Raw genomic sequence first — 230686 nt, forward strand, 5'->3', positions numbered from 1 at the left:
GTGGAAGCAAGCGAAGTTAAAGCCATTTTAGAGGCAGCTTTGTCAGTGGACGAGCTGCACGTGAAAGGCGATGGCAGCCACTTTGAAGTGATTGCCGTGGCAGAGATGTTTGACGGGATGTCACGTGTGAAAAAGCAACAAAAGATTTATGCACCGCTGATGGCGCATATTGCACGCAATGATATCCATGCTGTCAGTATTAAAGCGATGACCCCAGCTGAATGGGCGCGCGATAAAAAGCTGATGCAGTTGTAAGAGGGTCTGATGCAAAAGTTTCGAGTGACGGGCAATGGCCCGCTAAAAGGTGATGTGGCCATTTCCGGCGCGAAAAATGCCGCCCTCCCGATTTTATTTGCTTCACTACTGGCCGAAGAGCCGGTCGAAGTGGCGAATGTCCCTAAGCTGCGTGACATTGATACCACTATGGCACTGTTATCTCGCTTAGGTGCCAAGGTTAATCGCAACGGCTCTGTGCATGTCGATGCCAGTGACATTACTGAGCTGTGTGCCCCTTATGATTTGGTCAAAACCATGCGCGCGTCTATTTGGGCGTTAGGGCCCTTAGTGGCGCGTTTTGGTAAAGGCGAAGTGTCATTGCCTGGTGGCTGTGCCATCGGTGCCCGCCCGGTCGACTTGCACATCAATGGTCTAGAGCAACTCGGTGCCACCATCACCTTGGATGAGGGCTATGTGCGCGCGACCGTGGATGGCCGCTTGCAAGGGGCGCATATTGTGATGGACAAAGTCAGCGTTGGCGCGACGGTTACCATCATGAGCGCAGCCACCTTGGCTGACGGTACCACAGTGATCGAAAATGCCGCCCGTGAGCCAGAAATTGTTGATACCGCCAAGTTCCTCAATATGCTGGGTGCCAAGGTGTCAGGTGCAGGCACGGATCGGATTGAAATTGAAGGGGTAGAGCGCCTCGGCGGCGGTAAGCACTCGGTGGTGGCTGATCGGATTGAAACCGGCACCTTCTTGGTGGCTGCGGCCGTGTCTGGTGGGCATATTATTTGTCGCCATACCTCGCCCGAGTTACTCGAAGCGGTATTGCACAAGCTCGAAGAGGCGGGGGCTAAAGTGGTCACCGGTGATGACTTTATTGAGCTCGATATGACTGACCGTGAGCTAAAAGCGGTGAATGTACGCACAGCGCCACACCCAGGCTTTCCGACCGACATGCAAGCGCAATTTAGCTTGCTTAACTTGGTGGCCAAGGGCACGGGCATTATTACCGAAACCATCTTTGAAAACCGCTTTATGCACGTCCCTGAACTGCAGCGCATGGGTGCCCATGCAGAAATTGAGGGCAACACCGTGATCTGTGGTGACACCGATAGCTTAAGCGGTGCGCAAGTGATGGCTACGGATTTGCGCGCCTCGGCGAGTTTAGTGATTGCTGGTTGTATCGCTAAGGGCGAGACCATTGTCGATCGCATTTATCATATCGATAGAGGCTACGAGCGCATCGAAGATAAACTTCAAGCGTTAGGTGCGAAAATTGAGCGGATTGACGCGGAGTAACCTCGCCTCACACTCGAGACAAAAACGCCAGCATTGAGCTGGCGTTTTTGATGGCGTGAGCCGATAAGTGCAGAGAGCGGCGGATAGCCCTAGCGGCGCTGCCTTTCATCGCCCACTTTGACCGGCAGTGTCAGGGTCTCACCATCACGAATCAAGGTCACATCTAGCGTTGAGCCTGGGCGAGTATCGGTGACCATATCCATGGCACTGCGTGCGCCACGTACCGCTTGCCCATCAATCTTAATAATTAAATCTTGCGGTTGGATCCCCGCTTTATCCGCCGGTCCCCCTTGGTCGACCCCAGACACCATTACCCCTCGTTGTTGTTCGGCATCGAGCAGGCGTGCCATCACCGGATTCACATCGCGACCATCAATCCCGATATAGCCTCGGATCACTCGGCCATCGGCAATCAATTTGTTCATGATTTTTTCGGTCAACCCGTAGGGGATCGCAAACGAGATGCCGTAGGTTTCCAAATCGGTGGCTTGCTGGAACGAGGCGGTGTTAATGCCTACTAACTCGCCCCGACTGTTGACCAAGGCTCCCCCAGAGTTCCCTCGGTTAATCGCGGCATCGGTTTGTAAAAAGTCTTGGCGGCCATAAAAGCTCATCCCGGTACGCCCAGTGGCGGAAATAATGCCATAAGTGGTGGTTTGTCCGAGATTATAGGGGTTGCCAATCGCGAGCACCGTATCCCCCACCGCAGGTTGGTAGCGATCGTTGACCGGGATCACGGGCAAGTTATCGGCTTGCACCTTAAGCACCGCTAAGTCGGTGCGCTGGTCTTTGCCGACCATTTGCGCGGTGAAAATACGACCATCCTGCAGGGCTACAATCACTTGGTCGGCTTCCGCCACCACATGATAGTTGGTGACAATATAGCCTTTGGCACTCATGATCACCCCTGAGCCTAATCCCTGGGTGTTAAGCGCTAGCCTGTCGTTGCCGGTGTAATTGCGAGTGTAGATGTTGACCACCGCGGGTGATGCGCGTTTAACCGCATAATTAAATGACACCAATTCAACTGGCTTTTCGTCGTCATTGTCGGCAAAAGAAAAGTCGGATAACAGGCCAGAACGTAAGTCTGGCACCGCCACTAATAACAGGGCAGCTGTCACCAAGCCAATAATCACAGAGCGAATCAATAACGCCAGCATAAATAATGCCATCCTCAAGCAACTTAACGCGGAGCTAGAGAATAGCATTGTCAGTGAGGGTTGGGGAAATCATCACCGCTGTCTGGGCAAAAAAATGCCTGCCGAGGAGGCAGGCATCAATCGGTGTGCGCCAGGCGCGCGTGCGCGGACTAGCGGATCACCAGATACAAGGAACTGTTGTCGCGGATGATATTGAGCGCTAACACGCTGGGCTTGTCTTCAAGCAACTTGCGCAAATCGCCGAGGTTCTCAATCTTGTGGCGGTTGAGGCCGACAATTACATCCCCCTCACGCAGCCCGTAGCGCGCGGCGAGTGAACCTTCTTCAATGGCCGTCACTTCTACCCCAGCCGGCTCGGTGTCGTGATTTTTCAGCTCGGCACCGGTGAGGGCTTTGTGTAAGTTGTCGGCCTTGGTTTGCGTCTGGCTCGCTTCTTTGAGGGTGGTGTCCATTTCTAGGTTTTCACCGTCACGGATAACCCCCAAGGTGACAGGCTTGCCCGCGCCCAAGGTGGCAATTTTGGCGCGTAATTCACCAAAGCTGCGAATGCTTTTGCCGTTGACCGAGACGATGATGTCACCGGCCTCTAAGCCTGCTTCTTCTGCCGCAGACTCTGGCATCACTTGGCTAACAAAGGCGCCGTGCTGAGTGGCAAGACCAAAGGCATCGGCGAGCTCCGATGTTAGCTCGCGCCCGGTGACACCCAGCATGCCACGGCGCACCGAGCCATACTCGATAATTTGATCAACAAGGCTTTTCGCCATATTCACCGGAATCGCAAAGCCAATCCCGACGTTACCGCCATTGGGGCCTAAAATGGCGGTGTTGATCCCCATCAACTCACCATTAAGGTTCACCAGGGCGCCCCCCGAGTTACCACTGTTGATCGCCGCATCGGTTTGAATAAAGTTCTCAAAGTTTTCCAAATTCAAACCACTGCGTCCCAGTGCTGAGATGATCCCCGACGTGACGGTTTGCCCCAGCCCGAATGGGTTACCAATCGCCACCGCAAAATCGCCCACGCGCAGTTCGTCAGAGTTCGCGAGCGGAATTTGGGTAAGGTTATCGGCATCTTCATCCAACTGGAGGAGGGCAATGTCAGACATCTCGTCACTGCCAATCAAGGTTGCATCGTACTCGCGACCATCTTTTAGTTGTACTCGGATTTGGTCTGCATCATCAATCACATGGTGGTTGGTGACAATATAGCCTTTGTCCGCATCAACAATGACCCCTGAGCCGAGCCCACGAAATGGACGCTCTTGGGCTTGCTCGGGCGGTATGTTCGGGCCAAAGAAAAAACGAAAAGCTTCTGGAATACGCTGCTTGGCGACTTTATTGCCTTCAACGGCAATACTGACGACGGCCGGAGAGACCTTCTCCAACATCGGCGCCAAACTCGGCATGGCTTCGCCGTTAACGGTTTGCGGTAGGGCAGCGTGGCTTGGGAGAGGGGAAAAGGCCGCGCCAAGAGTCAGCGCGGCGATACTCATCGCTAGTAAAGACTTCTTCATCATAGACTCACACTCCGATTGTCAGGTATGAAGTGAGAGTGGGGGCTATCTGAAAAAGTTCAATCCTCCATCAACTCGTCGCGCGTGACCCTTCACCGCTTTTGAGTAGTCCAGAGGCACTGCCGGAGTAGTCTCTCGGCGGCTCACTGGTTGTATCGACTTTCACTTCGGTGATTTTACCCAATCGCTTGGCAAACGGGTTGTCCTGATCGGGCAAGTTTGGCATCAAATCGGTCGAGGTCTTTGCCATGTGTTGATAGAGCTTGTTGTAATCTTTGGAAAGCGTATCGAGCAGCTCCGCGCTTTGGGCAAAATGATCAACCAGCTCTTGGCGATATTGCTCCAGCTCGTAACGTGACTTTTCTAGCTCCCTTTTCATGTTTTTTTGTTGTTTGAGATCGCGTGTCGTCATGCGGGCAATGAAGAAGCCTACCGCGATACCGATGACGAGAAAGATCAGGCTGTTAATCCAGGCCATAACTGCTCCTTGTAGTCACAAGTTGACCGCCCACAGATACCACTGACAGGTCAGTCACGACAAGTAAAATCACTTGCCTACCTAATAATATCGTACATTCCCCATTTACTCAGCAAGGGAAGATTTAGCTCACTATACACGTCGATGCTTATTGGCGGTACTGGCAGCGGGCGGATTGTGTGTTGGAGTGCGACCGCCCCGCGTTTTTGTCGATATGTTACGTTTTTTATAGGGCGTGTTACTATGCGTGGAGGCGATAATCAATGAGGCTTTCACGGAATGACGCCACTCGAACATTATAATAACGATCTGACCCACAACGATTTTATTGAAGACCCCGCGCAGCGTATGGCAGTGGAGAAACTCGATGAGCTCTACCATCGCTTGGTCGCCAATCCCATTGTCCCCACTATGCCCGAAAAGCGCAGCTGGCTGCCTTGGCGTAAGCGCGAACCCGCGCCAGTGACCCCAGTAAAAGGCTTATATTTCTGGGGTGGGGTGGGGCGCGGCAAAACCTACCTAATGGATACGTTTTTCCACGCTTTGCCGTTTGAAAACAAGATGCGGATGCACTTTCACCGCTTTATGCATCGCGTTCACCAAGAGCTCAAAACCTTGGATGGCGAGGTTGACCCTCTGCCACAAATCGCTGATAAGTTTGCTCAAGAAACCCGAGTATTGTGCTTTGATGAGTTCTTTGTCTCTGACATCACCGATGCGATGATTTTGGGGACGTTAATGGAAGCCCTATTTGCGCGTGGTATTACTCTGGTGGCCACCTCCAACATCGTGCCGGATGAGCTTTATTGGAATGGATTGCAACGTGCGCGTTTTTTACCTGCGATCGCCTTGATTAATCAGCATTGTGAGGTGGTCAATGTCGACTCAGGGGTCGATTACCGCTTACGCACGCTAGAGCAAGCGGAGATCTTTCACCACCCTTTAGATGACGCCGCGACGGCGCAAATGCACGCTTATTTTAAAAAGCTCAATGGCGAGGGTGGGGTGAAACAGGATGTGATTGAGGTCAATCATCGGCCGCTGCAAACCATCGAAAACGGCGATGGGGTGGTGCATTTTAGCTTTGCTGAGCTTTGCCAATCCGCACGTAGCCAGAGCGATTATATGGAGCTAGCACGCTTTTACCACACGGTGTTGCTGGCTGATATGCCTCAGCTGACCGGTGCGCAAGACGATGCCGCGCGGCGCTTTATTGCCTTGGTGGATGAGTTTTACGAGCGCAGCGTGAAGCTAATCATCTCGGCGGCGGTGCCCATGGATAGCCTCTATCAAGGCGAGCGGCTGGCGTTTGAATTTAAGCGCTGCCAATCACGCTTGATTGAAATGCAAAGCCATGACTACCTTGCCTTGCCACACTTGCCCTAAAATAGGATGGCATTCGGGGCGCAAGCGTTCTGATGGCGCGCGCCCTGCGAGGTAAGGGTAGGCGGTAGCCAAACAATAACCAACTGATGAAAATCCACCGAATTTTTTTACCAAAAGGAGGTGATTTTTTCTCCACTCTTCCCTATAATCTCGCGACCCACCGTTACTGTTGAAAGGCTTAGGCCGAGTGTACCACCACTCGAAGGGGTGATGTATGGGCGCTTAACAGTGGGAGCTTAGGCTCCTGAAGTGAAACTTATTAATCGGGTAATCATTAGCATGAAAACTTTCGTTGCTAAACCAGAAACTGTAAAACGCGACTGGTTCGTTGTAGACGCTGAAGGCAAAACGTTGGGCCGTCTGGCCACTGAAATTGCAACGCGTCTGCGTGGCAAGCACAAGCCAGAATACACTCCTCACGTTGACACCGGTGACTACATCGTTGTTATCAACGCTGAGAAAGTGGCTGTTACTGGCCGCAAAAAGTCTGACAAGATGTACTACAGCCACACTGGCTACATTGGTGGCATCAAGTCAATCAGCTTTGAAAAACTGATCGCGGAAAAACCTGAACTGGTTATTGAAAAAGCCGTTAAAGGTATGTTGCCACGCGGTCCTCTAGGTCGTGCTATGTACCGTAAACTGAAAGTTTACGCAGGTTCTGAGCACAAGCACGCGGCACAACAACCGCAAGTACTAGACATCTAAGAGGAATAAAGCAATGGCAGAACAATACTACGGCACCGGCCGTCGCAAAAGCTCCGCAGCGCGTGTCTTCATCAAGCCGGGCAGCGGTAACATCGAGATCAACAAGCGTTCTCTCGAAACTTACTTCGGTCGCGAAACCGCTCGCATGGTCGTTCGTCAGCCGCTTGAGCTGGTAGAAATGACCGAGAAGCTAGACCTGTACATCACCGTTTCTGGTGGTGGTATCTCTGGTCAAGCTGGCGCAATCCGTCACGGCATCACTCGTGCTCTGATGGAGTATGACGAGTCACTACGTCCTGCGCTACGTGCAGCTGGCTTTGTTACGCGTGACGCTCGTCGCGTTGAGCGTAAAAAAGTGGGTCTACGCAAAGCACGTCGCAGCCCGCAGTTCTCGAAGCGTTAATCGACGTTCCAGTCAGATTTGCTGCAAAAAGCCTGGTGGCAACGCCAGGCTTTTTTTATCCATCAATTCAGCCAGCATTCTTGCGTGCAATACTCATTTATTTCCTTTCAAAACAGTGTATAAGCACTCAGTTTCCAACATTTTTATTACCCTTTCCTCAATTCTGTGCACACCGCTCACATTTGTTACAAAAAGGTAGCTTTATCTTGTCAAAAAGTAGGGTTTTCTCTATCATCTAGCCGACGTAATAGCAGCTAAGATTTAATCGAACTGATCCCAGTCAGCCGTTATTACATATTCGTTTTTAAGTAAGCCGTACGCTCCATGGACGCAAAGGACACAATAAAAATCCAAGCGGGAGCACATGGGAGAATGTTGGATGAGCAATGCGCCAGTGAATACCGGCCGACGCCGTTTCCTGACTGCGACGACGTCAGTTGTTGGCGGTTTAGGGGCCGTAGCAGTTGCCGTACCTTTTATTAAGTCTTGGAACCCAAGCGCGAAAGCCAAAGCGGCGGGCGCGCCTGTCGAAGTCGATATCAGCAAGCTACAAGACGGACAAATGATCCGTGTTGAGTGGCGAGGAAAACCTGTATGGATCGTGCGTCGTAGTGACGCGGTCGTCGAAGAGCTGTCTAGCTTCGAGGACCAGCTTCGTGATCCCGGTTCGGCACAGCCGCAACAGCCAGAATACGCAGCCAACCAGACCCGCTCTATTAAACCTGAAATTTTTGTCGCGGTTGGTATCTGTACCCACCTAGGTTGCTCGCCAACCTATTTGCCTGACAGCTTCAGTGAGCAAGTGAGTGGGGTGAAAGCCGGGTTCTTCTGCCCGTGTCATGGTTCCAAATTTGACATGGCAGGACGCGTATTCCAAGGCGTACCTGCACCACTGAACCTGGTCGTTCCACCTTATATGTACTTGGACGACAAACGGGTACTCGTGGGACAAGATGAGGGGACTGCGTAATGGAAAACTTGCTGAACTGGGTTGAGAAACGCATTCCAGCGATGAATGCGTATCGCAAACACATGACTGAGTACCCCATGCCGAAGAACTTCAACTTCTGGTATATGTTTGGTGTGCTCGCAATGCTGGTTCTGGTTAACCAAATTCTTACTGGGATTTGGCTAACCATGAACTACGTACCTTCAGCGGAAGGCGCATTTGCGTCTGTTGAATACATCATGCGTGATGTGGAGTACGGCTGGCTCTTGAGGTATATGCACTCCACCGGGGCCTCGGCCTTCTTCGTGGTGGTCTACCTGCATATGTTCCGCGGCCTGATTTACGGCTCCTACCAAAAGCCACGTGAGCTGTTATGGCTATTTGGTATGCTGATCTTCCTGGTACTGATGGCTGAGGCCTTCATGGGCTATCTGCTACCATGGGGACAAATGTCGTACTGGGGCGCACAGGTTATCATCTCCTTGTTCGGGGCCATCCCGGTTATTGGTGATGATCTGACACTGTGGATTCGTGGTGACTACGTTGTCTCTGGCGCAACCTTGAACCGTTTCTTTGCCCTCCACGTAATTGCACTACCGATTGTGCTCTTGCTGTTGGTGGCATTGCACGTGCTTGCACTGCACGAAGTGGGCTCAAACAACCCAGATGGTATCGACACTAAATTACCGAAAGGTGAGGCAGATGACGATGGCCAGCAGTCACAGTTCAAGTTCCACCCGGATTACACCAAGAAATATAAGATCATTGATTCGATTCCTTTCCACCCTTACGGGACAGTGAAAGACTTGATTGGTGTGGGTGTGTTCGGCATCTTGTTCGCCTACGTGATTTTCTTTAATCCCGAAATGGGCGGTTATTTCCTTGAGCCACCCAACTTTGAAGCGGCTAACCCGCTGAAGACCCCTGAGCACATTGCCCCTGTTTGGTACTTCACGCCGTTCTACGCGATTTTGCGTGCGATCCCAGACAAGCTAATTGGTGTTATTGCCATGGGCGCGTCGATTGTGATGCTGTTCATCCTGCCGTGGCTTGACCGCTGCCGTGTGCGCTCATACCGCTACCGCAGCAAGCTGCACTTGGCGAACATCGTCCAATTTGTGATTGCCTTTATTGCTCTGGGTATTCTGGGCGCGTTGCCAGCAACCCCAACGTACACCTTGCTGGCGCAGATCTTCAGCTTCTGTTACTTCATGTTCTTCGTGCTGTTGTTCTTCTACAGCAAAAATGAGGCAACAAAACCGCTACCAGAGAGGGTGACATTCAAATGAGAAAATGGATTGTAATCTTGTGCGCGCTGTTGCCCTCTTTGGCGATGGCCGCCGGTGGCAATGTCCACTTGGACGAAGCCAACAATGATTTGACGGACAAAGCCTCATTGCAACGTGGCGCCAAACTGTTCATGAACTACTGTTTTGGTTGCCATGCTACGCAGTATCAGCGTTATCAGCGTGTGGCCGAAGATCTCAATATTCCTAAAGACTTGATGGAAGACAACCTGATTGTCGATAAGAATGCCGATTACGGCGAGTTGATGAAAAACGCCATGACACAAGAGGCGGGCGCGCAGTACTTCGGTGCACCCGCTCCCGATCTCACCTTGGTGGCACGTGTGCGTGGCGTGGACTGGCTCTATACCTATTTACGTTCGTTCTACGTCGACCCATCTCGCCCATTTGGCGTGAACAATACCGTGTTCCCGAACGTGGGTATGCCACACGTGCTTGAAGAGCTGCAAGGGACACCCCGTAAAGTGTACGAAACACGTATGGTGGACGGTGAGCCGGTAGAAGAGTTTGTGGGTCTCAAGTCTGACGGCAACGGCGAACTCAGTGCTAGCGAGTACGATAATGCGGTGCGCGATCTGGTTAACTTCCTTGAATATTCAGGGGAACCTGTGAAGCTAGAGCGCCAGCAACTGGGCTGGTGGGTGATTGGTTTCTTCGTGGTATTCTTGATTTTGGCGTACTTCCTCAAGAAAGAATATTGGCGCGATGTGCACTGATCGGTTAATCTAGAGTGTTGCTAATCCGCAATGGGGACTTTAGGTCCCCATTGCTTTCTATTGTTATTGAACATCCTGGAGGGGTTGATGGCTGTTGCTGCCAATAAACGCTCGGTGATGACGTTATTCTCTGACGCATCTGATCTCTATAGTCATCAGGTACGCATCGTCCTCGCAGAGAAAGGTGTCAGTGTAGAAATCGAGCTGGTGGATCCGAATAATCTGCCAGAAGATCTGGTTGACTTAAATCCTTATAACTCTGTTCCAACCTTGGTAGACCGTGAGTTAGCGTTGTACAACGCGGATATCATCATGGAATACTTGGATGAGCGTTTCCCTCACCCGCCATTGATGCCGGTATACCCTGTTGCCCGTGCACAAAGTCGTTTGATGATGTATCGCATCAAGCGCAACTGGTATACCTTGGTTGACCAAATTATGGAAGGCAGTGCTGACGACGCCGACAAAGCGCGTAAGCAGCTGCGTGAAGAGCTTCTGGCGCTGGCACCGGTATTTGCCGAAGATCCCTACTTCCTAAGCGAAGAGTTTAGCCTGGTAGATTGCTATTTAGCCCCGCTGCTGTGGCGTTTGCCGGCACTGGGTATTGAGCTAACTGGCCCAGGCGCGAAGCAAGTAAAAGACTACATGACGCGTCTGTTTGAGCGTGATTCGTTTCTCGCCTCACTGACAGAAGCTGAACGTGAAATGCGACTAACAGGTCAATAATGTCTACATCAGAATTTGCGATGACACCACGCCGCCCCTATTTGGTTCGCGCGTTCTATGATTGGTTACTGGATAACGATCTCACCCCACATATGGTGGTGGACGCGACGTTACCTGGGGTACAAGTCCCGTTTGACTACGTCAAAGACGGACAAATTGTTCTCAACATTGCCCCGCGTGCGGTGGGAAACTTAGAGCTTAGCAACGACCATGTGTGCTTTAATGCCCGCTTTGGTGGCAAGCCTCAACAAGTGCTGGTGCCTATGGCCGCAGTGCTCGCCATCTATGCGCGTGAAAATGGTGCCGGAACCATGTTTGATATGGAGCCAGCGTACGCCCACGCTGATGATGAGGAAATGTTTGAACAATCTCCCTCATCCAGCGAGGTAGAAGACGACGAAGAGCCGCCTTTGGTGTCGGTTGACAGCGTTGACGATCCAGACGCGTTGCCGCAAGCTGATGACGAAGACGACACGCCGGCTACGCCAAGCAAAAAAGGCAAGCCGACGCTGACCGTGGTGAAATAACCGCGTCGCAAGTTCTCCTTGAAAGTGAGACACAAAAAACCAGCACCCAAGTGCTGGTTTTTTTATGCCTAGGCTTTACGCCTAGACCTTGTGCTCGCCGCACAGGTGCGAAACTAAGGCGCCTCCCGGCGCCTGTATCCGCTGCGGGGTATCAGTGACGCTCCGTCATGATCTCGCGTGAGAATACCTTCTCACAGTATTTGCAGCGTAGCTTCACATCATCTGCTTCACTCAGCACGCGGAACGAGCTATCCACCGCCGGCTCACCGTGGGTAATACAATTCGAATTAGGGCAGCGGAATATGCCTTGAATCACTACCGGCAAGGTCAATGGCAGCTTGGCCACCACTTGATAGTCTTCGATTTGATTGACGGTTGCCTGTGGCGCATACAGCGCGAGTTGACTGGCCTGATCTTCGCTGATCACCACGTTCTCGATTTTGATCAGATCTTTGCTGCCCAACGCCGATGAGGGCAGATTCAGGCCAATGGTGATCCGCTGATCGCTGCCGTGCATTTGAAACAGGTTTAAGATCTTAAAGCCAATATGCGCCGGGATATGATCGATCACCGTGCCGTGACAGATGGCTTCAACTTGTAGTTTGTTATCCGTGCTCATTTTGCAACTCCTTCAACCTGTTCGTTTAACACCAGTGCCAGCAGGGCCTCTCGGGCATAGACGCCGTTCTCGGCTTGCTCAAAGTAATAGGCGTGCGGGGTTTTATCGACATCCACAGTAATTTCATCCACACGGGGCAGGGGATGCATCACCTTCATGTTGGGTTTGGCATCACGCAACATGGCCGCATTTAAAATGAACGCCGCTTTAATGTGCGCGTATTCTGATTCATCAAAGCGCTCTTTTTGCACCCGCGTCATATACAACACATCCAATTCAGGCACCACATCGGTGATGCTGCTGTGCAGGCTATACGGGTGGCCCGCGGCAGTCAGTTCATCGAGCAAGTACTCTGGCATCGCCAGCGCATCTGGGGCGATATAGAAAAAGCGGTTCCCCTCGAACTTTGACAAGGCTTGCGTCAGCGAATGCACGGTACGGCCATACTTCAGATCGCCTACCATGGCAATATTGAGGTTATCGAGCCGACCTTGGGTTTCGTAAATCGAGAACAGGTCGAGCAGGGTTTGGGTTGGGTGCTGGTTAGCGCCATCACCGCCGTTCACCACCGGCACACCTTCAGAGAACTCCGAGGCTAACCGCGCGGCACCTTCTTTTGGGTGGCGCATCACAAAGCCATCGACATACGAGGAAATCACCCGTACCGAGTCGGCCAACGTTTCGCCTTTTTTGCCTGACGAGGTATTGCCACCGTCGGGAAAGCCGATCACCGAGCCGCCAAGACGTTGAATCGCGGTTTCAAACGACAAGCGCGTACGTGTCGACGCCTCAAAAAAGCAGCTGGCAATCACTTTATTCTTCAACAGCGTCGGGTTAGGGCGCGCTTTAAGCTCGCCCGCCGTGGCGACGATTAACTCCAGCTCGTCGCGGCTGAGCTCGGGAATGGAAATAATATGTTTGTTATAAAGCGTATTGGCCATAACGCGAGTCCCTTTCTTTGCAGTGTGCTACAGGCAAAAAAAAACCTCCGAAACGGAGGTTTTTACGATCACGACCAATGCGGATACCGTCCCGCAATGGGGCGGATAAATCGCTGTTTGTGGGTGGAATAACCAACATAACTTCTGGCCGTGTAGTGAAATCTGGCCGAATTATACGCCCCTATTTATGTCGTGCAAGCAAAAGTGCAATCGTTTACGTGCTTGCGTTGACGAGTGTGGCAACCATCACAGCCTTGATGGTATGCAGTCGGTTCTCTGCCTGATCAAAGACGATCGACTGCTCAGATTCGAACACCGCGTCGGTCACCTCCAGCCCATTGAGCCCGTATTGATCGGCAATTTGTTTACCCACACCGGTCTCATCGTTATGAAAGGCAGGCAAACAGTGCATAAACTTAGCGTGTGGATTCGCGGTGGCGGCCATCAAGCTTGGATTCACCTGATAAGGGGTGAGATCAGCCACACGCTGCGCCCAGGCCGATTCGGGTTCACCCATCGACACCCAGATATCGGTATACACAAAATCACAACCGTTCACCGCTGCGGTGTCTTCGGTTAAGGTGAGCGTCGCGCCCGTATTGGCGGCGATATCTTGGCATGCGGCAATCAAATCGGCCTCAGGCCAGTAGGCTTTGGGGCCAATCAGGCGCAGATCCATCCCCATTTTCGCCGCGCCGACCAATAGCGAATTACCCATGTTGTTGCGCGCATCCCCCACATACGCAAACGCGATTTGATTAAGCGGCTTGTCGCTGTGCTCTTGCATGGTGAGCAGATCGGCCAACACTTGGGTGGGATGAAAATCATCCGTTAAGCCATTCCACACCGGCACCCCGGCATGTGCGGCGAGCGTCTCGACCACCTCTTGGCCAAAGCCACGGTATTGAATGCCATCGTACATTCTCCCTAACACCCGCGCGGTGTCTTTCATGGTTTCTTTATGGCCAATCTGGCTGCCGCTAGGGCCGAGGTAGCTGACCTGTGCGCCTTGGTCAAACGCTGCCACCTCAAAGGCACAGCGGGTACGGGTCGACGTTTTCTCAAAAATCAGCGCAATGTTTTTGCCCGTGAGCTGTGGGGTTTCCTCACCACAGGCTTTTGCCGCTTTTAGTGCAGCGGCATCATCAACCAGATCGTGGATTTGCTGAGGTGACAAGTCGAGTAAGGTGAGCAGTGATTGCTGGTAGAGGTCGCTTTTCATATCTATCCCTAAATAACGCGCTAAATTGAATATTAAATCGATATTTGTGTTTAATTATTCTTTGATGGTAAAGCGCGTGCCAGCAAGATGCAAGCGACAAAACCGAGCGTAAAGGCCATGAATTGACCAATAACACACCGTTTTGATGGTTTTCTGACCGCGAAGGAGGGATTTAATCAAGCGCTGACAATGCTGATAAGTTGGCGACAAACTAGACAATCCTTTTACCGCCTTATAGCGAGAGAATGACAGGGCCGCGCGATGAGTACGAGATAGTGTTTATGTCCTCAAGGGCAAACGACAATACTAGGAAGGAGAACATGATGAAAACACAAAACAAAGCACTGACTCTTAGCGCACTCATGATGATGGTTGGCCTCGCCGGCCCCGCGATGGCCAACGAAGCCAGCCAACCACAAGGCGACCAACCCGTGGTAACCTGCCCAGACGGCGGCACGGATTGCGACACGCAGCCAATGCCAGAAGATGACAACAGCACCTGGCCGGCAGAAGACAGCCAAGACCCCGCCATGCAATAAGGCGGTAACCTCCTAAGCAAGCAAAGCGTGAGTGCCGCCACATTGGCGGCGCTTGTTTATCCCGCAACACGCTAAGTGCTCAAAAAGCATACTGAATTCGCCCCCCTTACAGCTAGACACCCTGTGAGCCTTCCCCTATAATCCCATTCCATTCGGCCCCTTAGCTCAGTGGTTAGAGCAGTCGACTCATAATCGATTGGTCCCCAGTTCAAGTCTGGGAGGGGCCACCAGTCATAGAAAGGCCTGAGAGGTTAGTAACTACTCAGGCCTTTTGCTTTTTATTTTGCTGTGTAGCATATATGTAGCAAATTAATCACTCGTAAACGTCCTTTTGATTCGCACTCCCTACCCGCAATACTCATCTCACGTTCGATATTAGTGACAGCTTGCTTAAGCACAGCTTTCGAATAAACCGCCTTTTGTACCCATATCACAAAACATGCTCAATCTAACATTTTGGATAACAGCGCACGAAAACCCACACACGGCTTGATACACTCATCTACAAATTTGCCAATACGATGGCGTGTTAGGTGCCGACAACTGATCGGCGGTAGCATTGCTAAACACTGGGTACCTAACCAGCTTATCGGCTAGAGACAGCCAAAAGCGTGCACGCTTATCCGTGACCGATTCACACTATCCCAGAACGGTTGACAAAAAGATCCTATAAGTCATGCGGTTACAGCTTGACGCTTGGGGATAGTGTGAATTCCTGAGTAGAGATAGGCGGCATGCACACTTTCGCGGAAAAGCAGTATCTATTAGAGGTGAGAAACTCAATTAATAACAGATAGTTAGGTAGAAAATAGTGCGTATAACGGTTTTGGGGAAATCGCGCATACGCGCTAATACAATGTTAGCCTACACAGTTCCAGCTTTATCCTGTGCCTTGAGAAGGTAAATTTTAGGAGAAAATGTATGAAATTAGTCCTTAAAGCTTCATCGGTTGAAGAACTGAAAGAGCTTGGTGAAATTAGCGAGATAATTCAAAAAGTTAATAAAGAAATATCGCCACTTCAGATAGTGGCTGATTCTTATCAAGATCTTTTTCTTTCTTTACAGAAATTACGTGAAAACTGGGTTCCATTCAAATCCGGTTACTTTTTGACAGAAAGAAAACAATATATTTACTTTCTGTTGGAGTGTGATGGTGAAAAAAGAGAGCATCTGCTAGGTATAAATGATGAAACGTACAGTGATGAAAAAGTAGCTAAACGGTGGTATAAGAAAATTTCGCACATAATTCGAGCGGACCTCAACGACAGTGAAGAAGCAAAGTTAGCATTTCAAAAGTTACAAGAAATCTATTCTGATCTAATTGATGATGATGCGTTTGGTGATGATCATGGCTGATAATAACAAGAAGAACCAAGATATAGTTGTACATTCATTAGAATCGACACCTTTAAATTTCCCTGAGCCATCTGAGTATGTTGAAGAAGAGTATGCAAAGAAAACTAGAGAAGTAATTCAAAAAAATGGTGTTAGAGAAGATAATGGTAAAACAGCTTTAAATACCAAAGGTCTGCAACATACTTTATGTACTGACTCTGTGGGTGCTAAAAAATTCTATAATCGACTCCCAGAAAAGGATAAATTTAAAGTAGGTAAGGAGCGGTATGTTCGGACTCCTGCTTTAAAGCGAGAACTCGATGAGCGAATTGAAAAACCCTATGATGCTCAAAAAGTTGAGCAGATGAAAGAGAATGAGCGTTGCCTTACTGCACTTAGAGATAATTCAGAGTCTAGAACCCGCAGAGCGTTACAAGAGAGCAAAATAAGAAAAGAACAGCGCCATTTAAAAAAGCAGAAAATTGAACGTGATGGCATAGATGCATGCCAAAAGTCAGGAAAACCGTTGGAGCCTGATGCTAATGCACATCATATAGAGCGTAGAGCTGATGATCCAGATTTAGCGTTAGACTTGGACAACATCGAAGTAGTTAATGATGAACCTCATAAGCAGCACCATAAAGCTGAGCGTGAAATTGATTACGAGTAGGCTAACAAAGCATTTAAGAGTGATTCGCAACGCTTGGCAGTTTCGCTTCGCTCAAGTATAGCCAAGCGTCGCTCACACCTTAATGCGGCGTTAAAAGTCAGGAGGACTCTTGGAACAAAGTGCAAAGTGTTTGGCTGAACATATGGTTAAGTCAAACAAAGCTATGGAAGTTTTATTCCGAAACCAGCATCACGAATCAGCTCTAATTTTATTGTTTTCATGGGTTGATAGATTGGCATGGTTGTCTATCGAAAATGAACACTCTACTGGTCAAGATTTTAAACGTTGGCTGAATACTTATCTTTTTGTTGAAGGTCAAACATTACCATGTAATGCAAATGATCTTTGGGCATCACGCTGTGCTTTATTACATACAGGAACAGCAGAAGCAAGAGACGTAAAAAGTGGTAAAGCTCGTTATGTTTTCTATTATGGTGGCCAAATTGACGTGACCGCAAGAAATTCTAATGAACAAGTCTATGTTAATGTTGGGGATTTGCATGTTGGATTAATTGAGGCATCTAGACAGTTTCTAATACATTTAGAGAACAAAACTGATGAACTAGCTATCGCCAATAAAAAGCTCGCTAAAATACTGAATCGAACGACTGACTTTTAAAAAGTGCCTAAACCAAAGGACGCAAAACAGCAGGCTTGCGCTCCTTCGTCGCTAATTTTAGCCTGCTATTTCTCGCCGGTTAGGCAAGCGTTAAATTACAGGAGACAAAATTGACAAACGAAAAAGTAGAAGATGGTTCGATTGAAACAGACCACGACGATAAAAAAGATATGTTGCGTGCTATAGAAATTCAGAATGACACTGAGGCATTAAAGAGTTTATTTCGTATAGCTTTATCGACAAGAGATTTTGAAATTACACAACTGGTACAGAGAAACAACTTTTTCATGATATTTCAGGGTGTCATCTTTGCCGGTGTGATGCAGTCATCACATACAAAGCCACTGGTTAGTTTTATGGTTTGTTTAGTTGGTTTTTTCGTCTCGTTATATCAAGTTGGTATGGCTAGTGGTGCCAAATTTTGGCAAGAATATTGGGAGGAGGTCCTTAAAGCAGTAGAAAATAGACTTCTGTTTTTATTGTGTGGACCTAAAGCTCAACGAAGTTTTCTAATCGAGCTATTTCATGACGATACCGAAGTATATGAGAAAATCGTTCAATCTCGACTCAATCGAGGGAAAGGCAGCTTTATGTCACCATCCTCATGGTTAGTAATGAAACGGTTTTCTGTAAGTAGAATACCAATTTACGTTGGACTTACCTTGGCTGCAGTCTGGTTGACGTTGTTATTCTCAATGATTGATCTAAAAGTCGAGGGTTTTAGCTTGGCTATTCAGGCGCTGTAAAATGTAATTTAACAAACTATTTAAGAGTAATTCATAACGCTTGGCATTATTGGTTTGGGTTAAGTTCAGTGATTACAGTGGTCAAGTTAAGTGTCGTGGTCGCGTGCTTAACACCTTAATTGGGCGTCAGCTCTATCGGGGGATAGATTTGAACCGAGAAGTTTTTCAAAAACAATACGATTTTGAGCTCGAGCAGAGAAACGGTATAGCTTCGGCGACAAATACACCTATTGTTGCATTGACAATACTCGGTGGAGCGCTTGCTGCTGTAATTACTGGGTTCAAATACTCTAACGAACCGGCTACATATTTATTTTTGTTGTTTTCTCTTCTTGCTATCGGCAGCATGTTAATTTCTGTTTATAAGCTAGTTCGGACATTTTTAGGCTATTCATATCAAAAAATACCGCCAGCGAAACAGTTAAGGGAATATCTAGAAAATCTGAAATGTTGGCACAATACAAATGGCTCAAGCGACGATAAGGCAGCTATTGATTTTGATGAGTACTTTGACGAAAGATTATCGGAAGCCGCAGAGCATAACAGCGAAAATAATATAAAAAGAGGTAACTACTTACACGATGCAACTTTATTCGTAGTTGTTGCCTTTGTCTTTCTATTCTGTGCATCGCCTTTCTATATTTATGAGCGAGTAACTTCAGAAGATAAGGTTTACCAAGTAAATATAATTGACAATATGTCCAAAAAAGAGGAGAAAAATATGGCCGATAATGATTCAGGTGGCAGTAATCAAGGACAGCAAACAACTCCGAGTGCAGAACCTTCGCAGACGCCTTCAGCAGCCCCTAAGCCAACAGGTCCACAAAATGTGATCTTTAAGGGCAATACTGATGGCGGTAAGACAAGTGCTGACAGCGGGTCAAAAGGCGAGAAATAGCTAACAAATCAAGCCAAGGGACGCAGCAAAGCTGCGCCCCTGCTTGAAGCATTATGTGCTCTAGGAGTAAATTCAGACAATTATGAATGGATTGGAAAAAATTAAATTCTTAGACGATATCGGTTCAGAGCTACAGTCTAGAATGACATTCTCGGATATAGATGCCTACTTTCGTGGGCATGGCGTTCCAACGCAGGATAACTACCCCCATAATAGTAAAAGATCGTACTCAAAGGACATGCTTGCCAAAGTCGATGAAGAGTTGCTTTTCAAAATCGCAGGCGAGCTGGGGCTTGTTGACGTTCCAAATGGTGCTGAGGTGGTGAGAGAGGTTGGTTTCTGGAAGGCAGGGCATTTTAGGTTGTTTTTGAGTCATTTAGCTTCCTTCAAAGTTCAAACTTCACACCTGCAAACTGCGCTTAGAAAATATGCTATATCCAGTTTTGTCGCTCATGAAGATATTGAGCCAACACAAGAGTGGCAAAGTGAGATAGAAGCAGGCTTAAAAACTATGGATGCGCTGGCAGCGATTCTTATGCCCGGATTTCAAGAAAGTAAGTGGTGCGATCAAGAAGTTGGAGTGGCTGTTGGCCGTGACGTTTTAATCATCCCAATCCGCAAAGGGCTAGACCCTTACGGATTTATTGGTAAGTATCAAGGAATCCAAGCTCAAGGAAAAACGATAGGTGATGTTGCCGAGAAGATCTTTGAAACCTTGGTCAAATCCCCAAAAACCAGAAATAAAATATTGATTTCACTTTCTGGCGCTCTTTCAAATGCAACCACAATTGAGGAGGCTATAGAAAAAGTTGCTATTTTCAAGTCTCTAGAGGGGGTGCCTTCGGATATTTTGGAAAATCTTAAGCAACAAGTCTCCGATAATTCTCGACTTGTTGAGTCTCAAGAGTTCCTAGATAGCCTTAATTCGATGCTTACCAAGTTTAATGTTCAGAAGATAGTAATCGGGAAAGTAGAACAGGAGAAGGAGTGGGATGACATCCCATTTTAAACCAGCACATAACAAACGCAGCTACTGCCACAGTGATATCTTTTTCGTTGCGGCATCGCCTTCACTGCAAAGCCATGCGTGCTGCGGGCGTTATGTGTAATTTTGAGTATTAGAAATTGAATGACTTATATGCGATGGAATTTGAAACAAGAAAGCGGTCTCCATTATGGTGGCACAACAAAGCTTCCGATCTGTTTGCCTCAGCAGGCGCATTACACTCGACTATCTTTGCTGAGCAAAATGTAGCTACAGATCTAGGTTTTCCTTCAGGATTTTGCATGTCGGTGGCATGTAATCCCGTCTATGAAATGCTTTTTGGTATGTCATTTGAAGCTTTGCTGAAAGCAATATGCGTTGCTAAGAAAAAGCCTGCACCAGCAAGTCACAACCTAAACAACCTTGCAAATACAGCTGAAGTTAAATTGTCTGAAAGTGAAATCGAGATCTTTAAGTATTTAACAGAGTGCGTGGTATGGAGCGGAAGATATCCTGTGCCGAAGCAAAAAGAGTATTTGGAGCAACACTGGAAGCAGGGTAGTGACTTGTTGTTTGATAAAGTGTCTAGTTCAAGTGTGATTCAGTTTCAGGTCTCAAACGACGTGATGGGCTGGGACAACTTATCGAATATATGGCGAAAGTTGTCTAAAGAGTTTGAAAAACAATATACTTAACGAAAGACGTGTCCGTTAAAGTTGATCAACATCATTCGCAACGCGCGAATTTTTGTTGTGCGTTGATTTTCGTGAACAAGGTGGTGTGCGGAGGCATTTGTATTGCGCTGCTCACACCTTAACAGGGCTATTAGGCAGCGAAAGTAGCTCCGAGGTATTTTCGCCTGTACGAGGCCTTAGGGTTTGTTCGGCGTTGGTCATATCAAATTTCCGCTAAAATACAGTTATTCACAGAACTCCAAGTAAAAGCGCATCTGTCTTCATGACAGATGCCATTCGTTGGTGCGGGTGATGATGGCCTTTCCGCCTGCTGAGATACCTTTAAGCACCTTTAAAAGCTCGTCTTCGCTATACATGGACGTTTTCACCACGCCTGTATCACTATCAAAAGCCAGCTCATAATGAGGGGCTATAGCCTGCTCTGTGCGCTTGCAGAATACGCCACCCATTAAATCTGTAAAGCTTTTCCAGTTTCCTTTGTCGGCTGCATCGTGAATGTCCTGCACTAGCTGACTTTCTGCCATCATTGCCTTTAAGCGGCGTAATTCACGCCAAACCGTCACCGAACACCCTCCCAGTTGTTGAAATTGGCGAATGCTCCAGCATGCCGCCCATGCATCGACGCGCGCTGCTGCACATTTCGGGTCTTCACCGTAGATACCAGCATCGAGATGATCACCGTCGATGTTTTTTGAGATGTATTTCACGATATTAGACGGGCAAGTAATGGTGAGGAAGGCCGTGTAGTAGCCAACTAACATTGGCTACAATGTTAGAGCGTATGAGCACAGAGGATCCGTTCAGCAGAATCAGAGCAACCAAATTCAACAAGTACGGATCGATAGTTTTGTAACGATTTCAGTTCATGGTTCAAATCCCGTATCCATTCCCACGCCAGAGCGTGGGAACGAGTAAAATAAAAAAACAGAGACAAGCAACGCAGCCCTATGGCTGCGTTTTGGCTTTCTATCTCCAGTCCATCATTATTCTGTCGGTTCGATGGTCAGTGGTTGCCAGGTGGCGATGGTGTTGCCGCCGGCGCTGGGGTGGTCGCGGTATTCGCGGTCTTTGAGTAGGGTGTAGTACACGTCCACAAAGTCATCATCGTTGGTGAGCCAGCCGTCGGGGATGGCTTCAATGATTTTGCCGGTGATCTTGGTGATCACGCCATAGGCTTGCACCTCTAAATCTGGAATGGCGGCAATGATGTCGCTCGCCACCTCGTTTAACTTCAAGGCCAATTCTTTGTAGTTGGTGCCGTCGTCTTGCTCCATCAAGATCACGTCCGCCGCGCCCCAGCGATAACGCTCCCAGTGGATCATCACCTGATTAGGGTGATAGTTGGTTTGGTCGTAATCCAAATAGGGCATATCGACAATATCGAGCGTGGGCTCGTCACGGCTGGGGTTCACGCCGGTGACAATCGCGTATACCTCGGCTGCGCCGGAGATCCAAGGCTCTTGGTCGTCTTCAAGGCGGATTGATTTGAGCACTGTGGTGTCAATGGGCTCGGCCGGCCCTTGTGCCATCATTGGCGCGTGACGACGCATACGGGGCGCTGGGGCTTGCTCGGCCAGGGTGCGGCGCATCACTTCTAGGCCAGCTTTAAGTGAGGCTTCACCATTGGCATCCACTACCAAAATAGGGCGGTCAGGCAACTGATGAACGTCTAGCCAGTGCACCTTGCCGTTGGTGTCGTAGGCTTCAATTTGGGTCCAGGTTTTATCATCGCCTGCTGGCTCAAAGGCAAACAGTGGCGCTTGGCCAGCTTGCCAGCGTGCGAGCATGCTGGGGTCTGCCAGACGCACTTCAAGCAACTGTTCGGCGACCTCTTCGACCCCTTGTGCCTCTCGCAAGGCGCGGTCGGCCGCGCGCAGTTGATCATTAAGCTGATGTGCGCGCGTTTGGGTGAGACTTTGTAGTGACGCATTCAGGCCATAGGCATTAATGCTACGGTGGAGCACAGGCGCTAATAGCGCATAATCTTGACTCAGTTGTTTGGCGGTGTCGCGTTTAATATCAACCACTGAATTATCGGCATTGGTCGCAAAAGCGGGAGTCAAAGCTTGGGTGATGCCAGCCAATAATAGGGCAATGAGCGTATTTTTCTTCATCGCGTTTCCTTTTTGTTGTGTTTCCAACTGACGCCAGCGGATGCTGACTAAGGCCATCATGCGACGTAAATGAGAAATAATGCTATTTAGAAAATAATGTGATGTGAGCCGAGTTCATAAAAAAGGCGCAACTGCGGCATGAAATTAGTCACTTTTGGTACCAAAGTGTGCGAGTGGCAAAAAAACGCCCGGCCAAGTGGCCGGGCGTTAAAGCGAAAAGGCGTGAGGTTAAATGCCGTCGCGTTCAAGCGGGCAGCTCATACAACGCGCGCCACCGCGGCCACGACCTAGTTGGTCACCCGGGATCGAGAGCACCTTGATTCCGGCTTTGTCGTATTTCTCGTTGGTGTAGGTGTTGCCTTCATAACCAATCACCACCCCAGGTTTGACCGTGAGCACGTTGTTGGCATCGTTCCATTGTTCGCGCTCAGCAGCATAGCTGTCACCGCCGGTGGTAATGATGTTCAGCGGGCCGACGTCGAGTGCTTTTTCAATTGCGGTGAGGTAGCAAGACTGCGCTTCCACGTTAAGGCTGTCTTCGCCTTTGCGAGTTAGGCGCCAGCATGGCAAGTCGGGGCGCATCACAGTGGGGTAAACCGAGAAGGTGTGCACGTCCATGTGGGTCATCACCGTATCTAGATGCATGCACGAGCGGTTTTTCGGCAGTTGCACGGCAATCACTTCTTTGGCTTGGCCACTAAACAGCAGGCTGCGTGCCAGCTGCTCAACCCCTTGTGGGGTGGTGCGCTCGGACATACCAATTAACACCGCGCCGCGGCCAATAACTAGCACATCGCCGCCTTCAATCATGGCGTTGTCGTAGTCACGTACTTCATCGCCGAGGTAATTAATAAACGGGCTATCGGCAAATTCAGGGTGCCAGCGGTAAATGGCACGTAGGTGGTTGGTTTCACGTTGGCGCGCCGACTTGGCCATAGGGTTGAGTGATACGCCGCCATATACCCAGCACGAGGTGTCGCGGGTAAATAGGTGGTTAGGCAGCGGCTCAATCACAAAGTCGGTCTTATCATGCATGGCCTGCATCATCGAGGATGATTGCACGGGCAAGTCGATATAGCTTAAACCGCCAAGTAGAATGTCAGCTAGGGTGTTGTGGTCAATGTCCGCCATATAAGCGCGTACATCACTGGCGAACTGATAACCGAGACGATATTGATTGAGTTGGGTGTCGAGCAGCCATTGCTTGGCTTCTGGCACCGCGAGGGTTTCGACCAGTAAATCGTGGAGCAGATACACGTCGACGCCTTGGTCGGTCAGGGTGCGGGCAAACATGTCATGCTCTTCCCCCGCGCGCTCAACAGCCAGCACATCATCAAACAACAGTTCATGGCAGTTAGATGGCGTCAGGTGGTTCAACGCTCGTTCAGGGCGGTGAAGCAGTACACGCTTCAGTTGCCCAACTTCAGATCCAACGTAAAACTCACTCATGGTAGGTCCTCTTTTTCCTTAATACGGGCCAGGTAATGAGACAAACAGCGTGTTGCACACACGGGCGGTGTGCTCACCGGTTAGGTGGGAATGCAGGCCGTTTGCACAGGGTGGGCGTGTCTCATCTCCTCCTTGGATGCTCGAATAATGACAACCTTCTCGGGGGAGGTCAATGTTACAAATCACTAACAATCTCGCCGGACTAGCAAGGTCACAGAAATTTCATTAACTTGGCGGTTTTCTCATCAGTGACACTATGATGGAACGTGGCATTTTTTGCTAAACCGTGCCATATTGCGCCCGTATTCATTTTCTGGAGTCGCGTCTATGTCACAGGCTGAACTTATCGAACAACAACACCAAGAAACGCGGATGATCATCGAGGAGCTTCTCGCCGATGGCAGTGATCCTGATGCGCTGTATACCATTGAGCACCACCTGTGTGCCGATACTTTTGAAGCGCTAGAAGATGCGGCGGTAGAAGCCTTTAAAATGGGCTTTGAAGTGGCCGAGGCTGAAGAGCTTGAGCTGGAAGAGGGCGGCACTATCGTTTGCTTTGATGCTGTGATGGAAACGGCTTTGAATGCTGAACGCATTGATGAGCAAGTCGAAAAGCTGGTGGCGTTAGCCGATAAGCACAACATTGATTACGACGGCTGGGGCACTTACTTCGAGTCGGATGAAGAAGAAGGCCCAGAGGGCGAGTAACGCGGGATCCGGTTGAACGACTGAGTATAAAGCCACGAAAACGTGGCTTTTTTGTGCCTAGCGGGGTTAGAGCGTCTTTATCATGGTGACTTCACAGCTATCGTGACCGGTGTTGCCCATGCGCGCACACGGGGTAAAGCCGAGTGACTGATACAAGGCAATGGCGGCGGTGAGGTTGGCGGTGGTTTCAAGATAACAGTGCTGATAACCCCAGGCGCGGGCTGTTTCCATCGCCTGAATCGCTAACTGTTTCGCCATCCCTTTGCCTCGCAGTGCGGGCAGAAAATACATTTTTTGCAGCTCGCACACGCTATCGTGGCCCGGCAAAGGGGCAACACCGCCACCGCCGAGGAGCTGTCCATCGGCTTCAATCACCCAATACGCGGCATGCGGGTGGGTATATTGTTCGCTGAGGCAGTCAAGAGTGGGATCAGCGACGCTAAACCCGGCATCGGCACTGAGGCCGTGCTCGGCAGAAACGCGACGAATCACATCGGCAATCGCAGGGTTATCGTTTGGCGTTATTAAGCGCACGCGTAAAGGTGCGTGTGAGCTTGGCTCGCGTAAATATTGGGGACTATCCTTGGCCATCAAGACACTCCAAATAATACATGTATCAGTAATCTATCTCACCAGGTTGGCTTTCACAACGCAGCACGAATGTTGAAGGAAAAACTGACAGGGGGGATACAATATTGACAGCGTCGTCGTAAATGTCTTTTTGGTGAAACAAGGAGATACTGCCTTTTAACCACTGACAGTGCTCCCCTTGGTGTTAGTTATACCGTGATTAAACCGATGGTTTTTTTAATGATGATGCCCCAAGTGAAGCGGTGCGGGTTTTACCGCATGGCGACGTTGCCACACCTTTTCATGGAAGAAGTACGCCAAGGTGTTGATGCTTGGCTCAACCAGCGCCAGTGCGCCACCGACTAGCCAATCGCCACTGATTAAATAGCCCACCAAAAAGGCGACGTTAAAGTGCACGACCGCAAAGCTGGCCGTTTTGACCGCGGGGCGCGCTTGGCGGCTAAGCTGCCAGAGTTTTTCATGAAGATAAAACGCGCCAGTATTGACAGTGGGCTCGGTCATCGCAATCAGGCTGCCAATGATGATATCGCCGGTTAGCACATAGGCCACGGTAAAGGCGATAGAAAAGTGGATAGCAGCAAAACTGAGTGTCTTCTTCATGGTGTAGCTCCTTATTAGCAACACGCGTTTAATCAACACTGACAGTATGCACAGAGACTGTCGATAAATAAAAACGGTTCTCACTATCTTTTACATAGAGGCGAGCTATCAACGGCGATCAGTGCTCGGGATAACAAGCGTTTAGAAACTGACCCAGCCAATTTTTCGCGGAGGTGGGGGAATAAAAAAAGCCACACCGAGCGGTGTGGCTTGATAAGCTGAGTGAGCCGAGGATTATAGCGCGGCGATGGTCGCTTTTTGCTCACCAAGCTTGGTGAGGCTCTCACGGTAGCCATCGAGCTTTTCACGCTCTTTCGCCACCACGGCTTCAGGTGCTTTGGCGACAAAGCTTTCGTTGCCAAGCTTGCCTTCAACACGCTTGATTTCACCTTCGACTCTGGCGATTTCTTTATCCAGACGTGCTAACTCGGCGTCTTTATCAATCAAGCCCGCCATCGGGATCAAGATCTCCGAGCTGCCGACCAACGCAGAGGCACACGCAGGCAAGGTTTCGCTACCGTCAAGCACGGTGAAGTTGCCGAGTTTTGCCAAGGCATTCAAGGTGGTGCGGTTGCGGGTGGCACGCTCAGCATCACGGCTATCCGCGGCTTTTAGCATCACTTCAAGCGGCTGGCTTGGCGCAATGTCGTACTCTGCGCGCAGGTTACGAATGCTGACGATAAACTGCTTCACCCACTCAATGTCTTCTGAGGCTTGCGCGTTAACACGGCTGGCATCAAATTGCGGCAACGGCTGGTTCATAATGGTGTCGCCGTCGACACCGTCAACCAGTGGTTTGACGCTCTGCCAAATCGCTTCCGTGATGTATGGGATCACAGGGTGCGCTAGACGCAAGGTTTTTTCCAAGACGGTGATCAGGGTGTAACGGGTCGCACGTTGCTGTGCGTCGTCACCTTTCCACAGTACGGGCTTGGTGAGCTCTAAGTACCAGTCACAGAACTGGTGCCAGATAAACTCATACAAGACACCGGCCGCCATATCGAGACGATAGTTGTCGAGGTGAGTATTGAAGTCTTTCGCCGCTTGCTGGAACTGAGACTCGATCCACTGATCGGCCAATGAGAATTGCATCTCGCCGCCGCTCATGCCGCAATCTTGCTCTTCGGTGTTCATCAGCACGTAACGGCTGGCGTTCCACAGCTTGTTACAGAAGTTGCGATACCCTTCAAGGCGCTTCATATCCCAGTTGATGTCACGGCCGGTTGAGGCCAATGCCGCGAGGGTAAAGCGCAGTGCGTCGGTGCCGTGGGCCTCGATGCCATTCTCGAAGGTTTTACGGGTCGCCTTTTCAATCTTTTCTGCCAGCTTCGGCTGCATCATGTTGCCGGTGCGCTTGGCAACCAAGTCATCAACACTGATGCCGTCAATCATATCGAGCGGGTCGAGTACGTTACCCTTGGATTTTGACATCTTGGCGCCACTTTCATCGCGGATAAGACCGGTCATGTAAATGGTCTTAAACGGCACTTGTGGCTTGCCGTTTTCATCTTTGATGAAGTGCATGGTCATCATGATCATGCGCGCCACCCAGAAGAAAATGATATCAAAGCCTGATACCAACACATCGGTGGGGTGGAAGGTTTTCAGTGCATCGGTGTTTTCTGGCCAGCCTAGCGTACCGAACGTCCAAAGCGCGGAGGAGAACCAAGTATCCAACACGTCTTCGTCTTGGCGCAGCGCGACGTCGTCGCCAATCTGGTTATCGCGACGCACTTCGTCTTCGTCACGGCCCACATAGACATTGCCTTGTTCGTCGTACCACGCAGGAATGCGGTGACCCCACCAAAGCTGACGTGAAATACACCAATCTTGCACATCACGCATCCACGCGAAGTACATGTTCTCGTACTGCTTAGGCACAAATTGGATATCGCCGTCTTCAACAGCTTTTACCGCCGGCTCTGCTAATGGCGCGGTGCGCACATACCACTGGTCGGTCAGCATTGGCTCAATCACTACGCCGCCGCGATCGCCATACGGCACGGTCAGATCGTGATCTTTAATTTCATCCAATAAGCCCAGCGCATCAAATTCGGCCACGATCGCTTTACGTGCGGCAAAACGCTCCAGGCCTTGGTAGTTTTCTGGCAGGGCACTATCGAAAGCATCACTTGGCTGGCCTTTATGGTCAAACACTTCAGCCTGATCGCGAATGTCGGCGTTCAAGGTCAGGATGTTGATCATCGGTAGCTGGTGGCGCTGGCCGACTTCGTAGTCGTTAAAGTCGTGCGCAGGGGTGATCTTCACACAGCCGGTGCCTTTTTCCATGTCGGCGTGCTCATCGCCCACAATTGGGATGCGACGATTGACCACAGGCAGCAATACGTGCTTGCCAATCAGGTCTTTATAGCGCGGATCTTCTGGGTTGACCGCAACACCGGTATCGCCCAGCATGGTTTCTGGACGGGTGGTGGCCACCACGATGTAATCTTTGCCTTCTGCGGTTTGGGCGCCATCAGCAAGTGGATAACGGAAATGCCACATGTGGCCTTTCTTATCTTTGTTTTCCACTTCCAAGTCAGAAATGGCCGTGTGCAGCTTAGGATCCCAATTCACCAGGCGTTTACCGCGGTAAATCAAGTCTTCCTGGTGCAGGCGAACAAACACCTCTTTGACGGCATTGGAAAAGCCTTCATCCATGGTGAAGCGTTCGCGATCCCAGTCGACAGAGGCTCCTAAGCGGCGCAATTGTTGAGTAATGGTGCCACCAGATTCGCCTTTCCATTGCCAAATTTTGTCAACAAAGGCCTCACGACCGTAATCGTGTTTGGTTTTGCCTTCTTCGGCGGCGATCTTGCGCTCCACGACCATCTGCGTCGCGATACCGGCGTGGTCCGTTCCCACTTGCCATAGGGTATTTTTGCCCTTCATCCGTGCGGCACGGGTCAGGGTATCCATAATGGTATCCTGGAACGCGTGGCCCATATGCAGGCTACCGGTCACGTTTGGAGGCGGGATCATGATGCTGAATGCATCTTTGCTGGTATCACCATGAGGTCGGAAATAGCCTTCCTCTTCCCAGCGCTGATACAGCGCTTTTTCGATTGATTGTGGATTATATGTCTTTTCCATAGCGCTCTTGAAAGATCGTCAAGGTTTGGGCGATTGGTCGATGGCCAGGGTATGAAGTTGCAGGCCTGCCAGTCGGTATGCTTTATATCGGTGACGCGCGTGCTGTTTGAGCGTCTCATCGCAAGGGACGAAGTCTACCACTTGTGCAAACGAAGGCGCAAAATTTGATGGCTCTGTCGCCAAATTGATAAGCACGCTGCGATGACCCGTATGACGTACGCCAGGCCAGCCGATTTCCACCGGTGCGCCGCCTCGCGGCCCTTCACCGACCAAGTTATGGGGCAAAAATACATCCGGGTCACGTTGCCACAGTAGATCATCGAGTTGATGCGCTTGGGCTTGGTCGTGCGCGGCCAGGTAAATGCGTTGCCCTTGTTGATAGTAGTAAAAAGCCAGTTCGATAGCGGTTGCTACTATGATTTGTATGTCACGTTGTTGCGTGTCACTGTCTTTGCTTTCACGCGCTTGCTGTTCGGGTGTTAGCCCCGGGCGTTCGGTATCGTCGGCTGAATCAGTCGGCGATAGCAAATAAAAGGTGGCGGTGGGCATATACGCTCCTAAATATGAGAAACGGCCTCCGTCCCAAAAGCAGGGTGTCCGGGTAGCGCGAGCCCAACAACATAGCCGATTGTGCGCACTGACACCAGTATTGAATAAAGCGTGAACAAAAAAAGGAGGCCGGTTGGCCTCCTTGTGTTCGTTACTCTTCCACTTCTAGGCCAGAGCGGTTAAGTAGGAATTGCACCAACAATGGCACGGGGCGGCCGGTTGAGCCTTTTTCTTTACCGCCGCTTTTCCATGCGGTACCCGCGATATCCAGGTGCGCCCAGTTGTATTTCTTGGCAAAGCGTGACAAGAAGCACCCGGCGGTGATGGTGCCGCCACCTTTACCGCCAATATTGGCCATATCGGCAAACGGGCTGTCGAGCTGCTCTTGGAACTCGTCAGTCATTGGCAGACGCCACGCTCGGTCACCGGCTTGCTCTGAGGCGTTAATAATATCGTGCGCCAATGGGTTTTGGTTGGCAATCAAGGCGCTGATGTGGTGGCTCAAGGCCATGATGCACGCCCCGGTTAAGGTCGCGACATCAATCACACATTCTGGCTCATAACGTTCAACATAGGTCAGGGCGTCACACAGTACCAAGCGGCCTTCAGCGTCGGTGTTGAGCACTTCCACGGTTTGGTCTGACATAGTAGTGAGGATATCACCTGGACGATACGCTTGACCGTCTGGCATGTTTTCGCAGCCTGCCAGCACCCCAACAACGTTAATCGGTAGGTTGAGCTCGGCCAGCGCGCGCATTACCCCAAACACGGAGGCAGCGCCACCCATGTCGTACTTCATTTCGTCCATGTTGGCGCCAGGCTTGATGGAAATGCCGCCCGAGTCAAAGGTTAGGCCTTTACCCACCAATACAATCGGTTTGGCGTCTGGGTCAGGGTTATTTTTGTACTCCATGATCGACATCATCGACTCATTTTTTGAGCCTCGGCCAACCGCCAAGTACGAATGCATGCCCAGTTTTTCCATTTCTTGCTCGCCGATGATACGGGTTGTGACCGTTTCATAATCGTCGGCAAGGCGACGCGCTTGCGAGGCAAGGTATGCCGGGTTGGCCACGTTCGGTGGCATGTTACCCAAGTCTTTACAGGCGTTAACACCAGAGGCAACCGCCAAACCGTGCGCGATGGCGCGCTCACCCAGGTTCAGCTCACGACGCGTTGGCACATTGAACACCATTTTGCGCAGTGGGCGGCGAATTTCTGGCTTAACGCTTTTGAATTGGTTAAAGGTGTACAGGCTGTCTCTGGTGCTTTCAACCGCTTGGCGCACCTTCCAATAAGTGTCACGGCCTTTAACATGCAGCTCGGTTAAGAAGCAGACCGCTTCCATTGAACCGGTTTCATTGAGGGTGCTGATGGTTTTCTTGATGATTTCTTTATACTGACGTTCACCGAGCTCACGCTCTTTGCCGCAGCCGACCAACAATACGCGCTCTGATAGGACATTCGGGACATGGTGCAGCAGGAGCACCTGGCCGGGTTTACCTTCCAGATCACCGCGGCGCAGCAGGGCACTGATGTAGCCGTCGCTGATTTTATCAAGCTGCTCGGCCACTGGGGAGAGGCGGCGAGGCTCAAACACACCGACGACAATACAGGCACTGCGTTGCTTTTCGGGGCTACCGCTCTTTACACTGAACTCCATTTGTACTCCTAGATCCTAAAGACAATTGAGACCAAATGTTGGATAATGCCGCCTCTATGTTGTTGAACGCTCTAGATGCGCCCGGATTAGCCGGCGGTCAACAAATGGCCGAAAGATTAGAAAACAACTAATTAAACCAGAAACTATAGTTATTCGAGTAAAAAAACAAGTTTTCCATAGGTGCCTTCGCTTTGATAATTGTTCGATATTTGATCCGGGAGACGGTTAAGACGCAAGTTGCAGTCTTATTTGTGTTATTTCTGGTCTTTTTCAGCCAAAAGTTCATCCGTGTGCTGGCCAATGCCACAGAAGGATCGATCCCCAGTGATCAAATTATTACCTTAGTGGGTTTGTACATGCCGTCCATGGCAATGTTGATGTTGCCGCTTAGTTTGTATATCGGGATCTTGATCACTTTTGGTCGTCTGTATGCTGAGAGTGAGATCACCGTGATGAATGCCACCGGGATCGGCAATGAGTTTCTGATCCGCGCGGCGCTTTACTTGGCCATCATTACCGGCTCGGTGGCCGCTTTTAACGCACTCTGGCTAACACCGTGGGCCAATAACCAAGAGTTAGAAGTCATGGAGCAGCTGGAAGCTAAATCAGGGCTTGAGTTGCTGGTGCAAGGACAGTTTCAAAGCGCCCCCTCGGGCGAGGCGGTGATTTTTGTTGATAATATTGAAGATGATGGCCAAACCCTGAATCAGGTATTTGTTGCCCAGCCCGTGCCGCGTGACTCCTTGTTGCCCAACGTGGTGGTGGCGGATAAAGGCTATGTTTCTGAGCTCGACGATGGCCGCCAAGTACTGGACTTGGTCGATGGCACCCGTACTGAGGGGCTGCCGACCCAGCTTAACTATGGCGTGACCACCTACGAGAACTATCAGGTCTTAATTGGTCAACGCGAGGTGCGCGAGAAAAGCCGCGATTGGGACGCGGTGCCTACCTTGCAGCTGTTTGGTGAGTCGAGCTTGAAAGCACGCGCTGAGCTACAGTGGCGTATTTCCTTGGTACTGTGTATTCCATTGATGACCATGATTGTGGTGCCATTGTCGGCGGTGAATCCGCGTCAGGGACGATTTGCCAAGCTCTTCCCCGCTATTTTGATTTACTTGGCGTACTTTTTGTCGATCAGTGCGGCTAAATCAGCGGTCGAAGACGGCGATCTCCCGGCACAAATTGGGCTTTGGAGTGTTAATGTCGCCGCCTTGTTATTGGCCGTCGTGCTTGCCGGTTGGGACTCGCTACCGGTGCGAAAACTCAAAGCTAGCGTAAAAGGATCTGCCTGATGTTTCGCATTCTTGATTGGTATATTGGTCGCACCCTGATTGGCACCTCCTCCTTGTGCTTGGCGACACTGGTGGGATTATCAGCCATCATTAAATTTGTTGAGCAGCTGCGCTCGGTGGGAGATGGTACTTACACCATGGGCAAGGCGATTTTATACGTGGCATTGAGCATGCCGCGTGATATTGAAATGTTCTTCCCGATGGCCGTATTGCTGGGCGCCTTGATTGGCTTGGGGATGCTGGCATCCAGCTCCGAGCTGGTGGTGATGCAGGCAGCGGGGATCTCTAAACTGCAGATTGGCATGTCGGTGCTCAAAACGGCGATTCCCTTGATGCTAATCGTGATGGTGCTGGGCCAATGGGGCGCGCCCGATGCGCAAAAAGCCGCGCGTGAGTTACGTGCCATCGCTAAATCAGGCGGCAATGTGATGTCGGTACGGCGCGGCGTATGGGCGAAAGACGGCAATGACTTTATTTATATCGCTCGTGCCGATGAGCAAGATAATCTCACGGGTGTGAGCATCTGGAAGTTTGACGATCAGCAAAACATGACCAATGTGGTGTTTGCTGAAAGTGCCGATTATCTCAACCAAGATAGCTGGATGCTCAAAGACGTCACCATTACTCGGATGCAAAAGCGCGAAGCGATTTCTAACGTGCAGCAAGATCAACTGGTGTGGAAAACCACCCTCACGCCAGACAAGCTGGCGGTCGTGACGGTAAAACCCGAGGAGTTATCCTTATCAGGCTTGTACAGTTATGTGACTTACTTACGAGCTTCTCAGCAAGATGCCTCGCGCTATGAGCTCGCCTTATGGCGAAAAGCCGTCCAACCCTTGTCGATTGCGGTCATGATGTTGCTGGCGCTCAGCTTTGTGTTTGGCCCACTGCGGAGCGTTACCATGGGGGCACGTGTGCTCTCTGGGGTGATCTTTGGCTTTGGCTTTTATATTGCCAATGAGGTCTTTGGGCCAATGAGCTTGGTATACAAATTACCGCCAGCGATTGGTGCCATTACCCCAAGTGTGATTTTCTTAGTGATCACCTTACTGCTGCTCCGGCGTAAACTGTAACTGGTCAGGTGCAAATTGTCGCTTGGCAGTGAGCCATCGAAAAGGATCTAAAAAGGGCCGACATGCTGTCGGCCCTTTGTGTATCACGGATAGGAGAGTCAATGCTTAGAAGCTGTAGCTCATGCCTAAACGTAGGTCTCGTCCTGGCTCAGGCATGCTACTGCCACTGCTTAAGGTGAACGAGCTGTGCTCGCTGTATTCCTTGTCGAGCAGGTTGTTGACCGCCAATGAAACCGTGAGCCCTTGGTAGGCCGCCGGTTGCCACTGCGCGCGCACGTCATGTACTACATAGCCGGGCTTCTCGTGATCGCCGTCTTGCACATCGGTCAAGCGCTCAACGCCAGTCAGGGTATAACCTAAGCTGACATCCGTATCGACCAATTGATATTGCGTATCCCACACCCAAGTATTACCGACTGATGCGCCGACTGCCATTTCGTCGCCTAGAGGATCGCCGTTTTCATCTTCCATGTTGACATGGCTATAACTGAGCTGTGTATCGAACTGATTGAGTGCCCAGCCCACGCGCGCCTCGATACCTTGGCTCGTGACCTCATCCTCGAGGTTGTAAAGGTAATTCGGGTCGCTGCGGCGATCATACGCCTGGAAGTTTTCTATGCGGGTATTAAAGCCGGTGACCGCCAGATTCAGGGTGTCTTGCTTGGTCAACATGCCATAGCCTTGCCACTCAACACCGATTTCAGCTTGTTTAGCGTGCTCGGGCTGTAAATCTTTATCTACTTCAACGGCACCGCCAATCAGCAACACTTCCCGCGTTTTGGCACCGCGCACCGCTTCACCGTAGCCAGCATGGAGGCGTAGGTTGTCCGTCGCTTGATAGCTCAGTTGCACGTTGGGTGAAACCTCACTGCCATCGACTTCACCCGCTTGGCCATAATCGGTGTGGTAGTCGTCAAAGCGTGCGCCCCATGCAATGCCAAGATCGCCGACTGTCATTCTATCTTGTAAAAACAGGCCGATATTGCGCGCTTTATCTTGGTTATTAGCGCCGCTGGCTTCATCGTAATCGAGGTTTTCGGTTTTTTGCTCGAACATATCGATACCCGCGGTGAGCGCATGTTGTACCGCGCCGGTATCAAAGCGCATTTGGTTACGAATATCGCCGCCGATTTGACGGGCCCGGCTAAAGGTTTCGCTTTCAATCCGATCCAGATCTAAGGTGTTTTGATACAACTTGGTGGTCAATTCGATCCAGTCAGAATCCGGTGCCCAGCGATGTTGAAAAGAGAGGGTTTCGCGCTCGGTCTCTTGATAGCTGCGAGACTGGCGGCTGAAGTAGGGCATATGAGCACGGACAAAGTAATCGCCCTGATCGGTGCGACGCTCGGCACTGACACGGACATCGTGATCGCCGTGATTTAACAGTGATAACTTAACTAGGTAGCTACGTTGTTGGCTCGCCGTTGCCGGCTGCAGATCGCCGCCGCCGTGGCGATAGTCATCACTATTACGGCCTTTTATGTAGGCAAGAATACCGAGCGACTCTCCCAAGCGACCATAGACGGCAGAGCTGCCAGAGGTGGCATTAGCTGCACTTTCAAGACCACCTGAAAGTCGGGCACCGATAGTTTGGCCGGCGCGCAGCATATCTTGTGCGTCTTTGGTTTCAAAACGTACACTGCCGCCCAGCGCGCCGGGGCCACTGTCGGCACTCGCTGGACCTGACTCGACCCCGACTCGCTTGAGAAGCTCGGGCTCAATACTTAAACGTCCTTGGTGGTGGAATAAGTAACCCCCTTGTGCGGCACCATCGACGGTGATGTTGAGGTTAGTGTCTTCAACACCCCGTAGATAGACCTTCTGTCCGGCACCTACGCCACCACCGACGTTGATGCTGGCGTTGTCGCGAAACATGTCTTCCAGATCTTGTGCCTGACGGGCTTCTAGCTCTTCAGCACTGACCGCCATCTTGCCCTGTAGGCTATCGGCGGTGACCGTCACCGTTTCCACGGGCTGTGCGTCTTGGGCGTGTGTGGGGAGGCTTAGCGTGCCTGCCGTGATGAGAGCAAGGGTAAGCGGGTTTAAACGTAAATGCATGTCATACTCCTATGCAAATAGTTCTCATTTGTTTGTGGCGGGACTATATCAGGCGCAAATAGGATTCACTATCAAAAATTCTAATAACAACCATTATCATTAGTTTTTGTAACTTTTTTGTATGTGATTAGGGAAGAGATGTAGCGCTGATGTTTTTTCTTGAAGATAAAAAAGAAAGAAAAGAGTAAAGAGTAAAGAGAAAGCAACGCGGTTGACGACAAACAAGATAACGAGTGGGGGAGTGCGAGTGACGCAGCAGTAGAAAACGTCCCGGCGTAAAAAAGCCGGCAACAAGAGGCCGGCTGATAGATAGACCGTTTATCGTGAGTGTGAGGCACGCCTTATGGCGAGTTGTCGTCACCCACATATTGGAAAGCTTTGATCACGCGCTCAACGCCACGCACATTGCGGGCGATATCCACCGCTTTGTCCGCTTGCGCTTGGGTCACTGCCCCCATTAAAAACACTTCTCTGGCTTCAGTGATCACCTTGATGTTGACCGAACGCAACTGATCATCAGCCACGAATGCTGCTTTGACGCGGGTTGTGAGCCAGCCATCGGTGCTGATATCGGCAAGGCCAATCATCGGTGCGTCGCGCACTTCGTTATAGACCACGTCGACATTATCTAACGCGCGAATGCGCTCAACCAGTTGCTCGGTGAGTGCCGGATCGGTGCTTTGCCCCACTAACAGCGCTTGCCCTTGAAAAGCGGCCGCTTTTGCTCGGATTTTGTTCCTAAACGGTGGCTTGTTGACAATCCCAGCGGTGTTTAGGCCAATTTGCGTGTCCTGCCACTCCTCGCCAGTGGTGCGTGGATCGGAAGAATACACGGTGGAACACGCTTGCAAGGCAAGCGCAAACATCAAGGTGACTATCAGGCGCATGATTTATTCTCCGTGAGAGGGGAAGAGCACCTGATCGATGAGATCGCACAAGCAATGCACAGTGAGTAAGTGCCCTTCCTGGATCCGTGCCGTGCGTTGTGATGGGATACGGATTTCTACATCGCGTTGTCCGAGCAAACCGGCCATCTCTCCCCCGTCTTTGCCGGTCATTGCAATAATCGTCATATCACGGGTAACGGCCGCTTCCATGGCTTTGATGATGTCTTTACTGTTACCACTGGTAGAAATCGCCAGCAAGATATCGCCAGCTTGTCCCAACGCACGAACTTGCTTAGAAAACACTTCATCATGACTGTAATCGTTGGCCACCGCCGTTAAGGTGGTGGTGTCTGTGGTCAGTGCTAACGCTGGCAAACTCGGACGCTCGGTTTCAAAGCGATTAAGCAGGCAAGAGGCAAAATGTTGCGCGTTGGCCGCGGATCCGCCATTGCCACAGCAAAGAATTTTGTTGCCGTTAAGCAGGCTTTGTACCATCACCTGTGCCGATTGTGACAGATACTCAGGGATCGCTTCGGCAGCAGCAATCTGGGTTTGAATACTTTCGGTAAAGCTCTCTTTGATGCTCTCTAGCATGACTTACCCTTGAACAATGTTTTTAATCCAGTTAACCGCCTCAACACTGCCATCAAAGGTGACGGCGTCAAAGCGAAATTCTGTTTGTGTACTTTTCACCCCGTGGCACTGCATCCAGCGCTCTGCCGCGAGAATTAAACGCTTTTGCTTAGCTGCGGTAATACTGGCCGCTGCGCCACCAAAACCACGTCCGCGGCGAAAACGAACCTCAACAAACACCAAGCAGGTGCCGTCTTGCATCACCAGATCGATTTCCCCGCGGCGACTGTGCGCGTTTTTATCTAAAACACGGAGCCCATGACGAGCGAGGTATTGGCAAGCTTGTGCTTCGTAAGCCTGCCCTGTTGCCCTAGTCGGCGAACCTGTCACTGCCCGTCCTGTCTCGTTTGGTGGTTAACCGGCTCGATGTCTGTTTTACCAAAGCGCGCCCAGTCTAGTTGTCGATGAATAACACAGTGCTCAGCGAGTGAGAGCTGACCGGTCTGGCCGCTAAACTGATAACCGGGCTGTGCCTGCATCTGTGGCAACCCTTTTAGTAAGCCGTATGCGTCCATCCCAAGCGCGTGTAAACGTGTGGTGTTATTGCTCGGCGATGGGTGGCGCTGTTGGTAACGCTGGTACGCTGCGCTTTGCGGGCTAATAAGCAGCGGAATATCACTAAACTCTATGCCTTGTAGTTCGGCTAGTTGTCCCATGCCGTCTGCACGGTTGTTGCTGCGCGAGCTCGCGTACAGCTTGGGTGGCTGGACATCTGGGTTGATTGCGACTTCGATAAATGGCTTGAGCAAGGTGAGCTCAGCGGCGCCGGCGACCATATAAACCGCATCAATGTCACGCCGACTGCGCGCTTGCGATTGCAAAGGCAAGTCGGTGAGCTGTTTCATTTGGGCGATTCGGCGCTGGCTCGCGTCTAAGCCGAAAATATCACGGATGCGTGCTTGCATCTTATCACGATCACCCAGCGGTGCGCGCTCTACGTCTGTATCCGTCAATGATTGCCAGCGCGCGGAGAACGCATCACGCATCCGCTGACCAAAGGCAGAATCAGGATAGAGCACCAGTGGGAATTGATACCCTTGCTGGTTCAAGCGATCAGCCGCTTGCGCCGCTTCTTGTTCGGGCGACAAGGTAAAATAGCATACCCCTTGCTGATAGTTGTCATCCGTGGGTTCATTCAATGCTAACAAAGGCACTTGCCCAGCAATGGCGTTGCTGACGGCGGCGACTTTATGTTTTTGCAGCGGCCCAACCACAAAATCAACGCCGTCATGGGTAATGCGTTGGGTGAGCGTTTTAACGTCTAGGGCGTTGGTGTCGTAAAAACGGACTTCAGGGCGTTGCTCGCTATCAGCATCTAGCATGGCTTCGACAAAACCATCGCGAATCGCATCCCCTTGCTCGGAGAATTTGTCGGTCAATGGCAGCATCACACCAACATGGGTGGGTTGGGTGATGGTCAACGCTTGGATATCGGCCAAGTTATCAGGGAGATATTGGTTTGCTGGATGCGCAGGATGCGATGCTAAATACGCATCCAGTTGGTTTTGCATCTCAGCCACATCGCCGGTGTAACGGCGAGCGATATCAAGTAAATCAACCCAGCCGGCGAGAATGTCATCGTCGCTGCTTTGCAACTGTTTGATTTCACTTTGACTCAGTAGCTGTAAATCTTGCCACAAGGTATTCCATGCCTGCTGCGCGTCATCGGCGTTGGCATAATTCGCTAATTGGTACTGGTTTTTTACCGCGTCGAGCGTCTGATCTTGCTGGCGGGCAATCTTGGCCTTTTGCTGGTAAAAGCGGACATACTGATTGTCGTTAAGTTGCCAGTCAGGTGAAAGCGCCAGCACCTGATTGGCGTCGGCAAGTTGGCCGGTTTGTGCGTAAAAGCGCGCCCGAGCCAGTGTCCACTCAATACGCTGCTCGGTATTGAGTTGGCGTTCTGACAAGCGCTGCAATAGCACGTCCGCTTGGTTAAACTGCTGCTCGTTAATCAGCGCTTTGATCGCCAGTAGATACCAGTCGTTTTGCTTCTCGCCTTGGCTGGTTTCCGCTTGCAACAGGTAAAATGTCGAGTTCTCTGTTGCTGGCTGACTGATGACATCACGCGCGGTTGGCGTGGTGGACGGCGCACTACATGCAGCCAGCGCTAACGCTAGGGCTACAGGGGTGATAAGTCGTGTTACACTTTGACGCTTCTGGGTAAGTTTAACCATGAACATGTTTCAACCGTGACAACGTTGCCCCTATCTTAATCGCCGAAGGGTTGTTAAACAAATGACTGATGCAAATCTATCCGACCATGCTCACCCCACGCTGTATATTGTGCCGACACCGATAGGCAACTTGGCGGATATTACCCAGCGTGCTCTCGATGTATTAGCCAGCGTGGATCTGGTTGCCGCCGAAGATACACGGCATACCGCACGATTGCTTTCGCATTTTTCTATTAATGCCAAAACGTTTGCCTTACATGAGCATAATGAACAGCAAAAAGCGGCAGCGTTATTAGCGCGTTTACAACAAGGTCAGTCGGTCGCATTAGTCTCGGACGCGGGGACACCACTGATTAGCGACCCAGGCTACCACCTTGTCACGCAGTGCCGTGAAGCTGGCGTGAGAGTGGTGCCTTTACCTGGCGCTTGCGCGGTGGTCACCGCATTAAGTGCCTCTGGTTTGCCTTCAGACCGCTTTAGTTTTGAAGGGTTCCTGCCCCCGAAAACAAAAGCACGTCAAGATACGTTCCGCGCGTTGGCCGATGACCCTCGGACCTTGATTTTCTATGAATCGCCGCACCGGATTCGCGATAGTTTGGCGGATATGCGTGAAGTGCTGGGTGAGGCGCGCCGCGTGGTATTGGCACGTGAGTTGACCAAAACCTTTGAGACCATTCATGGGGCGCCATTGGGCGAACTGATTGAGTGGTTAAACGAAGATGCCAATCGGCTTCGCGGTGAAATGGTGTTACTGGTCGCGGGCCACCGCGCCGATAAAAACGCCTTGCCGTCAGCAGCTTGTCACGCGCTGAGTTTGTTAGCAGCTGAGTTACCACTCAAAAAAGCCGCGGCATTGGTGGCGGAATTGTATTCGGTTAAAAAGAACGCACTCTATAAATGGGGCCTAGAGAATTTGTAGCTGAGCGTGATTTACCCTGGCTTGCGTGGGTATTCTTCTATATACTCCCCCGCTCGAGTTGGCCGGGTAACCGCTGCTTTATTGATGTCCCACGGGAGACTGATGAAGGGGAGGAAAGTCCGGGCTCCGCAGGGCAGGGTGCCAGGTAACGCCTGGGAGGCGCGAGCCTACGACCAGTGCAGCAGAGAGTAGACCGCCGATGGCTTTTCGGAGCACAGGTAAGGGTGAAAGGGTGCGGTAAGAGCGCACCGCGCGACTGGCAACAGTTCGTGGCACGGTAAACTCCACCCGGAGCAAGACCAAATAGGTCCCTATTGGCGCGGCCCGCGTTTGGGGACGGGTAGGTTGCTGGAGCCTGTGAGCAATTGCAGGCCTAGACGAATGGTTACCACCGTTTTTACGGTACAGAACCCGGCTTACAGGCCAACTCACCTCATTATCGGGCGAGCCTTTTGGGCTCGCCCTCTCTTTTTCAGCGTTTGAGTCAGACGATTTGGTTATAACCTCATGTAGCAGATTGGCTAACTCAAGGATTAACCCGCTGAAATATCTCTTTAATCTCCCTAAGTGTGATCCTTGTCACTGTCATGGCTTGCTTGACTTTCTTTTTACCTGCTACGTACACTTCTGGGTGGGAAAATGTGGTGTAAAGTGGATAATCTTGGTGAAAAAGGGAAAATAGCGCCATGCTACGCGGCGTCAGTGCCATATCGGTCGACAAGAAAGGGCGGCTTGCCCTACCCACTCGCTATCGCGATGGCTTAATTAACCATTGTGACGGCCAGTTTGTGTGCACGATCGATCACCAGCTCCCTTGTTTGGCCTTGTATCCCGTCCCGGAGTGGGAAGTGATAGAAGATAAGCTTGCACAGCTATCGAGCTTTCAGCCAGCAGAACGGCGTTTACAGCGGTTGCTACTCGGTCATGCGTTTGATTGTGAGATGGATAGCCAAGGGCGACTCTTGCTGTCCGCGGCGTTGCGTCAATATGCGGGGCTTGAGGGCAAAGCGATGCTGGTGGGCCAACTCAACAAGTTTGAGATTTGGGATGAGCAAACATGGCAGGCACAAATTCGCCAGGATATGGACACACAGGCGGAATCAACCCCGATGATCAGTGAGCGGTTAGCAGACCTCTCTCTGTAAATAATGAAGTGAACTTATGTCAGAACAATATACCCATGTTTCCGTCCTATTGAACGAATCGGTAGACGGCCTTGCGATAAAGCCAGACGGCATTTATGTCGATGGTACCTTTGGTCGCGGCGGTCACTCCCGTCATATTTTGTCTCAACTGGGTGAGAACGGGCGCTTATACGCCATTGATCGCGACCCTCGTGCGATTGAAGAAGCCAACACCATCGACGATCCCCGCTTTCATATTATCCATGGGCCGTTTTCTGACATTGAAACTTACTTAAGTGAACGTGGCTTGAGTGAAAAAGTCGATGGGATCTTGCTCGATCTTGGCGTGTCGTCTCCGCAGTTGGATGATCCTAGCCGCGGATTCAGCTTTATGCATGACGGCCCTTTGGATATGCGCATGGATCCGAGTTCTGGTCAGTCAGCGGCGCAGTGGTTAGAAACTGCCAGCCCAGATGACATTGCTTGGGTGTTAAAAGTGTTTGGCGAAGAGCGCTTTGCTCGCCGGATTGCCAATGCGATTGTCCGCCATCGCGAGGACGAGGAGGCGCCAGCGCTGTCTACGACCAACCAACTGGCCAAGTTGATTGATAATGCGGTGCCGTTTCGAGAAAAGAAAAAACACCCGGCGACGCGCAGTTTCCAAGCGATCCGCATTTATATCAACAGCGAGCTCGATGAGATTGAGCAAGCGCTGCAAGGCGCGTTGGCAAGCCTCGCCCCCGGTGGCCGTTTGTCTGTGATCAGCTTTCACTCGTTAGAAGATCGGATGGTGAAGCGCTTTATTCGCAAACAAAGCAAAGGTCCAGACGTGCCTAAAGGGGTGCCTTTAACCGAAGCACAAATTGCCGAGATGGGCTCAGCCGCGATGAAACCGATTGGTAAGGCGGTTAAGCCCTCTGCGAAAGAGGTTGAACACAATGCGCGTGCGCGTAGCTCGGTGTTACGCGTGGCGGAGAAATTAGGGTAAATCATGGAGCCGCGCCCCAGCCTCGCCAAACAAATTCGTCAGGACGTGCTGGCCATCGGTAAGTTGCCGTTGGGTTTGTTGGTCGCGGTGCTGATATCAGCGATCGCTGTGGTGTCAATGACGCAATCGACGCGCAGTTTGATTGCCAAACAAGATGCACTGCTTGAGCAGCGCGAAACGCTTGAAGTGGAGTGGCGAAATCAGTTGCTGGAAGAAAATGCGTTGTCTGAGCACAGCCATGTTGAGTCGGTCGCGCGTGAGGATTTTGGCATGATTCGACCAACCAGTGATAACGAAGTGATCGTAAAACGGTCTTTGAGTAATAGCCGGTGAAAAAACGTTCTAGTAAGCCAGCCAATCGCCGTACGCCAAAAGCGCCACCTGTGCTCATCCAGTGGCGCTTTGGCCTTATTTGCGTGTTTATTGCGTTTGCCTTAGTGGCGTTGGTGGCGCGTGCGGCGTATATCCAAGTGATTGAGCCAGACAGGCTGCGTCATGAAGGGGATTTACGCTCAGTGCGCGTGGAGCAGGTGCATTCCGCGCGTGGGATGATTGAAGACCGCCAAGGTGAGCCGTTGGCGGTCAGTGTCCCCGTGCAAGCGGTGTGGGCCGATCCGGTGACTGTGTTTAAACACCAAGGGCTGAACAACGTTGAGCGCTGGTATGCGCTGGCCGACGTGCTGGGTCTAGACCGCCAGGCGTTGATTGACAAGATTCAAGCGAACCGCAAGCGGCGTTTTATTTATTTACAGCGTCAAGTGCGTCCAGCAATGGCCGCGTATGTAAACAAGCTCGACTTGCCCGGAGTGGGACTGAAAGCCGAGTCTCGCCGTTTTTATCCTAGTGCGGAGGTGAGTGCCCACTTAGTGGGAATGACGGGGATTGATGGCCATGGCCTGGAAGGCATTGAACGCCGGTTTGACGACTGGTTGGCCGGTGAGCATGGCAAACGTACCGTGCGTAAAGACAGATTTGGTCGTGTGGTTGAACATATTGCCACTGAAGACAAAAAAGAAGGCCAATCACTCACGCTCAGTATCGACCAGCGTTTGCAAGCCATTGCCTACCGGGCGATTAAGCAAGCGGTGGCCGACTATCGCGCCACGTCTGGCTCGTTGGTGATGGTGGATGTGAAAACCGGCGAAGTGATGGCGATGGTTAACGCCCCCTCTTATAACCCTAATAATCGTAGCTCGCTGAAAAGTTTTAATATGCGCAACCGCGCGATCACTGACGTGTTTGAGCCTGGATCAACCATGAAGCCCTTTGTGGTGCTTACCGCGTTGGAAAACGGTGTCGCGGATATGGACACCGTAATTGATACCGGCAATGGCATCATGCAAATCGGCGGAAGCCGCGTGCGGGATGTGTCCAAAGTGGGTAAAGCCAATCTCGCGCGGATCCTCAAAAAGTCGAGCAACATTGGTGTGAGTAAGCTGTCCTTAGCGATGCCAGTGGAGACCCTGTTGGGCGAGTACGGCAGCTTTGGCTTGGGAGCCAGTACCGGTGTCGAGCTTGTGGGTGAGTCGGTGGGCCATTTTCCTTCTCGTCGTCGTTGGTCCGATTTTGAACGAGCCACCTTGGCCTTTGGTTATGGCCTGTCGGTGACCCCGACGCAGCTTGCACGCGCTTACGCTACCCTCGGCGCCTTGGGTATCAATCGACCGCTGAGTATTTTAAAGCGTGAAGGGGTGACCGAAGGCAAGCAGGTTGCGTCGCGTGAGAACGTTTATAAAGTGCTGCAAATGTTAGAAGGCGTGACGCAAGAGGGCGGAAGTGCGCGCCGTGCTGCGGTGGACGGTTACCGAGTCGGGGCGAAAACCGGTACGGCCAAAGTGGCAGTAGCGGGCGGTTATGGCGATGAGTATATCGGCTATACCGCGGGCCTTGCGCCGATCAGCAACCCAAGGCTGGCGATGGTGGTGGTGATCAACGAGCCACAAGGTGACAAGTATTACGGTGGCCAAGTGGCGGCGCCGGTGTTTTCGGATGTGATGAAAAGTGCGCTCCAGATCTTAAACATTGCGCCGGACGCGGGCACAGGCCCCGGGCTGCAAGTGGCAAAATATGCAAGTGAAGTGAACCGGAATGAATGATTTAAACCAATGGCTGAGCCCGTGGCTGGCGGATGTGCCCAGCCTCTCGGTCCAGCAAATGACATTAGACAGTCGCCAAGTCGGTGCCGGTGATGTATTTGTGGCGGTTCAAGGTCACCAGGTTGACGGTCGCCAGTTTATTCAAGCAGCGATTGAGGCAGGCGCGGCGGCCGTGGTGCAACAAGGTGAAAACGACCAGATAGCCTGGCGCGATCAGGTGCCAGTGATCAGCTTGCGCGCGTTACCTCATGCCCTCTCGGCGATGGCGGCGCGCTTTTATCAGGATCCTCAGCAACACCTCGGGTTGATTGGTGTCACCGGAACCAACGGCAAAACCACGGTGTCGCAACTGATTGCCCAATGGCTAGACGCTTTAGATCAACGCACAGCCGTGATGGGCACCACGGGAAACGGCTTTATTGGCGCGCTTAAAGCCGCTGACAACACCACAGGGGACGCGATTAGCATTCAAGCCCAATTAGCCGATTTCGTTGAGCAAGGTGCCCGGCATGTGGCGATGGAAGTGTCATCGCACGGCTTGGTGCAAGGGCGCGTGGCCAGCCTTGCCTTTGATGCCGCGGTGTTTACAAATTTAAGTCATGATCACCTTGATTATCACGGCACCCTCGACGCCTACGCCGAGGCGAAAAAGCAACTGTTTGAGTTAGGCTCGCCACTTAAAGTCATCAATGCGGATGATACGGTGGGTCGCACTTGGCTCAAGCAATGGCCAGACGCTATCGCTGTCGCCATGACCTCCTCCTCATTAGATGGACATGCAGGCCCGTTTGTACGCGCAACCTCGGTCGCCTATGCCAGTGACGGTGTGCGGGTACAGGTCGACTCATCGTGGGGGCAAGGCGAAATCCAAGCGGCATTAGTGGGAGATTTTAATGTCAGCAATTTGCTGGTGAGCTTGGCCACCTTATTGGGGCTGGGCTATCCGTTAGCGCCGTTATTGGCCGTGAGCCCGCAGCTGCAAGCTGTCACAGGGCGGATGGAGGTTTTTCTCGCCGCTGACAAACCGACAGTCGTGGTTGATTATGCTCACACGCCCGATGCGCTGGAGAAAGCGCTGCTTGCGTTGCGACGTCATTGTAAAGGCGCGCTGTGGTGCATATTTGGCTGTGGCGGAGACCGTGATACACGCAAGCGGCCGTTAATGGCCCGCCTCGCCGAACAGCATGCCGATCATACGGTGTTAACCAATGATAACCCTCGCAGCGAAGCGCCTGAAGCCATTACTCAAGACATGCTTGCGGGCATGGAGGCGCCAGAGCGCGCATGGGTAAAACATGATCGCGCCGACGCGGTGAGCCAGGTTATTCGCCAAGCGAAAGCCGAGGACATTGTTTTGGTCGCAGGCAAGGGCCATGAAGATTATCAAGTGTTGGCGCACGGCAAGGTGCACTATTCCGACCGAGAGACGGTGGCGGCGCAACTCAAGGAGTTATCATGATTCGGACCTCACTCGATACCCTCGCGCACGCGGTGAACGCGACGATTTTACAACGTGAGTTGATACCGGCGAGCCCGCAAGTTGATGCCATTACCACGGATACCCGCGAGCTTGGCGAAGGGGCGATGTTTGTTGCCCTGAAAGGGGAGCGCTTTGATGGCCATGACTTTGCGGCTCAAGCCAAAGAGGCCGGTGCGGCGGCGATAGTGGTCGATCGTCCGCTGGATGTAGCGATCCCTCAATTGCTGGTGGAGGACACGCGTATTGCCCTTGGCCAACTCGGGGCGTGGGTGAAAAGCCAGTGTCAGGTGTCCACCATTGCCATTACCGGCAGCTGCGGTAAAACCACCGTGAAGCAGATGTTGGCGGCGATCCTCGCGCAAAAAGGACCCACGTTAGCCACTGCGGGTAATTTCAATAATGATATCGGTGTGCCGCTGACCCTGTTTCGACTGACGCCAGAGCACCAGTATGCGGTGATTGAGCTGGGCGCGAATCATATTGGCGAAATCGCTTATACCACCGCGTTGGTTAAACCCGATATTGCCATGGTGACTAACTTGGCCGCAGCACATCTTGAGGGATTTGGCTCATTGGAAGGGGTGGCGATTGCCAAAGGAGAGATCTACCAAGGCTTACCAGAAGGTGGCATTGCTCTGGTCAATCAGCACAGCCACGGCGACGAAAAGTGGCAAGCGGTCTTGGCTGACAAGCAGGTGATCCCCGTCACTGACACTGAGGCGGCACCACTGAGGTTGCTAGATAGCACGCTCACTGATTCGGGCTGTTATCACATGACCTTGAGTGACGGCCAGATACAAAGAACCGTGACCTTGCCTCTGCCCGGATTGCACAATATTACCAATGCGCTGATGGCAGGCTGTGCGGCCATGCAATTACCAGGCGTGGCGTTGGACGATGTGGTGAGTGGCTTAGCGGCGATGGAAAATGCTGCGGGACGTACCCAGGTCACTGAGCCTCGACCAGGCTTGAGGTTGATTGATGACACCTACAACGCCAGTGTGCCGGCAATGAAATCCGCGATTGATGTGCTGGCCAGCTACCCAGGCGAAAAGTGGCTCATTGTGGGCGATATGGCTGAGCTTGGGCAATACAGTGAACAAATGCATCGTGAAGTGGGAGAGCATGCCGCGCAAGCGCAGTTACACCAAGTTTTCACGACTGGAAACGATAGCCGTGTGATCAGCGAATGCTGTGGCGGTAACCATTTTGATAGTAAAGAGGCGCTCATTGCGCATGTCGTAGCCATGATAAATACACAGACACCTAACACCATTCTTATTAAAGGCGCTCGCGGGATGGCGATGGAAGCCGTTGTTGCCGCCATCAAGGAGGCTTGCTAATGCTTTTATGGTTAGCGGAAGCGCTACAAAACCTTTTACCCTCGATGCGGTTGTTTGAATACCTGACGTTCCGAGCGATTGTGAGTGCATTAACCGCACTATTGTTCTCGCTATGGGCCGGGCCGCGTTTGATTAAACGCCTGCAATCGATGCAAATTGGCCAAGTGGTCCGTGAAGAAGGCCCTGAATCTCATTTTAGCAAGCGCGGTACACCGACCATGGGCGGGGTACTGATCGTCGCGGCCATCAGTCTGACGGTCTTTTTGTGGGCGGACTTGGCCAACCCATATGTATGGGCGGTGATGGTTGTCCTGCTTGGCTATGGCGCGGTGGGATTTGTTGATGATTACCGCAAAGTGGTACGCAAGAATACGGATGGGCTGGTCGCGCGCTGGAAGTATTTCTGGCAATCCGCCATTGCGTTAGGCGTGGCGTTTGCCCTCTATGCGCACGGCAAGGACACCGCAGCCACTCAGTTGGTGGTACCGTTTTTCAAAGATGTGATGCCGCAACTTGGCCTGTTCTATGTGGTCTTTACCTACTTTGTGATTGTGGGGACCAGCAATGCGGTGAACCTGACGGATGGCCTCGATGGGTTAGCGATTTTGCCCACCGTGATGGTCGCCGGTGGGTTTGCCTTTATTGCTTGGGCGACAGGGAATGTGAACTTTGCCAGCTACCTGCATATTCCGTATATCCAATACAGCAGTGAGCTGGTGGTTGTTTGCGCCGCGATTGTTGGGGCTGGCCTTGGCTTTTTGTGGTTCAACACTTACCCAGCTCAAGTGTTTATGGGGGATGTGGGCTCGCTGGCATTAGGCGGTGCGCTAGGCACGATTGCGGTACTGGTGCGTCAAGAGCTGTTGCTGATCATCATGGGCGGGGTGTTCGTGATGGAGACGGTGTCGGTGATCTTGCAGGTTGGCTCCTATAAATTGCGCGGCCAACGTATTTTCCGTATGGCACCGATTCATCATCATTATGAGCTAAAAGGCTGGCCGGAGCCGCGGGTAATCGTGCGCTTTTGGATCATTTCGTTGATGCTAGTGCTCATTGCACTGGCCACACTTAAGGTACGCTAATCATGCCAGCCGCGAGCCAGCGTTCATTAACCGAGTTTCATCATATCGTGGTGATGGGCTTGGGCGTGACCGGATTGTCAGTGGTGCGCTTTATTGCCCGCCATCATCCCAAGGCATGCATTCGCGTGATGGACTCTCGCACGCAGCCTCCGGGGCAAGACCAACTGCCGGATAACGTCGAGTTGCACACAGGCAGCTGGCAACCCACGTGGTTAGCGGACGCCGACTTGGTCGTCACTAACCCTGGGATATCGCTGCAGACACCCGCCTTGCTGCCAGTCCATGCAGCGGGCACCCCTGTTGTAGGGGATATTGAGTTGTTTGCTTGGTATTGCGACCAGCCCGTGGTGGCGATCACCGGCTCCAACGGCAAAAGTACTGTCACGGCACTAGTGGGCGAAATGGCTCGAGCGGCAGGTATGAATGTTGGCGTCGGCGGCAATATTGGTGTGGCGGCGTTAGACTTGCTCGACCGCGGTCACGCGCTGTATGTGTTGGAGTTGTCGAGCTTTCAACTCGAAACCACCGAGTCGCTGGTTCTAGATGGCGCGGCCTTTTTGAATTTCTCAGAAGATCACATGGATAGATACGACAGCTTGGCCGATTATCGTGCCGCCAAGTGCCGTATTTTCACCCATGCGACTACCCTGATTGCCAATGCCGATGATCCGCAAACACACGATGATCTGCAAACGCGCCATGCGCTGCAAACGAACAGCGCCTCCTCCATGCGTCTGTTTGGTTTCCACCAAGGCGATTATTGCCTTATCAGCCACCAAGGTGAAGCTTGGTTAGCGGCACACGGCCAGCCACTGCTTCCCGTCTCTTCACTGGGACTGGTGGGCCGTCATAACGTGGCGAATGGGCTGGCGGCCATGGCGCTGGCTGACAGTGTCGGCATTAGTCAGCAAGGGCAAAAAGCAGCACTCAGTACGTACGCTGGCCTCCCGCACCGTTGTCAAAAAGTCGCCGAGCATCAGGGCGTGCTATGGGTCAATGATTCAAAAGCCACCAATGTGGCCAGTACCCTGGCGGCGCTCGATGGTTTGGATCTCGACGGGCGGTTACACCTTTTGGTGGGTGGCGATGGTAAAGGCGCCGACTTTCGCGCTTTACAACCGGCGTTGGCGAAACTCTCGGTATCGCTTTATTGCTTTGGCAAGGATAAAGCCCAGTTAGCACAGCTCGATAAGCAGGCGCACTGTGTCGATACTCTGCAACAAGCGATGACGGCCGCTGCTAATCAAGTGACAGCCGGTGATATGGTGTTGTTATCGCCCGCCTGCTCGAGTCTGGATCAATTTGCTAATTTTGCTGCCCGTGGTGACGCTTTTATCGCGGGCGTAGAATCGATGATTGCGAGGCAGACATGACCGTGCGCAGACTTCCTCAATACTGCTGGCAGTGGCTTCGGACACCGTCTCCTGGCGTGTTATACGACCGCCAGTTAGTGTGGACGTCGTTGCTGTTGATGGTCATCGGGTTAGTCATGGTGACGTCGGCGTCTTTGCCTGTGGGGCTTAGGCTGGCGGATGCGCCTTTTTTGTTTGCCAAGCGTCATGCTTTTTATCTGACCGTCGCCATCGTCGCCGCAGTGGTAGTGATGTACATTCCCGTGCATTGGTGGCAGCGCTATAGCGGCTACATGTTATTGCTCTCGTCGCTATTGTTACTGGCGGTGCTTGCTGTGGGTCGGTCTGTCAATGGTGCCGCGCGCTGGATCTCTGTGGCTGGGATCAATATTCAGCCTGCGGAGATCGCCAAGTTATCCTTGTTTGTCTTTTTAGCCGGTTATCTGGTGCGTCGTCATGGTGAGGTGCGTGAGCATTTCCGCGGCTTTGCCAAACCGTTGGCTGTCTTGTTGCTGTTTGCGAGCTTGCTGTTGGCACAACCTGATTTAGGCTCGGTGGTGGTGATGTTTGTCACCACTGTGGGCATGTTGTTTATTGCAGGGGCCAAGCTGTGGCAGTTTATTGCGCTGCTGATCACCGGGTTGACCTTGGTAGGCGGCTTGATTGTCGCTGAGCCTTACCGAGTGCGCCGTGTCACTGCCTTTTTAGACCCATGGCAAGACCCGTTTGGCAGTGGTTATCAGCTAACCCAGTCTTTGATGGCATTTGGTCGCGGAGATTGGTTTGGACAAGGACTCGGTAACTCCATCCAAAAACTGGAATATCTGCCAGAAGCCCATACTGATTTCGTGTTTGCGGTGATTGCCGAAGAGCTTGGGTTGGTGGGCGTCAGCGTCATTTTGTGTTTGATTTTTTACTTGGTGTTTAAAGCCTTGTTTATTGGTAAGCGTTGCCTCGAGCAAAACCAACTATTTGGTGGCTTTCTTGCCTTCGGGATTGGGATCTGGTTTGCGTTCCAAACCATGGTCAATGTGGGGGCTGCTGCTGGTATGCTTCCGACTAAAGGCTTGACCTTGCCGTTGATCAGTTACGGGGGCTCCAGCTTGGTGATCATGGCGGTGGCCGTGGCGCTGTTATTGCGCATTGATCATGAATATCGCTTAGCCACATCGCAAGCACATCAAAGAAACCCTTATCAAGATAAAGACCCTAACAATGCGTAAAAAACGATTATTAGTGATGGCAGGTGGCACCGGTGGGCATGTTTTTCCGGGGCTCGCCGTCGCCAAGTATTTAGAGAAACAAGGCTGGGACGTTTGTTGGTTGGGCACTGCGGATCGTATGGAGGCCGATTTGGTGCCTAAATATGGCATCGAGATCGCATTTATTCGCGTTAAAGGCTTGATTGGTTCAGGGCTGATGCGCAAGCTACGAGCCCCTTGGATGATTGTCAGTGCGATTTGGCAAGCGCGACAAGTCATTAAACGGGTTAAACCGGATGCTGTGTTAGGCATGGGCGGTTATGTGAGTGGTCCAGGTGGCATTGCGGCGTGGTTAAGCGGTGTGCCCGTTATCTTACATGAACAAAATGCGGTCGCGGGGTTAACTAACCGCTGGTTGGCGAAGGTCGCCAAACAGGTGTTACAAGCGTTTCCTGGCGCATTCGATGGCAAGACAGTGGTGGGTAATCCGGTGCGCCGAGACGTGTGTGATATTCCGGCGCCTGAACACCGTTTGCATGAACGAGCAGGGCCGTTGCGGATTTTGGTGATGGGAGGCAGCCAAGGGGCGCGTATCCTTAACCAAACGGTCCCCGAGGCGGTCGCGCTCACCGAGCAAGCGGTGACGGTTCGCCACCAAGCAGGCAAGCATAACGCCGACCTGACACGGGATGCTTATCAGCAAACCGGTGTTAGCGATGTGGTTGTCAGCGAATTTATTGACGATGTTGCCGAGGCCTATGCGTGGGCCGATGTAGTGATTTGCCGCAGCGGGGCATTGACGGTGTCTGAGCTGGCGGCGGCTGGCGTTGGGGCGATTTTCGTCCCCTTTATGCATGCCGATAGGCAACAAGCACTCAACGGTGATTATTTAGTCGCCCGCGGTGCGGCTTTAATGATTGAACAGCCATCACTGACAGCAAGCACATTGGCTGAGACAATCAATCAGCTTGACCGTCCGCGCTTGTTAGCGATGGCGACGGCAGCGCGAGAGGCGGCCATTATTGATGCAGATGCCCGTGTCGCGGACGTCATCGTCACGCACGCCAACAAATAGAGAATAGAGAATGGGTAAATTGGATAACCAGCAGCTGGAAAAAATTCGCACCATGATCCCGGAAATGCGCCGGGTTAAGCGGATCCACTTTGTGGGGATCGGCGGTGCAGGCATGTGTGGTATTGCTGAAGTGCTGATTAATGAAGGTTACCAAATAACCGGCTCGGATCTTGCACAGAATATCGTCACAGAGCGATTGGCATCCATGGGGGCGCAGATTTTTATCGGTCATCAAGCCAGCCATATTGAACAAGCCAGTGTCGTGGTGGTATCGACGGCCATCAAGCCGGATAACCCAGAGGTGGAAGCGGCAAAGGCGGCGCGTATTCCTGTGGTGCGTCGGGCGGAAATGCTTGCCGAGTTAATGCGCTACCGGCACGGAATTGCCGTTGCCGGTACACACGGCAAAACCACCACCACCGCGATGGTCACACAAATTTTCTCTGAGGCAGGGTTAGATCCCACTTTCGTCAATGGAGGGTTGGTAAAAAGTGCAGGCACCAATGCGCGGTTAGGTAGCAGTCGCTATTTGATTGCCGAAGCAGATGAAAGTGATGCTTCCTTTTTACACTTGCAGCCAATGGTCGCCATTGTCACCAACATAGAAGCGGACCACATGGACACTTATGGTGGTAGCTTCGCGAAGTTGCAGCAGACGTTTATCGACTTTCTCCATAATCTGCCTTTTTACGGATTGGCGGTGGTGTGCATTGATGATCCGGTCGTTCGTGAGCTGATCCCGTCGATTGGACGGCAAGTGATCACTTACGGGTTCTCGCAAGATGCCGATGTATGTTTACATGATTACCAACAGCATGGGCAGTGTGGCGTGTTTAAAGTCACACGCCCTCACCGCGAGACACTGACGATTCGTTTAAATACGCCAGGCCAGCACAATGCGCTCAACGCGGCAGCGGCGATTGCTGTCGCCACAGAAGATGGTGTCGACGATGAGGCTATTTTACGTGCTTTAGCCAATTTTGCGGGTACAGGGCGGCGTTTTGACCAACTCGGTGAGTTTGCCGTGGAGGATGGCACCGCCTTGCTGGTCGATGATTATGGTCATCACCCCAGTGAAGTGGACGTGACCATCAAAGCGGCACGCGCTGGCTGGCAAGACCATCGTTTAGTGATGATTTTTCAGCCACACCGTTACAGCCGTACGCGCGATCTTTATGATGACTTTGCCAATGTGTTGGAAAAAGTGGATGTTTTGCTGATGCTGGATGTGTACTCAGCGGGTGAAACGCCGATTGCGGGGGCTGACGGTAGAAGCTTGTGTCGTAGCATTCGCGCGCGCGGGAAGCTGGATCCTATTTTTGTGCCTAATGCTGAGGCATTACCCCCGGCGTTAGCCAACGTGCTGCAACCTAATGACTTGGTTTTAACACAAGGCGCAGGTGATATTGGTAAAGTAGCAAAAAATTTAGCGGCAAAGCAGCTAGACAAGGCTAAAATGGCGCAATAAAAAGTAGCTGGCGAGATAAAAATAGCGGTCAACATCGGTTGTTGCGAGAATAAACATCGGTTTTTATCGTCTTTGTGGGAAAATGACGCGCAATCGATCCCAGCTTATTGATGAAAGTGCATCTCTAGGTTGGAGAGCGTCACGCGGGATCGCTATAATCAGTCGGTTTTTTCGCTGTGAGTGTCAAGTCGCATCGACACAAGGCGATAAGATAGGTATGAGCATGGTCAATGCCCTGACACGCGTACAAGCAGTGATAAAACTGGATCGGCAAACAGGCGCCTCACTCGCGTTCCTGGTTGGGGTGATCACCCTGATGTTGCTAGGGATCGTCCGTGTGATTGATTGGATGAGTGATGAGCAGCAGCTCCCCTTGTCACAACTGGTGATGGAAGGTGACCAAACACATGTCAGTGTTGATCAAGTTCGCCAAGCCGTGTTGTCAGGCGGCGAGCTAAAAAGCTTTATGCTGCAGGATGTAAATCGCATCCAAGCGAACATTGAGGCGCTCCCATGGGTGAAACAGGTTGCGGTAAGAAAGCAGTGGCCCGACACCTTAAAGGTACATATTACTGAATACCGGGCGAGCGCGATTTGGAATAGGCAAAAGTTGCTGACGCCAGACGGGACGGTATTCAATGGCGCCCCGCAAGATGTCGCCGATAAAAAGCTGGTGTCGCTACACGGCAATACCGGCACGTCGGAAGAAGTATTGCATACGAGTCGAGAGCTCGAACGTAAATTACAGCGAATTGGCTTATCGATTCAGGCGTTATCACTCAATAAACGGCGCTCATGGCGTATCGTGACACGAGATGGCGTACGGATTGAGTTAGGGCGAAAGGCGCGACAAGAAAGGCTAGCGCGATTGGTCCGTTTATATCCGCGGATAAAGGCACAAGACAAAGCCATTGCGTATGTCGATTTACGTTATGACACCGGGGCTGCGGTAGGCTGGAAAACAGAGGCAGACGACGCGAATCGCCAAAATTAAGAGATGGTTGAATGAATAAAACGACAGACAAGTCACTGATAGTTGGGCTCGATATAGGGACGTCCAAAGTGTCTACCCTGGTCAGTGAAGTGCTGCCAGATGGCACGATCAACGTGCTGGGTGTGGGAAGTAGTCCCTCTCGCGGCATGGATAAAGGTGGCGTTAACGACTTAGAGTCTGTGGTTAAATCTGTTCAGCGTGCGGTGAATGAAGCCGAGATGATGGCAGATTGCCAAATCAGCTCTGTCTATCTTTCTTTGTCAGGGAAGCATATTCACTGCCAAACTGAGAGAGGGATGGGGACAATATCGGATGAAGATGTTACCCAAGACGACATAGACAATGTGATTCATACCGCGAAGTCGGTCAAAATCAGTGATGAGCAGCGCGTGCTGCATGTGATCCCACAAGAATACAAAATTGATTATCAAGAAGGGATCAAAAATCCGCTCGGGTTATCCGGGGTGAGGATGGAAGCGAGTGTGCACCTCATCACATGTCACAATGACACCGCAAAAAATATTGAGAAAGCAGTCGAACGTTGTGGTCTTAGCGTTGATCAACTGATTTTCTCCGGGCTTTCAGCAAGTCATGCCGTGATCACACCGGATGAGCGAGAGCTAGGTGTCTGTGTCGTCGATATCGGCGGCGGCACCATGGATCTTGCCGTGTGGACAGGAGGTGCCCTCCGCCATGCCGAAGTGATCCCCTATGCGGGCAATGTGATTACCAGTGATATTGCCTATGCCTTTGGCACACCACTGGCCGATGCAGAAGACATTAAAGTGAAATATGGCTGTGCATTGAGTGAGTTGGTGAACAAGGATGCCAAAGTGAATGTCCCAAGTGTGGGAGGACGCCCATCAAGGACATTGCAGCGACAAACCTTGTCAGAGGTGATTGAGCCGCGTTGCTCAGAGCTTTTGGGACTGGTAAACCAAAAGCTGGTCGCTATCCAAGAAAAGCTGCGTAGCGATGGTGTTAAACATCAAATGGCAGCGGGAATTGTGCTCACTGGGGGCGCATCACAAATGCATGGCTTGGTGGAATGTGCAGAACGCGTATTCCAAAACCAAGTAAGAGTGGGGCAACCTGTGAATGTCACCGGATTGACCGACTATGTGCAAGCGCCTTGTTATGCAACCGCGGTTGGGCTTTTACACTACGGCAAAGAAAGCTTGCTGACAGAAACGAGTGAACCAGAACAAAAGCGGGCTGTGGCTAGCTGGATAAACAAGCTGAGTAGCTGGTTTAAGAAAGAATTTTAACCCTGATGCGAACAGGAAGGACGGAGAGAACTCATGTTTGAACCGATGATGGAAATGTCTGACGATGCGGTGATTAAGGTCGTCGGCATTGGCGGTGGCGGTGGTAACGCCGTTGAGCATATGGTGCGTGAGTCAATCGAAGGGGTTGACTTTATTAGCATTAACACGGATGCCCAAGCACTACGTAAAAGCAGCGTAGGCACGGTCATTCAAATTGGTGGTGATATCACTAAAGGCCTAGGTGCGGGGGCTAACCCACAAGTAGGTCGAGATTCTGCCCTTGAAGATCGCGATGCGATTAAAGCTGAGCTCGAAGGTGCCGATATGGTATTTATCGCAGCCGGAATGGGCGGTGGTACAGGAACCGGCGGAGCCCCCATTATTGCGGAAATCGCGAAAGAAATGGGAATCCTGACCGTTGCTGTGGTCACTAAACCATTCAGCTTTGAGGGTAAAAAGCGACTCGCTTTTGCAGAGCAAGGTATCGAAGAGCTGTCAAAACATGTTGACTCGCTGATTACGATCCCGAACGAAAAACTGCTTAAAGTGCTAGGTCGCGGGATTACATTACTCGATGCCTTTGCCAAAGCAAACGACGTGCTACGCAACGCCGTGCAAGGGATCGCCGAGTTAATCACGCGCCCAGGTCACATCAACGTCGACTTTGCGGATGTCCGCACTGTGATGTCAGAGATGGGACACGCGATGATGGGCAGCGGCGTGGCAACCGGCGAAGATCGCGCGGAAGAGGCAGCAGAAATGGCCATTTCTAGCCCGCTTCTTGAGGACATCGATTTAGCCGGTGCGCGCGGTGTGCTGGTGAATATTACCGCGGGCTTTGATATGCGTCTTGATGAATTTGAGACCGTGGGTAACACCGTCAAAGCGTTTGCATCAGACAATGCGACTGTGGTGATTGGGACATCGATGGACCCAGAGATGAGCGACGAGCTGCGTGTGACTGTCGTGGCCACCGGAATTGGTAATGAGCGTAAGCCAGATATCACCTTGGTGACCAACTCACAGTCTGGGCAAGCACAGGCAGAGCCGAAAAAGGCACAGCCTTTGCAAGAGAAACCTCAGGCGGCAAGTGCAAACCCTGCGGCGAAAGAGCAGCCTGCTGCATCGTCTTCGAATGCAGCACCAAAATCGCAGACCGAGCATGATTATCTCGATATTCCTGCGTTTTTGCGTAAACAAGCTGACTAATCGCAATTGCTTGGTTTGTAGCCAGTGATGTGCTATCATCACGCTCCCCTTGTCTAAGGTGACAGGGTAATGAGTGACGCAGAGCACACTTTTTTGAGAAAAAGTTGAGATAAGCCGATGATTAGACAGCGAACATTGAAAAGTATGGTCCAAACGACTGGTGTGGGTCTCCACTCTGGGCGTAAGGTTACGCTTACTCTGCGTCCGGCTCCTGCCAATACCGGTGTGATTTACCGTCGCACAGACATGGAGCCACCGGTCGATTTTCCGGCTAACCCTGAGGATGTGCGCGACACCATGTTGTGCACCGCCTTAGTCAATGACGCGGGTGTTCGCATCTCAACCGTTGAGCATCTCAGTGCAGCAATTGCAGGCATGGGGATCGATAACATTATTATCGAAGTGGACGCGCCAGAAATTCCAATTATGGATGGCAGTTCAAGCCCGTTCATCTTTTTGCTGCAGTCTGCGGGTATCGACGTCCAAAACGCGCCAAAACGGTTCATTCGCATTAAAAAGCCTGTTCGCATTGAAGACGATGACAAATGGGCGGAGTTGCTGCCGTATAACGGCTTCCGTCTTGATTTTGCTATCGAATTCGACCACCCCGCGATTGAATCTGAGCAACAAAACCTGGTACTAGACTTTTCAAGCCAGTCTTTTATTAAAGACTTGAGCCGGGCTCGTACCTTCGGTTTTATGCGTGACATCGAGTACCTGCAGTCACAAAATTTGTGTCTGGGCGGCAGCTTTGACTGTGCCATCGTGCTGGACGATTATCGTATCTTGAATGAAGAAGGCTTGCGCTTTGACAACGAACTCGTCAAGCATAAGGTGTTGGACGCTATCGGTGACCTTTACATGTGTGGCCACAGTATCCTCGGTGAGATGCGCGCGTACAAATCGGGCCATGCACTGAACAACAAACTGTTGCGCGCGGTCTTGGCCGATCAAGAAGCTTGGGAGTGGGTCACGTTTGAAGAAACCGACACCTCACCGGTCGCATTTGCTGAACCGGGGATGGTCTTGGCCTAAGCCCTGTCTGATACGGTAGGCGGTTGCACGGTAACAGCGCAATGCACCATACTGAGGCAGAATAAACCGCTAATACCTAGAGATTGATAGATAAAAAGCCAGAGCTCACTCTGGCTTTTTTTGATCCTCGGCGAGTTTGGCCAACGCCTCGAACCGTGCTTTTAGTTTGGGAGAGGCATTGTCACCTAGTGCACGCAGTAACTCACCCGAGGCTTGACTAAGGTGGCGGGACGGCGCGGTTTCTTTGTCTTCTCGATCGGCGGCGGCGAGTGCCGGGTTAATTTTCACTTCAATGGTTGTTAGGCTTGCCAGCCCTTTTTGACGTAATACCGACAATAAATGTTGTCGTTCGTAGTTCAGTCGCATCGCCCAGGCGGCGCTACCGGCTTCTACCACCAATACGCCATCACGATAATTGGCGACGCGGCAAGCTTTTGATGTCTCACCGGGTAACAAGGCTAAGATCAGCTTGTTTAGCTTGGCGAGCTCAACCGCTCGCTGAGCAATATTATTGGGGTCGCTCTCCAACAGATGGAGGGTAGAGCGGGGACGGTGGTCTCTCATCGCGCAATAACTGCCTTTTTTGTCATCAATTCGGCGCCTGAACGGGCGCACAGCGTCTAATTTTCGCTAATTGATCCCTTGAGTATTGGATTTGTCATAGGATGTGAAAGTAATTTACCTTATCATACATGCTCCACCTCGGCATGTAGCCTACCGGGTTGATATATCGGTATGTCCTGAGGTGATCACCGTAGAGTGAAAAAACCATTCACAGGTAAGTGTCGCATGGGTAAGGCGATGGCGGCGTATTTTTTCCGTGCCATCTACCACATTTACATTCAGTCACGTGGAAATCGTTGTGAAGTGGCGTCATCGCCCTTGAATTCTGTCCGATTTGGCTCCACTTAAGGTAGATGCGTTTTGGCATCTTGTGTTGAATCGATGAGCTTAAGCCAACCCGCGTTTGAACTGAAACACGCCAGCATAGAGGCAGTGTAGCGGCCGCCCATGTGGGAAAACCATTAAAAAGAGTACCGGCAACGCCATGTTATCGAAAGTCCTGACTAAAGTTATCGGAAGCCGTAATGACCGCACCTTGCGTCGGCTGAGAAAAGTTGTTGATGAAATCAACAAACTCGAACCCCAATTTGAAGCATTGAATGATGATGCGCTGAAAGCGAAAACCGTTGAATTCCGCGAGCGCCTTGATCAAGGTGCCGAGCTTGATGACCTCCTTCCTGAAGCCTTTGCCACTGTACGAGAAGCCTCTAAGCGTGTATTTGGCCTGCGCCACTTTGACGTGCAAATGGTCGGCGGTATCGTACTCCACAATGGTCAGATTGCGGAAATGCGCACCGGTGAAGGTAAAACCCTGACCGCGACGCTACCTTCTTATTTGAACGCCCTGACCGGAAAAGCGGTTCACATTGTGACGGTGAATGATTATTTGGCGGAACGTGATGCCGAAACCAACCGTCCGTTGTTTGAGTTTTTAGGAATGACGGTGGGCGTCAATGTCCCCAACATGCCGCCGGAGGCGAAAAAAGCCGCTTATGCGTGTGATGTACTTTACGGTACCAATAACGAGTTCGGCTTTGACTATTTGCGTGACAACATGGCGTTTCGAGCAGAAGACCGTGTGCAACGCGATCGCTATTTCTCGATTGTCGATGAGGTTGACTCGATCCTCATTGATGAGGCGCGTACGCCTCTGATTATTTCTGGGCCAGCAGAAGACAGCTCGGAGATGTATCAGCGTATCAATGCCTTGATCCCAAGCCTGAAACAGCAAGAGCAAGAAGACACCGAAGACTATCAAGGTGATGGCCACTTCACGGTCGATGAAAAAGCCAAGCAAGTGTACATGACCGAAAATGGTCAAGAGTTTGTCGAAGACTTGCTCAAGAAAAACGGCTTGATGGAAGACGGCGATACGCTGTACTCACCGGCAAATATCAGCCTGATTCATCATATTAATGCCGCATTACGCGCGCACGTCTTGTTTGAGCGCGACGTTGATTACATCGTTAAAGACGATGAAGTCATCATCGTGGATGAGCACACTGGGCGTACCATGCCGGGACGTCGTTGGTCAGAAGGCTTACACCAGGCGGTGGAAGCCAAAGAAGGGGTGAAAATTCAAAACGAGAACCAAACGCTGGCCTCGATCACCTTCCAAAACTTCTTCCGTTTGTATGACAAACTCTCAGGCATGACAGGGACCGCGGACACCGAGGCGTTCGAATTCCAGTCTATCTATGGCCTAGACACCGTGGTTATCCCGACTAACCGCCCAATGGTGCGTAAAGATCACGCCGATCAGGTCTACATGACCGAAAAAGAAAAGTTTGCCGCTATTGCGGAAGACATCAAAACACGTGCCAAAGCCGGTCAACCGGTATTGGTCGGAACGGTATCGATTGAAAAATCTGAATTGTTATCGAATGCCTTGAAAAAAGATGGCATCAAGCACCAAGTGCTCAACGCCAAATTCCACGCCCATGAAGCCGATATTGTTGAGCAAGCCGGTTACCCAGGCACGGTAACGATCGCCACTAACATGGCCGGTCGTGGTACCGATATCGTGTTGGGTGGTAGCTGGAAACAAGTGCTGGGTGATGTTGAAAACCCGACCGATGCGCAAGTAGAAGCGGCGAAAGAAAAATGGCAGCAGCTTCATGACCAGGTCGTTGAAGCGGGTGGCCTGCATATCATTGGTACTGAGCGTCATGAATCACGTCGTATCGATAACCAGCTGCGTGGTCGTGCTGGTCGTCAAGGTGACCCAGGCTCAACCCGTTTCTATTTGTCGATGGAAGATTCTTTGATGCGGATCTTCGCCTCAGAAAAAGTCTCTAACATGATGAAACGATTAGGGATGGCCGAAGGCGAAGCCATTGAGCACCCATGGGTCAATAAAGCCATTGAAAACGCACAACGAAAAGTAGAAGGGCGTAACTTTGACATCCGTAAGCAACTGCTCGAATTTGATGATGTCGCCAACGATCAGCGCAAAGTGGTGTACGAGCTGCGTGACGCGTTACTGGTGTCAGAAGATATCAGCGAAATGATCGAGCACAACCGCGAGGATGTGGTTAATAACATTGTGAACCAGTACATTCCGCCACAATCGCTAGAAGAAATGTGGGATATTGCTGGCCTTGAAAAGCGCCTTAAAGCGGATTTTGATCTCGAATTGCCGATTCAGCAATGGCTAGATGAAGACGACAAGCTGTATGAAGAGTTGTTGCGCGAGCGCATTCTGATGGCCTTGATCGAGGTTTATAAAGGCAAAGAAGAGGCGGTAGGGGCAGAAACCCTGCGTAACTTTGAAAAAGCAGTGATGCTGCAAACCTTGGATACGCTTTGGAAAGAGCATCTCGCGGCGATGGATCACCTCCGTCAAGGTATTCACTTACGTGGCTATGCGCAGAAGAACCCGAAACAAGAGTACAAGCGCGAATCGTTTGAGCTGTTTGAGGGCATGCTAGAAGCGCTGAAAACCGATGTGGTGACAACGCTTAGCCGAGTGCGTGTTCAGCAGCCGGATGACGTTGAGCGTATGGAAGCCGAGCGCAAAGCGCGCGCAGAGCAGGCCGCGCAAAAGCAGCAAGTTAACCATGCGCAAGCTGATAACCAGTTTGATGATAGCGACAGCGCCGAACAGAGTGGCAGCGGCAACGAAACCGTGGTGCGTGATGGACGTAAAGTTGGTCGTAATGAGCCTTGTCCTTGTGGATCAGGGAAGAAATTTAAGCAATGTCACGGTAGAATCTAAGCCCTGACCATGCATTATCAAAAAGGCCGTTTATCGGCCTTTTTTTATTATCAGGAGAGACCATGAAACGGATAAGTATTGCCGCTGGCATTATTGTTAATCCGACACAAGATAAAGTCTTTATCACTCGCCGCCATGCTCACGCGCATCAAGGGGGAAAGTGGGAATTTCCTGGCGGAAAAATTGAGGGGAGTGAAACCCCGCAACGGGCACTGCTGCGTGAATTAAACGAAGAAGTCGGGATTACAGCAAAAGCGGTCAGCCCCTTTATATCGTTGGACTTTGACTTTCCCGACAAAGCATTAAGTTTGGATTTTTTCTTGGTCTGTGACTTTGAGGGTGAGCCCCAAGGCTGTGAGGGGCAAGAGGGTATTTGGGCACCGATTGCCGAATTGGATAACTATCCGTTTCCCGAGGCCAACGATGCGGTATTAGAAAAAATTCGCGCTCGGTTCTGAGCGCGAGAGAGGCGTTGTAGAAAAGTGAACAGGGGCAGAGCGTTTAATCGTGCTGCCCTTCTGACCAGAGATCATCATCAGAAAGGTCAGGGGCCCCGGGGATGGCTTTTTCTTCACTGGCCCATTCTCCCAAATCAATCAACTGACAGCGTTTACTGCAAAATGGACGATGTGGGCTGACCTCTCCCCAAACCACAGGCTGTTGGCATGTTGGGCATTTGACAACGGTAGGGGCATCACTCACGTGGATCTCCTTAACAAACACTGATATGAACAGACATATTGTCGGCGACCTCGTGATCGTCGTCAAATGGCATAAAGCGGATCGCGAAGCGGTTTTTGTGCCCAGACACTAACGGGTAAACCCCGAGATCAGGGGATATCTTAAGCCGAATTAAGCAGGCGCCATCCGCCTCTTGCTGGTAAAAGCCTTGTTGGACGGTGGCGGTTCCCCCGTGTGCGCTTTCACGTGTGAGCTGCAGCCAGAACGCCAAAGCGTGGCGTAATGGTGCCAGGGTTTCCATCCAGGCCTGAATCGCACTTTGCCGTGCGGCAAGCGGTTGATGGAGCCAGTAATGGAAATTGGGGAGATCAAAGCTACAGCTCCCCCCTGGAATCGAAAAGCGCTGCTTGATGCTGGTTAAAAAGCGATCTTCTTTTAACGCTTGGCCGAAGCGTTTGGCTTGCAATACCGCGCGTTGGTGTGCGGCGAGTTGATCGAGTAGCTGGTTGAGCTGTGTCTGATCGACCTGGGGGACATCAGCCCAGGCTTTGAGTTTTTTCTTGAGTTTGTCCAAATCCTTGGCGAGATCCGCTTTCACTTGCACCTGCTCTAAAATCTCCTGTAGGTCAAACAGGCTGCGGAAAAATTGAATATGGTGGCAGGGCGCAGAAAGCCCGCTCACTTCGTCCAGTTGAGAGAGCAGGTACTCCAGGCGCAAGTAAATTCGCACCTGTTCATTGAGTGGGTGTTCATACAAAGTGAGGCTGGTCATAAGCGTTTAGCTGTCCTGTCCGACTATGGGTCGACGTTTGCCTGGGTTGCCAAGGTTAAATACGTGTGATGTAAGGCATCAACTTGCCGATCAAGTTCCGCTTCGGTTTGCGTATTATCGATCACATCATCGGCGACGGCGAGGCGTTGTGAGCGACTGGCTTGTGCGGCCAAAATCGCGTGAACTTGTTGTTCGCTCACGTGATCACGCGCGAGCGTGCGCGCGATTTGTGTTTGCTCGTCAACATCGACGACCAACACCCGTTGCGCCAATGACGTCAGGTTATTCTCTACTAACAAGGGCACCACAAGCAAACAATACGCTGAACTGGCCTGCGCACAGGCTTGGATCATGCGTTGGCGGATCATGGGATGAAGCAGGTTATCGAGCCATTGCTTGTCGTCTGGATGACTAAACACTCGCTCACGAAGCCAGGCACGATCTAGGCTGCCATCTGGGGTTAATGCCGGCGCGCCAAAACGCGCGACAATCGCGGCCAGACCATCACTACCGGGAGCAACCACCTCACGGGCGATCACATCGGCATCAATAATATCAATGCCCTTGGCGGCAAAACGGTTGGCAACCGTGCTTTTACCACTGCCAATCCCTCCGGTTAACCCGACCACAACGGCCATTAGCGCACTCCTAGAATTTGTGAAAGGTACCAGTGTAACAGGCTATCGCCCCAAAGCAGACTTAGCCAGCCTGCGACGGCAATAAAAGGGCCAAAGGCAAACGCGTGTTGCAGACTTTTTTGTTGTTGGCGAAGTAATAGTGCCCCGACAATGGCGCCACTCAGTGAGGCGAGTAAAATCAGTAGCGGTAAAGCTTGCCAACCGACCCAAGCGCCCAGTGCAGCAAACAGTTTAAAATCACCATAGCCCATGCCTTCTTTGCCAGTGGTGAGCTTGAATGCCCAAAAGAGGCTCCATAGGCTGAGGTAGCCTGTCATGGCGCCGATGACACTGTCTGTGAGTGAGACAGGGCTGATCCCCAAGAGTGCGAGAGCGATCCCAGCCCAAAGGAGTGGCAGGGTAAGCTGATCGGGCAGCAACAGGGTTTCCCAATCAATGAGGGTCAGCGCCAGCAAAGTGAGGCTGGCCGCCATCACCGCGACGGCCCACGCCGGTGAGGAAATAAGCCATGCCGGTAACACACAGACAATAGCACTGGTGACCTCGACCAGTGGGTAGCGCGGACTAATCATCGTGCCACACTGACGGCAGCGGCCTTTTAACATCAGCCAACTGAGCAAAGGAATATTATCGTACCACGCAATCGGCTGCTGACAATCTGGGCAGTGTGAGGCGGGAAGACACAAATCAAAGCGCTGCGCGTTAGGGGCGTCAATATTAGCATCGGGAAACGTGGCCAAGCATTCTTGCCGCCAACGCCGCGCCATCATGATTGGCACGCGCGCGATGACCACATTTAAAAAGCTACCGACAATCAGACCAAATAAGCCAGCAAAAAAAATGAATAACGGTGATGAGAATATCAACATGGTACCTTCTGGGCATGAACCTTGTGCGCATCATAGCGCCTTGTGGCGAGAGACTCTATCTTGGCTAGCCAAGAACAGACATCAGATTAAAAATGGGTAGATACATGGCCACCACTAAGCCGCCAATTAATAGCCCTAGCACTAAAATTAACAGGGGCTCGATGATTTTACCGAGATTGTCCACGGTGTTGTCGACCTCGGCTTCATAGATTTGTGCGATGCGATTGAGCATATCATCGAGCGATCCCGACTCTTCGCCAATCATTACCATTTGCGTCACCATCACAGGGAAGCTATTACTGTCGCGCAAGGCTTGGTAAAGCGGAATACCAGTGGCCGTGTGCTGATGCACGGCGTTAAGCGCGTGAACATAATACGCGTTGGTCATGGATTTCGTCGCGGCTTGCAAGCCAGAGAGTAACGGAATACCGGCACTAAAGGTGGTGGCTAAGGTGCGAGAAAATTTGGCAATGCAGGCTTTGCCAATCACTTCACCAATGACGGGGAATTTGAGCAGCCAGCGGTCATAGTGATATCGGTAGGTCGCGTTTTTACGCTGCAGTAATTGATGCGCAGCGGCAAGGCCCGCTACGACAACAGTCATGGTTAAGGCGTGCTGACTGACGATATCAGACAAGGCGAGCACTTGTTGGGTGAGCCAAGGCAGTTCTGCCCCGAAGGAGTCAAAAATATGTTTAAACTTCGGGATCACGAATACCAGCAGGTAGGCACTGACGCCTAATGCCACGCTGACCACGATGCTGGGATAGATCATGGCTTTGATGACTTTACTGCGAAGCAACGCCTGCTTTTCACGGTATAGAGTCAGGCGAGCAAAGATCTCCGGCAGTTGCCCGGTTTGCTCGCCCGTTGCGACTAAATCGCAATAAAAGCGATCAAACAAGGGACTTGCGTGCGCCAACGCATCACTCAAATTGGTACCCGCCTCCAGTTGCTGGCGGATATGACGCACCAGTAAGCGCATTTCGGCTTTGACCTGATTGAGCGCGATGAGGTTGAGGGCTTGCACGATAGGGATGCCAGACTCAAGCAAGGTGGTGAGATCGCGGGAAAATTGGGTGATATCTGCTGCTTTGGCTTTATGACGACGCTGCTGAAAGCTCGATAGTCGGCGGCGAATAAGGCGGCTGGGGACGATAGATTGGTTGGCTAGCTCTTGGCGTGCATCTCTCTCGGTATAGGCGAACACTTGCCCTTGTTTTTCACCGCTTGCGGCGGCTTGGCGCCAATGAAAGATAAACAGGGTAGGTTTGGCCATGACGACTCCTTAGGCAAGTTGAATAACGCGGGTAAGTTCTTGAATACTGGTGCTCCCTTGGTTGAGTTTGGCAACGCCAGAGTCGGGCAACCGCCACATGCCTTCTTCGGCAGCCAGTTGGGTTAGTTCAATGGCACTGGCATTGCGGTAAATGGCGCCAGCAATGGCTTCGGTCACGGGAAGCACCTCGTATACCCCTGTGCGGCCTTGATAGCCCTGATAGCACTGATAACAGCCGTGGGGGTTAGCCTGGTACAGAGTACTTGGGGTTAGAGACGGATAGAGGTTAGCCAAGAACTGAAGGCGAGGATCACCAGACGGATGCGGTTGTTTGCAAATAGGGCATAAACGGCGTACTAAACGCTGGGCCACTACCAAGCTCAGAGAGCTAGCAAGATTGTAGGGCGCAATGCCCATATGGGCTAAACGGGTGATGCTCTCGGCCGCTGAATTGGTATGCAGGGTTGATAACACCAGATGACCGGTTTGCGCCGCTTTGATCCCGATTTCAGCGGTGTCGAGATCGCGTATTTCTCCTACCATCACCACATCGGGATCTTGGCGTAAAAAGGCGCGGAGTGCGGTGGCAAAGTCTAAACCAATGGCCGTGTTGACGTTGACTTGGTTGACGCCTTCTAGCTGGATCTCAACCGGATCTTCGACGGTGGCAATATTACGCTCGGGCTGATTGAGATACTTTAACCCACTGTACAAAGAGACGGTTTTGCCGCTTCCGGTTGGGCCGGTAAACAAAATCATCCCTTGCGGTCTATCCAGTGCCTCTTGATAGTGCCGGCGCTGCCACTCGGTTAAGCCTAAATCATGCAGCGTCAGTTGCTGCTGGCCATTATTTAACAAGCGCACCACCACCTTCTCGCCCCAAACGGTCGGTAAGGTGGAGACGCGCATATCGACGGTGTGATCACTGGTGAGAGTCAGCTTGATGCGCCCGTCTTGTGGTAAGCGTCGCTCGGCAATATTGAGTTGGGCTAAGATTTTGAGTCGAGTCGACAGCCGCCGCGAGACGCCCGAGGGAGGATGAGCATAGGTGTGCAATAAACCGTCTTGGCGAAAGCGAATTTGGTAGTGCTGCTCAAAGGGCTCGAAGTGCACGTCGGAGGCGTTTTTACGCACTGCATCCACCAAGATCTGTTGAATGTAGCGACTGATCGGCGCCTGATCGCTTTGTAGCTCGGTGCTGTCTTCTTGAGGGCTATCGGTGACGGTCAGGGCGACTAAGTCCTGATCGCTGATAGTCATGCCATCGTGGGTGCCATCGATATCTTCGCCGTACAAGTGACGCAGCGCGGCATCCAAATCCGGCTGACTGAGCACTACCAAACGAACATTGAGCCCAGTAGAAAAGCGAAAGTCGGCGACCGCCTCTTGGTTATCCGGGTCACTGACGCCGAGCAGTAGCTGTTGGCCTTGCTGGGCAAGCGGCAGCACTTGATGACGCTGAATCAAATCGCGCCTATCTAGGGCATAACAGGTGTCTTTAAACGGGTACTGATGGCTCTCCACGAACGGAAGGTGGTGCTGACTCGCGAGGGTGTGGGCGAGCGCGGTGGGGTCAACGCCTGCATCGAGTAAATGCGCGAGGCTGAGCGACACATTGTCGCCAATGCCCAACGCATGGCGCTGGGCATCACTCAACAAACCAGATTGATACAACGGAGCGGTTGGGATCATTGGCTGCTTATGCTTTTTTACATCCTTTAATATCACCATCTTCGAAAGTTTCTTTCGTTGTGTATTTACATACCCAAGCAAGCTCGTTTTTCTCAAAGGTAATTATTGTCCCGTCAATAGAGCTTTTTCCATTAAACGTGACTGTAAGCTCAGTCCCTTTATCATCTTCGCCTTCTCCACTAGCGCCCGAGACGTTGACTGTTGCCAACTCTCCGAGATTCGCTGCGTCACCTAAGGCTTTTTTAAAGTCACTCGTTGAAGAGTCACTATTTCCATCCAAATAAAGATCTAACCGTGTAAGAAGAGCACGGCCTGATGCTAACCCTGAGTTAAATTCAGCAATTTTCTGTTTATTAACATAAGCGGGGACAGCGATAGCAGACAGGGCTGCGATAATGCCGACGACGATCAGTAACTCAATCAAGCTAAACCCTTGTTGCTTTTGCATCCTATATCTCTCCTCTTAATGATGGTCGGCCGCCAACGCGGTGGCCGCGAGTGCAGCGACTTTACGCTGGTGAATGTGACGCAAAAAAGAGGGCGAATATGAGTTTGAGAGTGAAGGGTAAAAGCCGGATGTAATGGTGTTTTTTTCTACTGTAGTATTCGACGGACAACAAATTTTTTGTCATAAACTGGGTATAAAAAAGGCCGCTCAATCCGAGCGGCCTCATTACTAAGGTGAGTCAGTGGTCACTGAAAGCGCATCGACAAATCGAGTGCGGTCACGTGCTTGGTGAGTGCGCCGACAGAAATATAATCCACCCCGGTGGCGGCGTATGTTGCCAGCGTCTCTAGGGTGACATTGCCCGAGACTTCCAGCGCAACGCGATTTTGGTTTAACGCCACCGCTTCACGCATCATCGGCACACTAAAGTTATCCAGCATGACAATATCGGCGCCTGCGTTAATCGCTTGTTGCAGCTCATCCAGGGTTTCGGTTTCTACTTCGACCGGTTTATCAGGATTAAGTCGGCGCGCCGCTTTGACGGCGTTCTCTATCCCGCCACAGGCGAGAATATGATTCTCTTTGATCAAATAAGCATCAAACACACCAATACGATGGTTATGGCCACCACCGCAGGCAACAGCGTATTTGAGGGCACTGCGCAGTCCCGGAATGGTCTTACGCGTGTCGAGCAATTTGGTGTGGGTGCCGTTGAGCGCTGCCACATAGGTGGCGACCTTACTCGCACACCCAGAGAGGGTTTGAATAAAGTTCATCGCATTGCGTTCACCGGTCAACAAGACACGCGAGGGGCCCTGTAAGGTACACAGCGATTGGTTGGCGGTGATGGCGTCGCCGTCCTCGACATGCCACGTCAAGGTGACTTCGCCACCGAGCTGATGAAACACTTCATCCGCAAAGGCACGGCCACAGAAAACGCCATCTTCTCGGGTGATCAATGTGGCTGTGGATACTGAGTCTGCCGGAATGAGGCTGGCGGTTATGTCTTTACTGGCGTCGATCTCGCCACCCAAATCTTCTCGCAGTGCGTCGGTCACCGCGCGGGTCACGTCGGCGCTGAGGTGAGAGGTGAGATAGGCCAGGCGGCGCTCGCTGTCATGGACAGCATGAAAAGGGGTCGATGTCATCATGGCTTACCGCGGTCATCAAAAAGTGGTCGAATGATAACGCTGGTGATAACGAAATGCAGCTTTTCTCTCTCGTTTCCCCGTATTCGTCTATCTTTTTAATCATATTCTGTCTTTTAACTTGTCTACACTTTAGGCAGGAACAGTCAAAGAGGTGATGCCATGAAGCGAGGGTTAGCGCTGGTGGCCATGATAGCGATCGCGTTCATTGGGTTTCGTGCTTGGCAGCAACTCAGACCTCCGGTGTCCGAGCCATTATCGTCACTGACCATCGCCGTCTCGCTTACCCCCTTATCGGCACCGATTATTGTGGCTAAGGAGCAAGGTTTGTTTAAAAAGCAGGGCATCGACATGACGCTAAAGCCGGTTCATGGTGGCGTAAAAAGCTTTCAATCCTTGATGTCAGGGGAGGTGGACTTAGCCACTACCTCAGAGACGGTGGTGATGTTTAACAGTTTTGAGCGCGATGATTTTAATGTGCTAACCAGCTTTGTCGAGTCAGATAACGACGTAAAACTCTGGTCTATTCGCCGTGAGATTAGCGGCTCGCTGGTGGACGCGCTCGACAAGGCACGCGTGGGCATTGTTGCGTCGAGTGCCAGTGAATATTTCTTTGATTCCTTGCTGCAATTGCACGACATTCCTAGAGATCAGGTGGAAAAAGTTGATTATCCCCCCGAAGCACTGCCCAACGCGCTCCTCGATGAGAAAGTGGATGCGATAGCCATATGGGAGCCCTATGGCTATCAGCTACTCAAGCAGTCTAACCAGCCGGTACAGTCGCTTGACAGTAAAGGCTTGCACAGCCTCTCTTTTCTGTTAGTCAGTGATCGCTTGCTCGTCAATAAGCAACACCAGGACATGCAACGGGTTGTCAGTGCCTTAGACGACGCGGTGAGCTTTATTCATCAGCACCCAGAGCGAGCGAAGGCACAGGTCTCCGCGTATCTTGAAATGTCAGACGATAAACTCAGCTGGCTATGGCAAGATTACTTATTTCGCCTTTCATTGAATGACTCATTGTTACTGCGGTTAAAAAACCAAGCGCGATGGGCGCAAGAGGCGGGTTTAGTTGAAGGGAACACGCCGTCATTCCGCCACATACTCAACCCAGGCCCCTTGGTTGAGGCCACGCAAAAAGTGAGTTTATTAGAATGAGGATTGGTCAGCAGCTCAGTATCGTTGTGTATGCTTGTACGGCGCTCACCTTCGTTACGCTGTTAATTACGGTGGAGCTTTTTTATAAGCAAAATCAAATCCAAGCACGGTTAGACAGCATTGTGGCGGTGCATTCGCAGATTGATAGTCTGCGAGGCCGTCTATGGTTGTATCGCCAATACCCCAGCACGCAAACACGTCAAGATGTCCATCAGTCAACCAACGCATTGCGGGCGCAGTTAAGCAGTGATGAAGAGGCGTTACCGCCGCAGTCCGCGCAGTCGATCCGACTCGCGGCAAACAGCATTGTTCGCCTATTGGGCATTACCGCCGAGCAATTAGATGATGATCCCTCTGTGGATGACAGGCGTTTGATGTTGTTTTCACGTTTTAATGTGTTACTGCAGGCGATGAGTGAAACCGCTTTTTCGGTGCGTCAGCAAGTCATGCACCAGTCGGGGCAGCAACAGAAAACCCTGTTAGTCGTACATGGTGGTGTACTGGTGGTGTTAGCCTTGTTGGTGACCATGTTTGTGACCAGCTTGCGGCGACGGTTAACACACCGCCTAAAAGCATTGCATTCGACGATTACACAAATAAAGCAAGGTGACTTAACCACTGAATTAACCTTGACTGACAAAGATGAGCTGACTGAGTTGGCTGATCATGTCAATGAGATGAAGCGTGCGCTGAGCCATACCATGGTGGACAAAAAACAGTTGAGCGAAGAAGTCGCACGCCAAACCCAACAGCTTCGTGAACAGCAACACCAACTTAAATTCCTTGCCGAACACGACGAGTTGACGGGCTTATTCAATCGGCGTGCGTTTGAATCGCATGTTGAAGTGGCGTTGATGCGCGCTAATCGCGCCCAAACGAACGCTGCCTTACTGTTTATTGATTTGAATAACTTTAAGCAAGTGAACGACACCTATGGACATGGTGTGGGAGATGAGCTTCTCAAGGTGGTCAGTCAGCGCTTGAAACAATCCGTGCGCCGCTCTGATTTGGTTGGCCGCTTGGGCGGTGATGAGTTCATTGTCTGGCTGGATTTGTTAGCGGACAAATCGGCGTTGAATGAAGTGATCACACGTATCCAAGACGAAATGCACGCGCCAATACAGGTTGCCGATACCTCATTGTCTCTGGCCATTAGTATCGGCGTGAGTTGCTTCCCAACGGATGGACTCGAGCTACAGCAGATGATGAATCAAGCCGATGCCGCCATGTATTACGCCAAAACCCATCCGACAGCGCGTTGTTGCTTGTATTCCAATCTACCGACTGACCAGATAAAGTAGCGATTTTGCTCAAGCGGATCGGGTATGTCTTTTTCACAGATTGACAATCATTGGTTGGTAGGCGCGCGCGCTTGCCTGTCTCCTCATCATAACCAACGCCCGGATAGTAACGATATCTCCTTGCTGGTGATCCACAATATCAGCCTGCCGCCCGGTCAGTTTGACGGTCCCTATATTGAACAGTTTTTTCAGGGGCACCTCGATCCGGCTGAACACCCTTACTTTGCCGAGATCGCATCGCTTCGCGTCTCTGCCCACCTACTGATCCGACGAGATGGAAGTGTGATCCAGTTTGTACCATTCAGTGCTCGTGCATGGCATGCTGGCGCTTCGTGTTTTGACGGTCGGCAGCAATGTAACGATTTTTCTATCGGTATTGAGCTAGAGGGCACAGACACACATCCATACACCGATCAGCAGTACCAATCGTTAGCGGCGATCACGCAGACGCTGATGCAGTACTACCCAGCCATTACCCGTGATCGAATCACAGGACACCAACATATTGCCCCAGGACGAAAAACGGATCCTGGAGCGGCGTTTGACTGGAAAAAGTTACACGCGCTGATTTAAATGCCTATTGCGTTGATTGATCTAAATGGTCTGACCAATTTTGAAGGGTGGAGTATTCGTGGCTGTCAGGCTAAAAATACACAGGTTTCCATGATGTCAATCAAAGTTCAGGTGGACAGAATACCCGCTGTCTGGTAACTTTAGGGATCAATAAAGTAATTGGTCTTACCAATTTACAATCAGTCAGTTTCTGCAACTAAGCGCCGAGCTTAGGGTGCGGATGGTCAATAAATACAATGGCATATCAGCGAATTCGTCAACCTAAACTCTCAGATGTAATTGAAAAAGAGCTCGAAGGCTTAATTCTGGAAGGGACCTTGTCTCCAGGCCAGAAGTTACCGCCTGAACGAGAGTTAGCGACGCAATTTGATGTGTCTCGCCCGTCAGTGCGCGAAGCGATTCAACGGCTTGAAGTCAAAAAGCTACTGACGCGCAAGCAAGGTGGCGGCACCTTTGTCAGTGAACGTCTTTGGCAACGCTTCTCTGAGCCACTGCTAGAGTTATTGGCGGACCATCCAGAAACCCAGCTTGACTTATTGGAGTCACGGCATGCTTTAGAGGGGATTTCTTCTTATTTTGCCGCACTACGCGGCACAGAAGAGGATTTCTCTCGCATTGAAGACTGTCATGACGCCATTCGCCAAGCGCAGCAAAATGGGGACTTAGAGGCAGAAGCATCGGCTGTGATGCAGTATCTCGTTGCCGTAACGGAAGCGGCGCATAATGTGGTGTTACTTCACATCATGCGCAGTCTCGCGCCGTTACTGGAACAGAATATTTTGCAAAATTTTGAGCTACTTTATCGCCGTCAAGAGACGGTGGAAAACGTCAGCCGACACCGAGCTGAGATAGTGGATGCGATTACCGCTGGCGAGCCAGAAAAAGCCCGACAAGCGTCGCATGCACACTTGGCTTACATTGAGGAAACTCTGTTGGATCTTGGTCGAGAAGAAAGCCGTCGCGAACGGTCTCTACGTCGAATTCAACAACGCAAGGACGAGTTGGAGTAGCCTTATTCGCACCGATAAAAACGCGAAGGGCACTGCAGCTGCGACAACGTTTGTTTTGTACGAGTCAATCAACGAAAGGATAGATCGCCATGTCTGAAGTCATGAAACATGACGTGGACGCACTTGAAACACAAGAGTGGTTGCAAGCTCTTGAGTCAGTCGTTCGTGAAGAAGGTGTAGAACGTGCCCAGTTCCTTCTGGAGCAAGTATTAGGGCAAGCACGTTTAGACGGTGTTGACATGCCAACGGGCGTGACCACCAACTATGTAAATACCATTCCTGCTGATCAAGAACCTGCTTACCCAGGTGATGTGAATCTGGAACGCCGTATCCGTTCTATCATTCGTTGGAACGCAATCATGATCGTGTTGCGTGCGTCCAAGAAAGATTTAGAGCTGGGTGGCCACATGGCATCATTCCAGTCTTCGGCGGCATTTTATGAAACCTGCTTTAACCACTTCTTCCGTGCGCCTAACGAGAAAGACGGTGGCGACCTGGTGTACTATCAAGGTCATATTTCTCCAGGTATCTATGCGCGTGCCTTTGTTGAAGGCCGCTTGAGCGAAGAGCAGCTCGACAACTTCCGTCAGGAAGTCGATGGCAAAGGGGTGTCTTCATATCCGCACCCGAAACTGATGCCTGAGTTCTGGCAGTTCCCAACCGTATCTATGGGTCTGGGTCCCATTGCGTCTATCTATCAAGCGCGTTTCCTCAAATACCTCAACGGTCGTGGCCTGAAAGACACCTCTGAGCAGCGTGTTTATGCGTTCCTCGGTGACGGTGAGATGGATGAGCCAGAATCACGCGGTGCGCTGTCATTTGCGGCGCGTGAAAAACTGGATAACCTCTGCTTCTTGATTAACTGTAACCTGCAGCGCCTTGATGGCCCTGTGATGGGTAACGGTAAAATCGTTCAAGAGCTGGAAGGCCTCTTTAAAGGCGCCGGCTGGAACGTGATCAAAGTGGTTTGGGGCTCTGGCTGGGACAAACTGCTGGCCAAAGACACCTCAGGTAAATTACTGCAGTTGATGAATGAAACCATCGACGGTGATTACCAGACGTTCAAATCGAAAGATGGCGCTTACGTACGCGAACACTTCTTCGGCAAGTACCCAGAAACGGCAGCCCTGGTTGCAGACATGACTGACGAAGAGATCTTTGCGCTTAAGCGTGGTGGCCACGAGCCATCTAAATTGTTTGCTGCGTTCAAAGCAGCACAAGAGTGCAATGACCGTCCAACCGTGATCTTGGCGAAAACCGTTAAAGGTTACGGCATGGGTGAAGCGGCTGAAGGGAAAAACATCGCGCACCAAGTGAAGAAAATGGACATGACTCATGTTCACGCGATGCGTGATCGTCTTGGCCTGCAAGACTTGTTGTCTGACGACGATGTACAAAACCTGACGTACCTGAAGTTGGAAGAAGGCTCTGCTGAGCACGAATACCTCCACGCACGTCGTAAAGCGCTACACGGTTATACCCCACAGCGTCTGCCTAAATTCACGCAAGAACTGACACTGCCAAAACTGGACGATTTCTCAGCCCTGCTGTCTGAGCAGAAGCGTGATATCTCCACCACCATGGCCTTTGTACGCTCTTTGAATGTATTGCTGAAAGACAAAAGCATTGGCAAAAACATTGTGCCAATCATTGCCGACGAAGCGCGTACCTTTGGTATGGAAGGCTTGTTCCGTCAAGTAGGTATCTACAACCCACACGGTCAGACTTACACTCCAGAAGACCGCGGTGTGGTGTCTTATTACAAAGAAGACCAAGGCGGTCAGGTACTGCAAGAAGGGATCAACGAGCTCGGTGCGATGTCATCATGGGTTGCCGCGGCGACCTCTTACAGCACTAATGATCTGCCCATGATCCCATTCTACATCTACTACTCAATGTTCGGCTTCCAACGTGTTGGCGACATGGCGTGGATGGCAGGTGACCAACAAGCACGTGGTTTCCTATTGGGCGCGACCGCAGGGCGTACAACGCTTAACGGTGAAGGTCTACAGCACGAAGACGGTCACAGCCATATTCTGGCAAGCACGGTACCTAACTGTGTCTCTTATGACCCAACCTTCGCGTACGAAGTGGCGGTGATCATGCAAGACGGTATCCGTCGCATGTACGGCCCTGACCAAGAAAACATCTACTACTACCTGACGCTGATGAACGAAAACTATCATCAGCCAGCCATGCCTGAGGGCGCGGAAGAAGGTATCCGTAAAGGTATCTACAAGCTAGAAACCTACACGGGCGACAAAGCGAAAGTCCAGCTAATGGGCTCTGGCACCATCATGACGGAAGTGCGTAAAGCGGCGAAGCTGCTTAGCGATGAGTACGGTGTGGCGTCTGACGTTTACAGCGTGACCTCGTTCAACGAGCTTGCACGTGACGGCCAAGATGCAGATCGTTTCAACATGTTGAACCCAGATGCAGAGGCACAAGTTCCTTACATTCAAACTGTAATGGGATCTGAGCCTGCAATTGCTGCGACTGACTACATGAAAAACTACGCTGACCAAGTTCGTGCGTTTATCCCAGCTGAATCTTACAAAGTACTGGGCACTGACGGCTTTGGTCGTTCTGACAGCCGCGAAAACCTCCGTCGTCACTTCGAAGTGAACGCAGGCTATGTGGTTGTGGCGGCACTTAATGAGCTAGCTAAGCGTGGCGATGTTGACAAAAAAGTGGTCGCAGAAGCGATCAAAAAATTCGACATCGATACCAACAAAGTAAACCCGCTGTTCGCGTAAGAGGCTGAAATAATGTCAATCGAGATTAATGTACCTGACATCGGTGCGGATGAAGTAGAAGTGACTGAGATCCTTGTCAGCGTGGGTGACAAGGTTGAAGAAGAGCAGTCGTTAATCACCGTTGAAGGTGATAAAGCATCCATGGAAGTCCCTGCGTCACAAGCGGGTGTGGTCAAGGAAATTAAAATTGCCGAAGGTGACAAAGTGACCACCGGCTCTTTGATGATGATCTTTGAAGCAGAAGGCGCCGCGCCAAGTGCGCCCGCGCAAGAGGCGGCGCCAGCTGCCCCTGCTGCTCCAGCGGCTGCGTCAGAAATCAAAGAAGTGCACGTGCCTGATATCGGCGGCGATGAAGTCGAAGTCACCGAGATCATGGTGGCGGTAGGCGATAGCGTCGAAGAAGAGCAATCACTGATCACCGTTGAAGGCGATAAAGCCTCAATGGAAGTGCCGGCACCGTTTGCAGGGACTGTCAAAGAGATCAAGATTGCTTCGGGTGACAAAGTGTCAACCGGCTCTCTTATCATGATGTTTGAAGTCGGCAGCAGTGCCCCTGCTGAGGCGCCAGCACAGGCTGCCCCTGCTGCCGCCGCTGCGTCAGAAGCAAAAGATGTCAACGTTCCTGACATTGGCGGTGATGAAGTTGAAGTGACTGACATCATGGTCGCTGTAGGTGATACGGTTGAAGAAGAACAGTCTCTGATCACCGTTGAAGGCGACAAAGCGTCGATGGAAGTGCCGGCACCGTTTGCGGGTACGGTTAAAGAAATCAAAATCGCCGCGGGCGATAAAGTGTCTACCGGCTCGCATATTATGGTGTTCGAGGTAGCCGGTAGCGCACCGGCAGCGCCTGCCGCGGCACCTGCTGCAGAGGAAAAATCCGCGCCAGCACCAAAAGCGGAAGCACCTGCAGCGGCTAAAGCTGATGCCGGTAAAGACGAGTTTGTCGAAAACAAAGAGTACGCCCATGCGTCACCTGTTGTGCGTCGTCTTGCGCGTGAATTCGGTGTTAACTTGGCAAAAGTCAAAGGCACTGGCCGTAAAGGACGTGTACTGAAAGAAGACGTGCAAGGCTACGTGAAAGAGGCGCTTAAGCGTCTTGAATCTGGCGCAGCATCTGGCTCAGGCGACGGTAGTGCACTGGGTCTGCTACCTTGGCCGAAAGTCGACTTCAGCAAATTCGGTGAAACGGAAGAAAAACCACTGTCTCGCATCAAGAAGATCTCGGGTGCGAACCTGGCACGTAACTGGGTAATGATCCCGCACGTGACCCAGTGGGATAACGCCGATATCACTGAAGTTGAAGCGTTCCGTAAAGAGCAAAACGCGATCGAGAAGAAGAAAGAGTCAGGCATGAAGATCACCCCATTGGTGTTCATCATGAAAGCGGCTGCTAAAGCGCTGGAAGCTTTCCCTTCATTCAACGCGTCACTGTCTGAAGATGGTGAAAGCCTGATCATGAAGAAGTATGTCAACATCGGTATCGCGGTTGACACACCAAACGGTCTGGTCGTGCCTGTCTTTAAAGACGTGAATAAGAAAGGCATTCACGAGCTATCTGAAGAGCTGATGGTGGTATCGAAGAAAGCCCGTAGCGGTAAGCTAACGGCCTCTGACATGCAAGGTGGTTGCTTTACCATCTCTAGCCTAGGGGGCCTCGGTGGTACGGCGTTTACGCCAATCGTTAATGCACCAGAAGTGTCTATCTTGGGCGTGTCTAAGTCAGAAATGAAGCCAGTATGGAACGGTAAGGACTTTGAACCTCGCCTAATGCTGCCGCTATCGCTGTCTTACGACCACCGTGTGATTGACGGTGCCGAGGGCGCGCGCTTTATTAGCTACCTCAACGGCTTACTGTCTGATATTCGCCGTTTGGTACTCTAATCGCAATACCAACAACCCGGCTGGCCGGTTAAAGGTCGGTCGGGAATTGTTGTGCAGCTCACAGGCTATGGGTTTTTATTTTTCAGCCCATTAACATGGCTGTAAACTGTGGCTCCCAGATACCCACAACAATAAAAAAATTACCGCTCTTAGCCTGTCAGGGAATAAGACTATAACGAGGTCAGAATGAGTAAAGAAATCAAAGCGCAAGTCGTCGTCCTTGGCGCTGGTCCTGCTGGATACTCCGCCGCTTTCCGCTGTGCCGACCTAGGTTTGGAAACCGTATTGGTTGAACGTTACAACAACCTTGGCGGTGTGTGTCTAAACGTCGGCTGTATTCCATCTAAAGCCCTACTTCACGTTGCCAAAGTGATTGAAGAAGCCAAAGCCATGGCCGAACACGGCGTGGTATTCGGCGAACCACAAACCGATATCGACAAGATCCGTTCTTGGAAAGATAAGGTTATTGGTCAACTGACGGGCGGCTTAGGCGGTATGGCCAAGCAGCGTAAAGTGACAGTCGTTAATGGCACAGGCCGTTTCACTGGTGCCAACACCCTGTTAGTCGAAGGGGAAGAAAGCACTACCATCAACTTTGATAATGCCATCATCGCGGCTGGCTCTCGTCCAATCGAGCTGCCATTTATCCCGCATGATGACCCACGCATTTGGGACTCCACCGACGCGCTTGAGCTCAAAGAAGTGCCTGAAAAAATGCTGTTAATGGGTGGCGGTATCATTGGTCTAGAGATGGGAACCGTTTACCACGCACTCGGCTCACAGGTTGATGTGGTCGAAATGTGCGATCAGGTGATCCCTGCGGCAGATAAAGACGTGATCAAAGTCTTTACCAAGCGCATCAGCAAGAAGATGAACCTCATGCTGGAAACCAAGGTGACCGCGGTAGAAGCCAAAGAAGACGGCATCTACGTCACCATGGAAGGCAAGAAAGCCCCAGCAGAGCCTGTACGCTATGACGCTGTCTTGGTTGCTATCGGCCGTAGCCCGAATGGCAAACTGCTTGATGCGGGCCAAGCGGGTGTTGAAGTCGACGATCGTGGCTTTATCAATGTTGATAAGCAAATGCGCACCAACGTGCCGCACATCTATGCGATTGGTGACATCGTGGGTCAGCCTATGCTGGCGCACAAAGGTGTACACGAAGGCCATGTGGCGGCAGAGGTTATCTCAGGTAAGAAGCATTACTTCGATCCAAAAGTGATCCCATCGATTGCGTACACTGAGCCAGAAGTGGCTTGGGTCGGCAAAACTGAGAAAGAGTGTAAAGAAGAAGGCATTAACTACGAAGTGGCGACCTTCCCATGGGCGGCTTCAGGTCGTGCGATTGCGTCTGACTGTTCAGACGGTATGACCAAAATGATCTTCGACAAAGACACCCACCGTGTGATTGGTGGTGCCGTCGTGGGTACCAACGGCGGTGAGCTGCTGGGTGAAATCGGTCTTGCCATTGAAATGGGTTGTGATGCGGAAGATGTCGCCTTGACAGTACACGCTCACCCCACCTTGCACGAATCGGTTGGTTTGGCTGCAGAAGTGTTTGAAGGCTCAATCACTGATATGCCTAACCCGAAAGCGAAGAAAAAGAAATAAACCACACGTTTATGTTTTTCTGACTCAGCCCCGCCATGCGGGGCTTTTTTATCTCTGTCATTTACAACACCTGCGATATGGTTACGCGATGGTCGCAAGCTTATCAGCTAGGCGGCTAAGCATGGCCTCTTTGGTGGAGATAGGCTCACTTAAGCCTTGAAACAAGGTCATGAAATAGGCATCCATCATTAACGCAGTTTTCGCCTGATGATTTGGACTTTGCTCAATAGAAAGGTGAGCTTGAAAAGGCGCGATGTGATGCGCTAAGGCTTTTTGCTGCCACAAGAGTGCACGAAAGAGCTCTCGGCTGAAGTCTGGATGCGTGAGATAAAACGCATAGAGGTGATCGGCATAATGGAGAAGTCGTTGCGTTGGCGTGTCTGAGTGATCCAATTTGGCAGCGTTTTCGAGCACGGTATCAATACGTGTCATCAGCCCAACTTTTAGCAAGTCAATTTTCAACGGAAAGTGTGAGAAGACAGTTCCTGTCGCGACCTCCGCCTTATGTGCAATTTGACGTGTAGTGGTATCCGCAAACCCTTGCTCCACAAATAATGCCCATGCACTGTCGAGGATCTTCTGGCGTGTCGCCTGTTTTTTGGGTGTATCCACATTCACTCCTTTTTTGTTTCATGATACTGACTTGGTGTGGTGCTCGCCATGATCCTTTCCTCGATCTTAATACTGTTTGTCCTTTTTTTAGCCTAAAAATATTGTAAATTGAGCGCGCTCATTTTATTGTTAGTGAGCGCGCTCAATTTTGGTCTTAGGTAAGGAGACATAATGAACACATTATTGGAAATGACAAAAACCGTGTTTGGATATATATGCTTTGTGCCATTTTTGTTTCTTTACTCAGGTTTGCTGAGTTTGACATTGGCACCGTTATTATTAGTGGGTGGAGTTGGCTTTTTGTGCGTTATTTTAGGGATTGAGGAGGGCGTTAAACCCTTATGGCGTCAGCTATGGAAAGATGGAAAAGACGTTGCTAGTGCGCGGCCTCGTTCAGCACAATAAAAAAGCGGGCCAAGGCCCGCTTCGTGCGTCAGTTGGTAGCATCGCAATGGTTTAGAGCTTAAAGCTCCCAACCAAGGTATCAAGACGCTTAGAAAGATCACGTAGTGACTCACTGGCTTCTGCCATGGTGTTGGCGGTATCAGCGGTTTGCTGTGAGCTGTGGTTAATCTCTTCGATATTTTGGTTAATATCGTTGACCACGGTGGACTGCTCTTCAGTCGCGGTGGCCACCTGGGTATTCATGTCCGAGATTTGTACAATCTGCTCGTTGATTGCATTGAGCGATTGTGACGCCTCATCGGAGGCATTGACCCCTTCAGCAGTCATGGTGCGACTTTGCTCCATGGCATCTACGGCGTTGCGCGCTTCTTGCTGCAGGCGGTCAATCATGGTCTGGATTTCATCGGTGGAATCAGAGGTGCGACTGGCCAAGCTGCGTACTTCATCGGCGACAACCGCAAAACCACGTCCTTGCTCGCCGGCTCGCGCCGCTTCAATTGCCGCATTCAGCGCCAGTAAGTTGGTTTGCTCGGAGATCCCGCGAATCACATCCAAAATGCCGCCGATCGAATCGGTGTTTTCAGCCAAGGCGCTGATCACTTTCGACATATTCTCCATGTCATCAGCAAGGCGAGCGATTGTATCCCGTGCCTGGGTCACCACGCCTTGGCCACTTGCCGCATCATCAGAGGCTTGGTTGGCGGCACTGGCAGCACTGGCGGCATTGCCTGCAATCTCATTAACGGTCGCCCCCATTTCATTGATGGCGGTAACCACTTGCACGGTGCGATCCCGCTGATACTCGCTTTGCGATTGGGTAGCACTGGCTTGTGAAGAGACTTGCTCGGCCGCACTACGTAATTCGCCACCGGTACGGGCAACGTCTGAGACTAGACGATGGATTTTCTCCACAAAACTGTTGAAACCAGAGGCGAGTTGGCCAATTTCATCTTGGCTATTGATGTCTACACGTTGGCGCAGATCCCCTTCCCCTTCACCGATTTCACGGAACACATTGGCGACATATTGGATGGGTTTGGTAATGGTTGCAGCTAACCAGACGGCGACGACGATAAAAATAAGACCGACGACAACCGACACCATCAGGATCTGATTACGCGTTTCATTGAGGGGGGCATAGACTTCTTCGGCAGGGACATCTGCAATAACAAACCAATCCATGGAGGGCACATAACTGGATGCGAGCAGTACTTCTTCACCATTAATACGGGTGTCGAGAAGGTTAAAATCGCCTTTTTGTAGCAAGCTGCGTGCTTGGCCACCATAAATATCACTTAGGGTTTGCTCACCCATCAGATTGGTGTCGCGGTGTAATTGGACCAAGCCCTCAGCATTGACTAAGAACACAAACCCTGACTGCTCAATTTTAAATTGATTCAAAAAGCGGGTCATGTCCTCCAACGAGCGTGAGAAACCGGCTAACCCTTTGCCGTTGAGCTGTTGGAAGTTAACAAATAGCTTGAGTTCGCCGTTTTCTTCTTGGAAAACCTGGGCCATGGTGGCATTGCCACTGTCGAGGAAGTTGTAAAACCAACTGTCTTTTTCACGCGTTAACACCCGTAAAAATCCGTTCTGATTCCAATACTGCCCGGTGTTGCGGTTGGCAATGGAGGCATCATTCAAATCGTATTGCTCACGTAATACGTTGAGCTGTTTGATCACGCGGGTTTCTTCTGCGGGCGTAATATCTTGGTTGATGATATCTAGCATCACCGGGTTAGAAGCCAGCTGACGTGCGGCGGATTGTAGTTGGTTGACCTCACTATCAATGGTATCTCTAAACTGGGTGAGGGTGGTGGGAAGCTCGTTTTCTAACAGGCGCTTTTCCATGATGTCGCGTGCTTGGCTTAAGCTCATATAACTGATGATGGCGGTGGAGGCGATCACCGCGGAGACAAATGCCAACACGAGTTTTTGTTTGATCGTGAGTTGCTTTAGCTTCATGCCCTTCTCTCTATTTGGTCTATTAACAGACGATAGGTTAGCGTGACAAAAATGTGATGATGTTTATGGCACTAACATCTAAGTTAGCAGATATGGGTGAATGATTGGTTATGTATCGACCATGAAACAATAAAATTGAAGCCTTTGCTCAGGGTTATTGATAAAAATGACACTCTCCTCGCGATTTCAACATAAAGCGGTAAAAGTGCGCTGTCGTTTGCGGGACATTGGTGCATCGAGCAATGGTAGCCGGATCACTGCGCTATGGCGAAAAGCGGTGTAGAATCAGTCACAACCGCGATAGGCTCTGAGTAACCTGTACTCAGAGGTGGAGGATAGTGTGCCGCGTCACTACGACCTAAGTATTATGTTTCACAAAACGAGTAGATTTTAATTTTAGGTTAAAAATGCTATCCTCACGCAGCGGTTACGTGCTCGAACCCTCGTCTTGCTGGAAAATTTTAATAAACTTCGCCGGATAAGCGTGATACGAGTACTAACACTTTCCAAGGATGTTGGATCATACGGTCTGACCGAGAAAAGAGGAAATAGTCGTGCTTGAAGCCTACCGTAAACACGTCGAAGAACGTGCCGCTCAGGGTATTGTGCCTAAACCGCTTAACGCTGAGCAAACCGCCAGTTTGATAGAACTGCTGAAAAACCCGCCCGCTGGCGAAGAAGAAACCCTCGTTTATTTACTGGAAAACCGAATCCCACCCGGTGTGGATGAAGCCGCTTACGTGAAAGCCGGCTTTCTGGCCGCACTGGCAAAAGGTGAAGCGCAGTCTCCGTTGATTAGCCCCGAGCGTGCCACTGAATTACTTGGCACCATGCAAGGTGGCTACAACATCGAGCCGCTGATCACCTTACTTGATGATGACAAGCTTGCGCCCATTGCGGCGAAAGTGCTGTCTCATACCTTATTGATGTTCGATGCGTTTTACGACGTTGAAGACAAGATGAAAGCAGGCAATGCCTACGCCAAGCAGGTGATGGAGTCGTGGGCGAACGCTGAGTGGTACCTGGAAAAACCACAAATTCCTGAAAAAGTGACACTGACGGTGTTCAAAGTCTCGGGTGAAACCAACACCGATGACTTGTCGCCCGCGCCAGATGCTTGGTCGCGTCCTGATATTCCCCTGCACGCGCTGGCCATGCTGAAAAACGAGCGTGAAGGTATTCACCCGGACAAACCGGGAGAGATTGGCCCGATCGAGCAAATGAAAAAGCTGGAAGAAAAAGGTCATCCACTGGTTTATGTCGGTGATGTGGTCGGTACTGGCTCGTCTCGTAAGTCGGCAACCAACTCGGTGTTGTGGTTTATGGGGCACGATATTCCTAACGTCCCTAACAAGCGCTCAGGTGGTTTTTGTTTAGGTGGCAAAATCGCGCCTATTTTCTTTAATACCATGGAAGATGCGGGCGCGCTGCCGATTGAACTTGATGTGAGCAAGCTCAACATGGGCGATGTGATTGACCTGTATCCGGCCGACGGCAAAGTGTGCAAGCACGGCACCGATGATGTCCTATCTACCTTCCAACTAAAAACAGACATCTTGTACGATGAAGTGCGTGCTGGCGGACGTATTCCATTGATCATTGGCCGAGGCCTGACTGACAAAGCCCGCGAATGCTTAGGGCTTGAGCCGTCTGAGGTGTTCCGTCGCCCACGTCCGGTGGCTGATTCCACCAAAGGCTTTACCTTGGCACAAAAAATGGTGGGTAAAGCGTGTGGCGTTGAGGGCGTGCGCCCGAACACCTATTGTGAGCCAAAAATGACCACCGTGGGCTCACAAGATACCACCGGGCCCATGACGCGCGACGAGCTGAAAGATTTGGCCTGCCTTGGTTTTACCGCTGATTTGACCATGCAGTCGTTCTGCCATACCTCTGCTTATCCAAAACCGGTTGATGTGGAAACACACCATACGTTGCCCGACTTTATTATGAACCGTGGTGGCGTGGCGCTGCGTCCCGGTGACGGTGTGATCCACTCATGGCTCAACCGAATGCTGCTGCCCGATACCGTGGGGACGGGTGGGGATTCACACACCCGTTTCCCGCTGGGCATTTCGTTCCCTGCTGGCTCAGGTCTCGTGGCCTTTGCGGCCGCGACCGGCGTGATGCCACTGGATATGCCAGAATCGGTCCTAGTGCGCTTTAAAGGTGAGATGCAACCTGGGGTAACGCTACGCGACCTGGTTCATGCTATCCCTTATTTTGGCATTCAAAAAGGGCTGCTGACGGTGGAGAAATCGGGCAAGATTAACGAGTTCTCTGGCCGTATTTTGGAAATCGAAGGGGTTGAGCACCTGACGGTAGAGCAAGCGTTTGAGCTGTCAGATGCGTCAGCGGAGCGCTCTGCGGCTGGCTGTACGGTCAAGCTGTCGCAAGATTCAGTGGCTGAATACCTCGAGTCGAACATTGTGATGCTTAAGTGGATGATCTCTGAGGGCTATGGCGATCGCCGTACCATCGAGCGCCGCATTCAAGCTATGCAGCAATGGTTGGAAAACCCAAGTTTGATGGAAGCAGATAAAGATGCCGAATATGCGCATGTGCTCGAGATCGACTTGGCTGACATCAAAGAGCCGATTTTGTGTGCGCCGAATGACCCAGATGATGCACGTAGCTTGTCAGATGTGGCAGGTGACAGTGTTGATGAAGTCTTTATCGGCAGCTGTATGACGAACATTGGTCACTTCCGCGCGGCGGGTAAACTGCTGGACAAGTTCGGAGGGAGTTTATCTACCCGTATGTGGGTGGCACCACCGACGAAGATGGACCGAGATCAGCTCACCGCCGAAGGCTACTACGGTATTTATGGCCGAGCAGGGGTGCGCATCGAAACGCCAGGGTGCTCGTTGTGTATGGGTAACCAAGCGCGTGTGGCAGAAAAATCGACTGTGCTGTCGACCTCGACGCGAAACTTCCCTAATCGACTGGGTACAGGCGCGAATGTCTATCTCGCGTCAGCGGAGTTGTCTGCTGTCGGCGCGATCCTTGGCCGTATTCCGACCAAAGAGGAGTACCTTGAGTACGCGGAGCAAATCAATGCGACCGCCAGCGATACCTATCGCTACCTCAACTTCCATCAAATGGATGCCTACACCAAAAAAGCGGATGATGTGATTATTAAAGCAGCGGTATAACGGCTGCTGACTCATTTCGTTCTGAAAGCGCCCCAGACGTGGGGCGCTTTTTTTATGTGTGTTAAGCCGTTGTGGATCGATGGGAGGAGAGTCGGATCATGCGTGCGATGTTTTCACTGGTGCGAATGAGGTTTTTTTTACTGTTCATTAGCGCGTCGCTCAATTCACAGGGGCCGGCTTGAATGGGAAATATCGCCGTGACACCTTGTTGGTAAAGCGCTTCGCAATCGTCGCCCACACTGCCTGCGAGCACCACGACTGGGATCTGATAAGCTTGTGCAATGCTGGCGATAGCAGCCGGCACTTTGCCGTGCTGCGTTTGTCCATCGACACGCCCCTCGCCAGTGATCACCCAATCGGCATTGGCCAATAATGAATGAGCCTGGGTGCGTGAGAGTAATAAGTCGACCCCGGGTTCGAGTCTTGCCCCGAGTAGCCCTCCCAAGGCAGCACCTATACCTCCTGCTGCGCCGGCGCCAGAAAAGTGGCAAACCGACTGTCCCAGTTGCAAGTGACAGATACTCGCAAAGCGGTGCAGGTATTGCTCTAAGACACGAATATCCTCTTCTTGCCCGCCTTTTTGTGGCCCAAAGATAGTGGTGGCGCCGTGCGGTCCACATAATGGATTATCCACATCGCAGGCGGCGGTCAGTGTCACGGCCTTAAGCCGTGAATCAAGCGTATCAAGATCAATCGTCATTAAGGCGCCGAGTCCTTCTCCGGTGGGCGTGATGGGATGGCCTGCGCCATCAAGGAGCTTGGCACCGAGGGCGGTCAAGATCCCCGCACCGACATCATTGGTCGCACTGCCGCCCAACCCGATAATGATTTCGTCAATATCATGGTCAAGTGCGGCGCGAATAAGCTCGCCAGTGCCTAAGCTGGTGGTATGACGAGGGTTGCGTGCGTCTTGTGGGACTAAGGGAAGGCCTGAAGCACTGGCAACATCGATAACGGCCAGACGATGTTCGCGATTGATAACAAATTCGGCGGTCACCGGGCGAAAGTCGGGTCCAGTCACCTCACAGTGATAACGCTCACCGCCGATTTGGTCGAGAAAACTTTGCGCATAACCTTCGCCCCCATCCGCCATTGGCAGTTGTGAAAAGCGAGCGTGAGGCAAAATAGGCGCCATGCCTGCCTCGATCGCCTGTGCAACATGGCGAGCATTCAGGCTCTCTTTAAATGAATCAGGCGCGATCACGATATGCATAAGCCTATCCTTTACTGCTTACTGTTATTCCATTTAAGTATGGTTGAAGTGACATTTTGATGACAGCACTGGCTTGGCAATTCTGACAAAAAGCAGGACAATAGCCGGCCAATTTTGGAGGTCAGTGTGGATTACGAATTTTCTCGCAACAGTTTTGATGACAGCTACCGGATTGTTTTTTCGATGGGACATGAAGCCATAGGACGTTGGCTATTGGATGAACTCGGCACTGAGCTGACTCAAGTGACATCCTGTCTACATACCCTGCAGCAACTTGAGTCAGAGCAGCAGTGGCGCGGGCATACGTTCACGCTTACCGCCAATCGTGATGAGGTCGTGGTGGTGGCGAATGCCATGCTGCAACCTGCCTCGGATGAGGCGCAAACCACGCTCAATGAGCAAGCGCTGACCTTTTACGATGAAGAAAGTTACGCGGCGTGTGGTTACCAAGACTTTGTGGTGATGCTGGACGCCTACCAAGACTTCATTGCCCGTTACGGTCGACGTTAAGCGGGTTCTCTGAGTCAACTCTTCATGGCTGAGCACGTATCACCGTGTGCGTGCTTCGAATGGCTGAACCTCCCCGCCGCTTTTTCTCCCGATTCTCGTTTCGATGTTCCCCCTTGGTGCAATCGCATGCTGCTCTCCCTGGCATGCGCTGTGTTGGTGAATAATTCGCACTTATATGGTGCAAATGAACGCCTTTCTATCCCGCATTTATTTAAGTTGTTGATTTTAAACATATTAAATATTGGCACGGCTCTTGATAGTTAGACGATGATGCAAACACAAGGACTCAGGAGAAGGATATGAAACTGATTAGCGCCATTATCAAGCCGTTCAAGCTTGATGACGTACGTGAAGCGTTGGCGGATGCTGGCATTGACGGCATGACTGTCTCAGAGGTGAAAGGTTTCGGCCGCCAAAAAGGGCACACAGAGTTATATCGTGGTGCTGAGTATCAGGTCGATTTTTTACCCAAAGTAAAATTAGAAATCGCTGTGCAGAGCGAACATGTCGACAGTGTTGTGGAGGCGATCTCTAAGGCCGCACAAACGGGCAAGATCGGCGACGGTAAAATCTTCGTCTTTGATCTTCAGCAAGCGGTGCGGATCCGTACTGGTGAGATGGATCTGGAAGCAATTTAAAAACAGGGAGTAAAGACAATGGAACTGGTAAACACGGTGACTGAATTGCGCTACGCGCTCGACACCTTTTTCTTTCTTTTATCTGGTGCGTTAGTGATGTGGATGGCGGCTGGCTTTGCCATGTTAGAGGCAGGCTTGGTGCGCTCGAAAAACACTACTGAGATACTGACCAAAAATATCTGCCTCTATGCTATCGCTTGTACCATGTACCTGTTGGTGGGCTACAACATTATGTACGTGGACAACAGTGGCGGCGGTTTTGTCCCTTCTTTTGGGGCCTTGATTGGCACCCAAGGCGCCGATGCGGATCATTCGCTCGAATCTGACTTCTTCTTCCAAGTGGTGTTTGTTGCCACCGCGATGTCTGTGGTGTCAGGGGCGGTTGCCGAGCGCATGAAACTGTGGGCGTTCCTCGTGTTCTCTGTCATCTTGACTGCGGTGATTTATCCGGTTGAAGGTTACTGGACATGGGGCGGAGGCTTCCTCTCAGAGGCTGGTTTCAGTGACTTCGCCGGCTCTGGGATTGTTCACATGGCGGGCGCGGCGGCAGCCCTCGCAGGTGTGCTGCTTTTGGGAGCGCGTAAAGGCAAATATGGCAAAAATGGTAAAATTAACCCCATTCCTGGCTCAAACCTGCCTCTGGCAACACTGGGTACCTTCATCTTGTGGTTCGGCTGGTTCGGTTTTAACGGCGGCTCACAACTGATGGTGTCAGATTTTGAAAATGCCACGGCTGTCGGACAAATCTTCTTGAATACCAATGCAGCGGCAGCGGCTGGTGCGATAGCAGCATTACTGGTGTGTAAAACCCTATGGGGGAAAGCCGATTTGACCATGGTACTCAACGGTGCCTTAGCCGGCTTAGTGGCCATCACGGCGGATCCGTTATCGCCTTCACCCGTGGCAGCGCTGATCATCGGTGCGGTATCGGGTGTGATTGTCGTATTCAGTATTGTTGGTCTGGATAAGGTCAAAGTGGATGATCCTGTCGGTGCTATCTCCGTGCACGGTGTATGTGGCTTCTTTGGCCTGATGGTTGTGCCATTAAGCAACACAGGGGCGACCTTTGGTGCGCAGCTTCTGGGGGCGGCAGTGATTTTTGCTTGGGTATTTGCGGCAAGTTTCCTCGTGTGGCTGGTGCTGAAAAATACCATGGGCATTCGTGTCACCGAAGAAGAGGAGATGTCAGGGATGGATCTTCACGACTGTGGTATTGATGCGTATCCCGAATTTGTTAGCGTAAAATAGTCAGTTACACGTAACTCGAGTAAACTCTGAAACGAAACCTTACATTTTTGGATGTAAGGTTTCTTTCTTTTTGCGTCTGATCATATTGAGCCCTGAGTCATTAGTTGTATACTAACGAAACTGAGATTCGTTATCATTTATCATCATATTTAAGGACTGCCACGATGAAAAAACTACTGATTGCCTCGGCTATCACCGCAAGCCTATTAGGAACCAGCGCCGCGGTTGCGTCCGAAGAAGTCAATGTTTACTCGTATCGCCAACCTTTCTTGATTGAACCCATGTTCGATGCGTTTACCGAAGAGACCGGCATTGCTGTGAATGTTAAATTCGCTAAAAAAGGCATGGCGGAAAAGGTCAAGCAAGAAGGTGAGTACAGCCCGGCTGACGTACTGCTAACCGTTGATATTTCACGCCTTAAAGAGCTGGTAAACCAAGACGTGGTACAGCCCGTGCAAAGTGATGTTATCGATCAAAACGTGCCTGAGCAGTTCCGAGATAGTGAAGATAAGTGGGTCGCGCTGACAACACGAGCTCGTGCGGTATACTCTTCACGCGAGCGTGTCGGCAAATTGGGTGACGATTTTGATTATCTCGACTTGGCAAAACCAGAATGGAAAGGCAAGATTTGCACCCGTTCAGGTAAGCACCCATACAATGTCTCTTTAGTGTCAGCTATCATCGAAAATCACGGTGAAGCGAAAGCCAAAGAGTGGCTTGAGGGCGTAAAAGACAACCTCGCACGTAAACCACAAGGCAATGATCGTGCACAAGTGAAAGCGATCAAAGAAGGCCTGTGTGACGTCTCACTGGGTAATAGCTATTACCTAGGCAAAATGCTGAACGACGAAGAACAAACAGCGTGGGCGGAAGCGGTTTACTTGAACTATCCTGGCCAAAACGCGCACGGTACGCACGTGAACGTGAGTGGCATGGCGATGGCGAAGTACGCACCGAACGAAGAAAACGCGCTAAAACTAATGGAATTTTTAACGTCAGACAAAGCACAGCATATGTATGCTGAGGTGAACTTCGAAGAGCCTGTGAAGCCGGGTGTTGAGCAGTCTGAGCTCGTGGCGTCTTGGGGCGACTACAAGCATGACCCAATGCCGCTTGAGGCGATTGCGGATAACTACAGCCAGTCAGTGAAACTGCTGGATGAAGTTCAGTTCGACCTGTAAGCCATTGCATAGGGGCGGATGCCGCCCCTGTTGTCTTTCTCTGACGCCTTAATGTAGTAGGCCATGCGAGATAGATTACCCATGATAAAAACCAGCAGTTGGGGCTTAGCCCTATTGCTGGTTTTGCCGATCTTAGCGATCTTTTATACCGCGGTGGGCGATACTGGGGATATTTTCCCCCATTTATTCGAGACCGTACTGCCGACTTATACCTTGAACACCAGCTTGTTAGTGGCTGGCGTGGTGGCGATTGCGATTATCCTCGGGGTGCCCACCGCGTGGATGCTGGCCATGTATCAGGTACCGGGCAGCCGGCAACTGCAGTGGGCGATGGTGCTTCCGCTTGCGATGCCGGGCTATATTATTGGCTATATCTATACCGATTGGTTTGATTATGCCGGTCCGCTACAACGTGGCTTGCGGGCATTGTTTGAATGGCAAACGGTCAATGATTACTGGTTTCCCGATATGCGTACCTTGCCGGGTGCGTGTTTTGTGCTGGCGTTAGTCTTATACCCTTATATCTACCTGCTCACCCGTGCCGCGTTTATGGAGCAAAGTGTCACCTTGACCCACTCTGCGCGCTTGCTCGGTTGCTCGCCGATGCAAAGCTTTCGTCGCATTTCTTTACCCTTGGCACGGCCGGCGATTGCGGTGGGGGCCTCTTTGGTGGCGATGGAGGCGCTGGGCGATTTTGGAACGGTCAATTACTTTGCGGTCAGCACCCTGACAACCGCAGTCTATGATACTTGGTTGAGCTACTCGAGCTTAACCGCTGCCGCCAAAATCTCTGCGATCATGCTGGTTGCTATCTTCCTTTTGATCAGTGCTGAACGTTATGGGCGACGTAAACAAGCACAATTTAGTCCAAGCTCGAGCAGTGATGCGATTGAGAAAATGCCCTTAACAGGCTGGCGTAAAGTCGGGGTGTTAGCCTGGTGTTGGAGTCTGCTGTCACTGGCGTTTATTTTACCTCTGCTCCAGCTTTTAGTTTATGCATGGCACTACTACGAAAAAAATGCGGTCAGCGAGTTTGCCACTTTTAGCTATAACAGCTTTTATACCTCAAGTTTAGCGGCGCTCATTGCCGTCGGCATTGCGTGGACAGTGAATGTGTATCGCCGCCTGCGTGGGCATGGGGTCAGTGTGGCGCCCATGCGATTGGCGTCTATGGGGTATGCGGTGCCGGGGACGGTGCTTGCGATTGGCGTGATGTTAGTGCTGACGCGCGGCGATCACTTCATTAACGATATCGCCACGCATTACGGCTGGGGACGGCCTGGCCTCCTATTATCTGGCACCATGGTGGCCTTATTGGTGGCCTTTGTCGTGCGGTTCAGTGCCGTCGCCATTGGCAGCATTGAGTCAAGCATGGCCAAAATTCCTCCTTCATTGGATATGGCGGCGCGAACCATGGGGTGCACCACCACAGGGGTAATTCGTCGTGTGCATTTACCCTTAATTCGGCGGGGGACGCTCATTGCGATGCTGTTGGTGTTTATTGAATCGATGAAAGAGCTTAATGCTGCGATTTTATTACGCCCTTTTAATTTCGAAACACTGGCCACTTATGTGTACAACTTTACCTCGGATGAGCACCTAGAGTATGCCGCCTTACCTGCCATTTTGTTGGTCGTGGTTGGCTTGGTCCCCCTTATCCTGATTAACCGGTCATTGGAGCAAAAATATCAATGAAGTGTGCGCTCGCGATAGAGAATTTGACCTGCAGTTATAACGGCACCCCTGTTTTAAAAGATTTGTCGCTGCAAGTCGCGCCAGGAGAAATTGTGTGCTTGCTCGGCGCCAGTGGCTGCGGGAAGACGACGTTGCTGAAAGCGATGGCAGGGTTAATGCCATTATCGTCAGGAAAACTATCGATTGGGTGCAAACTCATGGACGATAATCAGCATTCAATCCCGCCAGAGCAACGTAATATTGGGATGATTTTTCAAGACTATGCGCTGTTCCCGCACCTTACGGTGGCAGACAATGTGGGGTTTGGTCTGTCTGAACTCAGCGCGGCAGCGCGAAGTGAAAAAGTGGCTGAGATGCTCAAGCTGGTGCGTCTGGCGGAGCTGGGTGACCGCTATCCTCACCAGCTCTCGGGCGGCCAACAACAGCGCGTGGCGATAGCGAGAGCGCTGGCTTATGAACCGGATCTGTTATTGCTTGATGAGCCCTTTTCGAATATTGATACCCAGGTTCGTCATGATTTAATTGAAGAAATCCGACGTATTTTTAAATCCCAAGGCGTCACGGCGATCCTTGTGACGCACAGCCGAGAGGAAGCATTCGCGTTTGCCGATAAGCTAGCGGTAATGAATCAGGGGCTCATTGAACAGTATGGCGATACCACAGACGTGTATTACCAACCTGCGAGCCGTTTCGTCGCTGATTTTCTTGGCCAGGGCTCTTATGTGCCCGTAACGGTCTCGTCGCAAGAACAAATGCAGACACCGCTCGGTCCGTGGCCACGTCCGGTGCATTGTCACCCAGGCCCGCATTGGTGGTTACTGCGCCCTCAATTTCTAAGCATTCGTGCTGATGCTGAGGGGGAAGGACAGGTGTTATCCCAACAGTTTATGGGTGACAGTAGCCGTTATACCATCGATATCCATGGTCAAAAACTGTCGGTACACGCGCGTGAGCCGCTATTGGTAGGGGATAAAGTCAGCTTACATATTCGCCCCCACGAGCCAGTCCTGTTCAATGATGGGCCGAGTTTTATTGACGATTAAGGCACCAGAACCAAAAAAGCCAACCGAGGGGTTGGCTTTTTACGGCGTTGACAACGCGGCTAGCTTTGTTGGCACAATACGTCAATATAGTGTTGAGCCATGGCGTTTAAAGCCGTTTTGTCTGGTTGCTGATGCGCCTGTAAAAAGAGCACATAGCATACCCCTGCCAACATACTGGCAAGCTCACGCGGTTGGTGACGGTCGACCATCTCACCTTTTGCCATCCCGTGCTCGAACACTTGCTCGAACTGATCCATCGCGTCTCGACTGCCTTTGACAAAGCGTGGCCAAATATCTTCGCGAATAGAGGTACTCCACTCAAACCAGACTTTCATCCACGCTTTGTCTGCCAGAGCTGTGTCAATAATTTGCGAGGTAATGCAGTTTAGCGATGCCCGCATTGATTGATCTTGCCCGGTGCACTCATTAATCAGTTTAATGAAGTGTTTCTCGGTCTGGGCCAAGATCTCTTCCACCAAGTCTTCACGGGTTGGGAAGTAGTTAAATACCGTTGCGACGGAGACGTCTGCCATTTCGGCGTGCCCCGCACGACCAATCCCGCGTTTGGCAAACACATCTAAGCCACACCCTAATAACTGCTCTTTGCGGCGCTCGGGCGATAGCCGCGTCCTTGTTCTCTCATTTGATTGAGCCATCCTAAAACCTGCCAACTTATTTTTGGTTTGTACAAATTAATTATTGTTTGTGCTAATGATTTTATTATTAGCGGGATTGAGTTTATACCAGCCATTTATGGCCTGACAACGGCTAGAAGCCTGATCTAGGCCGTAAAAACGTAATTTTGTCTGCAAAAAAAGTCATTCATTACAAAAAACAAAGGCACGGATTATTTTTTCTTATCAATCAGTGTGATACCCAACTAGTGTGCGGGTGCATAAGCGATGAAAACGCGCTCGCTGGGATCCGCAATCGATTTAGTGCTAGACTATGCCACCTTTGTTAGTGACCTCCCTTTTGTGGAGAGACAACCATCGGGGCAGATATGAAACACACCGTTGAAGTGATGATTTCAGAGCAGGACGTACAGGCGCGAGTGAAAGCCTTGGGCGCTGAGATCAGCGAGCACTATAAAGACTCATCTGAGTTGGTATTAGTGGGGCTGCTGCGTGGCTCGTTCGTTTTCATGGCGGATTTATGCCGTGCGATTGATATGCCGCATGCGGTCGACTTTATGACCGCATCAAGTTACGGCAACAGCATGGAAAGTACGCGTGATGTGCGTATTTTGAAAGACTTGGATGATGATATTAAAGGCAAAGACGTACTCTTAGTCGAAGACATCATCGATACTGGCAATACGCTGAGTAAGGTGTGTGAAATCCTGTCTTTGCGCGAGCCAAATTCAGTACGCATTTGTACATTGTTAGACAAGCCAGAGCGCCGAGAAGTTGACGTTAAGGTTGATTGGTTGGGCTTTACGATTCCAGATGAATTTGTGGTCGGTGTGGGCATTGATTATGCGCAAAAATACCGCCATCTGCCGTACGTCGGTAAAGTGATTCCGTTGGACTAAAGGGTTCAAGGAATGCGAAAGGAGAAAGCCGAGCCGATGCTCGGTTTTTTTGATCTATGAACAGGTGAGTGCCAATCTGCTTTGTCAGGGAGGTGTGGAAAGACTAACACTCGACCTTGTCAGACACGAGTTCACACATTGCCGCTTGATAGTTGATTTCCAGTGATTCCCGGCTATTGGCAGTCATCCCCAGATCCCGCAAGATCCCATCGGTCGTATCGTAAAACCAGCCATGGACCTTCACATCTTGGCCGCGCTCCCAGGCCGCCCGCAAAATAGTGGAATTACCAAGGTGGTACACCTGCTCGGCGACATTGATCTCACATAGCCGATTACCGCGTGCTTGTGCAGGTAGGTGGCTAAGATAGCTTTTGTGCTTGAGGTAGAGATCACGAATATGCAGTAACCAATTGTTAATTAAACCCAGCTCAGGGTTTTCAATTGCAGCATGCACCCCGCCACAACCATAGTGGCCACAGACAATAATGTGCTTGATTTGCAGCACATCAACGGCGTACTGCACGACCGACAGGCAGTTTAAATCGGTATGAATGACTTGATTGGCGACATTACGATGGACAAAAAGCTCGCCCGAGTCTAGGCCAGTCAGGCGCTCTGCAGGAACTCGACTATCCGCACAGCCAATCCATAAGTATTCTGGATGTTGCTCCTTCGCCAAGTCGGCAAAAAACTGTGGGTTGGTATCACGAATGTCTTTTGACCAGGCTTTATTGTTGGCGAACAACGCTTTGATTTGGGCCATATCCACTCAGTCTTTTGGCAAGGTTATCAATTGCCACTATACCGCAATGATGAGGTTTGAAATATACTGAGATCAAATTTCACATTCTTTTACATCTTGCGCGCCCAATAGATCACGCTGTTTACCTTCAAAGCCACTGCTCGGATAGGTTAATCCAAGAAAATTCGTATACTGTCTCTTCCACCATCAATGCAGTAGAGGGTAGTGAGTGTTTGATAAGGGACGATTTGCGCAGCTGACATTAAAAGGGGATTTGTTTGGTGGGGTGACCACCGCGATCATCTCTTTACCATTGGCACTTGCATTTGGTGTGGCCTCTGGGGCTGGCGCGGAAGCGGGGCTATGGGGCGCGATTTTAGTTGGGTTGTTTGCCTCGCTATTTGGTGGTTCGTCTACACTGATCTCTGAACCGACCGGCCCGATGACAGTGATCATGACCACGGTGCTAACCGCGATGATGTCTCGCTACCCGGAAGGAGGCGTAGCGATGGCGTTCACTGTGGTGATGATGGCAGGCGCGTTCCAAATACTGATTGGTAGCTTAAGGCTGGGTAAATACGTCACCTTAATGCCATACAGCGTGGTGTCGGGGTTTATGTCAGGGATTGGGGTGATTTTGATTTTGCTCCAGCTGGCCCCCTTGTTGGGGCAAGCGGCCCCGACAGGCGGGGCGCTTGGCACACTCAAAGCATTGCCTGATTTAATCAGTCAAGCCGACATGAAAGAGGTATTTCTCGGTGTTTTGACGCTTGGCATCTTGTTTTATTTCCCTGCCAAGTATCGTCGTTTTATTCCCGCACAGCTTGTCGCACTCGTGAGTATCACCTTGGTCTCTATTTTGCTGTTTGATACCGACAGCATTCGCCGTATTGGGGAAATACCGACAGGCTTACCCTCGCTGGTGATCCCGCATATCACGACAGAACATTTTACCGCGATGGTAATTGATGCCCTCGTGTTGGGCACCTTAGGGTGTATTGATACCTTGTTAACCGCGGTGATTGCTGACTCACTGACTCGGCAAGAGCACAACTCCGATCGCGAGCTGCGTGGGCAGGGCATTGCCAATATGATTGCCGGGTTATTTGGTGCGCTCCCTGGCGCGGGGGCCACCATGGGCACGGTGGTGAATGTGCAAGTGGGCGCGCGTTCTCCTTTGTCAGGGATTTTGCGGGCGGCGATGTTAGCCGCTGTGGTATTGGTGGCTGGTGCGCTTACCGCGCCGATCCCGATGGCGGTACTCGCGGGTATTGCGGTATATGTCGGGTTTAATATCCTCGATTGGAGCTTTCTTCACCGCGCACATAAAATCAGTTTACAACAAACCGGTATCATGTATGGCGTGATGGCGCTGACGGTGTTTGTCGACTTGATTGTTGCCGTCGGCCTAGGGGTATTCATTGCGAACTTGCTGGTCATTGAGCGTCTAAGCCGAGAGCAAGCCAAGCAAGTACGGGCCATCAGTGATGCCGAAGATGATGAAGTGCCGCTTGATGACGAAGAGCGTGCGCTGCTTGATGCGAGCAATGGCCAAGTGTTGTTTTTCTATCTCTCAGGGCCAATGATCTTTAGTGTCTCGAAAGCGATTGCACGCCAGCATGCGCACATCAACGAGTTCCGCGTGATGATCTTAGATTTAAGCGATGTGCCTATGTTAGACATGACGGTTGGCTTGGCGTTAGAGAACGCGATTAAAGATGCGCGCGAGGCCGATTGCACAGTATTTTTGCTGTGCCCGCATGATGAAACGCGCGAGCAATTGCAGCGTTTGCATATCGGTGACTGGGTCAGAGAAGCGCATATTTTTACCACACGCAAGCCCGCGCTCGAGGCGGCCAACCGCTTGGTAGAAGTGATGCCTTAGCACGCTGTTCAATTTATCTTACACATGCATACGCTGGTGTGCGTCAACGGGCTAGGTTGGCGCGTGCCAGTGTCATTACGGATCCCGACAGGTGCTCGGTACTTTCAGTCTCAAAACTACGTCATACACGATCACTTAAATACAATGTATTTAGTGAATATTTGCCACATTTCTCATCATTTTATTCTTTTTGGTTGAAAACTAACCATGCGTTTCCCCTCCTGATTTGATCTTGTGCACATTCCTATATACTGGCGCGCGCACTGGGGGACCCCCGTGCCAGTGAGTAAAGCCGTCATGGCCGTGATACTGCATACGACTTGAAAGGATCAGCTGTTTTGAAATTCGAACGATTCAAGAACTGGACCCTGAAAGGGGACCTGTTTGGGGGCGTCACCACGGCGGTTATTTCTTTGCCCCTCTCGCTGGCGTTCGGGGTAGCGTCAGGTGCAGGCGCCGAAGCCGGGATGTGGGGGGCCATTTTGGTGGGGCTTTTTGCCGCGTTATTTGGTGGCTCTTCAACCCTTATCTCAGAGCCGACCGGCCCGATGACAGTGATCATGACCGCGGTACTCACCACCATGGTGTCACGTTACCCCGAAGGGGGCATGGCAATGGGCTTTACGGTGGTGATGATGGCGGGCTTATTCCAAGTGATTTTAGGGACCTTGAAGCTTGGAAAGTACGTTACTTTAATGCCATATAGCGTGATATCTGGGTTTATGTCCGGTATTGGCGTTATCTTGATCATTTTGCAGCTGCCGCCTTTGTTGGGACACGTGACCCCCGAAGGAGGCGTGTTGGGCACACTGAAGATGCTGCCTGAGTTGATTGCATACACTCAGCGCAGTGAGCTTTTAATGGGGCTGCTTACACTTGGGATCCTCTTTTCTTTCCCACAAAAATATCGCCGTTATATGCCGGTACAACTCGTTGCCTTGGTGGTGGTGACTTTGCTGTCAATGTGGTGGTTTGATCTCGAGGCGGTTCGTCGAATTGGTGTTATTCCAACTGGCTTGCCAACCTTGATGCTGCCACACATCGACAGTGAGGTGCTGACCACCATGGTGGTGGACGCGTTAGTGTTGGGGACTTTGGGCTGTATTGATACTTTGCTCTCTGCTGTGATTGCCGACTCGCTCACGCGTGAGGAACACGACTCGGATAAAGAGTTGCGCGGTCAGGGGCTGGCCAATATGGTCGCGGGGTTATTTGGCGCTTTGCCGGGAGCGGGTGGCACCATGGGCACGGTCGTCAATGTGCAAGTGGGCGGGCGCTCACCCTTTGCGGCCATTGTGCGCGCCCTCATTTTAGCGGCGGTGATCTTGGTCGCAGGCTTTTTAACTGAGCCCATCCCGATGGCGGTGCTGGCGGGTATCGCCATCTATGTGGGCTTCAATATCCTTGACCGCACCTTTATCCAACGTGCTCACAAAGTCAGCTTACATCAAACCGTGATCATGTATGGAGTGATGATATTAACCGTGCTGGTGGACTTAATCGTGGCAGTGGGTGTGGGCGTGTTTATTGCCAATATTATTGCCATCGAACACTTAAGCCGTGAGCAAGAAAAGCAGGTTAAAGCGATCAGTGATGCGGATGAAGATGACGTCCCCCTGAGCGAGATGGAAAGGGCTTTATTAGACAGCGCCAACGGAAAAGTGTTGTTTTTCTATCTCTCAGGCCCAATGATATTCAGTGTCTCGAAAGCGATTGCACGTCAGCACAGTAAAATCGAGGAATTCGATGTCATGATCTTAGACCTCAGCGACGTGCCCATGATTGATATGACCGTCGGCCTCGCGCTGGAAAATGCGATCAAAGATGCGGTTGACGCCAATTGCCAAGTTTTTCTGCTCTGCCCCCATCAAAAAACACGGGATCAGCTTGAGCGCTTGCATGTTAAAAATTGGCTCACTGACGATCATACTTTTGATAGCCGTTATGACGCACTCCGTGCTGCGCACCGAGTGACCGAGGTCATGCCTTAAAAGAACGGGAGCTTATGAAAGCCATCGACATCAAAGACCTTGTCAAAACCTATGGGACCAGTGTTAAGGCGCTAAAAGGGGTATCGCTCTCTGTGGAGGAGGGCGATTTTTATGCGCTATTGGGGCCAAATGGGGCGGGCAAATCCACCACCATTGGCATTTTGAGCTCACTGGTGAATAAAACCCAGGGGCAGGTGAGCATTTTTGGCTACGATCTCGATAGCCAAAAAGTGGAAGCCAAAAAACAAATCGGGCTGGTGCCACAAGAGTTTAACTTTAACCAGTTTGAGAAAGTGGAGCAGATCGTGGTGAACCAAGCGGGTTACTATGGTGTGCCCCGCGACCAAGCCAAATTACGCGCGAAAAAATACCTCTCGCAGCTCGATTTATGGGATAAGCGCCACGAGCCTGCCCGTAATTTGTCGGGAGGCATGAAGCGTCGCTTAATGATCGCCCGTGCGCTGATGCATGAGCCTCGTCTGTTGATTTTGGACGAGCCAACCGCCGGTGTCGATATTGAGCTGCGTCGTTCAATGTGGGACTTTCTCACCGAGATAAACCGGCAAGGGATCACCATTATTCTCACCACTCATTACCTTGAAGAAGCCGAAACCTTGTGTCGCAACATCGGTATCATCAATCGAGGCGAGCTGGTGGAAGATACCTCCATGAAGGCCTTGCTGGCGAAGCTGGACGCAGAGACGTTTATCCTTGATTTACAACCGGGGCATAAACTGAGCACCTTAGACGGTGTCAACTGGCAGAAAACCGATACCAATACCTTGGAAGTCGAAGTGAATAAGTCAGTCGGGTTGACCCCTGTCTTTGATCAGTTGTCGCAACAAGGGGTGCAGGTGCTGTCGATGCGCAATAAGGCAAACCGCCTTGAGGAGCTATTTGTCACCTTAATTCAGCAAAATGGGGAGGAGCGTGTATGAATGCTTTGTATTGGGTCGCCTTTCGAACTCTGATTCATAAAGAAGTGGCGCGCTTTACCCGTATCTGGGTGCAAACCTTGGTTCCGCCCGCGATTACCATGAGCCTCTATTTTATCATTTTCGGTAATCTGATTGGCTCGCGGATTGGCCAGATGGAAGGCTTCTCCTACATGGAGTATATCGTGCCGGGGCTTATCATGATGTCGGTGATCACCAACTCCTACTCGAACGTGGCGTCTTCATTTTTTAGTGCCAAGTTTCAGCATAATATCGAAGAGCTTTTGGTGGCGCCGATCCCCAATTACGTGATCATTGCCGGTTATATCGGTGGCGGGATGTGTCGGGGGTTAGCGGTCGGCGCCTTGGTGACCATGACCTCTTTGTTCTTCGTCGACTTGCAGATAGCGCATCCGTTGATCGTGATTACCACCGTGGTCTTTACTTCGGCGGTGTTCGCATTGGGAGGACTTATCAACGCTATCTTCGCCAAAACGTTTGATGACATTAGCCTTATCCCCACCTTTGTGCTGACGCCCTTAACCTACTTAGGTGGGGTGTTTTATTCACTCTCACTGTTGCCCGATTTTTGGCAAGGGGTATCCAAGCTCAACCCGATTGTGTACATGGTGAACGCGTTCCGGTACGGCTTTCTTGGCGTGTCAGATGTCGGCATCATGACATCGTTTGGGGTACTGACGCTGTTTATTATCGGCTTGTATGCGCTGGCGTGGGGTTTGATTTCCAAAGGGACAGGCTTGCGTAGTTAACGACCTCACCGTATCTGTGATTCGGATTAATATTGGATAAAAAAGCCCCGGCCATGATGGCCGGGGCTTTTTATTACGAGCTTGAACGGTGATGCCTGATGGTGTGCTGACGGTTAATTAAATAAACCTTTCAGCCACCCGACCGGGTCTGACTGACCACAGCGCTTGGCAAACTGCCCATCAATGTCCCAAACCGGCAGCGAGGCATCTCCGCGACAGCTCAGCTGGTATTGACTGCCTTTTTGCGTCACCGCGACCGTCGTGATGTGAGCCGGCCAAGATAACGTCAGCGCACTGGCGCCTCGACGACTGAGATAATCATCATAGACACGCAATGCGCCTGAGGCCCCGGTGAGCCCGGTCGATTGGTTATCGTCGCGGCCAAGCCAAACTGTGGTGACTTCTTTATCATCAATACCCACAAACCAGCTGTCTCGGTTATCGTCTGTGGTGCCGGTTTTGCCGGCCAGTGCCACGTTGCCATGATGACGTTTTAAATAACCGCCGGTGCCTTGTTGCACCACTTGCTTCATCGCATACAGCGTTAGCCAGCCGGCTTGCTGAGAGACAACACGCTCGGCTTTTGGCCAGTTTTGATAAAGGCTCTGTCCTTCTTTGGTGGTGACCGCGCGTAAGGCGGTTAATGGCGCACGTTGCCCACCACTGCCGAGCGTTTGGTAGATTTGTGTGACGTCGAAGGGACTCATGCTAAACGCGCCGAGGAGCAATGACGGTACCTGGGGGATATTATCGGTATTAGCACCCAGTTTGCCAAAGGTATTGATCACCTCATCTAACCCCAACTGCATGCCGAGATTCACCGTCGGGACGTTATAAGACTTGGCGAGAGCGGTGAGTAAGGACACACGGCCTCGATACTGGCGATCATAGTTGCGTGGTTGCCAGCTACTGCCTTGGCTACCCTCCAAGCGAATCGGTTTATCGTCAATCTTACTGGTGAGCTGGAAACGTTCGGGGTGGCTCAACGCGGTCAGATACACCGCCGGTTTTGAGAGCGAGCCGATAGGACGTTTGGCATTTAATGCGCGATTAAAGCCTGCAAAGCCTGGGCGCGCCCCACCAACCATGGCGCGTATTTCACCGCTGCGTCGGTCTGCGATGACGGCCGCTGCTTCAAGTTTGTTGCCAGCTCTATTTTTCAGCGCCTTAACTTTATCCACCACCGCGCCTTCAATGGCTTGCTGTGAGACAGGATCCAGTGTGGTAAATATACGTAGCCCTTCTCCTGCCGCGTAGTTATCGCCTACATGTTGGCGGATCTCCTCTTTAAGTTGATCAAAATAGGCGGGTTGGGGACGCGAAAGTGTCGGGGTGGCCTGAATATCGAGCGGACGACTGGCGGCAGCATCGTAATTGGCACTGGTGAGTAGATTTTGCTCGAGCATCAAGCGTAATACCAGATCACGTCGTGTTTTCGCGCGTTCAGGGTGGCGGAAGGGATTGTAATAAGATGGCCCTTTTACCATGCCAACCAGCAGCGCGAGTTGATCAACACGTAGCTCACTGATAGGGCGACCAAAATACAAGCGCGCGCCCAAAGGAAAGCCATGCACCGGCTCGCCGCGGTTTTGGCCAAGGTAGACCTCGTTAAGATAGGCCTCTAGGATTTTGTCTTTGCTGTAGCGAAAATCGAGGATCAAAGCCATGTAGGCTTCTTGCACCTTACGCCACAAGGTACGATCACGGGTGAGGAATAGGTTTTTAGCCAGCTGTTGGGTAAGCGTCGAGCCACCTTGCACGGTGCGTCCTGCGCGAATATTGGCGACCAAGGCACGCAAAATACCCGTAGGAGAGACGCCTTCGTGATGATAGAAGTCTCTGTCTTCCGTGGTAATCAAAGCTTCAACTAAAAATTCGGGAAAGCGCTCTCGTGGTAAGAATAAACGCTGCTCGCGAATTCCAGATTCCATCATGCCCAACAGCTTGGGCTCGATACGCAGTAACCCTAGCGGTTGTTGGCTGTTTACCTCGGTGATTTTACCCACTTGGCCGTCAGCAAAGCTCAACATCGCATGACGCGCCGGCGCGGGCCCATCCTCAAAATCAAATGGGCGACGAATGATCTCAAGCCGAGTGCTTGACGCCGAGTACTCGCCAGGCCGTTTGGGCGTACGCACTTTCTGATAGTTGAGGGCGTCTAGCTGTTGGCGCAGCTGCAAAAGGGAAAAGTCGCTGCCAGGAGACAGGTTGATGACTCGGCCATAAACGACCCCAGGAAGCTGCCAAATCTGGCCGCTGAACCTGTCTTGGATTTTGCCATCCAGATAGATACCTAACATAACGACGGCCGCAACCCCGACGAGGCTGCACTTTAGCCCCAAGCCTAACAGGCGTTTCCCCCAACTTGGCTTAGTAGACGTCTTTTTGGGCTGGCGCTTGGGTGATGAACGTTTTTTGTTGCTCGGGCGTGAGCGTGTTTTTTTCTCTGCCATACAATAGCTTAACTCTGGTTAAAATGGCGCTTGGTTTTACGGGTTGGCGCATGGTTGGCCGGGTCATCAGGCCAAAGGTGCTTAGGGTAGCGCCCTTTCATTTCTTTTTGCACCTCTTTGTAGCTGCCTTGCCAAAACCCCGCCAGATCTTGCGTGATTTGCAGTGGACGTCCGGCGGGAGAGAGCAACTCCACTTGCACGGCCACCTTGCCGTTAGCCAGGGTGGGTGTATCCGCCTGTCCGTACATTTCCTGCATTTTTACCGCTAAGACGGGCGCGTTTTCCGGGTTATAGCGCAGCGGATAACGTGATCCGGTTGGGACAGTAATGTGTGTGGGCAACGCGGTGTTTAATTGCTGTGTTACCGCAAAACCGAACCAGGCCTCCAGCACGGGCTTGAGATCCAACTGCTGCAGGGCTTGCCAACGTGACATGCCATGGACAAAAGGCGCCAGCCAGGTATCGAGCGATGCCAATAAGTCGTCGTCGCTAAGTGGCGGTAGCATGATATCCAGTCCCCAGGCTTGTGCGCAGCGGGCGCGGGTGAGCAAGCATTGGCTGCCGCTTTGCCAGTTCAGTGTATTAATGCCTTTTTGGCGCACGGCGTCTAATAACCCTTGCGCCTGCTGCTCGGCGCTGAGTGTATTAAGTGGCTCACGATAAAGCACTAATTCGCCGAGGCGTTGCTGTTTTTCTGCTTGTAATGTGCCGCGTTGGTCATCCCATTGTACGACCTCATGTTGACGTAATAAGTCGGGGCGCATTTGTTGTAGCGAGCGCAGTGAAAGCGCGATAGCACTGTAGGCGCGGCTGTCGTGTTGCTCACCGGCCATCACATCACAAACCACGATTGCCTCGTTGTGACTGAGTGCGTCTTGGCTATCGAGTGTCACGCCGTGACCATTGGCCATCATAAAGCGCCCCGTTTTTCCCCGTCTCAATGCGATTCTATCTGGCCAGATGTTCGCGGCCAGCAGTGGCAATATGGCTTCATCGAGTGAGCGTTGTAACTTTATTCCAAGCGCCCGTGCCAGCGATTGAGCGCGGTCTTGATAGTCTTTGTGAGACATGACCGCCTGTAATTGGTCAATCAGTGCCAGTGATACACCTGAGGTCATCGGTTTGTCGGCCCATGCGGCGAGCCAGCAGGCGGTGGATAACACGGCGGTATCCGCTTTTTCAACCCGAGCCAACATGGCGGCAGCGCGCGGGCTAGCAGCCAATTGGATGGCACGTTGCCCCAGCGCTGTGAGTCCTTGGCGCGTATCAATCAGCCCCAATTGTGTCAGTCTGGTACAGGCCGCTTGCCAATGCTTGGTGGGCGGCACGTCAAGCCAATGTAAATCTTTGACATCACAGCCCCACTGGATGACATTGAGGGCAAGATCGGTCAAGTCCTCTCGCAAGATCGGCGCGGTGGGAGTGGCAGGTAAGCGCTGAAATTGCTCTTCACTGTATAAGCGCAGGCATTGCCCTTCTTCGAGACGACCTGCTCGCCCCGCACGCTGGATGGCAGCGCTACGCGTTATTTGCCGCGTCACCAATTTATTGATACCGGTTTGGGCTTGGTGCAACACCAAGCGCTCAAGCCCAGCATCGATGACTAAACGAATCCCTTCGATGGTTAAACTGGTTTCAGCAATGTTGGTTGTGAGCACTAACTTACGTCTTCCAGGGCAGGGAGGCGCAATCGCGGCGTGTTGCGCCGAGACGTCAAGGCTGCCGTGGAGGCGGTGCAAATCCATGTCATCAGGTAGACGCCCTTCTAGGGCGGCATAAACCTGGCGAATGGCCCCAATGCCAGGGAGAAAGAGTAGGGCCGACCCTGCGTGTTGAGCGATAAAATCAAGGCTGGCGCTCGCTACTGCGCTGGCCCATGGTGAATGCCGTGACAGTGGGTGATAGTGATAATGAATCGGATAGCTGCGCCCTTCAGTTGTCAGGGTCAGGGCGTCGGGTAAATGTTGCGCCAAGGCGTGATTATCTAAGGTCGCAGACATGACCACTAGGCGCAGATCATCTCGCAAGCCGGCTTGGCAATCTAGGCTCAAGGCAAGCGCCAGATCGGCATGCAGGCTGCGTTCGTGAAACTCGTCGAACATGATCACACTCACGCCATCGAGCATGGGGTCGGTTTGCAGCAAACGTGTCAGCACTCCCTCAGTGACCACCTCAACACGCGTTTTAGCACTGATTTTTGTCTCACCACGCATGCGTAAACCTATGGTTTGGCCAATAGGCTCATCTAGGTGATGGGCGAGGAAGCGAGCAATGTTGCGAGCGGCGAGCCGACGGGGTTCCAGTAGCACGATTTTTCCCGGCAGTGGTGCTTGCTCAAGTAGCGCGAGGGGTAAGCGCGTCGACTTACCCGCTCCTGGTGGTGCGGATAAGAGGATTTGTGGATAGGCCGCGAGCCCGTCTATCAGGTCAGGTATCACGGCATCAATCGGAAGCTGCGACAAGAATTTGCCCTTTGTGTCAGAATCAAAGTGACTATTTTAACGGACTGAGCGTAAAAGGAGAGCCCATGCGACTATTTTTCGCGCTAGGTTTGGAGGAGGGCATTAACCAAACCGCCCGGGCGCAGCTGGTGGCGTATAAAAATAGCCTCAGTGGAGTCGGGCATGCGGTGCCCGATCAAAACTTACATCTCACCTTGGCGTTTTTGGGTGATGTGCCGGATGCATATATTCCTCGTCTACAAGCCACGGTGCAAGACCTTCAACTGCCCGCCTTTTCCATCACGGCCTCGACCGTTGAAGTATGGGCTCAGCCGAGGATTGTCTGTGCAACGTTAGCGTCTCCTCCGCAAGCCTTATTGGCGCTGGCTCATCATTTACAGACCTTACCCGTTTGGCCAGCGAAAGCGGACAGTCATGCGTTTACCCCGCATATTACCTTGCGTCGTGGTGTCAAAGATGACGATGCGCTGGACTTACCGACGCCTCCTACCCAGACATTTGCGTGTCAACGATTTGGATTATATGCTTCGCCTTCCTCCTCGTCGGATGAATCGATACCTCGAGATAATGAGGGGCGGGCGTTATACCAATGCCTGCATCAATTCAGCCTTTGTTAATCATCAGCAGGAACGGAAGATGCAGTTTTCCCCACCACTAGCGTCGGCAACCTTAGTACGCCGCTATAAACGTTTTTTAACCGATGTGACCTTGGCTAATGGCGAGTCGCTGACCATGCATTGTGCCAATACGGGGGCGATGACCGGTTGTGCGACGCCAGGCGATACCGTTTGGTATTCCACCTCCGATAATACCAAGCGTAAATACCCTCACAGTTGGGAGCTTAATCATACCCAGCAGGGACACTGGATTTGTGTCAACACGGCGCGCGCCAACACCTTAGCGGTTGAGGCGGTGCAGGCGAATCGTATTCCTGAACTAGTGGGGTATCGACAATTACAGACGGAAGTACGCTATGGCAGTGAAAACAGCCGCATAGACCTACTATTACGTGACGATGACAAAGCGGACTGCTATATAGAAGTAAAGAGTGTCACATTATTGGAGGAAGACGGCTGGGGCGCGTTTCCGGACGCCGTGTCGACGCGAGGGCAAAAGCACTTGCGTGAGCTGATGGCGATGGCAGAGCAAGGACATCGTGCGGTTTTATTGTTCGTTGTTTTGCACTCGGGGATTGAAAAAGTCACTGGCGCCCCCCATATCGACCCGGATTATAACCAGTTATTAAATCATGCGTTGGCGTCAGGGGTAGAAGTGATCTGCTATCAGGCTCAGATGTCGCCGAGTGAGCTAAATCTGGTTAATTCCGTACCTTTTGTTAGTCATACCGCAAAAGTGTAAGCATGTTCACATTGGGCGTTGTAGGGCGTAAATCAAAGATTGCCACCCTAAAGGCTTTCTGCTATAGATAGCGCCCTCATTTGACAGACACGGGTCATGTCAAGGTTTTTTAGGAGAAGCTGAATGCCAGAAAGCAAAGAAAAGAAATCGCTGGGCATCCTGGCCATTGCCGGATTAGAGCCATACCAGGAGAAACCTGGAGAGGAGTATATGGGAGAGGCTCAGCTTGAGCATTTCCGTAAAATCCTCAATGCGTGGCGTAATCAGCTCAGGGAAGAAGTCGACCGCACCATGAATCATATGAAAGATGAGGCGGCTAATTTCCCCGATCCTGTCGATCGTGCAGCACAGGAAGAGGAATTCAACCTAGAGCTGCGTAATCGCGATCGCGAGCGCAAGCTGATTAAGAAGATCGATAAGACATTGCAGCGTATCGAAGATGATGACTTCGGCTTTTGCGACTCGTGTGGTATCGAAATTGGGGTGCGCCGCTTAGAAGCTCGCCCAACAGCAGAGCTGTGTATTGACTGTAAAACACTGGCTGAGCTAAAAGAAAAGCAAATGGCTGGCTAACGCTGGCGCGTTGTATTTGCACACATCGATGCCTAGCCATGGTTAGCGGAGAGAAAATCAGACAAATAAAAGGGAGCTTCGGCTCCCTTTTTGTATTTTAGGGTGCTTGTGTTAGCGCAAGATCCCCGTACAATTTGCGCTATTCACACTCGCTGCAGGCGTTGCACCTACTGTCTATGCGCTTATCATGACTTCGCAGACCACTTATATTGGCCGTTTTGCCCCTTCCCCGTCGGGCCCGCTGCACTTTGGCTCATTGGTGGCGGCACTCGGCTCGTATTTAGATGCTCGCGCACATCACGGGCAGTGGCTGGTACGGATAGAAGATATTGATCCGCCTCGGGAGCAGCCGGGCGCGGCCAGTGATATTTTACGCACGCTGGAGGCGTTTGGCTTTGAGTGGGACGGAGAAGTGCGTTATCAAAGTCAGCACCTTTCTGATTATCAAGCACAAATAGAGGCTTGGCTTGCATCGGGACAGGCGTATTATTGCACCTGTACGCGTCGGCAAATCAAAGAGGCGGGCGGCGTCTACCTAGGTTGGTGTCGTGATAAAGACAAAGGCCCTGACGGGGCCGCGGTGAGGCTAAAAAGCCCCGTGGAGGTGTTAGCCTTCAATGACCGATTGCACGGCACGCTCCACCTGGATGCGAATCTGGCCAACGAAGACTTTATTATTAAGCGGCGTGATGGCTTATATGCATACAATTTGGCGGTGGTATTAGATGATATCGACCAAGGCGTGACCGATATCGTGCGTGGGGCGGATTTGATTATGCCGACAGGGCGCCATATTGCATTGTACCAACAACTCGGCCAACCCGTGCCGCGTTATTTACACCTTCCTCTGGCGGTCAATGCAGAGGGACACAAGCTTTCGAAACAAAACCGGGCTCCTGCCATTGATAATCAAGCGCCGCTTCCTGCTTTACGCGCAGCGATGACGTTTCTTGGTTTGCATGCAGTGGCCGACACTGAGGTGGCTACCCCCACCGAATTATTACACCTGGCGGTCAAGCGTTGGTCGTTGCCACACATACCGAAAAAAACGGAAGTGATGACAGCATTCTAAAATGGCCCACCCTGATATATTATATGCCGCTGTTTCATGGCCCGAACAATCAATACGAGGTGAGCTATCTTTAATCGAGTGACCAGCTTTTGCCGTAAGGTTCTGAATCGTGATAGTAAAACACGAGCAATAGAGGATCTTAAGTTGGAAGTTATCCCCCGCAAAGCACATGGCATTTCGCGAAAAGGTATCAGCGAAAATGCGCTGAAAGTGCTTTATCGCCTGCACAAAGCGGGCTTTGAAGCGTACCTCGTTGGTGGCGGTGTGCGAGACCTTTTGTTGGGGCGTGAACCCAAAGACTTTGATATTGCGACAGACGCAACGCCGGATGAAGTCAAAAAGCTGTTTCGTAACTGTCGACTCATAGGCCGACGCTTTCGTCTCGCCCATATCTTATTTGGCCGCGATGTGATTGAGGTCGCCACGTTCCGAGGCCATCACGGTAAAGGCGAAAAAGATAAGCAAACCGCTCGCTCGGAAGATGGGATGCTATTGCGTGACAATGTATATGGCACCATCGATGAAGACGCGCAGCGCCGTGACTTCACGGTGAACGGGCTGTATTACAATATCGCCGACTTTTCTATTCGGGATTATGCGGGGGGGCTCGATGATCTCAATAACCGCGTTATCCGCCTGATCGGTGATCCTGAAACGCGTTACCGTGAAGATCCGGTACGGATGCTACGCGCCGTGCGCTTTGCGGTTAAGCTTGATATGACGATTAATAGCGCGACAGCGGCGCCGATTGTCGAGCTTGCGCCGTTATTGCAAGACATCCCGGCCGCGCGAATGTTTGAAGAAAGCTTGAAGCTGTTGCAGTCCGGTCAAGGGTTCGCGACGTACCAAATGTTGCGCGAGTATAATTTATTTCAGCAGCTTTTCCCTGCCGTGGCCGCGCACTTTACCGAAGCGCAATCTAGCCAAACGGAACAGATGTTAGAGCAGGTATTACGCTCAACCGATAAGCGGGTGGTTAACGAACAGCGCATTAATCCGGCTTTCTTATTTGCTGCGATGCTGTGGTATCCCTTGGTGACACGGGCGGAAGAAATGGCATTTGAGAGTGGTTTGAGCTACTACGATGCCTTCATGGTGGCCGCCAGTGACATTGTGGATGAGCAAGTTAAGACCATCGCCATTCCGCGGCGCTTCACCGCCATGATACGTGAAGTGTGGCAATTGCAAATGCGTATGACTCGTCGCACTGGTGCGCGTGCCTTTAAAACACTGGACGAGAAAAAATTCCGCGCGGCATTTGATTTGCTCGAGATGCGCGGTGCGGTCGAAGGTGAAGAGACCGAAGCGCTGTGTGCGTGGTGGCGAGACTTTCAGCGTGCAGATCAAAGTGGCCGCCAAAAAATGGTGCGTGCGATCAATAAAGTTCATAATACGCGTAAACCCAAGTCTCGTCGGCGCAAGGGACCGCCACGTCGGCGTAAACCGCAGTCAAATTCAGACGCATGAATCGGGTATATATCGCCATTGGCAGCAACCTCGGTGAGCCTGTAGAAAAAGCCAAACAGGCGATTGCTGCGTTAAAGACACTGCCGCAGAGTCGCTTTGTGGCAGCATCAGCTCTTTATACCAGCAAACCTATGGGGCCGACCGATCAGCCCGATTATGTTAATGCGGTCGCGGAGCTGGACACTCAGCTTGACCCTCTGACACTATTGGATGCAACACAAGCCATTGAGCTTGATTATGGCAGGGAACGCAAAGCAGAGCGTTGGGGACCGAGAACCTTGGACCTTGATATTCTACTCTATGGCAATCGCGTCATCGACGAGCCGCGACTGACGGTGCCACATTACGGCATGAAAGTGCGTGAGTTCGTGCTTTATCCACTTGCCGACATCGCCCCCGACTTGTGCCTGCCTGATGGCAGCACCCTCGCCGCGTGCCTGACGCGCGTTGATCGCAATGGTTTAACCCGTATTAGCGATCACGCTTAATCGGTGGGCCCCAGTTTCAGGCTTTGGGAGACACAATGAAAAAAATCACAATTACCGATCTGATCACTTGGAAGCAGCAAGGGCAGAAGTTTGCGTCCTTGACTGCCTATGATGCGAGCTTTGCTCAATTATTTGAGCAGCAGGACGTGCCTGTTTTATTAGTTGGCGATTCGTTAGGCATGGTGTTGCAAGGAAAAAGCGATACCTTGTCAGTCTCTGTTGACGAGCTGGCGTATCACACCCGTTGCGTGCGAGCGGGCAGTCCTAACAGCTTGCTGATGGCCGATATGCCATTTATGAGCTGTGCCACCCCTGAGCAAGCCTGTACTAATGCTGCAGCGTTGATCAAAGCGGGCGCCAATATGGTCAAAATTGAGGGCGGATCATGGCTGGTTGATACGGTGAAAATGCTGACTGAGCGCGCCGTGCCGGTTTGTGCGCACTTGGGCCTCACCCCGCAATCGGTGAATATCTTTGGTGGCTTTAAAGTACAAGGCCGTGAGGAAGAGAAAGCCGAGCAAATGGTGGCCGATGCGGTCGCGCTAGAGAAGGCCGGTGCACAGATTATCCTACTTGAATGCGTGCCCGCCTCACTGGCTAAACGTATTAGCGAGACGGTGTCGGTGCCAGTGATTGGCATTGGTGCCGGCGGTGATACCGATGGTCAAATTTTGGTCATGCATGATATGCTCGGCGTATCGGCAAACTATATGCCCAAGTTCTCGAAAAACTACTTGGCAGAGGCCGGTGATGCGCGCGCTGCGGTGGCTAAGTATGTGCAGGAAGTGGCGAGTGGCGAATTTCCCGGTTCCGCCCACACGTTTAAATAGAGAGACCGAGTATGCAGGTAATTTCTGAGGTGGCGCCACTGCGCGATCAAATCAGCCAGTGGCAAAAAGCGGATAAGCGCATCGCCTTTGTGCCGACCATGGGGAATCTCCACCAAGGGCATTTAACCTTGGTGCGCAAAGCTCGCGAGCGAGGCGATGCTGTCGTGGTTAGCATTTTTGTTAACCCGATGCAGTTTGATCGCGCGGACGATTTAGCCAACTACCCGCGTACATTGGATGATGATCTGGCTAAGTTGCGTGAAGAGGGCGTGGATCTGGTGTTTACACCAACGGCCGACACGCTATATCCACACGGACTCGATGCACACACCACGGTCGAGGTGCCAAGGCTCTCAACCATGTTAGAAGGGGCATCGCGCCCCGGTCATTTTCGTGGTGTTGCCACCGTGGTGAGCAAGCTCTTTAATTTGGTGCAGCCTGCGGTGGCCTGTTTTGGCGAAAAAGACTTTCAGCAATTGGCGGTGATCCGCAAATTGGTGGCAGATATGGCCATGCAGATTGAGATTATTGGTGTACCCACCGTGCGTGAAAGCGATGGGTTGGCGATGAGCTCTCGTAATAACAACCTAACCGTCGATGAGCGCCAACGTGCACCAGTATTGGCAAAAACCATGCGCTGGATGAGTGCACAAATGCGCAATGGGCGTCGTGATCTCGACGATCTGATTGAAGATGCTCATGATCAATTGCGCGCGGCGGGATTACAGCCTGACGAATTTTATATTCGTGACGCCACCTCTCTTGCGTACGTGAACGAAGACAGCCGACAAGCCGTGATTTTGGTCGCCGCTTATCTTGGTAATACACGCCTTATTGATAACCTGACAGTGGAATTGCATCGAGCCGTCGATAAAGCGGACAAAGCTGATCCCAGTGGCGACTAATGCGTCGTTGCTTAGCCGTCAGCGTCCATAAAATAGGCAATTCGAGTGCGTGGCTTCAGGTACTCTTTCACCACTTCTGGCAATTTGGAGATAGGCACGGCCGTGTCTATCTCTAGCTCACTGTCGCGCATGTCAATGATGGTGGCTTGATCGGAAGGAATATCCGGATCATAAATCATCACATTGGGTTTAAGCAGGGCAGAGCTGTTCACCGAAATAATAATGCCGACATCGTCATTCGACAATTTCACCACCGTCCCCGGTGGATAGACGCCCATCATCTTGACAAATAATGCCAACAAACGTGGGTTGAACTTGGCTTTGTTGTCTTTAAAAAGATGAGACAAGGCAGCAAAAGGCATCCTTGCTGGTGCGCCAAACTGAGGGCGACATAAGCGGTCAAAAAAGTTCACCATACTGACAATTTGTGCCGCTTCGTCAATGTCATCGCCTAATAGGCCTTTGGGGAAACCACTGCCGTTAGCAAACTCGTGGTGCTGGGCAATGATGGTTTCGACTTCAGGGGTACACTCTTTCATTTCTGCTACCAGCTCCGCCCCATAATTAACATGTTGACGGTAGTAATTCATTTCCGGCTCCGTCAGTCGCTCCTTTTTTCGCACGATGGCCGACGGCACCTTCTTTGTACCGATATCATGCAGCACCGCGCCGGTGATCAATGCGCGAAGCTGATCATTGTCGTACCCGTTACTACGTGCCAACATCAGCGCGAGGACGGCCACATTCAGTGAGTGCGCATACATGTCTTCTGCCAGGCTAGGATCGTCCATTAGATGCAGGGTGACATTCGACTCGCTACCAAAGACCATCATGCTATCGACGAGCATGCGGACATCCTCGTTAGCCGCTTGTGGACGGTTGGCCGCCTTCATATTGATGGCCCGTAGCTGTGCCATCGAACGTTGATAATGCTTCTGCACTTTTTGAATGCGCGCACGAAAGCGGCGTTGTTCCTCTATACGCAGTTGTTTCTCCTGCTCCATCGCCGCTTTTTCTCGGCTGACCGCATGTGGATCGACTTCATCCGGGTTTTCTTTTTTTTCTGCCAGTGCGGGTAAAGGCGCCGCCGTACTTTTATCCGGGTAATAGTAGACAAAGCTTATCGGGAGCGAGCGTATCACCTTCGCTTGTGCCTCACTTTCTATTTGAAAACGATTAAGCATAAACGGATGATCGCGCCATTTTAGCGGGAGTTTGATGTAAAGACCGGCTTGAAGTCGCTCTGTTGAGAGCTTGATGCTATTGGCTGACATGCGTTAATGACACTCGATCCATGAGGTAAAAGACAAGAATAAACCCCCAACAGATTACCATAAATTGGTGATGTTGAGTAAAAAGCCTAATCGCTATCGCACTGAACGGAAGTCGACTTAAAGAGTAGCAAAAAGTGCCAGAGGGGGGGATGCATTTGCTGTCGTGGCAAAGCGTTGTGTACCGTGTTTATAGCGGTGCGGCCTGCAAGGTGCGGCCTGCAAGGTCACCGACACGGTGTCGGCATAAAAAAATCCCCACTCGTGTGAGCAGGGATTCTTTTAAATATGGTGCCCGGAGGCGGAATAGATTGCGGCCTGCAAGGTGCGGCCTGCAAGGTCACCGACACGGTGTCGGCATAAAAAAATCCCCACTCATGTGAGCAGGGGTTTTCGTAAACATGGTGCCCGGAGGCGGAATCGAACCACCGACACGGGGATTTTCAATCCCCTGCTCTACCGACTGAGCTATCCGGGCCAGGGCGACTATTAAATAGCATTAACCGGCTCGTGTCAAAGCATATTTAACTGCTTCATTTCATTGGAATAAGTATTATTCCCACGTTGTTTAACCGTTACTTTTTGTGATCTCACTCATTCTTTTGAATGAATAGAAAGGAATGCAAAGGTGTTGATTTTCTTGCATTTAATAAACAGTGCATCACATATTTTATTGTTTTTTAATCATAATTTTAGGTTTTCTTTTTTTAGAAATAACCCTGCTGTCGATAATCCATCTTTAAAAGTAGGGACTAAAATAAGCTGTTCGATTGATTGTTGCTACACTTATTCAACAAGCAAATGAGATGCCTTTTTTTGACAACAGCTTAGGGCGATTCAGCCATGGTAATAGCACTCGGAGAGTCTCTCGATATTTCTCAAGTACAGCAGGTAAAAGCGGAATGGGAGGCGAAAAAGACGGACAATCAGACATACGTCATCGACGCCAGCCAACTGGGCAGAGTGGATGGTGCAGGCCTGCAATTACTGCTGGGGTTGGTACTTTCGTGTGATGATCTTCAGTGGCAAAACGTACCGGATTGCTTACATACTTCGGCACAACATGCCGGCATGACGACTTTATTAAAGCTAAATACTTGATACACGGAGTAGGAGTAAAAGGATGGCCAATATACTAGCAGCGGATGATTCGGTGTCGATTCGGCAAATGGTGAGCCACACGCTAAAAGAGGCGGGTTATCAGGTTGAAACAGCGAATGATGGTGCAGATGCACTGCGAAAAGCAAAGTCTAAAAAGTTTGATCTCATCATTTCCGACGTCAACATGCCGGTGATGGATGGTTTTGAGTTTGTTAAACAAGTGCGAGGCGTGCAGCAGTACAAATTCACGCCGATATTGATGCTCACTACCGAAGCGTCCGCTGAGAAAAAATCGGCGGGTAAAGCGGCGGGCGCGACAGGATGGATTGTTAAACCATTTAACCCAGATACCTTACTGAAAACACTAAAGCGCGTGCTGTAAGGCGCATCAACGGAGGGTGATATGGCCATGGATATGGACCAGTTACGACGCATCTTTTATGAAGAATGTCGTGAGAACCTCGAAGTGCTGGAAAGAGAGCTCTTGGCGCTTGACCCGGGGGCGACAGATCTTGAATCCATTAATACCATTTTCCGTGCTGCGCACTCGATTAAAGGGGGGGCTGCCACCTTTAATCTTGACGATATTAGTCACTTCACTCATGTGATGGAAACCTTGCTTGACGAGGCTCGGGAGGGAAAGCGACAGCTCGACAGCCACACGATCGATGTATTACTGCGTGGTGGCGATTGTATCCTCGCGATGCTTGAAGCATATGAAAATGAGGCTGAGTACGACGAAAGCGAGCGAGATGCGGTGACTGCCGCCCTCAATGCGATTATGGACAGTGACGGTGCGGCTGATTCCTCTTCAAGTGCTTTATCCACGCAGCCGATATCGAGTGACCATGGCTCACAGGAGGCGATGGCCGCAGATATCGAAGAGTGGTTAATCACCTTTGTGCCTCACCCGGATATGTTGTTTTCAGGCAATGACCCTGTCCGGATTTTGCGTGAGTTACATGCATTACCGGGTGGGGCGGAAATTAGCTGTGATCCGACCCAACTGCCACGTTTTGCGCAGTTAGACCCTGAAAAGCTGTATTTACGTTGGGATATTCGGGTTGATGGACATGTCCCACGTGATGAAATCGAAGCGATTTTTGAATGGGTTGAAGACGAGTGCGATCTCACGATTACGCCTATCCATTGTGGCGAGGCCAGTGATGTGGATACCGAACCGGTTGAGGTGGAACCGTCTGCCACTGTGCCACAATCCCCGGAAAAGCCCGCCTCATCTTCTCAGCCCAAATCCGCTGCCAATAAAGCCAACAAACCTGCGGCGAAAAGCGAAGCCAGTGTGTCTTCTATCCGGGTGGAGATAGACAAAGTCGATAACCTAATCAACCTCGTGGGCGAGCTAGTGATTACACAGTCGATGCTGGCAGAGTTAAGTAGTGACTTCTCCCCTGAGCGGCTTGAGCAATTGCAATCTGGCCTTGAGCAACTGATGCTCAATACCAAAGAGTTGCAAGAAAGCGTGCTCGATATCCGCATGTTGCCGATCAGTTTTGCCTTTAACCGTTTCCCTCGTTTGATTCGTGATCTCTCCTCCCAGTTGGGAAAGCGGGTGGAGTTAGTCATTGAAGGCGAGAGCACCGAGCTAGATAAAACCGTGCTCGAACGAATTGCCGATCCGCTGGTGCATTTGGTTCGCAACGCGGTGGATCATGGCTTAGAAACCCCAGAAGTCCGCGCGGAAAAAGGCAAGCCTGAAACAGGGAAAGTGCATCTGAATGCTTACCATCAGGGCGGCTCGATTGTGATTGAAGTCAGTGACGATGGCGCTGGATTACACAAAGAAAGGATCTGGCGCAAAGCGCTGGATAAAGGGCTGATTTCAGACGACCTCCCGCTCAGTGAACTGACCGACGCGCATGTTTTTAATCTTTTGTTTGCGCCGGGTTTTTCAACGGCGGAGCAAGTATCTGATGTGTCAGGGCGTGGCGTGGGCATGGACGTGGTGCGCCGCAACATTGAGCAACTGGGCGGCAACATTGATGTGCACTCAGCACCAGAGCAAGGCAGTACCTTTAAAATCAGCCTGCCACTGACATTGGCTATCTTAGACGGTCAACTGGTGAAAGTAGAAGGCCAAGTATATGTGGTGCCGCTGATCTCTATCATTGAGTCGCTTCAGATTGATAGCCGCCAAATTAAAACCGCATCTGGTGTTCAGCTTTATCGGTTGCGAGAAGAAAACATTCCCATTCTTCGTTTAAAAGAAGAGTTTGAGCTCGGCAGCAGTGGCGACGATCTTGATAAACAGCTGCTTTGTTTGGTCGAAGCCGGGGATAAAAAGGTCGGCCTGCTACTTGATGAGCTGCTCGGGCAGCAGCAAGTGGTGATCAAAAGCTTGGAGTCAAATTATGCCCGCGTGCCTGGTATTTCAGGCGCGACCATTCTAGGAGATGGCTCTGTCTCACTCATTTTAGATATCCAAGGCTTAATCACTCAGTTTTTAGCACGTGTCAGCGATGCCAGCGGTCATATCGCGGCGGCATAAGGAGAGGCGATGCAGACGGTAACGGAATCAGACAATGTGCTCGATATCGATGATCGTGTTGAGCAACTGCAAGGCAGTGACTATCTGAGCTTCGAACTAGATGGCGAACTGTATGGCGTCGATATCCAAACGGTAGAGGAGATTCGGGTGTGGGAGTCACCGACACTGATCCCGCGCTCGCCCACTTTTATTTTGGGCGTGATCAACCTACGCGGAATGATAGTGCCCGTGATGGATTTACGTATTCGCTTTCAGGCCAAACAGGTCGATTATCACCGAGAAACCGTGGTGCTGATTTTGCGCGCCAGTGAAGTCGCCAATAACAAGGTGATGGGCGTAGTGGTCGATGCCGTTTCCGATGTGGTTGACCAAGGGGAGGGACAGATTATGCCTCCGTTTGGTGATTCTCAGGTGATTGCTTATGTCAGTGGCTTACTCAATGTCGGCGAGCGGGTGATGTCGTTGGTGAATGTGGATGAGTTGTTGCGTATCGAGCGATGGATATAGGTGGGGATATGGCGCAATCGCGAGAATACTTAAGTTTCTTACTCGAGGATGAAGAATACGGCGTCCATATTCTCGATGTGAAAGAGGTGAGAGGGTGGTCGGAAGTCCGTCGTATTCCTAACACCCTGCCTCACATGTTGGGGGTGCTGGAGTTACGGGGGGAGTACATTCCCATTATGGACATTCGCCAGTGCTTTGGTATGACGCCAGCGACGCTCACCGCCATGAGCGTCATCATTATTGTTCGCAACCAACAAGGGGTGTCGCTCGGTATCGTCGTGGATGCGGTGGCTGAAGTGCACAACTTGGAAAAAGAGCAAATTAAAGCCCCTCCAGGACTGCACCAACACGATGAGTGGTACATGGAGGGCATTGCGTCAGTGAATGACAGGCACCTGGTGTTGATTAACTTGGAACAGTTGTTCGACTTTGATCAGTTACAACAAAGCGCACAACCGGAAAGCGCAAACGAGGACTAGAATATGGCGTGGTTTAAAAGGGAAGTACAGCAAGACAACCAACAGACAAAACAGAATGTGCAGCTGTTAGCGGCACTTAATGTCGCGCCTGCTGCACTTGTGATGCTCGACAGTCAGCAGCAAGTCACCTTGATTAATCGACGTGCGCTGCAACTGTTGCAATGTTATCAGGCCGCGATTCGCGAGCACGGCAATGTCGATTTCACCGCGCAAAGTGAAGTGCTGTTTGGTAAACCGATGAGCAGCATACTTGCGGCGGATTTGGTGGACTACCAACAGTGGCAGCAGCTTATTGACGACAAACCATCGGTCCAAACTGTCGAGTTAGGCGCGGGCAAGTTGCGTGTGTCTGCCAGTAAAGTCGCCGATGGGCAAGGCTACAGTGTTGAGCTGTGTGATGTGACGGCACGCGCCCACCAAACGGAGGAGCACCAACGTCTTAAAGGCGCATTGGATAACACTCACAGTGCGTTCGTTTTATTGGGAAGACAGGGCGAAATCACCCATGTGAATGAGCAAGCGGTAAAACTGTGTAAACAGCATGAGAAAACCTTTCGGGCGAAAAACAGTGCCTTTGTTGCCAGCCGTGACGATATTCTTGGCAAACATATTGATTATCTTTTTCCTCAGCTGCAGCGCGAAACCTTTCATACCCCCGATAAGATGCCTATCAATCGGGATATTCGCTTTAAAGATGCGCGCTTTGAGTTTCATGCCACTGCCAGTTACGACCGTCACGGTAAGCATGTAGGCACCACGATTGAGTGGCGTGATGTCACTGAAAGGCGTAAGAAAGAGTCAGAACGTTCATTATTGGCGGCCGTGGTCGAGGGAATGACCACCAATGTAATGCTAGCAGATAAAGACGGTACCATTCGCTATCTTAACCCGGCAGTGACGGAGCTGTTCAAGAGCCGTGAAGATGAAATGCGCGAGATTTTCCCCGGCTTCTCAACGGATAAACTCGTAGGCACTAGTATTGACCAATTCCACAAAAACCCAGCGCACCAACAATCTGTGATTGCCAACCCCGACCGTATGCCATTTAAAGCTGAGATTACGGTCGGGGAACTCGAATTTGCGCTTAATTGTATTGCCCTCTACGACGATGACGATGAGTACATTGGCCCTGCGCTGCAATGGGAGGACATTACCGAGCAAATGGATGGTCAGCGCCAAGTCGAGCGTCTTATCGCAAAAGCGGCGGATGGTAATCTGAGCGATCGGATGAATACCAGTAACTATCGTGGCGCGATGGCAAAACTCGGTGAGGGGATCAACCAGTTACTGGATAGTGTTGTCGATCCGCTTAACGAGTGTATTCGCGTGATGCGAGGGGTCTCGAAAGGGGATCTCAAAACGACTATGCCGGAAGACTACAAAGGCGAGTTTGAAGATCTCAGCCAAGCGGTCAATGCATCGATTAATAACGTTCGTAACATGGTCGAAAAGATCACGCATTCGTCGGCACGGGTGGCGTCTGCGTCAGCCGAAATTGCTGAGGGAAATAACGACCTGAGCGAGCGCACTGAAGGGCAGGCGGCTAATCTGCAGGAAACGGCTGCCAGTATGGAGCAGATGACAGCGACCGTGAAGCAGAATGCGGAAAGTGCGTCATCGGCCAATACTCTCTCCACTAAAGCCAGTGAAAAAGCGCGCAAAGGCGGTGAAGTGGTCAAAGAGACCGTGGATGCGATGGCGGAAATTAACGATGCCAGCAAGAAAATTGCTGACATCATTGGGGTGATTGATGAAATCGCATTCCAGACCAATTTGCTGGCTTTGAATGCGGCGGTAGAGGCTGCGCGTGCGGGTGAGCAAGGACGTGGTTTTGCCGTTGTCGCTGGCGAGGTTCGTAACTTGGCGCAACGCAGTGCCGGCGCGGCGAAAGAGATCAAGGACTTGATCAAAGACAGTGTGGAAAAAGTCACGCAAGGGTCGAAGCTCGTGGACGAGTCTGGCGAAATGCTAGAAGAAATTGTCGCGTCGGTGTCGGAAGTCTCCCAGTTGATTGACAAAATTAATGCGGCGAGCCAAGAGCAAGCCACGGGCATTGATGAGATCACACGCTCAGTGGCACGAATGGACCAAATGACACAGCAAAATGCTGCGCTCGTTGAAGAAGCGGCCGCGTCTAGTCAGTCGATGAGAGAAGAGGGCGCGGAGTTAATTAACTTGATTGGCTTCTTCCAAGTGGATATTGATGCCGACAAGCTCGTAGATATTCAAACCCCGAGCTCGAAACCCAAGGTTACCCCGACTCACACGACTAAGACAGCGCCTAGAGCGAGCAGTGACAGTTACCGCAATGGTGAGGCCGCCAAAGCGCGTCTCAAGGCAGTGAACAGTCAAAAGTCGTCGAGCAATGAAGTCAGTGACGAGTGGGAGGAGTTTTAATCATGTCAGCGCCAGTGAATGCTTCGTCGGCTGGCGCCTATGATTTTAGCCAACGGCATTTCCACTATGTACAGACGTTTATGGAAAGCGAAACGGGTATTTTTCTTGCGGATAAAAAGAAAAGCATGGTGTATGGCCGGTTGGCGCGCTGCTTACGCAGAACAGGGATGGCGACTTTTGATGATTATTTTGCGCTGGTGGAGCAGAGCAAAGATGAACGTGTGGCCTTCATTAACGCGCTAACCACCAATAAAACCCAGTTCTTTCGTGAACGTCATCATTTTGAGTTTTTAGCGCATCAGCTTATTCCGCAGTGGCAAGCGGCGAAGCAAAAGCGTATCCGGATTTGGTCAGCGGGCTGTTCGACCGGTGAAGAGCCTTACACCATCGCGTCGGTATTGGCGGGTCATGGGATGTTAGAGGGGCAATTAGATGTACAAATTCTTGCCACTGACTTAGATACCCAGGTGCTCAATACCGCCAGTAATGGCACTTACAGTTTGGAAGTGGCGCACACCATCCCCAAAGCGTATTTGCAAAACGGCTTTTTAAAAGGAAAAGGCATCAAACAAGACTTGTTTAAGGCCAAACGTCCACTTCGTGATGCGATCAGTTTTAAGCAACTGAATTTAAAAGGGGAGTGGCCTCACAAGTACGCAATGGACGCGATCTTTTGTCGCAACGTGATGATCTATTTTGAGCGCGATACACAGCAGCGACTCATTGAGCGGTTTTGGCAGCAGCTTGTTCCCGGCGGTGTGCTTTTTATCGGCCACTCGGAAGGGATCGGAAAGATGGCAGAGAGGTTCGATAACTTAGGCCACACCATGTATCGCAAACGGGAGTGATATGCACCAAGCGTTGGAATTACATCATCATGCGCATGAGAAAACACTGAAACGTTTTTTTAGTCCTGAGCATGATAAGCACATGGTGAAGCTCCAGCCTGGCGATGTTTATGTTAGCTCTGATGATGAGCTGATTGCCACAGGCTTGGGCTCATGTATTGCCGCGTGTATTTGGGACCCTTTGGCTCAAGTCGGAGGCATGAACCATTTTATGTTGCCACTCAAGCGTGAAGAGGCGGAGTCCACCTGGACACCCGAACAGCATTTGTCGCGTGCCGCGCGCTATGGCAACTACGCGATGGAAATTCTGATCAACTCTTTGTTGCAACAAGGTGCGGTGAAAAACCGGCTGCGGGTAAAGCTGTTTGGTGGTGGCAATATCATGGGGCAAAACATCGCGATTGGCCGTAAGAATATCGATTTTGTTCGCCAATATGTCATCAATGAGCAACTCCCCTTGATATCTGAAGACCTTGGGTTGGCATTTCCACGCCGGGTACTTTTCGAGCCGCGCACGGGTAAAGCGTGGGTAAAGAAGATTCAATCGTTGAGCCAAAAAGAGTTGGTGGCGGAAGAAACGCAATACAACCAGCGCTTGCTGCAGGAGTCTTACAATGATGGCGCCGACGAGCAAGATGTGGAGTTATTCTGATGAGCCAATATCGCTACAAAGTGTTAGTTGTCGATGACTCGCCGCTTTATCGCACCTTGATAAGAGAATGCCTAGAAAGTGACGCTGAGTTAGAAGTGGTTGGCGCAGCGGCAGACCCCTACGAGGCGCGCGAGAAGATTAAAAAGCTTAATCCCGACGTGATCACGCTCGATGTTGAAATGCCCAAAATGGATGGCATCCAGTTTCTTAAAAACCTGATGCGCTTGCGGCCGATGCCCGTGATCATGGTCTCGACCCTGACTCAGCATGGTGCAGATGTCACCTTGGCGGCACTGGAAATCGGCGCGGTGGATTATGTGCCTAAGCCCTCAGCGAACAGCGCGACCGCGATCACTCGCGAGCGTGATGAGCTGGTCAGCAAAGTGAAAATGGCTGCCCAGGCCAATGTCGGACAAACAAAGAGTTGGCATAAACAGCCGAATGTCACCATCGATCGTCAGCATTACAACCGCCGGGGCTATCAAGTCATTGGTTTGGGGGCATCGACGGGAGGAACAGAGGCACTGCGCGGCGTCCTCGAACGTCTGCCTGCCCACATGCCACCGATTGTGGTGACGCAACATATCAAAGCGGCGTTTTGTGGCCCTTTCGCCAAGCGGTTAGACCGTGCGTGTCGTTTGCAGGTTGAAGAAGTGACTTCGGAAAGGGTGCCTTTGGTACAAGGGCATGTCTATGTGGCGCCGGGAAACCAACACCTTACCGTCGTTAATCGACAAGGGCATTTGTATTGTCAGCTCTCTAATAGTGACCCGGTTGAACGACATCGTCCATCGGTTGATGTGATGTTCTCATCCATCGCAGAGTCGGTGGGAGGGAAATCTATTGGTGTGATATTAACCGGGATGGGCAGAGACGGCGCAAATGGTTTGCTGCAAATGTATCAAACCGGTGCACTTACTGCTGCGCAAGACCAAGCGAGTTCAGTGGTATGGGGAATGCCAAGAGTCGCGATCGAACTTGGTGGCGTGGCAAAGACGCTGTGTTTAACCGAAGTGGCAAATTTTTTAGTGGAGGCCGTGTATGGACGCTAATCGCTACACATTTATTTGGCCACCTGCGCTGACAATGGTCAGTGTGGTTGCGTTAGCGCTTTGGTCAATGTCTTGGCAGACCATGGCGCTTGCTGGGCTTGTGCTCGCCAGCATGAGCTGGCACCTGTGGACATTACGCCACACAGCGCAATCTATCACTCAGCATGGCGCCTCTGACAGCACTGAGACGGGCGATGAGCCTCAGCAAATTTTGCGTCGTATCCACCATATTCTGTCTATTGAACTCGTCCCTATCCGTGAGCAACTCTCACGCCAACGTGAGGTGATTGATAACTCGGTAGAAAGCCTTAACAACAGCTTTTTCGCGATGCAAAGTGCCTGTCGTGAACAGGTCAACACTGCCACCAAAATGGCTAATGAGCTGCTCTATAATGATGAGAGTGAATACAGTCTCACCAAGGTGTTGCCAGCCACTGAGAAAGCCATTGATGGCTATATCGACATCATGGTGAAGGTCAGTGATAAAAGCGTGGCATCGATTTATATCATCGAAGAGATGTCCGGCAAGCTCAATGAAGTGTTCCAGCTGTTGGATGATGTGCAGGCCATGTCAGAGCAGACCAACTTATTGGCGCTTAATGCGGCGATTGAAGCGGCGCGAGCGGGGGAAAATGGGCGCAGCTTTGCCGTGGTGGCGCAAGAAGTTCGCTCCCTCGCGATTAAAGCGACCGATCTGAATACCGAAATTCACAAACACATCGATTTGGCCCAAGACAGCGTCGATAAAACAAAGTCGACAGTGGGGGAGATCGCCTCGCTCGATATGACCGAATCAATTCGCTCGAAAGACTATATTGATTCGCTCCTTGAAGGGGTTAAAGAGGTCAATGATGAAGTGGGTAAAGAGATAGAACGCGTTTCCTCTCTGGGCGAGCAAGTGCAAAGTGAAGTGAACACATGTATCAAAAACCTCCAGTTTGCCGACATTGTATCGCAACAAGGTGGGCACATACTCGATAACTTGCACATCTTAGAAGAATTGAACGAGCTCATTGTTAACACCATGGCGGACGATACCATCGACTGGCCGCAACTCAACCAACAGGTCAATGAGATAGAGGAAAAAGCGGGGTCTGCGGCGCGAGCGCCAGCGAAACAAGCCTCGTTAGACGAGGGTGACATTGAATTATTTTAAGGATGCTTCATGAATATCAAACGCGACATATCGAGTGATGAAAAACAAGCCGTTCTGCATGTAAAGGGCGAGTTTAACTTCGCTTTGGTTCAGGAAGTGCGTAACGCCTATGTGGATCTTAAAGGGAAGGACGTGATCGTCGATTTACGGGAAGCGACTTATATGGACAGTGCGGGACTGGGGATATTGCTCAATATGCAAGATTATCTCGATAAGCCTAATGGTGCGATCAAGCTGGTCAATTGCTCTGATGCGATAAAACGGGTGCTATTGATTGCCAAGTTTGAAAAGAAATTCCACATTGAGTGAGTAAGCGCCTATGAACGTCTTGGTAGTGGATGATGAACCGGCATTAGTACATTATATTGCCGCGGCATTAAAGAGCGAAACAGACAATATCAGTATGGCGATGAATGGCCAAGAAGCGTTATCGCTCCTCGAGAATATTGATCCTGGAATGTTTCCTGATCTCATCATTTCAGATGTGAATATGCCCAAGCTCAATGGCTTTGACATGGCGCAAGAGATAAGGAATCGCTATCCGCAAAAATTGCTGCCGATTGTGTTCCTTACCGGGGTGAGTGATCCTGATATCTTTGCTAACTGCTTAAAAGCAGGGGATGACTTTGTCAGCAAACCCGTTGACACCGCCGTGCTGATCGCCAAGGTGCGCACGCATTTGCGCCATGTTCGCTTATTCCGAGAAGTTAGTCACCAACGCGACCAACTCAAGCAATTCCAAGAAACCACCGTTTACGAACATGCCATGGCTAGCCAGATATTTGAACGCTTGATGTCGTTCAATGTTGATGGCGTGCCGGGTGTCGAGACGTTCTCAGGCGCATTTAGCCTTTTTAATGGTGATGTGACCATGGTTCTCCGCCGACCATTTGGTGGACTCTATATTATGATTGCGGATGCCACTGGGCATGGCCTACCCGCCGCTATCAGTACTATTCCTGCGGTTAAAACTTTTATCGCCACGGCAAAACGAGGGTTGCCTGTGGGTGATATGGCCATTGAAATAAATGAGCATATCTGTACTTTTATGCCAGTTGGCACCTTACTTGCCGGCGCGTTGGTGGAGGTGATGCCAGATGGCCTGACGGTTAACGTTTGGAGTGGCGGGCTACCCGATGCGTATTGTCTGGATAAACACGGGCAAGTACTCGCCGCATATCAAGGTCGGCATATGGCATTAGGCGCACAAGCAAAAGGGCAGTTTGATGCCACTATCACTCGATTAGCGCTTCAGCCGGGCCAACGCTTGTTTTTTGCTACCGATGGCGTGACAGAAGCACGTAATAGCGCAGGTAAGCAGTTGGGCGAAGTTGGGCTGATTCGGACCCTAAGTGGCTGTCAAGGCAGCTTGATAGCACAAACCAAGCGTACCTTAACTGCCTTTGCCGGTGACAATGGTGTCACGGATGATGTGTCTATGCTCGAGCTGACCTTCCCGCTGATAGCCCCTCCTCGTGAGCTGCTTCCTGAAAAGAGCGCGACTTATTCGGTCGTCCCTTCAACAACTCACATCGTGTTTGATACGGCTTTGCTAAAAGAAGCGGATATTGTTAGGGACTTGCGCGGCCGTGTAAAAGGGATGGTCGGCGAGAGTACTGACTTAGATTTGATTTGTACCGTGGCGTCAGAGCTTATCACCAATGCGCTGGACTATGGCATTTTAGGCATGCAGTCGGTGAGTAAAGACGATGTGGATGGCCTACTGCATTACTTTAGCGAGCGGCAAGCCAAGCTCAACGCGTTGAGCGGGGATTATGCCATTAAACTTGATTTGGTTTATCAACCTGTAGAAGGCTTCTTAAACATGCGTTTGTCACACACGGGAGACGGGTTCGACTATCAGTGGCACTTACATGATAAAAATCATGATGCAGATAGCCTTTCCGGTCGAGGGATTACTCTGGTGCAATCAATCTGTGAGGAAGTCATTTACAGTGATGAGGGGCGTCAAGTCGATGTGGTATTCAAATTACAGATGAATGAGTGACATAGTTGACGATAGCCACACAAGCCAAACAAAAAAAACGCTAACCTTTCGGCTAGCGCTTCTTTAAAGGTGGCTCCCCCAACTGGACTCGAACCAGTGACATACGGATTAACAGTCCGCCGTTCTACCAACTGAACTATGGGGGAATAATGGTGCCTCGAGGCGGAATCGAACCACCGACACGGGGATTTTCAATCCCCTGCTCTACCAACTGAGCTATCGAGGCAATGGTGCCGGCTGCCGGAGTCGAACTGGCGACCTACTGATTACAAGTCAGTTGCTCTACCAACTGAGCTAAGCCGGCACACAAATCGCGAAATACTGTGTGTCACACCATTATTTCATTATATGGTGCCCGGAGGCGGAATCGAACCACCGACACGGGGATTTTCAATCCCCTGCTCTACCGACTGAGCTATCCGGGCTAACGGGGCGCTATTAAACGGATTTTCCGTGTCACCGTCAACTGTTTTTTTGAAAAAAGTGCTGATATCGCATTGTTTGGATAAAAACCCAGCGAAGTGCGATAAAAACAAGCAAAAATCGGCGCTCACCACCCTTTATTGGGGGAGTTTAGAAAACGCTTTTTGATAGCGTGTGACCTTTTGCAAGTAGCGCCGAGACTCCGAAGAGGGGTGGCGGTGAGTCAATGCCCAATAGACTTGATTCGGGCGCAGCTTGTTTAAATCCTGCATGGCTCGGCGTCTATTGCTGTCAAACGTGCGCAGGACATTCCCTGTTCCGCCGTTATAAGCGGAGATCATGCTGTAGTGCAGAGAGAGTGGATCGCGCACGGCTTTAAGATAGCGGTTTTTAAGAATGTAAAAATAGGCAGTGCCTGTATCAATATTTCGCTCAGGATCAAAAAGATACTTAGGCGTAGGTTGACCACTACGCTTCTTTACCAGCTTGAATACATCGCGGCCAGCCGTTTTGGGAACCACCTGCATTAATCCATACGCATTGGCCCAACTCACTGCATAAGGATTAAAACTGCTTTCGGTTTTGATGATCGCATAAATCAGTTTTTCAGAGATGCCGTAACGCTTGGATGCACGGCGGACGATATCGGCATATTGATAACTGCGCTTGGCAACATGATCGTTCACCATGGGAATGGTGACGTAATACATGTTTTGAAAACGCACTTTTTTCTTTTTTAACCGCTTGTCAATTAGGTAGTTAGCAAAGCGATTGGCGCGCCACTCCCAAGTAATCGTTTTTCCTTCATGATCCACCACTTGTCCTTCGAGAAATGGGCGTCCATTGAGTGGCACTTTCGCCGCAGAATACAGATCGACGGAAGCCGGATCTCGGGGCGTGAGTAAGGTGGTGACGATGGCTTGTTTGAGGTGAGACTTCGGTGCATCAGTGGCGACGGTTTCCACGCGGATAACACCGCGTTCAAAATCAATGCGCGCCCGACTTTTGTAATTGTCCGTGTATTTGACGTAATCCCGTTTGCCTGACACGAACACTTGGTTTTCGCCCCAGCGCACCTCAATGTTGCCGGTGAACTGGCTAATCAGTTGATTCAGGGCGTCGATGTCTTTTTCGAACTGGCCGGGGATAGGCGCTAGATTTTTAGCAAACCGATTGGTGGTTTGATAATCCACGCCTACGTATTTTTCTACGCTTTCGCGGCTACAACCGGACAGCAAGGTGCTAAAACAGCACACCAACAAGCAAAGTATTCGCGTCATCGTTATTGCATTAGTATAAAAAACACCCGCACTGAGATTAACACAATGCGGGTGCTTTGTAGCCTTGGCAATGCCCGAGTGTGGACGGGGCCGCGTTAATTAGGCCTCGGGTGGCACATAACCGTCGATATGCACATCTTGGCCTTCGAATAGAAACTTCACCATTTCTTCTTCGATCACCTTACGGTGCTCAGGATCCATCATGTTGAGTTTTTTCTCGTTAATGAGCATGGTCTGCTTTTTCTGCCACTCAGCCCAGGCTTCTTTGGAAATGTTGTCATAAATGCGTTTGCCGAGCTCGCCGGGATAAAGCTGGAAATCTAGCCCGTCGGCTTCTTTTTGTAGACGTTGGCAAAATACGGTACGGCTCATAATCTAGGCTCCTTGTCATCGCCTGTGAGATGTTGTTGGCGCTCGTGTTCTACTAAGGTTAACAGCTTTTTCACTGGTGCCGCTAACCCAACTTTTGCTGGTTGCGACAAGTTATACCAAAGCCCTTGGTTCGCTTCCATGATGATTTGCGGCCGTTCATTAACACGCACCTTGACGGGGACAATATCGAGGTGAAAGTGGCTAAACGTGTGTCTAAACGCGGTGAGCACCTCAGTGTGAGTCGGTTTGATCCCCTGCAGCTTGTCGGTAATGTCGGCATCAAGTGTATGCTCTGATGCTTCCGGTAAGCACCATAGCCCACCCCATAGCCCACTGGGCGGACGCTGCTCTAACCAGATATCGTCTTGGTATTGAATGAGTAAAAAGCTGACTTGCTTTACGGGCAGAGTCTTTTTGGGCTTTTTACCGGGAAAATCAAGCTGACGACCTTGTGCGCGCGCTTCACAGCGCTCTGCGACTGGGCAAAGTTCGCACTTAGGCTTGCTGCGGGTACAGACCATGGCACCCATATCCATCATCGCTTGGTTGTATTTATCGGTATCTGTGGCGGGCGTGAGTGCTTCAGCGATGTCCCAAAGCTTGTTTTCTACCGGCTTTTTTCCCGGCCACCCCTCGATGGCATAGCAGCGTGCCAAGGTGCGTTTGACGTTGCCATCCAAAATAGGGTGGGGCTGATTAAGCGATAATGATAGTACCGCGCCGGCAGTTGAGCGTCCGACACCAGGTAGCGCCATGACTTGCTCAAGCGTGGTAGGAAACACGCCGTTGTGTTCGCGGGCGATCACTTGTGCCGCTTTGTGTAGGTTGCGCGCGCGGGCGTAATAGCCAAGTCCTGTCCATAGGTGCAACACTTCGTCTTGTTCGGCATTCGCTAAATCGGTGACTGTTGGAAAGCGCGTCATAAAGCGCTCAAAGTATGGGATCACCGTGCTCACTTGGGTTTGCTGCAGCATGATCTCGCTGAGCCAGACCTTATACGGGGTTTTGTTTTGCTGCCAAGGCAGGGTTTTACGGCCATATTGCTCGTACCAGTTTAAAATGGCGTCGGAAAAAGATTGACTCACTGTGCTCTCTCTTATTGTTTTGCTCACACGTGCACAAAGGCAGGTCACAGGGTACACTAACCCGAGGGCGCACTAATAGGATCCGTGCTGCCAACTTGCGCAATGGCGAAAACTTTGCATAATGCGCAGTCCGTTTAGATTTCCAACAATCGATGGTCTTTTTCACCACCATCACTAACACTGCATCACAGGCACTCAATCATGACTGAAGTCACTAAAACCGAACTGACCGAGGATGGCAAAGTTATTCGTAAAGTACGCAGCTTTGTGCGTCGCGAAGGCCGTTTAACCAAAGGCCAAGAGCAAGCGCTCAACGAGTCTTGGCCGACCATGGGCATTGACTTCGAGGCAACCGAACTGGATTGGCAGCAGGTGTTTGGCAACGATAACCCAGTGGTGCTGGAAATCGGTTTTGGTATGGGCGCATCCTTGGTGGAGATGGCTAAAAATGCGCCTGAGAAAAACTTTGTGGGTATTGAAGTCCACACCCCAGGCGTGGGTGCTTGTTTGATGGCCGCGCGCGAAGCGGGCGTTAGCAATCTACGTGTGATGTGTCATGATGCGGTGGAGGTGTTTGAGCAAATGTTGCCGAAAGACAGCCTCGACACGGTTCAGCTGTTTTTCCCTGACCCTTGGCATAAAAAACGTCACCATAAGCGCCGCATTGTCCAATTGCCATTTGCAGAAATGGTACGCGACAAATTGAAAGTGGGCGGCGTTTTTCATATGGCGACCGACTGGGAAAACTATGCCGAACATATGATTGACGTGATGGAAGCCGCGCCTCACTATCAGAACGTGGCGCAAGAGGGGCTTTATGTACCACGCCCTGACGATCGTCCTCTCACTAAATTTGAGCAGCGTGGGCAGCGTCTTGGCCACGGTGTTTGGGATATCAAATATACGCGCACCGCATAAAAACGCGCGTGTGATTCGGTGTCACAGACACGCTTAAAGCCAACCTAGCGTTGGCTTTTTTGTCCTATGTTGTAGAAGGATCCTGCCGGTGAAACCCAGTGCGCAATTACTCGAGCAAATTCTTGTTGATGTTCGGCCATTAATTGGACAAGGCAAGGTGGCTGACTATATTCCGGCATTAGCGGATGTGGCTAATCACAAGCTCGGTATCGCTGTGTGTTATAACGATGGCGATGTGATCCGTGCCGGTGATGCGGATGAGGCATTCTCTATTCAATCGATCTCCAAGGTGTTGAGCCTGACACTGGCGATGCAAAACTATCAAGCCGAGGAGATCTGGACGCGTGTGGGCAAAGAGCCCTCGGGACAAGCGTTTAACTCGTTAATTCAGCTTGAGATGGAGCAAGGGATCCCACGTAATCCCTTTATTAACGCCGGTGCCTTGGTGGTCAGCGATATGCTACACACGCGCCAATCTGCGCCGCGCCAACGTATGCTAGAGTTTGTTCGCCATCTCGCTGACAACCCGCATCTGTGTTATGACAAAGGGGTGGCGGATTCAGAAATGCTGCACAGTGACAGAAACGCGGCGATTGCGTACCTGATGCGCGCGTTTGGTAACTTTGATAACGATGTGGTACCGGTATTAACCAACTACTTTCATTACTGCGCGTTAGAGATGAGCTGTGTCGATTTAGCGAAGGCGTTCTTTTATCTGGCCAATAAAGGGACACCGCTGTCTGACAGCACCGCGATTTTAAGTCCTACACAAAGTAAACAGATGAATGCCTTATTGGCCACTTGTGGCTTGTATGATGGTGCGGGTGAATTTGCTTATCGCGTAGGCATGCCGGGTAAGTCTGGCGTGGGGGGAGGCATTATTGCCATTGTACCTGGCGAGATGTCGATTGCCGTCTGGTCGCCGGAGCTAGACCCTTCTGGTAATTCACTGGCAGGGACGGCCGCGTTGGAGCTATTGTCGGCGAGAATTGGTCGCTCGATATTCTAATGTGTCTCCGATTGTTGTGCCGATCATAAGGGCAATATTCACCCCGCTTTAACCTATAAAGGCCTCGCAGCATGCTGCGGGGCCTTTTTACTGGGCAAATACGCGCTGATGTCGTAATGGGTTTACGCGTCAGCCGCCAATGTCGCGAAAGCGTGATCAGCCGCGGCGAGCGTAGCGTCCACTTCTTTTTGACCGTGAGCTAAGCAGGTAAAGCAGGCCTCAAACGCGGAAGGTGCCAAGTAGACCCCTTGCTCGAGCATTAAGTGGAAGAAACGCTTGAAGCGCTCGGTGTCACACTGTTGCACATCTTTAAAGCAGGTGACGGTCTCTTGCTCGGTGAAGAAGAAGCCAAACATCGCGCCTGCTTGGTTGGTGGTCAGCGCAATACCGTGTTTGTCAGCCAAGGACTTAAACCCTTCTGCGAGCTGATTGGTAACATGGGTCAAGTAATCGTGGTTACCTGGCTGACGTAGCTCAGACAAACAGGCGTGCCCGGCCGCCATGGCGACGGGGTTCCCCGCCAGTGTTCCCGCTTGGTATACCGGACCTGTCGGTGCCAAGTATTCCATCACTTCACGACGTCCGCCAAAGGCACCCACCGGCATACCACCACCGACAATTTTACCCAGTGTGGTTAAGTCAGGTTTTACGTCGTAGTAAGCTTGTGCGCCACCTAATGCCACGCGGAAGCCAGTCATGACTTCATCAAAAATCAGTAAGGCACCGAACTCATCGCACAGCTCGCGCAGGCCTTGTAAGAAACCCGGTTGCGGCGGCACACAGTTCATATTGCCCGATACCGGCTCAACAATGATACAGGCAACATCTTCAGGGTAAGTTTCGAATGTGTGGCGTACCGACTCAAGATCGTTATAGGTGCAGGTCAGTGTGTGCTTGGCAAAGTCGGCCGGCACTCCTGGCGAGTTGGGCTCACCGAGGGTGAGGGCACCAGAGCCCGCTTTGACCAGCAAGCAATCGCCATGGCCGTGATAGTTGCCCTCAAATTTAATGAACTTATCGCGTTTGGTAAATCCGCGCGCAAGACGAATAGCGCTCATGGTCGCCTCAGTGCCTGAGTTCACCATGCGTACCATTTCCATCGAAGGCACTAGCTCTGCAACCAGCTCCGACAAGGTTGTTTCACTCTCGGTTGGCGCACCAAAGCTGAGGCCACGCTGTGCGGCATCCACCACGGCTTCGCGGATAGCACTGTGATTATGGCCTAAGATCATCGGGCCCCATGAGCCGACAAAATCGATATAGGCTTTGCCGTCGGCATCAAAAATATACGCGCCGTCAGCACGCTCCATGAAGACAGGGTCGCCGCCGACACCGGCAAAAGCACGCACGGGAGAATTCACGCCACCGGGAATGGTGCGTCTAGCTTGTTGAAAAAGTTGTGCTGATTTGGTCATGACATATCCTGTTTGGTAAGGCTTGGCCTAAATTGCGTTGGCGTATTTTAACCAAAGATACGGAACACTGGCGAGGTAGAGTATGATTTCGTTAAGACAAGATTGGCAATTAATACGTACTGATCACAGTTGCGATCAAACGCGCAATACTTGAACACTTTACTCAGGTATTAGATAATCCCATACTTAGCACAAAGAGCATGTGAGGTAACAATGAGCGAAGCACCTTTGCCGTTAGAGTTTTCTGAGGCCGCGGCAACCAAGGTAAAGACGCTGATTCAGGAAGAAGAAAACCCCAACCTGAAGTTGCGCGTCTATATCACCGGTGGTGGCTGTAGCGGCTTCCAATATGGTTTTACCTTCGATGAAAACGTCAATGAAGGGGATATGGAGATCGAAAAAAGCGGCGTGATGCTGGTGGTTGATCCTATGAGCTTACAGTACCTGATGGGCGGTAAGGTCGACTACACCGAGGGCCTTGAAGGATCGCGCTTTTTCATTGATAACCCCAATGCCACGACCACCTGTGGCTGTGGTGCATCGTTTAGCGTCTAACCTTTTTATGGCGACGTTCAGCTTTTTGAGATAAAAAACGGCGCCTTTGAGCGCCGTTTTTTATGCGCCAAGGCGATTAGCCACCTCGGTTGTAATGATTCAAGCTGCCCACGGTGGCCAGTAACTGATTAAACTTACTTAGCTGAGCCATCCGCGATTCGGCCAGTCGCACAAACGCCTTTTTCTGTTCGCCTTGCAACGACTTCGCCTCAGGCAGCTTTACCGTCCGCGGGTTTTTGTGTACCCCATGGACGAGAAACTCATAGTGCAAGTGTGCGCCCGTCACGCGCCCTGTTGAGCCTAGCGTACCAATGATATCCCCTTGTTTGACTCGCTGGCCGGTTTTCACTTTACGCTTGGTCAGGTGCAAATATTTGGTGATATAGGTCGAGCTGTGGCGGATAAACACATAGTTGCCGTTGAAGCGGTTATACGAGGCTTTCATCACCACGCCGTCCCCAGCTGCTTTAATGGGGGTACCCACTGGCGCAACATAGTCGGTACCACGGTGAGGCTTTACACGACCAGTGACCGGGTGCAAACGACGTGGGTTGAAGTTTGAGCTAACATAGCGGAAGTTAACCGGTGAGCGTAAAAACGCTTTTTTCATCGCTTTACCACTCGGCGTGTAGTACTTACCATTTTTTGCGCGTACTGCCGTAAAGGTATCTCCTCGGTTAGTGAAGGTCGCGGCGAGGATATTACCACTGCCAATATGCTCCCCTTCCACAAACTCTTCTTCATACAACACGGAGAAGCTATCACCATTGCGAATATCAAGGGCAAAATCCACATCCCAACCAAAGATCCCCGCCAATTGCATGATCTGATTTGGGTTTAATCCAGCATCCGAGGCTGCTTGCCAGAAGTTTGACTTGATGGTCGCGCGCGCAAAGTTTAGCTGCGTATCCACGTGCTTGGTTTCAATACGTGATTGATAGCTATCATCAATTTTGTTGACGATCAGCGTTTCATTACTGCCTCGAGGCTGAATGAGCTGCACCAGTTCGCCGTCATCGTCTACCCCTAGGCGTACTTCATCGCCTGGATTTAAGTAAGCGAGGGTTTGCGTTCTTTCGTCGGCATTCACAAGGCGATAAAGGGTCGTTGGGCTTAATCCCGCACGGCTGAACAGTAGCGCCATGCTCTCGCCAGGCTGCACTTCATAGGTTTGCCAGTTGATATTGCGCTTAAACTGCGCGGGCATCTCATCTTTGGGAGGCAGTAATGAGACAGCTTTAACTGGTAACGGGTAATGTTTACCCGGTTCGAAATTAGGTTTAGGGCGCGGCGTATCGGCGCCGTCTGGTACCAAGATTAATAAGACAATGAATGCGCTCAATGCACCGATAACGAGTTTATGTAACTTAGGTAAGGCTGCGAGTTTATTTAACGGCATGAAGACTATGTTGAATCACTACGAATAAAGTTATGACAGTCAGACACCCAATCGGTTTTATTGGGGATGATGCCCTGAAGTAGATTTGACACGGCTGACACAAAGACCACAAACATCTTTTGACGGCAGCCGCTGCGCGCACCCTGTACACACTCTATCAGTTTAACTGGTTTCAAAAACTGTCGCTATTCGAGTAGTATGTCGGTTTATCACATTTTTGCCTATTGGGTAGGAGCAAGAGACTATGGCGAGCCTGGAAGCTGCGCTAGCAGAACTAAAACGTGGCGTAGATGAAGTAATCCCGGAAGACGAGCTGGTGGCAAAGCTGAAAGAGGATCGTCCTCTTCGCATCAAACTTGGCGCGGACCCCACCGCACCCGATATCCACCTGGGTCACACAGTGATCCTTAATAAGCTGCGAGCTTTTCAAGCGCTTGGCCACGAAGTGATCTTCTTGATTGGTGATTATACCGGTATGGTGGGTGACCCAAGTGGTAAAAATACTACCCGTCCACCATTGACACGTGAACAGGTGCTGCAAAATGCAGAGACCTATAAAGAGCAGGTGTTCAAAATTCTGGATCCGGCGAAAACGCGTATCGAATTCAACTCGAAATGGCTAGGGGAGCTGGGCACAGATGGCATGATCCGTTTGGCGGCAAGCTCGACCGTGGCTCGCATGCTTGAGCGTGATGACTTTAAAAAGCGTTATACCAGCAACCAAGCCATTGCTATCCATGAGTTTATCTACCCACTGCTTCAAGGGCACGATTCGGTGGCACTGGAAGCTGACGTTGAGCTGGGCGGCACTGACCAAAAGTTCAATTTGCTGATGGGGCGTGAGCTACAAAAGCAAGCAGGACAGAAGCCGCAAGTGGTGATGACCATGCCACTGCTGGTTGGGTTAGATGGCGTTAAAAAGATGTCGAAGTCAGCACACAACTACATTGGTGTGAGCGAACGCCCGGATGATATGTTCGGTAAAATCATGTCGATTTCTGACGATCTGATGTGGGATTACTATGAGCTGCTGTCTTTCCGTCCCCTCGAGGAAATCGTCCAATTTAAGCAGGACGTACAAGCGGGTAAAAACCCACGTGATATTAAGATCCTGCTAGCCAAAGAAATCATCGCGCGTTTCCACTCCGAAGCCGACGCCGATGCCGCTGAGCAAACGTTCGTCAATCGCTTCCAAAAAGGCGCGATGCCGGATGAAATGCCAAGCTTCACCTTCGAGCAAGGTATGGCGATTGCTAACCTATTAAAAGAAGCGGGGTTGGTTAACTCCACCTCGGATGCGCTGCGTATGGTTCGCCAAGGCGCGGTGAAAATTGATGGCGAAAAAGTCGAAGATACCAAGTTAGTGCCTGCCGCGGGTGAAGCCGTTTACCAAGTGGGTAAACGCAAGTTTGCTCGGGTGACGCTAGGTTAAGGTTTTATTGCTAATAAGAAAGGAGGCTCTGCCTCCTTTTTTGGCGCGGTTAGTCAACATTGATTAGAATCACGTCAATCCCTGCCTGTTGGAGCCCTTCAAGATAAAATTCAGGAATGGCTTGATCGGTGATCACTTTACTCACTTTTCCCGGCTCTAGAATTTTGTGCAAGCTAATCCGACCAAATTTACTTGAATCGGTGACAACAATGATTTCATCAGCAACGTCACACATGCGTCGGTTTAGTTGTGCTTCGTATTCGTTATGTGTCGTAATCCCTTTTGCGAGATCAAACCCATCTACTCCTAGAAATAGTTTATTAAAGTGATAGCTTTCTAGCGTTTTCTCTGCCTGGCTACCATAGAAAGACATTGATTTCCTGCGAAGATGCCCACCTAACATAATCACTTCGACCCCTTGAGCTGGCATCAGCGTATTAGCAATGTTGAGTCCATTCGTCATAGCAATGACGTCTTTGAGGTCAGACATACAGTTTGCGATGTAATTTGTTGTCGTGCCTGAGTCCAAAATTATGGTGTCTCCATCACAGATGAGCTCTGCTGCCGCTTTGCCTATTTGTGACTTGACGCTGGGATTCAGTTGGCTTTTATCCTCGAACGAATGCTCTGGATAAGCTGTATTGCTCTCGTTTAAAAAAGCACCACCATATGCTCTAGTTATGATTCCTTGTTTTTCAAGAAAAGCGAGATCATTACGTATTGTCACGGTCGACACGTCAAACCACTTTGCTAAGTCAGTAACCTGTACACTGCCTTGCTTTCTTATCATAGCAAGCGTCTGTTCACGCCTCTCACTTGTACTCTTCATTAAAGTATCCGCCTCTTGTGCTTACTGAGAGCGATTATAGAAAGTTGTGCTTTAAATTAAAAGTGACGTTCCTTTTGTTTCCTTTCTATATCTTTCATTTTACCCATGAGTAAGTCTCATAAGCTGCATAGGAAGCGTATTGCCTATTTTTTTATGCCTCTTTGTTTGTTTTTCTTTCCTTTCGGTTTTTATTTGTGAACTACCTCAATCTTTCGTTTTCTTTTTGTTTATTTTTTGGTGAGTGGGTATAATCTGACATCGAAAGGTAATGAAAGTTTATGGTTGTGGTTTTCTGCTGGGGGATTTATGGAAATGTTGCGTTGTGTTGTCAATGCACATCAAAGAGGGCAAAACGTGGGGGTCTATTCTGTTTGCTCTGCCCATCCATTTGTAATTGAAGCGGCGATTCGCCAATCGAAAAAAGATGGGAGCTTATTGGTTATTGAAGCAACGTCAAACCAAGTTGATCAATATGGTGGCTATACAGGCATGACACCAGAGGATTTTAAACAGTTTGTTTATGACATAGCACGAGAGCATGGCTTTCCAAGCAAGTACATAGTTCTTGGCGGGGATCACCTTGGCCCCAATCGTTGGCAGAAAGAAACAGCCACTGTCGCGATGGAGAAAGCTGAAATCCTAATAGCGGACTATGTCTCTGCCGGATTTAAGAAAATTCATCTTGATTGCAGCATGTCTTGCGCTGGCGATCCCGTTCCTTTGTCCGATGATATTGTCGCACAAAGGGCGGCTAGGTTAGCCATGGTGGCAGAGAGAACCTGCCAAGAACAGTTTGGCGAGAGTGATCTTTTGTACGTGATTGGGACTGAAGTTCCTGTACCAGGGGGAGCAAATGACACGTTAAATGAACTTGTCATTACCACCTCATCGGCTGCTGAAAAAACACTTCAAGCGCATTGGGCTGCTTTTGAAAAACTCCAGTTATCAGATCTTTGTTCTCGGGTCATAGGGCTTGTTGTCCAACCTGGTGTTGAGTTCGATAACGGTGGTGTCATCGACTATCAACCGGAGAAAGCAAGGGCGCTAAGTCGATGGATTGAGGGCTATGAGAATTTGGTGTTTGAGGCTCATTCCACAGATTATCAAACGGCGAGCGCATACCGTCAGCTGGTAGCGGATCATTTTGCCATTTTAAAAGTTGGCCCAGCTCTCACATTTGCTCTACGTGAAGCTCTATTCGCTCTCTCATGTATAGAAGAAGAAATCATTTCAGCTCGCTCATGCTCAGGACTACGTGAAGTGTTAGAGCTAGCTATGCAGGCTGAACCTGATCACTGGCAAGATTACTACCATGGTGCCCAAATGGAGCAGCGCTTAGCAAGAAGCTATAGCTACTCTGATCGCATTCGCTATTACTGGCCGGACTCAAGCGTAGCGCAAGGCGTTGAAATACTATTGCGCAACCTTGAATCAATTGAGATTCCTTTACCGCTGCTCAGTCAGTACCTACCTATCCAATACCATCATGTTCGAGAGGGGACGCTGGCCAACCGTGCTCACGAACTGGTTATAGACAAAATTATGGAAGTTACGTCCATGTATTCACAGGCGTGTGCAGCTTCCGAGTATCAGCTATAAAGCGAGGTTTATGATGTACCTAGGTTATACCCCACAAACATTACAGGCTATTCGAGCTGAAGCTACAGCCAAAGAGATTTGCCAACAACCACAGAGTTGGATGAAAACCTTGGCAAGCATAGAGGGATCACGAACTCAGTTGGATGGTTTTCTTGCGCCGATTTTGAGGTTAAATGACTTAAGAATTGTGCTAACGGGGGCAGGGACATCTGCATTTGCTGGGAAAGCATTGGCTCCCTATTTGAGTGGTCAAATGCAACGTCGTGTAGAGGCGATTGCATCAACAGACATTGTCACTGATCCAAGCGAATACTTTGCGGAGCCGTGTCCCACTTTATTAGTGTCCTTTGCTCGTTCTGGGTGCAGTCCTGAAAGCGTTGCGGCGGTTGAACTTGCAAGCCATCAACTTAAAGACTGTTTTCACCTTGTAGTGACATGTAATGCGAATGGTGATTTATACCGGCGTAGCCTAGATGACAAGCGAACGTTTGCACTATTGATGCCTGAAGAAACCAATGACCGTGGTTTTGCGATGACAAGCAGTTTGACTAGTATGATGCTTGCCTGTTTGTCGGCTTTTCTGCCAAACCGATTTACGACTAATTCCTTCCTATCAGTAGCTCAAGCTTGCGAGTTTTTACTGAAAGAGCAATCAGACATTATTGCTCAAATTGCCATGGAACCTTGTGAACGGGTTATTTACTTGGGAAGTGGTAGCTTACAAGGTGTTGCTCAAGAGGCCTCACTTAAGTTGCTAGAGCTAACTGCTGGAAAACTATCGGTTTGTTATGACTCTCCTGTTGGATTTCGCCATGGCCCTAAATCTGTGATCGACAGTAATAGCCTCGTCATGGTGTTTATCTCTAACGATACGTATACACGTCAGTATGACTTAGACCTGCTGCATGAACTTCGTAACGATGGGCAAGCTCGCCGAGTGATAGCTGTCGCGGATTTGCCAGATCCTCGCATTACACAAGGAGAGCATTTACTCGTTCCACAAGCTCTTGATGCTGACGATGCTGCGCTTTGTTTCCCCTTTCTACTTGTTGCACAGATGTATGCCTTCTTTCGTTCGGTGAATTTGGCGATAGGACCTGATAACCCTTGCCCAAGCGGAGAAGTAAACCGCGTTGTACAGGGCGTTAATATTTACCCCTTTGAAGCTGATGTGATCAACAGAGTGAACTAAGGATATTCGCTATGCCAAACATTGTTTTAAGTCGAGTTGATGAGCGACTTGTCCATGGACAAGTCGGTGTGCAGTGGGTCGGATTTGCCGGAGCAAACCTGGTTATCGTTGCCAATGATGAAGTCGCTAATGATCAGATTCAGCAAAGTCTAATGGAGATGGTACTGGCTGAGGGAATTGGTATCCGTTTTTGGTCCTTACAAAAAGTGATTGAGACCATAGGCAAGGCAGCAGATAGGCAGAAAATTCTTCTCGTTGCTAAATCTCCTGCTGACTTTGTCACTTTGATCGAGGGAGGTGTTCCTATTCAGAAACTTAATATTGGCAACATGCACTATGCCGAAGGAAAACGTCAGATTCACAAAACTGTTTCTGTCGATGACGGTGATATCGACAGTCTACGTGCCCTGAAATCTCTAGGTGTGTCTTGTCAGGTTCAAGGGGTTCCAACTGAAACAGCAACGGATGTCTTTACGTTGCTATAAACGTTTAGAAGTGAGGATGTAAAGATGGATATTGGTTTTCTACAAGCATTGTTGCTTGGGATCTTGGCCTTTTTTGCAGGGCTCGATCTGTTTAATGGGTTAACACACTTCCACCGGCCTGTCGTTTTAGGGCCGATCGTGGGGTTAATCCTTGGAGATCTTCAGACAGGCATATTGGTAGGTGGGACCTTAGAGTTGGTCTGGATGGGGCTTGCTCCATTGGCAGGCGCTCAGCCACCCAATGTGATTATTGGTACGATCGTCGGCGCTACGTTTGCCATCTCTTCAGGTGTAGATGCTGATGTGGCGGTGGGAGTGGCTGTTCCGTTTGCTGTTGCTGTGCAGATGGGGATCACTTTCTTATTTTCTGCCATGGCACCAATGATGTCTAAGTGTGACCAGATGGCAGATAACGCTGACACCAAAGGCATAGAGCATGTGAATTACTTTGCTTTGGCTGTACTCGGCACTTTCTATTTTCTATGGGCGTTTCTGCCTATCTACTTTGGGGCGGAGCACGCGAAAGTAGCTGTAGAGGCTTTGCCTAAAACATTGATCGATGGCTTAGGAGTCGCAGGTGGCATTATGCCGGCAATTGGTTTTGCCGTACTAATGAAAATAATGATGAAGAACGCCTACGTTCCGTATTTTATTTTGGGGTTTGTAGGAGCTGCTTGGCTAGAGCTTCCCGTGTTAGCGATAGCTGCAGCAGCTGTCGCTATGGCCTTGATTGATTTTATGCGCAAAAGCGAACCTGCGCAGGCAGTACAGCCGGAGGATGTTGAAGATGGAATCTAATCAAAAAAATGATGCTAGCCAATTGCAAGACGTAACCACTGATGAGTATCAAGATAAATCCATCGGTGCAGAGCTAACGAAATCAGATATTAATAAAATGGCATGGCGCTCTTTATTGTTACAGGCCTCGTTTAACTTTGAGCGGATGCAAGCGTCCGGTTGGCTATATGGCTTGTTGCCTGCACTGAAAAAAATCCATACCAATCGCTCTGATTTATCAAAAGCGATGAAAGGACATATGGGTTTTTTCAATACCCACCCATTTTTGGTGACTTTTGTCATGGGCATCGTGCTTGCCATGGAACGTTCGAAGCAGAATGTTAATAGTATTCAAAGTACAAAAATTGCCGTTGGTGCACCGCTTGGTGGTATTGGTGATGCGATGTTCTGGTTAACGCTATTACCTATTTGTGGAGGAATTGGCGCTGACTTAGCGTTACAAGGTTCCATCATGGGGGCGGTTGTTTTCTTCTGTCTGTTCAATGTCGTTCACTTTGGCCTCCGTTTTGGACTCGCACATTATGCCTACCGTATGGGCGTTGCAGCTATCCCTCTTATAAAAGCGAATACCAAGAAAGTTGGTCATGCAGCTTCGATTGTGGGCATGACGGTTATCGGTGCTTTGGTAGCGACTTATGTAAGGCTTTCCACAACACTCGAAATTACTGCAGGAGACGCAGTTGTGAAAGTGCAAGAAGGCGTTATTGATAAGTTAATGCCTGCATTTTTGCCACTTGTGTACACCTTAGCTATGTATGCATTAGTCAAGCGAGGTTGGAGCCCCATTCGTTTAATCGTTATGACAGTGATATTGGGTGTAGTCGGTAAGTTTGCTGGCTTTCTATGAGTTAGCACAGGGCTAATAAGGCCTCTTATTAGCCCTATATCTCTGAGAATAGGAAGAAATAGTATGTTAGGTGTGATTATTACTGGGCATGGCGGTTTTGCTAGTGGAATGGAAAAAGCGATGTTGCAAGTGCTGGGTAATCAACCCCAAGTAGCCGCAATAGACTTTCCTGCTTCCTCGACGACTCAACAACTAGAACAGCAGTTTGTAGCGGCTCTTAACGAGGTCGACTCAGGTGACGGAGTGGTTTTTATTACTGATCTCTTGGGCGGAAGTCCATTTCGCGTGGCATCAACATTGGCTATACCTCGAGCTGATATTGAAGTTATCACGGGCGCAAATTTGCAATTAGTTCTAGAAATGATGATGGAAAGAGAAGAGTTAACGCCCAAGGAATTTTGCTATCAAGCCCTGATATGTGGACACAGAGGCATGACGAGCCTTGCCGATGAGATGCAAAAAAAAGCAGCTGATACGAGCGCATGTGAGGGTATCTAGAATGACCGAAATATCGATACGAGCCAAGAAGGTGCTGACCGATCTTGGTTGGATTGAAAACAGCACCGTGACAGCTATTAATGGCGTGATTACCGCGATTAAGGCGTGTGATGAGGGAGCAATCGGTAACAATCAGTTTGATGTGGATCGTTTGGTGCCTGCATTTATCGATACACATGTTCACGGTGGCGCTGGTGTTGATGTGATGGACGGCCATCATGACGCATTGAATACCCTATCGACCTATTTGGCTAGTCAAGGAGTAGGGGCTTTTCTGGCCACCACAGTGACTGCGCCATTTGAAGATATAGAAGCGGCGCTTAAACAAGTATCAAATTCATACTTTCAAGGGGTTGATGGGGCGGAGCTTTTAGGTGGCTATCTCGAAGGGCCTTACTTTACTCCTGAAAACAAAGGTGCTCATCCAGAGTCTTTGTTTCGTGAGCTTGACGTTTCTGAGCTGTGTCACTGGATAGACATTAGTAATAACACGTTAAAAGTAGTTGCGTTGGCACCTGAAAAAAAGGGAGCAATAACTGCCATTCAATATCTTAAGTCCCGCGGGGTAAATGTCATGTTGGGCCACAGTGCCGCAGACTACGAGATGACATCTAGCGCATTGGAGGCTGGCGCTGATGGACTTGTGCACTGTTTCAATGGAATGAAAGGTGTTCACCATCGTGAGCCAGGTGCCGTAGGTGCAGGGTTAAGCCACGATAGCGCTTTGCTTGAACTTATTGCTGATGGTCATCATGTCCACCCAGCTGTCATGAAAGTGTGTTGTCGATGTGCACCAAATCGATTGGTTTTGATCAGTGATGCTATGCGGGCAGCAGGTATGCCTGACGGCCCATACCTACTTGGAGAAATGCCCGTGATGATGAAAAACGGGGTTGTTCGTACTGAAAGCGGCGGGTTGGCGGGGAGCACTCTCTCGCTTAGTCAAGCAGTGCGTACCCTGGTTAACGAAGTGGGAGAGTCTCTCGAAAATGCCATCAATATGGCAACAATTACACCGGCAAAACTTCTTGGGGTTGCAGATCGCCTTGGCAGTATTGCAATCGGGAAATCTGCAAGCTTCGTGTCGTTAACAGAGAGTCTTGATGTTAGTGCGACCTGGGTTAATGGTAAGCAGGTTTGGCCTAATTAACGCGGATTGCTAATCGTCTATTAATTTTTACGTACAGTCATTTAAGGCTGTAAGGAGCAGTTATGTATCTAATTTCTTCCCATGAAATGCTAAAAGACGCTCAGCGCAATGGTTATGCGGTGCCAGCCTTTAATATCCATAATCTTGAAACGGTGCAAGTTATTGTTGAAACTGCGGCAGCGTTACGCTCTCCCGTCATACTTGCGGGTACTCCTGGTACATACAAGCATGCAGGCGTCGACTATTTGATATCAATTTGCCAGTCGGCGGCAAGGAAACATCAGTTACCACTTGTGATGCATTTAGATCACCATGAAGATTTAGACGATATTCAAACGAAGGTTAACGCAGGTATTCGTTCAGCGATGATAGATGCTTCGCATTATCCTTTTAATGAGAATATCACTCGAGTTAGAAGAGTCGTAGAGTATTGCCACAAGCTGGGAGTGAGTGTTGAAGCCGAGCTGGGTTTATTAGGCGGGCAAGAAGACGACTTAGTCATTGATGAAAAAGATGCTCAGCTTACAGATCCTGTATCCGCTAGAGAGTTTGCAGAACGAACAGGTATTGACTCTTTGGCCGTTGCTATTGGAACGGCTCATGGTCTATACAAATCAGAGCCTAACTTAGACTTTGAACGGTTAAAAGCGATTCATAAATGCGTTGATATTCCTCTTGTGTTGCATGGTGCATCTGGTATTTCGGATGAAGATGTGAGGCATTGTATAGAGCTAGGCGTGTGTAAGGTAAACGTTGCCACAGAGCTGAAAATTGCGTTTTCTGATGCGATGAAAGTTTATCTTGGCTCGCACCCAGACGCGAGTGACCCTAGGCAGTACTTAGTTCCAGGTATGAATGCAATGCGCCATGTTGTCGAGAAAAAAATACAGATGTGTGGCAGCGCTAATCGTATCTAGCTGAAATGTCAGTGTTAGAAGCCCTCGTATTTGTCGAGGGCTTTTTTATTGATGAATATCCGATTACGTGTGCCAAACGCCTTTTAGTGCACGTACCATGTGTTGACCAAGATAAAATGCCGTTTGTAGGCAGGCTTCGTTAGGTTGACCATCGTCTGGCGTGTGTGCAGTCACCCCAAGGCTTGTACCACTTGGATTAATCTTTTCCACCCCTATGTTGGCGCGACCTAGACTTAACCACAGCATGTCATGCTGGCTGGCTAAGGTTTGGAAATACTGCAGTGTCTGTGGCTGGTCACCTCCTGGGTAGGTGCCCACCGTAAAGCCAGCCGCGTACTTTCCTCGCCAGTCTTGGCGCTCCCAGGTGGGGCTAGAGGCATCGGCAAACGCCTTAAATTGGGTGCTCGGTCCACCCATATAGGTGGGGGCACCAAAAATAATCGCATCAACGTCTTTAAGCTTTTCAAACACCTTGTCATCGACAAAGCGTCCGTTTTCAATCATGTCTGGCTCAATGCGGTAAACCACAGGTTCGGCATCGCCGGCATGAATGCCTTCCGCAATCGTGGTGGCTAGCGCATGAGTATGATCGTCGACAGAATGATAAATAATGGCAATGCTGATCATAGTGGCTCCTTTACTGAGACTGTACGTCAGACCTTAGGGTGTGTTGTCTAAATTTCAACCACTGTCTATTCAGGCTCGGCATACTGTCCCAATAATGGCTTTTAAGACCTGTCTAGCGCGAACGGTGGCAAGGACAAATGCCAGCGGATCGCCGCTAAGCGAATCAATAGTGTGGTGACCATACCCACAATAGAGGCAGTCACAGAGCCCGGGCTGACTTGAACGGCGAGCGTATGAACGATGCCGCCAGCAATACAGGCAGTGGCATACACTTCTGTTCTCAGCACCATAGGTACTTCGCGCGCGAGCACATCACGAATAATGCCGCCGCCACACGCGGTGATCACGCCCATGATCACCGCTACCAAGGGAGATGCGCCATAACTCAGGGCTTTATCGACACCGATACCCACAAAGACCGCCAACCCAATGGCATCGGCACAAGGCAGCACGTACCAGGGGAGACGACGAGGGTGACGGATAAGTAGCATAGTGGCCACACAGGTGGCTAAAATCACCCAGATATAGGTGGTGTCGGTGATCCAAAACGCAGGTGTGGCGCCCATCGCCATATCTCGCACTGTCCCGCCGCCAATGGCGGTTGCACAGGCGAGAACGACCACGCCAAAGGGATCCATACGCAGACGGCCCGCCACCAGCACCCCGGAAATTGCGAACACGGCCGTACCGAATAAGTCGAATAAATACAAAATCATGGTCTGAGTCATGCTAAATCCTATTGTGCCTGACGGACTTCATCGAGGGCGGTACAAATTTGCTCGGCGGCGTTTAATGCACGAGGGGTCGCGCGAGTCAGCCAATCCGGGTTAAGTGACCAAGTAAACTGGCGCGTCGCCTTAGGCAGCAACTCAGCCATTGAATGCCAACTGTCTGGTAGCTGCTCGCCTGTGTGGAAAAGCACTTTGGGGGCACGTGTGATGACTTGTTCCATATTGACTTGTGGATAGGCGGCGGGGCTGTCGGCGAAGATATTTTTCCCTCCACATAAACGAAATAACTGACTCGGCCAGGCTCGGTTACTGGCGGTCATCAGTGGCGTGTCACTGAGTAAGTAAAAGTAGGGAACGGGCTCTGCACTGCGGTACTGGGCGTTTAATTGCGCCAGCTTTTGATCAAAGGCGTTAGCATTGCGTGTGGCGATGTCTGGGCTCTCGCTATAATGACCCAGCTCGCGAATAAACTGACCAATATCACTGAGCGTGTCTGGGTTGAGGTAACGGATGGTAAAGCCTAATTCCGCCAAGGTTTCCAGAGGCTTGGGCGGATTCCCGCCGCGCCAAGCTAAAATAAGATCCGGTTGCAGGGCGATAATGCGTTCGAGTTTGACTCCCCGATAGTTGGCCACGCGTTCGAGCGACTGAGCCGGCTGCGGATAATCACTGTAGGCACTTGCAGCGACCATATTGGGGCCAAGCCCAGCGGCATAAGCCAGCTCTGTGGTATGGGGGGCGAGACTAATCACTCGCAACGGAGTGGCGTGAGCAAAAGGCATCCATGTTAAGGCCAAGACAAGCCAACAGGCTTGCAAGCGAAAAAGGGTACAAAGGGCACGAAAACGTGGCATCAATCAGTGTCCTTAAACGATTAAAACCAAGGAGCATAACCCGAGCCAGATTAAAACACTGTGGGTTAACTTCAAGCGCAGCAATAAAAGGTGATAACAAGCAGGGGTGACCCCATAGCCAATTTTGGTTCTCAAGGTCTTAGTACCTTGATAAACAGCCGGGCCGCCTAGAGAGAGCTGGAAGCGACTACCTGCACACGCGAGTAGCCAACCTGAACCAGGCGTTCGCCAGCGTCTGCCCTGCTGCCAGCCGGTTTTTAGGTGTGACCAAGGTTGACGGCTCATTGCCACGATCACAGCAAACAGCCCCATTGGCACTATATCCAACAGGTTCAATAAGCGGGCGCTGGCGAGCCCAAACGGGTAATAGCTTAAGCGGCTTGGGGTCCAAACGCGGTGAAGGTGTACCAAGCTTGTGTATAGCAAGGCACCCACACCCCCTGCGAGCAGATAATAAAATATCACGCAAACACAGTGCCGCGCTGTGCCAAGAAGCAGTGTTTCCGCGCCCGCTTTTCCTATTCCGATCAATGACAGAGACTCGGTTTCACGATTGACGCGTGTGGCGAGCAACGCGCGCGCTGCGCCCTTGTCATGTTGGTCTATCGCATGGGCGATGGTGTGGCCAAACTTATCGATTGGCCGCCAATCAAGTGCGAGCCAGAGCAATATGGCATCGAACAGGGGACGCGACCAAACGAGCTCTCGGGTGGCGATTAAAAAAATGGCGAGGGTGCCACCCATCAACATTAAGGCGAGCGCACCGGCAAGCTTACGCTGGCGCTTAGGGTCTGTATCTTTGTTGACTTGGCTCGCGAGCAAGTCGGCATACTGTCGCCAGTATTGAAACGGAGAGTATTGACTGGGCAATGGGAGTAGCCAGTGCACTAATACCGCCAACCACAGCGCCCATAAGCGGCCTTGGTCGGCGGCGTAGATCATCCATTGTTGCGGATTGAGCAAATCATCCATGGGGTCGAGTGATCAGGCGTCGATCATTGCGATCATGTTTTCCACCATGGCCGATGAGCTTTTGGCCGCTAACGGCAGAAACTCTTCAAAGGTCATGGGTGACTCTTTTTCTGCCACGACATCGGAGATGGCGCGCACTACCACAAAAGGCGTGGCAAACTGGGCACACACTTGCGCGATCGCTGCCGCTTCCATTTCGGCGGCCACCGCATCTGGGAAGTGGGTATAGATATGTTGGCGGTGGGCATCGGTGTGCACAAAGGTATCGGCGGTACAGATCAAGCCACGCACCACATGTGTTTGGCTGTCCACTGCTTTTTCTGCGAGTTGCATTAATGCTTCATCGGACTCGAAGACCGCCGGTTGCTGCGGCACTTGTCCCATTTGATAGCCGAATGCAGTGGCATCCGCATCGTGATAGCAGACTTTGGAAGACACTACCACATCACCCAGATTGAGTGAGGGCTCAAACGCACCAGCCGACCCTGTGTTGATCACCCAGTCAGGCTTGAATTGTGATAGCAGCAAGCTGGTACCAACGGCAGCAGCAACCTTACCGATGCCAGACTGAAGTAACACGATATCATGGCCTTGCAAAGTGCCAGTATAAAAGGTGCAGCCGCCTTCTTGGTGAGTGGCGCTGTTTTCCAGCTTGTCGCGCAGTAGAGTGACTTCTTGCTCCATGGCGCCAATTATGCCGATTTTCATGCTGATAATCCTGTTCGTGTAAATGCCGTTAGTGTACATGAGGCAATAAAAAAGTGCCTCCCTGAGGCACTTCTGAATAGATAACATCGATGTCTACGTGAACGATGTCGGACGATGACGCTGGAGCGTCGCCCGCGCTATACTTCCAGGTAGTCCATGATGCCTTCTGCTGCTTTGCGACCTTCATCAATGGCCGTCACCACCAAATCGGAGCCGCGCACCGCATCGCCCCCGGCAAAAATTTTGGGGTTCGTAGTTTGGTACAAGATATCACCTTTTGCGGGCGCTTGGATTCGTCCACGCTCATCAAGGGCGACATCGTAAGGTTCTAGCCACTCCATCGCGTGTGGCTGAAAACCAAAGGCCATGATCACCGCATCCGCTTCCAGCACATGCTCACTGCCCTCAATTGGCTCTGGGCGGCGGCGACCCGCAGCATCAGGCTCTCCGAGCTGGGTTTTCACCACAGTGACGCCGCTAACATTGCCATTACCGTCGACTTCAATCCCTAACGGTTGCAGGTTGAACATAAAGTTCACCCCTTCTTCGCGGGCATTTTTGACCTCACGGCGCGAGCCAGGCATGTTTTCCTCATCACGACGATAGGCACAAGTGACACTGGCGGCTTGTTGACGAATCGAGGTACGGACACAGTCCATCGCGGTATCTCCCCCTCCAAGCACCACGACACGTTTCCCCGCCATATCGATGAACGGTGGAGCGTTGTCCAGAGCCATCACCTTATAGGTGTTGGAGACTAAGAAGGGCAGCGCATCAAAGACGCCGGGCGCATCTTCATTGGCGAGGCCTGCACGCATATACTTGTAGGTGCCAACCCCTAAGAAAACCGCATCGTAGTCATCGACCAAGGTTTGCATGTCGATATCTTTACCTACTTCGGTGTTGAGGCGAAACTCAACCCCCATCTCGGTAAAGACACGCTGACGATGCCGCATCACATCTTTTTCCAGCTTAAAAGATGGAATGCCAAAGGTGAGCAAGCCCCCAATTTCTGGGTAGCGGTCAAAGACCACGGGTTTTACCCCGTTGCGGACCAGTACATCGGCGCAGGCGAGTCCTGCTGGGCCGGCACCAATCACAGCGACTTTTTTATCTGTCCACTCAACATGTGACATGTCAGGCTTCCAGCCCATCTCAAAGGCTTTGTCCGTGATGTACTTTTCGACATTGCCGATGGTGACGGCGCCAAAGTCGTCGTTGAGGGTGCAGTCACCCTCGCAGAGACGGTCTTGTGGGCACACGCGACCACATACCTCGGGCAGGCTATTGGTTTGGTGCGACAGCTCAACCGCTTCTATAATCCGACCCTCGTTGGCGAGCTTGAGCCACTGCGGAATATAGTTGTGCACTGGGCACTTCCATTCACAGTAGGGGTTGCCACAGTCAAGACAACGATCCGCTTGTGCTGACACCTCTTTTTCAGTGAAGGGTTCATAGATTTCAACGAACTCAATTTTGCGCGTTTCAATCGCTTTTTTGCGCGGGTCAATGCGCTGCACATCAATAAACTGATAGATGTTCTGGCTCATGGGTCCCTCCTTTTACTGCGCCTGAACGCGCAGCTCAGCAGCGCTGCGACTTTGGTGGCCTAATAAGGTATTCACATCAGCGGCTTTCGGTTTGACGAGGTAGAAACGGTGTACCCAAGTGTCAAAGTCATCGAGCAGCTGTTGTGCACGATCCGAGCCGGTCAGCTCGAAGTGTTGGGCTATCAGGCCACGTAAGTGCTCTTGATGGATAGCCAAAGCCTCCAACGACAGCGCTTCAACCAACTCAGGGTTGATACGACCGTTAAAATCGCCCTCTTCATCCAGCACGTATGCGAAGCCACCGGTCATCCCAGCGCCAAAGTTGACCCCGGTGCGACCGAGAATGGCCACAATGCCTCCCGTCATGTATTCACACGCATTGTCGCCCGCGCCTTCCACAATGGCATGGACGCCTGAGTTACGCACGGCAAAACGCTCACCGGCTTTACCGGCTGCAAACAATTTGCCCCCAGTGGCACCGTATAGGCAGGTGTTACCCATGATGGTGGACTCATGGCTGGCAAATGCTGAGCCGATAGGGGGCCGGATCACAATCTGTCCGCCGCTCATGCCTTTTCCGACGTAGTCGTTAGCATCCCCAATAAGGGTGATGTTCACTCCCGCGGCATTCCATACCCCGAGCGATTGGCCGGCGGTGCCTTGCAGCTGCACATCCAGCGGGTTAGCTGCCATTCCGGTATTGCCGTAACGCTTGGCAATCGCACCAGACAAGCTGGCACCGACTGAACGGTCGGTATTACGAACAGACTTGTAGACACTGGCACTGTGGTTGGCCGCAATAGCTTCACCCAGCTCACTAAGCAGGGCTTGGTTAAGTTCAGCCTTGTCAAATGGCGTGTTAGGCTCACTGCAATACAAGGTCTTACCTGGCCACGGCGTTGGTGCATCGAGAATATGGCTTAGGTCGAGCTTCAGTTGCTTGGCGGTAAAGCCATCAACCGCCTCAAGGAGGTCGGTTCGACCAATCAGATCGGTAAGCTTTTCCACCCCTAGTTCGGCCAGCAGCTCGCGCACTTCTTCCCCTAGGCCTTTGAAGAAGTTCATCACTTGCTCGGGCAGGCCTTTAAAGTACTCACTACGTAAGGTTTCATCCTGAGTAGCAACGCCAGTTGCACAGTTATTGAGGTGGCAAATACGAAGGTATTTACAGCCAAGTGCGACCATAGGGGCGGTACCAAAGCCAAAGCTTTCTGCGCCTAAGATAGCGGCTTTGACAATGTCTAAACCGGTTTTTAGGCCCCCGTCGACTTGTAAACGGATCTTATGGCGCAAGCCGTTTTCAACCAGTGCTTGCTGAGTTTCAGCGAGCCCCAATTCCCATGGGCTACCTGCATATTTTACCGAGGTGAGCGGGCTGGCACCTGTCCCACCGTCGTACCCTGAGATGGTTATTAGGTCGGCGTACGCTTTGGCCACCCCGGTGGCAATGGTGCCTACGCCTGGCTCTGAAACCAGCTTAACCGACACGAGTGCCTGCGGATTAACTTGTTTGAGATCGAAGATCAGCTGGGCTAAATCCTCAATCGAGTAAATATCATGATGCGGCGGTGGCGAAATCAAGGTCACGCCGGGGACGGAGAAACGCAGTTTAGCAATTTCTGCTGTCACCTTATGGCCAGGCAGTTGTCCACCTTCTCCGGGCTTCGCGCCTTGCGCGACCTTGATTTGCAGCACATCCGCATTGGTCAGATAGTGCGGGGTGACGCCAAAACGGCCCGATGCAATCTGCTTGATGCGTGAATTGCGTTCGCTATTGAAACGACGTGGATCTTCGCCCCCTTCGCCGGAGTTTGAGTGGCCACCAAGACGGTTCATGGCAATAGCCAGCGCTTCGTGCGCTTCCGGGCTCAAGGCACCGATAGACATCGCCGCCGAGTCAAACCGTTTGAACAGCTCCGTTGCCGGCTCGACACGCTCGAGCGCAACCGGTGAGGCCGCTTTTTTCAGTTGCATTAAATCGCGCAAGGTTGCCACAGGACGCTCATTCACGGTTTTAGCGTAGGTCTTGTAATCCATGGCCTCGCCAGATCGCACCGCGCTTTGCAAGTTGGTCACCACATCTGGGTTATACGCGTGGTATTCACCATCGTGGACATACTTAAGCAGACCGCCATGTTCTAGCGGTTTACGCTTGATCCATGCTCGGCGAGATAGGTTGATCAAATCTTGTTGGAAATCATCAAAATTGGCCCCTTGAATGCGGCTAGCCACGCCTTTAAAGCAAAGCTCAATCACATCTTGGTGCAAGCCAACCGCCTCGAACAACTGCGAGCAACGGTAAGAGGCAATGGTCGAAATCCCCATTTTTGACATGATCTTGTAAAGGCCTTTATTAATGCCATTACGGAAGTTGACCATCACATCGCGATACGGCTTATCGACGGCGCCAATATCGACCAAGTTCGCCAGTGTTTCATAGGCTAAGTAAGGATAAACCGCCGTGGCACCAAACCCGAGTAACACCGCAAATTGATGGGGGTCGCGAGCACTGCCGGTTTCGATAATGATGTTGGCATCACAGCGTAGGTTTTGGTTAACCAAGCGTTTTTGCACCGCACCGACCGCCATTGCCGCAGGAATCGGAAGCGTATCTTTATTGATACTGCGGTCAGAGAGCACCACAAGAACGGTGCCATCACGGACACAACGCTCGGCCTGATCGCATAAATCGAGGATGGCTTGATGAAGATCTTTTTCGTTCGGATCGTAATTAATATCTAAAATGCTGTTGCGATAATAGGTATCGTCTAGCTCGAGCAGTTGCACCAGATCCGAGAACAAAAGAACCGGAGACTTAAACGCGACCCGCTCGGCGTGCCCATCGGTTTCACAGAACACATTCATTTCACGGCCAATACAGGTGGCCAGAGACATCACGTGGTTCTCGCGCAGCGGATCAATCGGTGGGTTAGTCACCTGGGCAAATTTTTGCCGGAAGTAATCGCTCACACAGCGTGGACGCGACGATAGTACCGCCATTGGCGTATCATCACCCATGGAGCCAGTGGCTTCTTGGCCAATATCGCCCAGCACTTTGACGACCTGATCCACTTCCTCATTCGACATCCCAAACAGCTTTTGATAGGTCTTAAGCTGGGCGTCTTTAAGGTTACGGCTGCCTTCACTGGTGTCAGGATCTAAGTCTTCAAACGGTGTGAGACGACGGACATGTTGGTCCAGCCACTCACGATACGGATGACGGCTTTTTAGCTCATCATCGATTTCACCTGAGTGCCAAATCTTCCCTTCGCGGGTATCGATCACTAAAAGCTCACCCGGGCCCACGCGGCCTTTTTCTGACACTTCGTCAGGCGCGTAATCCCAGATCCCAATCTCGGAGGCGAGGGTAATAAACTTATCTTTGGTAACCACATAGCGCGCTGGACGCAGGCCGTTGCGGTCAAGATTACAGGCGGCATAGCGGCCGTCTGACATCACGATTCCCGCCGGCCCGTCCCATGGCTCCATATGCATGGAGTTAAAGTCATAAAATGCGCGCAGTTCATCATCCATGTCTGGGTGATTTTGCCACGCGGGCGGCACCAGTAAACGCATAGCCCGGAATAAATCCATCCCGCCGGCGAGAAAAACTTCCATCATGTTGTCGAGGCTTGAGGAATCAGACCCTGATTCATTCACAAACGGGGCGGCTTGATGTAAGTCAGGCAACAAAGGGGAGTTAAATTTGTATGCACGTGTGCGTGCCCACTGACGGTTCCCCTCAATGGTGTTGATTTCGCCGTTGTGGGCAAGGTATCTAAAGGGCTGTGCGAGCGGCCAGCGTGGTTGAGTATTGGTACTGAAACGCTGGTGGAACAAGCAGATAGATGACTCTAGGCGCAGATCCGCGAGATCGGTGTAAAAACGAGGCAGATCCGCTGGCATACACAACCCTTTGTAAACAATGGTTTGTGTAGATAGGCTGGTGACATAAAAGTCAGCATCGTCTGCCAAGGCTTGTTCTGCACGGCGACGTGCAATATACAGGCGTCGCTCTAAATCGCGTGCGCGCCAGCCTGCTGGACCATTGATAAACACTTGTTCAATGACCGGTTGAGACTGTTTGGCGATATCCCCGAGTACATCTGGGTTGGTCGGTACGGTCCGCCATCCCACCACTGATAGCGTTTCAGCGTTGATTTCTTGCTCGAAGCGTTGTTTGGCTTGTTGGGCTTTTGCCGGATCGGCACTGAGAAAAATCATGCCGACCGCATATAGACGGCTCAGCTTCCATTGGTTTTGCTCAGCAATAAGGCGGAAAAAGCGGTCGGGCTTTTGCAGTAGTAGCCCACAACCATCGCCTGTCTTGCCGTCAGAGTTGATGCCACCTCGGTGGGTCATGCGGTCAAGTGCAGCGATAGCAGTACGAACCAGTTTGTGGCTGGGCTCCCCCTCTTGATGGGCGATAAGGCCAAAACCACAGTTATCTTTTTCCAGCATTGGGTTGTACAGCGACATTGCAATTCTCCCTTGCTACTGCGTTACGCGCAGTGATTGCATTTATTGTCGTGATCCTCCTGACCACTCTGAACAGATTCGCTTTGTGACTGTGCGCTCGTTATGTTGTGATTTTTTAACGAGAAAAGTCGGTGATTTACACTCTAACTCACTGTTTTATCGATGGATTGACAGAGAATACACAGGCAAAGCGCTATTCAGCGACCTTCCAAATTAACGGTAAACCTTGCAAAGGTCAAATTTTTATATGCATCCTTTATGCATAGCAATAGAAGCATGTCTTTATTGTAAATGACTGATATAAAAGTATTTATTGTGGTTTTTTTGATGAATAATATCTATTCGCAATTATGCCATTTTGTTAAATAATTATTAAATAAAAGGCGAATTCGAGTAGATATTCTAGCTTTGATGATGAATAAAGAAGGGTGCGTTATATGCTTTCTCTTTCATAGCAAAAAGCACTGTCAATTGATGTAATAAAATAACAAATGATATTCGCAAAGCTGTGAACAGGACAATCACGCGTTCTATCAAAACTGTGGCAGAATACGTCGCCGGTGAGGTAGGGCGTGAATACGATCAAGGACAGTAATAAGGCAGACAGGAGTGGCATGGCGTTTTTTAGTTTTAGCTTGGTTTTCGTGTTAGGCGCTTTGCTTGGCTACGGTTGGCGCGCGCGTCGAGCGACACTGGCGTTATCCGATTGGCGGGTTTACATGGCCGGGTTAGACACGCCACATGCGATTGTCACGGCCGATGATGGTGACATCTTGTATGCCAATGCACCTTGTGTGGAGTCTTTTTCGCTGGTAGGTAGCCACAACCGGTTTAAAACCGCCAATGAAAAACAGCAGCAAGCGGTGCGCGCTTTTATTGTGGCGCAGCGTTGGCCTCAGCCATTTTCTAATGTTGAAGCCAAAGTCAGAGCCCCGGGCGCGAATCGGGTGCGGGTTGAGGTGACCTTATCTGGCTTGCCGATCCGCTGTCGCGGCAAGCGTGCCTGGCTCATTTCATTTTCTGCCTCTGAGTCCAACACGCAATGGCACCTGCAGCAACAAGAACAAGGTGTGCTTTTAAGCGTGATTAATTCCTTGGCGGAGCTCGTATGCTTTCAAGATGTTGAGGGAAACGTGGTGGGTACGAACGCCGCCTTTGACCGCTTCTGGCAGGGCCGAGGAGCAGGAAGCAGTGCTTTGGCAAGCCGGTGAGCCGCTTTTCGAGCCGCGAACAGTACGTACCTGGGCGACACAACATCATGATCAGAGCTGCTTATTGGAAACGAATATCACAACGCTTAAAAATGATAAGCAGGAAGTGATAGGCACATTGAGTATTAGCCATGATGTGACCAATTGGCACCAGATGCAGGAGCGGTTACAAAAAGAAGCACAACAGCGTCACTCGGTTGAGCAAGTGCTGGAGCAGCGAAGTAACTTGCTCAGTGCGATTTTCCAAGCGAGTGTCGACCCTATCGGTATTTTTGATCAAGACTATTATCACCTGGCGTGTAATCAAGCGTATGCCGATGCGCTTGGTACCACCATTGAAGCGCTCGAGAATGCACCGGCGCAATATGTGGTAGATCCGGAGATATTTGATCAACACAAAGCGCGTGATAAACAGGTGCTAGAAACGGGTGGAACCATTACCTATGAAGATGTCATTTTAACGGATACGGGTGAGCAAACTTGGTATGAGGTGACCAAGTCACGCATTCAAGATCCGGTCACGTTGGCACCGGCTGTGCTGCTGATGGCACGTGATATTACCGAACGGAAAGAGACACAACAACAGTTAGCCGATGCCATCATGGCACTGCAGGAGCTCAGCTTTGTTGATAGCCTTACTCAAGTGGCTAACCGACGCAGTCTTGACGAGCAATTGAGCACGCTGTGGCGTTCACACGCCAGAGAGCAGACCCCCTTGGCGTTTATTCTTTGCGATATAGATCATTTTAAGCTTTACAACGATCACTATGGCCACCAGCAGGGTGACTGGGCCTTACAGCAAGTGGCCAAGGCGCTAAAATCGTCCGTTCATCGCCCGATGGATATGGTTGCCCGTTATGGGGGGGAAGAATTTGCGATTGTCTTACCACAGACAGGGCTAAACGGCGCGTTGGATGTGGCTGAACGGGCGAGGCAAGCGATATTAGCGGCGAACATCGAACACTTGGACGCGGCATCCACCCAGCAACTGACGATGAGCCTGGGGGCGGCGTGTATGATCCCAGCGCCGGATCAAGATTATGGCGATTTGGTACAATGCGCGGATCGTGCGTTATATCAAGCCAAGCGACATGGCCGCAATCGTGTGAGTGTGCTGCAAGGTGCCTCTCATTCTCGCCCATCAAACAAGCAACGAGCCTCGGTGGCTGAATCAATTCACTTCGAATCTGGCGGTTAATAAGCCTATATGAAACAACTTAAAGTCCTTGCCCAATATTACGTCGACTTGCTGGTCAAGTTAGGCATAGTGCGCTTTAGCATGCTACTGGCTTTGGCGCTCGTGGCGCTCGCGGTAGTGGTGCAAGTGGGGATTACCTTAGTCCTTGAGGGCACGGTTCAAAATATTGATATCATTCGCTCGGTTTTCTTTGGACTGGTGATCACGCCGTGGGCGGTTTATTTTTTGTCGGTGGTGGTTGATCAACTGGAGGAGTCTCGTCAGCGGTTATCAAAACTGGTTTCTAAGCTGGAAGAAATGCGTGCGCGTGATATGCGCCTTAACCGCCAACTCACCGAAAATATTGAGCAACTCAACTCGGAAATAGAAGAGCGTGAGAAAGCGGAGAGTGCGCGGCAGCAGGCGATTAAAGATCTTGAAAATGAAGTTTATCAGCGTGAAAAAGCGCAGTTGGAGCTGGCGGAGCAAACCGCCTTACTCCGCTCTTTCATTGATGCTTCCCCGGATTTGATTTATTACCGCAACGCTGATGGTCAGTTCTCGGGTTGTAACCGAGCGATGGAAGAGCTAACCGGTTATGACGAGAAAACGCTCAAAGGGCTGACACCTTGGGACGTTTATCGCGAAGATATCGCTGAAAAAGTGGTCGAAACCGACCAGCAAGTGTTTGACGCCAATGTGTCGATAACCTATGAGCAATGGCTTGAATATCAAGACGGGCGCAAAGCCTATTTTGAATTGCGCAAAGTGCCTTTCTTTGCCCGAGATGGGCGGCACCTTGGGCTGCTTGGTTTTGGGCGAGAAATTACCGAGCGTAAGCGCTACCAAGATGCGCTTGAAAAAGCGAGCCGAGAAAAAACAGCGTTTATTTCCACCATTAGTCATGAATTGCGCACCCCGCTCAATGGGATTGTTGGCCTAAGCCGCATGTTGCTGGAGTCAAACTTGGATGATAAGCAACGTAATTATCTGCGGACGATTTATGTCAGTGCGATCACGTTGGGCAATATTTTTAACGACATCATTGATTTAGACAAATCTGATCGCAAACGTCTTTCTCTGCATCCCACCAGTGTGGATTTAAATGAGTTTGTTACCGAAATCGACAATATTTCAGGGTTGATGGCCGAGCAAAAGGGCTTACGTTTTGAACTTGAGCGAGTGACCGAACTCCCTGACTATGTGGCGGTTGATACGACGAGGCTGCGGCAAATCCTATGGAATCTCGTCGGTAATGCGGTCAAGTTTACCAAGCAAGGCTGTGTGATCATTACAGTCAGTGCGGAAGTGGACGGTGACCAAGCCCATTTATGCTTTGACGTTGAAGACAGTGGTATCGGGATCCCCGCGGATGAACAAGACAAGATTTTTGCCATGTATTACCAAGTTAAACAGGCAGGGGAAAACCTACATGCCGTTGGGACAGGTATTGGCTTGGCGGTATCGCGCAAATTGGCCCGTTTGATGGGGGGGGATATTACCCTCGACAGTGAAGAGGGCGAGGGGAGTACCTTTACGGTTACCGTCAAGGTGCCATTGAGTGAGCCTGGAGAAGACGAAACACCGGCACTCACCCCAGTGGAAAGCAGGCTGCGTATTTTATTGGTGGAGGATATTGAGCTCAATATTACTGTTGCTACCAGCTTGCTTGAGAGTTTGGGGCACCAGGTGACCGTCGCTCGCGATGGGCAGTCGGCGTTAGATGTGTTCTCGCCAGACGCGTTTGATCTGGCGCTGCTCGACATTCAACTGCCCGATATGACCGGTTTTGATATCGCGGCTACTTGGCGAGAGCAGTATGCGCAACTGCCACCTTTAGTTGCGCTGACCGCCAATGTTATTAATGACAAAAATAGCTATCTTGCCAACGGAATGGACGATGCGATCAGCAAACCCATTAGTGTGAGTGCGCTTAACCAGGTGATTGAGCAGTATGCTTTGTCATCAAACATGGTGACAGACGTCGAGAGTGTGAATGAGCCCGCGCCGAGCCGTCCTATCGCGAATGAACAAGCAGAGCGGCTGCTCGATATGGATATGCTCACTGGGTATGTGGAGTTAGTGGGTATAGACCCTGTGAAACAAAGCATTGAGATGTTTGAGTCAACCATGCCAGAGTACATCGCCATCCTCGACTCGAATATGACGGCACGAGATCAAGAAGGCATTGTTTCTGAAGCGCACAAAATTAAAGGCGCTGCAGGGTCGGTGGGACTCAAGCATATTCAAAAAGTGGCGCAAAAAGCACAGTCACCCGACCTCCCCGCGTGGTGGGAGAACATTGCGGATTGGATTGATGAAATCAAAGATGGCTATCAGCACGATCTGGATGTGCTCAAAGCGTGGTTAGACGAGCAAGCGTAGCGCTTCTGGCTGGCGAGCCCACTGAGAAACCAGCAAGCGACAAAGAGAAAAAAGGCGCCTTAATCGGCGCCTTTTTCTTGAGTTCGACACGCAGTCTTTAAACCATGCACCGTCTCTCAACGACTCTTTATTGCTCTTCGATTTCACCGCAGAAGCGATAACCTTCACCATGGATGGTCGCAATGATCTCTGGTGTGTCATTGTGCGATTCGAAATGTTTACGGATCCGGCGGATCGTGACATCCACGGTACGATCGTGCGGCTTAAGTTCACGACCCGTCATTTTCTTAAGCAGCTCAGCACGCGTCTGAATTTTGCCTGGGTTTTCACAGAAGTGAAGCAGGGCGCGGAACTCAGAGCGAGGCAGCTTAAAGGTTTCCCCTTCTGGGTTAATGAGCGAGCGACTGTTAATGTCGAGTGTCCAACCGTTAAAGACATACACGTCGACGTTACGCTTTTCTTCGCTGTCGTTGACACTGCTCATGGCTCGCGTGAGCAGGTTACGCGCACGGATAGTCAGTTCGCGTGGGTTGAATGGTTTGGTAATGTAGTCGTCGGCACCGATTTCGAGCCCGAGAATCTTGTCGACTTCATTGTCACGCCCAGTGAGGAACATCAGCGCCATGTCACCTTGTTCACGCAATTCGCGCGCGAGCAACAAGCCGTTTTTACCTGGCAAGTTAATATCCATGATCACTAAGTGAACATGATGGTTAGACAGGACTTGATGCATTTCGTCGCCATCGCTGGCTTCAAACACATTGTAACCTTCCGCTTCAAAGATACTTTTCAGCGTGTTACGTGTGACCTGTTCATCTTCTACAATCAGAATTTGCGGGGTTTGCATTGGCGATACCTAATATCTAAATAGAATCCGGTTGCACTTCACAGTCTAGACTGTCTAGCCTGTGAAAAAAATTTACAAAAATGCGAGGAGTGTCTACCGCGAACCTCGCAACTAACATATGGCACGCCATCCATAGAGAAGTGTTCGTCGATGCTAGACAACGCACCGTGAGTTCCAGCTTAAGACGGGGCGTGGCAGTATGAGTGCACCACCAAGCCAATCACTCTGATATCCATTAATTATCGCCAATTGTATTCATTTAACAGCACGCTAACAATATATTAGGATAAGGGTTGATGATTTTTTTCATCCTTTATTGACCCCAATCAAAAGCATGTTAAATGTCAGTTAGCGACGCGTTTTAACTTAACTTTCTGAATAATGACGCATAATTAGTCACTAAGCATAGTATGCGTTACGAGTAGGTGTAAACAATGTGTGATCCTGATAACCAGCAAGAATTGTGGAAAACTTACCAATCGATCGCGTTTCACGCTCCTCAAGCGCCAGATGCCGAAGCATTTGCTATTCTTACCGCATTTAATCCGCGTAGCCAACCTTTATCTGAGAAAGAGAATCAATCGCGTAATGCTCAGCTTGAAAGTGCAATGACACAACAAGGGATACGCTATTGGCCAATGAATGGTGGGGCGCCGGATGGGAGTTGGTATGAGCCGGGTTTTGCGGTTGCTGTGGATAAGCACGAAGCCATGTTATTGGCGCAACAATGGCAACAAAATGCCATCTATTGGGTAGAGAATGATAGTTTATGGTTGTTGCCTGTTTTGATGGATGCGTTCACACCGCAATCACTGAACGTGCGTTTTTCATCCTTGTTCACGGCAGCCACTCGCTAACTCTTTCCCACAACGAAAAAGGAGAAAGGCATCATGGACGATAAATTGCCGGACTTATGTGACAACCACCCGGAGGCGGTGCAATGGATCCCACTGCAGTGGCAGAACTATGGCGCTCATTGCTGCTTTGAAGGCCAAGTTCGTACAGTACGTTGCTATCAGGATAATTCCAAAGTGAAGGCGATGCTGGCTACCCCAGGTGAGGGCCAGGTGCTGGTAGTGGATGGCTCTGGTGCGATGGATAGAGCCTTGCTGGGCGATCTTATCGCACAAAGCGCTGTTGATAATGGGTGGGCAGGCGTCGTCATCGTTGGGCCGGTTCGCGATGCGGCGACGCTAGCGACCTTGCCGATCGGAATTAAGGCTCTGGGTGTCTGTCCGATAAAAACGCAAAAACGCGATCAGGGCGATGTGGATGTCGCGTTAGCGTTAAACGGCGTGTCTGTGAGGGCAGGTGATTATCTGTATGCCGATCTAAATGGCGTGATTGTGTGTGCAGAGCCACTGATCAGTTAATCTGGGCGGCGGGTTAAAAGTGCAACCCAACCCCGAGTTGGTAAATCGATTCGGGGGAGGTTTCGGGACGAAACTCGACATCTAGCCCGGCATTCACATCAATTGACTCACTCAACTGGTAGCGACTGCTGACGCCCCACTGATTGATCAGGGTATCGTCATTATCGCGGCTAATTTGACTCGAAAGGCGCAGCTTGTCGGTAAAACGGTACTCAATCCCGCTTAACAACCCTTGTTGCGTGGTGTGTTGGTCGTTTTCGCTTTTCAGTTGCGTGCCCATATAAACAGATACATTACTGAGTGGGTAACGATAGCCTGACTGAATGGTCCAGCTATCAAAACCTTGTGTGGCCGATGGGATAGACTGAATAAAGAAGTGATCAGCTGTCCCAGCTGGCAGCGTTTGCCAAGTTAACGGTTGGCCCCACGCAGGCGCTGCCACAGCTTGTAACACGAGGGTCAACAGTCCTAGTTGTTTTATACTCAAATCCTGTGCCTCATTGTTCTTTTTAGGCTTAGCTCAGTCTTAGAAGACGCTGATGCGTTGTGATCAGTGTAGACAAAAAATAGATACCGTTGCCGAATTTTGTCTCTCTCCTCACGCGTGCCGATAACGGCCAATAGACTAAACTGCCAATATATTGACGATTTGCCACTTTATTGGCGCACAAAGGCGGTGAATCGCCTTTGTGCGGTTAACACATGATGACTGAGCAAATATTAGGCCGTTTTTGGTGAGAGCGTCGCGTGTCCCAACCGGTTTTCTTCGCTGTAGGGACGCACATCATGAAAATGCCCGGCCTTTACCTGGCTTTGCAGTTGCTGCCAATAACCAGCTTCGAACAGCTCTGGGTGGAGGCGATCAAACTCGTCGGCAACGGTACGATTAACCAGTAAAAATGTGCGAAATTCTTCTGGGAATACGTCATTTTCGCCCACGCTGTACCAAGGCTCTGCAGCTAGTTCATCTTCTGGATAGCGAGGTGGCGGAATATGGCGAAAGTTTACCTCAGTGAGATACGCTATCTCATCGTAATCATAGAAAATGACCCGATTGTGACGACTGACCCCAAAGTTTTTAAACAGCATATCGCCGGCAAAGATGTTGGCGGCGGCTAATTCTTTGAGTGCATCGCCATATTCTTGTACGGCTTGGGTGATCGCGTCCGGCTCGGCTTTTTCGAGATAAATATTTAACGGGATCATGCGCCTTTCCATGTAGAGATGGCGAATGCGCACTTCGTTGTCGGTGACGTTAACGCAGGAGGGGGCAACCTCGAGGAGTTCATCAATTAAGGCGTCACTAAACCGGTCACGGGGAAAAATAAAGTTACGGTATTCTTGGGTATCGGCCATGCGTCCAACCCGATCGTGTTCTTTAACCAGGCGGTACTTTTCCCTTACTTGGGCGTGGGTCATTTGCTTTTGCGGGGCAAACTTGTCTTTGATGATCTTAAACACAAACCCATAGGAAGGCAGAGTAAATACCGACATCACCATTCCTTTGACCCCAGGCGCGATATCAAACAAGTCATCCGAGTTATCCAGGTGGTAAAGAAACTCACGGTATAGCTCGGTTTTTCCGTGCTTCTGGCAACCGATCGCGGTGTAGAGCTCAGCGGGCGTTTTGTTGGGCATCAGCTGGTTAAGGAAGTCCACCAACGCCGCCGGCACAGGGGCGTAGACCATGAAGTACGAGCGGGCAAAACCAAACACGATGCTGACATCATCACTGTCGGTAATACAGGCGTCGATGTACAGCTCCCCTTGCTCGGAGATCGCGAGCGGCAGCACCAAAGGCCGGCGCTGGTTAGCCATATCGAGTCGGCCGATAAGGTAAGCGCCTTTATTACGGAAAAAAGGCTGACGAACCATTTCTAGGGTAAAGCTCATGGTAAGTTGCGGGCCAAACCGCGCTTGGAGTATTTGTGTCACACGTTTGAGATCGCCGCTTTTATCCCGCCAAGGTAGGGTAAACGGGGTGCTATCGAGCATCCGCTCTAAGGTGGCGTAAATGCCGGCTTGGGATTGGAAGCGTCTTAATAAAGGGGTTGGATATTTGGGGATCCGTCCCCCTTGGGAGCTTTGCACGAACAGCTTATCGCGACGGATATTGCGGTGTTCAAAGATCCGGCAATACACAGAGTTAAAGAAACTCTCGGCGATATCGTAACGCGGGTAGTCATCAAGCAAGGTGACATAAGCCGCTTTGACTGCCATCAAAAAGGAGCGTGTGGCGTGCGCTTTGCCGAGCATGGCTCCTAATTGTTGACTGACCAAACCAACATGATGGTCGTAGAACTGGATACGCGTTTTGAGCGCTTGTTGAACACTTTTCCAGTCTTGTTGCTCAAAGCGCTCCTGCGCACCGGAGGTGACATCGAGAAACCGGCCATACATAGCATCCGAGCCTTGTAGTATGGTATTGGCGACTAATTGGGCCATCGCTTCTTGGGTCATTCGCGCTCCTTGCGATCTGGTTGCTCCCTTGTTCAAGCTCGCAGAGTTTTGTTGAAAAAGCAATCAGGATCACTTTTTTGTTGACCTAAGCAACATGATTCGATACACCTAGAGAGAATCAAACAAAACAAATGATATACGCAACACACATGCAACTAACGATCAGCACCCAGACCACCACAACCACCATTATTATTACTGGCACATCATGTGTTGGTGCGGGCTGATACGCACAGAATTTCCAAAAAAGCCCGTACCTTCCCAGGTACGGGCTTTTTTTTATCTTAAAAGAGAGGTCCCAAACGGATGCGAGTTTTAAAATTTGGTGGCACGTCGCTGGCCGATGCTGAGCGCTTCAGTCGCGCTGCCGATATCATTGTCAGTAACCAGGGGCAGAGCGAGGTGTCTGCCGTGTTATCCGCCCCAGCGAAGGTGACAAACATCCTCGTTTCAGTGGTTGAGAACACGGTCAAACATGGTGAAGCGGAATTGCCGCTTAAAGAGCTAGAGCAGCTTTTCGTCGGCTTGTTTCATGGCCTAGCGGAGCGTCAACCCAACCTCGATACCCAGCCACTTTTCGATAAATTAACGCGCAGTCTCGGCCAGCTTCGCCAATATGTGCATGGCATGAGCTTATTGGGCTTATGCCCAGATAGCACCTATGCACGTGTCGTCAGTAAAGGTGAGCGTTTGTCGGTCGCAGCGATGCATGCACTACTCGAGGCGCGTGGGTATGCAGTGTTCGATATTGACCCGGTGGAATACTTTGCCGCGTCGGGCAGTCACTTAAGTGCTGAAGTCGACATCGAAGTTTCATCGCAACGTTTCAAACAATCGCCCATCCCAGCGAAACACATTGGTCTAATGCCAGGGTTTATGGCGGGGAATGAAAATGGCGAGCTGGTGACCCTAGGACGGAATGGCTCAGACTACTCTGCCGCGGTACTCGCAGCGTGTGTACGTGCCGAGTGTTGCGAGATTTGGACAGATGTCGATGGGGTGTACAACTGTGACCCTCGCCTCGTACCGGATGCGCGCTTGCTAAAATCGCTGAGCTATCAAGAAGCGATGGAGCTGTCTTACTTTGGCGCGAAAGTGTTACACCCCAAAACCATCGCACCGATTGCGCGCTTTCATATCCCTTGTTTAATTAAAAACGCGGCGAACCCGCAAGCAGAAGGCACCTTAATTGGTGAGGATAGCGGGGAGGACAAGCTTGCGATTAAGGGCATCACCACCTTAAGCGATTTGAGCATGGTCAACTTATCAGGCCCGGGTATGAAAGGCATGGTAGGGATGGCATCACGCGTATTTGGTGCGATGTCATCGGCGGGGGTGTCGATTGTGTTGATTACCCAATCCTCTTCTGAGTACAGCATCAGTTTTTGTATTCAAAGCCAGGACAAAGAAAAAGCCGACAAGGTGCTGAGTAATCATTTTGAGCTTGAACTGAAAGATGGTCTGCTTGAGCCTGTCGAGTTTATGGATAATTTGTCGATTGTCTCTTTGGTGGGCGATGGCATGCGCACATCGAAAGGTGTTGCCTCGCGCTTTTTCACCTCGTTGGCAGAAGTCAATGTCAATATCGTTGCGATTGCTCAAGGTTCATCGGAACGCGCTATTTCTGCGGTGGTGCCTTCAGAGCGAGTCTCTGAGGCGGTTAAAGCCTGTCATGAGAATTTATTTAATAGCCAGCATCATTTGGATGTATTTATCGTCGGTGTCGGTGGCGTGGGGGGTGAGCTGATTGAGCAAATCCGCCGCCAACAAGCCAAGCTCCAGCAACAAGGCATTGTCATGCGGGTCTGTGGCTTAGCGAACAGCAAAGGGATGTGGCTTAACAGCCAAGGCATTGATCTAAATAGCTGGCGCGATGAACTCCCCAACCACCTGTCTACGTTCAGCTTAGCGGGGATGATCCAGCTAGTTCAGCGTAATCATATCATTAACCCTGTGTTGATCGATTGCACCGCCGATCAGCAGGTCGCCGATCAATATGCTGATTTCTTGCGTGCAGGCTTTCACGTGATTACCCCTAATAAGAAAGCCAATACCAGCAGCATGGCTTACTATCACCAGTTGCGTCAGGCGGCCCGCGCGACGCACCGCAAATTTATGTATGAGACCACAGTGGGCGCAGGCCTACCGGTGATTGAAAACCTACAAAACTTGATTGCGGCAGGGGATGAGCTGTCACGCTTTTCTGGGATCTTATCGGGATCGCTTTCCCACATTTTCGGCAAGTTAGATGACGGCGCCAGCTTTAGTGAGGCGACCAAGGTCGCGCGTGAAAACGGTTTTACTGAGCCGGATCCGCGTGACGATCTGTCGGGCATGGACGTGGCACGTAAGCTGTTGATTCTGGCACGTGAAGCTGGCATGGAGCTTGAGCTTGATGATGTTGAGGTCGAACCTGCGCTTCCGCCTGGCTTTGATCAGTCCGGTGATGTGGAAACCTTTATGACGCGTTTGCCGCAAGCCGATGAATATTTTAAACAATGGTCCGAGGCTGCCGCCAAAGAAGGCAAAGTATTGCGTTATATTGGTGGTATCGAAGACGGACGCTGTTTCGTCAAAATCCAAGCGGTATCTGACGATGACCCCATGAACAAAATCAAAGAGGGTGAGAACGCATTGGCTTTTTATAGCCGGTACTATCAGCCGATTCCTTTGGTGCTGCGAGGCTATGGCGCGGGAACCGCAGTGACCGCCGCCGGGGTGTTTGCGGACTTAATGCGTACACTGGGTTGGAAGTTAGGAGTCTAGTTATGGCAGTCCGTGTTTATGCACCTGCATCGATTGGTAATGTCAGTGTGGGATTTGATGTCTTAGGGGCAGCGGTGAGCCCTGTCGACGGTAGTTTACTGGGCGATGTGGTGGAAGTGGCAGACGGTGGAAACCACGCTTTTTCATTGCACTGCCAAGGCCGCTTTATCGATAAGCTACCCGCTAATCAGCAGGATAATATCGTTTATCAGGCGTACTTGGCCTATGCCGAGGCGCTTAAAAGCCATGACTTGGCGGTGAAACCCGTTGCCATGGTGCTTGAAAAGAATATGCCGATTGGGTCAGGACTTGGCTCCAGTGCATGCTCGATTGTCGCCGCGCTCGAAGCGTTGAATCGCTTTCATGACCATGCGCTCGATGAGACTCGCATGTTAGCGCTGATGGGAGAAATGGAAGCGTCCATCTCCGGTAGCTTACATTATGACAATGTCGCGCCTTGTTATCTTGGTGGCGTGCAGCTCATGCTGGAAAGCCAAGGGGTGATCAGTCAAGCGGTGCCACACTTTGAAAACTGGTATTGGGTGATGGCGTATCCGGGCATCAAGGTGTCGACGGCAGAAGCACGCACCATCTTGCCCGCCCAGTATCGCCGGCAAGATGTGATCGCCCATGGGCGCTATCTCGGCGGCTTTATTCATGCGTGTCACACGCAACAGCCTAAGCTCGCGGCGAGTTTAATTTGCGATGTGATTGCTGAACCGTACCGACAAAAACTGCTGCCGGGGTTTGTTGAAGCGCGCGAGTATGCCGCCAGTTGTGGCGCATTGGCGACGGGGATTTCCGGTTCAGGGCCAACCCTATTTAGCATTTGTGACGATAGACAGGTGGCAGAGCGTGTCGCGCAATGGTTACGCGAGCACTATATACAAAATGATGATGGCTTTGTTCATGTATGTCGCATTGATGGACAGGGCGCGAAAGAAATAGGAAGTCAGGCATGAAGCTTTATAACATCAAAGATCACAGTGAAACCGTGTCATTCTCTCAGGCGGTCCAGCAAGGTTTAGGTCGTGGCCAAGGGCTCTTTTTTCCCGAGAGCTTGCCCCACTTCGAGGACATTGAGGCATTACTGGCCATGCCTTTGGTGGCGCGCAGTAGCGAAATTTTATCTGCATTAATTGGCGATGAGCTGCCTAAACAGCAAGTGAGTGAACTGGTTAAAAACGCATTTAGCTTTGCTGCACCGCTTACCCAGGTGAAAGATAATATTCACGCGCTAGAGCTTTTCCATGGCCCGACGCTCGCCTTTAAAGACTTTGGTGGCCGTTTTATGGCGCAGTCGCTGGCAGCGGTCTCTGATGGCAAAAAGATCACCATCCTCACGGCAACATCTGGGGATACCGGGGCGGCTGTTGCCCATGCGTTCTACGGTATTGATAATATCGATGTCGTCATCTTGTACCCGAAAGGCAAAATCAGCCCGCTGCAGGAAAAACTCTTTTGCACACTCGGCGGCAATATCCATACGGTCGCGATTAATGGCACCTTTGACGATTGTCAAAGCTTGGTCAAGCAAGCCTTTGATGATAGCGAGCTTCGTCAGGCCATTGGTCTTAACTCGGCTAACTCCATCAACATTAGCCGCTTAATGGCCCAGATTTGTTACTACTTCGAGGCGGTGGCGCAGCTCCCTCCGCATAAACGCGATCAGGTGGTGATATCGGTGCCAAGTGGTAACTTTGGTAACCTCACGGCCGGTTTGCTTGCTAAAGCGATGGGGCTGCCGATTAAGCGCTTTATTGCGGGTACCAATGCCAATGACACGGTACCGCGCTATTTGGACTCGGGGGAATGGTCTCCGCAGCAAACGGTCGCCACCTTATCCAATGCCATGGACGTGAGTCAGCCTAACAACTGGCCACGTATCGAAGAGCTTTTCCGCCGAGAGCAGTGGACGTTGAGTGAACTTGCCTCAGGGCGTGCTGACGATGAGGAAACGGCTGAGAGCTTAAAATCGCTCTCTCACGCGGGCTATTTGTGTGAACCGCATGGTGCGATTGCTTACCGTCTGCTGGCTGAGCAGCTTGAACCAGGAGAAGAGGGGATCTTCTTGTGCACCGCCCACCCGGCGAAATTTAAAGAGTCGGTGGATGCCATTTTGGATAAAGATATCCCCCTGCCTGGGCCGCTCGCGAAACACGCGAAAATGACGCTGCTTTCTCGTGAGCAAGAGGCGGATTTCCAAGTGCTACGAGACTACCTATTAGACATTAATGGCTAACGGGTAGAAGCAACGCACTCCAGCCTATGCCTGAAAAAAAACAGCCCGCGATAGCGGGCTGTTTCAGTGTAAGCGCTCTTGCGAAAAGCAATGCGCTTATAGTGAGCTGGTAAAGGTACGTGTAATGACGTCGCGCTGCTGTTCAGGCGTCAGTGAGTTAAAACGTACCGCATAACCGGAGACGCGAATGGTCAGCTGTGGGTATTTCTCTGGGTGCTTTGCTGCATCTTCCAGCGTTTCACGCTTCAATACGTTGACGTTAAGATGCTGGCCGCCTTCGTTGACCGCTTGTGTCTCGATATTCACCTCGCGGTAATCGAATTCACCCAAAGAAGATAGGGCAACTTCCTGATCCGCTTCAAAGCCTTGTTTAGCACAAACACAACGCGCTTGATCGGTGTCTTTATCAATCAACCAAATAGAATTAACGAGTTCATCATTGGCCGCTGAGGTTACTTGAATACCAGTGATCATGGCCTATCCCCTTTTATGATAGTGACTTTTATGATGTAAGATTTCATCATTTAGAGTGCCTATATATACCCTTTAAAGAGTGGGGTTTTATTGACCTAAATCAAGTTTATCTCATAATTAACATTATGATATTTATCTTATATCAATCTTTTTTGAACTACAGTGAGGACTGTAGCACGGCCGCTTCCGCGCTGCGAGTCTCACGGGGATTTTTTGATTCAAAATGTAGTAATTAAATTACAAATGAAAGTGGCGTGTGCGCAAACAATAGTGTGCAAAAAAGAGGCAAATTTGCACCACTTGTGCTCATTGTGTGACTTAGGCTGATCAGCTTATAGGCTAACACCATGACTTTATTGCTTTTATAAAGTTGGCATTAAAATTTCATTGCTAATGATGAATCCATAATGATGAGGAATGCCCCATGATTAAGCCAACCATGACGCGTGCGAGCTTACCGACCCCTAACCGCGCGGTACAAGGCCGCTGTCAGCGTCATTACCACTCACACACCGAACGAACAAAAGATCGTTGCACACACTGATTTTGCCATGCTGCCTCGTTAGAATAGCGCCAATATAATCAAAAGGAGCAACCATGACTCAGGCGCAAACGTGGCAGCAAGTATTGGCTGATGAGAAACAACAAGCGTATTTCCGAGAAACCCTTGCCTATGTAGAACAAGCACGTGCCAAGGGGGTGACGGTTTTTCCTCCGAAGGAAGATGTGTTTAATGCCTTTCGTTACACCGAGTTGGGCGAGGTGAAAGTCGTGATTCTGGGTCAAGATCCTTATCACGGGCCGAACCAAGCTCACGGGCTGTGCTTTTCTGTGCGACCGGGTGTGAAAACACCACCGTCATTGGTCAATATCTACAAGGAGCTTGCCACCGATATTGAAGGCTTTACGCCACCTTCTCACGGTTACTTGAAAAGCTGGGCGGAACAAGGTGTGTTGTTGCTTAATACTGTGCTCACCGTTGAGCAAGGAAAAGCGCACTCGCACGCCAAACTGGGCTGGGAAACCTTTACTGATCGTGTCATCGATGCGGTAAACCAGCAGTGCCAAGGCGTGGTGTTCTTACTATGGGGCGCGCACGCCCAGAAAAAAGGTAAAGCGATCGATCGTCAGCGCCACCATGTGCTCACCGCACCTCACCCGTCACCGCTGTCAGCGCATCGTGGCTTTTTTGGTTGTCAGCACTTTTCACAAACCAATGCGTTGCTTCAGGCGCAAGGGAAGACGCCCATTGATTGGCAGCCTTATCTCGAGGCGGAGTAGGCGCAGTCGCTGAGGAGCGATGAAAAAAAGGTGCTCGGTGAGCACCTTTTAGCAATCCTATGTTGAGGGTGAGTTAATCGAGGTCCAGTTGAGAGAAATCGCCAAAAATATCGATTTCTTCCAATTCTTTTTTTAGCCGCTGTTTGTCTTTCAGCGCTTCAATTTCTCTCCATTTACGTTTGACTGGTTTCGCGCGTCCGTTGCGTTGTGGCTTGTCTTGCTCGAACAGATCGTTAAAGGCAATGTTTTCCATAGTCACCTCTTTTTCACCTTGCGGTCAGATTTTAAATACCACAGCTACCCCTAACGTAAAATTGAAGTATTTCTCATTTGTGGCAGTCCGATGAAGTTTTTATGAGACCGCAATCACTGATTTTTAAAATGAGTGACTGTTGCCCCAGCCGTGATGGGTTTGAATTGACCTAGAAGGTGGTTCACGCGAAGATTGCGCCGCATTGATCATTATCCTTACTTAATCACGACGAGGGACAGTCCATTGAGCCTACTCACTTTTATTAATGATCTGATTTGGGGGTCGGTGCTCATTTATGTGCTCATCGGTGGCGGGATCTTTTTTACCTTAAAATTAGGCGGCATTCAGTTTCGTCACTTTTCTCATATGTTTTCTGTCATGCGTCATAGCCGACGCCGCGAGGGGAGCAGCATTTCCTCTTTCCAAGCCTTGTGTACCGGGCTCGCCGCGCGTGTAGGGACGGGCAACATGGCCGGGGTGGCGGTCGCTCTGTCATTAGGTGGCCCGGGGGCAATCTTTTGGATGTGGCTAATGGCATTTCTCGGCATGGCCACGGCTTTTGCAGAGAGTACGCTGGCGCAAGTGTATAAGGTACGGGATCCGGACGGCTATTTTCGCGGTGGTCCTGCCTATTACATGGAACATGGCCTAGGAATGCGTTGGATGGGGGTACTCTTCTCCCTATTACTGATTTTGGCATTTGGGCTAGTGTTTAATTCGGTTCAAGCCAACTCTATCTCACAAGCGGCACAAGTGGCATTTTCATGGCCACCGGCCTATGTCGGCGCGGGGTTGGTGCTGGTTAGCGGGTTAATCATTTATGGTGGCTTACGCCAGATAGCGCGCACGGCAGAAGTGATTGTGCCCGTGATGGCGCTGTTATATTTGTCCTTGTCTTTGTATGTGGTGTTAACCCATCTTGATAAAGTGCCAGCGGTATTTTCTTTGATCATAGAAAGTGCATTCGGTCTCCACGAAGCGGCATCAGGCGCTTTGGGCTACACCTTGGCACAAGGCATGATTCAGGGGATTAAACGCGGATTATTCTCTAACGAAGCAGGCATGGGCTCCGCGCCTAATGCGGCGGCTTCAGCGACGCCTTATCCTCCTCATCCTGTTTCTCAGGGGTACGTGCAAATGCTTGGCGTGTTTGTGGATACCTTGGTGATCTGCACTGCTACCGTGGCGATTATTCTGCTATCAGGTGAGTACATTCCCGGCGGCGAAATCACGGGGGTTGAGTTGACTCAGCGGGCGTTAAGCGCACAAGTTGGGGAATGGGGCGAACAGTTTGTGGCGGTCGCCATTTTCTTTTTCGCTTTTACCTCGATCATTGCTAATTATTCGTATGCAGAAACCAATCTGTTGTTTATCAATCATCGGTGTCGTCCGGCATTGCCGTACTTCCGTGCCTTAGTCTTGGGTATGGTCATGTTTGGGACGCTGGCGGAACTGCCGCTGGTTTGGACTCTCGCGGATGCGTCTATGGGAATGATGGCGCTGGTAAACATGATTGCGATTTTTTTACTTTCGGGCATCGTCAAGCGGCTGGCAAAGGACTATCACACTCAGCGCTCATTGGGGCGGGTACCTGTGTTCGACAGTCGCCGCTTTCCCGAGCTGCACAGTCAGCTTGACGATAAGGCGTGGCCGCTCCCCAAACGTTAGTCACTGATACGCATGATGTGTGGTGGCGGGCGGTGGTTTTTTTATGCGGGAATGATAGGCTTAGCAAAAGATAAATAACAAAAGGGCGAGCAACATGCTGATAGTGGTTTCTCCTGCAAAAACCTTGGATTATGAAACGCCATTGCCGACAGACCGTTATACCCAACCTCAGCTTACTGAACACTCAGAGGCGTTGATTAAGGTTTGCCGTCAGCTTACACCGGCAGACATTGCCTCGCTTATGAAAGTCAGTGATAAAATCGCCAGTCTTAATGCTGTGCGTTTTTCTGAATGGTCTCCTTCTTTTACCCCAGATAATGCACGACCTGCGGCGCTTGCATTTAAAGGGGATGTGTACACAGGGTTAGATGCCAATTCGATGTCCGAGCAAGATTTTGATTGGGCACAAGATCATTTTCGTATGTTATCAGGCTTGTATGGGCTATTGCGGCCGCTCGATCTGATGCAACCGTACCGGTTGGAAATGGGGACCAAGTTGTCGACACCACGAGGCGACAACTTATATCAGTTCTGGGGCGATATCATCACAGAGGCACTGAATGATGATTTGGCGGCACAGGGCAGTGAGCTATTAGTCAACCTTGCCTCCAATGAATACTTTAAAGCGGTCAACAAGAAGGTGCTTAAAGGCGACATCATCACCCCAGTGTTTAAAGATTATAAAAACGGTCAATACAAGGTGATTAGCTTCTATGCCAAAAAAGCCCGTGGCATGATGGCGCGGTATTTGATTGATAAGCGCGCGAGCTCAGTGGCGGACATTAAAGCGTTTAATGTGGCAGGCTATTACTTTAGTGAAGCCGACTCGAAAGACAATGAGCTGGTATTTCTGCGCGACGAGCAATAAGCGGCGCCAGTGATAAAACGCGAACAATTCGAAAAAGCCCCAACAGGGGCTTTTTTCATTTCTGGCTCGAATCAGTGCAATATCCGCGCGCGGATGGTGCCTTCGATCGCTTTAAGCTTTTTCAGTGCCTTGTAGGCATGATCACTGTCTTCAACATCAATCACCACATAACCAATTTGCGACGATGTTTGTAAGTACTGTGCGGCGATGTTGACACCTTCGTCGGCAAAGGTGGTGTTGATTTTGGTCAGCACCCCAGGTCGGTTGGCGTGTATATGCAGTAAGCGCGAGCGGCCTTGATGTTCTGGCAATGACACTTCAGGGAAGTTGACGCACGACAGCGTCGAGCCATTGTCAGAATACTTCACCAGCTTACCGGCTACTTCCAGGCCGATGTTTTCCTGTGCTTCTTGGGTTGAGCCACCAATGTGTGGTGTGAGTAACGCATTATCAAACGCTTGTAGCGGAGAGCTAAATGCGTCTTTATTGGTTTTTGGCTCAACGGGGAAAACATCGATTGCCGCCCCAGCCAAATGCTTGCTTTCTAGCGCGCCGCATAAAGCATCGATATCGACCACCGTACCGCGTGAGGCATTAATAAAGATCGCCCCTGGTTTCATGCGGGCAAAGGCCTCAGCATCAATCATATTCTGCGTGCTTGGCGTCTCGGGGACATGAAGCGAGACAATATCACTGCGATTAAGCAGTTCTGTGAGCGAGTTGACTTGAATGGCGTTCCCTAACGAGAGCTTGTTATCAACATCGTAGTAATACACTCGCATCCCCAAGTTTTCTGCCAAGATACTTAGCTGGGTGCCGATGTGGCCATAGCCAATAATGCCGAGTACCTTCCCGCGAGCCTCAAAGGAGCGATCAGCGGATTTTTGCCATTCACCGCGATGCGCTTTGGCATTTTTTTCGGGGATCCCGCGTAGGAGCAGTAGGATCTCACCTAAAACCAGCTCTGCGACACTGCGGGTGTTGGAGAAAGGTGCGTTAAAAACGGGGATCCCGCGCTTGGCCGCCGCATCAAGGTCCACTTGATTGGTGCCGATACAAAAACAGCCAACCGCGACCAACTTTTTCGCTTTTGCAAAGACGGCTTCCGTTAACTGGGTGCGAGAGCGTAGTCCCACAAAGTGTGCATCTTGGATAGCTTCTTCGAGATCCTCACCGGTGAGTGAGCCTTTATGGTACTCGATGTTGGTGTATCCGGCCTGCTTGAAGGCTTCAACAGCAGTGGGATGGACGCCTTCGAGTAATAGGATTTTGATTTTATTCTTGTCCAGTGAATAGTGTGACATGCGGGCTGTTCTCTTCCTTAGAAACAATAATGGTAGCAATGTTGCGCCTGAGTGCCGGGGCGCATCGTACCTTATTCCCGCGCACGATGGCGACGAGGAGATGCGGTTGATTGACCTGGTCATTAGGTTGATCTTTTACGTCAAAAGACCGCTGGGCATGCGATGTGCCGGTATCAGAACAGTGACCAAGATAACAAAAATTCACATAAGGGGTAAGAATTATCCGTTCTAGGCCATAAAAAAAGCACCTTAAAAAAGGTGCTTTTAACTTATTGATTACACTTAACGCAAACGTTTGGCTTTTCTGGTTACTCACCACCGCGTATAAGCCTCTGATTTGCGGTATTATGCACTCAGTTTGCTACTTTTTTCACACCGGTGTCGGTACCGGTTAACACAATATCTGCGCCGCGATTGGCAAACAGCCCAACCGTTACGACGCCAGGAATGGCATTGATGGCATCTTCTAATCCTTTGGGATCTTGGATTTTCATATTGTGTACGTCGAGAATCACGTTGCCATTGTCCGTGATCACCCCTTGACGGTAACACGGGTCGCCCCCTAGTTTGAGTAATTCACGCGCGACATAAGAGCGTGCCATGGGGATCACTTCAACGGGAAGTGGAAACTCACCCAGTACATCCACATGTTTAGTGTCGTCGATAATACACACAAACTTATCTGCGATCGCCGCGACGATTTTCTCACGCGTCAAGGCAGCACCACCGCCTTTAATCATATGATGACGCGCGTTAATTTCATCCGCACCATCCACATAGATGTCTAAGCTTGCCACTTCATTGGCATCGAGTACCTCAATGCCCAACGCTTTGAGTCGCTCGGTGGAGGCTTCTGAGCTTGAGACCGCGCCTTTGATGTGCTCTTTAATGGGCGCAAGGGCATCAATAAAGTAATTAACGGTAGAACCGGTTCCCACGCCGATAATACTGCCCGGCTTGACATATTCCACCGCGGCTTCGCCCGTGGCTTTTTTCTTTTCGTCTTGGGTCATGATAACTCCTGAATCTAGGGGAATGGGCGTGATTATAGCGAAGCCAATAGATGGCGTCAGGGTTTAGGTCGCGAAATACGCGTTGGCCACTGCCAATGTTGGCTGGGGGTTAAAATATGTGGCAAAGGCACATCCCACTGTTCGGTAGGTAACGCTGGCCATTGCTGGCAGTCATGCGCGAGCCCAACCGCAACCGCATCAGGCGCACATAAGCCGAGCGTGCGATCGTAATAGCCGCCTCCCATACCCAGGCGTTGTCCTTTTGCGTCAAACGCCACCAGCGGCGTCGCAATCACGTCCAGCTTTGCAGTTGGGATTAACGCATTGATATTGAGTGTCGGCTCGGCAATACCATAACCATTAACCCGCATTGGGGTGGTCGGGGTGTAGTGAAGAAACAGTAAGTGACCACGGCTAAAGGGATGAATGACGGGCAAGTAGACATTTTTGTTCGCTTTCCAGCACGCCTCAATGACAGGCGTTGTATCTAGCTCGCCATCAAATGAGAGGTACAGGGCGATGTCCGTGGCTTGCTCAACATCAGCAAGCGCCGTAAATCGTTTGGCAACCGCGTCTGCGGCGAACGTTTGTTGCTCTGGAGAAAGCTGACGACGTGCTTCGCGAATAGCGTGTCGTATTTGTTGTCTAGGCTGCATAACTGTCCTTGATGCTAGCCGAAGGGTAGAGAAGAGGACCCCGGGGTGCCGTTGGGATCGATGGCCCTTGAACCCGCTGGTTCAAGGCGGGTGGGTAGTATAAGCCGTAGGCTTCTCGGTGCATGCCGAGCTTGCTCAGTAGCCTATAACAACGCACCCTTAGTTTTGCTTATCGGCTCAGGGACGTAGATCCGCTGACAAACACCCCAGGGAATTGGGTTATTCTTGCGATCCTTGCGCTGCCATTGCTTTGTCTAGTTGTGACGTCATCAGGGCGGTCCGTTGCGTGACCTGATCTTGCAATGTCTCTAACGACTGTTTGGCATCATTTAATTCGTGGCAAACATTGAGAGCGGCAATGGCAATTAGCTGCTCTGTATTGCTTACTTTAGTGCGCTCAGCCAGCCGATGCAACCGTTGATCGAACTCGCTTGCTGCATCTTTAAGCGCTTGCTCTTGCCCGGGTGGGCAATTGACGCGAACAAGACGATCTAGAATTTTGATTTCAACCGGTTGTGTGCTCATAGTCCCACGCTGGCTCCTCATCCGGCCCGATTTTTCGAGGGCCCAGTACACAATAATATGGCGCTATTCTAGCAATTATTCTGGTGAATACACTACATCGAAAATCATCTCTGCTACTGGTGCAGGGAATTTGACCAAAACACGACAGCGACATCGCGTCTCGGTAAAGCGGTACTTAGGGCGCAGCGCTAGAGGCGTCGTGAGGTTTGCTCCTTTTCGCGACCAAGGGCGCACATTTTTAGACACAAATGTGAGGCGGCTCGCTTGCGACAGTGGCTTCTCGCGGCCAGGGTTGATCCTTGTCATCGTGAGGGCGTCCCCTGCACTTATACACTGTCTTGCGTCATCAGTCATGCGTGGTGGGGCATCATACCGTTTTTTATCGCGGTGATTCAGCCTGATGGTGTGAAATGCTAGACTGTGCTTCTTATTTTGATGGCACAGCAAGGGGCAAGATTGTGACTGATACCCGTTTACCCGCTTATGCGACAACAGCAGACACACTGAGGGCTGACAGTTTGGCGGTGACGCCTGCAGAGATGCACGGTTTAATCGCAGGCATGCTCAGTGGTGGACTAGAGCTGGAAGATGGTAGCTGGTTAACCATGCTTTATGATTACACCCACCAAGGGATGGGGTGGCCAACAGAGTCTAAGACGCTTGCCTTGCAAAGCTATCACCAGCTAAAAGCGCAGCTTACCGGCAGTGATCTTGATTTAGATATTTATGTCCCTGACGACGAGCAGTCGGGTGTCGTTGCCCGTGCCGAAGCGCTGGTGGAGTGGATTAACGCGTTTTTAGCGGGGGTGGGACTGATCGGAACCAAAGGGCGTACCTTATCTAAGGATGTGACAGAAGCATTGGGCGATCTCAAAGATGTTGCGCAGCTGGGTGTCGATGAAGATGGCGACATGCAAGAGCAAGCCGAATTACTTGAGCAGGTTGTCGAGCATGTACGCGTATGCAGCATGGTGGTGCACGCAGAACTTGGGGCGCGTCCGGACCGTGACGATACGCCTAAAACATTGCATTAATCTCAATGACGCGTTCAGATTGAGGCGTTAAGTGACTCAGGGTGAGGTAAAAGTGGGATGAAAGCCTATGACATAGTGATCGCAGGCGGCGCAATGGCCGGTGCGACTGCCGCATTGGCCTTAGACACATTGAGTGGCGGCACACTGCGTATTGCCGTGGTCGAGGCAATGGTGCCCGATCACCGCGAACACCCGGGTTACGATGCACGCAGTATCGCATTAGCACAAGGTAGCTGTGCAGCCTTTGCGAGCTTGGGGCTGTGGGACTCACTCGCCCCTTTTGGCACGCCGATTCAGCACATTCATGTGTCTGATCGTGGCCACGCCGGACAAACCCATATTGACGCACAGTCGCAGGGAGTGCCTTATCTTGGCCAAGTTATCGAACTAGCGGATGCCGGTGCGGTGCTTCACCAAAAGTTACAACACCGCGAGGCGATCGATGTGTTTTGCCCAGATGCCGTGATGGCGATTGAGCGAACGCCGGCGGCGGTAACGGTGAGATTAAAACAGGGGGAGTCACTGACCGCTTCGTTACTTATTGCGGCTGATGGTGGGCGCTCGTCTTGTTGCGCGCAGTTGAAAATGCCACGCATGCAACACAATTTTGGCCAAGTGGCGGTGATTGCCAATGTCTCGACCGCACTTCCTCATCAAGGACACGCCTTTGAGCGCTTCACGCAAACAGGCCCTGTGGCGCTGTTACCCATGTCGCAAGGACGGTGTTCGTTAGTGTGGTGTGTCACCGCAGAGCAAGCTGATGCGCTGATGCAAATCAGCGATGACGCCTTTCTTCAGCGCCTGCAGCAGGTGTTTGGCTGGCGTTTGGGCAAATTGCTGCATGTTGGAGAGCGCCATGCGTATCCATTGACGCTTAACCAAGTGGTTCGTCCGGTCAGTCATCGTGTGGCCGTGGTGGGGAATGCGGCACAAAGCCTACATCCTATTGCCGGACAAGGATTTAACCTTGGTTTGCGAGATGTGATGACGTTAGCGCACACGCTGACGGAGGCGGTAAGGCGTGGCGATGATATCGGTGCAATGCCAACATTGATGGCGTACGCCAAACAACGAACACCAGACCGAGATGCCACAGTGGCATTGACATCAGGGTTGGTTCACCTCTTTTCCAATGATAGTCCGCTTCTGGCGGGGGCACGTAATGCCGGGTTAGGGCTGATGTCAGCATTAGAGAGTATGAAGCAACCGCTTGTGCAACGCACCATAGGATGGGTAGAACCGAGATGAAAATGATCAATGCCGACGTGGCCATTGTCGGTGGCGGCATGGTGGGGCTGACACTCGCCGCCTCCCTTGCCGACACGGATTTACGGGTGGTGGTGATAGAAGGTAAATCGCCTGAAACGACCTTAAACGACATACCAGAGAATCGCGTCTCGGCGTTGAGCCGAGCGAGTGAGAACATACTGCGCACCCTGGATGTATGGCCGGGCATCGCCTCACGTCGCGCGGCCAGTTACCAGCAGATGCGGGTGTGGGAGAAAGACAGTTTTGCCGATATTCACTTTGACGCGCAGGCGTTTGGCCAGCAAAACCTCGGCCATATTGTTGAAAACCGTGTGATTCAGTTGGCTTTGCTCGATAAAGTACAAAAGCAGGACAATGTGACTGTGTTGATGCCGGAGCAATGCCAATCCATGCTACAAGGAGAGAGCGAAACTTGGTTACAGCTCGCATCTGGGGGCGGTGTGACGGCGAAACTGGTCGTGGGGGCCGATGGGGCGCGCTCTTGGGTGCGTGAGCAAGCACATTTTCCCTTGGTACAGCGCGACTATGGCCATCATGCGGTGGTGGCGACGGTGCGCACGTTGGAGCCGCACCAGGGCGTTGCGCGTCAAGTGTTTACGCCGGACGGGCCGCTTGCATTCTTACCGCTTTCCGACTCGCATCTGTGCTCGATTGTTTGGTCTATCCCCCCAGAACAAGCGACGGATTATGTCGCGATGGAATCAGCGTCTTTTAACCGCGCCCTAACCGCTGCGTTTGATGCGCAACTTGGCCTTTGTGAGGTGGTAGGCCCACGCGCCAGCTACCCGCTTACCATGCGTTATGCTCAACACTTTGCGGCGGAGCGCCTGGCTTTAGTCGGTGATGCGGCGCACACCATCCACCCTTTGGCTGGACAAGGGGTGAATTTAGGTATGCTCGACGCGGCCGCCTTGGCGCAAACATTGGCCTCACTCGCCGACAAAGGGAAAGACATCGGGCATTATGCCGGTTTGCGCCAGTATGAACGTTGGCGCAAAGCGGAAGCGGCGCAGATGATTGCAGCGATGCAAGGCTTTCGAAGTTTATTTGCGGGCGATAATCCGGTTAAAAAGCTCGTCCGTGGCGTGGGCATGCGCGCCGTCAATCATTTGCCTGGCGCCAAGCAGCCATTTATGGCGCGTGCGCTAGGCCTTGTGGGGACGTTACCCGAGCTGGCTAAGCCGTGTGAGCGAGGCGCGACTTTTTGGTGATTGCGTGATGGCTGAATTGGCGAAAAATAGAGAATATGCTAAATACCACAAAGACCCTCGCCGAGCAGGCAACGGTTGAATGGTGAGTATGATGTTGAATTTACCGACTGACGGTGCGAGTTGTCATTGGGTGTAACAAGGAACAAGACTATGAGTGATATCCCATCTGAATTAAAATTTACCGCGACACATGAGTGGGTTCGCCCTGAAGGGGAAGGCCTATTTACCATTGGCATTTCTGACCACGCCCAGGCGCTGTTAGGGGACATGGTGTTTATCGATTTGCCTGATGAAGATGACACCTTTGATGCGGGTGACGATTGTGCGGTCGCAGAGTCGGTAAAGGCGGCGTCGGATATCTATGCGCCCATCTCTGGTCAGGTCGTGGCCGTCAATGAAGAGTTAGACAGTGCCCCTGAACTGGTTAACAGCGATCCCTACGGTGATGGTTGGTTGTTCCAGATTCAAGCGACAGATGAGTCTGAAATCGATAGCCTGCTTGATGCGCAAAGCTATGAAGAAACGTTAGGCGATCAAGACGCAGACTAAAACGGTCAGGGGGTAGCACCTGTGCTATCCGTGTCTTTTTGCTCCCGATAACAAACAGGGGCCCATCCAACGGACCCCTGTTTGTATTGTGCGGCCAAGTCAGTAAGTGGTCCGCAACGAGTAAGCTTGTTCTGGTTCTCGCAGCCCTTCTTGATACACATCTCGAATCAAACCGTTAACTTCCTTCACGGTTTGGTAGTGACAGATAGTGGCGTGATCGGGGGCGCTTAACCAACCATTATTAAAATCAAACCGACCGCGTCCGGCGATATATAGGCGCCCTGAGAATAAGCGTGTGACATGTTTGGCGACAAGCTTGGGGGAATAGCGATTAAAAACGCGCATAACCTCTTCTTACTAATATTGGTGGTTGTCACCCGGTAGGGGTGTGAAAACGGCACCGATTGTGAAGTGGGTTTATGTCGCTGTGATGACAATGCCTAAAAAAACATTCACTTTATCCTTACCATAAATCCGCCTGGTTGAAGGCATCGACGCAGCACGGTTTGGAGCCTAATGCCGGCAAGTCACTGTCAGTAAGCGACTGGGCCAGCCAACCGTGTGGGTAGCTTAATGTATGTGGTGGCACGATCTCGGTAGGGTCGGCAGCGCGAAACCCTAGCTGGGTGTAGAAAGCAGGATCCCCGTAGGTCATCACCGCCTGATAACCCAAAGTGCGTAGCTGTTGCAGCCCGGCGTTGATTAATGCTTTTCCATGCCCTTGGCGCTGATAATCCGGGTGGATAGCCATCGGAGAGAGCAGCGCTATCTTATCGGTATGCGGGTAGGTCAGCCGTGAGAAAAAGACAGCGCCCACTAAGCTCTCACCCTCAAGGTATCCCCAGCCATGACAGTCTTCACTGGGCGTTTCACCGAGCAGCTTATCCACCAGTTGTCGGATGACTTCACCGGTGTCGGCCCCCTCACTATGCGTGAACGTTTCACTGACCCGTTGCGCCACGTAATCGGGATTAAGGGTCGATAGAGAGACGATGTTCATTAGGTTTCCTTTTGTGAGTGAGACAGGGTTGATGACGTTTTTAGGGAAGCCACGCGCTTGTCGACAATGGTGGTGATCTGATCAATGAGCCACTGCATTTTGGGGTGACCGCTCGCTTGATGTCGCCATGCCAAGCCAATATCAAACCCTGGAACATCAATAGGGGGAGGGCTGAATGCCAGATGGTTAGCATCGTTAAAGGTATCTAATCGCGCCATAAGCTCTGGGACGGTACAAAGCAGCTGTCGCCCTTTGAGCAGTTGCCTCACCGTGAGAAACCGCTGCGATCCCATCACCACTTGTCGATGATAGCCGAGTGCTGCCAAACGCGCATCTATCGGGCTGGAGAGCTGGCCATATGTGCTAACCAGTGCATGTGGTGTAGCGACAAAATCGGCGAGGGTGATGGGTGTGCCGAGCCCGGTGCTGTGTGGATCAAATAAGCACACATGCTGCTCATGGTATAATACCTGACTATCAAGAATCTCGGTGTTGTCGGGGATCACGCCGATCACCGCGTCGACATCATCGTTTTTAATCGCGTCCAGACAGTGGCGACGGTCAACCGGGCGCAAGCTAAGTTGTGCTAAAGGAAGTTGCTGGTTGAGGGTGTCGAACAGTGCAGGGGCGAAGATAAGCTCAGCGTAGTCGGTGAGCCCAAGGCGGATCTGACCATCAAACAGGACAGGCTCAAAAGCGGGCGGGGTCAGCACGTCCGTGGCGAGGGTGTCGAGTAGCGCCTCAATTTTAGGGGCGATATCCAGTGCGCGAGCAGTGGGTACCATTTGGTGTCCACGCCGCTCAAAAAGGGGATCGTCAAGCATGGTACGCAGGCGTGCCAAACTATGGCTCATGGCTGACTGACCCAGTGATAGGCGCTGTGCAGCCCCAGTCACACTGCGTGTTTCCATTAAAGTGACAAAGGTCACCAACAAGTTGAGATCGTATTTCCGCCAGTGTTTTTGTGCCATCCGTTGGGTCATTCCTTCATTTGATTTGCCCGATTACGACATATCTCGGCACGCAGCGGCTGGCAAAGCGCGAGAAGATCCTTCACGCGCACCCATAATCCGGCATGGGGGTCACCGCTGCTAATAGTGACAGTTTCATAGTCCCAGATCTGCTCATCAAAGACCAAGGCCAGATCCGGAGAGAGCCCTAGTGGCGCGACAGTACCGCGTGCGTAGCCGGTAGTGCTTTGCACTTGTTGGGCACTGGCAAGTGTCATCCGTCGCCAGCCGAGTCGTTGGCGCACTTTGGGTGGGCTGACTTGCTGATCGCCTGGGACACAAGCCACTGCATAGCGCCCTCCCATATCACGCAACACCATGGTTTTGAGCATTTGAGAAGGATCAATACCACGTTGTTTCGCGGTTTCCTCAATCGATTGTGTCGCGCGTGACTGCCACAGTATTTGGTAGCGAATATGGGCGCTATCGAGCGCGGCAGTCACCGGGGTTTGCCAATTAGGATCCGCGTACACGGCTCAATCATCGTCCTCAAGTGAATAAGGAAGTGGCTCACGCTGCCATGCGTACGAAGGAGACTCAGCCAGGCGGAAAGCGGTGTCGTCGTCCAGGTTATTTGGCAGTACGGCTAACACGCTCGCATTACCATTCACATCGCGATAGCCAGCAATAACTGTCCCGCCTGAACGCCAATTGTCACCCACCGCACGTTCGATTTTGTCGCCCGCAACAGGTGTGTGCTCGGCGTGGCCGCTGAGCGTGTACATGGCGCGCTTATTCATGCCTCGATACTTGGCGCGTGCCACGGTTTCTTGTCCGGTATAACAGCCTTTGGTGAAACTGATCGCGTCCAGCGCCTGAAGATTTAGCGATTGCGGGATAAATTCACCGCTGGTCGTTTGCTCGATGCGGGGTAATGCCGCGTCAATATCCCACTTATCCCAATACTCATGGGTGAGCAATGCGGCTGAGTATTGATGGGTAAGCTCTGTGGCTTTGGCCGCGTCAACCACCAGCAACCAGCGATGTGGTTCAATGTATACAGCGGTGCCTTGTTGCCCTTGGCGAACGTCACCGTGCGCGCCAAAGTGATCAGCCACTACCTTGTCTGCCTGTGTACCAATGACACCGAGCAACACGGCATCGACCTTTTCAAACGCAATCTTGGAAAAAATGGCGTACTTTTTTACTTCTTGAAGCTGGGAGGCTTCAATCGACGCCGGTTGCACCATGGCGAGCCCGTCTTGGTAATGGAAAAAACGCAGTACTGACCAAACTTTACCTTTTGGATCGCAATGGGCGGCGAGGGTCGATTTATCTTCTGCGAGGTTCGCAATATCGCAAGTGAGCTGGCCTTGTAAGTAGCTTTTCGTATCATTGCCGCTCACTTTAGTGATTGCCCAGTTATCAAGGGCAACCATCGCCAGTTCAGGTTGTGGATCACTGGGGTGTGTATCCGCAGGCTCAAAGGCTACGGTTTGATACCATTCACTCATAACACTCACGCTCTCTGTTGAGAAAACATAGACTCTGCCCCGTATACTAATAGGGAGCATAAAGCTTGTCAGCCTTTGTCTTGTCGGGCGATTGCTGTATAAACCGAATTAACGCTAGAGAGCTCTCAGATTCGTGGTTTGTTGCTCAGCAAAAGTAGTCGCCCGATAACGGCATTGATAGTATGCGAGTACTGACATCATCGATAGAGGTAAACAATGGTTAATACCGAGGATAAAGCGCGGGTTCGTTGGGCATGTCGTCGCGGCATGTTGGAACTGGATGTGTTGGTTATGCCGTATTTTGAAGCCTGCTACGACACGCTTAATGAAAAAGAAAAACAGGATTTTGTCGCATTTTTGGAAAGCGCGGATCCTGACTTGTTTGCCTGGCTGATGGGGCATGGTAAACCTGACGATCCGAAGATGAAATCTGTTGTCGATAAGGTCGTCGCTTATAACCGCAGTAAGTTACGTACATAGTCACCTACATTGCCCGCGTTATGTCACTGTCTGTCTGCTTTTGCTAGGAACGATGGTGGCTTGGCTGGCCGTGTCGCATGTTTCCCTTCCTTTGAGTGCTCGTGCTGTGCTAACCGTTTGGGCGGTACGAGACTTGCTCCGTTTCCATGCTCACCTCATCGCTAACGAAGGCCCCTTTCGCTTTTCATCTGACGCTTGGGCGGTCATGCCTAATGGGCAGTATCGAAAACTGACCTGTGTTTATGCGACCCCATGGCTGCTGGTGCTCGCCGCGCGTGCGGATGCCCAATACCTTTATATTTGGCGTTATGGCCTTCCAGACTATCATTTTCGTCTGATTTATCGGCATTGCTGTCAGCAAGGCTGGGATAGCATGTGACATATTTGTGACAAACCGATTGCGTGGCTTTACTTTTTCACGTTATCTCCGATATTCAAGGAACACGGGTTCAATCCATTCTGCTCAGATAACGCTGTAGGGTCGCTATGAATATTAAACAAAAACTCTTGTCACTCACCTTGATGTCGGTGTTGGCGCTACTTGCGGTTGCCGCCGTTGCATGGAAAGCGGAAACGCGGCTACAAAAAATGCACAGTCAGCTAACCACGGTCTCTGATCTTGAGGTGATCTTGCTCAATCTACGCCGCAATGAGAAAGACTTTCTCGCGCGCATGGACCCCAAATATCTCTCCCGTTTTGATAACAATGTCGACGCGTTCAATCAGCTGCTGAGTGATTTTCGCGCCCGCAGCGCTTCGTTGGGGCTAGAGACTGAGACCATTGATAAAGTGCAGCGAGCAATGACAGCGTATGCCAACGGCTTTCGCGATCTGGGTAAGGGTTACCAAACATTGGGGTTAACCCCTGAGCAGGGGATCCGAGGACAGATGCAAAACGCGAGCAAGAAAATGGTGGCAGCGACCAAAAATGACATTGTGCTTGAGAGTAGCGCCCGCTTATTAGCCGCAGATGCCAAACTGTTTGTGCAAAGCAGTAACCTTGACTACATCGACGAATATCAAAGCCAAATGCAAGAGCTTGAAGATTACCTTCGCGGTGACCTGCTCGCTTTATTTCAAGCGCATCAGGCGCAAGTGGACAAGATTGTCGCGCAGAAAAAGACATTAGGGCTAGCGGCAGACAAAGGCCTACTGGGGCAAATCCGGGGGGAAACCCACCAAGTTGAGGAAATGTTCGATGTGCTTAGTAAAGAGTATGAGCAGGCCATTTCGCAAGCCTTAAGACAGACCGTGATGATGACCGGATCGGTGGTGGTGATACTGGCACTGGTGATGACAGCGATTTCGTTGTGGATGAACCGTGGCATTCAACAGCGTATTTACCGATTTAGTGAGCAAATGGCCGCCATTACACAGCAGCGGGATCTGACCTTGAGAGCTGACGAAAACGGTCGTGATGAGATTGCCCTCATGGCGAAAGACGTTAACCAGATGCTCGGCAGTATCCAAACCATGGTTTTGGATGTGAGTCGCGCCATACAAGCGCTTAATCAAAGTGCAGAGCAAGTTGAATCCCGTACTGAAGCCACTGGGGCCGCCATGGCTACCCAGTTAGATGAAACCACTCATGCCGCGACTGCGATGAATGAGATGGAAAGCACCATTCGCGATATTGCGGGTAATACCGATCAGGCCGCGGAGAATGCGCGCACCAGTTTAAGCCGTGCGGAGAACGGACAAAAAGTGGTGGATGACACTAAAGCGATGATCATGACACTGGCAGAAACCCTCAGTAATACCAGCAACGAGGTGCTTGAACTGAGTAAGCTGTCTGAAACCATCGGCTCAGTATTAGATGTGATTAAAGACATTTCCGAGCAAACCAACTTATTGGCACTGAACGCGGCGATTGAAGCGGCGCGCGCTGGTGAGCAAGGACGTGGCTTTGCGGTCGTGGCTGATGAGGTGCGCCAGTTGGCGACCCGTACGCGTGAATCAACCGATGAAATTTCTGGCATTATTACGTCGTTGCAAGCGCAAACTCAGTCGGTTTCTGAGCGTATGGAGCAAAGCCGAGAAGACGGGGAAACATCCGTGGGTAAGGTGGAAGCGGCTTCGCAAGAGCTCTCGCAGATCATGGAAGATATGCAAAACATCATGGATATGAGCACCCACATTGCCACGGCGATCGAGCAGCAAAGCTCGGTGGCAAAAGAAGTCAATCAAAACGTGCACAATATTCAAGATATTGCGCAAAACAGTACTGAACGCGCCAATCAGAACCGCGAAGCGGCACACAAGGTGGCCGAAGAAGCCGCGCACCTTGAGCGTGCGGTGAGCGAGTTTAAAAGCGAATAACCGCGATGATATCCAGTAAAAAGGCCAGCCTCGTGAGGCTGGCCTTCTTCATTTCAGGGCTGAGGGAGCAATCAAAACCCGCTAACAGGGCTGATCCGGCGTTAATATGGTAGGGCCGGATTGCTCGTTAGGCTCAGGGTAATCAATGGTGTAGTGAAGGCCTCGGCTTTCTTTACGTTGCATGGCACAACGAACCATGAGCTCTGCCACCTGTAAAAGGTTACGCAACTCCAGCAGATTGTTTGAGACCCGGAAATTAGCATAATACTCATGTGTTTCTTGCTTGAGCAGTTCGATACGGCGTAGCGCACGCTCCAAACGTTTGGTTGATCGGACAATGCCCATGTAATCCCACATAAACAGGCGTAACTCATGCCAGTTATGCTGGATCACCACTTCTTCGTCGGAACAAATTACTTGGCTCTCATCCCAAGGGGGTAGCGCAGTATGCGGCTCGATATGGTCTGAGTGCGCTTTAATATGCTCAGCGGCTGACCATGCATAAACCACACATTCGAGTAGCGAGTTAGATGCCATACGGTTCGCGCCATGCAAGCCTGTGTAGCTCACTTCCCCAATGGCGTATAAGCCGGGTAAATCTGTGGTGCCGTTTTTATCCACCATCACGCCACCGCACGTATAATGGGCGGCTGGGACAATAGGGATCGCCTCTTTAGTCAGATCGATGCCGTATTGCTTGAGCTTTTCGTAGATGGTGGGAAAGTGTTTGATCACAAATTCAGGGTCTTTGTGGCTGATGTCGAGATACATACAGTCGGCGCCAAGGCGCTTCATTTCGTAGTCAATCGCACGGGCAACCACATCACGCGGGGCAAGCTCGCCGCGTGAATCGAATTCCGCCATAAAGCGCGAGCCATCTGGGCGTTTAAGGTGAGCGCCTTCACCGCGCAGTGCTTCAGTGAGCAAAAAGTTGCGCGCGTCTGGATGGTACAGACACGTTGGATGAAACTGATTAAACTCTAGATTGGCGACACGACAACCTGCGCGCCATGCCATGGCGATGCCATCACCGGATGACACATCGGGATTGGAGGTGTATTGATAAACTTTCGAGGCCCCTCCGGTGGCGAGTACCACATAGTTGGTGCGCACGGTCTCAACCACTTCTTGGTTTCGGTTCCAGATGTAGGCGCCGAGGACGTGGTTTGGACCACCTAATCCGACTTTTTTACGGGTGATAATATCCAGCGCATTGTGTCGTTCAAGCAGGGTGATATTAGGGTGTTGGCGCACATTGTCTTGAAGCGAGTTTTGCACGGCCATTCCGGTCGCATCGGCGGTATGCAAGATACGGCGGTGGCTATGGCCGCCTTCACGGGTTAAATGATACCGAGGGGTGTCGTCGTCGCTATCTTCTTGATCGAACGGGACACCGCCATCAATTAACCACTGCACACAATCTTTAGCATTGCGGGCAATAAAGTCCACGACCTGGGTATCGCAGATACCTGCGCCCGCGATTTGGGTATCCTCGACATGAGATTCTACCGAATCTTGTTCGTCAAACACCGCGGCAATACCGCCCTGTGCGTAAAGCGTTGCCCCTTCGCTGAGCGGGCCTTTACTTAATACAATCACCTTGTGGGTCGGCGCTAAGCGGAGCGCCAGTGACAAGCCTGCGGCACCACTGCCGATGACTAGCACGTCACATTGATGTTCCTGAGTTGTGGTCGTCATGATCCCTAATCCTCTTTCTGCGCCCCCAATGTTACACCAATTTGACGTGGCTGCGCGCGGTAAGATCAAATCCCGTCTCGCTTGGGTGAAAGTTTGCAACCATGGTATGGTTCGGGCGACAATGCCCTCAGTCAAAGAAACATTCTTTGACCATTCCGTCACAGTAATGTGATTCAACGCATAATAAAACCAACATGGTGAGGAACTTTTCGCCGGCTGGGTTATCGAATCGTGTGCGAAAGCTCGCAAGCGGGTTTAACCGCGCTCTGACAACGTCGGGCCTAGAATTTCGATAATCGGGCGGAAAGATCAACCAAGGAGTAAACGCTCGAATGGGCGAGCAGCTAACCGACCAGGTTCTAATAGAACGTGTACAGAATGGTGACAAGCAAGCTTTCAATCTGTTAGTCGTCAAATATCAGAATAAGGTATGTAACCTTATCGCCCGCTATGTCGGTACACACAGTGGTGATATTCCAGATATTGCGCAAGAGGCGTTTATCAAAGCGTATCGCGCATTGCCGGGATTTCGTGGCGAGAGTGCGTTTTATACTTGGCTGTATCGCATTGCTGTGAACACCGCGAAAAACCATTTGGTGGCACAAGGACGACGTCCGCCAGGCAGTGATATTGATGCCGACGAAGCAGAAAATTACGAAAGTGGGGGTTCTTTAAAAGAAATATCGAACCCTGAAAACTTGATGTTGTCAGATGAATTGAGACAGGTGGTATTTTCGACCATAGAAACACTGCCTGACGACTTAAGAACCGCAATTACCTTACGGGAGCTCGATGGGCTTAGCTATGAGGAAATTGCACAGGTAATGGATTGTCCAGTCGGTACGGTGCGGTCGCGTATTTTCCGAGCGCGTGAAGCGGTTGAAAAACGCATCCGGCCACTGATGAAACGGTAACGAGTTTTACTGGCTGCATGACGGTGACTTGAATGACGGATAGAGAAAAAATTTCAGCGTTGTTAGATGGCGAACTGGTGGATACGGCAGTCATCCACGAGATTGAGCGAGATGATAACGCGCAACAGGCTTGGGGGAGTTTTAGCACCATTCGCGATGTGATGCGTGGTGAGGCACCCAGCTCGTTGCAATGGAACATTGCCGATTCTGTAGCGTCCGCGCTGGAAGCAGAACCTGCTTATCAAGGCGATCACCTTGATAATAACGTGCTCCCCATGCACGAAGCACAGCCGCGTCCTGAAAAGGCGCGTCGTCACTTACCAGGGTGGCTGCAGCAGCTGACACAGGTAAGCGTTGCCGCGTGTGTCTCGTTGGCCGTGATCGTGGGTGTGCAGCAATATAATCAGTCTGATGCGAGTTCGCCGGTGGCCAGCACGCAAACCCAGCCGCCAGTACTAGAAACGATTCCTTTTGCAGGGGCTGCGGAGCCGGTCAGCTTAAGCCGTGACGATCTACGTGCCACACCTTCTGAGGCCGAGTTGATGGAGCAGCGTCGCCGCGTCAATGCCATGCTCAAAGACTATGAATTGCAGCTGCGCTTGAATAAGGATAGGCTGTCTAACCATCAGACAATGGCACCGTCGACAAGCAGTAATAATCAATGAAAAAAATTCTGATCGGTGCGCTTGCGCTGGTCAGTTTGATGTCTGCGCAAGCCTCGGCCGAACCTTCTGCCGAGGCTTTGTTACATCAAATGGATACCGCAAGCGACACCCTAGATTATGAAGTGTCCTACATCTTGGTAGGTAAAAATAGTCTCGAACCCCTTCGCTTTCGTCATGCCCAAGTTGGGGATGATGCCTACGGCCACCTCATGTATTTAAGTGGCCCGCCGCGAGAAGTCATCCGTCGAGGCGGTGAAATCAGCTATTTTGAACCAGGCTACGACCCTTTCACCATTGCCAGTGATCATATGGTTGCGCCTTTGCCAACGCTTATCCAAGCCGATATCGATGTGCTGGCTAACCATTATGATTTTGTCTCTATGGGGCACGCGCGTGAAGCGGGGATGGATTGCCAAGTGGTTCGGATTACCCCGAAAGACGGAGAGCGTTATTCGTATGTATTATGGTTAGATGAGAACAGCAAACTGCCTGTCAGGGCGGATTTGCTCGACCGTGATGGCGATCCGCTTGAGCAATATCGTGCGTTGTCGTTGGTCGTCTCCTCACAAATCAGTACCTCAATGCAAAAGCTGGCTGAGCTGGCATTGCCACCGGTACTGACCTTGCCACAAACCACGCAGCGCTCCGACTTAGATTGGCAGGTCACCGCGTTACCTGAGGGGTTTGAACCTGTATACAGCAATCGTCACCGTTTGATGATGACTAAACGTGCGGTCGAGAGTCAGATGTTTAGTGATGGTTTGTTCAGCTTTTCTGTGTATCTTGCCAAAGCCGATGATGTCTCGGTGCGTAAGCAGATTGTTCGCCAAGGTCGGCGCACACTGCATAGCGTGACCAGTGGCAATGCAGAAATCACGGTGGTCGGCGATATTCCTCCTGAGACAGCTAAACGGGTGGCGGAGTCTGTCCGTATTACTGATATGCCTGCGAGCAAGTCAGAACAGAAGGTTGAACCATGATCAAAGCATTGGCAGAAGTTACCAGTTACCAAGATGGTTGGTTGTCATTGGCCTGCCAGCAGCAAACCAGTTGCGGTAGTTGCCAGTCACAAAGTCAATGTGGCACTGGTATTGTGTCCAAAGCCCTTCCTGGTAAGGTGAAACACCTTAAAGTACGTGCCCCAAAACCCCTGCCGGCCGGCACCTTAGTTGAAATCGGCTTAGGTGAGGCGACCTTATTACGCTCCGCGTTATTGGTCTACATGGTGCCTTTAGTCATGATGCTAACGGGGGCACTGCTCGGGCAATTTTTGTTCGCCACGCTCGCCGGCAGCGGGGAGGGTGGCGTTATCGCGCTAAGCCTAGGGCTGGGAGCGGTTGGCGTGGGCCTAGCGCGTCATCTTGCACCGCGTATCGGTACCCAAGAGCAGCAACAGCCTCAACTGTTACGCGTGATGGGGGAGCCCGTCTCTGACTTGGCGGTAATAAATACCACACAGCAGGATAGCGACTAGCCACTATTTTCGGTAGAATCCCGCTCACTTGATCTTAGGATCCCATTCTTATTGATAACGAGTAAGTCACACCAACACATGAAGCATATTCGTAACTTTTCGATCATCGCCCATATTGACCACGGTAAGTCGACACTTTCTGACCGACTGATTCAAGTATGTGGCGGCCTAACTGACCGGGAAATGGCAGATCAAGTTCTTGATTCAATGGATCTGGAACGTGAACGCGGTATCACCATCAAAGCACAAAGTGTGACACTGAACTACAAAGCCAAAGACGGCGAAGTGTATCAGCTCAACTTCATCGATACGCCAGGACACGTTGACTTCTCTTATGAGGTGTCACGCTCGCTCAAGGCGTGTGAAGGTGCTTTGCTGGTGGTCGATGCAGGACAAGGGGTTGAAGCACAGACGCTCGCCAACTGCTACACCGCCATTGATATGGACCTGGAAGTGGTTCCTGTCCTGAATAAGATTGACTTGCCGGCTGCTGATCCAGATCGCGTCGCGCAAGAAATTGAGGACATCGTCGGTATTGAGGCCATTGACGCCACTCGCTGTTCGGCGAAAACCGGCATGGGTGTTGATGATGTCCTTGAAGACATTGTACGCCAGATCCCGCCACCTGAAGGCGATCCTGACGCGCCAACGCAAGCGCTGATTATTGACTCCTGGTTTGATAAATACCTCGGCGTGGTCTCTTTGGTGCGCATCCGTGAAGGGTCGCTGAAAAAAGGCGACAAAGTGAAAATCATGAGCACGGGCCAAGAATGGAACGTGGACAGCATAGGTATTTTCACGCCTAAGCGTAAAGAGCTTAATGGTCTGCAAACCGGTGAGGTTGGTTGGGTGATCTGTGGGATCAAAGATATTCTCGGCGCGCCAGTGGGCGATACCATCACCCATGCTAAAAACGGCTGTGAAAAGCGGATTGAAGGTTTCCAACAAGTGAAGCCGCAGGTTTATGCGGGTCTGTTCCCCATCTCATCGGATGATTACGAAAGTTTTCGTGATGCCTTGGATAAGCTGAGCCTTAACGATGCTTCCTTGTTCTTTGAGCCGGAAAGCTCTGCGGCACTGGGCTTTGGTTTCCGTTGTGGTTTCCTTGGCATGCTGCACATGGAAATCATCCAAGAGCGGTTGGAGCGCGAGTATAACCTCGATCTTATCACCACTGCACCGACCGTGGTGTACGAGGTGACCCAAAATGATGGCGAGGTCATTTACGTCGACAGCCCATCCAAACTGCCACCTATCAATGACATAGAAACCATTGGTGAACCGATCTCGCGGTGTAATATTTTGGTGCCGAGTGAGTTTGTCGGTAACGTCATTTCACTGTGTGTGGAAAAGCGTGGTGTGCAGGTCGATATGGTCTATCACGGCAACCAAGTTGCACTGACCTATGACATTCCGATGGCCGAAGTGGTTCTCGATTTCTTTGACCGGATTAAATCGACCTCACGTGGTTACGCGTCGTTAGATTATAACTTCGAGCGCTATGAAGTATCTGACATGGTGCGGGTGGATATCCTCCTAAACGGTGAACGCGTCGATGCGCTGGCGATTATCACTCACCGTGCTCATGCACAGCCGCGTGGTCGCGAGCTGGTGGAAAAAATGAAAGAGTTTATTCCTCGTCAGCAGTTTGATATTGCCATCCAAGCTTCGATTGGTAATCACATTATTGCGCGCTCGACGGTGAAACAGCTACGTAAAAACGTGACCGCGAAATGTTATGGCGGTGACGTGAGCCGTAAGAAAAAGCTTCTGCAAAAGCAAAAAGAAGGTAAAAAGCGAATGAAGCAGGTCGGTAATGTCGAGCTGCCGCAAGAAGCCTTTTTGGCCATTTTGCACGTGGGCAAAGATAAATAACGACGGATTCCATTATGGCCAATACGTTTTCTTTGATTTTAGTGCTGGTGACCTTGGTCACCGGCATTGTTTGGGCGTTAGATAAATACCGTTGGGCACCGCGCCGCCGCCAAGCGGCAGGGGAAACCCTCAAGGTGTCAGCGCGTGAACTGGATGCCGAACAAGTTGCTAAAGTGGCGCCTCAACCGAGTTGGGTTGAAAATATGGCGTCTATTTTTCCAGTGATCGCGGTGGTACTGGTGCTGCGCTCATTTATTTATGAGCCGTTTCAAATTCCATCCGGATCGATGATGCCTACCTTATTGGTCGGGGATTTTATCTTGGTGGAAAAGTTTGCCTATGGCTTACGCGATCCTGCCTTCCACACTGAAATTGTCGAAACCGGTAAACCAGAGCGCGGTGATATCGTGGTATTTAAATACCCGCCTCAACCCAATATCGATTACATTAAGCGCACGGTCGGGCTGCCGGGCGATACGGTTGTGTATGAAGATAAGCGCCTATGTATTCAGCCCAAGGGCGAATCTCAGTGTCAGCCGGTGCCGATTGACGATATTCAGCCGAGCCAGTTTATTCAAGCGGGCATCAACCTTGTGCAAGCGCAGGAGCAGTTAGGGGAGCAGTCGCATCAGATTTTGGTGCACCCTAAAAAGCAAGATCGGGTGAGCGCGTATCAGCCACGTCCGGGCGTCAACCGCTGGGTCGTGCCAGACGGGCACTATTTTATGATGGGTGACAACCGTGATAACAGCGCGGATAGCCGCTTCTGGGGCTTCGTCCCTGAACGCAATCTCGTGGGCAAAGCGGTTGCTATTTGGGTTAGCTTTGAATTTGAGCGCCCCAATGATAGCTGGCTACCATCGTGGGTACCGACAGGCATTCGCTTTAACCGTATTGGTGGAATTGATTAATTCTGGACTATGATGACAAAACTAACAGATAAGTTGCAGCGTGATATCGGCTACCAATTTAGCAACGCTGCATTACTCGAATTGGCGTTAACGCACCGCAGTGCCAATGGCACCCATAACGAGCGTCTCGAATTTTTAGGCGACTCGATTTTGAGCTTTGTGATTGCCGAGGATCTTTACCACCGTTTTCCGAAAGTGGACGAAGGCGACATGAGCCGAATGCGTGCTACCTTGGTGCGTGGTAACACCTTGGCGGAGATCGGACGTGAGTTTTCTCTGGGCGAAGTGATGCGCCTTGGCCCAGGAGAACTTAAAAGTGGCGGGTTTCGTCGTGACTCGATTCTCGCTGACGCCGTCGAAGCCTTGATTGGCGCGATTTTTTTGGACAGTGATATCAACCGAGTGCAGGAGATTATCCTGCAGTGGTATCAACACCGCCTCGAGACCATTGAGCCTGGCGCGAGTCAAAAAGATCCGAAAACCCGACTGCAAGAACACCTACAGGGTAAACGCAAACCCTTGCCGTCTTACACGGTGATGAAAGTGCGTGGTGAGGCACACAACCAAGAATTTACGGTAGAGTGCCAAGTATCAGGACTGGAGAGTTCTGTGATTGGAAAAGGCAGCAGCCGTCGCAAGGCAGAGCAAGCGGCTGCAGAACTCGCATTACAGAAGTTAACATAATGACTGATACACAGCGCTGTGGCTTTATTGCCATTGTAGGCCGTCCGAACGTCGGCAAATCAACATTACTGAACCGCTTAGTGGGGCAAAAGCTGTCGATCACTTCGCGGAAACCGCAGACCACACGTCACCGCATCATGGGGGTGGATACCCGTGATAACTATCAAGCGGTATACGTGGACACCCCAGGGCTGCACATCGAAGAAAAGCGCGCGATCAACCGCTTGATGAACCGTGCGGCGAACAGCTCATTAACCGATGTCGAACTGGTGTTATTTTTGGTCGATGGCACCCATTGGACCAAAGACGACGAGATGGTGCTCAACAAGTTAGCGCGCTCTGGTCTGCCAACGGTCTTGTTGGTCAATAAAGTCGATAATGTGAAAGAGAAAACCGAGCTCTTTCCACACCTTCAAACCTTGTCGGAAAAGATGGAGTTTGTTGACGTGATCCCGGTGTCCGCGAAACACGGCACCAATATCGATGTGGTTGAACAGAAGGTACGCGACGCGTTACCGGAAAGTGAGTTTTACTTCCCTGAAGAATACGTCACAGACCGCTCTCAGCGCTTTATGGCCTCTGAAATTATCCGCGAAAAGCTGATGCGCTTTACCGGTGAGGAGCTGCCTTACTCGGTCACCGTCGAAATCGAGCGCTTTGACTACAACCCAGAAACGGACGGGTTTCATATCAATGGTTTGATCTTGGTTGAGCGCAATGGTCAAAAGAAAATGGTCATTGGTAAAGGCGGCGAAAAGATCAAGCGCATTGGCCGTGAAGCGCGTCTAGACATGGAAGAGCTGTATGAGCGCAAGGTTTACCTTGAGCTTTGGGTAAAAGTGAAGTCAGGTTGGGCCGACGATGAACGCGCGCTACGCAGCCTCGGTTATATCGACGATCTCTAAGTGACCCACTGATTCAGGTACCCATGCCAGGAGGAGAGAGTGAGTGGACGGGTTTCAACGCGGCTTTGTATTGCATACGCGCCCTTACAGTGAATCCAGTCTGCTTTTGGATATCTTTTCTGAGCACGAGGGGCGCGTGACTCTGCTTGCCAAAGGGGCACGTCGGCCACGCTCGGCGATAAGAGGTGCCTTGCAGCCTTTTACCCCTTTGCTGCTCAAATGGGGGGGACGTGGTGAACTGCGCACTTTACGCAGTGCCGAAGCCACAGGCCTCGCCCTACCGCTATCAGGCAATGCCCTGTATTCCGGTTTTTACCTCAATGAGCTGGTGATGCGTGTGCTGGAGCCTCACACGCCTTACCCGGCGTTATTTCATGACTATGTGACCGCATTGACCCAGCTGGCTCGCTACAATAATCCTGAGCCAGCCCTGCGTTGTTTTGAACTCGCGTTATTAGAAGCCTTGGGCTATGGGGTTGATTTTCTTCATTGTGCTGGCAGCGGTGACCCGATTAACGATAACATGACGTACTTGTATCGCGAGCAGCAAGGCTTTGTGGCATCGATCATGAAAAGCCAACACCGACAATTTACGGGGGCCGATCTGCGTGCGTTGGCGACGCGTCACTTTGAGACGGTCGCTCAGTTACGTGCCGCAAAGCGTTTTACGCGTATGGCGCTCAAGCCATATCTTGGCCCCAAGCCGCTCAAAAGCAGAGAATTGTTTAGAAGGAAATAATCATGGATAAAATCTACTTGGGTGTGAACATCGATCACATCGCGACAGTGCGCAATGCGCGTGGCACCGCGTATCCGGATCCTGTTCATGCCGCTGAGTTGGCAGAGCGTGCAGGCGCGGCTGGGATCACGGTTCATTTGCGTGAAGATCGCCGCCACATCACTGATCGTGATGTTCGCTTGCTTAAAGAAACCTTGCAAACCCGGATGAATTTGGAAATGGCGGTCACCGATGAAATGGTCGAGATAGCCTTGGAGACGCAGCCTGAGTTTGTATGTTTGGTGCCAGAAAAGCGTGAAGAGCTGACGACCGAAGGGGGCCTCGATGTCGCGGGCCAGCTGGATAAAGTCAAAGCCGCCACGCAAGCGTTGAGCGAAGCGGGGATTAAGGTTTCCTTATTTATCGATGCCGACCGCACCCAGATAGAAGCCGCTCACCAATGTGGCGCACCGTTTATTGAGCTGCACACCGGGCATTACGCCGATGCCGCCAATGACAATGATCGCCAAGCCGAGTTGAAGAAAATCTCAGCGGCGGCCAGTTATGCGGTCGATTTGGGGATCAAAGTGAATGCGGGCCACGGCTTAACCTATCATAACGTCACGCCGATAGCGGCGATGCCAGAAATGCATGAGCTGAATATTGGTCACGCGATCATTGGCCGTGCCATGTTTGATGGTTTGCAAAAAGCCGTCGCGGATATGAAAGCGATCATGGAAGCGGCGCGTCGCTAAATGGCCATTGCTGGAATTGGTACTGACATTGTTGAGATTGCGCGTGTTGAAAAAGCCCTCGCGCGCCAACCACGCTTTGCTGCCAGGATCTTAACCGAGCCTGAGCAAGCCAATCTGGCGCGCCATCACGCGCCTGGACGTTTCCTCGCCAAGCGCTTTGCCGCCAAAGAAGCCGCCGCCAAGGCGCTTGGAACCGGCATTGCCAACGGGGTAACGTTCCACGACTTTATTATCACCAACCAGGCCTCGGGACAACCTACCTTGCGCTTGTCGGGCCGAGCCGCGGAACTGGCGCAGGTGCGTGGCATTACACAGTGTTGGCTCACCCTCTCTGATGAAAAAGCGTATGCCATCGCGTATGTGGTGCTAGAAACCGCATAAGCTTACTGCTGTATGGCTGCACCTCACACGGTGTAGCGTTCGATGTTTTATGAGGTGCCCAAGTATTGTGGTGCCAATTGCTCAATGTGCGCAATTTCATCTTGCAGCTCTAACAGCTCTGGCTCGATAGCAGCCATATCCGCGCCTGCTTTTAGTTGGGTTTCGAGCTCATGACACAAGCTTTTTAGCTGCGGGACACCGCTATACGCGCAACTCCCATGGAGCTTGTGAATAGCGTGCCATAACTGATCACTCTCTAACTCTCCGGCCAATGCTTGCTCAACGGCCTCTTTCACCGAGTCAAACGAGGCCAATAACATGGTTAGCATCTCTTTCGCCAGATCCGTTTTGCCTGCCGCTTGATTGAGCGCGCGCTGCCAATCTAGGTGTCGCACACTTTGATCTTGGTTGGCTGACGGGCTTGGCGATGGGACGCTTTGCGCTTGAGAGGCCGCCTCATCAAGATGCAGCCAGCGTGCGAGGGTACTCTCTAACATGGCTTCTTCAATTGGCTTGGTCAGGTAATCGTCCATCCCCGCTTCAAGGAGACGCTCACGTTCACCGGGCATCGCGTGGGCGGTCACCGCAATAATCGGTGTTTGCTGATTGAATCCCGCTTTGCGAATTTCTTGGCTAGCGGTGACACCGTCCATCTCTGGCATTTGGATGTCCATCAAAATAATATCAAACGCTTGTTGGTGGGCAAGCGCGACCGCTTTCACCCCATCTTCTGCGGTGATCACCTTCTCGACCCGTTCGGCCAGCAAGGCAGTGATCAGCTTTAAGTTGGCTGGATTATCATCGACGGTCATTACCGTATAAGGCGCTTTTTGTGATGCACTTGGCTTAGGCAAGGGTAAAGGCGTAGCCTCAGGGGACCCGATTAATGCCTCCAGCAGTTTACGTTGAGGGATAGGCTTGGCAATACAGGCGCTGACCCCGGCTTTTAATAGATGCTCAGACGCTTCTAGCTCAGTGGTTGGCAAACACACCACCACTGATTGCGCTTGCTGCTCGCAGACCTGCACCGCTTGTTGCATGGCATCAAGACTCGGCATGCTTCCCGCGTCGAAACAGAGCAAGGCAAAGTGATAGTGACGGTCCGTCAGCACATTGGTGCCAGATGCAGTGTCGACATTCAGCCCCACTTGCGTCAGCCGCTTACGCAAAATCTCGCGAGTGCGCGCATTCGGCTCAACGATCACGATGTCGCGACCCACCAAAGGTTCAATGTCGAGCGGTTGTGAAACTGGCAAATCGGTCTGCGTGAGCTGCAGGGTAAACCAGAAACTTGAGCCTTGGTGAAGGCGACTGGTAAAGCCAATGTCACCGCCCATTTGTTGGACCAGTTTTTGTGTGATCACTAGGCCAAGGCCAGTACCACCATAGCGACGCGAAATGCTGGCGTCCGCCTGCCTAAAGGCTTGGAAAAGCTGGGCTTGCTGGCGTTCGGAAATGCCAATGCCAGTATCTTTAACCATTAACTGTAGCTCAACGGTTTCATCGTGAAGCTGCTTGAGATCGACACTGACATCAATATTCCCGCGCTCAGTAAACTTGGCGGCATTCCCAATCAGGTTTATCAGCACTTGTTGGATACGGAGTGGATCGCCCACGGCCCCTGCAGGAATACGCGCATCGGTCCGCAAGGTGAGCTCTAGTCCTTTCTCGTGCGCCATCGGCGCAAGCAGTCGCATCACTTCATCGAGCATGTCTTGAACATCAAACGGGATGTTTTCCAACAGCAGTTTGCCTGCTTCTAACTTAGAGAAGTCGAGGATGTCATTAATGATGGTGAGCAGGTTATTAGCCGACTTTTCAATGGTGAGCAAATAGTCACGCTGGCTGCTGCTGAGCTCGGTTTTGAGCATTTGACGCGTAAAGCCAATCACCCCGTTAAGTGGGGTACGTAGCTCGTGCGACATGTTGGCCAAGAACTCAGATTTGACCCGCGCCGCTTCTTGCGCATTTTTCTTGGCGATATCGAGTTCAACATTCTGAATTTCCAATTGCTCGAGGGTTTCGCGCAGATCACAGGTCGCCTGATCAATACTTTGCTGCATTTCTAAATGGTATTCCGACAAAGAAATAGCCATCGCATTGATACCGTTTTTCAAGGTGTCGAGCTCACCGAGTAACTCACCCTCAATCCTGACATCAAGATGGCCGCGCCGAATTCTATCGACTAAGGTCACCATGTTACCAATCGGATGGGTGACATCCGCAATTAAGCGATAGGCAAAGAAGCATGACAATATTCCGCCCAAAGCAACCATCACCAGTGCGGTGATCATCTCCTGGTATTGCTTTAACCGCACCGAGCTCAAATCTAGCTCCATGGCAATATAGCCCAGCGGTCGCTCAACATTGAGGCCAGGGGTAAACCGACCAATCTCCAAAATAGGGGCGCGCAGAATCAAGGTATCCTGCTGTTGGCTTATCTGCAGTTGTGTGGGGATAGGTTGGCCACTGTTAACCGAGAGCATGGCAAGATCGCGATGATAGTTCGAGGTGACAAATAGCTCGTTACGTCGGTCGAACACGGCAATACTGCGCACAAACTGTGAGTGCTGGCGGTGCGCAAAGCCAATTAGCCGGCGTACGTTTTCACGGCTATCATTTTTCAATCCGACTTCGCTGGCAATCGCCAGTGGCTCGATGATCGCAGAGCCGGTGACCGTCAGTTGCTGTTCAAGATCTTGGTAGCGGGTGCTGGTAAAAAACGCGCTCAGTAATAGGCCGACAATCAACGTTGGGGCAATGGTGAGAACAGAGACACGGGTGCGGAGGCCATATTTGGTCATGCTAGATAAACTATGGGAAAATAATCACGACATTTAGCCGTCAGTGTACATGATTCAATCACAAAATAGTCAGCGAACTATCACAACTCCCACTGGCAGGATCTCTTGACTGGCTTGGCGACAAGCTTTTAACACTGGAATCGATAATGGCGCGCTTTTTTAAGCCTGAGAAAAAGAAAAAGGTTGAGCAAAAGCATCAACTGCTGACCATAGAACGCTTGGACCATCATGGTGACGGGGTGGGTTTTTTGCAGAAAAAACCTGTTTTTGTCCCGGGAGCCTTGCCCGGCGAACAAGCCTTGGTGCAATTGACCGAACAAAAGCGTCAATATGCGCGCGGTCAATTAATTAAGTTGGATAACCAGGCCGCGCAGCGTATTGAGCCTGGTTGTCCTCTTTACCAGCAGTGTGGGGGCTGTAGCCTTCAACACTTGGATCACCAAGCACAGGTCGCACACAAGCAGCAAACGCTCAATGAGTTGATGCAAAAATTCGCAGGTGATGAGATAACGCTGTCAACGCCGATAGAGGATGCGGCTTGGCATTATCGTCGTCGTGCGCGGATCAGCTTGCAGGTGGATAAAAAAGGGGCATTGGCGATGGGATTTCGCGCCCGTCAACGAAGCGCGATCATCACAGTGAATCAGTGCCCGGTGTTAAGCGCACCACTCAACCGCCTCCTGTCAAGCTTACGTCCTTGTTTAGAAAGCCTGCGTGGCCGTCGTGTATTGGGACACTTAGACGTCATTGACGCTGACAACACATCAGTGGTCTCACTGCGTACCACTAAGGGCTTGCACAACGACGATCGCCACGCGTTAATGGCGTGGGCACAGACGCAAGACTGCACACTGTATTTGTATCAAGGCGACATGGCACCGGAGCGTCTTGTCGGGCCTGCGCCCTATTATAATGTGGCAGGTTGTCAATTGGCGTTTGCGCCCAGCGACTTTATTCAAGTCAATGCGAAGGTCAACCAAGAAATGGTAGGGCAAGCACTTGACTGGCTTGCCCTTGAGCAAGACGATCGTGTGTTGGATCTTTTCTGTGGCTTGGGTAACTTTAGCGTGCCAATGGCTAAGCGTGTGAAACACGTGGTAGGCATTGAAGGTGTGCAAGCTATGGTGGACCAAGCAGCGGATAACGCGGCAAAAAACGGCTGTGAGAACGCCGAGTTTTACCAAGCTGACTTGAACAGTGACGCGCTGATGGGTGAATGGGCGCAACAGGATTTTACCAAAATCTTACTCGATCCGGCACGTGCGGGGGCTGCTGGTGTCATAGACTTTGTGGCACAATCTAAGGCTTCACATATTGTGTATGTGTCTTGTAACCCTGCCACGCTAGCACGTGATGCGCGCGTATTGCTCGATAATGGCTATCAGCTGGTCACGCTTGGTATGTTGGATATGTTTCCACAAACAGGACACATGGAGTCGATGGCTTTGTTCATGCCTGTCACCAAACGGTTGGCATAATACAAGTTTGGCCCTCGTGGCCTGTCGATACGGATACGCCTCTCTTGTCACTCGAGAGATAAGGATAGGAACGGTTATGGTTGCGGTACGAGAAGCCCACCTACACGAAGACGAAGCGTTTGATCTCAATACCTGGGTTCAACGGTTAGGGCAAGATCCCTCAACCACTCAGGCGTTGGTAGATGGTTATCAATACTGCCGAACATTGAGCGACGATGAAGCCGTGCTCAGCCAGCCACTATGGCGTGGCCGGGAGATGATTGAAATCCTCGTCACCTTGAGCATGGATGCTGATACCTTATTGGCAGCCCTGTTTTTCCCCGTGGTTGAGGCGGAGCTTATCAGCCTAGATACCCTTGCGGACGCTTACTCAACCTCTATCGTCAAACTGATAGAAGGGGTACAACAGACGGCGGCCATTCGCCACTTAAATACCCAAACAGAGACAGAAGCAACCTCGTCTCAGGTTGATAACGTACGTCGTATGCTGTTATCGATGGTGGAAGACTTTCGCTGCGTGGTGATCAAGCTGGCGGAGCGCATCTGTCATTTACGCGAAGTGAAAGAGGCGGAGGAATCTGTCCGCCAACAAGCGGCAAAAGAGAGCGCCAACATTTATGCCCCCTTGGCTAACCGGTTAGGTATTGGTCAGTTAAAGTGGGAGTTGGAAGACTACGCGTTCCGTTACCAGCATGCGCAAACCTACAAACAAATCGCCAAGCAACTCGCGGAAAGACGGATTGATCGCGAAAACTACATCACTGATTTTGTCGACGATCTGCAGCAGGCGATGGAAGCGTCCAACATCAATGCGCAAGTCTATGGTCGCCCCAAACACATTTACAGCATCTGGCGTAAAATGCAGAAAAAGAACCTGCAGTTTGACGAGTTGTTTGACGTGCGTGCGGTACGCATCATCGCAGAAGAGCTACAAGATTGTTACGCCGCGTTAGGGGCCGTGCACACCAAATTCCGCCATCTGCCCAAAGAGTTTGATGATTACGTCGCCAACCCGAAACCCAATGGTTATCAATCCATTCATACTGTGGTGCTGGGGCCGGAAGGTAAACCGGTAGAAATTCAAATCCGCACCAAACAAATGCACGATGATGCAGAGCTTGGAGTCGCCGCACACTGGAAGTATAAAGAAGGGGCGGCCAGTGGGCGCAGTGGGTACGACGAGAAAATTACCTGGCTGCGTAAACTGTTGGCATGGCAAGAAGAAATGTCAGACTCGGGTGAAATGCTCGATGAGCTGCGCAGCCAAGTGTTTGACGACCGGGTTTATGCCTTTACCCCGCGCGGCGATGTCGTGGACTTACCCAGCGGCGCCACGCCGTTGGATTTTGCTTACCATATTCACTCCGAGGTAGGGCATCGGTGTATCGGAGCGAAAGTGGAAGGGCGTATTGTCCCGTTCACTTATCACCTTCAAATGGGCGACCAGGTAGAAATCATTACTCAAAAAGAGCCCAACCCCTCGCGAGATTGGCTAAACCCCAGCCATGGCTTTGTGAATTCGAGCCGGGCACGCGCCAAAATCAATGCTTGGTTCCGCAAACAGGATAAAGATAAGAACATTGCCGCGGGTAAAGAGATTTTGGATACTGAGCTGCAAAAAATCGGTGGTACCAGCAAAGACGCTCAACTCGCGCTCAAACGCTTTAATGTGAATACACTGGATGAGCTCTACGCGGGAGTTGGTAGCGGTGATTTGCGTATTAATCAGGTGGTTAACCATATCAATGGCCTGATTAACAAGCCAAGTCTTGAAGAAGAAGAGCAACAGCTTTTAGAGAAGCTGCAACAAAGTGAGCAAAAGCCGAATACGGGCAAGGCGCACCGTGATGCAGTGGTTGTGGAGGGGGTTGATAACTTAATGACTCACCTTGCGCGTTGTTGTCAGCCATTACCCGGTGATGAGATCAAAGGTTTTGTCACCCAAGGGCGGGGTATCTCTGTGCACCGCGCTGATTGTGAGCAACTCAACGAACTGAGTCATCACGCGCCCGAGCGCATTATTGCCACGGTTTGGGGTAAAGGGCACATTGGTCAGTACCATGTGCGGATCCGCTTATCTGCCAATGAGCGTACCGGGTTGGTCAAAGACATCAATACCGTGCTCAGCAATGAAAAAGCACGCGTAGCGGGCATGCAAAGTCGCGTGGATTACAAAAAACAAATGTCTATTATGGATTTTGATTTAGAAATCTCCGATCTCGACACCCTGAGCCGCGTGGTTAACCGGCTTGAACAAGTAAAAGATGTGGTCGAGGCCAAACGTCTTCGCTAATCATCCTTCGCCCTGTCTCGACAGGGCGTTTTTTTAGAAGGAATGCTTTTATGGCTCCTATCGAGCAATTACTGACCATTATGGCGACCTTACGTGATCCCGACAAAGGTTGTGATTGGGACAACGCGCAACACTTCGCCTCCATCGTGCCTCATACGCTAGAAGAAGCCTATGAAGTGGCGGATGCCATTGAACGTGAAAACTGGTCAGACCTAAAAGATGAGCTCGGTGACCTACTTTTTCAAATTGTGTTCTACAGTCAATTGGGGCGGGAAGAAAACCATTTTGATTTTGAGGATGTGGTGCGCGGCATTTGCGACAAACTCATCCGTCGTCATCCTCATGTTTTTGGTCCCAAAGATGCGCAGGGAAAGCCTTTAATGGCACCAGATTGGGAAGGTATCAAAGCGAAAGAGCGCGCCGAGAAATCGTCCTCTGTGCAACCGGAAAGTGTGCTCGATGGGGTGACACAAGGCTTACCCGCCTTAATACGAGCGTATAAATTGCAAAAGCGTTGTGCGCGTGTGGGCTTTGATTGGCCGACTGTCGCCCCTGTGATAGATAAAGTGCGGGAAGAGATTGAAGAAGTCGAGCAAGAGCTGGCGCAAACTTCTGTCAATCAGGCACGTGTGGAGGAAGAAGTCGGGGACTTGTTATTCGCGGTGGTAAATTTGGCTCGCCACCTAGGGACAGATGCCGAGCAAGCCCTACGCCGTGCCAACCAAAAATTTGAATCTCGCTTTCGTAAGGTTGAAAACCACTTACGTGATAATGAAAAAAACATTCAACAATGTCAGCTAGATGAACTAGAATCGGCATGGCAGGCCGTCAAAAAGGCGAATAAGTAAATATCCTGTAATTGGCATAATTGATTTGTGACAATTAAAAACACCAGGGTGTGTGGTAGCTTTCACATTGTGGGAGTCAATGGGGTCTGGTATCATAATGTCCCGTCCAGAACTTCATTAATTTCCTCTAAATCCAACTCTCAGGTTTAGCATGACGACGAACTACATTTTTGTTACGGGCGGTGTTGTATCCTCCCTCGGTAAGGGTATTGCTGCAGCCTCATTGGCAGCCATTCTTGAAGCGCGTGGCCTTAACGTCACCATCATGAAACTCGACCCTTATATCAACGTGGATCCAGGGACAATGAGCCCTACCCAGCACGGGGAAGTATTCGTCACGGAAGACGGCGCAGAGACCGACCTTGATCTCGGCCACTACGAGCGCTTTATCCGCACCAAAATGACCAAGCGTAATAACTTTACCTCTGGTCGTGTGTATGCGGATGTACTGCGCAAAGAGCGCCGTGGAGATTACCTGGGAGCCACCATTCAGGTGATTCCACACATCACCAATTCGATCAAAGACCGCATCATCGCCGGTGGTGAAGGTCACGATATTGCCATTGTCGAAATCGGCGGGACAGTGGGCGACATTGAGTCGCTGCCGTTTTTAGAAGCGATTCGCCAGCTGACCGTTGAAGTCGGCCGCGAACATGCCATGTTTATGCACTTGACTCTGGTCCCTTATTTGGCGGCCGCGGGTGAAGTGAAAACCAAGCCAACGCAACATTCGGTGAAAGAGCTGCTATCGATTGGTATCCAGCCTGATGTACTGGTGTGTCGTAGTGAGCGCCCGATCCCGGCCAATGAGCGCGCGAAAATTGCGCTGTTCTGTAATGTGGCAGAAAAAGCCGTGATCACCATGAAAGACGTAGATTCTATCTACAAAATCCCATCACTCATCCGCTCTCAAGGCCTGGATGATCTGGTTTGCAGCCGTTTTGGCATTGAAGCGGCGGAAGCTGACCTGTCAGAGTGGGAACAGGTCAGCTACGAAGAAGCCAACCCAATGGGCGAAGTGACCATTGGTATGGTGGGTAAATATATCGAGTTGCCGGATGCGTATAAGTCTGTCAACGAAGCGTTGAAGCACGGTGGGTTGAAAAACCGTCTCACCGTCAACATCAAGTATGTAGACTCGCAAGATCTTGAAACACGTGGCACGGAAATGCTGCAAGACTTGGATGCTATCTTGGTACCAGGTGGATTTGGTGACCGAGGTGTAGAGGGCAAGATCCTAGCGGCACAATATGCGCGTGAAAACAAACTGCCCTATCTCGGCATTTGCCTAGGAATGCAGGTTGCCCTGATTGAATACGCGCGTAACGTCGCGGGTATGGAAGGCGCAAACTCGACCGAGTTTAACAAAGAGAGTAAATACCCAGTGGTGGGTCTGATCACCGAGTGGGTGGATGAAGAAGGCAAAGTGGAAGAGCGCAGTGAAACCTCTGATCTGGGCGGTACCATGCGTCTTGGCGCACAGCTTTGTCATCTTACGGAAGGGTCTAAAGCACACCAGCTTTATGGCAACACGCAGATCCACGAGCGTCATCGCCACCGTTATGAAGTGAACAACTTATTGCGTCCGCAGCTAGAAAAAGCGGGGCTTTCAATCTCAGGCTTGTCTGCAGATAAAAAGCTGGTGGAGATCATCGAGAACCCTGAGCACCCATGGTTTGTTGCGTGCCAGTTCCACCCAGAATTCACGTCGACACCACGTGATGGCCACCCACTGTTTGCCGGGTTTGTTGCGGCGGCAGGCAAAAAACAGCGCGGTGAGCTATAACCGAGATTCGAGCGGTCGCCTGAACGTAGGCAGCCGCTTTTATTTTTAAAAACAATGACAGACGAGAGGAATCACAATGTCTAAGATCGTTAAAGTTCTAGGCCGTGAAATCATCGATTCACGCGGTAACCCAACCGTTGAAGCTGAAGTACACCTAGAAGGTGGCTTCGTTGGTATGGCGGCAGCACCTTCAGGTGCATCAACGGGTTCTCGCGAAGCGCTAGAACTGCGTGATGGTGACAAGTCACGTTTCATGGGTAAAGGCGTTCTAAAAGCGATTGAAGCGGTTAACGGCCCAATCGCCGAAGCCCTACAAGGTAAAGACGCGAAAGCCCAAGCCGATATCGACCAAGTGATGATCGATCTCGACGGCACTGACAACAAATCTAAATTTGGTGCGAATGCTATCCTGGCGGTGTCTCTTGCTAACGCAAAAGCAGCTGCGGCTGCGAAAGGCATGCCTTTGTTTGAGCACATTGCTGAACTAAACGGCACGGCTGGTCAGTTCTCAATGCCTCTGCCAATGATGAACATCCTTAACGGTGGTGAGCACGCGGATAACAACGTTGATATCCAAGAGTTCATGATCCAGCCTGTTGGCGCGAAAACCCTGAAAGAAGCACTGCGCATCGGTGCGGAAGTATTCCACAACCTCGCAAAAGTACTGAAAGCCAAAGGCCTAAGCACTGCCGTGGGTGACGAAGGTGGTTTTGCACCGAACCTAGAATCAAACGCTGCTGCACTGGCTGCGATTAAAGAAGCGGTTGAGCAAGCGGGCTACGAGCTGGGTAAAGACATCACTCTTGCGATGGACTGTGCGGCGTCTGAGTTCTATGACAAAGAGCAAGGCATCTACAACATGAAAGGTGAAGGTAAAACCTTCTCTTCAGAAGAGTTTAACCATTACTTGGCAAAACTGGCTGAAGAATACCCAATCGTGTCTATCGAAGATGGCCTAGACGAGTCAGATTGGGATGGCTTTAAGCACCAAACTGAACTGCTGGGTGATAAACTTCAGCTAGTGGGTGATGACCTGTTCGTAACCAACACCAAGATCCTCAAAGAAGGTATCGACAAAGGTGTGGCGAACTCTATCCTGATCAAGTTCAACCAGATCGGTTCTCTGACCGAAACGCTGGCGGCGATCAAGATGGCGAAAGACGCAGGCTACACAGCCGTGATCTCTCACCGTTCAGGTGAAACAGAAGACGCCACCATCGCTGACTTGGCGGTTGGTACGGCTGCAGGCCAAATCAAAACCGGTTCGATGAGCCGTTCTGATCGTGTGGCTAAGTACAACCAGCTAATCCGTATTGAAGACGCGCTGGGTGAAAAAGCACCATTTAATGGTCTAAAAGAAGTGAAAGGCCAATAATCGGCACTTAAGCACTTTTTGCCAAAAAGCCGTCCCGTTTAACGGGGCGGCTTTTTTCATTTAGGAAAACCATGACACCAGCCAGCGGATCCGCTAGCCTATGCGGTTAGTCAATCAGGGTGTGAATACCCTGAGCCGATATTGGAAGGAGTACAGGTATGAGGCTGCTATCGGTTGCACTGTTTCTCACGCTCGTGTGGCTGCAGTACGAACTGTGGCTGGGTAAAAATGGCGTGACAGACTATTGGCAAATTGAAGCCAATGTCGCCGTACAGCAACAAGCCAACCAAAAACTCGTTAAGCGTAACCAGCAAATGTACGCAGAAATTGCGGATTTGAAGCGTGGGCAAGAAGCGATTGAAGAGCGCGCACGCAATGAGCTGGGCATGATAAAGCCGGACGAGACATTTTTCCGATTAGTCGATAAATCCCAGTAACTGACAGCCGTTGACTGGCGGTACAACCAAAGAAGATAACTTGTGGTCGAACAACCCCCTTTGCAGCACAACACCGCTTTACAGCCCGGAATAAGCGCCGTGGTACCTGCCGCAGGTGTCGGCAGCAGGATGCAAGCTAGCTGCCCGAAACAATACCTCCCTCTAGCCGGCAAAATGTTGATTGAGCATACCGTTGAGCGTTTACTCTCTCACCCTGCCGTGGCTGACGTGATCATCGCCATTGGTGCTGACGATAGCTACTTTGCGCACACTCGCTTGAGTGAGCGTCCGAATGTGCGTGTGGTCTTGGGTGGAGCGACGCGTGCCGCGTCGGTGCAAGCTGGACTCGATGTGGTCAATACGCAATGGGTGATGGTGCATGATGCCGCACGCCCTTGTGTGTCGCATGCCGATATCGACGCCTTGATTAGACAGGCGCAATCTCACCCGGATGGCGCCTTACTCGCGGCGCCGGTTAGAGACACCATGAAGCGTGCGGACGCGCAAGGGCAGGTGGCTCACACTGTCGAGCGTGAGGCGCTTTGGCATGCATTGACCCCACAAATGTTTTTAACCCAAACGCTAATCCAGGCACTTAATGTGGCAGGCGATCAGGTGACTGACGAAGCGTCTGCCGTTGAAGCGCTTGGGGGGAAGCCTGTGCTGGTCCCTGCCAGTGCCAGCAACATAAAAGTCACCCACCCTGAGGATAAGTGGTTGGCCGAGTTTTACCTTTCACAACAAGAAGGCAAATCATGATTCGAATTGGACATGGGTTTGATGTACACAAATTTGGTGGTGATGGCCCGGTGATCATTGGTGGTGTGGCTGTGCCTTATGAGCAAGGGTTGCTTGCGCACTCGGACGGTGATGTGGCACTCCATGCACTGTGTGATGCTCTGTTGGGCGCGATTGCTGCCGGTGACATTGGCCAGCATTTCCCAGACACCAGTGATGAGTGGAAAGGCGCCGACAGCCGTATGCTGCTGCGCGACGTTTACCGCAAAGTACAAGACAAAAGCTATCGCTTGGGCAATGCAGATATCACTATCATCGCGCAAGCGCCTAAAATGGGCCCACATATCGACGCAATGCGTGAAACCATCGCCAGTGATTTGTGTGTGACGGTGGATGCGGTTAACGTCAAAGCCACCACCTCAGAGCGTTTGGGGTTTACCGGACGCAAAGAAGGCATTGCCTGTGAGGCGGTGGTGCTATTAAACAAAGAGGCCGTATGACAGACTTACTCGCGCCCTTGGCTTACTTACATGGCCAACCGACACAGTCAGGAACGTTAAAAGCGTCACCGGACGATTTTATTGTCTCAGAATCCCTGGGTTTCACCCCATCAGGTCAAGGTGAACACTTTTTAGTGCGAATTAAAAAGCGTGGTGAAAATACCAAATACGTCGCCAATGAGCTGGCAAAAGCCTGTGGGGTTAGCTCGCGGCAAGTGAGCTGGGCGGGCCTTAAAGATCGTCACGCCGTGACAGAGCAATGGTTCAGTGTTCATCTGCCAGGCAAAGCGGATCCGGATTTAGCGGCGTTTGTCCAAAATCATCCAGGCGTTGTGAGCATTGAAGGGACAGCCCGGCATCAGCATAAATTGCGCCCTGGCGATCTGACCGGCAATCAGTTCACGCTCTGCATTCGTGACCTGGCGTCGCCACAGGCTTTAGTGCCGCGCTTAGCCGCGATAGCCGAGCAGGGCGTGCCCAATTACTTTGGTACACAGCGCTTTGGCCGTGATGGCAATAATGTTGAGATGGCGCGCGCCTGGGGACGTGGAGAGAAAAAAGTCCGAGACAAAAGCAAACGCAGTTTTTATCTCTCAGCAGCCCGATCGCTGCTGTTTAATCAAGTCGTCTCTGCACGAATAGAGGCGGATGCCTTTACCTCTACCTTGGCGGGTGACCTGTGTCTCGACGCGCAGCAGCAAACGTACTTGGTTGAGCAGGCAGGGCAGTGTCATTCTGCGATCACCGGCCCTCTGACCGGCGATAATGCGTTGCCCACTGAGGGGCAAGCACAGCACTTTGAGCAAGCGGTGGTCGACAAAGAGCCTGAGCTATTAGCCGTGATCCGTGATAATCGCATGCGCCATGACCGTCGTGTGTTGTGTTTACTGCCGCAAGCGATGACCTGGACACACGATGCTGACACCTTAACCGTGAGTTTCTTTTTACCCGCGGGCGCATTTGCCACCGCGGTGATGCGAGAGTTAGTCGTCGCGAGCCCACAAGGAGAGCACAATGCGAATATTGATTAGTAACGACGACGGTTACCATGCCCAAGGGATCCAAACCTTGACCGAAGCGTTATCGACCATCGCAGATGTGGTGGTGGCCGCGCCGGATCGTAATTGTTCAGGCGCGTCAAATTCACTCACATTGGAAAACCCCTTACGCGTGCGCGAACTTGGACCTCAGCGTTATGCGGTTCAGGGGACCCCCACAGACTCGGTGCATTTGGCGCTACGGCAATTGGTACCCTGGGAGCCTGATTTTGTGATCACTGGGATTAACCACGGTGCTAACCTCGGTGATGATGTGCTTTACTCGGGGACAGTGGCCGCGGCGACAGAGGGCTTTTTCCTGGGCGCGCCAGCTATTGCAGTCTCACTATGTGGTCACCAACACTTTGAGACAGCTGCGCATGTAGTGAAACAATTCTTAGCCAAGAACCAGCGCCATGCCGCGCCCAGCCACCGCCTCATTAATATTAATGTGCCCGATGTGCCAATCGATAGCCTAGAGGGGTGGAAAGTGACACGTCTTGGCGCCCGTCATCATGCCGAAGACGTGATAAAACAAAGCGATCCGCGGGGCAAACCGATATACTGGGTCGGTGCGCCAGGTCAAACCCAAGATGCAGGGCCGGGAACCGATTTTCACGCCATTGCGGCGCAGTACGTTTCTATTACGCCACTGCAGGTAGACTTAACCGCCCATGATACCCTAGGCGTGTTTTCACAATGGTTAAGTGAGTAGGCGGCAAACACGTCATCGTTGGTGAGCCGCATTGAGGCGGCAACCGTTTCAATAGACTTATACTCAGTGATAAAGGAAGCAGACGTTGAGTCAAGCGCAATCACTTATTCAATTTTTGCAGCAACAAGGTGTGACTGACACCGATGTGCTAAACGCCATGCAGGCGGTGCCTCGGCATTTATTTGTCTCTGAAGCCATGACCCACCAAGCTTACGGTAACAATGCGTTACCTATTGGATGGGGACAAACTATTTCACAACCTTATATTGTGGCTAAGATGACATCATTGCTCAATTTGCGACGCGATAGTCGCATTTTGGAAATTGGCACCGGATCGGGTTATCAAACAGCGGTCCTCGCTAACTTGGTTGATCATGTTTATTCTGTCGAGCGGATCAAACCATTACAAATGCTGGCCAAACGGCGCTTAAAGCAGCTAGATATTTATAATGTGTCGACAAAACATGGAGATGGTTGGCAAGGGTGGCCGTCGAAGGGCCCTTATGATGCGATCATGGTAACAGCGGCCGCGGCCCACGTGCCCGACGCGCTGTGCGATCAGCTCAATGATGGCGGCGTGATGCTTATTCCGATTGGTGATGATGAGCAAATATTGATGCGCGTCACTCGCCAAGGCACCACTTTTCACACCGAGACGGTTGAATCGGTTAAATTTGTTCCCCTGGTGGCAGGTGAGCTGGCATAAACTGTCTCAGAGATGGAGCTGTGTTTAAAAACAGATGAAAATCGCGCTTTTTCTGTCACTGTTAGTGGTTATATCTGGTTGTTCCTGGCGAGGGCCGGCACCGGTATCCAGCGTGACACCAGACTATACCAGCGTTGATAGAGGCAGCTATCGCGGCAGTTATTACGAAGTGAAGAAAGGCGATACCCTCTACTATATCGCTTATATCACGGATCGTGATATCGACGACATCATCGAACACAACAATCTACAGCCTCCCTATACCATTTATCCCGGGCAGACACTGGCTTTGTGGAAGCCCGCCTACCAACGCCCTGACGTGGCCCAATCCACATCAGGCGCGACAAATGTGGCCTCTGCCACAACGTCAGCTGCAAGCGCGAGCGTGGCAGCAGCATCTTCTAGAAAAAGCGCCAACCCTAGCAAATTCGAGGAAAAAAAGAAGTCTAAAACCGCGACTAAACGCACAAAAGGCGTTGAATCGGGGTCATCGTCGAGGTACAGTCAAACGAAAGAAAAAAGTAAACAGGCTGTTAACAAGCGGACCGCCAGCCCATCTAACCAACAGATAAGCTGGCAATGGCCAACCAGAGGCCGGATGGTGTCCCGATTTTCTAGCACAGAGCGAGGCAATAAGGGCATAGATATTGCTGGACAACGAGGACAGGGCATTCAGGCAGCGGCAGATGGAAAAGTCGTGTACGCCGGCAGTGCGCTTCGGGGTTACGGTAAATTAATAATAGTGAAACACAATGATGATTATCTAAGCGCCTATGCGCATAACGATAGTTTTTACGTTTCAGAAGGCCAAGCTGTCAAAAAGGGGCAGAAAATAGCTTCCATGGGCAGTTCTGGTGCAAACAGTGTTCGGTTGCATTTTGAAATTCGCTACAAAGGAAAATCGGTCAATCCGTTACATTATCTGCCAAAGCGGTAGCACAGGGTAACCAAGGTGATATCGCCGCAGCCACCAATGTGACGGGGCCGGTATAAGCAGAAATGCGTTCTGCTTAGCTGCTACGTCATAAGGGAGGCGCTATGAGCCAAACAAATACCGCAAAGAAACTGGACGGCTTGAACCAAGACGTTGAATTCGACACTGTGGAAGCACAAGCTGACGAGGTGCTCGAAGAAGTCGAAGAGGCAGTACAGCAACAAGCGGCCACTTCAAAGGCCTCTGATGCCACCCAACTCTACCTCAGCGAAATTGGCTTTTCACCGCTGCTTACCGCTGAAGAAGAGGTGCTCTACGCACGTCGAGCGCTGCGCGGTGACGAGGTTGCTCGCAAGCGTATGATTGAGAGTAATCTTCGCTTGGTGGTGAAAATCTCACGTCGCTATTCTAACCGTGGTTTAGCGCTGCTCGATTTGGTCGAAGAAGGAAACCTCGGCTTGATCCGTGCGGTGGAGAAGTTTGACCCTGAACGCGGCTTCCGCTTTTCAACCTATGCAACTTGGTGGATTCGTCAAACCATTGAACGTGCCATCATGAACCAAACGCGTACCATTCGCCTGCCTATTCACGTGGTGAAAGAGCTGAATGTGTATCTGCGCACGGCGCGCGAGCTGGCGCAAAAGCTTGACCATGAACCGACCGCTGAAGACATCGCGGCGCAGCTTGATAAGCCAGTGGAAGACGTGAACCGGATGCTTCGTCTTAACGAGCGTATTGGCTCTGTGGATAACCCAATTGGCGGCGATTCAGAAAAAGCCTTGCTAGACATCATTCCAGATGAGAAGCAAGACGGCCCAGAGTACACCACACAAGACGATGACATGAAAAAGTCGATTGTGCAGTGGCTACAAGAGCTTAACCCTAAGCAGCGAGAAGTGTTATCACGTCGTTTCGGACTTTTGGGTCACGAAGCGTCAACGTTGGAAGATGTGGGGCGTGAGATTGGTTTGACTCGCGAGCGAGTACGTCAAATCCAGGTGGAAGGGCTACGCCGCTTACGCGACATGCTGACGCATCAAGGACTGAGCATTGAATCGCTCTTTAATGTTGAGCAATAAACGCGCTGTCAATCTCGCATCAGTCATAGCGCGAGACTGACAATCATAGACGCAAATGAAGGGACAGCGATAGCTGTCCCTTTTTATTGGCGGTCATGATGGTTCGCAAGATGACGGCGCGGCTGATTAGCGAGATTGCTGTAACGCCTTGAGGGCATAGAGGGCGTCTAAGGCTTGCCGCGGGGTCATCTCATCAGGGTTTAACGCATCGACTGCGTTATCCAGTTCGCTGGGTTCAGGCAGTAAGGCGAGCTGAGCGGGGGCAGGATCACCGACCGTTTGTTCAGCATTAATGGTATGTTGGCCGCTTTGCTCTAGTTGTGCCAGTTTATGCTTGGCGCGCCGAATCACCGGCTTGGGAACGCCAGCGAGGCTCGCCACGGCCAGACCATAAGACTTACTGGCTGCCCCTTCCTGAACCGCGTGCATAAACGCAATGTCATCGCCATGCTCCATGGCATCAAGATGCACATTCACCAAGCCTTCCATTTGCCCTGGCAGTTCAGTGAGTTCGAAATAATGGGTGGCAAACAAGGTCATTGCTTGGATTTTCTCTGCCAACCATTCCGCGCTGGCCCACGCCAAAGATAAGCCATCGTAGGTGCTGGTACCGCGGCCAATCTCGTCCATCAACACCAAGCTGTTAGCAGTTGCATTGTGGAGAATATTGGCGGTTTCTGTCATTTCCACCATAAATGTGGAGCGGCCGGAAGCGAGATCATCAGAGGCACCAATACGAGTGAAAATGCGATCGACGGGTCCAATGGTTGCACGATCGGCGGGCACATAAGCACCAATATGACTCAGCAAGGTGATCAACGCGGTTTGGCGCATATAAGTGGATTTACCTCCCATATTAGGACCGGTAATGATCAACATTCGGCGCTCAGGACTTAAGGCGATGGGGTTGGGAATAAAAGGATCAGTCATCACTTGTTCAACCACAGGATGGCGACCGGCTTCAATATTGATCCCCGGTTTGTCGCTAAGGGTGGGGCGATGATAATTGAGTGTATCTGCTCGCTCGGCGAGGTTACATAGTACATCGAGCCCAGAGAGCGCTTCAGAGGCATGTTGCAGCTGGGCCAAGTGTGGTAGTAACAAATCAAACAACTCTTCCCACAAACGCTTCTCTAACGCTAACGCATTAGAGCGAGAGCTTAAGACTTTATCTTCGTGCTCTTTTAATTCTGGGATAATGTAACGCTCTGCATTTTTAAGCGTTTGGCGGCGGACATAGTGTGTCGGCACCCGATCGCTTTGCGCGCGGCTGATTTGGATGTAAAAGCCATGGACTTGGTTATAACCCACCTTCAGGGTATCGATGCCATATTGCTCGCGCTCGCGGGTTTCTAGTTCTTCTAAGTAGCGTGATGCGCCTTCCGATAAGTCGCGCCATTCATCCAGTTCCGCGTTGTAACCTGGCGCAATCACGCCGCCATCACGGATCACCACCGGCGGGTTATCGACCACTGCACGGGTGAGCAAATCTTGCAACTCTGGCATCGGTGTGGTGGCAGTGAGGTAATCGGAAAACGCACCGTGATCCAGCTCGGTGAGCAGTGTCTGTACCTCGGGCAGCTGTGCTAATGCGGTGCGCAGCCTTGCCATATCACGCGGACGGGCGGATCGCATTGCCAAGCGAGCCAGTACACGTTCAATGTCGCCGACAGGTTTGAGTGCTGCACTTAATTCCGAGTGTAGGCCACTATCAAGCAATGTCCCGATTGCATCCAAACGTTGGTTGAGTACATGGCTATCGCGTAGAGGTTGATGGAGCCAGCGCTTCAGTAAGCGACTGCCCATCGGCGTCGTCGTCCGATCCAAAACGTCAGCCAGCGTATTGTCGGTGCCGCCAGCGAGGTTTTGGGTGATCTCTAAATTACGCCGTGTGGCAGCGTCTAACACCACAGCGGTGTCTTGCTGATCTTTGATGATGGCACGAATATGGGGGAGCGCGGTGCGTTGGGTTTCTTTGGCGTACTGCAACACACAGCCAGCGGCACAGAGCCCCAGCGTACAGTCTTCCACGCCAAAACCGACTAAATCGCGCGTGCCAAATTGACCGGTCAGTTGACTGCGAGCAGTGTCGAGATCGAACTCCCAAATGGGGCGACGCCTTGCGCCGCGGCTCACCGCAAGTAAATCAGGGTAGGGAAAGTCTTCGGGGTAAAGCAGCTCTGCCGGTTGCGTGCGTTGCAGCTCCGCTTGCATTTGCTCGTAGGTGGCAGGTTCAGTCAGCACGAAGCGCCCTGATGTGATATCTAGGGTGGCAAAACCAAATTGGTCGTTATGACAGGTCAGTGCGGCGACCAAGTTATCAACCCGCTCGCTAAGCAGCGCTTCATCCGATACCGTACCGGGGGTGACGATTCGCACCACCTGGCGCTCAACCGGGCCTTTACTCGTGGCGGGGTCACCTATCTGTTCACAAATCGCCACCGGCTCTCCCAGCTGCACCAGCTTGGCTAAATACCCCTCTACGGCATGAAAGGGCACACCCGCCATGGGGATCGGTTCACCGCCTGAGCTGCCGCGCTTAGTCAGCGAGATATCCAAAAGCTGAGAGGCACGTTTGGCATCGTCGTAAAAGAGTTCGTAAAAATCCCCCATGCGATAGAACAGCAGTTCTTCAGGGTGCTGCGCCTTGAGTTTGAGGTACTGTTGCATCATAGGGGTGTGCTTTTCGAGCGCTTGTACTGTCACGACTAGACCTGCAAAATGGAACATTGAAAAGGGTAGGTAGAATACGTGATCGTACGGCAAAGGGTAAAGTTGCGGTACCGGTTTCTTCACCCTAAACAAAAGGAGTGAATGGTGGAACAGTTATTCTCGCTAGCAAAGCAACTCGGCGACGCCTTATTGGATGCGGGCTTAACGGTGACCACCGCAGAGTCTTGCACCGGTGGCGGTATTGCTTACTGCTTGACGGACGTGCCGGGTAGCTCGCAGTGGTTTCAGCAAGCTTGGGTCACCTATAGCAACCAGGCTAAGCATCAACAGGTGCATGTGCCAGACGATTTATTGACCCAATACGGCGCGGTCAGTGAGCCTGTGGTAACGGCCATGGCAGAGGGCGCACTTAATGAGGCTGCCGCTGACTTGGCGATTGCCGTTAGCGGTGTCGCCGGCCCGAGTGGTGGCAGTGCGGATAAACCTGTTGGCACCGTGTGGTTCGCATGGGCTTGGCATGGCGGCGAAACCGACACTGAAGTGTGTCATTTTGAGGGTGATAGGCGCGCGGTCCGTGAACAAACGGTCGTGCACGCGTTGTCACATGCTCTCATGCGCTTGTCTCCGTAACTGGAGGCGTGTCGCATCACAAAGATTTTTTCTATACAGGGCTAGACACTGTATAAATGGACAGTATACTTAGCCCCAATTACTGATAGCTTTCATCGCATAGCGATAGCGTTTTATTTCCTGGAGACTGAAATGGACGATAACAAAGAAAAGGCGCTCGCAGCCGCACTCGGACAAATCGAAAAGCAATTTGGCAAAGGCTCAATCATGCGTCTGGGTGATGACCGCACTATGGACATCGAAACCGTATCGACCGGCTCTTTGTCTCTCGATATCGCCCTAGGTGCAGGTGGCCTGCCTTTTGGTCGTATTATCGAAATCTATGGCCCAGAGTCATCAGGTAAAACGACGCTGACGCTAGAAGCGATTGCCGAAGCACAAAAAATGGGTAAGACCTGTGCCTTTATCGACGCTGAGCATGCCCTTGACCCTATTTATGCGCGCAAGCTGGGTGTGGATATCGATAACCTTTTGGTCTCTCAGCCAGATACCGGTGAGCAAGCGTTGGAAATCGCTGATGCACTGACACGCTCGGGCGCTGTCGATATGATCGTCATTGACTCGGTAGCGGCATTGACACCTAAAGCTGAGATTGAAGGCGAGATGGGCGACTCACACATGGGTCTGCAAGCGCGTATGTTGTCACAAGCGATGCGTAAGCTCACAGCCAACATCAAAAACAGCAATACTATGATGGTATTCATCAACCAAATTCGCATGAAAATTGGTGTGATGTTTGGTAACCCAGAAACCACGACTGGGGGTAACGCGTTAAAATTCTACGCCTCGGTTCGCCTGGATATTCGCCGCATTGGTGCGATTAAAGAAGGTGACGAAGTGGTGGGGAACGAAACCCGCGTCAAAGTAGTAAAAAACAAAGTCGCTGCACCCTTCAAACAAGCTGAGTTCCAAATCCTTTACGGCCAAGGCATTAACTTGCAAGGTGAATTAGTGGACTTGGGCGTAAAACACAAGCTGGTAGAAAAAGCCGGTGCTTGGTATAGCTATAAAGGCGATAAAATTGGCCAGGGCAAAGCAAACGCATGCAAATACCTAAAAGAAAACCCGCACGTCGCTGAAGAAATCGACACCACCTTGCGTGAGATGCTACTGCAAACCGCACTAAATAACGAAGCGGTCGACGCGAACGCGGAAGCAGAAACCGAGGACGACCAACTGTAATGGCCGCGTCGTGCCAAGAGGTCGCGGTGGGTTTATTGGCCCGCCGTGACCACTCTGTTCACGAACTGCAGCAAAAACTGTCGCAACGCGGCTTTGACCAAGACACCATCGACATCACACTGGAGCAGTGTCTGGCGCGTGGGTGGTTGGATGATGCCCGCTTTGCGGCCAGCTTGTTGCGCCAAGGTGTAAGTAAACACCATGGCTGGTTACGTATTTGCCAAGACGCCAAGCGAAAAGGTATCGACACTGAGTTATTATCACGCGCCGAACAGGAGCAGGAGGTTGACTGGTATGCGCTAGCCAGAGAGACCGCAGAGCGTAAATATGCCTATCTCGATGGTCGCCTTCCGCCTGCCGAGCAAAAGGAAAAAGCCAAACGCATGCGCTTTTTACAGTCACGTGGCTTTAACTTTGATCAAATCCAATACGCACTCAGTCACGACGATCCGGACACGCATTTCTAAACCAATCCCACTCTGTCTCTTTTCCGCACGCGATCGGTTGTTTACAATGGCGTAAATAAAACCATGCTTCCATCGCGTCACGACCATATCTGGTTGCTAACGCAATATTCGATTATCAGGATTAGCCAATGTATATGAGCACTGATGAGATCCGTACAGCGTTTCTCAAGTTCTTTGAAAGCAAAGGGCACCAGATTGTGCCTAGCTCGTCGCTCGTGCCTGCCGATGACCCAACGCTTTTGTTTACCAACGCAGGAATGAACCAGTTTAAAGACACCTTTTTAGGGGTTGAAAAGCGTGACTACACGCGTGCAACGTCAGCACAGCGTTGTGTGCGGGCGGGCGGCAAACACAACGACCTTGAAAACGTCGGTTTTACCGCGCGCCATCATACCTTCTTTGAAATGCTCGGCAATTTCAGCTTCGGTGATTACTTCAAGCAAGATGCGATTCAGTACGCGTGGACGTTTTTGACTGAAACGATTGGCTTGCCAAAAGAAAAGCTACTGGTGACTGTTTACAAAACCGATGACGAAGCGTTCGATATTTGGCACCAGCAAATTGGCGTGCCTGCGGATCGCATTGTGCGTATTGGTGATAAGGAAGGCGGTAAGCCTTACGAGTCAGACAACTTTTGGCAAATGGGCGATACTGGGCCATGCGGACCATGCAGTGAGATCTTTTATGATCACGGTGAGCATATCTGGGGCGGTCCTCCAGGCACGCCAGAAGAAGACGGAGATCGCTTCATTGAGATCTGGAATATCGTCTTTATGCAATTCAATCGTCAAGCTGACGGTACGATGGAGAACCTACCTAAGCCGTCAGTGGATACCGGCATGGGGATTGAGCGGATTGCGGCCATCAAGCAGGGCGTCCATTCCAACTATGAAATTGATGTTTTCCAGCAATTAATTAAGCAAGTCGCGGAGATCATCGGGGTTGAAGATCTGACTAACCAGTCTTTGCGCGTGGTGGCAGACCATATCCGCTCTTGTGCGTATTTGATTGTTGATGGCGTGATGCCATCGAACGAAGGGCGGGGCTATGTGTTGCGCCGTATTATTCGCCGCGCGGTTCGTCATGGTAACAAGCTCGGCAGCAAAGACGCGTTTTTCTACAAGTTGGTTGGTCCTCTCGCCACCATCATGGGGACGGCAGGTGAAGACTTGCGTGCGCAGCAAACCATGGTGGAAAAAGTCCTTAAGATTGAAGAAGACAACTTTGGCCGCACGCTTGAGCGTGGCATGTTGATGTTGGAAGAGGCTTTGGACAAGGTTAAGGGTGACGAGTTGGATGGCGAAACTGTCTTCAAACTCTATGACACATACGGCTTCCCAGCAGACTTAACTAACGATGTTGCGCGTGAGCGCGGTTATCGTATTGATGAAGCCGGCTTTGAAGCGGCGATGGCAGCCCAGCGTCAGCGCGCGCGGGAAGCCGGGCAGTTTGGCACCGACTACAACCAAGCGATAAAAGTGGAGCATGGCTCGGACTTTTGTGGTTACACAGGGACAGAAGGCACCGGTCAGATCACTGAGATTTTTGTCGACGGAGATACCGTTGATAGCCTGGTATCAGGCGATAAAGCGGTCGTGATCCTTGACCACACCCCTTTCTACGCCGAGGCTGGTGGCCAGTGTGGTGATACAGGGGTGATAGAAACAGACCAAGGGCAATTTACCGTGACGGATACCCAAAAAGCGGGGCAAGCCATTGCGCATTACGGTAGCTTGTCGGAAGGGCAACTGAGTGTCGGGACACAAGCAACCGCTCGCGTCGATGCAGAGCGTCGTCACGCGGTAGCGATGAATCACTCCGCCACCCACTTACTGCACGCCGCGCTGCGTGAGGTACTGGGGGAGCACATTGCGCAGAAAGGCTCGCTCGTCCGGCCTGATGGTTTGCGTTTTGACTTCTCACACCTTGAACCTGTCACCGCTGACGAACTCAAAGCGGTTGAGCGGATCGTGAATCAGCAAATCCGTGAAAATAGCCCCGTGCAGACTGAGGTGATGGATATCGAAGCTGCCAAGCAAAAAGGGGCGATGGCACTGTTTGGTGAGAAGTACGATGACCAAGTGCGCGTACTGAGCATGGGCGACTTCTCTATCGAGCTGTGTGGCGGGACACACGCGACGCGTACAGGTGACATTGGGATGTTTAAAATCGTCTCGGAAGCGGGTATCGCGGCCGGTGTGCGTCGTATTGAAGCCATTACCGGGCAAGCGGCCATTGATAGCGTTTATCAGCAACAGGCGGACTATGAAGCCAAGCTTGACGATGCCCAGAGCAAAGCGAAAGCGTTAGAAAAACAAATTCAGCAGCTTAAGCAGAAATTGGCCGCACAAGAAAGTGCTGGGCTGATCAATCAAGTCCGTGAGCTAAACGGGGTAAAAGTGTTGATTAGCCAACTTGATGGCGCGGATAACAAAGCGCTACGTAGTATGGTTGATGATCTGAAAAACCAAATGGGTAGCGGTATCGTGCTGCTCGGCAATGTGGCTAATGACAAAGTCGGCCTGATTGCGGGTGTCACCAAGGATTTGACCGGCACGGTAAAAGCGGGTGAACTGGTCAACCTTGTCGCGCAACAAGTGGGTGGCAAAGGCGGTGGTCGTCCTGATATGGCGCAAGCGGGGGGCAGTGATGTGAGTGCACTGCCTAGCGCGCTAGCCTCAGCAGAGACATGGCTCACTGAGCAGTTGTAATACACTTTTGTTTTTATTGAAAAGTCAAGAGGGTCGCGTATTGCGACCCTTTTTTGTGATCTAGATTAATAATTGCACTTTTTTTCTGATTCTGTATAGTGCAACGCCTTAAGCGCTGTGTCAGCGGTAAGACGTGATATTGGTTAGATTTTGTCGCCACGCTGGCCAATGCAGCACAGATTTCTCTTACACTGTTATCTCAGGTCAATCGCCTCCACGGCTAACGGCATGATGATAAAACAGTAAATTTCTCTGCCCTTTTCTGGATATGGTGTGATAATTCGGCCATAGTGTGGAATACGGACGCGAGTAAGCGCCCGTATTGGCATCATGAGCAGGGAAAGAATCCAACGATCACAGGTAACGGGCCGATACGCTGGCGGGTTATCTGGCTCAGACACTAATTGAATAAGTAAAAGATTGATACTCAAGGAGTAGAAGCATGCTGATTTTAACTCGCCGTGTGGGCGAAACCTTGATGATTGGTGATGAAGTCACTGTCACTGTATTGGGTGTAAAAGGTAACCAAGTCCGTATTGGTGTGAATGCACCGAAAGATGTTTCGGTTCATCGTGAAGAGATCTACATGCGTATTCAGGCCGAAAAAGGCGCGCCTTCAGGTGGTCAGAGCGACTACTAACAAGGCAAGAAGAGGTCGACCACAGGTCGGCCTTTTTTATCGCCGCTTTTCCCATAAAATCAGAATGAAACGGCGATAAATCCAACAATAAAATCGGGCTGTGGGTGATAATTGTCCATTTGTTGGTGGCAAGACGATTTTTGCCAGAAAAGTGTTTGACATATATGTGGCTCAAAGTAATATGTGCACCCGCAGCGACGGTGAGGTGGCCGAGTGGCTGAAGGCGCTCCCCTGCTAAGGGAGTATACGGTTTGTAGCCGTATCGAGGGTTCGAATCCCTCCCTCACCGCCATGTTGTTGCAAGCAAGATAGATGCGCGTCCGTAGCTCAGCTGGATAGAGTACCTGGCTACGAACCAGGCGGTCGGAGGTTCGAATCCTCCCGGACGCGCCACTACTTGCGGTGAGGTGGCCGAGTGGCTGAAGGCGCTCCCCTGCTAAGGGAGTATACGGTTTGTAGCCGTATCGAGGGTTCGAATCCCTCCCTCACCGCCATGATTTACAAGCCTGCCTTGTAGTAAGATGTGCGTCCGTAGCTCAGCTGGATAGAGTACCTGGCTACGAACCAGGCGGTCGGAGGTTCGAATCCTCCCGGACGCGCCATCTCTTCACGGAAGACCCGCAAGATTGTTCATGATGAACGTAAGATTGACGACACGCGCTCGTAGCTCAGCTGGATAGAGTACCTGGCTACGAACCAGGCGGTCGGAGGTTCGAATCCTCCCGAGCGCGCCATCTTCAATCTTAGCCAATCCGTCAGCGCGTCCGTAGCTCAGCTGGATAGAGTACCTGGCTACGAACCAGGCGGTCGGAGGTTCGAATCCTCCCGGACGCGCCATTTTGGCTCCCCTTCGCACATCGCCTCGCGGCATGACTTGTCGCCAATCGGGCAAAACCGACCGTTTTCGCGTCTTCATCCTCGTTTCTGTGACGTCCTCTTATTTCAACACGTTTACCTTCTTGCTGTTTATCATCCCGGAATGTTTGTCGTGCCCGGCTTTCAACGATCTTGGTCGCTTTCGGAAAAACGCTTTTTCCATAAGTGCTACAGTCGTGAGGCTGGCATTGCTTTTCTCGACAGTAGCGCTCTGCCGCTCGCCGTTGCTACTCGCCTGCTGACCGTGAGTTTGCATAAACATCCCGTTGATCCGTCTTTTTTAATCAGTGAGTGAAAATGCCCATTAACGGACGTTATGAGGTAACAAAAACGCAATAGTCAGATTGTCATTTATGCGAATTGTTAGTATTTTGAACGCCGATGATGAATTTGCCACCAAGATAAATGGATAATAACGGGGCAATCACTGCTTCGATGTAAGCAAGAGTGAGCGTGACAAGGAAGAAAATCATGGATTTAGGCCCGCTTTTAGAACAGGCAATGATGCTGATGTTAACTGGCATGGTTGTTGTGTTTGTATTTCTCTCGATATTAATTTTTTTGGTCCGCCAACTGGAACGTTTTGGCGACCCTATCCCACCTGCCGTGGCGAACGCGGCCGCTCAGCCCAAAGCCCAAGCTGCACCTGACGCATCACAGCCGTCATCGGATGTGATTGCCGCGATCACTGTGGCTGTTCAGCAGTACCGCCAACGTCACCGTTGAGTGGTCAGGCACATATAAAAAAGGAGTTTGTTATGTCTACGCCGTTAGCTATTACCGATGTGGTATTGCGCGATGCCCATCAGTCGTTGTTTGCCACACGTCTGCGTTTGGACGATATGTTGCCAATTGCTGCCGAGCTGGATCAAATTGGTTTTTGGTCATTGGAAACCTGGGGTGGGGCGACCTTTGATGCTTGTATTCGCTATCTGGGTGAAGATCCTTGGGTACGCTTGCGAGAGCTCAAAAAAGCGATGCCAAATACCCCGATGCAGATGCTGCTACGTGGTCAGAACCTGTTAGGTTATCGCCACTACGCTGATGATGTGGTGCACAAATTTGTCGAGCGCGCACATGCAAATGGCATGGATGTGTTCCGAATTTTTGATGCCATGAATGATGTCCGTAACTTCCAAGCAGCAGTGGGGGCGGCGGTGGATGTCGGTGCGCATGCGCAAGGCACGATCTCCTACACCACCAGTCCAGTGCACACCATGGACACTTGGACAGATTTGGCCAAACAGTTGGAAGATCTTGGCTGCCACTCGTTATGTATTAAAGACATGTCTGGTTTATTAAAACCTTATGAAGCGCACGAGCTTGTAAGCCGCATCAAAGCAGCCTGTGATATCCCCTTATCCTTGCACTGTCACGCGACGACGGGGCTATCGACGGCCACGGCCGTCAAGGCGGTTGAAGCAGGCTTGGATGTACTCGATACTGCCATTTCTTCCATGAGCCAGACATACGGACACACGCCGACGGAAACTGTGGTGGCGATGCTCGAAGGCACTGAGCGTGACACGCAGCTTGATCTGAACAAGCTAGAGTCGATTGCGGCTTATTTCCGTACTGTGCGCAAAAAGTACGCGCAATTTGAAGGGCAGCTCAAAGGGGTCGACTCACGTATTTTGATAGCACAAGTGCCCGGTGGCATGCTGACCAATATGGAGAGCCAGCTCAAAGAGCAGGGGGCGGCCGACAAAATGGACGAGGTGTTAGAGGAAATTCCTCGGGTTCGTGAAGATTTAGGCTATATCCCCTTAGTCACCCCGACCTCGCAAATTGTCGGCTCTCAGTCGGTCATTAACGTGCTAACCGGTGAGCGCTACAAGAGCATTACCAAAGAAACGGCGGCCCTTTTGAAAGGGGAGTATGGGAAAGCCCCCGCGCCGGTTAATGCCACCCTCCAGGCTCGCGTGTTAGACGGCGAAGAGGCGATCACTTGTCGTCCTGCCGATAAACTGGCACCGGAAATGGATGCCCTGACCCAAACACTGACCGACAAAGCCGCGGCCGAGAATGTCACCTTGGCGGAGCAGACCATTGATGATGTGCTGACTTACGCCCTGTTCCCGCAGGTGGGATGGAAGTTCTTACAAAACCGAGGTAACCCTGAAGCATTTGAACCGGCACCAACCGGGGAGCCAGCCTCTGCGTCCGCCGCTCCTCAGCCATCAGGCAGTGGCGACGTGGAAACCTATAGTGTGCGTGTTAACGGCCAGGTCTATCAGGTAGATGTAGGGCCAGATGGGGCGCTGGGTGACATTCAGCCAGTGAGTCAGGTGTCAGCGTCGGCGAGTGCGCCAGCCCCTCAAGCCGCACCAAGCAACCTTGAGCCGGTAACGGCACCTTTGGCAGGCAACATCTTTAAAGTGATGGTGACCCCTGGTGAGCACGTGCAGGAAGGTGATGTCCTAATCATTTTGGAAGCGATGAAGATGGAAACCGAGGTGCGGGCAGCCCATGCGGGCACGGTCCAAGATGTACAAGTGAAAGAAGGCGATGCCGTGACCGTTGGCATGCCGTTATTGCACTTAGGATAAGAGGGCAGCATGGAAGGATTAATGATCCTGTGGTCGGAAACTGGACTGGCAAACTTCCAGTGGCCACAGCTTGTAATGATTGCCGTGGGCTGCCTATTACTCTTTTTAGCGATTCGGCGCGGCTTTGAGCCCTTGCTTTTGTTACCTATCGGTTTTGGGGCGATATTGGCGAATATTCCCAATGCGGGCTTTAACGAGCCGGGCGGCCTGCTTTACTACGTCTATCATGTCGGGATTGATACTGGCGTGTTCCCCCTCCTGATCTTTATGGGGGTGGGGGCGATGACCGATTTTGGCGCGCTGATTGCTAACCCGCGCACCTTGTTGCTGGGTGCGGCGGCACAGTTTGGTATTTTTGCCACTTTGTTTGGTGCCATTTTACTTAACTTGGTGCCAGGCATGGCGTTTAGCCTGCAAGATGCGGCTTCCATCGCGATAATTGGTGGTGCGGATGGGCCGACGGCTATTTTCCTCGCCAGTCGATTATCGCCGGACTTGCTCGGGGCCATTGCCGTGGCGGCGTACAGCTATATGGCATTGGTACCGATTATTCAGCCCCCGATCATGAAGTTGTTCACCTCTGCAAGTGAACGCAAGATTGAGATGAAGCAACTTCGTCATGTGTCGAAAACCGAGAAAGTGCTGTTTCCATTGGCGGTACTGATGATGACCATCTTATTTTTGCCCTCGGCAACGCCGCTGGTTGGTATGTTCTGCCTCGGTAACTTGATGCGAGAGTGTGGCGTGGTGGATCGCTTATCGGGCACTGCCCAGAATGAGCTGATCAACATTGTTACCATTTTTCTCGGTCTGGCTGTGGGCTCCAAATTGGAAGCCGACAAGTTCCTCCAGTTTGAAACCCTTGGCATCTTGGTATTGGGCGCAGTCGCGTTCAGCATCGGGACGGGAACAGGCGTACTGATGGCTAAACTCCTTAATCGCTTTAGCCGCGACCCTATCAACCCATTGATTGGTGCGGCTGGGGTGTCGGCGGTTCCCATGGCCGCCCGTGTGGTTAACAAGGTCGGATTGGATGCTAACCCGCATAACTTCTTACTAATGCATGCGATGGGGCCAAATGTGGCTGGTGTCCTGGGGTCTGCGGTGGCGGCCGGTATTTTGTTGGCGCTGGTTGGCTAATCGTCAGTGATTTGACACCAAGCAGATAAAAAGAAAATAGCGGTAGGCATTGAGTCTGCCGCTTTTTTTGTTAAGACTAGAGGTTTACGCTTTGCAATGGCTCTGTGCTTAATCTCTTCGTTAAGGCAAATACCATTACTGTATACGCCAGCATAAGCACAATGGCATGCGAAAGGAGTCAATATGTCGAACAATCTCTCTCTTGCAATCACTGAATTTGGCGCACCAGAGGTACTTACCCCGGTCAACAGTTCGATTCCTTCTCCCTCTGAAGAACAGGTGCTGATTCAAGTGAAGGCTGCAGGCGTTAACCCCATTGATGTGAAAACGCGTGCCGGACTCGGCTGGGCCGCTGAGCATAATCGCGATCATTTGCCTTGGGTGCCTGGCTATGATGTTGCAGGTGTTGTGGTGGCGAATGGCACCAATGAAAGCAAGTTTGATGTCGGGGATCGTGTCGCTGGGATGATTGGCTTTCCGACCGAAGGCGGGGGATACAGCCAATATGTGGTCGCTGATGCCGGATTATTATCAACAGTACCGCCAAGTGTGCCAATGGTGGATGCCGCTGCAGTGCCATTGGCTGGGCTGACGGCTTGGCAAGCGCTTGAGCATGGTAAACTGGTGCGTGATGAAAAAGTATTGATTTTAGCGGGCGCCGGCGGCGTCGGGCACCTTGCGGTGCAGTTGGCCGTGCGTCTCGGGGCGCAGGTTTATGCCACTGCCTCTGAAAACAATCATGCATTTCTACGTCAACTGGATGCGACCCCCATCGATTACCATCAAGCGCATTGGGCCACCGCCAATGGTGAATTTGACCTGGTGATTGATTTGGTGGGAGGGGACACCGCCATTGATGCATTAGCAAGCCTAAAAACAGGTGGGCGTATCGTCACAGTCCCCACCAATACGCGCGATACCATTACCTCCGCCGCTGCCGAGCGAGGGCTGAAGGCGACAGGTATGTTGGTTGATCCAAATACTTGGCAGACCCAGCGCTTGCTCGATATGCTGGACCAAGGTGAACTTAAGATCGATATCGCTGCGGTCTACCCGCTTGAGCAGGGCGCGCAGGCACATTACGCACTCGAGGCAGGCCATACTCGCGGTAAACGTGTGTTGGAAATGCCTTCGTCTTAACCTCAGGGCTTCGTCTTCCGGCTCTCGTCGAGTTGATGAGGCCGTGGCGTCGTAGAGAGTTCGCGCTGAACCAATGATAATACATGGGGTCGAATGGACGATTGGGCGCTGCTGGCAACGCTGTTTGCCACCAGCTTTTTAGGTGCGACCTTATTGCCAGGTGGCTCTGAGGCCAACTTGGTGTATTTATTAACTCAGCACTCATTCGCGGATGGGATCGTTGTGGCGATTGCCACGGTAGGCAACACACTCGGTGGCATGACCAATTACGCCATCGGGCGTTGGCTGCCTGATTATCAACCGCATCAATCATGGCACCGCCGAGCGCTTGCTGGGCTGCAACGCTATGGTTATGCTGCCTTGCTATTAAGCTGGGTACCGATTATTGGTGATCCGCTTTGCGTGGTTGCCGGTTGGCTGCGCCTTCGACAATCTTGGTGCTGGCTGATTATCTTTGTTGCAAAAGCATCGCGCTACCTAGTGATTGTCATCTCAATCCGTTGGGTAGCAGGTTAGGAACTATCATATGCCACGTTTATTGCTTGCCACGTTTTTCTTTCTATCTGTGTTGTCTGGATGCCATTTGACTGGCTCAGCCCCAACCCAAACACCTGAGGGCGTCACTTGGATTAAAACCGTCGCGCCTCCGCCAGGGAGTGCGCAAGTCCCGTATCAGCAATTTGAATTAGATAATGGACTGACGGTGTTGTTGCATGAGGAGCACTCCGACCCTCTTGTCAACGTTGATGTACGTTACCATGTGGGCTCTGCCCGAGAAGAGCCGGGAAAATCAGGCTTTGCGCATTTTTTTGAACATATGATGTTTGAAGGCTCTGAGCACGTAGATGATCACGGAAAACGTATTAAAGAGGTGGGGGGCTATAACAATGGCTCGACCAATCGCGACACCACCCAGTATTACCAGACCGTACCGGCCAACGAGCTTGAGCGTGTCCTTTGGCTTGAATCTGATCGCATGGGCTTTTTGCTCGGTGCGGTCTCTCAGCGCAAATTTGAAGTGCAGCGTGACACGGTGAAAAACGAACGGGCATTTCGGATAGACAATGTCCCGTATGGCCGCGTTAACGAGACCATTAATCAAGCACTCTACCCTGAGGGT

The 230686-nt window shown here is 51.1% G+C and carries 210 protein-coding genes, 12 tRNA genes, 2 other RNA genes and 1 other annotated feature (1 of these 225 running past the window's edge); of the genes, 152 read left to right on the forward strand and 72 right to left on the reverse strand.

All coding sequences use genetic code 11. The features are described 5' to 3' along the window. Together ibaG and murA are read left to right on the forward strand one after the other, a co-directional pair. Entirely contained in the window at positions 1 to 255 is a 255-nt protein-coding gene (ibaG, locus tag WN56_RS04700) for a BolA family iron metabolism protein IbaG (protein WP_046073921.1), read from the forward strand. Between the two features lie 9 nt (positions 256 to 264). Further along, positions 265 to 1524, forward strand: a complete 1260-nt coding sequence (murA, locus tag WN56_RS04705) for a UDP-N-acetylglucosamine 1-carboxyvinyltransferase (protein WP_046073922.1) — start codon at positions 265 to 267, stop codon at positions 1522 to 1524. A gap of 89 nt (positions 1525 to 1613) precedes the next feature. Here murA and degS read toward each other — a convergent pair whose 3' ends face one another. From degS to zapG, 3 genes are all read right to left on the reverse strand, one after another. Next, positions 1614 to 2684 carry an outer membrane-stress sensor serine endopeptidase DegS gene (degS, locus tag WN56_RS04710; RefSeq protein WP_046073923.1) on the reverse strand — a complete coding sequence of 357 codons (1071 nt, stop codon included), beginning with the start codon at positions 2682 to 2684 and terminating at the stop codon, positions 1614 to 1616. A 149-nt stretch (positions 2685 to 2833) separates the two neighbouring features. Further along, positions 2834 to 4198, reverse strand: a complete 1365-nt coding sequence (locus tag WN56_RS04715) for a Do family serine endopeptidase (RefSeq protein ID WP_156146661.1) — start codon at positions 4196 to 4198, stop codon at positions 2834 to 2836. A 70-nt stretch (positions 4199 to 4268) separates the two neighbouring features. Beyond that, a complete protein-coding gene (gene zapG / locus WN56_RS04720; RefSeq protein WP_046073925.1) occupies positions 4269 to 4676 on the reverse strand; it encodes a Z-ring associated protein ZapG in 408 nt (135 codons plus the stop codon). 279 nt (positions 4677 to 4955) lie between these two features. Between zapG and zapE the strand changes: the two genes are divergently transcribed. The 8 genes from zapE to sspB all read left to right on the forward strand — a co-directional run bounded on the left by zapE (position 4956) and on the right by sspB (position 11398). Then, complete coding sequence (gene zapE / locus WN56_RS04725) at positions 4956 to 6062, forward strand: cell division protein ZapE (RefSeq protein WP_046073926.1); 1107 nt, start codon at positions 4956 to 4958, stop codon at positions 6060 to 6062. A gap of 279 nt (positions 6063 to 6341) precedes the next feature. After that, positions 6342 to 6770: a 50S ribosomal protein L13 gene (gene rplM / locus WN56_RS04730; RefSeq protein WP_046073927.1), complete on the forward strand. Its 429-nt coding sequence runs from the start codon at positions 6342 to 6344 to the stop codon at positions 6768 to 6770. Between the two features lie 13 nt (positions 6771 to 6783). Further along, positions 6784 to 7173: a 30S ribosomal protein S9 gene (gene rpsI / locus WN56_RS04735; RefSeq protein WP_046073928.1), complete on the forward strand. Its 390-nt coding sequence runs from the start codon at positions 6784 to 6786 to the stop codon at positions 7171 to 7173. 379 nt (positions 7174 to 7552) lie between these two features. Next, positions 7553 to 8143, forward strand: coding sequence for a ubiquinol-cytochrome c reductase iron-sulfur subunit (gene petA, locus WN56_RS04740; protein ID WP_046073929.1), 591 nt, complete (start codon positions 7553 to 7555; stop codon positions 8141 to 8143). Continuing rightward, complete coding sequence (locus WN56_RS04745; RefSeq protein ID WP_046073930.1) at positions 8143 to 9411, forward strand: cytochrome bc complex cytochrome b subunit; 1269 nt, start codon at positions 8143 to 8145, stop codon at positions 9409 to 9411. Before petA ends, WN56_RS04745 begins: the two co-directional genes overlap by 1 nt. Continuing rightward, positions 9408 to 10145, forward strand: a complete 738-nt coding sequence (locus WN56_RS04750; RefSeq protein WP_046073931.1) for a cytochrome c1 — start codon at positions 9408 to 9410, stop codon at positions 10143 to 10145. The genes WN56_RS04745 and WN56_RS04750 overlap by 4 nt, the downstream gene beginning before the upstream one ends. Positions 10146 to 10232: 87 nt before the next feature. Then, positions 10233 to 10871: a stringent starvation protein SspA gene (gene sspA / locus WN56_RS04755; RefSeq protein ID WP_046073932.1), complete on the forward strand. Its 639-nt coding sequence runs from the start codon at positions 10233 to 10235 to the stop codon at positions 10869 to 10871. Continuing rightward, positions 10871 to 11398, forward strand: coding sequence for a ClpXP protease specificity-enhancing factor (sspB, locus tag WN56_RS04760; protein WP_046073933.1), 528 nt, complete (start codon positions 10871 to 10873; stop codon positions 11396 to 11398). Before sspA ends, sspB begins: the two co-directional genes overlap by 1 nt. A gap of 151 nt (positions 11399 to 11549) precedes the next feature. On the opposite strand, the gene pyrI is transcribed toward sspB, so the two are convergent. From pyrI to argF, 3 genes are all read right to left on the reverse strand, one after another. Then, a complete protein-coding gene (gene pyrI, locus WN56_RS04765; protein WP_046073934.1) occupies positions 11550 to 12017 on the reverse strand; it encodes an aspartate carbamoyltransferase regulatory subunit in 468 nt (155 codons plus the stop codon). After that, a complete protein-coding gene (gene pyrB, locus WN56_RS04770; RefSeq protein WP_046073935.1) occupies positions 12014 to 12958 on the reverse strand; it encodes an aspartate carbamoyltransferase in 945 nt (314 codons plus the stop codon). Before pyrB ends, pyrI begins: the two co-directional genes overlap by 4 nt. Before the next feature lie 214 nt (positions 12959 to 13172). Beyond that, on the reverse strand, positions 13173 to 14180 hold the full coding sequence (gene argF, locus WN56_RS04775; RefSeq protein ID WP_046073936.1) for an ornithine carbamoyltransferase: 1008 nt from the start codon (positions 14178 to 14180) through the stop codon (positions 13173 to 13175). Positions 14181 to 14500: 320 nt separating this feature from the next. Between argF and WN56_RS04780 the strand changes: the two genes are divergently transcribed. From WN56_RS04780 to WN56_RS04820, 9 genes are all read left to right on the forward strand, one after another. Then, positions 14501 to 14719: a hypothetical protein gene (locus tag WN56_RS04780; protein ID WP_131825349.1), complete on the forward strand. Its 219-nt coding sequence runs from the start codon at positions 14501 to 14503 to the stop codon at positions 14717 to 14719. Positions 14720 to 14873: 154 nt separating this feature from the next. Beyond that, a tRNA-Ile gene (locus tag WN56_RS04785) sits at positions 14874 to 14949 on the forward strand. Between the two features lie 691 nt (positions 14950 to 15640). Further along, the gene (locus WN56_RS04790; RefSeq protein ID WP_046073938.1) at positions 15641 to 16075 is read left to right on the forward strand and encodes a hypothetical protein; all 435 of its coding nucleotides are present in this window, start codon (positions 15641 to 15643) and stop codon (positions 16073 to 16075) included. After that, positions 16068 to 16724 (forward strand): hypothetical protein, encoded by a 657-nt coding sequence (locus WN56_RS04795; RefSeq protein ID WP_156146658.1) that lies wholly within the window; start codon positions 16068 to 16070, stop codon positions 16722 to 16724. The genes WN56_RS04790 and WN56_RS04795 overlap by 8 nt, the downstream gene beginning before the upstream one ends. 109 nt (positions 16725 to 16833) lie before the next feature. Next, positions 16834 to 17343, forward strand: coding sequence for a hypothetical protein (locus WN56_RS04800; protein WP_046073940.1), 510 nt, complete (start codon positions 16834 to 16836; stop codon positions 17341 to 17343). Positions 17344 to 17453: 110 nt separating this feature from the next. After that, positions 17454 to 18089: a hypothetical protein gene (locus WN56_RS04805; protein ID WP_052708021.1), complete on the forward strand. Its 636-nt coding sequence runs from the start codon at positions 17454 to 17456 to the stop codon at positions 18087 to 18089. Positions 18090 to 18129: 40 nt separating this feature from the next. After that, positions 18130 to 18987, forward strand: coding sequence for a hypothetical protein (locus WN56_RS17190; protein ID WP_046073941.1), 858 nt, complete (start codon positions 18130 to 18132; stop codon positions 18985 to 18987). An 82-nt stretch (positions 18988 to 19069) separates the two neighbouring features. Then, positions 19070 to 19996 (forward strand): TIR domain-containing protein, encoded by a 927-nt coding sequence (locus tag WN56_RS04815; protein WP_046073942.1) that lies wholly within the window; start codon positions 19070 to 19072, stop codon positions 19994 to 19996. 134 nt (positions 19997 to 20130) lie between these two features. Beyond that, a complete protein-coding gene (locus WN56_RS04820; RefSeq protein ID WP_156146659.1) occupies positions 20131 to 20667 on the forward strand; it encodes a hypothetical protein in 537 nt (178 codons plus the stop codon). A 260-nt stretch (positions 20668 to 20927) separates the two neighbouring features. Here the strand turns inward: WN56_RS04820 and WN56_RS04825 are convergent, their stop codons facing one another. The 3 genes from WN56_RS04825 to arcA (WN56_RS04835) all read right to left on the reverse strand — a co-directional run bounded on the left by WN56_RS04825 (position 20928) and on the right by arcA (WN56_RS04835) (position 24230). Continuing rightward, positions 20928 to 21428, reverse strand: a complete 501-nt coding sequence (locus tag WN56_RS04825) for a hypothetical protein (RefSeq protein ID WP_046073944.1) — start codon at positions 21426 to 21428, stop codon at positions 20928 to 20930. 222 nt (positions 21429 to 21650) lie between these two features. Continuing rightward, positions 21651 to 22781: a DUF3103 family protein gene (locus WN56_RS04830; protein ID WP_046073945.1), complete on the reverse strand. Its 1131-nt coding sequence runs from the start codon at positions 22779 to 22781 to the stop codon at positions 21651 to 21653. Between the two features lie 228 nt (positions 22782 to 23009). Continuing rightward, entirely contained in the window at positions 23010 to 24230 is a 1221-nt protein-coding gene (gene arcA, locus WN56_RS04835) for an arginine deiminase (protein WP_046073946.1), read from the reverse strand. 327 nt (positions 24231 to 24557) lie between these two features. Between arcA (WN56_RS04835) and rraB the strand changes: the two genes are divergently transcribed. Then, the gene (gene rraB, locus WN56_RS04840) at positions 24558 to 24938 is read left to right on the forward strand and encodes a ribonuclease E inhibitor RraB (RefSeq protein ID WP_046073947.1); all 381 of its coding nucleotides are present in this window, start codon (positions 24558 to 24560) and stop codon (positions 24936 to 24938) included. A gap of 66 nt (positions 24939 to 25004) precedes the next feature. Here the strand turns inward: rraB and WN56_RS04845 are convergent, their stop codons facing one another. The 5 genes from WN56_RS04845 to pepA all read right to left on the reverse strand — a co-directional run bounded on the left by WN56_RS04845 (position 25005) and on the right by pepA (position 31434). Further along, the gene (locus tag WN56_RS04845; protein WP_046073948.1) at positions 25005 to 25529 is read right to left on the reverse strand and encodes a GNAT family N-acetyltransferase; all 525 of its coding nucleotides are present in this window, start codon (positions 25527 to 25529) and stop codon (positions 25005 to 25007) included. 216 nt (positions 25530 to 25745) lie between these two features. Continuing rightward, positions 25746 to 26129 carry a DUF2061 domain-containing protein gene (locus WN56_RS04850; protein ID WP_046073949.1) on the reverse strand — a complete coding sequence of 128 codons (384 nt, stop codon included), beginning with the start codon at positions 26127 to 26129 and terminating at the stop codon, positions 25746 to 25748. A gap of 234 nt (positions 26130 to 26363) precedes the next feature. Then, positions 26364 to 29222 (reverse strand): valine--tRNA ligase, encoded by a 2859-nt coding sequence (locus tag WN56_RS04855; protein WP_046073950.1) that lies wholly within the window; start codon positions 29220 to 29222, stop codon positions 26364 to 26366. Positions 29223 to 29240: 18 nt separating this feature from the next. Next, entirely contained in the window at positions 29241 to 29771 is a 531-nt protein-coding gene (locus tag WN56_RS04860) for a DNA polymerase III subunit chi (RefSeq protein ID WP_077666471.1), read from the reverse strand. Between the two features lie 151 nt (positions 29772 to 29922). After that, entirely contained in the window at positions 29923 to 31434 is a 1512-nt protein-coding gene (gene pepA / locus WN56_RS04865; RefSeq protein ID WP_046073951.1) for a leucyl aminopeptidase, read from the reverse strand. A 191-nt stretch (positions 31435 to 31625) separates the two neighbouring features. Here pepA and lptF point away from each other — a divergent pair, with 191 nt between their 5' ends. Then, positions 31626 to 32726 carry an LPS export ABC transporter permease LptF gene (gene lptF / locus WN56_RS04870; protein ID WP_046073952.1) on the forward strand — a complete coding sequence of 367 codons (1101 nt, stop codon included), beginning with the start codon at positions 31626 to 31628 and terminating at the stop codon, positions 32724 to 32726. Further along, the gene (lptG, locus tag WN56_RS04875) at positions 32726 to 33799 is read left to right on the forward strand and encodes an LPS export ABC transporter permease LptG (protein WP_046073953.1); all 1074 of its coding nucleotides are present in this window, start codon (positions 32726 to 32728) and stop codon (positions 33797 to 33799) included. Before lptF ends, lptG begins: the two co-directional genes overlap by 1 nt. Positions 33800 to 33904: 105 nt before the next feature. On the opposite strand, the gene WN56_RS04880 is transcribed toward lptG, so the two are convergent. The 5 genes from WN56_RS04880 to WN56_RS04900 all read right to left on the reverse strand — a co-directional run bounded on the left by WN56_RS04880 (position 33905) and on the right by WN56_RS04900 (position 39554). After that, on the reverse strand, positions 33905 to 35857 hold the full coding sequence (locus WN56_RS04880; protein WP_052708022.1) for a TonB-dependent receptor domain-containing protein: 1953 nt from the start codon (positions 35855 to 35857) through the stop codon (positions 33905 to 33907). Positions 35858 to 36198: 341 nt separating this feature from the next. Then, positions 36199 to 36744 (reverse strand): BON domain-containing protein, encoded by a 546-nt coding sequence (locus WN56_RS04885; protein ID WP_046073954.1) that lies wholly within the window; start codon positions 36742 to 36744, stop codon positions 36199 to 36201. Positions 36745 to 36747: 3 nt separating this feature from the next. Continuing rightward, positions 36748 to 37338 carry a phosphoheptose isomerase gene (locus WN56_RS04890; protein ID WP_046073955.1) on the reverse strand — a complete coding sequence of 197 codons (591 nt, stop codon included), beginning with the start codon at positions 37336 to 37338 and terminating at the stop codon, positions 36748 to 36750. A gap of 3 nt (positions 37339 to 37341) precedes the next feature. Then, complete coding sequence (locus tag WN56_RS04895) at positions 37342 to 37707, reverse strand: YraN family protein (RefSeq protein ID WP_046073956.1); 366 nt, start codon at positions 37705 to 37707, stop codon at positions 37342 to 37344. Continuing rightward, complete coding sequence (locus WN56_RS04900) at positions 37704 to 39554, reverse strand: penicillin-binding protein activator (protein WP_197075738.1); 1851 nt, start codon at positions 39552 to 39554, stop codon at positions 37704 to 37706. The genes WN56_RS04895 and WN56_RS04900 overlap by 4 nt, the downstream gene beginning before the upstream one ends. A gap of 61 nt (positions 39555 to 39615) precedes the next feature. Between WN56_RS04900 and rsmI the strand changes: the two genes are divergently transcribed. From rsmI to lpxC, 17 genes are all read left to right on the forward strand, one after another. Then, on the forward strand, positions 39616 to 40473 hold the full coding sequence (gene rsmI, locus WN56_RS04905; protein WP_046073958.1) for a 16S rRNA (cytidine(1402)-2'-O)-methyltransferase: 858 nt from the start codon (positions 39616 to 39618) through the stop codon (positions 40471 to 40473). 54 nt (positions 40474 to 40527) lie between these two features. Further along, positions 40528 to 40908: RNase P RNA component class A (gene rnpB, locus WN56_RS16530), an RNA gene on the forward strand. 251 nt (positions 40909 to 41159) lie between these two features. Continuing rightward, entirely contained in the window at positions 41160 to 41618 is a 459-nt protein-coding gene (gene mraZ / locus WN56_RS04910; RefSeq protein ID WP_046073959.1) for a division/cell wall cluster transcriptional repressor MraZ, read from the forward strand. A 16-nt stretch (positions 41619 to 41634) separates the two neighbouring features. Beyond that, complete coding sequence (rsmH, locus tag WN56_RS04915; RefSeq protein ID WP_046073960.1) at positions 41635 to 42585, forward strand: 16S rRNA (cytosine(1402)-N(4))-methyltransferase RsmH; 951 nt, start codon at positions 41635 to 41637, stop codon at positions 42583 to 42585. Between the two features lie 3 nt (positions 42586 to 42588). Continuing rightward, the gene (ftsL, locus tag WN56_RS04920; protein ID WP_046073961.1) at positions 42589 to 42918 is read left to right on the forward strand and encodes a cell division protein FtsL; all 330 of its coding nucleotides are present in this window, start codon (positions 42589 to 42591) and stop codon (positions 42916 to 42918) included. Continuing rightward, positions 42915 to 44681 carry a penicillin-binding transpeptidase domain-containing protein gene (locus tag WN56_RS04925; protein ID WP_046073962.1) on the forward strand — a complete coding sequence of 589 codons (1767 nt, stop codon included), beginning with the start codon at positions 42915 to 42917 and terminating at the stop codon, positions 44679 to 44681. The genes ftsL and WN56_RS04925 overlap by 4 nt, the downstream gene beginning before the upstream one ends. Then, positions 44674 to 46140, forward strand: a complete 1467-nt coding sequence (gene murE, locus WN56_RS04930; protein ID WP_046073963.1) for a UDP-N-acetylmuramoyl-L-alanyl-D-glutamate--2,6-diaminopimelate ligase — start codon at positions 44674 to 44676, stop codon at positions 46138 to 46140. The genes WN56_RS04925 and murE overlap by 8 nt, the downstream gene beginning before the upstream one ends. After that, positions 46137 to 47504, forward strand: coding sequence for a UDP-N-acetylmuramoyl-tripeptide--D-alanyl-D-alanine ligase (murF, locus tag WN56_RS04935; RefSeq protein ID WP_046073964.1), 1368 nt, complete (start codon positions 46137 to 46139; stop codon positions 47502 to 47504). Before murE ends, murF begins: the two co-directional genes overlap by 4 nt. Further along, positions 47504 to 48586: a phospho-N-acetylmuramoyl-pentapeptide-transferase gene (gene mraY / locus WN56_RS04940; RefSeq protein ID WP_046073965.1), complete on the forward strand. Its 1083-nt coding sequence runs from the start codon at positions 47504 to 47506 to the stop codon at positions 48584 to 48586. The genes murF and mraY overlap by 1 nt, the downstream gene beginning before the upstream one ends. Before the next feature lie 2 nt (positions 48587 to 48588). After that, positions 48589 to 49959, forward strand: a complete 1371-nt coding sequence (murD, locus tag WN56_RS04945) for a UDP-N-acetylmuramoyl-L-alanine--D-glutamate ligase (protein ID WP_046073966.1) — start codon at positions 48589 to 48591, stop codon at positions 49957 to 49959. Beyond that, positions 49956 to 51161 carry a cell division protein FtsW gene (gene ftsW / locus WN56_RS04950; RefSeq protein WP_046073967.1) on the forward strand — a complete coding sequence of 402 codons (1206 nt, stop codon included), beginning with the start codon at positions 49956 to 49958 and terminating at the stop codon, positions 51159 to 51161. The genes murD and ftsW overlap by 4 nt, the downstream gene beginning before the upstream one ends. Next, the gene (murG, locus tag WN56_RS04955; protein WP_046073968.1) at positions 51154 to 52215 is read left to right on the forward strand and encodes an undecaprenyldiphospho-muramoylpentapeptide beta-N-acetylglucosaminyltransferase; all 1062 of its coding nucleotides are present in this window, start codon (positions 51154 to 51156) and stop codon (positions 52213 to 52215) included. The genes ftsW and murG overlap by 8 nt, the downstream gene beginning before the upstream one ends. Before the next feature lie 10 nt (positions 52216 to 52225). Beyond that, positions 52226 to 53683 (forward strand): UDP-N-acetylmuramate--L-alanine ligase, encoded by a 1458-nt coding sequence (murC, locus tag WN56_RS04960; protein WP_046073969.1) that lies wholly within the window; start codon positions 52226 to 52228, stop codon positions 53681 to 53683. A gap of 217 nt (positions 53684 to 53900) precedes the next feature. Beyond that, positions 53901 to 54677: a cell division protein FtsQ/DivIB gene (locus WN56_RS04965; RefSeq protein ID WP_046073970.1), complete on the forward strand. Its 777-nt coding sequence runs from the start codon at positions 53901 to 53903 to the stop codon at positions 54675 to 54677. Positions 54678 to 54688: 11 nt separating this feature from the next. Then, positions 54689 to 55945 (forward strand): cell division protein FtsA, encoded by a 1257-nt coding sequence (gene ftsA, locus WN56_RS04970; protein WP_046073971.1) that lies wholly within the window; start codon positions 54689 to 54691, stop codon positions 55943 to 55945. A gap of 33 nt (positions 55946 to 55978) precedes the next feature. Further along, positions 55979 to 57154 (forward strand): cell division protein FtsZ, encoded by a 1176-nt coding sequence (gene ftsZ / locus WN56_RS04975; protein ID WP_046073972.1) that lies wholly within the window; start codon positions 55979 to 55981, stop codon positions 57152 to 57154. Positions 57155 to 57271: 117 nt separating this feature from the next. Continuing rightward, complete coding sequence (gene lpxC / locus WN56_RS04980) at positions 57272 to 58189, forward strand: UDP-3-O-acyl-N-acetylglucosamine deacetylase (RefSeq protein WP_046073973.1); 918 nt, start codon at positions 57272 to 57274, stop codon at positions 58187 to 58189. 105 nt (positions 58190 to 58294) lie between these two features. Here lpxC and WN56_RS04985 read toward each other — a convergent pair whose 3' ends face one another. After that, entirely contained in the window at positions 58295 to 58753 is a 459-nt protein-coding gene (locus WN56_RS04985) for a DUF721 domain-containing protein (RefSeq protein ID WP_046073974.1), read from the reverse strand. A gap of 484 nt (positions 58754 to 59237) precedes the next feature. Here WN56_RS04985 and secA point away from each other — a divergent pair, with 484 nt between their 5' ends. After that, positions 59238 to 61970 (forward strand): preprotein translocase subunit SecA, encoded by a 2733-nt coding sequence (secA, locus tag WN56_RS04990; RefSeq protein ID WP_046073975.1) that lies wholly within the window; start codon positions 59238 to 59240, stop codon positions 61968 to 61970. Between the two features lie 62 nt (positions 61971 to 62032). Further along, complete coding sequence (gene mutT, locus WN56_RS04995) at positions 62033 to 62428, forward strand: 8-oxo-dGTP diphosphatase MutT (protein WP_046073976.1); 396 nt, start codon at positions 62033 to 62035, stop codon at positions 62426 to 62428. A 43-nt stretch (positions 62429 to 62471) separates the two neighbouring features. Here mutT and yacG read toward each other — a convergent pair whose 3' ends face one another. The 8 genes from yacG to nadC all read right to left on the reverse strand — a co-directional run bounded on the left by yacG (position 62472) and on the right by nadC (position 69500). After that, positions 62472 to 62672 carry a DNA gyrase inhibitor YacG gene (gene yacG, locus WN56_RS05000; RefSeq protein WP_046073977.1) on the reverse strand — a complete coding sequence of 67 codons (201 nt, stop codon included), beginning with the start codon at positions 62670 to 62672 and terminating at the stop codon, positions 62472 to 62474. 10 nt (positions 62673 to 62682) lie between these two features. Further along, complete coding sequence (zapD, locus tag WN56_RS05005; RefSeq protein ID WP_046073978.1) at positions 62683 to 63423, reverse strand: cell division protein ZapD; 741 nt, start codon at positions 63421 to 63423, stop codon at positions 62683 to 62685. Positions 63424 to 63446: 23 nt separating this feature from the next. After that, on the reverse strand, positions 63447 to 64061 hold the full coding sequence (gene coaE, locus WN56_RS05010) for a dephospho-CoA kinase (RefSeq protein WP_046073979.1): 615 nt from the start codon (positions 64059 to 64061) through the stop codon (positions 63447 to 63449). After that, positions 64061 to 64930 carry an A24 family peptidase gene (locus tag WN56_RS05015; RefSeq protein WP_046073980.1) on the reverse strand — a complete coding sequence of 290 codons (870 nt, stop codon included), beginning with the start codon at positions 64928 to 64930 and terminating at the stop codon, positions 64061 to 64063. Before WN56_RS05015 ends, coaE begins: the two co-directional genes overlap by 1 nt. A gap of 64 nt (positions 64931 to 64994) precedes the next feature. Beyond that, a complete protein-coding gene (locus WN56_RS05020; protein WP_046073981.1) occupies positions 64995 to 66209 on the reverse strand; it encodes a type II secretion system F family protein in 1215 nt (404 codons plus the stop codon). 9 nt (positions 66210 to 66218) lie between these two features. Beyond that, positions 66219 to 67940 carry a type IV-A pilus assembly ATPase PilB gene (pilB, locus tag WN56_RS05025; protein WP_231637409.1) on the reverse strand — a complete coding sequence of 574 codons (1722 nt, stop codon included), beginning with the start codon at positions 67938 to 67940 and terminating at the stop codon, positions 66219 to 66221. Beyond that, the gene (locus WN56_RS17045; RefSeq protein ID WP_046073982.1) at positions 67909 to 68349 is read right to left on the reverse strand and encodes a prepilin-type N-terminal cleavage/methylation domain-containing protein; all 441 of its coding nucleotides are present in this window, start codon (positions 68347 to 68349) and stop codon (positions 67909 to 67911) included. The genes pilB and WN56_RS17045 overlap by 32 nt, the downstream gene beginning before the upstream one ends. 245 nt (positions 68350 to 68594) lie before the next feature. After that, positions 68595 to 69500 carry a carboxylating nicotinate-nucleotide diphosphorylase gene (gene nadC, locus WN56_RS05035; RefSeq protein WP_046073983.1) on the reverse strand — a complete coding sequence of 302 codons (906 nt, stop codon included), beginning with the start codon at positions 69498 to 69500 and terminating at the stop codon, positions 68595 to 68597. Between the two features lie 159 nt (positions 69501 to 69659). Here nadC and WN56_RS05040 point away from each other — a divergent pair, with 159 nt between their 5' ends. The 7 genes from WN56_RS05040 to lpdA all read left to right on the forward strand — a co-directional run bounded on the left by WN56_RS05040 (position 69660) and on the right by lpdA (position 79790). After that, positions 69660 to 70655, forward strand: a complete 996-nt coding sequence (locus tag WN56_RS05040) for an ABC transporter substrate-binding protein (protein WP_052708023.1) — start codon at positions 69660 to 69662, stop codon at positions 70653 to 70655. Then, the gene (locus WN56_RS05045) at positions 70652 to 71956 is read left to right on the forward strand and encodes a diguanylate cyclase domain-containing protein (RefSeq protein WP_052708024.1); all 1305 of its coding nucleotides are present in this window, start codon (positions 70652 to 70654) and stop codon (positions 71954 to 71956) included. The genes WN56_RS05040 and WN56_RS05045 overlap by 4 nt, the downstream gene beginning before the upstream one ends. Before the next feature lie 24 nt (positions 71957 to 71980). Continuing rightward, the gene (ampD, locus tag WN56_RS05050; RefSeq protein ID WP_046073984.1) at positions 71981 to 72529 is read left to right on the forward strand and encodes a 1,6-anhydro-N-acetylmuramyl-L-alanine amidase AmpD; all 549 of its coding nucleotides are present in this window, start codon (positions 71981 to 71983) and stop codon (positions 72527 to 72529) included. A gap of 236 nt (positions 72530 to 72765) precedes the next feature. Further along, the gene (pdhR, locus tag WN56_RS05055) at positions 72766 to 73539 is read left to right on the forward strand and encodes a pyruvate dehydrogenase complex transcriptional repressor PdhR (RefSeq protein ID WP_046073985.1); all 774 of its coding nucleotides are present in this window, start codon (positions 72766 to 72768) and stop codon (positions 73537 to 73539) included. A gap of 89 nt (positions 73540 to 73628) precedes the next feature. After that, positions 73629 to 76295, forward strand: a complete 2667-nt coding sequence (gene aceE / locus WN56_RS05060) for a pyruvate dehydrogenase (acetyl-transferring), homodimeric type (protein WP_046073986.1) — start codon at positions 73629 to 73631, stop codon at positions 76293 to 76295. 12 nt (positions 76296 to 76307) lie between these two features. Beyond that, entirely contained in the window at positions 76308 to 78179 is a 1872-nt protein-coding gene (gene aceF / locus WN56_RS05065; protein WP_046073987.1) for a pyruvate dehydrogenase complex dihydrolipoyllysine-residue acetyltransferase, read from the forward strand. Between the two features lie 186 nt (positions 78180 to 78365). Then, entirely contained in the window at positions 78366 to 79790 is a 1425-nt protein-coding gene (gene lpdA / locus WN56_RS05070) for a dihydrolipoyl dehydrogenase (RefSeq protein WP_046073988.1), read from the forward strand. Positions 79791 to 79871: 81 nt separating this feature from the next. On the opposite strand, the gene WN56_RS05075 is transcribed toward lpdA, so the two are convergent. Beyond that, the gene (locus WN56_RS05075; protein ID WP_046073989.1) at positions 79872 to 80402 is read right to left on the reverse strand and encodes a TetR/AcrR family transcriptional regulator; all 531 of its coding nucleotides are present in this window, start codon (positions 80400 to 80402) and stop codon (positions 79872 to 79874) included. A 171-nt stretch (positions 80403 to 80573) separates the two neighbouring features. On the opposite strand from WN56_RS05075, the gene WN56_RS05080 reads away from it, so the two are divergent. Continuing rightward, positions 80574 to 80807 carry a hypothetical protein gene (locus WN56_RS05080; RefSeq protein WP_046073990.1) on the forward strand — a complete coding sequence of 78 codons (234 nt, stop codon included), beginning with the start codon at positions 80574 to 80576 and terminating at the stop codon, positions 80805 to 80807. Between the two features lie 51 nt (positions 80808 to 80858). On the opposite strand, the gene WN56_RS05085 is transcribed toward WN56_RS05080, so the two are convergent. Beyond that, positions 80859 to 82772, reverse strand: a complete 1914-nt coding sequence (locus WN56_RS05085) for a methyl-accepting chemotaxis protein (RefSeq protein WP_046073991.1) — start codon at positions 82770 to 82772, stop codon at positions 80859 to 80861. A gap of 554 nt (positions 82773 to 83326) precedes the next feature. On the opposite strand from WN56_RS05085, the gene acnB reads away from it, so the two are divergent. Then, complete coding sequence (acnB, locus tag WN56_RS05090) at positions 83327 to 85924, forward strand: bifunctional aconitate hydratase 2/2-methylisocitrate dehydratase (RefSeq protein WP_046073992.1); 2598 nt, start codon at positions 83327 to 83329, stop codon at positions 85922 to 85924. A 61-nt stretch (positions 85925 to 85985) separates the two neighbouring features. Here acnB and WN56_RS05095 read toward each other — a convergent pair whose 3' ends face one another. After that, positions 85986 to 87137, reverse strand: coding sequence for a glycerate kinase (locus tag WN56_RS05095; RefSeq protein WP_046073993.1), 1152 nt, complete (start codon positions 87135 to 87137; stop codon positions 85986 to 85988). 126 nt (positions 87138 to 87263) lie between these two features. Between WN56_RS05095 and WN56_RS05100 the strand changes: the two genes are divergently transcribed. The 6 genes from WN56_RS05100 (at position 87264) to WN56_RS05125 (ending at position 93452) form a co-directional block, all read left to right on the forward strand. Next, positions 87264 to 87647 (forward strand): YacL family protein, encoded by a 384-nt coding sequence (locus WN56_RS05100; protein ID WP_046073994.1) that lies wholly within the window; start codon positions 87264 to 87266, stop codon positions 87645 to 87647. A gap of 299 nt (positions 87648 to 87946) precedes the next feature. Beyond that, positions 87947 to 88285, forward strand: coding sequence for a P-II family nitrogen regulator (gene glnK / locus WN56_RS05105; protein ID WP_046073995.1), 339 nt, complete (start codon positions 87947 to 87949; stop codon positions 88283 to 88285). A gap of 18 nt (positions 88286 to 88303) precedes the next feature. Next, positions 88304 to 89533, forward strand: coding sequence for an ammonium transporter (locus WN56_RS05110; RefSeq protein ID WP_046073996.1), 1230 nt, complete (start codon positions 88304 to 88306; stop codon positions 89531 to 89533). Positions 89534 to 89697: 164 nt separating this feature from the next. Further along, positions 89698 to 90714, forward strand: a complete 1017-nt coding sequence (locus tag WN56_RS05115; RefSeq protein ID WP_046073997.1) for a Fe(3+) ABC transporter substrate-binding protein — start codon at positions 89698 to 89700, stop codon at positions 90712 to 90714. A gap of 63 nt (positions 90715 to 90777) precedes the next feature. Beyond that, a complete protein-coding gene (locus WN56_RS05120) occupies positions 90778 to 92409 on the forward strand; it encodes an iron ABC transporter permease (protein WP_046073998.1) in 1632 nt (543 codons plus the stop codon). Next, positions 92406 to 93452 (forward strand): ABC transporter ATP-binding protein, encoded by a 1047-nt coding sequence (locus tag WN56_RS05125; protein ID WP_046073999.1) that lies wholly within the window; start codon positions 92406 to 92408, stop codon positions 93450 to 93452. Before WN56_RS05120 ends, WN56_RS05125 begins: the two co-directional genes overlap by 4 nt. A gap of 59 nt (positions 93453 to 93511) precedes the next feature. On the opposite strand, the gene WN56_RS05130 is transcribed toward WN56_RS05125, so the two are convergent. Continuing rightward, entirely contained in the window at positions 93512 to 94108 is a 597-nt protein-coding gene (locus WN56_RS05130; protein ID WP_046074000.1) for a TetR/AcrR family transcriptional regulator, read from the reverse strand. Between the two features lie 347 nt (positions 94109 to 94455). Here WN56_RS05130 and hpt point away from each other — a divergent pair, with 347 nt between their 5' ends. Beyond that, positions 94456 to 94986, forward strand: a complete 531-nt coding sequence (hpt, locus tag WN56_RS05135) for a hypoxanthine phosphoribosyltransferase (RefSeq protein ID WP_046074001.1) — start codon at positions 94456 to 94458, stop codon at positions 94984 to 94986. A 103-nt stretch (positions 94987 to 95089) separates the two neighbouring features. Here hpt and can read toward each other — a convergent pair whose 3' ends face one another. Beyond that, positions 95090 to 95749 (reverse strand): carbonate dehydratase, encoded by a 660-nt coding sequence (gene can, locus WN56_RS05140; RefSeq protein WP_046074002.1) that lies wholly within the window; start codon positions 95747 to 95749, stop codon positions 95090 to 95092. Positions 95750 to 95957: 208 nt separating this feature from the next. On the opposite strand from can, the gene WN56_RS05145 reads away from it, so the two are divergent. From WN56_RS05145 to WN56_RS05160, 4 genes are all read left to right on the forward strand, one after another. Continuing rightward, positions 95958 to 97613: a SulP family inorganic anion transporter gene (locus WN56_RS05145; protein WP_046074003.1), complete on the forward strand. Its 1656-nt coding sequence runs from the start codon at positions 95958 to 95960 to the stop codon at positions 97611 to 97613. 338 nt (positions 97614 to 97951) lie between these two features. Next, complete coding sequence (locus WN56_RS05150) at positions 97952 to 99604, forward strand: SulP family inorganic anion transporter (protein ID WP_046074004.1); 1653 nt, start codon at positions 97952 to 97954, stop codon at positions 99602 to 99604. A gap of 14 nt (positions 99605 to 99618) precedes the next feature. Further along, positions 99619 to 100542 carry an ABC transporter ATP-binding protein gene (locus tag WN56_RS05155; protein ID WP_046074005.1) on the forward strand — a complete coding sequence of 308 codons (924 nt, stop codon included), beginning with the start codon at positions 99619 to 99621 and terminating at the stop codon, positions 100540 to 100542. Next, complete coding sequence (locus tag WN56_RS05160) at positions 100539 to 101309, forward strand: ABC transporter permease (RefSeq protein WP_046074006.1); 771 nt, start codon at positions 100539 to 100541, stop codon at positions 101307 to 101309. The genes WN56_RS05155 and WN56_RS05160 overlap by 4 nt, the downstream gene beginning before the upstream one ends. 113 nt (positions 101310 to 101422) lie before the next feature. Here WN56_RS05160 and mrcB read toward each other — a convergent pair whose 3' ends face one another. Beyond that, positions 101423 to 103762: a penicillin-binding protein 1B gene (mrcB, locus tag WN56_RS05165; RefSeq protein WP_046074007.1), complete on the reverse strand. Its 2340-nt coding sequence runs from the start codon at positions 103760 to 103762 to the stop codon at positions 101423 to 101425. An 8-nt stretch (positions 103763 to 103770) separates the two neighbouring features. Then, positions 103771 to 106224 carry an ATP-dependent helicase HrpB gene (gene hrpB, locus WN56_RS05170; RefSeq protein ID WP_046074008.1) on the reverse strand — a complete coding sequence of 818 codons (2454 nt, stop codon included), beginning with the start codon at positions 106222 to 106224 and terminating at the stop codon, positions 103771 to 103773. Positions 106225 to 106289: 65 nt separating this feature from the next. Between hrpB and thpR the strand changes: the two genes are divergently transcribed. The 8 genes from thpR to panC all read left to right on the forward strand — a co-directional run bounded on the left by thpR (position 106290) and on the right by panC (position 112918). Further along, the gene (gene thpR, locus WN56_RS05175; protein WP_046074009.1) at positions 106290 to 106841 is read left to right on the forward strand and encodes an RNA 2',3'-cyclic phosphodiesterase; all 552 of its coding nucleotides are present in this window, start codon (positions 106290 to 106292) and stop codon (positions 106839 to 106841) included. A gap of 19 nt (positions 106842 to 106860) precedes the next feature. Continuing rightward, positions 106861 to 107583 carry a DNA/RNA nuclease SfsA gene (sfsA, locus tag WN56_RS05180; RefSeq protein ID WP_046074010.1) on the forward strand — a complete coding sequence of 241 codons (723 nt, stop codon included), beginning with the start codon at positions 106861 to 106863 and terminating at the stop codon, positions 107581 to 107583. A gap of 123 nt (positions 107584 to 107706) precedes the next feature. Continuing rightward, a complete protein-coding gene (gene dksA / locus WN56_RS05185) occupies positions 107707 to 108156 on the forward strand; it encodes an RNA polymerase-binding protein DksA (RefSeq protein WP_046074011.1) in 450 nt (149 codons plus the stop codon). Positions 108157 to 108343: 187 nt separating this feature from the next. Further along, positions 108344 to 109228 (forward strand): tRNA glutamyl-Q(34) synthetase GluQRS, encoded by an 885-nt coding sequence (gene gluQRS, locus WN56_RS05190; RefSeq protein WP_046074012.1) that lies wholly within the window; start codon positions 108344 to 108346, stop codon positions 109226 to 109228. Positions 109229 to 109330: 102 nt separating this feature from the next. Further along, positions 109331 to 110695 carry a polynucleotide adenylyltransferase PcnB gene (pcnB, locus tag WN56_RS05195; RefSeq protein WP_046074209.1) on the forward strand — a complete coding sequence of 455 codons (1365 nt, stop codon included), beginning with the start codon at positions 109331 to 109333 and terminating at the stop codon, positions 110693 to 110695. Continuing rightward, positions 110692 to 111183: a 2-amino-4-hydroxy-6-hydroxymethyldihydropteridine diphosphokinase gene (gene folK, locus WN56_RS05200; RefSeq protein ID WP_046074013.1), complete on the forward strand. Its 492-nt coding sequence runs from the start codon at positions 110692 to 110694 to the stop codon at positions 111181 to 111183. The genes pcnB and folK overlap by 4 nt, the downstream gene beginning before the upstream one ends. A 35-nt stretch (positions 111184 to 111218) precedes the next feature. After that, the gene (gene panB / locus WN56_RS05205) at positions 111219 to 112013 is read left to right on the forward strand and encodes a 3-methyl-2-oxobutanoate hydroxymethyltransferase (RefSeq protein ID WP_046074014.1); all 795 of its coding nucleotides are present in this window, start codon (positions 111219 to 111221) and stop codon (positions 112011 to 112013) included. Between the two features lie 11 nt (positions 112014 to 112024). Further along, positions 112025 to 112918 (forward strand): pantoate--beta-alanine ligase, encoded by an 894-nt coding sequence (gene panC, locus WN56_RS05210; RefSeq protein WP_046074015.1) that lies wholly within the window; start codon positions 112025 to 112027, stop codon positions 112916 to 112918. Between the two features lie 11 nt (positions 112919 to 112929). On the opposite strand, the gene WN56_RS05215 is transcribed toward panC, so the two are convergent. Next, positions 112930 to 114192: an HD domain-containing phosphohydrolase gene (locus tag WN56_RS05215; RefSeq protein ID WP_046074016.1), complete on the reverse strand. Its 1263-nt coding sequence runs from the start codon at positions 114190 to 114192 to the stop codon at positions 112930 to 112932. A gap of 399 nt (positions 114193 to 114591) precedes the next feature. After that, a tRNA-Phe gene (locus WN56_RS05220) sits at positions 114592 to 114667 on the reverse strand. Between the two features lie 365 nt (positions 114668 to 115032). Between WN56_RS05220 and WN56_RS05225 the strand changes: the two genes are divergently transcribed. Genes WN56_RS05225 through WN56_RS05280 form a run of 12 tightly spaced genes read left to right on the forward strand, consistent with a single transcriptional unit; the run spans position 115033 to position 126895 of the window. Then, positions 115033 to 115290: an STAS domain-containing protein gene (locus WN56_RS05225; RefSeq protein ID WP_046074017.1), complete on the forward strand. Its 258-nt coding sequence runs from the start codon at positions 115033 to 115035 to the stop codon at positions 115288 to 115290. Positions 115291 to 115312: 22 nt separating this feature from the next. Further along, positions 115313 to 115672, forward strand: a complete 360-nt coding sequence (locus WN56_RS05230) for a response regulator (protein ID WP_046074018.1) — start codon at positions 115313 to 115315, stop codon at positions 115670 to 115672. A gap of 21 nt (positions 115673 to 115693) precedes the next feature. Beyond that, positions 115694 to 117796, forward strand: a complete 2103-nt coding sequence (locus WN56_RS05235; protein ID WP_046074019.1) for a chemotaxis protein CheA — start codon at positions 115694 to 115696, stop codon at positions 117794 to 117796. 9 nt (positions 117797 to 117805) lie between these two features. After that, positions 117806 to 118303 (forward strand): chemotaxis protein CheW, encoded by a 498-nt coding sequence (locus tag WN56_RS05240; RefSeq protein WP_046074020.1) that lies wholly within the window; start codon positions 117806 to 117808, stop codon positions 118301 to 118303. A gap of 8 nt (positions 118304 to 118311) precedes the next feature. After that, positions 118312 to 118782: a chemotaxis protein CheW gene (locus WN56_RS05245; protein WP_046074021.1), complete on the forward strand. Its 471-nt coding sequence runs from the start codon at positions 118312 to 118314 to the stop codon at positions 118780 to 118782. Between the two features lie 3 nt (positions 118783 to 118785). Further along, entirely contained in the window at positions 118786 to 121179 is a 2394-nt protein-coding gene (locus WN56_RS17160) for a methyl-accepting chemotaxis protein (RefSeq protein ID WP_046074022.1), read from the forward strand. 2 nt (positions 121180 to 121181) lie between these two features. After that, positions 121182 to 122027 (forward strand): protein-glutamate O-methyltransferase CheR, encoded by an 846-nt coding sequence (locus WN56_RS05255; RefSeq protein WP_046074023.1) that lies wholly within the window; start codon positions 121182 to 121184, stop codon positions 122025 to 122027. Position 122028: 1 nt separating this feature from the next. Then, positions 122029 to 122679, forward strand: a complete 651-nt coding sequence (locus tag WN56_RS05260) for a chemotaxis protein CheD (RefSeq protein WP_046074024.1) — start codon at positions 122029 to 122031, stop codon at positions 122677 to 122679. Continuing rightward, the gene (locus WN56_RS05265; RefSeq protein WP_046074025.1) at positions 122679 to 123731 is read left to right on the forward strand and encodes a chemotaxis response regulator protein-glutamate methylesterase; all 1053 of its coding nucleotides are present in this window, start codon (positions 122679 to 122681) and stop codon (positions 123729 to 123731) included. Before WN56_RS05260 ends, WN56_RS05265 begins: the two co-directional genes overlap by 1 nt. Continuing rightward, positions 123721 to 124887, forward strand: coding sequence for a methyl-accepting chemotaxis protein (locus tag WN56_RS05270; protein ID WP_046074026.1), 1167 nt, complete (start codon positions 123721 to 123723; stop codon positions 124885 to 124887). The genes WN56_RS05265 and WN56_RS05270 overlap by 11 nt, the downstream gene beginning before the upstream one ends. A 9-nt stretch (positions 124888 to 124896) precedes the next feature. Next, positions 124897 to 125196 carry an STAS domain-containing protein gene (locus WN56_RS05275; protein ID WP_046074027.1) on the forward strand — a complete coding sequence of 100 codons (300 nt, stop codon included), beginning with the start codon at positions 124897 to 124899 and terminating at the stop codon, positions 125194 to 125196. A gap of 10 nt (positions 125197 to 125206) precedes the next feature. Continuing rightward, entirely contained in the window at positions 125207 to 126895 is a 1689-nt protein-coding gene (locus WN56_RS05280; RefSeq protein WP_046074028.1) for a SpoIIE family protein phosphatase, read from the forward strand. Between the two features lie 70 nt (positions 126896 to 126965). Here the strand turns inward: WN56_RS05280 and WN56_RS05285 are convergent. From WN56_RS05285 to mutY, 7 genes are all read right to left on the reverse strand, one after another. Continuing rightward, positions 126966 to 127041, reverse strand: a tRNA-Asn gene (locus tag WN56_RS05285). A gap of 4 nt (positions 127042 to 127045) precedes the next feature. Beyond that, positions 127046 to 127121: transfer RNA gene (locus WN56_RS05290), tRNA-Phe, on the reverse strand. Positions 127122 to 127123: 2 nt separating this feature from the next. Beyond that, positions 127124 to 127199 (reverse strand) — tRNA-Thr (locus tag WN56_RS05295). 45 nt (positions 127200 to 127244) lie between these two features. Beyond that, positions 127245 to 127320: transfer RNA gene (locus WN56_RS05300), tRNA-Phe, on the reverse strand. 135 nt (positions 127321 to 127455) lie between these two features. Continuing rightward, positions 127456 to 128598 (reverse strand): membrane-bound lytic murein transglycosylase MltC, encoded by a 1143-nt coding sequence (gene mltC / locus WN56_RS05305; RefSeq protein ID WP_108743034.1) that lies wholly within the window; start codon positions 128596 to 128598, stop codon positions 127456 to 127458. 99 nt (positions 128599 to 128697) lie between these two features. Further along, positions 128698 to 128970, reverse strand: a complete 273-nt coding sequence (locus WN56_RS05310; RefSeq protein WP_046074030.1) for an oxidative damage protection protein — start codon at positions 128968 to 128970, stop codon at positions 128698 to 128700. After that, entirely contained in the window at positions 128967 to 130055 is a 1089-nt protein-coding gene (mutY, locus tag WN56_RS05315) for an A/G-specific adenine glycosylase (protein ID WP_046074031.1), read from the reverse strand. Before mutY ends, WN56_RS05310 begins: the two co-directional genes overlap by 4 nt. A gap of 201 nt (positions 130056 to 130256) precedes the next feature. Here mutY and trmB point away from each other — a divergent pair, with 201 nt between their 5' ends. Together trmB and glsB are read left to right on the forward strand one after the other, a co-directional pair. Then, a complete protein-coding gene (trmB, locus tag WN56_RS05320; RefSeq protein WP_046074032.1) occupies positions 130257 to 130973 on the forward strand; it encodes a tRNA (guanosine(46)-N7)-methyltransferase TrmB in 717 nt (238 codons plus the stop codon). A gap of 88 nt (positions 130974 to 131061) precedes the next feature. Then, positions 131062 to 131982, forward strand: a complete 921-nt coding sequence (gene glsB, locus WN56_RS05325) for a glutaminase B (RefSeq protein ID WP_046074033.1) — start codon at positions 131062 to 131064, stop codon at positions 131980 to 131982. 122 nt (positions 131983 to 132104) lie between these two features. Here glsB and hemL read toward each other — a convergent pair whose 3' ends face one another. Further along, complete coding sequence (gene hemL, locus WN56_RS05330) at positions 132105 to 133397, reverse strand: glutamate-1-semialdehyde 2,1-aminomutase (protein WP_046074034.1); 1293 nt, start codon at positions 133395 to 133397, stop codon at positions 132105 to 132107. 213 nt (positions 133398 to 133610) lie between these two features. Here hemL and erpA point away from each other — a divergent pair, with 213 nt between their 5' ends. Then, entirely contained in the window at positions 133611 to 133952 is a 342-nt protein-coding gene (erpA, locus tag WN56_RS05335; protein WP_021022145.1) for an iron-sulfur cluster insertion protein ErpA, read from the forward strand. A gap of 76 nt (positions 133953 to 134028) precedes the next feature. Here erpA and WN56_RS05340 read toward each other — a convergent pair whose 3' ends face one another. Continuing rightward, positions 134029 to 135351, reverse strand: a complete 1323-nt coding sequence (locus WN56_RS05340; protein ID WP_046074035.1) for a peptidoglycan DD-metalloendopeptidase family protein — start codon at positions 135349 to 135351, stop codon at positions 134029 to 134031. A gap of 244 nt (positions 135352 to 135595) precedes the next feature. Between WN56_RS05340 and tyrS the strand changes: the two genes are divergently transcribed. Then, positions 135596 to 136783: a tyrosine--tRNA ligase gene (tyrS, locus tag WN56_RS05345; protein WP_046074036.1), complete on the forward strand. Its 1188-nt coding sequence runs from the start codon at positions 135596 to 135598 to the stop codon at positions 136781 to 136783. A 49-nt stretch (positions 136784 to 136832) separates the two neighbouring features. On the opposite strand, the gene agaR is transcribed toward tyrS, so the two are convergent. Continuing rightward, a complete protein-coding gene (gene agaR / locus WN56_RS05350) occupies positions 136833 to 137612 on the reverse strand; it encodes a transcriptional repressor AgaR (RefSeq protein ID WP_046074037.1) in 780 nt (259 codons plus the stop codon). A gap of 306 nt (positions 137613 to 137918) precedes the next feature. Between agaR and WN56_RS05355 the strand changes: the two genes are divergently transcribed. The 8 genes from WN56_RS05355 to WN56_RS05390 all read left to right on the forward strand — a co-directional run bounded on the left by WN56_RS05355 (position 137919) and on the right by WN56_RS05390 (position 145098). Beyond that, positions 137919 to 139211, forward strand: a complete 1293-nt coding sequence (locus WN56_RS05355; RefSeq protein WP_046074038.1) for a D-tagatose-bisphosphate aldolase, class II, non-catalytic subunit — start codon at positions 137919 to 137921, stop codon at positions 139209 to 139211. A 10-nt stretch (positions 139212 to 139221) separates the two neighbouring features. Further along, on the forward strand, positions 139222 to 140403 hold the full coding sequence (locus WN56_RS05360; protein WP_231637411.1) for an SIS domain-containing protein: 1182 nt from the start codon (positions 139222 to 139224) through the stop codon (positions 140401 to 140403). An 11-nt stretch (positions 140404 to 140414) separates the two neighbouring features. Further along, positions 140415 to 140888, forward strand: a complete 474-nt coding sequence (gene agaV / locus WN56_RS05365; protein WP_046074039.1) for a PTS N-acetylgalactosamine transporter subunit IIB — start codon at positions 140415 to 140417, stop codon at positions 140886 to 140888. Between the two features lie 24 nt (positions 140889 to 140912). Next, a complete protein-coding gene (agaW, locus tag WN56_RS05370) occupies positions 140913 to 141686 on the forward strand; it encodes a PTS N-acetylgalactosamine transporter subunit IIC (protein ID WP_046074040.1) in 774 nt (257 codons plus the stop codon). After that, a complete protein-coding gene (agaE, locus tag WN56_RS05375) occupies positions 141676 to 142533 on the forward strand; it encodes a PTS N-acetylgalactosamine transporter subunit IID (RefSeq protein WP_046074041.1) in 858 nt (285 codons plus the stop codon). The genes agaW and agaE overlap by 11 nt, the downstream gene beginning before the upstream one ends. A gap of 63 nt (positions 142534 to 142596) precedes the next feature. Continuing rightward, on the forward strand, positions 142597 to 143031 hold the full coding sequence (agaF, locus tag WN56_RS05380; RefSeq protein WP_046074042.1) for a PTS galactosamine/N-acetylgalactosamine transporter subunit IIA: 435 nt from the start codon (positions 142597 to 142599) through the stop codon (positions 143029 to 143031). 1 nt (position 143032) lies between these two features. Further along, the gene (gene nagA / locus WN56_RS05385) at positions 143033 to 144181 is read left to right on the forward strand and encodes an N-acetylglucosamine-6-phosphate deacetylase (RefSeq protein WP_046074043.1); all 1149 of its coding nucleotides are present in this window, start codon (positions 143033 to 143035) and stop codon (positions 144179 to 144181) included. A gap of 62 nt (positions 144182 to 144243) precedes the next feature. After that, a complete protein-coding gene (locus WN56_RS05390; RefSeq protein ID WP_046074044.1) occupies positions 144244 to 145098 on the forward strand; it encodes a tagatose bisphosphate family class II aldolase in 855 nt (284 codons plus the stop codon). A gap of 63 nt (positions 145099 to 145161) precedes the next feature. On the opposite strand, the gene WN56_RS05395 is transcribed toward WN56_RS05390, so the two are convergent. The 7 genes from WN56_RS05395 to gltB form a co-directional block, all read right to left on the reverse strand. Further along, positions 145162 to 145725, reverse strand: a complete 564-nt coding sequence (locus tag WN56_RS05395) for a flavodoxin family protein (protein ID WP_046074045.1) — start codon at positions 145723 to 145725, stop codon at positions 145162 to 145164. A gap of 101 nt (positions 145726 to 145826) precedes the next feature. Beyond that, positions 145827 to 146441 carry a TRIC cation channel family protein gene (locus WN56_RS05400; protein WP_046074211.1) on the reverse strand — a complete coding sequence of 205 codons (615 nt, stop codon included), beginning with the start codon at positions 146439 to 146441 and terminating at the stop codon, positions 145827 to 145829. A gap of 20 nt (positions 146442 to 146461) precedes the next feature. Then, positions 146462 to 147310, reverse strand: a complete 849-nt coding sequence (btuF, locus tag WN56_RS05405) for a vitamin B12 ABC transporter substrate-binding protein BtuF (protein ID WP_108743700.1) — start codon at positions 147308 to 147310, stop codon at positions 146462 to 146464. A gap of 12 nt (positions 147311 to 147322) precedes the next feature. Continuing rightward, positions 147323 to 148282 (reverse strand): cobalamin biosynthesis protein, encoded by a 960-nt coding sequence (locus WN56_RS05410; RefSeq protein ID WP_046074046.1) that lies wholly within the window; start codon positions 148280 to 148282, stop codon positions 147323 to 147325. Between the two features lie 12 nt (positions 148283 to 148294). Beyond that, positions 148295 to 148990 (reverse strand): 5'-methylthioadenosine/S-adenosylhomocysteine nucleosidase, encoded by a 696-nt coding sequence (mtnN, locus tag WN56_RS05415; protein ID WP_046074047.1) that lies wholly within the window; start codon positions 148988 to 148990, stop codon positions 148295 to 148297. A gap of 137 nt (positions 148991 to 149127) precedes the next feature. Then, on the reverse strand, positions 149128 to 150540 hold the full coding sequence (locus WN56_RS05420; protein ID WP_046074048.1) for an FAD-dependent oxidoreductase: 1413 nt from the start codon (positions 150538 to 150540) through the stop codon (positions 149128 to 149130). 12 nt (positions 150541 to 150552) lie between these two features. Further along, entirely contained in the window at positions 150553 to 155019 is a 4467-nt protein-coding gene (gene gltB, locus WN56_RS05425; RefSeq protein WP_046074049.1) for a glutamate synthase large subunit, read from the reverse strand. Between the two features lie 614 nt (positions 155020 to 155633). Between gltB and WN56_RS16525 the strand changes: the two genes are divergently transcribed. From WN56_RS16525 to arcB, 3 genes are read left to right on the forward strand one after another with little or no spacing between them, the layout of a single operon-like run. Further along, the gene (locus WN56_RS16525; RefSeq protein WP_052708025.1) at positions 155634 to 156230 is read left to right on the forward strand and encodes a hypothetical protein; all 597 of its coding nucleotides are present in this window, start codon (positions 155634 to 155636) and stop codon (positions 156228 to 156230) included. Beyond that, positions 156211 to 157428 carry a diguanylate cyclase gene (locus tag WN56_RS05430; RefSeq protein ID WP_052708026.1) on the forward strand — a complete coding sequence of 406 codons (1218 nt, stop codon included), beginning with the start codon at positions 156211 to 156213 and terminating at the stop codon, positions 157426 to 157428. Before WN56_RS16525 ends, WN56_RS05430 begins: the two co-directional genes overlap by 20 nt. A gap of 9 nt (positions 157429 to 157437) precedes the next feature. Beyond that, positions 157438 to 159792 (forward strand): aerobic respiration two-component sensor histidine kinase ArcB, encoded by a 2355-nt coding sequence (arcB, locus tag WN56_RS05435; protein WP_046074050.1) that lies wholly within the window; start codon positions 157438 to 157440, stop codon positions 159790 to 159792. 127 nt (positions 159793 to 159919) lie between these two features. Here arcB and arcA (WN56_RS05440) read toward each other — a convergent pair whose 3' ends face one another. Continuing rightward, on the reverse strand, positions 159920 to 160639 hold the full coding sequence (arcA, locus tag WN56_RS05440) for a two-component system response regulator ArcA (protein WP_046074051.1): 720 nt from the start codon (positions 160637 to 160639) through the stop codon (positions 159920 to 159922). A 434-nt stretch (positions 160640 to 161073) separates the two neighbouring features. On the opposite strand from arcA (WN56_RS05440), the gene WN56_RS05445 reads away from it, so the two are divergent. Both WN56_RS05445 and WN56_RS05450 read left to right on the forward strand, forming a co-directional pair. Then, a complete protein-coding gene (locus tag WN56_RS05445; protein WP_046074052.1) occupies positions 161074 to 161496 on the forward strand; it encodes a DUF3293 domain-containing protein in 423 nt (140 codons plus the stop codon). Positions 161497 to 161529: 33 nt separating this feature from the next. Then, on the forward strand, positions 161530 to 162012 hold the full coding sequence (locus tag WN56_RS05450; protein ID WP_046074053.1) for a putative 4-hydroxy-4-methyl-2-oxoglutarate aldolase: 483 nt from the start codon (positions 161530 to 161532) through the stop codon (positions 162010 to 162012). Positions 162013 to 162025: 13 nt separating this feature from the next. Here WN56_RS05450 and WN56_RS05455 read toward each other — a convergent pair whose 3' ends face one another. Together WN56_RS05455 and aceK are read right to left on the reverse strand one after the other, a co-directional pair. Then, complete coding sequence (locus tag WN56_RS05455; RefSeq protein WP_046074054.1) at positions 162026 to 162499, reverse strand: hypothetical protein; 474 nt, start codon at positions 162497 to 162499, stop codon at positions 162026 to 162028. 233 nt (positions 162500 to 162732) lie between these two features. Further along, positions 162733 to 164472 (reverse strand): bifunctional isocitrate dehydrogenase kinase/phosphatase, encoded by a 1740-nt coding sequence (gene aceK, locus WN56_RS05460; RefSeq protein WP_046074055.1) that lies wholly within the window; start codon positions 164470 to 164472, stop codon positions 162733 to 162735. A 165-nt stretch (positions 164473 to 164637) separates the two neighbouring features. Continuing rightward, positions 164638 to 164754: a sequence feature (Thr leader region), on the forward strand. 24 nt (positions 164755 to 164778) lie between these two features. Between aceK and thrA the strand changes: the two genes are divergently transcribed. From thrA to thrC, 3 genes are read left to right on the forward strand one after another with little or no spacing between them, the layout of a single operon-like run. Next, complete coding sequence (thrA, locus tag WN56_RS05465) at positions 164779 to 167238, forward strand: bifunctional aspartate kinase/homoserine dehydrogenase I (RefSeq protein WP_046074056.1); 2460 nt, start codon at positions 164779 to 164781, stop codon at positions 167236 to 167238. A 2-nt stretch (positions 167239 to 167240) separates the two neighbouring features. Then, complete coding sequence (gene thrB, locus WN56_RS05470) at positions 167241 to 168200, forward strand: homoserine kinase (protein WP_046074057.1); 960 nt, start codon at positions 167241 to 167243, stop codon at positions 168198 to 168200. Next, positions 168197 to 169480, forward strand: a complete 1284-nt coding sequence (gene thrC, locus WN56_RS05475) for a threonine synthase (RefSeq protein WP_046074058.1) — start codon at positions 168197 to 168199, stop codon at positions 169478 to 169480. Before thrB ends, thrC begins: the two co-directional genes overlap by 4 nt. Positions 169481 to 169576: 96 nt before the next feature. Here thrC and grcA read toward each other — a convergent pair whose 3' ends face one another. Further along, entirely contained in the window at positions 169577 to 169954 is a 378-nt protein-coding gene (gene grcA / locus WN56_RS05480) for an autonomous glycyl radical cofactor GrcA (protein ID WP_046074059.1), read from the reverse strand. Between the two features lie 597 nt (positions 169955 to 170551). Between grcA and ung the strand changes: the two genes are divergently transcribed. Beyond that, positions 170552 to 171235 carry a uracil-DNA glycosylase gene (gene ung / locus WN56_RS05485; protein WP_046074060.1) on the forward strand — a complete coding sequence of 228 codons (684 nt, stop codon included), beginning with the start codon at positions 170552 to 170554 and terminating at the stop codon, positions 171233 to 171235. Between the two features lie 73 nt (positions 171236 to 171308). Here ung and WN56_RS05490 read toward each other — a convergent pair whose 3' ends face one another. Next, on the reverse strand, positions 171309 to 171488 hold the full coding sequence (locus WN56_RS05490) for a DUF3545 family protein (RefSeq protein WP_046074061.1): 180 nt from the start codon (positions 171486 to 171488) through the stop codon (positions 171309 to 171311). Between the two features lie 243 nt (positions 171489 to 171731). On the opposite strand from WN56_RS05490, the gene WN56_RS05495 reads away from it, so the two are divergent. Both WN56_RS05495 and yaaA read left to right on the forward strand, forming a co-directional pair. Beyond that, positions 171732 to 173156 (forward strand): sodium:alanine symporter family protein, encoded by a 1425-nt coding sequence (locus tag WN56_RS05495; protein WP_046074062.1) that lies wholly within the window; start codon positions 171732 to 171734, stop codon positions 173154 to 173156. Between the two features lie 94 nt (positions 173157 to 173250). Beyond that, positions 173251 to 174024, forward strand: coding sequence for a peroxide stress protein YaaA (gene yaaA, locus WN56_RS05500; RefSeq protein WP_046074063.1), 774 nt, complete (start codon positions 173251 to 173253; stop codon positions 174022 to 174024). A 71-nt stretch (positions 174025 to 174095) separates the two neighbouring features. On the opposite strand, the gene serA is transcribed toward yaaA, so the two are convergent. The 5 genes from serA to zapA form a co-directional block, all read right to left on the reverse strand. Beyond that, on the reverse strand, positions 174096 to 175328 hold the full coding sequence (gene serA, locus WN56_RS05505; protein ID WP_046074064.1) for a phosphoglycerate dehydrogenase: 1233 nt from the start codon (positions 175326 to 175328) through the stop codon (positions 174096 to 174098). A 353-nt stretch (positions 175329 to 175681) separates the two neighbouring features. Beyond that, complete coding sequence (gene rpiA / locus WN56_RS05515) at positions 175682 to 176341, reverse strand: ribose-5-phosphate isomerase RpiA (RefSeq protein ID WP_046074066.1); 660 nt, start codon at positions 176339 to 176341, stop codon at positions 175682 to 175684. A gap of 56 nt (positions 176342 to 176397) precedes the next feature. Then, positions 176398 to 176997: a 5-formyltetrahydrofolate cyclo-ligase gene (locus WN56_RS05520; RefSeq protein ID WP_046074067.1), complete on the reverse strand. Its 600-nt coding sequence runs from the start codon at positions 176995 to 176997 to the stop codon at positions 176398 to 176400. A gap of 33 nt (positions 176998 to 177030) precedes the next feature. Next, a non-coding RNA gene (gene ssrS, locus WN56_RS16735) (6S RNA) lies at positions 177031 to 177213 on the reverse strand. 3 nt (positions 177214 to 177216) lie between these two features. Then, positions 177217 to 177522, reverse strand: a complete 306-nt coding sequence (zapA, locus tag WN56_RS05525; RefSeq protein WP_046074068.1) for a cell division protein ZapA — start codon at positions 177520 to 177522, stop codon at positions 177217 to 177219. A gap of 458 nt (positions 177523 to 177980) precedes the next feature. On the opposite strand from zapA, the gene WN56_RS05530 reads away from it, so the two are divergent. The 4 genes from WN56_RS05530 to gcvH all read left to right on the forward strand — a co-directional run bounded on the left by WN56_RS05530 (position 177981) and on the right by gcvH (position 181585). Next, the gene (locus WN56_RS05530) at positions 177981 to 178556 is read left to right on the forward strand and encodes a UPF0149 family protein (RefSeq protein ID WP_046074213.1); all 576 of its coding nucleotides are present in this window, start codon (positions 177981 to 177983) and stop codon (positions 178554 to 178556) included. A 57-nt stretch (positions 178557 to 178613) separates the two neighbouring features. Continuing rightward, positions 178614 to 179804: a 2-octaprenyl-6-methoxyphenyl hydroxylase gene (gene ubiH / locus WN56_RS05535; RefSeq protein ID WP_046074069.1), complete on the forward strand. Its 1191-nt coding sequence runs from the start codon at positions 178614 to 178616 to the stop codon at positions 179802 to 179804. After that, positions 179801 to 181036, forward strand: a complete 1236-nt coding sequence (locus WN56_RS05540) for an FAD-dependent 2-octaprenylphenol hydroxylase (RefSeq protein WP_046074070.1) — start codon at positions 179801 to 179803, stop codon at positions 181034 to 181036. The genes ubiH and WN56_RS05540 overlap by 4 nt, the downstream gene beginning before the upstream one ends. A gap of 159 nt (positions 181037 to 181195) precedes the next feature. After that, complete coding sequence (gcvH, locus tag WN56_RS05545) at positions 181196 to 181585, forward strand: glycine cleavage system protein GcvH (RefSeq protein WP_321166657.1); 390 nt, start codon at positions 181196 to 181198, stop codon at positions 181583 to 181585. Between the two features lie 99 nt (positions 181586 to 181684). On the opposite strand, the gene WN56_RS05550 is transcribed toward gcvH, so the two are convergent. The 5 genes from WN56_RS05550 to ygfZ all read right to left on the reverse strand — a co-directional run bounded on the left by WN56_RS05550 (position 181685) and on the right by ygfZ (position 185049). After that, positions 181685 to 181930 (reverse strand): DUF1107 domain-containing protein, encoded by a 246-nt coding sequence (locus tag WN56_RS05550; RefSeq protein ID WP_046074072.1) that lies wholly within the window; start codon positions 181928 to 181930, stop codon positions 181685 to 181687. 118 nt (positions 181931 to 182048) lie between these two features. Continuing rightward, the gene (locus WN56_RS05555) at positions 182049 to 182585 is read right to left on the reverse strand and encodes a GNAT family N-acetyltransferase (protein WP_046074073.1); all 537 of its coding nucleotides are present in this window, start codon (positions 182583 to 182585) and stop codon (positions 182049 to 182051) included. Continuing rightward, on the reverse strand, positions 182585 to 183556 hold the full coding sequence (locus tag WN56_RS05560) for a LysR family transcriptional regulator (protein WP_046074074.1): 972 nt from the start codon (positions 183554 to 183556) through the stop codon (positions 182585 to 182587). Before WN56_RS05560 ends, WN56_RS05555 begins: the two co-directional genes overlap by 1 nt. 8 nt (positions 183557 to 183564) lie before the next feature. Continuing rightward, positions 183565 to 184068, reverse strand: a complete 504-nt coding sequence (locus WN56_RS05565; protein WP_046074075.1) for an aminoacyl-tRNA deacylase — start codon at positions 184066 to 184068, stop codon at positions 183565 to 183567. A gap of 3 nt (positions 184069 to 184071) precedes the next feature. Continuing rightward, positions 184072 to 185049 (reverse strand): tRNA-modifying protein YgfZ, encoded by a 978-nt coding sequence (ygfZ, locus tag WN56_RS05570; protein ID WP_046074076.1) that lies wholly within the window; start codon positions 185047 to 185049, stop codon positions 184072 to 184074. A gap of 216 nt (positions 185050 to 185265) precedes the next feature. Here ygfZ and WN56_RS05575 point away from each other — a divergent pair, with 216 nt between their 5' ends. The 3 genes from WN56_RS05575 (at position 185266) to WN56_RS05585 (ending at position 187848) form a co-directional block, all read left to right on the forward strand. Beyond that, positions 185266 to 185529: a succinate dehydrogenase assembly factor 2 gene (locus tag WN56_RS05575; protein WP_046074077.1), complete on the forward strand. Its 264-nt coding sequence runs from the start codon at positions 185266 to 185268 to the stop codon at positions 185527 to 185529. 52 nt (positions 185530 to 185581) lie between these two features. After that, positions 185582 to 185908 (forward strand): hypothetical protein, encoded by a 327-nt coding sequence (locus WN56_RS05580; RefSeq protein WP_046074078.1) that lies wholly within the window; start codon positions 185582 to 185584, stop codon positions 185906 to 185908. A gap of 107 nt (positions 185909 to 186015) precedes the next feature. Next, positions 186016 to 187848, forward strand: a complete 1833-nt coding sequence (locus WN56_RS05585) for a methyl-accepting chemotaxis protein (protein WP_046074079.1) — start codon at positions 186016 to 186018, stop codon at positions 187846 to 187848. A gap of 81 nt (positions 187849 to 187929) precedes the next feature. Here WN56_RS05585 and nadB read toward each other — a convergent pair whose 3' ends face one another. Beyond that, complete coding sequence (nadB, locus tag WN56_RS05590) at positions 187930 to 189546, reverse strand: L-aspartate oxidase (protein ID WP_046074080.1); 1617 nt, start codon at positions 189544 to 189546, stop codon at positions 187930 to 187932. A gap of 332 nt (positions 189547 to 189878) precedes the next feature. Here nadB and rpoE point away from each other — a divergent pair, with 332 nt between their 5' ends. From rpoE to acpS, 11 genes are all read left to right on the forward strand, one after another. Then, positions 189879 to 190460, forward strand: a complete 582-nt coding sequence (gene rpoE, locus WN56_RS05595) for an RNA polymerase sigma factor RpoE (RefSeq protein WP_046074081.1) — start codon at positions 189879 to 189881, stop codon at positions 190458 to 190460. Positions 190461 to 190492: 32 nt separating this feature from the next. Beyond that, a complete protein-coding gene (locus tag WN56_RS05600) occupies positions 190493 to 191125 on the forward strand; it encodes an RseA family anti-sigma factor (protein ID WP_046074082.1) in 633 nt (210 codons plus the stop codon). Next, complete coding sequence (gene rseB / locus WN56_RS05605; protein WP_046074083.1) at positions 191122 to 192105, forward strand: sigma-E factor regulatory protein RseB; 984 nt, start codon at positions 191122 to 191124, stop codon at positions 192103 to 192105. The genes WN56_RS05600 and rseB overlap by 4 nt, the downstream gene beginning before the upstream one ends. Beyond that, positions 192102 to 192599 carry a SoxR reducing system RseC family protein gene (locus WN56_RS05610; RefSeq protein WP_046074084.1) on the forward strand — a complete coding sequence of 166 codons (498 nt, stop codon included), beginning with the start codon at positions 192102 to 192104 and terminating at the stop codon, positions 192597 to 192599. The genes rseB and WN56_RS05610 overlap by 4 nt, the downstream gene beginning before the upstream one ends. 78 nt (positions 192600 to 192677) lie before the next feature. Beyond that, positions 192678 to 194474 carry a translation elongation factor 4 gene (gene lepA / locus WN56_RS05615; protein WP_046074085.1) on the forward strand — a complete coding sequence of 599 codons (1797 nt, stop codon included), beginning with the start codon at positions 192678 to 192680 and terminating at the stop codon, positions 194472 to 194474. Between the two features lie 14 nt (positions 194475 to 194488). Then, positions 194489 to 195385, forward strand: a complete 897-nt coding sequence (gene lepB / locus WN56_RS05620) for a signal peptidase I (protein WP_046074086.1) — start codon at positions 194489 to 194491, stop codon at positions 195383 to 195385. A 12-nt stretch (positions 195386 to 195397) separates the two neighbouring features. Beyond that, positions 195398 to 196069 (forward strand): ribonuclease III, encoded by a 672-nt coding sequence (gene rnc, locus WN56_RS05625; protein ID WP_046074214.1) that lies wholly within the window; start codon positions 195398 to 195400, stop codon positions 196067 to 196069. Next, positions 196069 to 196974, forward strand: a complete 906-nt coding sequence (gene era, locus WN56_RS05630) for a GTPase Era (protein WP_046074087.1) — start codon at positions 196069 to 196071, stop codon at positions 196972 to 196974. The genes rnc and era overlap by 1 nt, the downstream gene beginning before the upstream one ends. A gap of 43 nt (positions 196975 to 197017) precedes the next feature. Beyond that, on the forward strand, positions 197018 to 197713 hold the full coding sequence (recO, locus tag WN56_RS05635) for a DNA repair protein RecO (protein ID WP_046074088.1): 696 nt from the start codon (positions 197018 to 197020) through the stop codon (positions 197711 to 197713). A gap of 2 nt (positions 197714 to 197715) precedes the next feature. Next, complete coding sequence (pdxJ, locus tag WN56_RS05640) at positions 197716 to 198447, forward strand: pyridoxine 5'-phosphate synthase (protein WP_046074089.1); 732 nt, start codon at positions 197716 to 197718, stop codon at positions 198445 to 198447. After that, a complete protein-coding gene (gene acpS, locus WN56_RS05645; protein ID WP_046074090.1) occupies positions 198448 to 198828 on the forward strand; it encodes a holo-ACP synthase in 381 nt (126 codons plus the stop codon). Positions 198829 to 198875: 47 nt separating this feature from the next. Here the strand turns inward: acpS and barA are convergent, their stop codons facing one another. Further along, the gene (barA, locus tag WN56_RS05650) at positions 198876 to 201632 is read right to left on the reverse strand and encodes a two-component sensor histidine kinase BarA (protein ID WP_046074091.1); all 2757 of its coding nucleotides are present in this window, start codon (positions 201630 to 201632) and stop codon (positions 198876 to 198878) included. Between the two features lie 146 nt (positions 201633 to 201778). Here barA and rlmD point away from each other — a divergent pair, with 146 nt between their 5' ends. The 13 genes from rlmD (at position 201779) to rpoS (ending at position 215558) form a co-directional block, all read left to right on the forward strand. Further along, positions 201779 to 203110: a 23S rRNA (uracil(1939)-C(5))-methyltransferase RlmD gene (gene rlmD / locus WN56_RS05655; RefSeq protein ID WP_046074092.1), complete on the forward strand. Its 1332-nt coding sequence runs from the start codon at positions 201779 to 201781 to the stop codon at positions 203108 to 203110. A gap of 76 nt (positions 203111 to 203186) precedes the next feature. Further along, the gene (relA, locus tag WN56_RS05660) at positions 203187 to 205403 is read left to right on the forward strand and encodes a GTP diphosphokinase (protein ID WP_046074093.1); all 2217 of its coding nucleotides are present in this window, start codon (positions 203187 to 203189) and stop codon (positions 205401 to 205403) included. Between the two features lie 50 nt (positions 205404 to 205453). Beyond that, positions 205454 to 206251 (forward strand): nucleoside triphosphate pyrophosphohydrolase, encoded by a 798-nt coding sequence (mazG, locus tag WN56_RS05665; RefSeq protein WP_046074094.1) that lies wholly within the window; start codon positions 205454 to 205456, stop codon positions 206249 to 206251. Positions 206252 to 206402: 151 nt separating this feature from the next. Then, positions 206403 to 208037 carry a CTP synthase gene (locus tag WN56_RS05670; protein ID WP_046074095.1) on the forward strand — a complete coding sequence of 545 codons (1635 nt, stop codon included), beginning with the start codon at positions 206403 to 206405 and terminating at the stop codon, positions 208035 to 208037. Positions 208038 to 208113: 76 nt separating this feature from the next. Beyond that, a complete protein-coding gene (gene eno / locus WN56_RS05675; protein WP_046074096.1) occupies positions 208114 to 209412 on the forward strand; it encodes a phosphopyruvate hydratase in 1299 nt (432 codons plus the stop codon). 158 nt (positions 209413 to 209570) lie between these two features. Then, the gene (gene ftsB / locus WN56_RS05680; RefSeq protein ID WP_046074097.1) at positions 209571 to 209849 is read left to right on the forward strand and encodes a cell division protein FtsB; all 279 of its coding nucleotides are present in this window, start codon (positions 209571 to 209573) and stop codon (positions 209847 to 209849) included. Between the two features lie 42 nt (positions 209850 to 209891). Then, positions 209892 to 210608, forward strand: coding sequence for a 2-C-methyl-D-erythritol 4-phosphate cytidylyltransferase (gene ispD, locus WN56_RS05685; protein WP_046074098.1), 717 nt, complete (start codon positions 209892 to 209894; stop codon positions 210606 to 210608). Continuing rightward, complete coding sequence (gene ispF / locus WN56_RS05690) at positions 210605 to 211087, forward strand: 2-C-methyl-D-erythritol 2,4-cyclodiphosphate synthase (protein ID WP_046074099.1); 483 nt, start codon at positions 210605 to 210607, stop codon at positions 211085 to 211087. Before ispD ends, ispF begins: the two co-directional genes overlap by 4 nt. Further along, on the forward strand, positions 211084 to 212118 hold the full coding sequence (gene truD / locus WN56_RS05695) for a tRNA pseudouridine(13) synthase TruD (protein ID WP_046074100.1): 1035 nt from the start codon (positions 211084 to 211086) through the stop codon (positions 212116 to 212118). The genes ispF and truD overlap by 4 nt, the downstream gene beginning before the upstream one ends. Beyond that, on the forward strand, positions 212102 to 212839 hold the full coding sequence (gene surE / locus WN56_RS05700; RefSeq protein ID WP_046074101.1) for a 5'/3'-nucleotidase SurE: 738 nt from the start codon (positions 212102 to 212104) through the stop codon (positions 212837 to 212839). The genes truD and surE overlap by 17 nt, the downstream gene beginning before the upstream one ends. Positions 212840 to 212924: 85 nt before the next feature. Then, positions 212925 to 213545, forward strand: a complete 621-nt coding sequence (locus WN56_RS05705; protein ID WP_046074102.1) for a protein-L-isoaspartate(D-aspartate) O-methyltransferase — start codon at positions 212925 to 212927, stop codon at positions 213543 to 213545. Positions 213546 to 213579: 34 nt separating this feature from the next. Beyond that, positions 213580 to 214482, forward strand: a complete 903-nt coding sequence (locus WN56_RS05710) for a peptidoglycan DD-metalloendopeptidase family protein (RefSeq protein WP_046074103.1) — start codon at positions 213580 to 213582, stop codon at positions 214480 to 214482. A 101-nt stretch (positions 214483 to 214583) separates the two neighbouring features. After that, the gene (gene rpoS / locus WN56_RS05715) at positions 214584 to 215558 is read left to right on the forward strand and encodes an RNA polymerase sigma factor RpoS (RefSeq protein WP_046074104.1); all 975 of its coding nucleotides are present in this window, start codon (positions 214584 to 214586) and stop codon (positions 215556 to 215558) included. Positions 215559 to 215684: 126 nt separating this feature from the next. Here rpoS and mutS read toward each other — a convergent pair whose 3' ends face one another. Then, positions 215685 to 218231 carry a DNA mismatch repair protein MutS gene (gene mutS, locus WN56_RS05720; RefSeq protein WP_197075739.1) on the reverse strand — a complete coding sequence of 849 codons (2547 nt, stop codon included), beginning with the start codon at positions 218229 to 218231 and terminating at the stop codon, positions 215685 to 215687. 144 nt (positions 218232 to 218375) lie between these two features. Here mutS and WN56_RS05725 point away from each other — a divergent pair, with 144 nt between their 5' ends. The 17 genes from WN56_RS05725 to WN56_RS05810 all read left to right on the forward strand — a co-directional run. Beyond that, positions 218376 to 218861 carry a CinA family protein gene (locus WN56_RS05725; RefSeq protein WP_046074216.1) on the forward strand — a complete coding sequence of 162 codons (486 nt, stop codon included), beginning with the start codon at positions 218376 to 218378 and terminating at the stop codon, positions 218859 to 218861. 132 nt (positions 218862 to 218993) lie between these two features. Continuing rightward, complete coding sequence (gene recA / locus WN56_RS05730) at positions 218994 to 220043, forward strand: recombinase RecA (protein ID WP_046074105.1); 1050 nt, start codon at positions 218994 to 218996, stop codon at positions 220041 to 220043. Continuing rightward, entirely contained in the window at positions 220043 to 220510 is a 468-nt protein-coding gene (locus WN56_RS05735; RefSeq protein WP_231637412.1) for a regulatory protein RecX, read from the forward strand. Before recA ends, WN56_RS05735 begins: the two co-directional genes overlap by 1 nt. A gap of 128 nt (positions 220511 to 220638) precedes the next feature. Continuing rightward, positions 220639 to 223221: an alanine--tRNA ligase gene (gene alaS / locus WN56_RS05740; protein ID WP_046074106.1), complete on the forward strand. Its 2583-nt coding sequence runs from the start codon at positions 220639 to 220641 to the stop codon at positions 223219 to 223221. A gap of 442 nt (positions 223222 to 223663) precedes the next feature. Beyond that, a complete protein-coding gene (gene csrA, locus WN56_RS05745) occupies positions 223664 to 223861 on the forward strand; it encodes a carbon storage regulator CsrA (protein ID WP_046074107.1) in 198 nt (65 codons plus the stop codon). Positions 223862 to 224060: 199 nt separating this feature from the next. Then, positions 224061 to 224153, forward strand: a tRNA-Ser gene (locus tag WN56_RS05750). 24 nt (positions 224154 to 224177) lie between these two features. Then, positions 224178 to 224254: transfer RNA gene (locus WN56_RS05755), tRNA-Arg, on the forward strand. Positions 224255 to 224262: 8 nt separating this feature from the next. Beyond that, positions 224263 to 224355: transfer RNA gene (locus WN56_RS05760), tRNA-Ser, on the forward strand. A 31-nt stretch (positions 224356 to 224386) separates the two neighbouring features. Further along, positions 224387 to 224463, forward strand: a tRNA-Arg gene (locus tag WN56_RS05765). Between the two features lie 55 nt (positions 224464 to 224518). Then, positions 224519 to 224595, forward strand: a tRNA-Arg gene (locus tag WN56_RS05770). Positions 224596 to 224621: 26 nt separating this feature from the next. Continuing rightward, positions 224622 to 224698, forward strand: a tRNA-Arg gene (locus tag WN56_RS05775). 510 nt (positions 224699 to 225208) lie between these two features. Further along, positions 225209 to 225463, forward strand: a complete 255-nt coding sequence (locus WN56_RS05785) for an OadG family transporter subunit (protein ID WP_046074109.1) — start codon at positions 225209 to 225211, stop codon at positions 225461 to 225463. Positions 225464 to 225495: 32 nt separating this feature from the next. Continuing rightward, the gene (gene oadA, locus WN56_RS05790) at positions 225496 to 227286 is read left to right on the forward strand and encodes a sodium-extruding oxaloacetate decarboxylase subunit alpha (RefSeq protein ID WP_046074110.1); all 1791 of its coding nucleotides are present in this window, start codon (positions 225496 to 225498) and stop codon (positions 227284 to 227286) included. A 9-nt stretch (positions 227287 to 227295) separates the two neighbouring features. Beyond that, the gene (locus WN56_RS05795) at positions 227296 to 228426 is read left to right on the forward strand and encodes a sodium ion-translocating decarboxylase subunit beta (RefSeq protein WP_046074111.1); all 1131 of its coding nucleotides are present in this window, start codon (positions 227296 to 227298) and stop codon (positions 228424 to 228426) included. Between the two features lie 183 nt (positions 228427 to 228609). Next, a complete protein-coding gene (locus tag WN56_RS05800) occupies positions 228610 to 229566 on the forward strand; it encodes an NADP-dependent oxidoreductase (RefSeq protein ID WP_046074112.1) in 957 nt (318 codons plus the stop codon). A gap of 93 nt (positions 229567 to 229659) precedes the next feature. Next, positions 229660 to 230082, forward strand: coding sequence for a YqaA family protein (locus tag WN56_RS05805; RefSeq protein WP_046074113.1), 423 nt, complete (start codon positions 229660 to 229662; stop codon positions 230080 to 230082). Positions 230083 to 230092: 10 nt separating this feature from the next. Beyond that, a protein-coding gene (locus WN56_RS05810) for a pitrilysin family protein (RefSeq protein WP_046074114.1) crosses the window boundary here: on the forward strand, positions 230093 to 230686 show its 5' portion. Its footprint extends 2256 nt past the window's final position; only the first 594 of its 2850 coding nucleotides appear in the window; the start codon lies at positions 230093 to 230095; its stop codon lies off the right edge, out of view.

The sequence above is a fragment of the Salinivibrio sp. KP-1 genome, from assembly GCF_000968645.1.
Classification (GTDB): Bacteria; Pseudomonadota; Gammaproteobacteria; order Enterobacterales; family Vibrionaceae; genus Salinivibrio; species Salinivibrio siamensis.

Coding starts and splice junctions, on each gene's coding strand:
- WN56_RS05600 (WP_046074082.1), top strand. CDS start 190,493: ATGACGGATAGAGAAAAAATTTCAGCGTTGTTAGATGGCGAACTGGTG.
- WN56_RS05355 (WP_046074038.1), top strand. CDS start 137,919: ATGGAAATGTTGCGTTGTGTTGTCAATGCACATCAAAGAGGGCAAAAC.
- WN56_RS04885 (WP_046073954.1), bottom strand. CDS start 36,744: ATGCGCCTGATAGTCACCTTGATGTTTGCGCTTGCCTTGCAAGCGTGT.
- zapG (WP_046073925.1), bottom strand. CDS start 4,676: ATGGCCTGGATTAACAGCCTGATCTTTCTCGTCATCGGTATCGCGGTA.
- rsmH (WP_046073960.1), top strand. CDS start 41,635: ATGTCAGAACAATATACCCATGTTTCCGTCCTATTGAACGAATCGGTA.
- WN56_RS04890 (WP_046073955.1), bottom strand. CDS start 37,338: ATGCTAGAGAGCATCAAAGAGAGCTTTACCGAAAGTATTCAAACCCAG.
- WN56_RS05735 (WP_231637412.1), top strand. CDS start 220,043: ATGGCCGCGTCGTGCCAAGAGGTCGCGGTGGGTTTATTGGCCCGCCGT.
- aceF (WP_046073987.1), top strand. CDS start 76,308: ATGTCAATCGAGATTAATGTACCTGACATCGGTGCGGATGAAGTAGAA.
- pepA (WP_046073951.1), bottom strand. CDS start 31,434: ATGGAGTTCAGTGTAAAGAGCGGTAGCCCCGAAAAGCAACGCAGTGCC.
- rpoS (WP_046074104.1), top strand. CDS start 214,584: ATGAGCCAAACAAATACCGCAAAGAAACTGGACGGCTTGAACCAAGAC.
- WN56_RS05230 (WP_046074018.1), top strand. CDS start 115,313: ATGGCCAATATACTAGCAGCGGATGATTCGGTGTCGATTCGGCAAATG.
- oadA (WP_046074110.1), top strand. CDS start 225,496: ATGTCTACGCCGTTAGCTATTACCGATGTGGTATTGCGCGATGCCCAT.
- WN56_RS05395 (WP_046074045.1), bottom strand. CDS start 145,725: ATGATCAGCATTGCCATTATTTATCATTCTGTCGACGATCATACTCAT.
- WN56_RS05555 (WP_046074073.1), bottom strand. CDS start 182,585: ATGAACATCGTCTCTCTATCGACCCTTAATCCCGATTACGTGGCGCAA.
- ftsW (WP_046073967.1), top strand. CDS start 49,956: ATGACCGTGCGCAGACTTCCTCAATACTGCTGGCAGTGGCTTCGGACA.
- pyrB (WP_046073935.1), bottom strand. CDS start 12,958: ATGGCCAATACGCTTTATAACAAACATATTATTTCCATTCCCGAGCTC.
- yaaA (WP_046074063.1), top strand. CDS start 173,251: ATGCTGATAGTGGTTTCTCCTGCAAAAACCTTGGATTATGAAACGCCA.
- dksA (WP_046074011.1), top strand. CDS start 107,707: ATGCCAGAAAGCAAAGAAAAGAAATCGCTGGGCATCCTGGCCATTGCC.
- WN56_RS17045 (WP_046073982.1), bottom strand. CDS start 68,349: ATGCAAAAGCAACAAGGGTTTAGCTTGATTGAGTTACTGATCGTCGTC.
- relA (WP_046074093.1), top strand. CDS start 203,187: ATGGTTGCGGTACGAGAAGCCCACCTACACGAAGACGAAGCGTTTGAT.
- ftsL (WP_046073961.1), top strand. CDS start 42,589: ATGGAGCCGCGCCCCAGCCTCGCCAAACAAATTCGTCAGGACGTGCTG.
- WN56_RS05080 (WP_046073990.1), top strand. CDS start 80,574: ATGAACACATTATTGGAAATGACAAAAACCGTGTTTGGATATATATGC.
- mtnN (WP_046074047.1), bottom strand. CDS start 148,990: ATGAAAATCGGCATAATTGGCGCCATGGAGCAAGAAGTCACTCTACTG.
- WN56_RS05040 (WP_052708023.1), top strand. CDS start 69,660: ATGAAGCGAGGGTTAGCGCTGGTGGCCATGATAGCGATCGCGTTCATT.
- WN56_RS05240 (WP_046074020.1), top strand. CDS start 117,806: ATGCAGACGGTAACGGAATCAGACAATGTGCTCGATATCGATGATCGT.
- hemL (WP_046074034.1), bottom strand. CDS start 133,397: ATGACCAAATCAGCACAACTTTTTCAACAAGCTAGACGCACCATTCCC.
- grcA (WP_046074059.1), bottom strand. CDS start 169,954: ATGATCACTGGTATTCAAGTAACCTCAGCGGCCAATGATGAACTCGTT.
- ftsA (WP_046073971.1), top strand. CDS start 54,689: ATGAATAAAACGACAGACAAGTCACTGATAGTTGGGCTCGATATAGGG.
- mraY (WP_046073965.1), top strand. CDS start 47,504: ATGCTTTTATGGTTAGCGGAAGCGCTACAAAACCTTTTACCCTCGATG.
- pyrI (WP_046073934.1), bottom strand. CDS start 12,017: ATGAGCACGGATAACAAACTACAAGTTGAAGCCATCTGTCACGGCACG.
- WN56_RS05575 (WP_046074077.1), top strand. CDS start 185,266: ATGGTTAATACCGAGGATAAAGCGCGGGTTCGTTGGGCATGTCGTCGC.
- nadC (WP_046073983.1), bottom strand. CDS start 69,500: ATGATGACATCGACCCCTTTTCATGCTGTCCATGACAGCGAGCGCCGC.
- WN56_RS04780 (WP_131825349.1), top strand. CDS start 14,501: ATGATGAAAACACAAAACAAAGCACTGACTCTTAGCGCACTCATGATG.
- WN56_RS05120 (WP_046073998.1), top strand. CDS start 90,778: ATGCGAGATAGATTACCCATGATAAAAACCAGCAGTTGGGGCTTAGCC.
- rpsI (WP_046073928.1), top strand. CDS start 6,784: ATGGCAGAACAATACTACGGCACCGGCCGTCGCAAAAGCTCCGCAGCG.
- WN56_RS05450 (WP_046074053.1), top strand. CDS start 161,530: ATGGACGATAAATTGCCGGACTTATGTGACAACCACCCGGAGGCGGTG.
- WN56_RS05520 (WP_046074067.1), bottom strand. CDS start 176,997: ATGCAGCCTAGACAACAAATACGACACGCTATTCGCGAAGCACGTCGT.
- mazG (WP_046074094.1), top strand. CDS start 205,454: ATGGCTCCTATCGAGCAATTACTGACCATTATGGCGACCTTACGTGAT.
- WN56_RS05215 (WP_046074016.1), bottom strand. CDS start 114,192: ATGTCAGCCAATAGCATCAAGCTCTCAACAGAGCGACTTCAAGCCGGT.
- WN56_RS05225 (WP_046074017.1), top strand. CDS start 115,033: ATGGTAATAGCACTCGGAGAGTCTCTCGATATTTCTCAAGTACAGCAG.
- mrcB (WP_046074007.1), bottom strand. CDS start 103,762: ATGGCAGAGAAAAAAACACGCTCACGCCCGAGCAACAAAAAACGTTCA.
- WN56_RS05280 (WP_046074028.1), top strand. CDS start 125,207: ATGAACGTCTTGGTAGTGGATGATGAACCGGCATTAGTACATTATATT.
- acpS (WP_046074090.1), top strand. CDS start 198,448: ATGGCCATTGCTGGAATTGGTACTGACATTGTTGAGATTGCGCGTGTT.
- barA (WP_046074091.1), bottom strand. CDS start 201,632: ATGACCAAATATGGCCTCCGCACCCGTGTCTCTGTTCTCACCATTGCC.
- WN56_RS05160 (WP_046074006.1), top strand. CDS start 100,539: ATGAATGCTTTGTATTGGGTCGCCTTTCGAACTCTGATTCATAAAGAA.
- WN56_RS05670 (WP_046074095.1), top strand. CDS start 206,403: ATGACGACGAACTACATTTTTGTTACGGGCGGTGTTGTATCCTCCCTC.
- WN56_RS04815 (WP_046073942.1), top strand. CDS start 19,070: ATGAATGGATTGGAAAAAATTAAATTCTTAGACGATATCGGTTCAGAG.
- tyrS (WP_046074036.1), top strand. CDS start 135,596: ATGGCGAGCCTGGAAGCTGCGCTAGCAGAACTAAAACGTGGCGTAGAT.
- WN56_RS04965 (WP_046073970.1), top strand. CDS start 53,901: ATGAGCATGGTCAATGCCCTGACACGCGTACAAGCAGTGATAAAACTG.
- WN56_RS04745 (WP_046073930.1), top strand. CDS start 8,143: ATGGAAAACTTGCTGAACTGGGTTGAGAAACGCATTCCAGCGATGAAT.
- rnc (WP_046074214.1), top strand. CDS start 195,398: ATGACAAAACTAACAGATAAGTTGCAGCGTGATATCGGCTACCAATTT.
- ubiH (WP_046074069.1), top strand. CDS start 178,614: ATGAAAGCCTATGACATAGTGATCGCAGGCGGCGCAATGGCCGGTGCG.
- panC (WP_046074015.1), top strand. CDS start 112,025: ATGCAGGTAATTTCTGAGGTGGCGCCACTGCGCGATCAAATCAGCCAG.
- glnK (WP_046073995.1), top strand. CDS start 87,947: ATGAAACTGATTAGCGCCATTATCAAGCCGTTCAAGCTTGATGACGTA.
- WN56_RS05360 (WP_231637411.1), top strand. CDS start 139,222: ATGATGTACCTAGGTTATACCCCACAAACATTACAGGCTATTCGAGCT.
- murA (WP_046073922.1), top strand. CDS start 265: ATGCAAAAGTTTCGAGTGACGGGCAATGGCCCGCTAAAAGGTGATGTG.
- arcA (WP_046074051.1), bottom strand. CDS start 160,639: ATGCAAACCCCGCAAATTCTGATTGTAGAAGATGAACAGGTCACACGT.
- gluQRS (WP_046074012.1), top strand. CDS start 108,344: ATGACTTCGCAGACCACTTATATTGGCCGTTTTGCCCCTTCCCCGTCG.
- agaV (WP_046074039.1), top strand. CDS start 140,415: ATGCCAAACATTGTTTTAAGTCGAGTTGATGAGCGACTTGTCCATGGA.
- WN56_RS05610 (WP_046074084.1), top strand. CDS start 192,102: ATGATCAAAGCATTGGCAGAAGTTACCAGTTACCAAGATGGTTGGTTG.
- zapE (WP_046073926.1), top strand. CDS start 4,956: ATGACGCCACTCGAACATTATAATAACGATCTGACCCACAACGATTTT.
- WN56_RS05550 (WP_046074072.1), bottom strand. CDS start 181,930: ATGCGCGTTTTTAATCGCTATTCCCCCAAGCTTGTCGCCAAACATGTC.
- pilB (WP_231637409.1), bottom strand. CDS start 67,940: ATGGTGATATTAAAGGATGTAAAAAAGCATAAGCAGCCAATGATCCCA.
- rsmI (WP_046073958.1), top strand. CDS start 39,616: ATGACTGATGCAAATCTATCCGACCATGCTCACCCCACGCTGTATATT.
- WN56_RS04830 (WP_046073945.1), bottom strand. CDS start 22,781: ATGAAGAAAAATACGCTCATTGCCCTATTATTGGCTGGCATCACCCAA.
- pdhR (WP_046073985.1), top strand. CDS start 72,766: ATGGCATATCAGCGAATTCGTCAACCTAAACTCTCAGATGTAATTGAA.
- WN56_RS04880 (WP_052708022.1), bottom strand. CDS start 35,857: ATGCATTTACGTTTAAACCCGCTTACCCTTGCTCTCATCACGGCAGGC.
- zapD (WP_046073978.1), bottom strand. CDS start 63,423: ATGACCAGCCTCACTTTGTATGAACACCCACTCAATGAACAGGTGCGA.
- rseB (WP_046074083.1), top strand. CDS start 191,122: ATGAAAAAAATTCTGATCGGTGCGCTTGCGCTGGTCAGTTTGATGTCT.
- WN56_RS04795 (WP_156146658.1), top strand. CDS start 16,068: ATGGCTGATAATAACAAGAAGAACCAAGATATAGTTGTACATTCATTA.
- sfsA (WP_046074010.1), top strand. CDS start 106,861: ATGCAGTTTTCCCCACCACTAGCGTCGGCAACCTTAGTACGCCGCTAT.
- WN56_RS05340 (WP_046074035.1), bottom strand. CDS start 135,351: ATGCCGTTAAATAAACTCGCAGCCTTACCTAAGTTACATAAACTCGTT.
- WN56_RS05445 (WP_046074052.1), top strand. CDS start 161,074: ATGTGTGATCCTGATAACCAGCAAGAATTGTGGAAAACTTACCAATCG.
- ftsB (WP_046074097.1), top strand. CDS start 209,571: ATGAGGCTGCTATCGGTTGCACTGTTTCTCACGCTCGTGTGGCTGCAG.
- lepB (WP_046074086.1), top strand. CDS start 194,489: ATGGCCAATACGTTTTCTTTGATTTTAGTGCTGGTGACCTTGGTCACC.
- WN56_RS05265 (WP_046074025.1), top strand. CDS start 122,679: ATGAGCCAATATCGCTACAAAGTGTTAGTTGTCGATGACTCGCCGCTT.
- WN56_RS04845 (WP_046073948.1), bottom strand. CDS start 25,529: ATGGCCAAGGATAGTCCCCAATATTTACGCGAGCCAAGCTCACACGCA.
- alaS (WP_046074106.1), top strand. CDS start 220,639: ATGTATATGAGCACTGATGAGATCCGTACAGCGTTTCTCAAGTTCTTT.
- WN56_RS05390 (WP_046074044.1), top strand. CDS start 144,244: ATGTATCTAATTTCTTCCCATGAAATGCTAAAAGACGCTCAGCGCAAT.
- folK (WP_046074013.1), top strand. CDS start 110,692: ATGAATCGGGTATATATCGCCATTGGCAGCAACCTCGGTGAGCCTGTA.
- WN56_RS05130 (WP_046074000.1), bottom strand. CDS start 94,108: ATGGCTCAATCAAATGAGAGAACAAGGACGCGGCTATCGCCCGAGCGC.
- thrC (WP_046074058.1), top strand. CDS start 168,197: ATGAAGCTTTATAACATCAAAGATCACAGTGAAACCGTGTCATTCTCT.
- WN56_RS05235 (WP_046074019.1), top strand. CDS start 115,694: ATGGCCATGGATATGGACCAGTTACGACGCATCTTTTATGAAGAATGT.
- WN56_RS05110 (WP_046073996.1), top strand. CDS start 88,304: ATGGAACTGGTAAACACGGTGACTGAATTGCGCTACGCGCTCGACACC.
- WN56_RS04825 (WP_046073944.1), bottom strand. CDS start 21,428: ATGTTAGTTGGCTACTACACGGCCTTCCTCACCATTACTTGCCCGTCT.
- WN56_RS05420 (WP_046074048.1), bottom strand. CDS start 150,540: ATGAGCCAGAACATCTATCAGTTTATTGATGTGCAGCGCATTGACCCG.
- WN56_RS05710 (WP_046074103.1), top strand. CDS start 213,580: ATGAAAATCGCGCTTTTTCTGTCACTGTTAGTGGTTATATCTGGTTGT.
- WN56_RS05125 (WP_046073999.1), top strand. CDS start 92,406: ATGAAGTGTGCGCTCGCGATAGAGAATTTGACCTGCAGTTATAACGGC.
- WN56_RS05785 (WP_046074109.1), top strand. CDS start 225,209: ATGGATTTAGGCCCGCTTTTAGAACAGGCAATGATGCTGATGTTAACT.
- WN56_RS04855 (WP_046073950.1), bottom strand. CDS start 29,222: ATGGAAAAGACATATAATCCACAATCAATCGAAAAAGCGCTGTATCAG.
- WN56_RS05020 (WP_046073981.1), bottom strand. CDS start 66,209: ATGGCCAAACCTACCCTGTTTATCTTTCATTGGCGCCAAGCCGCCGCA.
- secA (WP_046073975.1), top strand. CDS start 59,238: ATGTTATCGAAAGTCCTGACTAAAGTTATCGGAAGCCGTAATGACCGC.
- WN56_RS05410 (WP_046074046.1), bottom strand. CDS start 148,282: ATGGATGATTTGCTCAATCCGCAACAATGGATGATCTACGCCGCCGAC.
- WN56_RS05490 (WP_046074061.1), bottom strand. CDS start 171,488: ATGGAAAACATTGCCTTTAACGATCTGTTCGAGCAAGACAAGCCACAA.
- agaF (WP_046074042.1), top strand. CDS start 142,597: ATGTTAGGTGTGATTATTACTGGGCATGGCGGTTTTGCTAGTGGAATG.
- zapA (WP_046074068.1), bottom strand. CDS start 177,522: ATGAGCACACAACCGGTTGAAATCAAAATTCTAGATCGTCTTGTTCGC.
- sspA (WP_046073932.1), top strand. CDS start 10,233: ATGGCTGTTGCTGCCAATAAACGCTCGGTGATGACGTTATTCTCTGAC.
- WN56_RS05115 (WP_046073997.1), top strand. CDS start 89,698: ATGAAAAAACTACTGATTGCCTCGGCTATCACCGCAAGCCTATTAGGA.
- argF (WP_046073936.1), bottom strand. CDS start 14,180: ATGAAAAGCGACCTCTACCAGCAATCACTGCTCACCTTACTCGACTTG.
- mutT (WP_046073976.1), top strand. CDS start 62,033: ATGAAACGGATAAGTATTGCCGCTGGCATTATTGTTAATCCGACACAA.
- sspB (WP_046073933.1), top strand. CDS start 10,871: ATGTCTACATCAGAATTTGCGATGACACCACGCCGCCCCTATTTGGTT.
- lpxC (WP_046073973.1), top strand. CDS start 57,272: ATGATTAGACAGCGAACATTGAAAAGTATGGTCCAAACGACTGGTGTG.
- serA (WP_046074064.1), bottom strand. CDS start 175,328: ATGTCACACTATTCACTGGACAAGAATAAAATCAAAATCCTATTACTC.
- ftsZ (WP_046073972.1), top strand. CDS start 55,979: ATGTTTGAACCGATGATGGAAATGTCTGACGATGCGGTGATTAAGGTC.
- WN56_RS04900 (WP_197075738.1), bottom strand. CDS start 39,554: ATGGTTAAACTTACCCAGAAGCGTCAAAGTGTAACACGACTTATCACC.
- thrA (WP_046074056.1), top strand. CDS start 164,779: ATGCGAGTTTTAAAATTTGGTGGCACGTCGCTGGCCGATGCTGAGCGC.
- murF (WP_046073964.1), top strand. CDS start 46,137: ATGATTCGGACCTCACTCGATACCCTCGCGCACGCGGTGAACGCGACG.
- WN56_RS05275 (WP_046074027.1), top strand. CDS start 124,897: ATGAATATCAAACGCGACATATCGAGTGATGAAAAACAAGCCGTTCTG.
- ung (WP_046074060.1), top strand. CDS start 170,552: ATGACTCAGGCGCAAACGTGGCAGCAAGTATTGGCTGATGAGAAACAA.
- erpA (WP_021022145.1), top strand. CDS start 133,611: ATGAGCGAAGCACCTTTGCCGTTAGAGTTTTCTGAGGCCGCGGCAACC.
- degS (WP_046073923.1), bottom strand. CDS start 2,684: ATGCTGGCGTTATTGATTCGCTCTGTGATTATTGGCTTGGTGACAGCT.
- gltB (WP_046074049.1), bottom strand. CDS start 155,019: ATGTCGCTGTACAACCCAATGCTGGAAAAAGATAACTGTGGTTTTGGC.
- panB (WP_046074014.1), top strand. CDS start 111,219: ATGAAAAAAATCACAATTACCGATCTGATCACTTGGAAGCAGCAAGGG.
- can (WP_046074002.1), bottom strand. CDS start 95,749: ATGGCCCAAATCAAAGCGTTGTTCGCCAACAATAAAGCCTGGTCAAAA.
- WN56_RS04790 (WP_046073938.1), top strand. CDS start 15,641: ATGAAATTAGTCCTTAAAGCTTCATCGGTTGAAGAACTGAAAGAGCTT.
- WN56_RS05045 (WP_052708024.1), top strand. CDS start 70,652: ATGAGGATTGGTCAGCAGCTCAGTATCGTTGTGTATGCTTGTACGGCG.
- mutS (WP_197075739.1), bottom strand. CDS start 218,231: ATGATGCAACAGTACCTCAAACTCAAGGCGCAGCACCCTGAAGAACTG.
- rpoE (WP_046074081.1), top strand. CDS start 189,879: ATGGGCGAGCAGCTAACCGACCAGGTTCTAATAGAACGTGTACAGAAT.
- coaE (WP_046073979.1), bottom strand. CDS start 64,061: ATGGCCGTTGTGGTCGGGTTAACCGGAGGGATTGGCAGTGGTAAAAGC.
- WN56_RS05155 (WP_046074005.1), top strand. CDS start 99,619: ATGAAAGCCATCGACATCAAAGACCTTGTCAAAACCTATGGGACCAGT.
- rraB (WP_046073947.1), top strand. CDS start 24,558: ATGTCACAGGCTGAACTTATCGAACAACAACACCAAGAAACGCGGATG.
- truD (WP_046074100.1), top strand. CDS start 211,084: ATGACAGACTTACTCGCGCCCTTGGCTTACTTACATGGCCAACCGACA.
- petA (WP_046073929.1), top strand. CDS start 7,553: ATGAGCAATGCGCCAGTGAATACCGGCCGACGCCGTTTCCTGACTGCG.
- agaW (WP_046074040.1), top strand. CDS start 140,913: ATGGATATTGGTTTTCTACAAGCATTGTTGCTTGGGATCTTGGCCTTT.
- WN56_RS05800 (WP_046074112.1), top strand. CDS start 228,610: ATGTCGAACAATCTCTCTCTTGCAATCACTGAATTTGGCGCACCAGAG.
- WN56_RS05805 (WP_046074113.1), top strand. CDS start 229,660: ATGGACGATTGGGCGCTGCTGGCAACGCTGTTTGCCACCAGCTTTTTA.
- WN56_RS05245 (WP_046074021.1), top strand. CDS start 118,312: ATGGCGCAATCGCGAGAATACTTAAGTTTCTTACTCGAGGATGAAGAA.
- nadB (WP_046074080.1), bottom strand. CDS start 189,546: ATGACGACCACAACTCAGGAACATCAATGTGACGTGCTAGTCATCGGC.
- lptG (WP_046073953.1), top strand. CDS start 32,726: ATGTTTCGCATTCTTGATTGGTATATTGGTCGCACCCTGATTGGCACC.
- rlmD (WP_046074092.1), top strand. CDS start 201,779: ATGGCGCGCTTTTTTAAGCCTGAGAAAAAGAAAAAGGTTGAGCAAAAG.
- WN56_RS05260 (WP_046074024.1), top strand. CDS start 122,029: ATGCACCAAGCGTTGGAATTACATCATCATGCGCATGAGAAAACACTG.
- aceK (WP_046074055.1), bottom strand. CDS start 164,472: ATGACCCAAGAAGCGATGGCCCAATTAGTCGCCAATACCATACTACAA.
- lepA (WP_046074085.1), top strand. CDS start 192,678: ATGAAGCATATTCGTAACTTTTCGATCATCGCCCATATTGACCACGGT.
- WN56_RS05015 (WP_046073980.1), bottom strand. CDS start 64,930: ATGTTGATATTCTCATCACCGTTATTCATTTTTTTTGCTGGCTTATTT.
- WN56_RS05255 (WP_046074023.1), top strand. CDS start 121,182: ATGTCAGCGCCAGTGAATGCTTCGTCGGCTGGCGCCTATGATTTTAGC.
- hpt (WP_046074001.1), top strand. CDS start 94,456: ATGAAACACACCGTTGAAGTGATGATTTCAGAGCAGGACGTACAGGCG.
- WN56_RS05095 (WP_046073993.1), bottom strand. CDS start 87,137: ATGCATATCGTGATCGCGCCTGATTCATTTAAAGAGAGCCTGAATGCT.
- murE (WP_046073963.1), top strand. CDS start 44,674: ATGAATGATTTAAACCAATGGCTGAGCCCGTGGCTGGCGGATGTGCCC.
- arcB (WP_046074050.1), top strand. CDS start 157,438: ATGAAACAACTTAAAGTCCTTGCCCAATATTACGTCGACTTGCTGGTC.
- surE (WP_046074101.1), top strand. CDS start 212,102: ATGCGAATATTGATTAGTAACGACGACGGTTACCATGCCCAAGGGATC.
- mltC (WP_108743034.1), bottom strand. CDS start 128,598: ATGACGCGAATACTTTGCTTGTTGGTGTGCTGTTTTAGCACCTTGCTG.
- WN56_RS04820 (WP_156146659.1), top strand. CDS start 20,131: ATGGAATTTGAAACAAGAAAGCGGTCTCCATTATGGTGGCACAACAAA.
- WN56_RS04750 (WP_046073931.1), top strand. CDS start 9,408: ATGAGAAAATGGATTGTAATCTTGTGCGCGCTGTTGCCCTCTTTGGCG.
- WN56_RS04985 (WP_046073974.1), bottom strand. CDS start 58,753: ATGAGAGACCACCGTCCCCGCTCTACCCTCCATCTGTTGGAGAGCGAC.
- ampD (WP_046073984.1), top strand. CDS start 71,981: ATGTCTTTTTCACAGATTGACAATCATTGGTTGGTAGGCGCGCGCGCT.
- WN56_RS05580 (WP_046074078.1), top strand. CDS start 185,582: ATGGTGGCTTGGCTGGCCGTGTCGCATGTTTCCCTTCCTTTGAGTGCT.
- btuF (WP_108743700.1), bottom strand. CDS start 147,310: ATGCCACGTTTTCGTGCCCTTTGTACCCTTTTTCGCTTGCAAGCCTGT.
- WN56_RS16525 (WP_052708025.1), top strand. CDS start 155,634: ATGGCGTTTTTTAGTTTTAGCTTGGTTTTCGTGTTAGGCGCTTTGCTT.
- WN56_RS04860 (WP_077666471.1), bottom strand. CDS start 29,771: ATGCCCACCGCCACCTTTTATTTGCTATCGCCGACTGATTCAGCCGAC.
- agaE (WP_046074041.1), top strand. CDS start 141,676: ATGGAATCTAATCAAAAAAATGATGCTAGCCAATTGCAAGACGTAACC.
- ispF (WP_046074099.1), top strand. CDS start 210,605: ATGATTCGAATTGGACATGGGTTTGATGTACACAAATTTGGTGGTGAT.
- recA (WP_046074105.1), top strand. CDS start 218,994: ATGGACGATAACAAAGAAAAGGCGCTCGCAGCCGCACTCGGACAAATC.
- csrA (WP_046074107.1), top strand. CDS start 223,664: ATGCTGATTTTAACTCGCCGTGTGGGCGAAACCTTGATGATTGGTGAT.
- thpR (WP_046074009.1), top strand. CDS start 106,290: ATGCGACTATTTTTCGCGCTAGGTTTGGAGGAGGGCATTAACCAAACC.
- pdxJ (WP_046074089.1), top strand. CDS start 197,716: ATGGATAAAATCTACTTGGGTGTGAACATCGATCACATCGCGACAGTG.
- rpiA (WP_046074066.1), bottom strand. CDS start 176,341: ATGACCCAAGACGAAAAGAAAAAAGCCACGGGCGAAGCCGCGGTGGAA.
- WN56_RS05270 (WP_046074026.1), top strand. CDS start 123,721: ATGGACGCTAATCGCTACACATTTATTTGGCCACCTGCGCTGACAATG.
- trmB (WP_046074032.1), top strand. CDS start 130,257: ATGACTGAAGTCACTAAAACCGAACTGACCGAGGATGGCAAAGTTATT.
- rplM (WP_046073927.1), top strand. CDS start 6,342: ATGAAAACTTTCGTTGCTAAACCAGAAACTGTAAAACGCGACTGGTTC.
- era (WP_046074087.1), top strand. CDS start 196,069: ATGACTGATACACAGCGCTGTGGCTTTATTGCCATTGTAGGCCGTCCG.
- WN56_RS05310 (WP_046074030.1), bottom strand. CDS start 128,970: ATGAGCCGTACCGTATTTTGCCAACGTCTACAAAAAGAAGCCGACGGG.
- murD (WP_046073966.1), top strand. CDS start 48,589: ATGCCAGCCGCGAGCCAGCGTTCATTAACCGAGTTTCATCATATCGTG.
- ygfZ (WP_046074076.1), bottom strand. CDS start 185,049: ATGAGTGAATGGTATCAAACCGTAGCCTTTGAGCCTGCGGATACACAC.
- murG (WP_046073968.1), top strand. CDS start 51,154: ATGCGTAAAAAACGATTATTAGTGATGGCAGGTGGCACCGGTGGGCAT.
- WN56_RS05540 (WP_046074070.1), top strand. CDS start 179,801: ATGAAAATGATCAATGCCGACGTGGCCATTGTCGGTGGCGGCATGGTG.
- murC (WP_046073969.1), top strand. CDS start 52,226: ATGGGTAAATTGGATAACCAGCAGCTGGAAAAAATTCGCACCATGATC.
- agaR (WP_046074037.1), bottom strand. CDS start 137,612: ATGAAGAGTACAAGTGAGAGGCGTGAACAGACGCTTGCTATGATAAGA.
- WN56_RS05400 (WP_046074211.1), bottom strand. CDS start 146,441: ATGATTTTGTATTTATTCGACTTATTCGGTACGGCCGTGTTCGCAATT.
- WN56_RS05795 (WP_046074111.1), top strand. CDS start 227,296: ATGGAAGGATTAATGATCCTGTGGTCGGAAACTGGACTGGCAAACTTC.
- thrB (WP_046074057.1), top strand. CDS start 167,241: ATGGCAGTCCGTGTTTATGCACCTGCATCGATTGGTAATGTCAGTGTG.
- WN56_RS04850 (WP_046073949.1), bottom strand. CDS start 26,129: ATGAAGAAGACACTCAGTTTTGCTGCTATCCACTTTTCTATCGCCTTT.
- eno (WP_046074096.1), top strand. CDS start 208,114: ATGTCTAAGATCGTTAAAGTTCTAGGCCGTGAAATCATCGATTCACGC.
- WN56_RS05585 (WP_046074079.1), top strand. CDS start 186,016: ATGAATATTAAACAAAAACTCTTGTCACTCACCTTGATGTCGGTGTTG.
- WN56_RS17160 (WP_046074022.1), top strand. CDS start 118,786: ATGGCGTGGTTTAAAAGGGAAGTACAGCAAGACAACCAACAGACAAAA.
- mraZ (WP_046073959.1), top strand. CDS start 41,160: ATGCTACGCGGCGTCAGTGCCATATCGGTCGACAAGAAAGGGCGGCTT.
- WN56_RS04715 (WP_156146661.1), bottom strand. CDS start 4,198: ATGAAGAAGTCTTTACTAGCGATGAGTATCGCCGCGCTGACTCTTGGC.
- WN56_RS05085 (WP_046073991.1), bottom strand. CDS start 82,772: ATGAAGCTAAAGCAACTCACGATCAAACAAAAACTCGTGTTGGCATTT.
- arcA (WP_046073946.1), bottom strand. CDS start 24,230: ATGAGTGAGTTTTACGTTGGATCTGAAGTTGGGCAACTGAAGCGTGTA.
- WN56_RS05560 (WP_046074074.1), bottom strand. CDS start 183,556: ATGGCACAAAAACACTGGCGGAAATACGATCTCAACTTGTTGGTGACC.
- nagA (WP_046074043.1), top strand. CDS start 143,033: ATGACCGAAATATCGATACGAGCCAAGAAGGTGCTGACCGATCTTGGT.
- lpdA (WP_046073988.1), top strand. CDS start 78,366: ATGAGTAAAGAAATCAAAGCGCAAGTCGTCGTCCTTGGCGCTGGTCCT.
- aceE (WP_046073986.1), top strand. CDS start 73,629: ATGTCTGAAGTCATGAAACATGACGTGGACGCACTTGAAACACAAGAG.